At 70.9% G+C, this 230,686-nt stretch carries 193 protein-coding genes, 3 tRNA genes and 1 other RNA gene (2 of these 197 running past the window's edge); 110 read left to right on the top strand and 87 right to left on the bottom strand.

The window, feature by feature from the left end; all coding sequences use genetic code 11:
* The 3 genes from ACVMYR_RS09685 to ACVMYR_RS09675 form a co-directional block, all read left to right on the top strand.
* A protein-coding gene (locus ACVMYR_RS09685; RefSeq protein ID WP_229403791.1) for a DUF4331 domain-containing protein crosses the window boundary here: on the top strand, positions 1 to 986 show its 3' portion. Its footprint begins 409 nt before the window's first position; 986 of the gene's 1,395 nt are visible here — the last part of the coding sequence; its start codon lies beyond the left edge, outside the window; the stop codon is at positions 984 to 986.
* Positions 987 to 1,004: 18 nt separating this feature from the next.
* Positions 1,005 to 1,355, top strand: coding sequence for a phospholipase (locus tag ACVMYR_RS09680; protein WP_457121624.1), 351 nt, complete (start codon positions 1,005 to 1,007; stop codon positions 1,353 to 1,355).
* A gap of 474 nt (positions 1,356 to 1,829) precedes the next feature.
* On the top strand, positions 1,830 to 2,087 hold the full coding sequence (locus ACVMYR_RS09675) for a WhiB family transcriptional regulator (protein ID WP_007074725.1): 258 nt from the start codon (positions 1,830 to 1,832) through the stop codon (positions 2,085 to 2,087).
* 127 nt (positions 2,088 to 2,214) lie between these two features.
* On the opposite strand, the gene ACVMYR_RS09670 is transcribed toward ACVMYR_RS09675, so the two are convergent.
* Entirely contained in the window at positions 2,215 to 2,664 is a 450-nt protein-coding gene (locus tag ACVMYR_RS09670; RefSeq protein ID WP_007455785.1) for a metallopeptidase family protein, read from the bottom strand.
* Between the two features lie 175 nt (positions 2,665 to 2,839).
* Between ACVMYR_RS09670 and ACVMYR_RS09665 the strand changes: the two genes are divergently transcribed.
* The gene (locus ACVMYR_RS09665) at positions 2,840 to 3,220 is read left to right on the top strand and encodes a DUF3499 domain-containing protein (RefSeq protein WP_074476608.1); all 381 of its coding nucleotides are present in this window, start codon (positions 2,840 to 2,842) and stop codon (positions 3,218 to 3,220) included.
* A gap of 55 nt (positions 3,221 to 3,275) precedes the next feature.
* On the opposite strand, the gene ACVMYR_RS09660 is transcribed toward ACVMYR_RS09665, so the two are convergent.
* Positions 3,276 to 4,652: an NAD(P)/FAD-dependent oxidoreductase gene (locus tag ACVMYR_RS09660; RefSeq protein WP_457121623.1), complete on the bottom strand. Its 1,377-nt coding sequence runs from the start codon at positions 4,650 to 4,652 to the stop codon at positions 3,276 to 3,278.
* 31 nt (positions 4,653 to 4,683) lie between these two features.
* Positions 4,684 to 6,030: an aspartate aminotransferase family protein gene (locus ACVMYR_RS09655; RefSeq protein ID WP_077936245.1), complete on the bottom strand. Its 1,347-nt coding sequence runs from the start codon at positions 6,028 to 6,030 to the stop codon at positions 4,684 to 4,686.
* Positions 6,031 to 7,010: 980 nt separating this feature from the next.
* Here ACVMYR_RS09655 and ACVMYR_RS09650 point away from each other — a divergent pair.
* From ACVMYR_RS09650 to ACVMYR_RS09640, 3 genes are read left to right on the top strand one after another with little or no spacing between them, the layout of a single operon-like run.
* Entirely contained in the window at positions 7,011 to 7,451 is a 441-nt protein-coding gene (locus tag ACVMYR_RS09650) for a Scr1 family TA system antitoxin-like transcriptional regulator (RefSeq protein ID WP_457121622.1), read from the top strand.
* The gene (locus tag ACVMYR_RS09645) at positions 7,448 to 7,699 is read left to right on the top strand and encodes a Scr1 family TA system antitoxin-like transcriptional regulator (protein ID WP_457121621.1); all 252 of its coding nucleotides are present in this window, start codon (positions 7,448 to 7,450) and stop codon (positions 7,697 to 7,699) included. The genes ACVMYR_RS09650 and ACVMYR_RS09645 overlap by 4 nt, the downstream gene beginning before the upstream one ends.
* Entirely contained in the window at positions 7,690 to 7,899 is a 210-nt protein-coding gene (locus tag ACVMYR_RS09640) for a DUF397 domain-containing protein (RefSeq protein ID WP_457121620.1), read from the top strand. The genes ACVMYR_RS09645 and ACVMYR_RS09640 overlap by 10 nt, the downstream gene beginning before the upstream one ends.
* On the opposite strand, the gene ACVMYR_RS09635 is transcribed toward ACVMYR_RS09640, so the two are convergent.
* Complete coding sequence (locus tag ACVMYR_RS09635; protein WP_077936247.1) at positions 7,878 to 8,390, bottom strand: Lrp/AsnC family transcriptional regulator; 513 nt, start codon at positions 8,388 to 8,390, stop codon at positions 7,878 to 7,880. The two genes, ACVMYR_RS09640 and ACVMYR_RS09635, sit on opposite strands and share 22 nt — an antisense overlap.
* Before the next feature lie 209 nt (positions 8,391 to 8,599).
* On the opposite strand from ACVMYR_RS09635, the gene ACVMYR_RS09630 reads away from it, so the two are divergent.
* The 9 genes from ACVMYR_RS09630 to ACVMYR_RS09590 all read left to right on the top strand — a co-directional run bounded on the left by ACVMYR_RS09630 (position 8,600) and on the right by ACVMYR_RS09590 (position 18,281).
* A complete protein-coding gene (locus ACVMYR_RS09630) occupies positions 8,600 to 9,784 on the top strand; it encodes an extracellular solute-binding protein (RefSeq protein WP_457121619.1) in 1,185 nt (394 codons plus the stop codon).
* A gap of 5 nt (positions 9,785 to 9,789) precedes the next feature.
* Entirely contained in the window at positions 9,790 to 10,956 is a 1,167-nt protein-coding gene (locus tag ACVMYR_RS09625; RefSeq protein ID WP_077936253.1) for an ABC transporter ATP-binding protein, read from the top strand.
* On the top strand, positions 10,953 to 11,867 hold the full coding sequence (locus ACVMYR_RS09620) for an ABC transporter permease (RefSeq protein WP_052503643.1): 915 nt from the start codon (positions 10,953 to 10,955) through the stop codon (positions 11,865 to 11,867). Before ACVMYR_RS09625 ends, ACVMYR_RS09620 begins: the two co-directional genes overlap by 4 nt.
* Positions 11,864 to 12,706 (top strand): ABC transporter permease, encoded by an 843-nt coding sequence (locus ACVMYR_RS09615; RefSeq protein WP_241773941.1) that lies wholly within the window; start codon positions 11,864 to 11,866, stop codon positions 12,704 to 12,706. Before ACVMYR_RS09620 ends, ACVMYR_RS09615 begins: the two co-directional genes overlap by 4 nt.
* On the top strand, positions 12,703 to 14,124 hold the full coding sequence (locus ACVMYR_RS09610; protein WP_091285631.1) for an NAD(P)/FAD-dependent oxidoreductase: 1,422 nt from the start codon (positions 12,703 to 12,705) through the stop codon (positions 14,122 to 14,124). The genes ACVMYR_RS09615 and ACVMYR_RS09610 overlap by 4 nt, the downstream gene beginning before the upstream one ends.
* On the top strand, positions 14,124 to 15,329 hold the full coding sequence (locus ACVMYR_RS09605; protein ID WP_457121618.1) for a saccharopine dehydrogenase family protein: 1,206 nt from the start codon (positions 14,124 to 14,126) through the stop codon (positions 15,327 to 15,329). The genes ACVMYR_RS09610 and ACVMYR_RS09605 overlap by 1 nt, the downstream gene beginning before the upstream one ends.
* A 257-nt stretch (positions 15,330 to 15,586) precedes the next feature.
* Positions 15,587 to 16,327 (top strand): G5 domain-containing protein, encoded by a 741-nt coding sequence (locus ACVMYR_RS09600; protein ID WP_457121617.1) that lies wholly within the window; start codon positions 15,587 to 15,589, stop codon positions 16,325 to 16,327.
* Positions 16,328 to 16,622: 295 nt separating this feature from the next.
* Positions 16,623 to 17,396 (top strand): DUF559 domain-containing protein, encoded by a 774-nt coding sequence (locus tag ACVMYR_RS09595; protein WP_256092184.1) that lies wholly within the window; start codon positions 16,623 to 16,625, stop codon positions 17,394 to 17,396.
* 195 nt (positions 17,397 to 17,591) lie between these two features.
* Positions 17,592 to 18,281 carry a hypothetical protein gene (locus ACVMYR_RS09590; protein ID WP_457121616.1) on the top strand — a complete coding sequence of 230 codons (690 nt, stop codon included), beginning with the start codon at positions 17,592 to 17,594 and terminating at the stop codon, positions 18,279 to 18,281.
* Between the two features lie 113 nt (positions 18,282 to 18,394).
* On the opposite strand, the gene gabT is transcribed toward ACVMYR_RS09590, so the two are convergent.
* Positions 18,395 to 19,666 (bottom strand): 4-aminobutyrate--2-oxoglutarate transaminase, encoded by a 1,272-nt coding sequence (gene gabT, locus ACVMYR_RS09585; protein WP_457121615.1) that lies wholly within the window; start codon positions 19,664 to 19,666, stop codon positions 18,395 to 18,397.
* Positions 19,667 to 19,669: 3 nt separating this feature from the next.
* A complete protein-coding gene (locus ACVMYR_RS09580; protein ID WP_043962000.1) occupies positions 19,670 to 21,106 on the bottom strand; it encodes a gamma-aminobutyraldehyde dehydrogenase in 1,437 nt (478 codons plus the stop codon).
* A 162-nt stretch (positions 21,107 to 21,268) separates the two neighbouring features.
* On the opposite strand from ACVMYR_RS09580, the gene ACVMYR_RS09575 reads away from it, so the two are divergent.
* Positions 21,269 to 22,708 (top strand): aldehyde dehydrogenase family protein, encoded by a 1,440-nt coding sequence (locus ACVMYR_RS09575; RefSeq protein WP_457121614.1) that lies wholly within the window; start codon positions 21,269 to 21,271, stop codon positions 22,706 to 22,708.
* 37 nt (positions 22,709 to 22,745) lie between these two features.
* On the opposite strand, the gene ACVMYR_RS09570 is transcribed toward ACVMYR_RS09575, so the two are convergent.
* A complete protein-coding gene (locus ACVMYR_RS09570; RefSeq protein WP_457121613.1) occupies positions 22,746 to 23,975 on the bottom strand; it encodes an SUKH-3 domain-containing protein in 1,230 nt (409 codons plus the stop codon).
* 80 nt (positions 23,976 to 24,055) lie between these two features.
* On the opposite strand from ACVMYR_RS09570, the gene ACVMYR_RS09565 reads away from it, so the two are divergent.
* The 5 genes from ACVMYR_RS09565 to ACVMYR_RS09545 all read left to right on the top strand — a co-directional run bounded on the left by ACVMYR_RS09565 (position 24,056) and on the right by ACVMYR_RS09545 (position 29,888).
* Entirely contained in the window at positions 24,056 to 24,478 is a 423-nt protein-coding gene (locus tag ACVMYR_RS09565) for a YbaB/EbfC family nucleoid-associated protein (RefSeq protein ID WP_353899339.1), read from the top strand.
* Positions 24,475 to 24,819 carry a hypothetical protein gene (locus ACVMYR_RS09560; protein ID WP_043962003.1) on the top strand — a complete coding sequence of 115 codons (345 nt, stop codon included), beginning with the start codon at positions 24,475 to 24,477 and terminating at the stop codon, positions 24,817 to 24,819. Before ACVMYR_RS09565 ends, ACVMYR_RS09560 begins: the two co-directional genes overlap by 4 nt.
* 16 nt (positions 24,820 to 24,835) lie before the next feature.
* Complete coding sequence (locus ACVMYR_RS09555) at positions 24,836 to 29,182, top strand: toxin glutamine deamidase domain-containing protein (RefSeq protein WP_457121612.1); 4,347 nt, start codon at positions 24,836 to 24,838, stop codon at positions 29,180 to 29,182.
* A 69-nt stretch (positions 29,183 to 29,251) separates the two neighbouring features.
* Entirely contained in the window at positions 29,252 to 29,632 is a 381-nt protein-coding gene (locus tag ACVMYR_RS09550) for a hypothetical protein (RefSeq protein ID WP_457121611.1), read from the top strand.
* Positions 29,633 to 29,815: 183 nt separating this feature from the next.
* Positions 29,816 to 29,888, top strand: a tRNA-His gene (locus tag ACVMYR_RS09545).
* Positions 29,889 to 29,972: 84 nt separating this feature from the next.
* Here the strand turns inward: ACVMYR_RS09545 and ACVMYR_RS09540 are convergent.
* A complete protein-coding gene (locus ACVMYR_RS09540; RefSeq protein WP_431895787.1) occupies positions 29,973 to 31,268 on the bottom strand; it encodes a L,D-transpeptidase in 1,296 nt (431 codons plus the stop codon).
* Positions 31,269 to 31,468: 200 nt separating this feature from the next.
* Complete coding sequence (locus ACVMYR_RS09535) at positions 31,469 to 32,740, bottom strand: L,D-transpeptidase (protein ID WP_077936263.1); 1,272 nt, start codon at positions 32,738 to 32,740, stop codon at positions 31,469 to 31,471.
* 186 nt (positions 32,741 to 32,926) lie between these two features.
* Here ACVMYR_RS09535 and ACVMYR_RS09530 point away from each other — a divergent pair.
* Positions 32,927 to 33,002: transfer RNA gene (locus tag ACVMYR_RS09530), tRNA-Lys, on the top strand.
* Positions 33,003 to 33,157: 155 nt separating this feature from the next.
* On the opposite strand, the gene ACVMYR_RS09525 is transcribed toward ACVMYR_RS09530, so the two are convergent.
* The 4 genes from ACVMYR_RS09525 to ACVMYR_RS09510 are packed head-to-tail and all read right to left on the bottom strand — an operon-like array spanning position 33,158 to position 36,559.
* Positions 33,158 to 34,375 carry a tyrosine-type recombinase/integrase gene (locus ACVMYR_RS09525; protein ID WP_457121610.1) on the bottom strand — a complete coding sequence of 406 codons (1,218 nt, stop codon included), beginning with the start codon at positions 34,373 to 34,375 and terminating at the stop codon, positions 33,158 to 33,160.
* Between the two features lie 3 nt (positions 34,376 to 34,378).
* The gene (locus ACVMYR_RS09520; RefSeq protein WP_457121609.1) at positions 34,379 to 34,585 is read right to left on the bottom strand and encodes a helix-turn-helix transcriptional regulator; all 207 of its coding nucleotides are present in this window, start codon (positions 34,583 to 34,585) and stop codon (positions 34,379 to 34,381) included.
* Entirely contained in the window at positions 34,582 to 35,838 is a 1,257-nt protein-coding gene (locus ACVMYR_RS09515; protein WP_457121608.1) for a DNA methyltransferase, read from the bottom strand. The genes ACVMYR_RS09520 and ACVMYR_RS09515 overlap by 4 nt, the downstream gene beginning before the upstream one ends.
* Positions 35,831 to 36,559, bottom strand: coding sequence for a hypothetical protein (locus ACVMYR_RS09510; RefSeq protein WP_457121741.1), 729 nt, complete (start codon positions 36,557 to 36,559; stop codon positions 35,831 to 35,833). Before ACVMYR_RS09510 ends, ACVMYR_RS09515 begins: the two co-directional genes overlap by 8 nt.
* A gap of 93 nt (positions 36,560 to 36,652) precedes the next feature.
* Here ACVMYR_RS09510 and ACVMYR_RS09505 point away from each other — a divergent pair, with 93 nt between their 5' ends.
* From ACVMYR_RS09505 to ACVMYR_RS09415, 19 genes are all read left to right on the top strand, one after another.
* Positions 36,653 to 36,835, top strand: coding sequence for a hypothetical protein (locus ACVMYR_RS09505; RefSeq protein WP_457121607.1), 183 nt, complete (start codon positions 36,653 to 36,655; stop codon positions 36,833 to 36,835).
* Between the two features lie 362 nt (positions 36,836 to 37,197).
* Positions 37,198 to 38,022 carry a hypothetical protein gene (locus ACVMYR_RS09500; protein ID WP_457121606.1) on the top strand — a complete coding sequence of 275 codons (825 nt, stop codon included), beginning with the start codon at positions 37,198 to 37,200 and terminating at the stop codon, positions 38,020 to 38,022.
* 273 nt (positions 38,023 to 38,295) lie between these two features.
* Positions 38,296 to 38,742, top strand: coding sequence for a pilin (locus ACVMYR_RS09495; RefSeq protein WP_457121605.1), 447 nt, complete (start codon positions 38,296 to 38,298; stop codon positions 38,740 to 38,742).
* Positions 38,743 to 39,074: 332 nt separating this feature from the next.
* Positions 39,075 to 40,817 (top strand): hypothetical protein, encoded by a 1,743-nt coding sequence (locus ACVMYR_RS09490; protein ID WP_457121740.1) that lies wholly within the window; start codon positions 39,075 to 39,077, stop codon positions 40,815 to 40,817.
* Entirely contained in the window at positions 40,814 to 41,740 is a 927-nt protein-coding gene (locus ACVMYR_RS09485) for a PrgI family protein (protein ID WP_457121604.1), read from the top strand. The genes ACVMYR_RS09490 and ACVMYR_RS09485 overlap by 4 nt, the downstream gene beginning before the upstream one ends.
* Complete coding sequence (locus tag ACVMYR_RS09480) at positions 41,737 to 43,530, top strand: VirB4 family type IV secretion system protein (RefSeq protein ID WP_457121603.1); 1,794 nt, start codon at positions 41,737 to 41,739, stop codon at positions 43,528 to 43,530. Before ACVMYR_RS09485 ends, ACVMYR_RS09480 begins: the two co-directional genes overlap by 4 nt.
* A gap of 112 nt (positions 43,531 to 43,642) precedes the next feature.
* A complete protein-coding gene (locus ACVMYR_RS09475) occupies positions 43,643 to 44,914 on the top strand; it encodes a hypothetical protein (protein ID WP_457121602.1) in 1,272 nt (423 codons plus the stop codon).
* Positions 44,911 to 46,509, top strand: coding sequence for a type IV secretory system conjugative DNA transfer family protein (locus ACVMYR_RS09470; RefSeq protein WP_457121601.1), 1,599 nt, complete (start codon positions 44,911 to 44,913; stop codon positions 46,507 to 46,509). The genes ACVMYR_RS09475 and ACVMYR_RS09470 overlap by 4 nt, the downstream gene beginning before the upstream one ends.
* Positions 46,510 to 46,571: 62 nt before the next feature.
* Complete coding sequence (locus ACVMYR_RS09465) at positions 46,572 to 47,390, top strand: replication-relaxation family protein (protein ID WP_457121600.1); 819 nt, start codon at positions 46,572 to 46,574, stop codon at positions 47,388 to 47,390.
* Positions 47,378 to 48,430 carry a M23 family metallopeptidase gene (locus tag ACVMYR_RS09460; RefSeq protein WP_457121599.1) on the top strand — a complete coding sequence of 351 codons (1,053 nt, stop codon included), beginning with the start codon at positions 47,378 to 47,380 and terminating at the stop codon, positions 48,428 to 48,430. Before ACVMYR_RS09465 ends, ACVMYR_RS09460 begins: the two co-directional genes overlap by 13 nt.
* Before the next feature lie 431 nt (positions 48,431 to 48,861).
* The gene (locus ACVMYR_RS09455) at positions 48,862 to 50,031 is read left to right on the top strand and encodes a hypothetical protein (protein ID WP_457121598.1); all 1,170 of its coding nucleotides are present in this window, start codon (positions 48,862 to 48,864) and stop codon (positions 50,029 to 50,031) included.
* Positions 50,032 to 50,114: 83 nt separating this feature from the next.
* On the top strand, positions 50,115 to 50,765 hold the full coding sequence (locus ACVMYR_RS09450) for a hypothetical protein (RefSeq protein WP_457121597.1): 651 nt from the start codon (positions 50,115 to 50,117) through the stop codon (positions 50,763 to 50,765).
* On the top strand, positions 50,762 to 51,334 hold the full coding sequence (locus tag ACVMYR_RS09445) for a hypothetical protein (RefSeq protein ID WP_457121596.1): 573 nt from the start codon (positions 50,762 to 50,764) through the stop codon (positions 51,332 to 51,334). The genes ACVMYR_RS09450 and ACVMYR_RS09445 overlap by 4 nt, the downstream gene beginning before the upstream one ends.
* A 167-nt stretch (positions 51,335 to 51,501) precedes the next feature.
* The gene (locus ACVMYR_RS09440; RefSeq protein WP_457121595.1) at positions 51,502 to 52,488 is read left to right on the top strand and encodes a DUF932 domain-containing protein; all 987 of its coding nucleotides are present in this window, start codon (positions 51,502 to 51,504) and stop codon (positions 52,486 to 52,488) included.
* 142 nt (positions 52,489 to 52,630) lie between these two features.
* The gene (locus ACVMYR_RS09435; RefSeq protein WP_457121594.1) at positions 52,631 to 53,110 is read left to right on the top strand and encodes a hypothetical protein; all 480 of its coding nucleotides are present in this window, start codon (positions 52,631 to 52,633) and stop codon (positions 53,108 to 53,110) included.
* A 90-nt stretch (positions 53,111 to 53,200) separates the two neighbouring features.
* Complete coding sequence (locus tag ACVMYR_RS09430; protein WP_457121593.1) at positions 53,201 to 53,620, top strand: hypothetical protein; 420 nt, start codon at positions 53,201 to 53,203, stop codon at positions 53,618 to 53,620.
* A gap of 68 nt (positions 53,621 to 53,688) precedes the next feature.
* Positions 53,689 to 54,285, top strand: coding sequence for a hypothetical protein (locus ACVMYR_RS09425; RefSeq protein ID WP_457121592.1), 597 nt, complete (start codon positions 53,689 to 53,691; stop codon positions 54,283 to 54,285).
* Complete coding sequence (locus tag ACVMYR_RS09420) at positions 54,282 to 54,677, top strand: hypothetical protein (protein WP_457121591.1); 396 nt, start codon at positions 54,282 to 54,284, stop codon at positions 54,675 to 54,677. The genes ACVMYR_RS09425 and ACVMYR_RS09420 overlap by 4 nt, the downstream gene beginning before the upstream one ends.
* 210 nt (positions 54,678 to 54,887) lie before the next feature.
* Entirely contained in the window at positions 54,888 to 55,532 is a 645-nt protein-coding gene (locus ACVMYR_RS09415; protein WP_457121739.1) for a hypothetical protein, read from the top strand.
* Positions 55,533 to 55,594: 62 nt separating this feature from the next.
* Here the strand turns inward: ACVMYR_RS09415 and ACVMYR_RS09410 are convergent, their stop codons facing one another.
* Positions 55,595 to 55,759 (bottom strand): hypothetical protein, encoded by a 165-nt coding sequence (locus ACVMYR_RS09410; protein WP_396789468.1) that lies wholly within the window; start codon positions 55,757 to 55,759, stop codon positions 55,595 to 55,597.
* A 413-nt stretch (positions 55,760 to 56,172) separates the two neighbouring features.
* Here ACVMYR_RS09410 and ACVMYR_RS09405 point away from each other — a divergent pair, with 413 nt between their 5' ends.
* Both ACVMYR_RS09405 and ACVMYR_RS09400 read left to right on the top strand, forming a co-directional pair.
* Complete coding sequence (locus tag ACVMYR_RS09405) at positions 56,173 to 56,667, top strand: hypothetical protein (RefSeq protein ID WP_457121590.1); 495 nt, start codon at positions 56,173 to 56,175, stop codon at positions 56,665 to 56,667.
* Between the two features lie 142 nt (positions 56,668 to 56,809).
* Positions 56,810 to 58,945, top strand: a complete 2,136-nt coding sequence (locus tag ACVMYR_RS09400) for a M48 family metalloprotease (RefSeq protein ID WP_457121589.1) — start codon at positions 56,810 to 56,812, stop codon at positions 58,943 to 58,945.
* A 224-nt stretch (positions 58,946 to 59,169) separates the two neighbouring features.
* Here the strand turns inward: ACVMYR_RS09400 and ACVMYR_RS09395 are convergent, their stop codons facing one another.
* The 13 genes from ACVMYR_RS09395 to ACVMYR_RS09335 all read right to left on the bottom strand — a co-directional run bounded on the left by ACVMYR_RS09395 (position 59,170) and on the right by ACVMYR_RS09335 (position 70,601).
* Positions 59,170 to 60,075 carry a DUF2637 domain-containing protein gene (locus tag ACVMYR_RS09395; protein WP_457121588.1) on the bottom strand — a complete coding sequence of 302 codons (906 nt, stop codon included), beginning with the start codon at positions 60,073 to 60,075 and terminating at the stop codon, positions 59,170 to 59,172.
* On the bottom strand, positions 60,072 to 62,897 hold the full coding sequence (locus ACVMYR_RS09390; protein ID WP_457121587.1) for a BTAD domain-containing putative transcriptional regulator: 2,826 nt from the start codon (positions 62,895 to 62,897) through the stop codon (positions 60,072 to 60,074). Before ACVMYR_RS09390 ends, ACVMYR_RS09395 begins: the two co-directional genes overlap by 4 nt.
* Positions 62,898 to 62,925: 28 nt before the next feature.
* Positions 62,926 to 63,387: a pilus assembly protein TadG-related protein gene (locus ACVMYR_RS09385; protein WP_457121586.1), complete on the bottom strand. Its 462-nt coding sequence runs from the start codon at positions 63,385 to 63,387 to the stop codon at positions 62,926 to 62,928.
* Positions 63,384 to 63,845, bottom strand: coding sequence for a TadE/TadG family type IV pilus assembly protein (locus ACVMYR_RS09380; RefSeq protein ID WP_457121585.1), 462 nt, complete (start codon positions 63,843 to 63,845; stop codon positions 63,384 to 63,386). Before ACVMYR_RS09380 ends, ACVMYR_RS09385 begins: the two co-directional genes overlap by 4 nt.
* Positions 63,842 to 64,231: a TadE family protein gene (locus ACVMYR_RS09375; RefSeq protein WP_457121584.1), complete on the bottom strand. Its 390-nt coding sequence runs from the start codon at positions 64,229 to 64,231 to the stop codon at positions 63,842 to 63,844. Before ACVMYR_RS09375 ends, ACVMYR_RS09380 begins: the two co-directional genes overlap by 4 nt.
* A 93-nt stretch (positions 64,232 to 64,324) precedes the next feature.
* The gene (locus tag ACVMYR_RS09370; RefSeq protein ID WP_077940439.1) at positions 64,325 to 64,516 is read right to left on the bottom strand and encodes a hypothetical protein; all 192 of its coding nucleotides are present in this window, start codon (positions 64,514 to 64,516) and stop codon (positions 64,325 to 64,327) included.
* A 67-nt stretch (positions 64,517 to 64,583) separates the two neighbouring features.
* Positions 64,584 to 65,480, bottom strand: a complete 897-nt coding sequence (locus tag ACVMYR_RS09365; protein WP_457121583.1) for a type II secretion system F family protein — start codon at positions 65,478 to 65,480, stop codon at positions 64,584 to 64,586.
* Entirely contained in the window at positions 65,477 to 66,379 is a 903-nt protein-coding gene (locus tag ACVMYR_RS09360) for a type II secretion system F family protein (RefSeq protein WP_457121582.1), read from the bottom strand. Before ACVMYR_RS09360 ends, ACVMYR_RS09365 begins: the two co-directional genes overlap by 4 nt.
* Complete coding sequence (locus ACVMYR_RS09355; protein WP_457121581.1) at positions 66,370 to 67,758, bottom strand: CpaF family protein; 1,389 nt, start codon at positions 67,756 to 67,758, stop codon at positions 66,370 to 66,372. Before ACVMYR_RS09355 ends, ACVMYR_RS09360 begins: the two co-directional genes overlap by 10 nt.
* Positions 67,755 to 68,564: a hypothetical protein gene (locus tag ACVMYR_RS09350; protein ID WP_457121580.1), complete on the bottom strand. Its 810-nt coding sequence runs from the start codon at positions 68,562 to 68,564 to the stop codon at positions 67,755 to 67,757. Before ACVMYR_RS09350 ends, ACVMYR_RS09355 begins: the two co-directional genes overlap by 4 nt.
* Before the next feature lies 1 nt (position 68,565).
* On the bottom strand, positions 68,566 to 69,171 hold the full coding sequence (locus tag ACVMYR_RS09345) for an SAF domain-containing protein (RefSeq protein WP_457121738.1): 606 nt from the start codon (positions 69,169 to 69,171) through the stop codon (positions 68,566 to 68,568).
* A 156-nt stretch (positions 69,172 to 69,327) separates the two neighbouring features.
* The gene (locus ACVMYR_RS09340; RefSeq protein ID WP_457121579.1) at positions 69,328 to 70,239 is read right to left on the bottom strand and encodes a hypothetical protein; all 912 of its coding nucleotides are present in this window, start codon (positions 70,237 to 70,239) and stop codon (positions 69,328 to 69,330) included.
* On the bottom strand, positions 70,233 to 70,601 hold the full coding sequence (locus ACVMYR_RS09335; protein WP_457121578.1) for a hypothetical protein: 369 nt from the start codon (positions 70,599 to 70,601) through the stop codon (positions 70,233 to 70,235). The genes ACVMYR_RS09340 and ACVMYR_RS09335 overlap by 7 nt, the downstream gene beginning before the upstream one ends.
* A 1,005-nt stretch (positions 70,602 to 71,606) precedes the next feature.
* Here ACVMYR_RS09335 and ACVMYR_RS09330 point away from each other — a divergent pair.
* The gene (locus ACVMYR_RS09330; protein WP_457121737.1) at positions 71,607 to 71,924 is read left to right on the top strand and encodes a winged helix-turn-helix transcriptional regulator; all 318 of its coding nucleotides are present in this window, start codon (positions 71,607 to 71,609) and stop codon (positions 71,922 to 71,924) included.
* 5 nt (positions 71,925 to 71,929) lie between these two features.
* Positions 71,930 to 72,604: a prepilin peptidase gene (locus ACVMYR_RS09325; RefSeq protein ID WP_457121577.1), complete on the top strand. Its 675-nt coding sequence runs from the start codon at positions 71,930 to 71,932 to the stop codon at positions 72,602 to 72,604.
* Positions 72,605 to 72,967: 363 nt separating this feature from the next.
* Here the strand turns inward: ACVMYR_RS09325 and ACVMYR_RS09320 are convergent, their stop codons facing one another.
* The 8 genes from ACVMYR_RS09320 to ACVMYR_RS09285 all read right to left on the bottom strand — a co-directional run bounded on the left by ACVMYR_RS09320 (position 72,968) and on the right by ACVMYR_RS09285 (position 82,766).
* On the bottom strand, positions 72,968 to 73,687 hold the full coding sequence (locus tag ACVMYR_RS09320) for a helix-turn-helix domain-containing protein (protein ID WP_457121576.1): 720 nt from the start codon (positions 73,685 to 73,687) through the stop codon (positions 72,968 to 72,970).
* A 5-nt stretch (positions 73,688 to 73,692) separates the two neighbouring features.
* Positions 73,693 to 74,112, bottom strand: coding sequence for a helix-turn-helix domain-containing protein (locus tag ACVMYR_RS09315; protein WP_457121575.1), 420 nt, complete (start codon positions 74,110 to 74,112; stop codon positions 73,693 to 73,695).
* Positions 74,112 to 74,447, bottom strand: a complete 336-nt coding sequence (locus tag ACVMYR_RS09310; protein ID WP_457121574.1) for a hypothetical protein — start codon at positions 74,445 to 74,447, stop codon at positions 74,112 to 74,114. Before ACVMYR_RS09310 ends, ACVMYR_RS09315 begins: the two co-directional genes overlap by 1 nt.
* Before the next feature lie 410 nt (positions 74,448 to 74,857).
* Entirely contained in the window at positions 74,858 to 75,997 is a 1,140-nt protein-coding gene (locus tag ACVMYR_RS09305) for a hypothetical protein (RefSeq protein WP_457121573.1), read from the bottom strand.
* 135 nt (positions 75,998 to 76,132) lie between these two features.
* Complete coding sequence (gene fxlM, locus ACVMYR_RS09300) at positions 76,133 to 78,217, bottom strand: methyltransferase, FxLD system (RefSeq protein ID WP_457121572.1); 2,085 nt, start codon at positions 78,215 to 78,217, stop codon at positions 76,133 to 76,135.
* A gap of 14 nt (positions 78,218 to 78,231) precedes the next feature.
* A complete protein-coding gene (locus ACVMYR_RS09295; protein ID WP_457121571.1) occupies positions 78,232 to 79,494 on the bottom strand; it encodes a lanthionine synthetase C family protein in 1,263 nt (420 codons plus the stop codon).
* Entirely contained in the window at positions 79,491 to 82,520 is a 3,030-nt protein-coding gene (locus tag ACVMYR_RS09290) for a lantibiotic dehydratase (protein ID WP_457121570.1), read from the bottom strand. Before ACVMYR_RS09290 ends, ACVMYR_RS09295 begins: the two co-directional genes overlap by 4 nt.
* Before the next feature lie 111 nt (positions 82,521 to 82,631).
* On the bottom strand, positions 82,632 to 82,766 hold the full coding sequence (locus tag ACVMYR_RS09285) for an FxLD family lanthipeptide (protein ID WP_016815038.1): 135 nt from the start codon (positions 82,764 to 82,766) through the stop codon (positions 82,632 to 82,634).
* Positions 82,767 to 83,052: 286 nt separating this feature from the next.
* Here ACVMYR_RS09285 and ACVMYR_RS09280 point away from each other — a divergent pair, with 286 nt between their 5' ends.
* The 3 genes from ACVMYR_RS09280 (at position 83,053) to ACVMYR_RS09270 (ending at position 86,118) form a co-directional block, all read left to right on the top strand.
* Positions 83,053 to 84,408: a transcriptional regulator gene (locus tag ACVMYR_RS09280; RefSeq protein WP_457121569.1), complete on the top strand. Its 1,356-nt coding sequence runs from the start codon at positions 83,053 to 83,055 to the stop codon at positions 84,406 to 84,408.
* 3 nt (positions 84,409 to 84,411) lie between these two features.
* Complete coding sequence (locus ACVMYR_RS09275; protein WP_457121568.1) at positions 84,412 to 85,119, top strand: SDR family oxidoreductase; 708 nt, start codon at positions 84,412 to 84,414, stop codon at positions 85,117 to 85,119.
* 447 nt (positions 85,120 to 85,566) lie between these two features.
* Positions 85,567 to 86,118, top strand: a complete 552-nt coding sequence (locus ACVMYR_RS09270) for a helix-turn-helix domain-containing protein (protein ID WP_457121567.1) — start codon at positions 85,567 to 85,569, stop codon at positions 86,116 to 86,118.
* 640 nt (positions 86,119 to 86,758) lie between these two features.
* On the opposite strand, the gene ACVMYR_RS09265 is transcribed toward ACVMYR_RS09270, so the two are convergent.
* From ACVMYR_RS09265 to ACVMYR_RS09225, 9 genes are all read right to left on the bottom strand, one after another.
* Positions 86,759 to 87,475 carry a M48 family metallopeptidase gene (locus ACVMYR_RS09265; protein ID WP_457121566.1) on the bottom strand — a complete coding sequence of 239 codons (717 nt, stop codon included), beginning with the start codon at positions 87,473 to 87,475 and terminating at the stop codon, positions 86,759 to 86,761.
* Complete coding sequence (locus ACVMYR_RS09260) at positions 87,472 to 90,729, bottom strand: type I restriction endonuclease subunit R (RefSeq protein WP_457121565.1); 3,258 nt, start codon at positions 90,727 to 90,729, stop codon at positions 87,472 to 87,474. The genes ACVMYR_RS09265 and ACVMYR_RS09260 overlap by 4 nt, the downstream gene beginning before the upstream one ends.
* A complete protein-coding gene (locus tag ACVMYR_RS09255) occupies positions 90,729 to 91,973 on the bottom strand; it encodes a restriction endonuclease subunit S (RefSeq protein WP_457121564.1) in 1,245 nt (414 codons plus the stop codon). The genes ACVMYR_RS09260 and ACVMYR_RS09255 overlap by 1 nt, the downstream gene beginning before the upstream one ends.
* On the bottom strand, positions 91,966 to 94,365 hold the full coding sequence (locus tag ACVMYR_RS09250) for an N-6 DNA methylase (protein WP_457121563.1): 2,400 nt from the start codon (positions 94,363 to 94,365) through the stop codon (positions 91,966 to 91,968). The genes ACVMYR_RS09255 and ACVMYR_RS09250 overlap by 8 nt, the downstream gene beginning before the upstream one ends.
* A gap of 478 nt (positions 94,366 to 94,843) precedes the next feature.
* Positions 94,844 to 96,247, bottom strand: a complete 1,404-nt coding sequence (locus ACVMYR_RS09245) for a hypothetical protein (protein WP_457121562.1) — start codon at positions 96,245 to 96,247, stop codon at positions 94,844 to 94,846.
* The gene (locus ACVMYR_RS09240) at positions 96,244 to 97,311 is read right to left on the bottom strand and encodes a hypothetical protein (RefSeq protein WP_457121561.1); all 1,068 of its coding nucleotides are present in this window, start codon (positions 97,309 to 97,311) and stop codon (positions 96,244 to 96,246) included. Before ACVMYR_RS09240 ends, ACVMYR_RS09245 begins: the two co-directional genes overlap by 4 nt.
* Before the next feature lie 571 nt (positions 97,312 to 97,882).
* Entirely contained in the window at positions 97,883 to 99,997 is a 2,115-nt protein-coding gene (locus ACVMYR_RS09235) for a family 16 glycosylhydrolase (protein WP_457121560.1), read from the bottom strand.
* Positions 99,998 to 100,008: 11 nt separating this feature from the next.
* Positions 100,009 to 100,644: a glycosyltransferase gene (locus ACVMYR_RS09230; protein WP_457121559.1), complete on the bottom strand. Its 636-nt coding sequence runs from the start codon at positions 100,642 to 100,644 to the stop codon at positions 100,009 to 100,011.
* Positions 100,645 to 100,913: 269 nt separating this feature from the next.
* Positions 100,914 to 102,524 carry a carbamoyltransferase C-terminal domain-containing protein gene (locus tag ACVMYR_RS09225; protein ID WP_457121558.1) on the bottom strand — a complete coding sequence of 537 codons (1,611 nt, stop codon included), beginning with the start codon at positions 102,522 to 102,524 and terminating at the stop codon, positions 100,914 to 100,916.
* Between the two features lie 1,257 nt (positions 102,525 to 103,781).
* On the opposite strand from ACVMYR_RS09225, the gene ACVMYR_RS09220 reads away from it, so the two are divergent.
* Together ACVMYR_RS09220 and ACVMYR_RS09215 are read left to right on the top strand one after the other, a co-directional pair.
* A complete protein-coding gene (locus ACVMYR_RS09220) occupies positions 103,782 to 104,567 on the top strand; it encodes a hypothetical protein (protein WP_457121557.1) in 786 nt (261 codons plus the stop codon).
* 2 nt (positions 104,568 to 104,569) lie between these two features.
* Positions 104,570 to 106,630, top strand: coding sequence for an NACHT domain-containing protein (locus tag ACVMYR_RS09215; RefSeq protein ID WP_457121556.1), 2,061 nt, complete (start codon positions 104,570 to 104,572; stop codon positions 106,628 to 106,630).
* Between the two features lie 187 nt (positions 106,631 to 106,817).
* On the opposite strand, the gene ACVMYR_RS09210 is transcribed toward ACVMYR_RS09215, so the two are convergent.
* The 4 genes from ACVMYR_RS09210 to ACVMYR_RS09195 form a co-directional block, all read right to left on the bottom strand.
* Positions 106,818 to 107,066, bottom strand: coding sequence for a hypothetical protein (locus tag ACVMYR_RS09210; protein WP_457121555.1), 249 nt, complete (start codon positions 107,064 to 107,066; stop codon positions 106,818 to 106,820).
* Between the two features lie 26 nt (positions 107,067 to 107,092).
* Positions 107,093 to 107,338, bottom strand: coding sequence for a hypothetical protein (locus ACVMYR_RS09205; protein ID WP_457121554.1), 246 nt, complete (start codon positions 107,336 to 107,338; stop codon positions 107,093 to 107,095).
* 114 nt (positions 107,339 to 107,452) lie between these two features.
* Complete coding sequence (locus ACVMYR_RS09200; RefSeq protein WP_457121553.1) at positions 107,453 to 109,129, bottom strand: cellulose binding domain-containing protein; 1,677 nt, start codon at positions 109,127 to 109,129, stop codon at positions 107,453 to 107,455.
* Between the two features lie 17 nt (positions 109,130 to 109,146).
* Positions 109,147 to 109,974 carry a fibronectin type III domain-containing protein gene (locus ACVMYR_RS09195; RefSeq protein WP_396789431.1) on the bottom strand — a complete coding sequence of 276 codons (828 nt, stop codon included), beginning with the start codon at positions 109,972 to 109,974 and terminating at the stop codon, positions 109,147 to 109,149.
* A 272-nt stretch (positions 109,975 to 110,246) separates the two neighbouring features.
* Here ACVMYR_RS09195 and ACVMYR_RS09190 point away from each other — a divergent pair, with 272 nt between their 5' ends.
* Both ACVMYR_RS09190 and ACVMYR_RS09185 read left to right on the top strand, forming a co-directional pair.
* Positions 110,247 to 111,848 (top strand): glycoside hydrolase family 44 protein, encoded by a 1,602-nt coding sequence (locus ACVMYR_RS09190; RefSeq protein ID WP_457121552.1) that lies wholly within the window; start codon positions 110,247 to 110,249, stop codon positions 111,846 to 111,848.
* A 111-nt stretch (positions 111,849 to 111,959) separates the two neighbouring features.
* Complete coding sequence (locus ACVMYR_RS09185; protein WP_457121551.1) at positions 111,960 to 113,057, top strand: hypothetical protein; 1,098 nt, start codon at positions 111,960 to 111,962, stop codon at positions 113,055 to 113,057.
* Positions 113,058 to 113,065: 8 nt separating this feature from the next.
* On the opposite strand, the gene ACVMYR_RS09180 is transcribed toward ACVMYR_RS09185, so the two are convergent.
* The gene (locus ACVMYR_RS09180; protein WP_457121550.1) at positions 113,066 to 114,247 is read right to left on the bottom strand and encodes a sensor histidine kinase; all 1,182 of its coding nucleotides are present in this window, start codon (positions 114,245 to 114,247) and stop codon (positions 113,066 to 113,068) included.
* Positions 114,248 to 114,264: 17 nt separating this feature from the next.
* Positions 114,265 to 114,924 (bottom strand): response regulator transcription factor, encoded by a 660-nt coding sequence (locus tag ACVMYR_RS09175; protein WP_077936340.1) that lies wholly within the window; start codon positions 114,922 to 114,924, stop codon positions 114,265 to 114,267.
* 176 nt (positions 114,925 to 115,100) lie between these two features.
* Here ACVMYR_RS09175 and ACVMYR_RS09170 point away from each other — a divergent pair, with 176 nt between their 5' ends.
* From ACVMYR_RS09170 to ACVMYR_RS09155, 4 genes are read left to right on the top strand one after another with little or no spacing between them, the layout of a single operon-like run.
* Positions 115,101 to 115,646, top strand: a complete 546-nt coding sequence (locus ACVMYR_RS09170) for a hypothetical protein (RefSeq protein WP_457121549.1) — start codon at positions 115,101 to 115,103, stop codon at positions 115,644 to 115,646.
* The gene (locus tag ACVMYR_RS09165) at positions 115,643 to 116,728 is read left to right on the top strand and encodes a peptidoglycan-binding domain-containing protein (RefSeq protein ID WP_457121548.1); all 1,086 of its coding nucleotides are present in this window, start codon (positions 115,643 to 115,645) and stop codon (positions 116,726 to 116,728) included. The genes ACVMYR_RS09170 and ACVMYR_RS09165 overlap by 4 nt, the downstream gene beginning before the upstream one ends.
* The gene (locus tag ACVMYR_RS09160; protein WP_091284095.1) at positions 116,725 to 117,417 is read left to right on the top strand and encodes an ABC transporter ATP-binding protein; all 693 of its coding nucleotides are present in this window, start codon (positions 116,725 to 116,727) and stop codon (positions 117,415 to 117,417) included. The genes ACVMYR_RS09165 and ACVMYR_RS09160 overlap by 4 nt, the downstream gene beginning before the upstream one ends.
* Complete coding sequence (locus ACVMYR_RS09155; protein ID WP_457121547.1) at positions 117,414 to 118,625, top strand: ABC transporter permease; 1,212 nt, start codon at positions 117,414 to 117,416, stop codon at positions 118,623 to 118,625. The genes ACVMYR_RS09160 and ACVMYR_RS09155 overlap by 4 nt, the downstream gene beginning before the upstream one ends.
* Positions 118,626 to 118,707: 82 nt before the next feature.
* On the opposite strand, the gene ACVMYR_RS09150 is transcribed toward ACVMYR_RS09155, so the two are convergent.
* Positions 118,708 to 119,154 carry a hypothetical protein gene (locus ACVMYR_RS09150; protein WP_043962037.1) on the bottom strand — a complete coding sequence of 149 codons (447 nt, stop codon included), beginning with the start codon at positions 119,152 to 119,154 and terminating at the stop codon, positions 118,708 to 118,710.
* Between the two features lie 953 nt (positions 119,155 to 120,107).
* On the opposite strand from ACVMYR_RS09150, the gene ACVMYR_RS09145 reads away from it, so the two are divergent.
* Positions 120,108 to 120,692 carry a MerR family transcriptional regulator gene (locus ACVMYR_RS09145; protein ID WP_091284091.1) on the top strand — a complete coding sequence of 195 codons (585 nt, stop codon included), beginning with the start codon at positions 120,108 to 120,110 and terminating at the stop codon, positions 120,690 to 120,692.
* A gap of 84 nt (positions 120,693 to 120,776) precedes the next feature.
* Here the strand turns inward: ACVMYR_RS09145 and ACVMYR_RS09140 are convergent, their stop codons facing one another.
* The 3 genes from ACVMYR_RS09140 to ACVMYR_RS09130 all read right to left on the bottom strand — a co-directional run bounded on the left by ACVMYR_RS09140 (position 120,777) and on the right by ACVMYR_RS09130 (position 123,943).
* A complete protein-coding gene (locus ACVMYR_RS09140; protein WP_396789426.1) occupies positions 120,777 to 121,808 on the bottom strand; it encodes a glycoside hydrolase family 11 protein in 1,032 nt (343 codons plus the stop codon).
* 436 nt (positions 121,809 to 122,244) lie between these two features.
* Positions 122,245 to 122,706 carry an S-adenosylmethionine decarboxylase family protein gene (locus ACVMYR_RS09135; RefSeq protein WP_043962040.1) on the bottom strand — a complete coding sequence of 154 codons (462 nt, stop codon included), beginning with the start codon at positions 122,704 to 122,706 and terminating at the stop codon, positions 122,245 to 122,247.
* Between the two features lie 37 nt (positions 122,707 to 122,743).
* Positions 122,744 to 123,943 (bottom strand): glycosyltransferase, encoded by a 1,200-nt coding sequence (locus tag ACVMYR_RS09130; protein WP_457121546.1) that lies wholly within the window; start codon positions 123,941 to 123,943, stop codon positions 122,744 to 122,746.
* Between the two features lie 229 nt (positions 123,944 to 124,172).
* On the opposite strand from ACVMYR_RS09130, the gene ACVMYR_RS09125 reads away from it, so the two are divergent.
* Positions 124,173 to 125,126, top strand: coding sequence for an aldo/keto reductase (locus ACVMYR_RS09125; RefSeq protein ID WP_077936349.1), 954 nt, complete (start codon positions 124,173 to 124,175; stop codon positions 125,124 to 125,126).
* 126 nt (positions 125,127 to 125,252) lie between these two features.
* Here ACVMYR_RS09125 and ACVMYR_RS09120 read toward each other — a convergent pair whose 3' ends face one another.
* The 9 genes from ACVMYR_RS09120 to ACVMYR_RS09080 form a co-directional block, all read right to left on the bottom strand.
* A complete protein-coding gene (locus ACVMYR_RS09120; protein WP_457121545.1) occupies positions 125,253 to 126,434 on the bottom strand; it encodes an endonuclease/exonuclease/phosphatase family protein in 1,182 nt (393 codons plus the stop codon).
* Positions 126,431 to 127,489, bottom strand: coding sequence for a glycosyltransferase family 2 protein (locus ACVMYR_RS09115; RefSeq protein ID WP_457121544.1), 1,059 nt, complete (start codon positions 127,487 to 127,489; stop codon positions 126,431 to 126,433). The genes ACVMYR_RS09120 and ACVMYR_RS09115 overlap by 4 nt, the downstream gene beginning before the upstream one ends.
* A 45-nt stretch (positions 127,490 to 127,534) precedes the next feature.
* On the bottom strand, positions 127,535 to 128,521 hold the full coding sequence (locus tag ACVMYR_RS09110) for a UbiA prenyltransferase family protein (RefSeq protein ID WP_198956459.1): 987 nt from the start codon (positions 128,519 to 128,521) through the stop codon (positions 127,535 to 127,537).
* Positions 128,522 to 128,539: 18 nt separating this feature from the next.
* Entirely contained in the window at positions 128,540 to 129,589 is a 1,050-nt protein-coding gene (locus ACVMYR_RS09105) for an NAD-dependent epimerase/dehydratase family protein (protein WP_077936356.1), read from the bottom strand.
* Positions 129,586 to 130,914 (bottom strand): aspartate aminotransferase family protein, encoded by a 1,329-nt coding sequence (locus ACVMYR_RS09100; RefSeq protein WP_198956460.1) that lies wholly within the window; start codon positions 130,912 to 130,914, stop codon positions 129,586 to 129,588. Before ACVMYR_RS09100 ends, ACVMYR_RS09105 begins: the two co-directional genes overlap by 4 nt.
* Before the next feature lie 219 nt (positions 130,915 to 131,133).
* Positions 131,134 to 132,117: a lysylphosphatidylglycerol synthase domain-containing protein gene (locus tag ACVMYR_RS09095; protein WP_457121736.1), complete on the bottom strand. Its 984-nt coding sequence runs from the start codon at positions 132,115 to 132,117 to the stop codon at positions 131,134 to 131,136.
* Complete coding sequence (locus ACVMYR_RS09090; RefSeq protein WP_043962045.1) at positions 132,117 to 133,124, bottom strand: glycosyltransferase family 2 protein; 1,008 nt, start codon at positions 133,122 to 133,124, stop codon at positions 132,117 to 132,119. The genes ACVMYR_RS09095 and ACVMYR_RS09090 overlap by 1 nt, the downstream gene beginning before the upstream one ends.
* 256 nt (positions 133,125 to 133,380) lie before the next feature.
* Entirely contained in the window at positions 133,381 to 133,608 is a 228-nt protein-coding gene (locus ACVMYR_RS09085; RefSeq protein WP_043962046.1) for a hypothetical protein, read from the bottom strand.
* A gap of 40 nt (positions 133,609 to 133,648) precedes the next feature.
* The gene (locus ACVMYR_RS09080; RefSeq protein WP_396789422.1) at positions 133,649 to 134,359 is read right to left on the bottom strand and encodes an AfsR/SARP family transcriptional regulator; all 711 of its coding nucleotides are present in this window, start codon (positions 134,357 to 134,359) and stop codon (positions 133,649 to 133,651) included.
* Between the two features lie 201 nt (positions 134,360 to 134,560).
* Here ACVMYR_RS09080 and ACVMYR_RS09075 point away from each other — a divergent pair, with 201 nt between their 5' ends.
* The 7 genes from ACVMYR_RS09075 to ACVMYR_RS09045 all read left to right on the top strand — a co-directional run bounded on the left by ACVMYR_RS09075 (position 134,561) and on the right by ACVMYR_RS09045 (position 144,138).
* Positions 134,561 to 135,511, top strand: a complete 951-nt coding sequence (locus ACVMYR_RS09075; protein ID WP_396789421.1) for a UbiA family prenyltransferase — start codon at positions 134,561 to 134,563, stop codon at positions 135,509 to 135,511.
* Positions 135,512 to 135,639: 128 nt separating this feature from the next.
* On the top strand, positions 135,640 to 136,722 hold the full coding sequence (locus tag ACVMYR_RS09070) for a sensor histidine kinase (protein ID WP_144082556.1): 1,083 nt from the start codon (positions 135,640 to 135,642) through the stop codon (positions 136,720 to 136,722).
* A complete protein-coding gene (locus ACVMYR_RS09065; RefSeq protein WP_077936360.1) occupies positions 136,719 to 137,402 on the top strand; it encodes a response regulator in 684 nt (227 codons plus the stop codon). Before ACVMYR_RS09070 ends, ACVMYR_RS09065 begins: the two co-directional genes overlap by 4 nt.
* 156 nt (positions 137,403 to 137,558) lie before the next feature.
* On the top strand, positions 137,559 to 138,812 hold the full coding sequence (locus ACVMYR_RS09060; RefSeq protein WP_457121543.1) for an AMP-binding protein: 1,254 nt from the start codon (positions 137,559 to 137,561) through the stop codon (positions 138,810 to 138,812).
* Between the two features lie 341 nt (positions 138,813 to 139,153).
* The gene (locus tag ACVMYR_RS09055; protein WP_457121542.1) at positions 139,154 to 140,512 is read left to right on the top strand and encodes a lectin; all 1,359 of its coding nucleotides are present in this window, start codon (positions 139,154 to 139,156) and stop codon (positions 140,510 to 140,512) included.
* Positions 140,513 to 140,684: 172 nt separating this feature from the next.
* The gene (locus ACVMYR_RS09050; protein WP_457121541.1) at positions 140,685 to 141,914 is read left to right on the top strand and encodes an RCC1 domain-containing protein; all 1,230 of its coding nucleotides are present in this window, start codon (positions 140,685 to 140,687) and stop codon (positions 141,912 to 141,914) included.
* Positions 141,915 to 142,320: 406 nt separating this feature from the next.
* Entirely contained in the window at positions 142,321 to 144,138 is a 1,818-nt protein-coding gene (locus tag ACVMYR_RS09045) for a hypothetical protein (RefSeq protein WP_431896253.1), read from the top strand.
* A 48-nt stretch (positions 144,139 to 144,186) separates the two neighbouring features.
* Here ACVMYR_RS09045 and ACVMYR_RS09040 read toward each other — a convergent pair whose 3' ends face one another.
* Positions 144,187 to 145,014 (bottom strand): DUF72 domain-containing protein, encoded by an 828-nt coding sequence (locus ACVMYR_RS09040; protein ID WP_457121735.1) that lies wholly within the window; start codon positions 145,012 to 145,014, stop codon positions 144,187 to 144,189.
* Between the two features lie 140 nt (positions 145,015 to 145,154).
* Here ACVMYR_RS09040 and ACVMYR_RS09035 point away from each other — a divergent pair, with 140 nt between their 5' ends.
* Genes ACVMYR_RS09035 through ACVMYR_RS09025 form a run of 3 tightly spaced genes read left to right on the top strand, consistent with a single transcriptional unit; the run spans position 145,155 to position 150,747 of the window.
* Positions 145,155 to 145,619, top strand: coding sequence for a hypothetical protein (locus ACVMYR_RS09035; RefSeq protein WP_457121540.1), 465 nt, complete (start codon positions 145,155 to 145,157; stop codon positions 145,617 to 145,619).
* Between the two features lie 2 nt (positions 145,620 to 145,621).
* Positions 145,622 to 149,965, top strand: coding sequence for a type VII secretion protein EccCb (gene eccCb, locus ACVMYR_RS09030; protein ID WP_457121539.1), 4,344 nt, complete (start codon positions 145,622 to 145,624; stop codon positions 149,963 to 149,965).
* Between the two features lie 50 nt (positions 149,966 to 150,015).
* Positions 150,016 to 150,747 (top strand): Clp protease N-terminal domain-containing protein, encoded by a 732-nt coding sequence (locus ACVMYR_RS09025; RefSeq protein WP_077936367.1) that lies wholly within the window; start codon positions 150,016 to 150,018, stop codon positions 150,745 to 150,747.
* Between the two features lie 50 nt (positions 150,748 to 150,797).
* Here ACVMYR_RS09025 and ACVMYR_RS09020 read toward each other — a convergent pair whose 3' ends face one another.
* Positions 150,798 to 151,316, bottom strand: coding sequence for a hypothetical protein (locus ACVMYR_RS09020; protein WP_091284052.1), 519 nt, complete (start codon positions 151,314 to 151,316; stop codon positions 150,798 to 150,800).
* Positions 151,317 to 151,473: 157 nt separating this feature from the next.
* Between ACVMYR_RS09020 and nfi the strand changes: the two genes are divergently transcribed.
* The 16 genes from nfi (at position 151,474) to hpf (ending at position 169,856) form a co-directional block, all read left to right on the top strand.
* Positions 151,474 to 152,160, top strand: coding sequence for a deoxyribonuclease V (nfi, locus tag ACVMYR_RS09015; protein WP_457121538.1), 687 nt, complete (start codon positions 151,474 to 151,476; stop codon positions 152,158 to 152,160).
* A gap of 120 nt (positions 152,161 to 152,280) precedes the next feature.
* Entirely contained in the window at positions 152,281 to 153,369 is a 1,089-nt protein-coding gene (locus ACVMYR_RS09010; RefSeq protein ID WP_457121734.1) for a hypothetical protein, read from the top strand.
* Positions 153,370 to 153,437: 68 nt separating this feature from the next.
* Positions 153,438 to 154,823 carry a phosphomannomutase/phosphoglucomutase gene (locus tag ACVMYR_RS09005; RefSeq protein WP_077936369.1) on the top strand — a complete coding sequence of 462 codons (1,386 nt, stop codon included), beginning with the start codon at positions 153,438 to 153,440 and terminating at the stop codon, positions 154,821 to 154,823.
* A gap of 62 nt (positions 154,824 to 154,885) precedes the next feature.
* Positions 154,886 to 155,071, top strand: a complete 186-nt coding sequence (locus tag ACVMYR_RS09000) for a Trm112 family protein (RefSeq protein WP_043962058.1) — start codon at positions 154,886 to 154,888, stop codon at positions 155,069 to 155,071.
* The gene (locus ACVMYR_RS08995) at positions 155,068 to 156,264 is read left to right on the top strand and encodes an SIS domain-containing protein (protein WP_043962059.1); all 1,197 of its coding nucleotides are present in this window, start codon (positions 155,068 to 155,070) and stop codon (positions 156,262 to 156,264) included. Before ACVMYR_RS09000 ends, ACVMYR_RS08995 begins: the two co-directional genes overlap by 4 nt.
* Before the next feature lie 28 nt (positions 156,265 to 156,292).
* Positions 156,293 to 157,318, top strand: coding sequence for a cation diffusion facilitator family transporter (locus ACVMYR_RS08990; protein ID WP_457121537.1), 1,026 nt, complete (start codon positions 156,293 to 156,295; stop codon positions 157,316 to 157,318).
* Positions 157,319 to 157,320: 2 nt separating this feature from the next.
* Positions 157,321 to 158,499 carry a mannose-6-phosphate isomerase, class I gene (manA, locus tag ACVMYR_RS08985; RefSeq protein WP_457121536.1) on the top strand — a complete coding sequence of 393 codons (1,179 nt, stop codon included), beginning with the start codon at positions 157,321 to 157,323 and terminating at the stop codon, positions 158,497 to 158,499.
* A 352-nt stretch (positions 158,500 to 158,851) separates the two neighbouring features.
* Positions 158,852 to 160,351, top strand: coding sequence for an adenosylhomocysteinase (gene ahcY, locus ACVMYR_RS08980; RefSeq protein WP_457121535.1), 1,500 nt, complete (start codon positions 158,852 to 158,854; stop codon positions 160,349 to 160,351).
* Between the two features lie 200 nt (positions 160,352 to 160,551).
* On the top strand, positions 160,552 to 161,445 hold the full coding sequence (efeU, locus tag ACVMYR_RS08975) for an iron uptake transporter permease EfeU (RefSeq protein ID WP_077936374.1): 894 nt from the start codon (positions 160,552 to 160,554) through the stop codon (positions 161,443 to 161,445).
* 21 nt (positions 161,446 to 161,466) lie between these two features.
* Positions 161,467 to 162,600 carry an iron uptake system protein EfeO gene (efeO, locus tag ACVMYR_RS08970; RefSeq protein WP_457121534.1) on the top strand — a complete coding sequence of 378 codons (1,134 nt, stop codon included), beginning with the start codon at positions 161,467 to 161,469 and terminating at the stop codon, positions 162,598 to 162,600.
* Positions 162,601 to 162,646: 46 nt separating this feature from the next.
* On the top strand, positions 162,647 to 163,927 hold the full coding sequence (gene efeB / locus ACVMYR_RS08965; RefSeq protein WP_077936376.1) for an iron uptake transporter deferrochelatase/peroxidase subunit: 1,281 nt from the start codon (positions 162,647 to 162,649) through the stop codon (positions 163,925 to 163,927).
* A 74-nt stretch (positions 163,928 to 164,001) separates the two neighbouring features.
* Positions 164,002 to 164,691, top strand: coding sequence for an MtrAB system response regulator MtrA (gene mtrA, locus ACVMYR_RS08960; RefSeq protein ID WP_043962066.1), 690 nt, complete (start codon positions 164,002 to 164,004; stop codon positions 164,689 to 164,691).
* A 13-nt stretch (positions 164,692 to 164,704) separates the two neighbouring features.
* Positions 164,705 to 166,459 carry an MtrAB system histidine kinase MtrB gene (gene mtrB / locus ACVMYR_RS08955; protein WP_077936377.1) on the top strand — a complete coding sequence of 585 codons (1,755 nt, stop codon included), beginning with the start codon at positions 164,705 to 164,707 and terminating at the stop codon, positions 166,457 to 166,459.
* On the top strand, positions 166,456 to 168,270 hold the full coding sequence (locus tag ACVMYR_RS08950) for an LpqB family beta-propeller domain-containing protein (protein WP_091284035.1): 1,815 nt from the start codon (positions 166,456 to 166,458) through the stop codon (positions 168,268 to 168,270). Before mtrB ends, ACVMYR_RS08950 begins: the two co-directional genes overlap by 4 nt.
* On the top strand, positions 168,270 to 168,974 hold the full coding sequence (locus ACVMYR_RS08945; protein WP_431896267.1) for a ComF family protein: 705 nt from the start codon (positions 168,270 to 168,272) through the stop codon (positions 168,972 to 168,974). The genes ACVMYR_RS08950 and ACVMYR_RS08945 overlap by 1 nt, the downstream gene beginning before the upstream one ends.
* A gap of 252 nt (positions 168,975 to 169,226) precedes the next feature.
* Entirely contained in the window at positions 169,227 to 169,856 is a 630-nt protein-coding gene (hpf, locus tag ACVMYR_RS08940; RefSeq protein WP_043962069.1) for a ribosome hibernation-promoting factor, HPF/YfiA family, read from the top strand.
* Positions 169,857 to 169,914: 58 nt separating this feature from the next.
* Here the strand turns inward: hpf and ACVMYR_RS08935 are convergent, their stop codons facing one another.
* Both ACVMYR_RS08935 and ACVMYR_RS08930 read right to left on the bottom strand, forming a co-directional pair.
* Positions 169,915 to 171,033, bottom strand: a complete 1,119-nt coding sequence (locus ACVMYR_RS08935) for a GNAT family N-acetyltransferase (RefSeq protein WP_457121733.1) — start codon at positions 171,031 to 171,033, stop codon at positions 169,915 to 169,917.
* A gap of 29 nt (positions 171,034 to 171,062) precedes the next feature.
* Entirely contained in the window at positions 171,063 to 172,265 is a 1,203-nt protein-coding gene (locus tag ACVMYR_RS08930; RefSeq protein ID WP_457121533.1) for a GNAT family N-acetyltransferase, read from the bottom strand.
* A 162-nt stretch (positions 172,266 to 172,427) separates the two neighbouring features.
* Here ACVMYR_RS08930 and secA point away from each other — a divergent pair, with 162 nt between their 5' ends.
* Positions 172,428 to 175,346, top strand: a complete 2,919-nt coding sequence (gene secA, locus ACVMYR_RS08925; protein WP_077936384.1) for a preprotein translocase subunit SecA — start codon at positions 172,428 to 172,430, stop codon at positions 175,344 to 175,346.
* A 185-nt stretch (positions 175,347 to 175,531) separates the two neighbouring features.
* Here secA and ACVMYR_RS08920 read toward each other — a convergent pair whose 3' ends face one another.
* Positions 175,532 to 176,134 carry an Rv3235 family protein gene (locus tag ACVMYR_RS08920; RefSeq protein WP_431896273.1) on the bottom strand — a complete coding sequence of 201 codons (603 nt, stop codon included), beginning with the start codon at positions 176,132 to 176,134 and terminating at the stop codon, positions 175,532 to 175,534.
* Between the two features lie 99 nt (positions 176,135 to 176,233).
* Complete coding sequence (locus ACVMYR_RS08915) at positions 176,234 to 176,461, bottom strand: helix-turn-helix domain-containing protein (protein ID WP_431896275.1); 228 nt, start codon at positions 176,459 to 176,461, stop codon at positions 176,234 to 176,236.
* 203 nt (positions 176,462 to 176,664) lie between these two features.
* Between ACVMYR_RS08915 and ACVMYR_RS08910 the strand changes: the two genes are divergently transcribed.
* On the top strand, positions 176,665 to 177,174 hold the full coding sequence (locus tag ACVMYR_RS08910) for a DUF6912 family protein (RefSeq protein ID WP_077936385.1): 510 nt from the start codon (positions 176,665 to 176,667) through the stop codon (positions 177,172 to 177,174).
* 51 nt (positions 177,175 to 177,225) lie between these two features.
* Here the strand turns inward: ACVMYR_RS08910 and ACVMYR_RS08905 are convergent, their stop codons facing one another.
* Positions 177,226 to 178,284 carry a hypothetical protein gene (locus tag ACVMYR_RS08905; protein WP_457121532.1) on the bottom strand — a complete coding sequence of 353 codons (1,059 nt, stop codon included), beginning with the start codon at positions 178,282 to 178,284 and terminating at the stop codon, positions 177,226 to 177,228.
* Between the two features lie 392 nt (positions 178,285 to 178,676).
* Here ACVMYR_RS08905 and pruA point away from each other — a divergent pair, with 392 nt between their 5' ends.
* The 8 genes from pruA to ACVMYR_RS08865 all read left to right on the top strand — a co-directional run bounded on the left by pruA (position 178,677) and on the right by ACVMYR_RS08865 (position 186,261).
* A complete protein-coding gene (pruA, locus tag ACVMYR_RS08900) occupies positions 178,677 to 180,305 on the top strand; it encodes an L-glutamate gamma-semialdehyde dehydrogenase (protein WP_077936387.1) in 1,629 nt (542 codons plus the stop codon).
* 220 nt (positions 180,306 to 180,525) lie between these two features.
* Complete coding sequence (locus ACVMYR_RS08895; protein ID WP_043964044.1) at positions 180,526 to 181,041, top strand: PadR family transcriptional regulator; 516 nt, start codon at positions 180,526 to 180,528, stop codon at positions 181,039 to 181,041.
* Positions 181,042 to 181,187: 146 nt separating this feature from the next.
* Positions 181,188 to 182,309, top strand: a complete 1,122-nt coding sequence (gene prfB / locus ACVMYR_RS08890) for a peptide chain release factor 2 (protein WP_077936388.1) — start codon at positions 181,188 to 181,190, stop codon at positions 182,307 to 182,309.
* Between the two features lie 118 nt (positions 182,310 to 182,427).
* Positions 182,428 to 183,108 carry a cell division ATP-binding protein FtsE gene (gene ftsE / locus ACVMYR_RS08885; protein WP_043962078.1) on the top strand — a complete coding sequence of 227 codons (681 nt, stop codon included), beginning with the start codon at positions 182,428 to 182,430 and terminating at the stop codon, positions 183,106 to 183,108.
* Between the two features lie 67 nt (positions 183,109 to 183,175).
* Positions 183,176 to 184,051, top strand: a complete 876-nt coding sequence (gene ftsX / locus ACVMYR_RS08880) for a permease-like cell division protein FtsX (protein WP_077936389.1) — start codon at positions 183,176 to 183,178, stop codon at positions 184,049 to 184,051.
* A gap of 148 nt (positions 184,052 to 184,199) precedes the next feature.
* Positions 184,200 to 184,679, top strand: coding sequence for an SsrA-binding protein SmpB (smpB, locus tag ACVMYR_RS08875; protein WP_074478481.1), 480 nt, complete (start codon positions 184,200 to 184,202; stop codon positions 184,677 to 184,679).
* A 105-nt stretch (positions 184,680 to 184,784) separates the two neighbouring features.
* Positions 184,785 to 185,160: a transfer-messenger RNA gene (gene ssrA / locus ACVMYR_RS08870) on the top strand.
* Positions 185,161 to 185,247: 87 nt separating this feature from the next.
* Complete coding sequence (locus ACVMYR_RS08865; protein WP_396789408.1) at positions 185,248 to 186,261, top strand: hypothetical protein; 1,014 nt, start codon at positions 185,248 to 185,250, stop codon at positions 186,259 to 186,261.
* A gap of 57 nt (positions 186,262 to 186,318) precedes the next feature.
* Here ACVMYR_RS08865 and mdlC read toward each other — a convergent pair whose 3' ends face one another.
* Complete coding sequence (mdlC, locus tag ACVMYR_RS08860) at positions 186,319 to 187,914, bottom strand: benzoylformate decarboxylase (protein ID WP_077936391.1); 1,596 nt, start codon at positions 187,912 to 187,914, stop codon at positions 186,319 to 186,321.
* A 66-nt stretch (positions 187,915 to 187,980) separates the two neighbouring features.
* Entirely contained in the window at positions 187,981 to 188,784 is an 804-nt protein-coding gene (locus ACVMYR_RS08855) for an S-methyl-5'-thioadenosine phosphorylase (protein ID WP_457121531.1), read from the bottom strand.
* A gap of 239 nt (positions 188,785 to 189,023) precedes the next feature.
* On the opposite strand from ACVMYR_RS08855, the gene ACVMYR_RS08850 reads away from it, so the two are divergent.
* From ACVMYR_RS08850 to ACVMYR_RS08835, 4 genes are all read left to right on the top strand, one after another.
* Positions 189,024 to 189,614, top strand: coding sequence for a YqgE/AlgH family protein (locus ACVMYR_RS08850; protein WP_043964045.1), 591 nt, complete (start codon positions 189,024 to 189,026; stop codon positions 189,612 to 189,614).
* A gap of 91 nt (positions 189,615 to 189,705) precedes the next feature.
* Positions 189,706 to 189,778, top strand: a tRNA-Ala gene (locus ACVMYR_RS08845).
* Positions 189,779 to 189,873: 95 nt separating this feature from the next.
* Positions 189,874 to 190,128, top strand: coding sequence for a FitA-like ribbon-helix-helix domain-containing protein (locus tag ACVMYR_RS08840; protein ID WP_077936393.1), 255 nt, complete (start codon positions 189,874 to 189,876; stop codon positions 190,126 to 190,128).
* Positions 190,110 to 190,526 carry a type II toxin-antitoxin system VapC family toxin gene (locus ACVMYR_RS08835; protein WP_457121530.1) on the top strand — a complete coding sequence of 139 codons (417 nt, stop codon included), beginning with the start codon at positions 190,110 to 190,112 and terminating at the stop codon, positions 190,524 to 190,526. Before ACVMYR_RS08840 ends, ACVMYR_RS08835 begins: the two co-directional genes overlap by 19 nt.
* Before the next feature lie 78 nt (positions 190,527 to 190,604).
* Here ACVMYR_RS08835 and ACVMYR_RS08830 read toward each other — a convergent pair whose 3' ends face one another.
* The 5 genes from ACVMYR_RS08830 to ACVMYR_RS08810 form a co-directional block, all read right to left on the bottom strand.
* Positions 190,605 to 191,972: an aminotransferase class III-fold pyridoxal phosphate-dependent enzyme gene (locus tag ACVMYR_RS08830; RefSeq protein ID WP_457121529.1), complete on the bottom strand. Its 1,368-nt coding sequence runs from the start codon at positions 191,970 to 191,972 to the stop codon at positions 190,605 to 190,607.
* 82 nt (positions 191,973 to 192,054) lie between these two features.
* Complete coding sequence (locus ACVMYR_RS08825; RefSeq protein WP_396789405.1) at positions 192,055 to 193,431, bottom strand: methylaspartate mutase; 1,377 nt, start codon at positions 193,429 to 193,431, stop codon at positions 192,055 to 192,057.
* Entirely contained in the window at positions 193,424 to 193,993 is a 570-nt protein-coding gene (locus ACVMYR_RS08820) for a cobalamin-dependent protein (protein ID WP_431896289.1), read from the bottom strand. The genes ACVMYR_RS08825 and ACVMYR_RS08820 overlap by 8 nt, the downstream gene beginning before the upstream one ends.
* 80 nt (positions 193,994 to 194,073) lie before the next feature.
* On the bottom strand, positions 194,074 to 195,498 hold the full coding sequence (locus ACVMYR_RS08815; RefSeq protein WP_457121528.1) for a stearoyl-CoA 9-desaturase: 1,425 nt from the start codon (positions 195,496 to 195,498) through the stop codon (positions 194,074 to 194,076).
* Positions 195,499 to 195,545: 47 nt separating this feature from the next.
* Positions 195,546 to 197,099 carry a pyridoxal phosphate-dependent decarboxylase family protein gene (locus ACVMYR_RS08810; RefSeq protein WP_431892619.1) on the bottom strand — a complete coding sequence of 518 codons (1,554 nt, stop codon included), beginning with the start codon at positions 197,097 to 197,099 and terminating at the stop codon, positions 195,546 to 195,548.
* A gap of 225 nt (positions 197,100 to 197,324) precedes the next feature.
* Here ACVMYR_RS08810 and ACVMYR_RS08805 point away from each other — a divergent pair, with 225 nt between their 5' ends.
* Positions 197,325 to 197,510: a hypothetical protein gene (locus ACVMYR_RS08805; RefSeq protein ID WP_077936398.1), complete on the top strand. Its 186-nt coding sequence runs from the start codon at positions 197,325 to 197,327 to the stop codon at positions 197,508 to 197,510.
* 97 nt (positions 197,511 to 197,607) lie between these two features.
* On the opposite strand, the gene ACVMYR_RS08800 is transcribed toward ACVMYR_RS08805, so the two are convergent.
* Both ACVMYR_RS08800 and ACVMYR_RS08795 read right to left on the bottom strand, forming a co-directional pair.
* The gene (locus tag ACVMYR_RS08800; protein ID WP_077936399.1) at positions 197,608 to 200,571 is read right to left on the bottom strand and encodes an AfsR/SARP family transcriptional regulator; all 2,964 of its coding nucleotides are present in this window, start codon (positions 200,569 to 200,571) and stop codon (positions 197,608 to 197,610) included.
* Positions 200,572 to 200,653: 82 nt separating this feature from the next.
* Positions 200,654 to 201,643: an EamA family transporter gene (locus ACVMYR_RS08795; RefSeq protein ID WP_457121527.1), complete on the bottom strand. Its 990-nt coding sequence runs from the start codon at positions 201,641 to 201,643 to the stop codon at positions 200,654 to 200,656.
* Between the two features lie 136 nt (positions 201,644 to 201,779).
* Here ACVMYR_RS08795 and ACVMYR_RS08790 point away from each other — a divergent pair, with 136 nt between their 5' ends.
* The 4 genes from ACVMYR_RS08790 (at position 201,780) to ACVMYR_RS08775 (ending at position 204,631) form a co-directional block, all read left to right on the top strand.
* Positions 201,780 to 202,445, top strand: a complete 666-nt coding sequence (locus ACVMYR_RS08790; protein WP_457121526.1) for a CGNR zinc finger domain-containing protein — start codon at positions 201,780 to 201,782, stop codon at positions 202,443 to 202,445.
* Between the two features lie 424 nt (positions 202,446 to 202,869).
* Complete coding sequence (locus ACVMYR_RS08785) at positions 202,870 to 204,138, top strand: hypothetical protein (protein WP_457121525.1); 1,269 nt, start codon at positions 202,870 to 202,872, stop codon at positions 204,136 to 204,138.
* Positions 204,139 to 204,158: 20 nt separating this feature from the next.
* Entirely contained in the window at positions 204,159 to 204,305 is a 147-nt protein-coding gene (locus ACVMYR_RS08780) for a hypothetical protein (protein ID WP_431892434.1), read from the top strand.
* On the top strand, positions 204,302 to 204,631 hold the full coding sequence (locus ACVMYR_RS08775) for a helix-turn-helix domain-containing protein (protein ID WP_077936403.1): 330 nt from the start codon (positions 204,302 to 204,304) through the stop codon (positions 204,629 to 204,631). Before ACVMYR_RS08780 ends, ACVMYR_RS08775 begins: the two co-directional genes overlap by 4 nt.
* 104 nt (positions 204,632 to 204,735) lie before the next feature.
* Here ACVMYR_RS08775 and ACVMYR_RS08770 read toward each other — a convergent pair whose 3' ends face one another.
* Both ACVMYR_RS08770 and ACVMYR_RS08765 read right to left on the bottom strand, forming a co-directional pair.
* Positions 204,736 to 205,959: a helix-turn-helix domain-containing protein gene (locus tag ACVMYR_RS08770; RefSeq protein WP_457121524.1), complete on the bottom strand. Its 1,224-nt coding sequence runs from the start codon at positions 205,957 to 205,959 to the stop codon at positions 204,736 to 204,738.
* Positions 205,956 to 206,099 carry a hypothetical protein gene (locus ACVMYR_RS08765; protein WP_199485977.1) on the bottom strand — a complete coding sequence of 48 codons (144 nt, stop codon included), beginning with the start codon at positions 206,097 to 206,099 and terminating at the stop codon, positions 205,956 to 205,958. Before ACVMYR_RS08765 ends, ACVMYR_RS08770 begins: the two co-directional genes overlap by 4 nt.
* Positions 206,100 to 206,328: 229 nt before the next feature.
* Here ACVMYR_RS08765 and ACVMYR_RS08760 point away from each other — a divergent pair, with 229 nt between their 5' ends.
* Together ACVMYR_RS08760 and ACVMYR_RS08755 are read left to right on the top strand one after the other, a co-directional pair.
* Positions 206,329 to 207,177: a DUF5753 domain-containing protein gene (locus tag ACVMYR_RS08760; protein WP_457121523.1), complete on the top strand. Its 849-nt coding sequence runs from the start codon at positions 206,329 to 206,331 to the stop codon at positions 207,175 to 207,177.
* Positions 207,167 to 207,355 carry a DUF397 domain-containing protein gene (locus ACVMYR_RS08755; protein WP_457121522.1) on the top strand — a complete coding sequence of 63 codons (189 nt, stop codon included), beginning with the start codon at positions 207,167 to 207,169 and terminating at the stop codon, positions 207,353 to 207,355. Before ACVMYR_RS08760 ends, ACVMYR_RS08755 begins: the two co-directional genes overlap by 11 nt.
* Positions 207,356 to 207,467: 112 nt before the next feature.
* On the opposite strand, the gene ACVMYR_RS08750 is transcribed toward ACVMYR_RS08755, so the two are convergent.
* Genes ACVMYR_RS08750 through ACVMYR_RS08730 form a run of 5 tightly spaced genes read right to left on the bottom strand, consistent with a single transcriptional unit; the run spans position 207,468 to position 218,752 of the window.
* The gene (locus ACVMYR_RS08750; protein WP_457121521.1) at positions 207,468 to 209,264 is read right to left on the bottom strand and encodes a hypothetical protein; all 1,797 of its coding nucleotides are present in this window, start codon (positions 209,262 to 209,264) and stop codon (positions 207,468 to 207,470) included.
* A complete protein-coding gene (locus ACVMYR_RS08745) occupies positions 209,227 to 210,852 on the bottom strand; it encodes a Swt1 family HEPN domain-containing protein (protein WP_457121520.1) in 1,626 nt (541 codons plus the stop codon). Before ACVMYR_RS08745 ends, ACVMYR_RS08750 begins: the two co-directional genes overlap by 38 nt.
* A gap of 1 nt (position 210,853) precedes the next feature.
* Positions 210,854 to 212,536 carry a DUF262 domain-containing protein gene (locus ACVMYR_RS08740; protein WP_457121519.1) on the bottom strand — a complete coding sequence of 561 codons (1,683 nt, stop codon included), beginning with the start codon at positions 212,534 to 212,536 and terminating at the stop codon, positions 210,854 to 210,856.
* Entirely contained in the window at positions 212,536 to 215,343 is a 2,808-nt protein-coding gene (locus ACVMYR_RS08735; RefSeq protein ID WP_457121518.1) for a DUF1156 domain-containing protein, read from the bottom strand. The genes ACVMYR_RS08740 and ACVMYR_RS08735 overlap by 1 nt, the downstream gene beginning before the upstream one ends.
* 22 nt (positions 215,344 to 215,365) lie before the next feature.
* Positions 215,366 to 218,752: a helicase-related protein gene (locus ACVMYR_RS08730; protein WP_457121517.1), complete on the bottom strand. Its 3,387-nt coding sequence runs from the start codon at positions 218,750 to 218,752 to the stop codon at positions 215,366 to 215,368.
* Between the two features lie 237 nt (positions 218,753 to 218,989).
* Here ACVMYR_RS08730 and ACVMYR_RS08725 point away from each other — a divergent pair, with 237 nt between their 5' ends.
* On the top strand, positions 218,990 to 221,665 hold the full coding sequence (locus ACVMYR_RS08725) for a DEAD/DEAH box helicase (protein ID WP_457121732.1): 2,676 nt from the start codon (positions 218,990 to 218,992) through the stop codon (positions 221,663 to 221,665).
* A 194-nt stretch (positions 221,666 to 221,859) separates the two neighbouring features.
* On the opposite strand, the gene ACVMYR_RS08720 is transcribed toward ACVMYR_RS08725, so the two are convergent.
* Positions 221,860 to 225,945, bottom strand: coding sequence for an alpha/beta hydrolase (locus ACVMYR_RS08720; protein WP_457121516.1), 4,086 nt, complete (start codon positions 225,943 to 225,945; stop codon positions 221,860 to 221,862).
* Between the two features lie 790 nt (positions 225,946 to 226,735).
* On the opposite strand from ACVMYR_RS08720, the gene ACVMYR_RS08715 reads away from it, so the two are divergent.
* The 3 genes from ACVMYR_RS08715 to ACVMYR_RS08705 all read left to right on the top strand — a co-directional run.
* On the top strand, positions 226,736 to 227,548 hold the full coding sequence (locus tag ACVMYR_RS08715; protein ID WP_158229382.1) for a helix-turn-helix domain-containing protein: 813 nt from the start codon (positions 226,736 to 226,738) through the stop codon (positions 227,546 to 227,548).
* Between the two features lie 251 nt (positions 227,549 to 227,799).
* Positions 227,800 to 228,030 (top strand): MbtH family protein, encoded by a 231-nt coding sequence (locus ACVMYR_RS08710; protein ID WP_176734036.1) that lies wholly within the window; start codon positions 227,800 to 227,802, stop codon positions 228,028 to 228,030.
* Positions 228,023 to 230,686: the 5' portion of an amino acid adenylation domain-containing protein gene (locus ACVMYR_RS08705; RefSeq protein WP_457121515.1), read on the top strand. It continues 5,400 nt past the right edge of the window; only the first 2,664 of its 8,064 coding nucleotides appear in the window; the start codon lies at positions 228,023 to 228,025; its stop codon lies off the right edge, out of view. The genes ACVMYR_RS08710 and ACVMYR_RS08705 overlap by 8 nt, the downstream gene beginning before the upstream one ends.

The following is a 230,686-nucleotide window of genomic DNA, read 5'->3' as shown; positions in this document are numbered from 1 at the left end:
CGCTGTCCACCCCGAACTACGCCGCCCTGGCCCGGCAGGCGACGTTCAGCCTGTCGACGGGGGAGAAGGTCTTCGCCGGGCAGCGCGCCGACGGGTTCTTCGTCGACCTGGGGGCGATCTTCGACCTGGGCACCCTGCGGCCGTTCCAGCAGTTGCACGTGGCCGGCAAGAAGCTGTTCAAGGCCGAGGGGGAGCCGGTCAACGCCACCGACCGGATGAACGTGCACACCCTCGCCGTGCAGGTGCCGCTGAACCGGGTGCGCCGCCGGGCCAACCGGTACGGCACGCACGACCGCGCCTCGGTCATCGGCGTGTGGACGTCGGCGTCGCGGCAGCAGGCGCGGATCCTCGGCAACGGCTCGGCGAAGGACACCGCGACCGGCCCGTTCGTGCAGGTGTCACGGCTCGGCAACCCGTTGTTCAACGAGGTCATCGTGCCGATGTCCAAGAAGGACGAGTGGAACACGCTGCCGCCCACGGAGGACAAGCGGTTCGCGAAGTTCGTCGAGCAGCCGGAGCTGGCCGCCCTGCTCCCGGTGCTCTACCCGGGCGTGTTCCCCAAGCTGGACGCGCTGAACAAGACGAAGAAGCCGCGCGCGGACCTGCTGGCGATCCTGCTCACCGGCATCCCGGCCGGGCTGATCCAGGGCTTCTCCAACAACACCGGCGACGTCCAGGCCGACATGCTGCGGCTGAACACGGCGATCAGGCCGAGCGCCAAGCCGGACCGGTTCGGGGTGCTCGGCGGCGACCTGGCGGGCTTCCCGAACGGGCGGCGGGTCGCCGACGACGTGGTCAGCATCGCGCTGCGGGCCATCGCCGGGGTCACCGTGCCGCTGGTCGACAAGGGATTCACCCCGGACGCGGCGGCCGGTGCGGTCACCCCGGGCCTGAGCGCCGCCGACGTGACGGCCCCGTTCCTGCGCAACTTCCCCTTCCTCGGCACGCCGTACGACGGGTTCAACAACCCGCCGGCGTCGTCCTGACCCGGACGGAGCGAACCGATGCACTCCCACCATCATCACCACGCGTACGGGCCGACGGAGACCGGCACCGTCGTCCTCGATCTGGGTGGCGACACGGGTGCCCTGATCATCTACACGGGCCGGGCACTGCACGGCCGGGAGATCGAGATCAGTCGGGTCGACGGGGTGGACGCGCCGCGCACCCACGTCGCGGTGCGTGAGCGCATCGTGCAGGACGGCACCTTCCACAGTGCCGTCTACCCGGATCTTGCCGCAGGGCTCTATACCGTCTGGTGGGATGAGGACACACCCGCCGGGACGGTCACCGTGACCGGGGGAGCGATCGCGGAGTTCACCTGGCCCACCAGCGCACCTTCGGTGGCGATCTGACCCACCGCTCAGTTCCGACCGCTGCGCCCCGTCCACCATGTGGACGGGGCGCTGTCGGCGTTGCGGGCGCGATGGGCAGTCGCGGCCAAGTCGCGTTAACCTGTGCCCCACCAAGATCAGCATCGCGTCGTAGCCCCGCCCCCCGGGGCCGCGCCGGCGGCTTCGCCGAGTCGGCCGGCGGGCCGCCGCGGCAAGAAAACTCGGGCAACTCGCCGGGGAGGGCGTTACTCGTCCGGGGTCTGAATCGATAGGGCAGGTTGCGAGGCCGGACGGCCGCAAGGGCCGTCCACGGCGTGTCGGGAGGGCGACTCCATTATCAAGTTCGGCTTGACGGCGCACGCATTACACGCGTGTAATTTGAATGGGGTTGTTCGCACGGAACGCAACAAATGGGGACCGGACGGACACGCACGCCTTTCGCGTGGGGGGTTGCAGCGGCGACGACGCCGGTGCGCGACAAGGAGGCATCTTTAGATGGACGGCCAGCTTGAGGTGGCCGACCTGCTCGGGAACGCGCCGGAGTGGCAGGAGCAGGCACTCTGCTCCCAGACCGACCCGGAGGCGTTCTTCCCCGAGAAGGGCGGCTCGACCCGCGAGGCGAAGCGGATCTGCTCGCGGTGCGAGGTCAAGACCGAATGCCTGGAATACGCTCTCGGCCACGACGAGCGGTTCGGGATCTGGGGTGGGCTCTCGGAACGGGAGCGGCGCAAGCTCAAGCGGCGGGCCGCCTGAGCGTTGCCGGGCCGGGGCGGTGGGGGCCGCCCGGCCCGGGCGTCCGGAGCGCGCGTCGGGGGGCGCGCGCCGGGGCGCAGCGGGGCTGCGGGGCGCGGCTGGGCGGGCGGGCCCGGGAGGCGGTCGGCTACGCCAGCTCGTCCGGGTCGACGCCCAGCAGGTTCGCCACCTGCTCGATGATCACATCGTGCACCAGGTCGGCCAGGTCCTCGCGGTCCATGGCCCGGAACTCCAGCGGCCGGCGGTAGAGCACGATCCGGGGCGGGACCTCCTGCCGGCCGGGACGCCCCGGCAACAGCCGGGCCAGCGGCACCTCGCCGTCCTCCAGCACGTCGGAGTCGTAGACGTTCAGGTCCGGCGGCACGTCCTCCACCGCGAACTCCACGCCGGCCAGTTCCTTGGCGAACCGCCGCTCCAGGGTCTCGACCGTGTCGAGCACCAGGTCGTCGAAGACCTCGGCCTTGGTCCGGGCCAGCGGCACGGTCGCCGGGACCAGCCGCCCGCGCAGGCCCCGCCCGTGGCGGTCACGGTGGGCGCGCCGGCCGGGGCCGGGGCGGCGGTGTTCCGGACTGGTCATGACGCACAGGGTAGCCCGCCGAGTCGCCCCGCCCGCGGCTGTGCGGCTGTCGCGGCGCGCCGACCCCGCCCGTCACCGCCCGACGCGTCGGATGTTGCGAATTGTGATCTCGATGACGGGCGTGTCGCAACGCGAACCGGTGCGCCGGACCCGGTAATGGAGATACCCTCCCGCCGTGAGGTCACCACGGCGCTGCTCAAGAAACGGCTGCCCCCGGCAAGCGGTCGCCACATTGACCTATGTCTACAACGAGTCGACGGCCGTGGTCGGGCCCCTCGCGGCCTTCGCCGAGCCGCACACGTACGACCTCTGTGAGCCCCACGCGCGCAGCCTGACGGCCCCCCGGGGCTGGAACGTGGTCCGCCATGAGGGCGAGTTCGAGCCCCCACCGCCCAGCGCCGACGACCTGGTCGCCCTCGCCGAGGCCGTCCGCGAGGCCGCCCGGCCCGCGCCGCCCCGCCCGCCGAGCGACGACCAGGGCGGCGGCCCGCAGCACCACCACAACCCGCAGACGGGCCGCCGTGGCCACCTGCGGGTGATCCCGCCGAACCACTGACCGCCGGTCCACCGTGCCCGCCGTCGGCGCGGCGCGGAGGCGCGCGCCGGGCCGCTCAGTGGCCGAGGAAACGCTGGAACACGGCGGCTCGCTTGGCCGGCCGTCCCGTGCGCAGCTCCGCCCGGTCGGCGGAGAGCATCACCCGCAGGCCCGCGTTGACGGCCAGCCAGCGCAGCGGCTCCGGCTCCCAGCGCGGCGAGCGGTGTCCCACCCACGGCAGGTCGGTCAGGTCGCTGTCCGCGCCGAGGATCAGATCGGCGAGGGTACGCCCGGCGAGGTTCGTCGTCGCGACCCCGTCGCCGACGTACCCGCCGGCCCAGGCGAGCCCGGTCGCCCGGTCCAGCCCCACCGACGCCGACCAGTCGCGGGCCACGCCGAGCGGGCCGCCCCAGGTGTGCGTCACGGGCACCTGCGGCCCGAGCGCCGGGAACAGCTCGCCCAGCGTCCGGCGCAGCGCGGCGAAGACTTGGGGCTCCCGGTCGAACTCGGGCCGCACCCGGGACCCGAAGTGGTACGGCGCGCCCCGCCCGCCGAAGGCCAGCCGGCCGTCGGCCGTGCGCTGCCCGTAGATGATCACGTGGCGGTGGTCGGAGAACGTCTCCCGCTCGGCCAGCCCGATCCGCGCCCACGTCTCCTCGGGCAGCGGCGCGGTGGCCACCATCAGCGAGTAGACCGGCGCGACGACCCGCCGCTGCCCGGGCAGCCCCGGCGTGTACCCCTCGGTCGCCCGCACCACCACCGGCGCGCGGACCGCCGCGGCCGGGGTCACGGCCGCCCCGGCCCGGATCGCGGTCACCGGCGTCCGCTCGTGGACGGTCACCCCCCGACGCTCGACCGCCCGGGCCAGCCCGCGCGCCAGCCGGGCCGGGTGCACCACGGCGCAGTGCGGGGTGTACGTCCCGCCGCGTACCCCGTCAGCAGCGCAGCGGGCGGCGGCCTCGGCCGCGTCGAGCAGCACCAGGTCGTCGGCGGTCAGGCCGTGCGCGTGGGCCTGCGCCACCTCCGCGCGGGCGCGGCCGAGCTGGGCCGCGCTGCGGGCCAGCGTCACCGTCCCGCCGAGGTGCCAGTCGCAGTCGATGCCCTCGGCGTCGGCCACCCGCCCCACCTCGCGGACGGTGGCTTGCATGGCCCGCTGCATCCGCAGCGCCGCGTCGCGGCCGTGCCGGCGGGCCAGCGCCGGCAGCGAGGTGGGGAACAGCGCCGAGCACCAGCCCCCGTTGCGCCCCGACGCGCCGTACCCGGCGATCTCGGCCTCCAGCACCGTGATCCGCAACGTGGGGTCGGCGAGCGCGAGGTAGTACGCCGTCCACAGCCCGGTGTAGCCGGCCCCGACGATCACGACGTCCGCGTCGGCGTCCCCGCCCAGCGGCGGGCGGGGCGTCAACGGTTCGTCCACGGTGGACAGCCAGTACGACAGCTCCTGGTAGCGCATGCGACGGCCCGGCTTCGCGTCGGCTCGGCGGTTACAGCCGGGCCCACGCCTCGGTGAGCACCGCCCGCAGGATCTGCTCCATCTCGTCGAACTGCTGCTGCTCGGCGATCAGCGGCGGCGCGAGCTGCACGACGGGGTCGCCCCGGTCGTCGGCCCGGCAGTAGAGCCCGGCGGAGAACAGCGCGGTGGAGAGGAACCCGCGCAGCAGCCGCTCCGACTCGGCCTCGTCGAACGTCGCCCGGGTCGCCTTGTCCTTCACCAGCTCGATGCCGTAGAAGTAGCCGTCGCCCCGCACGTCGCCGACGATCGGCAGGTCGTGCAGCTTCTCCAGGGTGGCGCGGAACGCGTCCTCGTTGGCCCGGACGTGCCCGATCAGGTCCTCCCTGGCGAACACCTCCAGGTTGGCCAGGGCCACCGCGCAGGAGACCGGGTGGCCGCCGAAGGTCACCCCGTGGGCGAACATGCCGGTCTCGGTGAGGAACGGCTCCATCAGCCGGTCGCTGGCGATCATCGCGCCGAGCGGGGCGTACCCGGAGGTGATGCCCTTCGCGGTGGTGATGATGTCCGGCCGGTAGCCGTAGCGGACCGCGCCGAAGTATTCGCCGAGCCGCCCCCACGAGCAGATCACCTCGTCGGAGACGAGCAGTACGTCGTACGCGTCGCAGATCTCGCGGACCCGCTCGAAGTAGCCGGGCGGCGGCGGGAAGCAGCCGCCGGAGTTCTGCACCGGCTCCAGGAAGACCGCCGCGACCGTGTCCGGCCCCTCCCGCTCGATGGCCCGCCGGATCTCCTCGGCGGCCCACCGGCCGAACGCCTCGGGCGAGTCGCCGTGCTCGGGGGCCCGGTAGAAGTTCGTGTTCGGCACCTTCACCGCGCCCGGCACCAGCGGCTCGAAGTCGGTCTTGATGCCGGGGAGCCCCGTGATCGACAGCGCGCCCATCGACGTGCCGTGGTACGCGATGTAGCGGCTGACGACCTTGTACTTGTTGGGCTTACCGGTCCGCTTGAAGTAGGCCCGGGCCAGCTTCCACGCCGCCTCGACGGCCTCGGAACCGCCGGTGGTGAAGAAGACCCGGTTCAGGTCGGCCGGGGTCAGCGAGGCGATCTTCTCGGCCAGCTCCACGGCCTTCGGGTGCGCGTACGACCACAGCGGGAAGTAGGCCAGCTCGCCGGCCTGCTTCGCGGCGGCCTCGGCCAGCTCGGTGCGCCCGTGGCCGGCGTTGACGACGAAGAGACCGGCCAGCCCGTCCAGGTAACGGCGGCCCTGCGAGTCCCACACGTACGCGCCCTCGCCGCGCACGATCGTCGGCACCTCGCCTGCGGAGTAGCTGGCCATCCGGGTGAAGTGCATCCAGAGGTGGTCGGTGGCGTTGGCCATGTCAGCCCCATCGGGTCTCGGGCCGGTCAGGGGTGACACCGGCCGCTCTGCCCACGGTTATCCCACAGCCGCACGCCGAAAGGCAAGTGTTATCGGTGGCACTTGACCCGCTGGGCAACGGATTCGGCGCGCTCAGGCGCTGTGGGCAACGGAATCCGCATCGTGATTGATCTCTCGCATCTCCCGGCTTCCCTGCCGCTCTTCCGGCTCCCTGCCCCTCTCCCGGCTCTCCCGGCTCTCGCGGCCCGCGCGGGTCCTGCGGCTCTCCCGTGCCATACGGGTCTCGCGGGGCTCACTGGGCGCGCGGTCTCCCGGGCGGTGCCGTTGCGCGGACGGCCGGGTGCGGGCATGCGGTGGGCCCTAGGGAGCTGAGTCACCAACGACATCACCCGCCCCCGACCACCTCTCCCGCGGCGGCGGCTGGTGGACGCGGGCGCGGTGGAACTGGTCGGGGTCCCCGCATCCCCGCCACTCCCGCCACATCCCCACGCCACCAGCCCTCGGCCGCCACCCCAGCCCCCCGCCGCATCGGCCGCATCGCCCGCCCCAGCCGCATCCCACGCCACCCCGGCCGCCCCCCCACGCAGCCCTCCACGTCACCTCCCAGGCACCTCGCCCGCCGCGATCCGGCCGTCCCGAATGCAGATCTTGGAGCGAAATGGCCCCTCCAGGGGCCGAAATCTTCCAAGATTCACCCGTCTCCGTCTCCGTCTCCGTCTCCGTCTCCGCTCACGCCCCGCCCTGTCCCGTCCCCGCCCTGTTCCGTCCACGCCCACGCCCACGCCCCCGCGCACGTCTCCAGACTGTGGGGGGCTGGGGCCGGGTGAGTCATCTACGACATCAGCTCCCTAGTGGCGGGCATCCGGCGGGCGTTCGACACCCATCTCGAATGCGCGCGAGACGTGCGGAACAGGTCCCGCTGCCACCTGCCGTTTCGGGCCCACCGTCGGCACCCTGCGTCGCTATCGTGCCCACTGCACGTGACCGCGACGGGAGGCTCGATGGGCAACGAGACGCTGCGGGTGGCGATGGCCGCCGTGGGGGAGACCGCCGATTCGCTGGCGGGCAAGGTCCGGGTCGATCCGAAGACGGCCGGCCGGTGGGTGTCGCAGGGACGCATCCCGCACGCGCGCACCCGGTACGCGGTGGCCAAGGTGCTCGGCCGGGAGGTCGCCGAGCTGTGGCCGCACCCGGGCCGCCGCCGGAACCTGCCCTGGTTCCACAAGTGGGCCGAGCTGGAGCGGATCGTCGCCGGCCGGCTCGAACGGCAGGCGATCCTCGACGCCGAGGCCCCGCCGCAGCTCGTCGTGGTGATCGACGAGGTGGTGCTGCGCCGGGTGGTCGGCGACCGGGCGGTGATGGCCGGGCAGGTCGCCCACCTCGCGGCGGCGGCTGAGCGGGAGCACGTGCAGGTGCGGTGATCCCGGCCGAGAGCCCGTGGCACACCGGGCTGGCCAGGCCGTTCGTCCTCGCCGGGCCGTTCGTCCTTGCCGGTCTGCCCGACGGGGCAGAGTTGGCATATATCGACAACCAGCTTCGCGGTCAGGTCGTCAACGACCCGGTCGACGTTGCTAGCCTGAGGCGCAGGTGGGAGAGCGTCACCGGCGAGGCGCTGCCCGGCCGCGGGTCGACCGCGCTGATCAGAGAGGTGGCGACGACGTGGAGCTGACCGACGCGCTTGCCGGTGCCAGGTGGCGCACCGCGACCCGCAGCAGCAACAACGGCGGAAACTGCGTCGAGGTGGCCGACAACCTGCCCGACCGGGTGCTGGTGCGCGACAGCAAGGACCGCGACGGCGGCACCCTGAGCTTCGCCCCGGCCGCCTGGCGGGCCTTCGTCGGGCAGGCTCAGGCGGTGCCCCAGCTGTAGGTCTGCTTGCGCAGCTTGAGATAGACGAACGCCTCGGTGGCGAGCACCCCGTCGACGGCGCGCAGCCGCTGCAGGATCTCCAGCAGGTGTGCGTCGTTGCGGCACACCACCTCGGCGAGCAGGTCGAACGACCCGGCGGTGATCACCACGTAGTCGACCTCCTCGAACTCGGCGAGCCGGTCGGCCACCGTCTCCAGGTCCCCGTCGGTGCGTAGGCCGATCATGGCCTGCCGGGGGAAGCCGAGCTGGAGCGGGTCGGTGACCGCGACGATCTGCATCACCCCGGCGTCGAGCAGCCGCTGCACCCGCTGGCGCACCGCCGCCTCGGACAGGCCGACCGCCTTGCCGATCGTCGCGTACGGCCGGCGGCCGTCCTCCTGGAGCTGCTCGATGATCTGCTTGGCGACGTCGTCCAGCAGAGCGTGACTGGCACCTTCACGCACGGTGACGCGCCGACCCCCGCCGCCGCTCTCCTGCTGTCGGATGACCATCGTCAGCTCCCCATGTCCGCTTCTCCTCCGGGATCGTAATGCCCCGGCGCAGTCTGGCGTAATTCGTGGCGCATTGCTATGCCCGCAACGGAATCCCTTGTGAGGCAGGTCGGCTCATGTCAGGATCAGTCGTCCATCGCCTGAAGACCCTCCCGCCGTCGGGCCTCCCCCGTCCCGCCCGCCGACGATGACCCCCTAGGAGTCGTCACATGCGAACTCCCCTCCGGCCCCTCACCCGGCGTGGTCTGCTCACCGGCACCCTCGGCTCGGCCGCGATGCTCGCCACGGCGGGCGCGCTCGCCGGCTGCGGCACCAAGGGTGCCGTGCAGACCGAGGCCGGCTGCGTCAGCGAAGACCTCTCCGGCACGGAGAAGAAGCTGGCGTTCTCGAACTGGCCGCAGTACATGGACGTCGACGAGAAGGACGAATCGAAGCGTCCGAGCCTGGACGCGTTCGTCGCGAAGACCGGCATCCAGGTCACCTACACCGAGGACATCAACGACAACAACGAGTTCTTCGGCAAGGTGCAGAACCAGCTCGCGGCCTGTCAGGGCACCGGGCGGGACCTCATCGTGCTCACCGACTGGATGGCCGCCCGGATGATCCGGCTCGGCTGGATCCAGAAGCTCGACCCGGCGAAGATCCCCAACGTGGCGGCGAACCTGTTGCCGTCGCTGCTCAACCGTTCCTTCGATCCGGACAGCCGCATCGCCGTCCCGTGGCAGTCCGGCCTGGCCGGCCTCGCGTACAACGGGTCGGTCACCAAGGAGATCCGCACCGTCGACGAGCTGCTGACCCGGCCCGACCTCAAGGGCAAGGTCACCGCGCTGTCGGAGATGCGCGACACGATGGGCCTGCTGATGCAGTCCAACGGACACGACCCGGCGAACTTCACCACCGCCCAGTTCGACGACGCGCTCAACAAGCTCAAGAAGGCCGTCGACTCCGGGCAGATCCGCAAGTTCACCGGCAACGACTACGCCCCCGACCTCGCCAAGGGTGACATCGCGGCGTGCGTCGGCTGGTCCGGCGACATCATCCAGCTCTCCGGGGAGAACGACAAGATCAAGTTCGTCGCGCCCGACTCCGGCGTGATGCTCTTCAGCGACAACATGATGGTGCCCAACAAGGCCACCCACAAGGCGAACGCCGAAGAGCTGATCAACTACTACTACGAGCCGGCCGTCGCCGCGAAGCTCGCCGCGTACGTCAACTACATCTGCCCCGTGCAGGGCGCGAAGGCCGAGATGGAGAAGATCGACCCGGAGTTGGCCGCCAACCCGCTGATCTTCCCCGACGAGGCGCTGCTGTCGAAGTCCAAGGTGTTCATGGCCCTGGACGAGAAGCAGGAGAAGGAGTTCGAGGGCAAGTTCCAGCAGGTCATCGGGGCGTGACGGGGATGAGCGCGAAGACGACGGGACACGACGCGCCGGCCGGCGACCTGCGGCTGGTCAACCTGACCAAGAGGTTCGGCATCTTCACCGCGGTCGACGACCTCGGCCTGACCATCCCGCAGGGCTCGTTCTTCGCCCTGCTCGGGGCGTCCGGGTGCGGCAAGACCACCACCCTGCGCATGATCGCCGGCCTGGAGCAGCCGACGAGCGGGCAGGTGCTCCTCGGCGACCGGGACATCGCCCGGCTGCGCCCGTACAAGCGGCCGGTCAACACCGTGTTCCAGAGCTACGCGCTCTTCCCGCACCTCGACATCTTCGACAACGTGGCGTTCGGGCTGCGCCGGCGCGGCATCCGCTCGGTCGACGCCGAGGTCAACCGGATGCTCGCCCTGGTGCAGCTCGCCGACTTCGGCCACCGCCGCCCCGCCCAGCTCTCCGGCGGGCAGCAGCAGCGCGTCGCGCTCGCCCGGGCGCTGATCAACCGGCCGCAGGTGCTGCTGCTCGACGAGCCGCTCGGCGCGCTCGACCTGAAGCTGCGCCGGCAGATGCAGATCGAGCTCAAGCGCATCCAGACCGAGGTCGGCATCACCTTCGTGCACGTCACCCACGACCAGGAGGAGGCCATGACCATGGCCGACACCGTCGCGGTGATGAACGCCGGGAGGATCGAGCAGCTCGGCGCGCCCGCCGACATCTACGAATACCCGGCCACCGCGTTCGTGGCGAACTTCCTCGGCCAGTCCAACCTCCTCGCCGCCGAGGCCGCCGGGCCCGCCGGGTCCGACGTGCCGGTCACCGCCCACGGCGCGCGCTACTCCGTGCCCGCCGGCCGCGCCCGGGTCGCCTCGGGCCCGGTCTACCTGGGGGTACGCCCCGAGAAGCTGCACCTCGTCGACGCCGCCGACCGGGTCCCCGCCGGCCACCAGTACGTGACCGGGGTGGTCACCGACGCCTCGTACGTGGGGGTCAGCACCCAGTATCTGGTGCGCACCGGCTGGGGCAGCGAACTGACCGCGTTCGCGGCCAACAGCGGCCTCGGCGGCCGGGTGCCCGTCGGCGCGTCCGTGGTGGCGCACTGGGACCCCCGGCACGCGTTCCTGCTGCCCCGCCCGCCCGGCGCGGACGACGCCACCGCCGGCCTGCTCGACGAGCCGGTGGGTGCGTCCTCGTGACCGCGCTCGCCCACGTTCCCACGTCGACGGGGCAACCCGCGACGCCCCCGCCGCCGCCCCGGGGCGGACGGCACCGGCTGCTGCCGTACCTGCTGCTCCTGCCCGGCGCGGCCTGGCTGCTGCTGTTCTTCGCCGTGCCGCTGTTCCAGCTCGCCGCCGCCAGCCTCTACGACCCCAGCGGTTCCCTCTCCACCGGGTACGCGCTGACCTGGGCATTCGGCAACTACCCCGACGCGGTGCAGGCGTACTGGCCGCAGCTCGGCCGGTCGTTCCTCTACGCCGGCATCGCGCTCGTGCTGGGCCTGCTGATGGGCTACCCGCTGGCGTACGCGATCGCCCAGAAAGCCGGCCGGTGGAAGAACCTGCTGCTGGTCTGCGTCGTCGCCCCCATGTTCACCAGCTTCCTGGTGCGCACCCTGGCGTGGAAGACGATCCTGTCCGACAACGGCGCTCTGGTCGGGCTGCTGCGCGACGTGCACCTGCTCGGCCCCGACGGCCGGCTGCTCGCCACCCCCGTCGCGGTGGTGCTCGGGCTGACGTACAACTTCCTGCCGTTCCTGGTGCTGCCGCTGTACGCGAGCCTGGAGCGGCTCGACTACCGGCTGCTGGAGGCGGCCGGCGACCTGTACGCGAGCCCGGTGCAAACGTTCCGCCGGGTCACCCTGCCGCTGTCGATGCCCGGCCTGATCGCCGGCACGCTGCTGTTCTTCATCCCGGCCACCGGCGACTACATCAACGCCGAGCTGCTGGGCACCCCCAACGAATACATGATCGGCAACGTCATCGACTCGGCGTTCCTGGTCCGGCTGGACTACCCGCAGGGCGCGGCCCTGTCGTTCCTGCTGATGGCGGCGATCCTCGCGGTGGTCTTCGTCTACCTGCGCCGCGCCGGCACGGAGGAGGTGCTGTGAGAGTCTCCCGCTGGCTCGCCGACCACTGGGTGATGGGCGTCGCCCTGCTCGTCCTCGGCTACCTGTCGCTGCCCATCGCCGTGGTCGCCGCCCTGTCGTTCAACCGCCCGTCGAGCCGCCTGTCGTACGACTTCAACGAGTTCACCCTCGACAACTGGCGGCAGCCCTGCGCCACCTCCGACATGTGCGACGCCGTGGTGCGCAGCGTGCAGATCGGCTTCATCGCCACCGTCGTCGCCACCGTGCTCGGCACCCTGATGGCGTTCGCGCTGGTGCGGCACCGGTTCACCGGCCGCTCCGGCATCAACGTGCTGATCTTCCTGCCGATGGCCACCCCCGAGCTGGTCATGGGCACCTCGCTGCTGGCCCTGTTCGTCTCCGCCGGGGTGCCGCAGGGCTTCTGGACCGTCGTCATCGCCCACGTCATGTTCTGCGTGTCGTTCGTGGTGGTCACCGTCAAGGCCCGGCTCGCCGGCATGGACCGCCGGCTGGAGGAGGCCGCCGCCGACCTGTACGCCAGCCCGTGGCAGACGTTCCGCCTGGTCACCCTGCCGCTGGTGCTCCCCGGCATCGTGGCCGCCGCGCTGCTGGCGTTCTCGCTCAGCTTCGACGACTTCATCATCACCAACTTCAACGCCGGCACCACCGTCACGTTCCCCATGTACGTCTGGGGTGCCGCCCAGCGGGGCATCCCGCCGCAGGTCAACGTCATCGGCACGGCCATGTTCGCCATCGCGCTGCTGCTCGTCGGGCTCAGCTCGCTGCGCGGGCGGCGGGCCCGCCGGCACACCCTCCCGGTCGCACCGGCGACCGGCCGGCGGGCGAAGAGCCCGTCATGATCCTCCCGCATACCGGCCGGGCGCTCGCCGACGCGGCGCCCGTACCGTACTGGCTCGACCGGCCCGAACGCCCCGACCCGCTGCCCCCGCTGACCGGCGCGCACACCGCCGACCTGCTGGTGATCGGCGGCGGGTACGGGGGGCTCTGGGCCGCCCTGCTCGCCAAGCAGGCCGACCCCGACACCGACGTGCTGCTCGTCGACGCGGGCACCTGCGGCTGGGCCGCGTCGGGGCGCAACGGCGGGTTCTGCTCCGCCTCGCTCACCCACGGCCTGGCCAACGGCGTCGCCCGGTTCCCCGGCGAGGTCGCCGAGCTGGAACGCCTCGGCCGGGAGAACCTCGCCGCGATCGCCGCCACCGTCGACGCGTACGGCATCGACTGCGACTTCGAGCGCACCGGCGAGCTGGCCGTGGCCGTGCGGCCGTACCAGCTCGACGGGCTCGCCGAGGACGCGGAGCTGGCCCGCAGCCACGGCCACGACGTGCGGCTGCTCGGCCGCGACGAGGTGCGCGCCGAGGTAGACTCGCCGACGTACCTCGGCGGGATGTGGGACCGTGACCGGGTGGCCATGCTCGACCCGGCGAAGCTCGCCTGGGGCCTGCGCCGCGCCTGCCTCGACCTGGGCGTCCGGATCCACGAGCACACCCGGGTCACCGGGCTGCGCGGCGACGCCGCCGCCGTGGCTGCCAGCACGGCCGGCGGCGTCGAGCAGGCCCCCGGCGTCGTCCGCGCCCGCCGGGTCGTGCTCACCACCAACGCGTTCCCGCCGCTGCTGCGCCGGCTGCGGGCCTGGGTCGTGCCCGTCTACGACTACGCGCTGATGACCGAGCCGCTGACCGACGCCCAGCGCGACGCCATCGGCTGGCGCAACCGGCAGGGCCTCGCCGACACCGGCAACCAGTTCCACTACTACCGGATCACCCGCGACGGGCGGATCCTGTTCGGCGGCTACGACGCCGTCTACCACCACGGCAACCGGGTCGCCCCCGCGCTGGAGCAGCGCCCCGCCACCTTCACCGCCCTCGCCGAGCACTTCTTCACCACGTTCCCGCAACTCGCCGACGTCCGGTTCAGCCACCGCTGGGGCGGCGTCATCGACACCTGCACCCGGTTCTGCCCGTTCTTCGGCACCGCCTACGACGGCCGGCTCGCCTACGCCGCCGGCTACACCGGCCTCGGCGTCGGGGCCACCCGATTCGGCGCGCGCGTCATGCTCGACCTGCTCGCCGGCGCGGACACCCCGCTCACCCGGCTCGCCCTCGTCCGGGGCAAGCCGCTGCCGTTCCCGCCGGAGCCCGTCCGGGCCGCCGGCATCCACCTCACCCGCTGGTCGCTGGCCCGCGCCGACGCGCGCGACGGCCGGCGCAACCCGTGGCTCCGTACGCTCGATCGTCTTGGTTTGGGGTTCGATTCCTGATGCGTATCCTGCTCGTCGGCGCCGGCGGGGTCGGCTCCGCCGCCGCCGCCATCGCCGCCCGCCGAACATTCTTCGACACCATGGTCGTCGCCGACGCCGACGCCGCCCGCGCCGCGCGGGCCGTCGCCGGCCACGGCGACCGGTTCGTCGCCGCGACCGTCGACGCCTCCTCCGCCGACGCCGTCGCCGCGCTGTGCCGCGAACACCGGATCACCCACGTGCTCAACGCCGTCGACCCGCGCTTCGTCATGCCGATCTTCGACGGCGCGTACGCGGCCGGCGCCGACTACCTCGACATGGCCATGTCCCTGTCGCACCCGCACCCGAAGCGCCCCTACGCCGAGACCGGGGTGAAGCTCGGCGACGAGCAGTTCGCCGTCGCCGACCGCTGGGCGTCCGCCGGCCGGCTCGCCCTGTGCGGCATCGGCGTCGAACCGGGCCTGTCCGACGTCTTCGCCCGCTACGCCGCCGACGAACTCTTCGCCGAGATCGACGAGATCGGGGTACGCGACGGCGCGAGCCTCACCGTCGAAGGCTACGACTTCGCCCCGTCGTTCTCCATCTGGACCACGATCGAGGAGTGCCTCAACCCGCCGGTGATCTGGGAACGCGAGCGGGGCTGGTTCACCACCGAACCGTTCAGCGAGCCCGAGGTGTTCCACTTCCCCGAGGGCATCGGCCCCGTCGAGTGCGTCAACGTCGAGCACGAGGAGGTGCTGCTCATCCCGCGCTGGGTCGACGCCCGGCGGGTCACCTTCAAGTACGGCCTCGGCGAGGAGTTCATCGAGGTCCTGCGCACCCTGCACAAGCTCGGCCTCGACTCCACCGAGCCGGTCACCGTGCGCGGCGTGCGGATGTCCCCGCGCGACGTGGTCGCCGCCGCCCTGCCCGACCCGGCCACCCTCGGCGACCGGATGCGCGGCAAGACCTGCGCCGGCACCTGGGTCACCGGCGTGGGCAAGGACGGCGAGCCCCGCGAGGTCTACCTCTACCACGTCGTCGACAACGAGTGGTCCATGGCCGAGTACGGCCACCAGGCCGTCGTCTGGCAGACCGCCGTCAACCCGGTCGTCGCCCTGGAGTTGCTCGCCACGGGGGAGTGGACCGGCACCGGTGTGATCGGCCCCGAGGCGCTGCCCCCACGCCCGTTCCTCGACCTGCTAACGGGCTACGGCTCCCCCTGGGGCCTGGAGGACCGGCTGTAAAGGAAGGGCACCTTGTTAACGCTTTCGGTATAGGAAGGGCCCCCTATTAACGGCCCGTACGGCCGGAAGGCCGGGCCGTGGCGACCCCGTACGGCGGCTCCCCGCCACCCGTACGACCCTCCCCGCCCGGATGGGGCACGATGCCGCCTGCCCGGTTTCCGCCCCGGACTGTACGTATCGGCCGGTTTGCCGATCGACGTCGTTGAGGATCGGTACGGCGGTTACCGAGCCGCCCCTCCCTGGTGACACTCGGTGTCGTGACCCATCAGCCGCCGTACCACCGAAACCCCGCCGCCCCCGTCGTGCCATCCGTGGCCCGGGCGGGATGGTTCCGTCGCCTCCAGCCCGGGCAGCGGGTCGGCGTCGTCCTGGGCGGCGTGCTGTTGTCGACCGTGCTGCTCTGCTGCGCGGGAGCCGCCATCGTCGGGACCCTCGCCGACGACCCGGGGCAGGGGCGTACCGCCGTGGCAGCCAAGGCCAGCCCGCCCGCCGCCGCCCCCGAGCCGGTCGTGTCCGATGCGGCCGCGCCGGCTACCGCGCCGCCGCCCACCGTCTCCGCGGCTCCGTCGTCGCCGACGGCCACGCCCCCGACCGTGGAGACGCGCACCGAGAAGGAGACGCAGACGATCCGGTACGCGGAGCGGACCGTGAAGGACCCGTCCCTGGCCAAAGGCAAGCGGGTCGTCCGCACCCGGGGAGTCAACGGGGTCCGCACGCTGACGTACCAGGTCACCCTGACCGACGGGGTGCCCACCGGCCGGAAGCTGCTCCGGTCGGTCGTCACGAAGCAGCCGGTCATCCAGGTCGTCGCGGTGGGCACGAAGCAGGAGCGCCAGTGCGACCCCAACTACAGCGGCTGCGTGCCGATCGCCAGCGACGTCGACTGTGCCGGTGGTGGCGGCAACGGCCCCGCGTACGTCACGGGTCCGGTGAAGGTCATCGGCATCGACATCTACGACCTGGACCGCGACAACGACGGCTACGGCTGCGACGACTAACCCCCCGCCGCCCCACCCCAAGTCGCCGGCGATCTTGCACTTTGGGCCCCGTCAAATACCGTGAATCGCCCATTCCTGGGGCCGCAAGTGCAAGATCGCTGAGGTGAGGTGGGGCGTTAGCACGGCGGGGCGGGTTTGGGGGGTTGTCCACAGAGGTGCTGGTTGTCCACAGGTTCGGTCGTCGGTCAAGCGCCGGGGGCAGGTCTTGGGGCAGCCTGCGAGCATGGGAACCCAACTTTGGCGTACGGCATCGTTGCTCAGGTCGACCACCCGGAAGCGGCTCCGGACGCGCCTGGTGAACGGACAGGTCGTACGTGCGCGGCGGGGCGTCTACGCGAACTGTCCCGTCGATGATCTCGACGCACTGCAAGCGTTGCTGTTGTGCCTGCCATCCGAGGCAATGCTGTCCCGGCACACCGCGGCCCGCCTGCACGGCTTCGGCGTCCTTTCCGAGGGCGCTGTGCATGTGCAGTTGCCTCCCGAGATCCCCAAACCCCGACTTCCAGGTCTGGTGGTCCATCACGCGGCATTGCCCGTGGAGCCGGTCCTGGTGAGTGGGCTGCCCTGCGTGCCGGCCGCGCGTTGCGCCGTGGACCTCGCGCGCACGGCGCGGCGACTGGACGCATTACCGGTGCTCGATGCCGCAGTGCGGGCAGGTGCCGTGTGCCGAGACGACCTGATCGAGGAGGTGTTGGCTCACCGAGCACTGCCAGGTGTGCGCCAGGCCCGCTCTCTCGTGCCACTGGTCGACGGGCGCGCCGAGTGTCGGCAGGAGAGTCAGTTGCGTCTGGTGCTGATCGACGGCGGCCTTCCGGTGCCGGAGTCGCAGGTCTGGGTGCTCGACGGCGAGGGAATCAGGCGTTTCCGGCTGGATCTGGGGTATCGCGAACGGCAGATCGGCATCGAGTACGACGGTCTGTCTCACCTGAATCGCGATCGGCTTCGGTACGACCGGGACCGCGCCAACTGGTTGGCCGCCGAGGGCTGGACGATGCGCTACTTCACGGACCGTGACCTCTACCGCCGCCCCGCCCACATAGTCGCGACGATCCGAGCACTCCTCCCCTGACCACCCACCCGTCGGCGATCTTGCACATTGGGCCCGCGCAAAAGTAGCCATTCGGTCATCCTGGGGGCCGCAAGTGCAAGATCGCGGAGGTGGGCCCCCGGGATTGGAAACCTTCCTGACGGATGGCTGAACCCGGCAGCGCTCCCAGGCCGTACCGCTCGGCGTAGGCCGATCATCGGACGACGGGAGAGGCACGTGAGGGTACGGCGGACGCATGTCCTGGCAGCGGGGATGGCCGTGGTCGCCTCGGCGGTGGTGGCGGTCGGGACGGGTCTCGGCTTCGCCGAGACGGCACCGGCGCGGCAGAGCGTGTGCCAGGGTTCGGTGACGTTCTCGGCGGAGGGGGGTGGGCCGGCGGCGACGAGTGACCGTTTTCCGGTGGGTACGCGGTTGCGGGTGACCAATCTGGACAACGGTCGGGCGGTGACGGTGGTGGTTACCGGCCCGTCGGGCAGCTGTGTGCTGCTCAACGTCGCCGCGATGGACCTGGTGCGGGAGCCGGGGAAGAACGTCGTGCGGCGCAACGTGGTGGAACGCCTCGATGGCGGCGGCACACCCGCGCAGCCCGGCGGGGCGCCGGCCCAGCCCGGTGCACAACCCGGTGCCCAGCCCGGGGGTGCGACAGCGGCCCCACCCGCACGGCCGAGCGCCTGCCAGGGTTCGGTGACGTTCTCGGCGGAGGGGGGTGCGCCGGCGGCGACGAGTGACCGTTTTCCGGTGGGTACGCGGTTGCGGGTGACGAACCTGGACAACGGTCGTGCGGTGACGGTGGCGGTGACCGGCCCGTCGGGCAGCTGTGTGCTGCTGAACGTCGCCGCGATGGACCTGGTGCGGGAGCCGGGCAAGAACGTCGTGCGGCGCAACGTGGTCGAGGTGCTGGGCTGAGAGAGGTGCTGCGCTGAGAGAGGTGCTGGGCTGAATGAGGTGCTGCCCTGAGGTCGGGTGGCGGGGCGACCGGCGACCGATGACAGGTCGCCGGCCGCCCCGCAGAACCCGGCTCAGCCGAAGGCGGCGTCGAGGATGTCCAGGCCCCGGGCCAGCTCCGCGTCGGAGATGACCAGCGGGGGCAGGAAGCGCAGCACGTTGCCGTACGTGCCGCAGGTCAGGGTGAGCAGGCCGGCGGCGTGGCAGGCCGCCGACACCGCCGCCGCGGCGGCCGGATCCGGGACCAGGGTGCCCGGCTGCACCAGCTCCACGGCGAGCATCGCGCCCCGGCCGCGTACCTCGGCGACCCGCGCGTCGCGGGCGGCGATGGCGCGCAGCCGGTCGGCCAGCGTCGCGCCGATCCGGCGGGCGGCGGCGGCCAGGTCCAGCTCGTGCATGGTCTCGATCGACGCGAGCGCCGCCGCGCAGGCGATCGGGTTGCCGCCGTACGTGCCGCCGAGGCCGCCCACGTGCACCGCGTCCATCAGCTCGGCCCGGCCCGTCACGGCCGCCAGCGGCAGCCCGCCCGCGATGCCCTTCGCCAGGGTGACCAGGTCCGGCACGACGCCCTCGTGGTCGCAGGCGAACCAGTCGCCGGTGCGGCAGAACCCCGTCTGGATCTCGTCGGCGACGAAGACCACCCCGGCCGCCGTCGCCCACTCGCGCAGCGCCGGCAGGAACCCCTGCGCGGGTACGACGAAACCGCCCTCGCCCTGGATCGGCTCGATCAGCAGCGCGGCCACGTTCTCCGCGCCCACCTGCTTCTCGATCATTTCGATCGACCGGGCGGCGGCGGTCGCCCCGTCGAGGCCCCCGTCGCGCAGCGGGTACGACATCGGCACCCGGTAGACCTCCCCGGCGAACGGCCCGAACCGGTGCTTGTACGGCATGTTCTTCGCCGTCAGCGCCATCGTCAGGTTGGTCCGCCCGTGGTACGCGTGGTCGAACACCACCACCGCCGGCCGCCCCGTGGCGTGCCGGGCGATCTTCACGGCGTTCTCCACCGCCTCCGCGCCCGAGTTGAACAGCGCGGAGCGCTTCTCGAAGCCGCCCGGGGTGAGCGCGTTGAGCTGCTCGCACACCGCCACGTACGACTCGTACGGCGCGACCATGAAGCAGGTGTGGGTGAACCGCTCGACCTGCTCGCGGACCGCCGCCACGACGCGCGGCGCGGAGTTGCCGACGTTGGTGACCGCGATGCCGGCGGCGAAGTCGATCCACTCCCGCCCGTCGACGTCGGTGATCGTGCCGCCGCCGGCCCGGTCCACGTACGCGCCGACGACGCTGCCGACGCCCCGCGCCACGGCCGCGCCCCGCCGCTTGTGCAGCTCCTCCGAGGATGGCAAGGCTCAGCCCTCGATGTTGTGCATGACGTGCTTGATCCGGGTGTAGTCCTCCAGGCTGTAGACCGACAGGTCTTTGCCGTGCCCGGAGTGCTTGAACCCGCCGTGCGGCATCTCCGAGACGAAGGGGATGTGCGTGTTGACCCAGACGCAGCCGAAGTCCAGCCGGCGGGTCATCCGCATCGCCCGGCCGTGGTCGCGCGTCCACACCGACGCCGACAGGCCGTAGTCGACGCCGTTGGCCCAGCGCACCGCCTCGTCCTCGTCGGAGAAGCGCTGCACGGTGATGACCGGCCCGAACACCTCCTGCTGGATGATCTCGTCGGCCTGCCGCACCCCGGAGACGACGGTGGGGGAGTAGAAGAAGCCGCGCTCGCCGACCCGCGACCCGCCGGTCTGCACGCTCGCGTGGTCGGGCAGCCGGTCGACGAAGCCGCTGACCCGGGCGAGCTGGTTGGCGTTGTTCAGCGGGCCGTACAGCACGTCGGCGTCGTCCGGCGCGCCGGTGCGCGTGTTGCGGGCCTGCTCGGCGAGCGCCGCCACGAAGTCGTCGTGGATGCCCGGACCGGCCAGCACCCGCGTCGCCGCCGTGCAGTCCTGGCCCGCGTTGAAGTAGCCGCCCACGGCGATGGCCTCGGCCGCGGCCGCCACGTCCGCGTCGTCGAAGATCACCACCGGGGCCTTGCCGCCCAGCTCCAGGTGGGTCCGCTTCAGGTCCGGCGCGGCGGCGGAGGCGACCTCCATGCCCGCCCGGGTCGAGCCCGTGATCGACACCAGCTGCGGGGTCGGGTGCGACACGAGGGTACGACCGGTGTCCCGGTCGCCGCAGACCACGTTGAACACCCCCGGCGGGAGGAACTCGGCGGCGATCTCGGCCAGCAGCAGCGTCGACACCGGCGTGGTGTCCGACGGCTTCAGCACCACCGTGTTGCCGGCGGCGAGGGCCGGGGCGATCTTCCACACCGCCATCATCAGCGGGTAGTTCCACGGGGTGACCTGCGCGCACACGCCGATCGGCTCCCGCCGCACGTACGAGGTGTGGCCCGCCATATACTCCCCGGCGGACCGGCCCTCCAGCAGCCGGGCCGCCCCGGCGAAGAACCGGAACTGGTCCACCGCCGGCGGCAGCTCCTCCTCGGCGGTGAGCTGGCGGGGCTTGCCCGTGTTGCGCACCTCGGCGTCGACCAGCTCGGCCGCCCGCGCCTCCACGGCGTCGGCGAGCTTCAGCAGCGCCTTCTGCCGCTCGCCGGGGGTGCTGTCCCGCCACGTCTCGAACGCGGCGGAGGCCGCCCGCATGGCCGCGTCCACGTCCGCCGCGCCGGAGACCGGCGCCTGGGCGAAGACCTCGCCGGTGCACGGGTCGACCAGGTCGGCGTACCCGCCGTCGGAAGGATCGACGTACTCGCCGTTGACGAAGTTGCGCAGCTGCTGCTGGTCGCTCATCAGGTGTCTCCGAGGGATGCCGGGGATGCGGACAGCGGAGGTTATCGGAATCTGACTGCCATCTTCGCTACTGAATTCGCGGCAGACAAGGGCATGAGCGACTGTTTCCGTGTGGGAATTGCTGGTTACCGTGCGGCAGCGGCTCGGCTACGCTGCCGAGGTGTGGAGCCGAGAGCCTTCTTCGTCGCCGGCCGCCCCGCACACGGCGAGGGCGAGCTGACCGTCACCCACCCGTACGACGGTCGCCCGGTGGGGCGTACCACGCTCGCCACGCCCGACCAGGTCGAGGCCGCCGTCGCCGCGGCGGCCGCAGTGGCGGCGCGGGCCGCGGCCCTGCCCGCGCACGCCCGCGCGGCGGCCCTGGACCACGTCTCCCGGCGGCTCGCCGAACGGGCCGACGAGATCGCCGACCTGATCACCGCCGAGAACGGCAAGCCGGTCAAGTGGGCGAGGGCCGAGGTGGGGCGGGCGGTGTCGACGTTCCGCTGGGCGGCCGAGGAGGCCCGCCGCTTCTCCGGCGAGCTGCAACGCCTCGACACCGACCCCGCCGCCACCGGGCGAATCGCGCTGGTCCGACGCGCGCCGAAGGGGCCGGTGCTGGGGATCGCGCCGTTCAACTTCCCGCTCAACCTGGTCGCGCACAAGGTCGCCCCGGCCATCGCCGTCGGCGCGCCGATCATCGTGAAGCCGGCCCCCGCCACCCCGCTGTCGGCGCTGCTGCTCGGCGAGCTGCTCGCCGAGACCGAGCTGCCCGCGGGCATGTTCTCGGTGCTGCCGCTGCCCAACGAGCGGGCCGCCGAGCTGGTCGCCGACCCGCGGCTGCCGGTGGTGTCGTTCACCGGCTCCGGGCCGGTCGGCGCGGCCATCCGCCGGGCCGCGCCCGACAAGCACGTCACCCTGGAGCTGGGCGGCAACGCGGCGGCGGTGATCTGCGAGGACTGGAACACCGACGAGGACCTCACCTTCGCCGCGCAGCGGATCGCCACCTTCTCCAACTACCAGGCCGGGCAGTCGTGCATCGCCGTGCAGCGGGTGTACGTGCACGAGTGGCTCTACGACGCCTTCCTGCCGAGGCTGGTCGCCGCCGTGGAGGCACTGCGCACCGGCGACCCGGCCGACCCGCTGACCGACGTCGGCCCCCTGGTGTCGGTCCAGGCCGCGCAGCGGGTCGAGGCGTGGGTCGACGAGGCTGTGGTGGCCGGGGCGACCATCGAGGTGGGCGGGCGGCGCGAGGGAGCCACCTACCCGCCGACCGTGCTGTCCGGCGTGCCGGCCGACGCCAAGGTGTGCGCCGAGGAGGTCTTCGGGCCGGTGCTCGTGGTCGCCCGGGTCGAGAACGACACCGCCGCGTTCGCCGCCGTCAACGACTCCGCGTACGGGTTGCAGGCCGGCGTGTTCACCCACCGGCTCGACGTCGCCTTCGCCGCCCACCGGGTCCTCGACGTCGGCGGGGTGATCGTCGGCGACGTGCCGTCGTACCGGGCCGACCAGATGCCGTACGGGGGCGTGAAGGGCAGCGGCGTCGGGCGGGAGGGCCTGCGCAGCGCCATGGACGACTACACCGACGCGAGGGTGCTCGTCCTCACCGGGGTGCAGCTGTAGCGCCTCCGGCCAGCGGCGTCGCGCTCGTCGGCTGGTGTCACCAGGTGCCGTCGTCGTGGACGCGGGCGGGGGCCCGGCCGAGCAGCAGGGTGGTCAGGGCGGCGTCGATGTCGTCACCGAGGAACCACTCGCCGGCCTGGTCCAACGCGAAGACCCGGCCCCGCTCGTCGACGGCGATGATGCTTTCCTGGTTTTCCGTGCCGAGGGGGAACAGCCGTACGCCGAGCACGGCGCCGAAGTCCGCGAGCGTGTCGGCGTTGTGGGCGACCAGGTGCGGCATGATGTCGAACCGCGAGATCCACACCTGCTGGCCGGGGCCGCACCGGGCTCCGATCAGGCCGGGGAACCGGGTGATGGCCTCCACCGCCGCGGGGAACGCGACGTGGGTGTGGTTGGCCCCGGCGACGGCCGTGACGTCCCGCACGGCGGCGGCGGCCATGATCTCGTCCCCGATGTGCGGGGCCCAGCCGGCGGCGACGAGGGCGTGGGCCACCTCGTCGGGGAAGCGGCCCGGCTCGGGTGCCGGAGCCGGTTCGGGCAACCACGGCTGCCGGAATCCCAGGTCGGACCAGGGGAGCACGTTCATGTGCACCAGGAACCGCAGGCACGAGTCGCAGGGGCGGTCGCCCGGCCCGCCCGCCGGGTCGCCCGGCTCGCGCACCCAGTACAGCTCGAACTGGCTGCCCGCGAAGAGGACCCGCGCCTCGTCGAGGGTCGCCGGGGCCCGACCCTCGGCAACGCGCTGGTGGTCGTGTTCGTGCAGGACGTCCGACACGACGATCAGCTCGGCGTGCCGGTCCACCCCCCGGACCAGGTGGCCGGGCGGCTGCGCGTCCAGGTATTCCCGGACGAGCCGGTGGTGCCGCAGCACCGCCTCGCCCTTGGCGCCCCACGCGCGGTGCATCCGGCCGCCCACGGTCAGGTGCGCGGCCGTGCCGGGGGTCGGCAGGCGACGGATCTCGCGGAGCAACTGACTCGCCGGGTCGACGGTGCGCGGCGCGGGCTGCGCCGGGCGGCTGCGCCGGTACATCTCCCGCACGGCGGGGAACGGCAGGCGCGGCCACGTCGAGACCTCGCCGGTCTCCTTGTCCACCACCGTGGTCGGCAGGTCGCCCGGGGGGACCGCGGCCGACGGGGTCACCGTCGACGTGATCAGGTAACCGAGGTCGAACTCCTCGACCAGCGGGGCGCACTCGTGCCCGAGGCGCTGGGAGTCCCGGTGGGCCCAGACGGTGGCGAGCTGTTCGGCCTGCTGACGGTCGATCACCCACCCGAAGTTACCGGACCCCACGGAATCCGTGGCGCCCGGTATGGTCTGCCGTACCGAGGGTGACGGGGAGGTCGGCGTTGGCCGAGAGCGTGGACCGGGAGGCCAACCGGGCGCTGCGGGCCCGGTTCGACGAGGTGCACGGGCAATACCGCCAGCTCCGTTCCGGTTTGGACGAGCTGCGGTCCAGGCTCGCGGAGCTGCGGGTCACCGCGCGCTCCGACGATGGCCAGGTGACCGTGGTGGCCGGTGCCCGGGGCGACGTCGTCTCGGTGGAGCTCACCCCCGCCGCTCTCCAGGCCCGCGACGCCAGGGCCCTGAGCGGCAAGATCACCTCGACGGTGCACCGCGCCACCGCCGCCGCGGTCGCCGCCACCCAGGACCTGGTGGCCGGCTACCTGCCGGCCGGGTCGGGGGCGATGGAGTTCCTCCGCACCGGTGACTTCGACACCCTGCTGGGCCGGGCCGACGCCGTCATGCGGGGCGGGGAGCGACCGACGTGACCGACGGGCAGCTCTGGCTGGATCCGGGCCGCGCGCGGCGCGGCGGGGCCGACCTGACCTCCGCCGGCGAGGCCGTCACCGACCGGCGGGCCCAGGTGGGGGGCCAGCTCGCGGCGGCCAGCGCCGCCCGCCCCTGGGGGCGCGACGACATCGGCGCGGCGTTCGAGAAGCAGTACCGGGGGTTCGAGGAGACGCTGCTGCGGGCCTGGGCGGGCCTCGGTCGGGCGCTGGAGCACCTGGGCGAGGACGTCGTGCGCTCGGTGGACAACTCCGTGCGCACCGACGCGCACAACGCCGGCCGACTCGACCGGATCTCCGACCAGCGGCCCGCCGGGCGCTGACCACTCGGAGGCCCCCGTGACCCTGCTGCCGAGCCCTATCCCGCACCCGCTGGACTACGCGCCCTGGGAGCTGCCCGGCTGGGTCTACGAGGCGCTCGACTGGGTGATCGGGGTCGAGTGGCCGGAGGGTAACGAGAAGGCGGTCTGGGACCTCGCCGACCAGTGGTACGCCGTGGCCGACGCCCTCGCCGGTCCGCGCGCCGACGCGGTCGCCGCCGCCGGTGAGGTCCGCAGCGGGTACGGCGGGATCGGTGCGGTCGCGGAGGCGTTCGACGCGGCCTGGAAGCGGGTGGCCGAGGGCGACGAGGCCCCGCTGCCGGTGCTGCTGGCGGTCAGCGGTGACCTCGGCCGGCTCGTCGAGGAGTGCGGCTGCGACATCGAGGGCGCCAAGCTCGAAGTCTGGATCGAGCTGGGCATCCTCGTCGTCGAGCTGCTCTCCCTCGCGGTGGCGGCGGTGCTCACCGCCGGTGCCGCCTCGCCCGCCGCCGGTGCCGCGATCGCCGCCAGCCGCTTCGTCGTGCAGCAGATCTTCAAGAAGCTGCTGGCCCAGCTCGCCCGCAAGACCCTCAAGCAGGGCCTGAAGGAGGCCGGCGAGCGCGCCGCCAAGCGGGTGGCCGAGGGGGGCATGCGCGGCCTCGCCCGGAAGGCGGCGCGGGGCGGGCTGGAGGAGGCAGCCGAGGAGTCGGGGATCACGCTCGCCACGCAGGCGTACCAGAACTCGACCGGCCGCCGGCACGGCCTCGATCTGACCGACGCGGGGATGTCCGCGCTCGGCGGCCTGGCGGGCGGGGCGGCGGCACCGCTGGCCGGCCTCGGGCGGCACGCGACCGGCCGGGCGGCCCGGGTCGGCGAGCACTTCGGCCGGGAGATGACCGGCGAGATGATCGCCGACCAGGCGGCCAACCTCGCCACCGGGCAGGGCCTGGTGTCGCTGGAGGACGCGGCGCGGGCCGCCGCGTCCGGGGCCACCGGGTCGACCACCGCGCAGACCGACGCGGCGCTGCAGCATCGCCTCGACGGCCGGATGGCCGCTCTCGCGGGGGCGTCCTTCGCCCCACCCGACCTCGGCGCGCTCGCCCCGGCCCCGACCGATGCGACGCCCGCCCCGGCCCCGACCGACGGCACCCTCGGCGCGGGCCCGGAGCGTCCCCCCGTCCCGCTGCCGCGCGACGGGGGAGGGCCCGCCGTCGTCCCGGTCCTCGGGGCGGCCGGGCCGGATCCCGGCCCCGTCGCCCCGGCCACGGTCGAGGCGGCCGGCGACGCGCTGCGGACGCACCACCCGTCGTCCCTACCCGAGTCGTCGCTCGTGGCCGCCCACGCCGCCGGCCCGGTCGACGGCGGCCACCTCGGCCACGTGTCGGCCGCATCGGCGCAGGCGCCGACGGAGCCTGCGGCGCAGTCGTCGGCGCAGTCGCCGGCCACGCCCGGCGCGACCGACGGGTCGGGGATCTCCCGCGCGACGGTCAGCCCGACGCTGTCCTCGGTCGCCCCGGTCGAGCCACCGCAGCTCGACACGCGGGGAGCCGGCGCCCTGCCCGCGCCCGTCGCCGCTGCCACCGTCGCCGACGGCGTCGCGCCGCACACCGGCGGCGCGCCGGGGACTCCGACAGCGCCCCACCTGCCGGCCTCGACGAGCGGCACCGTCGCGCCGCCCCCGGTGACCCCGCCGCCGGTCGGCACGGGCCCGGCGGGCACGGCCAGGCCGGCGGCCCCCGGACACGACGGCCCGCTCCCGCCGCCGCCCCGTTTTCCGCTGCTCCGCTCGCTGGATCCGCGGTCGCAGTCTGCGGGTCATCCCGTCCCGCCGCCGCGCAGGTCACCCGAGTGGCAGGCCAGGCAGCGGGCCGAACGCGAGGCATACGACCGGCATCGCTACCAGGCCCGCTTCCACCAGCAGCGCGCCCTGCACGAGGACAACCGGCGCTTCCTGGGAGCCCGAAAGCTGCATTCCCGGTACGAGTTCTTCCAGCGGCGCGCCAGCGAGTACGCCGCCTACGCGCTCAACCTGAAGCACCGCGGGCAGGACTACCTCGCGACGTCGTGGCACCGGATGGCGGTGGCGGACGAGCGGGCCGCCCACGAGTCGCGGGAGTTGGCCGATGCGGTGCTCGCCGGCACGGTCACGCCGCAGTTCGTCGAGGTCAGCGATCCCCTCGACTTCTACTCGATCAACACGGACGATCCGTCGCTCGTCGTCGGGGAGGTGGACACCGACGGCCCCTCGGCGCTGACCGGAGACGACCACCCGCCGCCGATCGACCGGTCCCGCCGGTACGGGCAGTGGGGCGGGCTCCGGCCCCCGCTGGCGCTGCACCAGTCCGACCTCGAACGCGCGATGCCCCGCGACGCCGGCGGGCGGGTCCTACGCACCGCCGACCCCCGACGGGGCGGATGGTTCCGGCTCGCCAACGACGGCGGGCCGGCCGCCGACCCGACCCGGGGCATCAACTGCCTGGACTGCACCCTGTCCCTGTACGAGACGTGGATGCACGGTCGCCCCCGGGTCTCCGCGCCCCGCACCTTCGACGCGTACGCCGCAGGGGACATCAGCCGGCCGCTCGGCGGCGAGCTCGGCGGCCCGGGGCGCGTCGAGGACGCCACCGGCGGGCGCTTCCAGAAGCTTGTCGACCCCGACGACGGCACTCCCGCCGACGACAGGTGGAGTGTGGTCAACCGGGGGTTCGGCAGCGTCGAGAGGCAGCTCCGCGCCGGAGGGCACGGCAGCTACGCGTTCCTCATCACCACGTACGAGGGCGGCGGGTCGCATGCCTGGGTGGCGCTGAACCAGAACGGCGGCGTGCTCTACCTGGATCCGCAGAGCGGAATCGTGTCGGACATGCCGATCTACATGCACAGCGGGCTGCCGGCCCCGCACAACGTGACCGGCATCGACGCCCTGGTCCTCGGGCCGGACGGGCGTCCGATGCCGTTCGCCGGGGTCGGGCCGGGGCAGTTCAGCCAGCGTGCAGAGGTGACGGAGCAGCGGCAACGGTCGCAGCCGGAGGACCGGTCGCGGGAGTGGCGGCCCGGCCCCGACGACCCCACGGACGACGAGCTGTACGTCAACCGGATGCACCTGCTCGAAGGCCCCGGCTCGCTCAGCCCGGTGCCGCGAGGAACCGATGGCACCACGGAGAGCGGGAGCTTGCCTTCACCCGGGGCAAGAGACGAGGAAACCGCCGAGGCCAGGGAGCGACGTGTTCGCAGGGAGGCTCGCGCCCAGCGTCTCTCGGACGGCATCTCGGTCGAGGAAGTCGTTTCGGCCAGCTCTGATCTTGACCAGATTCTCTCTGCGGGCGTCACACCAGCCGAGCTGGCCGGCCGGCTGGACGACGCGAACCTGCGTCGACTCGTTCCACGCCTTGATGATGGGGCGGCGAGGGATTTGGCGAGGCTGCTCAGAGACCCCGACATTCGGCAGATGCTCGCCGACACCTGGGAGTCGCCGCCGCCCCGGGAACCGCTGCTTGCGCCGACATTGTTGAAGCAGCTTGCGCTGACTCCCGATGTGGTGCAGCTCATTCTGGCGGCCCCGGAACTCGCCAACTCCATGGCGGCACGGCCTGTGACGCTGAACCACCTGGCAATGCACCAGCAGGCGATCGATGTTGTCGCCTCGGCTCTTGCAGAGGTCACGTGGGAAGCCCTCGGGCAGTCGGCAATCGAAGAAAACCCCAAGCCTGGGGCCACGCCACTGAAGCCCGCCCACCTCCGAATCAGTGCTAGCGTCAGGATTCCAGCCAGCGTTATCGGCCAACCTGGCTTCGACCGTAGTCGACGGGGAGATGCTTCCTACCGGGCCGAATACCTCGATGGTCTCTATGCCGCAGCCAAGGGCGTGCAGCCTGAGTTGTCAAATCTCGCGCAGCGGCTGGCAGAGTCTGGCGGGCGGAGAGTCGGCAAAGCCGGCTGGCGGCGGGGGCCAAAGGAGCGCGGAAGGGCCAGAGATAAGATCGACGAGTACGAGGGGGACGCTTCGCGCCTCGTTGATCTGGCCGGGGCTAAAGTCGAGTTCGAATCCCTCGACGACTTGTATGAGGCTCTTGAGCGTTTGACCGGGTTTCCCGAGGTGCAGATCGTAAGGTTCAAAGACCGATTCAAGGTCCCGCAAAGCAGTGGCTACCGCGATATCCTGCTCGTGCTGAGGATGCGAAATGGGCACTTGGCGGAGCTTCGCCTCCACTTGGCCAGTCTGGATCGGATAGCGCTCTGGGAGCATGCTCTGTACGAGGTTCGGCGGGACATAGAGTCGTTGGCGCGCCAGGAGGATAGAATGATGTCGGCACGTGAGCGGGCTATATGTAACGCTATCTTGAAGCGCGAGCAGCAGTTGTTCCAGCGAGCACTCGAAGAGAATCTGTAAGGGGCGGGTCAGGTGGAAGTTGCTCCAGGGCTTGTTCTTCCTTCCTACTATCTCTACTACGCATGTCCGGTGAAGATCGTAGAGACGCCGGAGGGCGGCGCTCGGGTCTGGCGCGTGTCGGTCGACACGGGTGGCTGGAAAGAACGTAACGACCTGTTCTCGGAAATTGTATTTGCGGTCGGTGGAGAGGTTTTCGCACGTTCTGCCGACGAGTTTGTGCAGGACGTCGAGCAGTATCGCGGCCACTACCTTTCCGGTAAAGGGCCGATCTTCGCGCTGTACGAAACCGTGAAGGCAATAGTCGACGTTGAGGCGCGGGAAGGTCGTTACCTAACGGACCGGGAGGCAGCCCTGGTCCAGGGCATCAGACGGCGGACGTTCGTCATGTTCGAGGAGCAGTTGCAGCGGGAGGGTGACCCCGGCGCGGATCCGACCATCGCCGCCTCGTAGCAGCTGGCGGGCATACCCGTAGATCTTGGTGCGAAACGGACCCGCCTGGGGTGACTTCGCACCCAGCCCTCCCCTCGGCACGTCTGGGGGCGGGATGGGGCAGGAACCCGGTGGACGTGGGTGGCGGGGGTGAGGCTATTATTAGTCCCGCACGCCGCCCGGCCCGCCGGAGCGGAGCGCGTGGTGGCTGTAGCTCAGTTGGCAGAGCACCGGGTTGTGGTCCCGGTTGTCGTGGGTTCAATTCCCATCAGTCACCCTCAGCACGAAGGCCCCCTCCGCTCGGAGGGGGCCTTCGTCGTTGCCGCGTTGCCGCCCGGGGCCGGAGCCCCGGGGGCCGGGGTCAGGCGGTCGGTTCGGCGCTCGGTGACTCGGTCGCGTCGCCGGGGGTGTCCTCGGCGTTCGGCGAGGCGGCGGCGTCCGGGTCGTACGGGAGGGCGCTGCCCTTGACGTACTCGTCCCAGCTCATGTTCCAGTCGGTCCAGCCGTTGCCGTTGGCGAGTTTGCGTTCGGTGCCCTTGACGGTGATCGGGTCGCCGATGCGGGTGTTGTCGAACAGCCAGGCGCCGTTCTTCATCGAGACGTTGACGCAGCCGTGCGAGACGTTGACGCTGCCCTGCTGGCCCTCGGACCAGGGCGCGGCGTGGATGAACTCGCCGCCCCAGGTGAGGCGCTGCGCGTAGTCGATCTTCGTGCGGTAGCCCTCTTCGGGGCCGAGCTCCTCGAAGGTGTCGAAGACGGTCTTGCGCAGCTTCTCGATGACCACCATGGTGCCGCTGGACGACGGCGTGCTCTTCTTGCCGAGGCTCACGGGAATGGTCTTGATCACCTTGCCGTCCTTGGTGACGGTCATCCGCTTCGTCTTGTTGTCGACCGTCATGATCACCGCCGGGCCGGTCTTGATGTCGACGGTCAGGTCCGCGCGGCCGTACCAGCCGTCGCCGAGGGGGAGGCCGCCGGCCTGCACCCGGTACGAGATGGTGCTGCCGGCCTTCCAGAACTCCTTCGGCCGGTAGCGGACCTCCGTGGGGCTCACCCAGTGCCAGATGCCCTCCTGAGCCGGCGTGGAGGTCACCGTCATCCGCCGCTGGACGTCGTCGCGGTAGTCCTCGGGGATGGCGCGGCTGAACTTCACGATCAGCGGCATGCCGACGCCGACGACCTGGTTGTCGCCGAGGAAGCTGCTGACGCGTACCTGCTTGCCGGGCTTGGCCATGGTGGTGAAGGTGCTGGTCGCCTGGGCCGGCTTGCCGTCGTCGCCGGTCGCCGTGACGGTGGCCGTGTAGGTCTCGCCGTACTTCAGGGCACCTTCGGGCAGCCAGCTCTTGCCGTCGGCGGCGAGCGCGCCCTCGACGGGCGCGCCGGCCGAGTCCTTCAGCTCGACCGCCGTGTCCTTCGCCTCCTTCGTGGTGAAGGCGATGGCGGTGGACGCCGGCACGTCCTTCGCGTCGGCCGCGGGCTCGGTGATGGTCGCCGCGGCCTTGGGTGCGCTCTCGCCGCCTCCCTGCCAGGCCGACGGCTTGCCCCCCTCGCCGTCGGTGCAGGCGCTGGTGAGCGCCAACACGGCGGCGAGCAGCCCCGCCGCGAAGACGCGGCGTCGACCACCGCGCCGGGTCAACTGGTCCTGGGTTGCGCGCATGATTCCCTCACTGTCGTGGTGCCCCGGTTGCCCATCGTCTCTCACTGACGCACGGAAACGGATACTCGTTGCCGGGGGTGAAGAGAAACACTCGAACCATGATGTCTGAATCTGGCGAAAAGCCGCACTTGGCGAATGATGCTCGCAAATGACAGGGGGCGGGCACCGGAATACCGGTGCCCGCCCCCTGCAGGGTCCTGTCAGGCCAGCGCCGGCCCGGCGCCGCCCTCCGGCACCGGCAGCGCGCTGCCCTTGACGAACTCGGACCAGCTCAGGCTCCAGGCCGTCCAGCCGTTGCCCTGAACGAGCTTGCGCTCGGTCCCCTTGATCGTGATCGGATCCCCGACCCGGGTCTGGGAGAAGAGCCACTTCGCCTGCGCCATCGAGACGTTGACGCAGCCGTGCGAGACGTTCTGCCGCCCCTGCACGTGCTCGGACCAGGGCGCGGCGTGGATGTACTCGCCGCCCCAGGTGAGCCGCTGGGCGAAGTCGATCTCGGTGACGTACCGGTTGGCCGGGTCCGGATCGTCGCGGGTGTCGAAGACCGTGGACTCCTTCTTCTCCATCACCACCATCGTGCCGCTGGAGGAGGGGGTGCTCTTCTTGCCCAGGCTCACCGGGATCTTCCGGAGGAGCTGGCCGTCCTGGAAGACGCTCATCTGCTTGGTGGCGTTGTCGACCTTCATCTCGAACGCCCGACCGATCTTGGCAGTGGCGCTCCGGTCGACGTTGCCGTACTTGCCGTTGCTGAGCGGGATGCCGGCCAGCGCGATCCGTACGCTGATCGTGGTGCCGGGCTTCCAGTATTCCGGCGCCCGGTAGTAGGCCTGGGTGCCGTTGGAGACCCAGTGCCACGCGCCGGGCTGCGGCGGGTCGGTGCGCACGAACATCCGCTTCTGCACCGCGGCCCGGTCCTTCTCCGGGATGCCGGGGTGGAACTCGGTGACGACCGGCATGCCGACGCCGTACGTCCTGTCGTCGAACAGGTAGAGCCCGGAGGCGATCATCGACTTCGGCTTGGCCATCGTCGTGAACGTGCTGGTGCCCTGCCTGGTCTCGCCGCCCGCGCCGGCGGCGTTGACGGTGGCCGTGTAGCGGGTGCCGAACTTCAGCGGCTTGTTCGGCACCCAGGAGGAGCCGTCGGCGCGCCAGCGGCCCTCGACCTTGTCGCCGTTGGCGGCGGTGAGGGTGAGGTCGGTCACCTTGCCGCCCTCGGGGATCTTCGCGGAGATCTCGGTGCTGACCGGCCTGTTCTTCGCCCCGTCCGCCGGGCTGACCTTGAGCGTCGGGTCGGCGCTCGTGGCCGGATCGGCCGGTGCCGTTCCTGTCTCGGCGGCGACGCTGCTGCCGACGGCGGGCGCACCGTCGACGAACTCCGCCTTCTTCTGGTCGTCGCCGCACCCGGTCAGTGCCAGCGACGCCATCAGGCTCAGGGCGCCTACCGTCGCCCCGGCCCGCGCGAACATGCCCATTCCCACCTCTGTTCTCGCGTACCTGGCGGACATCGTGCCGCATGACGGCCATCGGCCACCGCCCGCGCTGCCAATCGTGAGAGATTTGGGGGCTTTTGGCCGTTAAGCGTGCCCGAAGGGTGGAGCCGGGTATCGGATTGGAACCCCGCTCAGGAGGCGTGCTAGGGTTCTCTCCGTTGCCAACGAGCGCCGCTAGCTCAACTGGCAGAGCAGCGGACTCTTAATCCGCGGGTTCGGGGTTCGAGTCCCTGGCGGCGCACCAACACAAGGCCCTGACCAGCAAGAAGCTGGTCAGGGCCTTCGTGGTTATCTATGTGGTTTTGAACCGTCCCCCGAAAACCCCCCAGTAACGCCCCCGGGCGACCAAATTCGACAAGACTGGGTAGCGGCACTGGCCGCCACCCAGGCCCTCCGTGCCTATGCGGTCCGGCTCTGGCCGGGGTGGCGGTGCTCGGGATCGCCTGGCTCCGGCCTCCCGCCGAGTTGTTCGAGGATGTTCGAACTGTCCGGGGCGATGGCGGGCTTGACGATGTAGTGCTTCTTGGTGGTCTCCTTTGTTTTGTGTCCGAGTTGGGCGGCGGCGCTGTCGGTGTTGGCCTCCTTGTCGATGAGGGTGGCGACGGTCTTGCGGAAGGTGTGGGGGGTGACCCATTCGAGGCCGGTGTCGGCGCGGGCTGCCCGCCACTGGCGGCGCACGTTCGGCGGGGACAGCCAGGTGCCGCGCCGGGAGGGGAAGATCGCGTCGTTGGGGTTGTCGGCGGCGTTGAGCTTGCGGGTCATCAGCATCGCGACCGCGAACTTGGGCAGAACGACTGACCGGTAACCGGCGTCGGTCTTCGTCCACTCCTGTCGAAAGAAGCCCTTGCCCTTGATGTAGATGATGGTGCCGCTGATCGTGAGGACGGGATGTTCGACGGCGAGGTCGAGGTCTTCCCAGCGCAGTGCCAGAATCTCGCCGATGCGGGCGCCTGTGGCGAGCAGGAGATCGATGATGTCGGCCAGGTCGCTGGTGGGTCGAGGTCCCGACTTGCCGGGAGTGGGCTGCTGCCACTGCCGGATCGCCGAGCGAACGTCGTCCAGTTGCTCCATCTCTAGGGCGACTACCTTCTTGCGCGGCTTTCGTAGTTGGCCGGTGTCGCGGATGGGGTTGGTCGTGAGCGCACCCCGGCGTACGGCTAGGGCGAACATCTGGCCGAGGACGACCTTCGCGCTCTTAGCGGCTGACGGACGGTCCTCGGCGACCTTCCGCAGGAACTTGTCGAGGCGACCCGCGTTGGCCTCTCGGATGCGTAGGTTGCCGAGGGCGGGCACGATCGAGACGCGCACGCTGATCTCGTACCTACTGATGCTCTGTGGCGAGATGCGTTCCTCCGCAGCGACCTCCTCCAGCCACAGCGCGGCGAGCGTGCTGATGTGGGTCTCCCTGGTGATCTCGTCGTCGTTGGGGGCCACGCGGTCACGCAGCTTGATCTTCAGCGCTCGGATGGCGGCCGGGCCTGTGGTATCGGTGGCCTCGACGTCGCGGGTCTTACCGTCGTGATCCCGGTATCGGGCTCGGGCGCAGTACCGGTTGGGGCCGAGCTTCTCGGTGCGGATGGCACCCCAGGTGCCGATCGGGAGAGGGGGGCGTGCCATGGCTCATCGCTCCGGGTCGGTGTGGGCGTCGAGCCAGCGTTCGACTTCGCTGCGTCGGTAGCGCAGGGTGTTGCCGACGCGGATGGCGCGTGGTCCCTTGCCTCGGCTGTGCCAGGCGTAGAGGGTGTTCTTCGGCTTGCCCAGCCAGGCTGCAACGTCATCGATGGTCAGGAGCGGGTCGGGCCGCCACTCGGCGGTCGAGGCGCTCATCGCTGGCCTGCCGCAGCGGGGGAACCGGGCTGCGGGTGTGGCCGGTCGGGATCGCTGGACCACTCGTGGGCGGTGGTGTCGGGCCGTACGGCCCCCGGTGTGGGGTGTGAGTAGGGCGGGCACGGATCGGGTGTCCTTTCAACGTCCCGGCCCGGCTGGGACCGGGTGTCGGTGGCGCTACCGTCGGGACACGCGTCCGTCCGGTGCGCTGGGTGCGCCCGTCGATCCACGCGGGATGGGGTGAAGGCATCAAGCCGATCCCCGTGCGCCCCGGCGGGATCTGCCGTACTCCGCGCGGAGTCCTGCCTGGCGGCTGGCGGCTGGCCGAGTGGCGCTTGGAGGACAATCACGTCTTCGTGTTGGACGAGCCATTGCGGGTCGCCGGTGGCGATGGCGTCGCGGATGTTCTTCTGCTGGAAGAACGAGGCGCGGGGGATGATCACGCCATCGCGGACACCGCAGATGAGGGCGATGCACTCTTCGACGAGTTCGAGGCCGGCGTTGATGCCGGCGGCGGCGACCATGCCGGGGATGTCGATGAGTTCGCCGTGGCGGCGGTACGGCCGGGCGGTGACGATGACGTGCCCGCCGGGCCGCAGGAGTTGGACGCAGCCGGCGAGGATCGCGGTGAACCCGTCAGCGAGTTGGCCGTGGCTGCGGTAGGCGAGGTTGTCCGTGCTGCCGTACTTGTGGTGGAGCTTGCGTACCTTGCCGCGTCTCGGGCCGGGGGTGCGGACGTGGCCGTGGGTGGACGACCCGTACGGCGGCGAGGTGATCACCAAGGAGACCCGCCCGTGCAAGCTGGCCGGCAGCAGGGACGGCAGCGCGGTCGAGTCCCCGTGGTAGATCTCGCCCCGGCCCGATGCCCCGGCCCGGACGGTGTGGCGGATGTTGTCCGCCGCCTGGGCGACCCATTCGGCTTCGTACTCGACGCCGACACCATGACGGCCGAGGCGCATGGCTTCAACGACGGTGGTGCCGATGCCGGCCATGGGGTCGAGGACCACGTCGCCGAGGTCGGTGTAGGTGCGGATGGCGTACCGGGGGATGGTCGGCAGCATCTTGCCGGGGTGCGTCAACGACTGCGGGGTGTATCGGCCGCGCCGCAGGTCGCGAGACGGGTGTTGACCGGTGAGCCAGACCGAGCCGAGGTAGCCCTCGGCAAGCACGGCTGCCAGATCGGACGCGTCGGGCTGCGGCGGTTCGGAGCCGTGGGGGCCGGCGCTGTGGGACGGCGGACGGGACTCAGGCACGGGCGTTCTCCTCACCGGGGGCGGTGGCGGTGGCGGCGAACACGACAAGGTCCCGGAACGTCGGCAGGTGACGGCCAGCGAGCAGCCGCCGGCCGTCGTCGGCCTCGTCGGGGTGTTCCGGTGCGGTGCGTGGCTCGTGTTCGGGCAGCGGGACGAGGACGGCGGGGATGTGCTGGTGGTAGAAGAACCCGGCGGCGCGGGCGGAGGCGATGACCGTGGCGCGGTGGCTGACCTCGCCCGGCTGTGGCTGCGAGGCGGTGAGTCCGACGAGCAGGAAACCGCCGGGGCGGAGCAGAGGCCGCCAGGTGCTCATTGCTGTGGCGATGCCGTCTCGGGCGGGGCCCTGTGCGCCTTGCGCCAGGGTCGCCAGGATCAGGTCGACACGTGGGCCGGGACGTCGCATGGAGTGGCGCGTCCGGCGTTCGGGGGTCGACGTGAGGAGCCGCACGTGCAGGCCGTGGCGACCGGTGAACAGCCGGGCCGGTACCCGGTCCAGGTAGGCGGTCGCCGCGAGGGCGGCGGGGTGCGCTCCGATGTCGAGCACAACGTCGCCGACGTGGGTGTATCGGCGGATGAGATAGGCGAGGTGGTTCGGGGATAGTCCGTGCCAGTCCGGCACTGCCGGACGGGGCGTGCGCGGGACGCGGGTGCGGGGAAGGAGTAGCCCGACCGGTGCCGGCTGAGGCCGGTCGCCGGGGGCGGTGGAGTTGAACTTCGGCATGGGCGTGTGGGCCACGTCCGCCGACAAGCGCTGACACTAGGGGATTACAAATCCGGGCCTTGGATTGGAAGCGCGCTCGCTGCCGAGCCGGGTGTGTCGCTCGACGCCGCCCGGTTGAACAAGATCCTCGACGGGTTGAACACGCAGGTCACAGGCGTCGAGACACCGGCTGTCGCCATCACGCGAGCCCCGCAGATCGCCGAGGTGATCGGTGGCCGGTTGAACAAGATCGTCATCTGCTTGAACACGGGGTGGTCGACCGCCTCGGGATCTTGAACACGATCGCGATCGGGCGTGAGTGCGCCCCGGGGAGAGCCGCTCGTGGCCGTCCCGCCTCACTCCGTGGCTGCGTCGTAGGCGACGCGTGTTCAAGGGTGCCGTCTCGACGTGGCTGCGCCCGGCGTGAAGGGCCTTGAACCGCCTGGCCACGGGTTGCACACGCCGGCTCGGGCTGCCTACCGGTTGGCGTCGAGACGCATTGACGGGGAGTGGCGACTCCTGGGTTGAACACGGGTCGAGAGACTTTGAACAAGATCAAGAGTGTTCATGATTTGTTCAAAGGCCCTGGTGGCGTGGTGGCACAGCGCCGACCGGCATTCCCGCCGGACGGCACACGGTCATCACGAGGGAGCACCACCATGGACCGTCGTACCCCCCTCTCCCGCTCGGCTGTCGGACCGCGTGGCGAGACCTTGCTCAACGACATCGAGTGCCGGTTTCGGCTGATGGGCCAGGGGCCGATCCCGCTGTCAGTGGACGGCCGCAGCCTCGGTCACGGCCTGCCCCGCCGGGCCATCGCCCTGCCCGAGCTGTCGGCGATCCTCATGCACCCGTCCTGCGGCTACGCCGCCCGGGACGCGGCGTGGCGTCTGCTCGTGGAGCGCGCCCGGACCGCCGACCCGGCGTGGAGGGCCGGTGCGGTCGGCGTCGCGTTGCCGGGCCTGCGGTTCAAGGCTTACCTGCTGGCGAAGCTGTCCACCGGCGACGTGCAGGCCGCCATCGTCGAGCACTTTCTTCACGCTCTCGGCACGGTCGACGTGGCCAAGCCGGGCGTGGTCGGCAACCTGCTATCGGCCGCGTTCTCCAAGGCCCGCGCCGAGCTGCGCCACCTGGAGCCCGCCTCGTCCGGGGCTCCGAACCACGCTCCCGGGGCGGTGGTGCCGCCGGCCCCGCACGGCCACCCGGATCTCGTGCTCGCCCGCGCGGTCACCGCCGGGGCCATCACCGTCCAGGAGGCGGAGCTGATCGGCGCGACGTACCTGGAAGAGGTCAGCCTCACCGAGTACGCCGAGCGGACCGGTCAGCCCCGCTGGAACCTCTACAAGCGGCGCACGGCCGCCGTCGCCCGGCTCAAGGCCGCGATCGAGTCCGGTGAGCTGTCCGACCCGTACGCCGATGCGGTCAACGAGGCCACCTCAACCCTGGTCCTCGACGCCCCGACCGCCCGGAAGCAGGCCATCTGAATTGCGGGTTTCCAATCCGAGGCCCGGATTTGTAATCCCCTAGTGCGGGACTCTTCCGCGCAGGTGACCTTCTCCGACCGGACCCGTTGACGGCGCTGACACCCGTACGGTCCCGGCTCACCCGCCTTCCCAGTGAGGAGGACGGCCGCGCCGGTCGGCACCACAGGTCACCTCACCAAGCGCATCGTCCGGTCCCGCCTTCGCCAAGCCCACTCGCGCACCCACGCCCCGCTGCGGGCTGCTCAGGCGCGCGCACCGGAGGTGCCCAACCCCATGAACCACGTCCCCTTCCCGTGCCCCGAGGCGGCGGCCCGCCGCCGTCTCGGGGCCGGCAGGCGCGGACGGCCATTCGTCCGCCGCCTGCGTCGACACCATCCTCGAACTGTCCTCCCTGCGCTGGTCCTCCTCGACACCGCCGCGGTGACCGCAGTCCTCGTCGCCGTGCCCCACGTGGCGTACGCGGCCGAGCCCGCCCCGGTAGTGCTGGCCGTCGATTCGATCGAACAGGTCGCCAACAACATCCGTACCTGGCTGATCGGCATCCTCGTCGCCGTCGCCACCCTCTTCTTGACCGTCGGCGGGCTGCGCTACATGGCCGCCAATGGCGACCCCGGCGAGGTCGAGAAGGCCAAACTCGCGCTGCGGTCCGCCGCGATCGGCTACGCCCTCGCGCTGCTCGCGCCGCTGTTCGTGACCATCGTCGGCGCGTGGGTGGCCTGATGACTACCCTCGCGATCCGACCCCGCCGCATGGTCCGACCCGTGGCGTTGCTGCTGCTCGGCCTGGTGATCCTCGCCGGACTTACCCTGACCCTCGCCTGGGCCGGGACGGCGCACGCCGAGCCCAGCCCGGCCCCCGGCCCGCCCTCCACCGCGCCCGGCACGCCGCCGACGCCCGGCGTGCCTGACCCCGGCGTCCGCCCCCCGGGCGTGGAGCCGTCCCCTCCGGCAACACCGGCGCCCACGCCCGGCCCGGCCCCGAGTCCCGGTCAGCCCTCTGTCAGCGATGATCCGGCCTGGTACGACATCGGAGGCCAGATCCGCAAGGCCGTCGTGGACCTGGTCGTGTGGGCCGCCGAGCAGGCCCTCCAGCCTGTGATGGAAGCCCTCGGCGCGTCGTGGCTGTCGACCCCCGACCTCACCAGCAACGAGCACGTGAAGGCGATCTGGACGACCAGCCTGGTCGTCGCCAACGGCTTCATCGTGCTGTTCATCGTCGCCGGAGGCTTCCTGGTCAGCGCCCGCGAGACCCTGCAAACCCAGTACGGCCTCAAGCAGGTACTACCCCGCATCGCCGTGGGCGTGGTGCTGGCCAATTGCAGCCTGATCATCGGGCAGAAGGCCATCGAGCTGACCAACGCGCTGACCGTGGCCATCGCCGGGAACACGATCGACGGCCCGACCGCCGCGACCGCGATCGGGCAGGTCGTGGACGACGCCCTGCAAGGCGGCGGGTTCCTGATGGCGTTGCTGGCCATCGCCGTGATCGTGATGTGCCTCGTCCTGGAGTTCACGTTCGTGGTGCGTCTGGCGGCGCTGGTCATCCTGGTCGGTGTCGGCCCGGCGGCGTTGATCTGCCACGCCAGCCCGCTCACCGAGAGCGTGGCCCACCTGTGGTGGCGCTGCGTCCTGGCCTGCCTCGGCCTGCAACTCGGCCAGGCCATCGTCATCATGGCCGCCTTCAAGGTGTTCCTCACCCCCGCCGGACCGACCGTGATGGGTATACCCGCGACCGGGCAAGGGCTCCTCGGCATCGTGGTGTGCCTGACGATGCTGTGGCTGCTGATCAAGCTCCCGGGTTGGATGCGACAGTTCGTCCTCGGCCCACTCGGCCAGAACGGCCGAGGACTGCTCGGGCAACTCGTCCATGCCTTCATCATGATCAAAACCTTGGGTGCGGCGGCCGGCATCCTCGGCGCGAGCCCGTCCCGGACCGGCGGACGGACGGCCCCTCGTCCATCCGGCCCCCGTCCGTCACCGGGCGGCCCCCGTCCGCCCCGTCCACCGCGCCCGCCCCGTCCGGGGCCGATGCCCGTCCCACCGCCCCCACCGGGACCAGTGGTCTTTAGCCACGCCCCTGTCACCCATACGCCGCTGCCCGCGCCGTCCGGGACGAACGCGGCCCCCACGTTCAGCCACCCGGCGGCCCCGTCCACACCATCCGCACCGCCGTCCGGCGGCGTCCCGGCCGCGACGTTCTCCCACCCGTCCCCACCTCAGCCGAGTCCGCCTGCCCCAGCCACACCACCGGCACGGGTCGCCTTCAGCGACGCCAACACCACGGCACCGAACCCCCCGCGCGGCGGCCCGGCACCAGCGGTGACGTTCTCGGCCGCACCAGCGCCGCAGACCGCCCCGCGCCGGCCACCAGCCCCGGTCACACCGGTGTTCTCCGCAGCTCCGGCCGCACCGGCAGCCGGGAGGCCGCGACGCGCCTCAACCCCGGCAACGCGGCCCACAGCGGCAAGGCGTGCCACCCCCAGCGGGCAAGCGGCCACGAACGCGGGCACCCCGGCGGTTGTGAACACCGCCGCCGCCCGGCGGGCACCGGCCACCAGCACGGCCCGGCCCCGTCCACCGGCCCCGTCCGTACCGCCGTCCCCGGACGGCCGCCGGTCGGTGGTTCCGTCCCCGCCGCCGCGCCCGTCCCGGTCCCCGGCGGCGAGGCCGTCCCCGGCAACCGGTGCGACCTCGATGGGTCCGACCGCCGTCCGTACCGGCCCGTCCCCGTCGCCGGCTCGGTCGTCCGCTCCGGTACGGCGCCCGTCACCGAAACCGAGGAGTGATCAGCGATGAACCGCCGCAGCGACGAGGCTCCGATGCGGGCTCGGGTTCCCGCAGACATCGAGCGGCCGGACAGGATCGCGTTCGGCATGTCGGGACGGCAGTTGGTGATCCTGGCCGTCACGGGACTGCTGCTCTACGCGGCGTGGACGGCGGTGGCGACGCTCGTGCACCCGCTGGTGTTCCTCGTGGCGGCGACGCCGATCGCCGCCGGGGCGTTCCTGCTCGCGGTCGGCCGCCGGGACGGCATCCCGCTCGACGCCTGGGTCCTCGCGGCGCTGCGGCACCGCCGCAGCCCTCGCCGGCTCGTGCCGGCCGAGGGACCGGTCATCCCGGCTCCGGCGTGGGTTGCCACCACCGCCGGGCCGGGTGACCGGCTACCGCTGCCCGCACCGCTGCGGCTACCCGCGCGAGGTATCACCGGCGACGGGCTGATCGATCTCGGGCCGGACGGCACCACAGGCCTGGTCGCCGCCTCGACGGTCGCCTTCGGGCTGCGGACACCCGGAGAGCAGAACGGCTTGGTGGCCGGGTTCGCGCGGTGGCTGCACAGCCTCGACGGGCCGGCGCAGATCGTGGTGCGGGCACAGCGGGTCGACCTGACCTACCTCGCCGACAGGTTCCTCGCCGCCGCCCCAGGGCTGCCGCACCCGGCGTTGGAGGACGCCGCCCGCGCGCACGTCCAGTTTCTCGATGACCTGGCCGGGCAGCGCGAGCTGCTGCACCGGCAGGTCACCGTCGCCGTTCGGAGTCGGCGCGGCGCGCACCACGCCGCGCACCACGCGGCCGAGGTGGTTCGCGCCCTCGGCGGCTGCGAGGTTCCCGCCCGGGTCCTCGATGGGTCGGACGCCGGGGTGCGGTTGGCGGCCAGCCTCGACCCCACCGCTCCGACCGTCACGCCCTACGCCACATCTGTCAAAGGTGACGAGCTGTGAGCCCGTTCTCCACGCTGCTGCCGAAGCGGCGGCGTTCCCTGCCCGAGTCGACCACGGTCCTGCCCGGGGCGCCGGATGCCGTCGAGGTCGACGGCCGGCACGTCCGAGTCGGGGACGGCTACAGCGCGACCCTGGCGGTGGTCGGCTACCCGGCCGAGGTCGGCCCCGGGTGGGCCGAGCCGATCCTGTCCTACCCGGGCCTGGTCGACGCCGCCTTCCACATCGAGCCGGTCCCGCCGGCGGTGGCCTCCGAGCGGCTGCGCAAGCAGCGCGGCCGGTTCGAGTCCTCCCGCCGGCATGGCGCGGCGAAGGGCCGCCTGGACGACCCGGAACTCGACGCCGCCGCGGTTGACGCCGCCGAGTTGGCCGGCCGTCTCGCGCGCGGTGAGGCGAGGTTGTTCCGGCTCGGCCTGTACCTGACCGTGCACGGCACCAGCGCCGCCGACCTCGCCGACCGGGTGGCCGAGGTGCGGTCCCTCGCCGCCTCCCTGCTGCTCAACACCGCGCCGGTGACCTGGCGTCAGTTGCAGGGCTGGATCAGCGGCCTACCCCTCGCGTTCGACGCCCTCGGGATGAAGCGGGTCTTCGACACCGACGCCCTCGCCGCAGCCTTTCCGTTCACCAGCCCCGACCTGCCCGACACCGCCGGAGACAACGGCATGGGCGTGCTGTTCGGGCTCAACCTGCACTCGGCCGGGGTCGTCGTCTGGGACCGGTGGGCGCAGTCCAACTACAACGCCGTCATCCTCGCCCGCTCCGGGGAAGGCAAGTCCTACCTGGCCAAGCTCGACCTGCTGCGCAACCTGTGCCTCGGGGTGGAGGCGTTCGTCATCGACCCCGAAGACGAATACCTCCGGCTGGCCGACGCGGTCGGCGGTACCATCATCCGCCTCGGCGCAGCCGGCGTGAAGATCAACCCTCTCGACCTGCCGGCCGATGACGACGACGCCCTCAACGACCGGGCACGGTTCCTGCACACGCTCGTGACCGTGATGGGCAGCGGTGACACCGCCGTCAGCGCACCCCTGCCCGGCGACGAGGCCCGCTCGCTGGACGTCGCCGTGCTGGCCGCGTACCAGGGCAAGGGCATCACCACCGACCCGCGCACCTGGAGGCGACCGCCGCCGCTCCTCGCTGATGTGATGGCCGCGCTGGAGGACACCGACGACGCCGGCCGCCGCGTCGCTGCCCGCCTGCACCCCTACGTCGCCGGCAGCATGAAGGGCTTGTTCGACGGCCCCACCACCACCGCCGCCCGAGGGCACCTCGTGGTCTTCGCCATCAAGGACCTCCCCGAGCAACTTCACCCGGTCGGCACGCTGCTCACCCTGGACACGATCTGGCGCACCGTACGCGGCGCGACCGCCTCCGGCGCTCGACCGGACGTGCTGCGGATGGTGCTGGTGGACGAGGCGTGGAAACTGCTCTCCGGCGGTCGCGGCGGCGTGTTCCTGGAGACCCTGGCCAAGTCCGCCCGCAAGTACGGCGTGGGCCTGACCGTCGTGACTCAGGACGCCGCTGACGTGCTCGCCACCAAGACCGGCCGCGCCGTGGTCAGCAACGCGGCCACGCAGGTGCTGCTGCGGCAGGCACCCCAGGCGATCGACGCCGTCGCCGAGGCGTTCGGGCTCACCGACGGCGAACGGGCGTTCCTGCTGTCCTGCCAGCGCGGAGACGCTCTGCTCACGGCCGGGTCGGCGCGGGTGGCCTTCCACAGCCATGCCTCGGCCACCGAGCACGAGCTGATCGTTACCGGCCCGGTCACCGGCCTGCCGGTCCGCCGCCGCTGAGCCTCTTTCCTCCTGCCGATCGGAGTCTCCGATGGTCCCCGTCCCTGTCCTGTCCCTATCCCCGCCGTCGCCGCCTCCGGAGCCTGCCGGGTGTGTGTCTGGTCAGGGTGGCGTGGCCGGCTCCTTCGTGGGTGAGCTGCTGTGCGGCTCGTGGGGCGACGACGCCACCGGCGCTGTGTGGCATCTCGTTCGCGACCGGTGGCCGATGCTCCTCGCCGCCCTGGCCGCGCTCATCACCATCCGAGTCCTGTGGACGGTGTGGCGGCGGCGCGTCTGGCGGCGGCACGCCGCCGGAGCACGGTGGCTGCAGATCACCCCACCGGTAACCGCGACCCCGGCCGCGACGATCGGCCTGTGGCGGTTGCTCGCCACCGTGTTGCCCGCGCCGCGCCGCTGGGCGCTGCGCCCGACCCGGCTCGTCTGGGAGATCGTCGCCGACCCGGACGGGATGCGGTGTGGGCTGTGGCTGCCACCGGGCGTCAACCCGACCGCCGTCGTGCGGCTGCTGCAACGCGGCTGGCCCGGCGTCCGCGTCGAACAGACCAGCCCACCGGCCGTCCCGACGACCGGGGCCGTGGCCGCCCTCGCGGTCTGGCCCACCCAGCCGGAATGGCTGCCCCTGATCGAGGACACCACACCGACCCCGCGCCGAGGCATGGACGCGGGCGCCCCGGAGGAGGACCGGCTACGGGCGGTCTATGGCGGGCTCGCCTCGGCCGGGCGCACCGGCGGCGCGCTCCTGCAAGTCCACCTCGGCCGGGCACCAGCTCACCGCTTGCGGCTGCTGCGCCGCGCGATGACCAACCCCCAACGCGCCCGCCGCCCCCGAGGGACCGCCCGCGCCGTTGGGCTGCTCGCCGACGGGCTACGAGCGCTGATCCTCGGCGTCCTGAACATCGTCACCCCCGGCCCATCCAGCCCGAGGCGGCACACCCGTGCGACCGACCCGTACACCGCCGAACTGGCCCGGCAGGCACGGGCGAAGTACGCCGACGCACCACACTTGCTCGTCGCCGTACACGCGGTGGCCGCTGGCCCGACCAAGGCCGCCGCTGTCGCGGCGGCGGCCGATGTCAGCTCGGGGTTCGGGCTGCTGTCAGCGCACTTCACCCGCCGCCGGCTCCGTTCCGGCGCGGGCGCGGCGGCCGACCGATGGGTGCCCGAGGCCCGCATGAGCCTCGTCTCCGTCGCAGAGGCCGCCGCCTTCGCCGGGCTGCCTGCCGAACCGGCCGCCTACGGCCTGCCCGGCGCGGCGTCGCGGCGTCGGGCCGCCACCCGCGAGGTCTTCCGCGCTACCCCGGCCCCGCGCCGCCGGCCGCTCGCCGATCCACCAGCCGAGTCGGAACAGCGCGACGATCCGCCGACCGTTTGGAGCACACCTTGAACAAGATCAAGAGCAAGGCGGCCGGGTCGAACACCCGCGCCGAGGGTCGCAGGCTCAACCTGGTACCGCTCGATCAGCGTCGTGGCCTGGGCGGCAAGGTCATTGGCATAGCCAACGCCGGTTCGCCGATGCGGGTCGGGATCTCGCTGGCCGATTGCCGGTACCACGTCCATGCGCTCGGGCCGACCGGCACGGGCAAGACGACGCTGCTGATGCGGATGATCCTGGACGATGTCGAGGCCGGGCGTGGTGTGGCGGCGTTCGACCCAGCCAAGGGTGACCTCATTCGTGATCTGTTGGCCCGGCTGCCGAAGTCGTGCGGTGACCGGCTGGTCCTCATTGACCCGGACGAGCGGGCCGCGCCACCGGCGATCAACCTGCTCGACCCGAGCGTGCACGGCGGCAGCGCGCACGACGTGGCCGCGAACCTCACGGCGGTGATGGCGAAGGTGTGGTCGCGGTGGTGGGGGCACCGGACCGCCGACATCTGCTACCACGGTCTACTCACCCTCGCCCACCTTGAAGGTGCCACCCTCGCCCAGCTACCGCGGCTGCTGTCCGACTCGACGTGGAGGACCGCACGGGTCAACGCCGTCACCGGCAGGTTGAACGCGTGGGAAGGCAACACCCTCGGGGAGTTCTGGGAAGGGTTCAACGAGCTGCCCGCCGCGCAGCGCTCCGGCCTCGTGGCCCCGCTGCTGTCCCGGCTGCGTCTCGTGCTGGCGCACCCCATGGCTAACAGCCTGTTCGGGGTGCCTGCCACCACGTTCTCCTTCGCTGACATCCTCGACGGCGGCATCATGCTCGCGCGCCTGCCCAAGGGCGTCATCGGCGAAGACGGCACCCGCCTGGTCGGCTCCCTGCTGCTCGCGGGCTTGTGGCAGGCCACCACCGCCCGCGCCCGCATCCCCGAGGACGACCGTCCCGACGCGATGATCGTCCTGGACGAATGCCACAACTTCCTGCACCTGCCCATCGGGATCGATGACGCGCTTGCCGAGGCCCGTGGTCTGCACACCTCGTTCGTCCTCGCCCACCAGTACCTCGGCCAACTGTCCGGGGACATGGTGGAGGCGATCGACGCCAACGCCCGGAACAAGGTGTACTTCGCCCTCGCGCCCCGCGATGCCATCGACCAGGCCCGGCACCTACGGCCGTACCTCGATGACGGGGACCTGATCCGCCTCGGCGGCTACGAAGTCGTCCTGCGGCCGGTCGCCCGTGGCCGAGTGGTGCCACCGGTCACCGCCGACACCGAGCCCCCGTCACCTCCTCTGCTGGGCCGAGCCGGCGAGCTGCGCCGCGCCGCCCGTGACCACACCGGCCTCACCGCCGAGGAACGTCGCCGGCTGCTCGGCGAGACCGCGACCGCTGCCGCACCGGCCGAGCGGTCGACACCCGTCGAGGGTGCGGTGGTGGAACTGGTAGGCCGCAACACCTTCGCTTCTCACCCCGAGTGGTCTAACGAGACCTCTAACGAGCGATCCAACGAGCAACCCAACGACCACGAACAGCCGGGTGAACACACCCCCTTGAACACGCCATACGCGCACGCGGACGGGGGTGAGGAGGACCGGTGGACCGGAACCGACTGATAAGAGAGATCCCTCCTACCCGCACATCTGCCACCGGCAGCTCCCGCCTCACGGCGTCCGTCGTGGCCGCCGAACTCGGCCGACTCACCCCCCGAGACCGGCACCTCCTGGACCTGCTCGACCAGCACCGGACCTTCAGCACCGACCAGCTCGTCGACCTCGCCTTCGGTTCCGTCGGCCGTGCCCGCAACCGCCTCAACACCCTTCACGATCGAGACATCCTCGACCGGTTCCGCCACTACCAGCGGCCCGGCTCGCAAGCGTGGAGGTGGACCCTCGGCCCGGTCGGCGCGGCCCTCATCGCGGCCGGACGAGGCGAGACGCTGCCCCGTCCCGCCGTCGTACGCGACGCCACCGCCCGACTCGCCATGTCCCCGACACTGGCGCACCTGCTCACGGTGAACGGGTTCTTCGTCGCGCTCACGGCTCACGCCCGCACGCACCCCGGGGCGCGGTTGGTGCGGTGGTGGAACGAGGCCCGCTGCCGCGAGGCGTGCGGCAACCTGGTCCGCCCGGACGGACACGGCGTGTGGGCCGACAACGGCCCGGCGGTGCCGTTCTGGATCGAGGCCGACCTCGGCACCGAAACCCTGTCCCGGGTAGTGGGCAAGCTGACCGGCTACGCCGCCCTACCACCCCGCCGGGCATACCCGGTGCTGTTCTGGCTACCCACCACCGCCCGTGAGACCAACCTCCATGCCCACCTCCGGCGGGCCGGGGTGCCGGACGGGGTGACCGTTGCCACCGCCGCCGCCGCCGATCACGCCGCCGCGTCCGGCGGTCCGGCGGGGCCGGTGTGGCGGATGGTGGGGCATCCCGACCGGGTGAAGCTGGCCGGGCTGCCCGCACCGGGCGGGGACGGTGGGTCGTGGGACGGCTAGCCGTGTGGGTCGCGGTCGGGGTCGCCGGGTTGCTGCTGTTGCTCACGGCGGCTACTGCCGGGGTCGTCTCCTCGGTGTTCGGCGGGGGCGGGGGCGGCGGTAGTTGCGTCGGGGCGGTCACCGTGCCGGGTGCCACCCCGGCGGGGTTGACGGCGGAACAGGCCCGTAACGCCGGGGTGATCGTGGCCGTGGGTGAGCGGATGCGGGTACCGGTGCGCGGGTGGGTGATCGCCGTTGCCACCTCGTTGCAAGAGTCATCGTTGATCAATCACGGTGACCTCGGCCCGAACAACGATCATGACTCGTTGGGGTTGTTCCAACAGCGACCGTCGCAAGGATGGGGCACCCCGGAACAGATCATGAACCCCGAGTACGCCGCTGCGACGTTCTTTGAGGCGTTGCTACGGGTGCCGGGGTGGGAACGACTACCGCTCACCGAGGCCGCACAAGAGGTGCAACGGTCGGCGTACCCGGACGCGTACGCCAAACACGAGACGCGGGCAACCGAGATCGTTGCGGCGTACACCGGCGGAACGCTGCCCGTCTGCGACGGTGCGCCGGTCAGTGCCGCCGGGTGGACGCGCCCGGTGGTGGGCACGGCGGGTTCCAGGTTCCGCACCGGTGAGCGGCCCGGCCATGACGGCGTTGACATCATGGCCGGGAAGGGCACCGTCATCCGGGCCGCGTCCGGCGGCGTCGTGGTGCGCGTGCGGTGCAACGTCGGGGGCGACTCATGGGAACCCGCCGGGGACCCGATGCCGTGCGACCGTGACGGCTACCCCGGGCTCGGCGGGTGCGGCTGGTATATGGAGATCCGGCACGCGGGGGACATCGTTTCGCGGTACTGCCACATGGTGCGACAGCCCATGGTGCGGATAGGGCAGACGGTGATAGCGGGTCAGCCTATCGGCCACGTCGGGAGTTCCGGAAACTCTTCCGGTCCGCATTTGCACTACGAGATCCACGAAGGCTATCCCGCAGCCGAGGACAATGCCGCTGACCCGGTTCCTTTCATGCGCGGAAGAGGCGTGGCACTGTAAACTCATGAAGTGATTTTCCGCACATTCAAAGAAGGCCCCCGTGGGTTGCCGTGAGCGCCGCGCGTCCGGTCCACCGGGCGCGCGGCGTAGTCGCTCCGACCCGGAAACCGCGACCCCGTAAGACGGTGTGAGCGGTCCCCGCACCGCCCGCCCTGTGCGGCACTAGGGAGCCGCGCCGAACGTGCCACAGCGTTGGACACGGGGCCGTCAAATGGTGTTTCGGGTGGCGGTAGCGGTTCCTGAATCGAGAACGGAAGCGGCCCGGGGTGGTCCCCGTAAAGAGTCTTGCGCAACGGGGTTGACAATCGTCGCGTGCAGAGGGTCCATGGACATGGGCAACAAAAACCGCCCCGGCGAAACCGCAAACAATGCGCACCACGCGCACGCGGCATCGCTATTGCCGACCCCTATTGCACGGAGGTTTATTCGCCATGTCCACCAACGCCAACACCGCCCCGACCACCACCGCCGCCACCGTTGCCCGGACCCTCGCCAACCACCCCGACGGCATCACCGTCCGTGGCCTCGCGGCCGAGGCCGGGGTGGGTCAGTCCACCGCCGCCAAGGCCCTCGCCGCGATGGAGGCCGACGGTACCGCCACCCGCACCCCCGGCCCGACCAACGGCAACCGCAAGAGCGCCGACATCTGGCACCCCGTCACCACCGACGCGACCGACGAGCCGACTCCGGCCGACAACGCCACCGAGGCGACCCAGGGCGACGACGCGACCCCGGACGCGACCGACGAGGCGACCTCCGCGACCGACGAGGCGACCCAGGGCGACGACGCCACCGACGCGACCCCGGATGCCACCGACGGGGCGGCCCCCGCCGACGACGCGAACGGGGGCGGCGGGGCGGACGAGTCCGCGCTACCGGAGGCCCCCGTGTCCGGTGCGCCGGTGTCGGGGGTGCCGGTCGCCCCGCGTCAGCCTGACCTCAAGGTGCTGATCATGGCTGGTGTGCTGGGTGGGCACCCCGACGGCATCACCGCCGACGAGGCGATCAACGAGAGCGGTCTGTCGGTCGCGATGGGCGACACGATTCTCGCCGCGATGGAGGTTGCCGGGGCCGCCCGTCGCCTGCCCGTTGACGACGACGGTAACGAGTTGTGGGTCATCGGGGACGGCGACCTCGCCACCGTGGACCCGGCCAACGCCCCGACGCACACGACGTGCCCGACGTGCGGTCACACCCGCAAGATCCGCCGCCCCTCGGCCCGCCGTGCCAACGGCACGGGCCGCACCACGGGTGAGATCAACAGCGACGGGTCGGTGAAGCTGGGCAAGAACGAGTTGCGCAACCGGGTCGAGGCGTTCATGCGTGACCTCGGCACCGGCCACGACGTGACCCCGGGCACCGTCGCCCGTGAGATCGGCGGGCGTAGCCCCGGCGCGGTCCGCAACGCCATGTCCAAGCTCGCCGGGGCCGGTGTGCTGATCCTGACCCGTGAGGCCCCGGAAACCTACGCCCTCGCGGACAACCCGCCCGCCCCGCCCGCCGAGGTCCGCGCGTTCATGGCCCCGCCGCAGACCGACGACACCGCCGACGACGACGAGGCCGGCACCGACGAGGCCGCCGCCGCGCCGGTAGCGGCCTGACCTACCGCCCCGCCGGGGCCGGGCATCACGCCCGGCCCCGGCACCCGCACGCCCATCTACACGCGCCACGAAAGGAACAGACCATGACCACCCCCCACGGCTACCCCGACCACGACCACGCCGCCCACGGCCCGACGTCCGCGCCGGGGTCGCTGCGCTGCCCCGAATGCGGGGAACCGGCCCGGACAATGCCGGGGCGTGACTGGCCCCTCGACGGGTTCGCCTCACGTCCGGCCACGTCCCACCACGACGGCACCCCGCTATGCCCGGTGCCCGGCCCGAACGGCTCACAACCGGCGGACCCGGTCGGCGCTCCGGCGCGCCTGACCATGCGGCAGGCCGTACGGCAATCGTGGCTCATTCACCCTGACTGGACTGTCGCCGATCACCTCGCGTGGCTCGATGGCGAGGGCTACGACACCGGCACCCTGGCCGGCGACCCGGACGAGGTGGTCGGCCGATGGCTGACCGAACACCGCCGCTCCACCCCAGTGCCCCGGCCCGCCGATGACCCCCGCGTCTACATGGTTGCCGGGGGCGACATGGTGGCCGTGTTCGACTCGGCGCAAGAGGCCGACATCATGGCCCTGACGATGACCGCCGTGAACCTCGAACCGGTCACCCTGTCCCTGACCGAGGCGCAATGGGAACAGGCGCACGCCGTATTGCGGTCACAGCAACCGCACATCACCGTGACCGACGCCCGGCCCGGCCGTGCGGCCGGTGCGTCGTGACCGGCCCATCGGACACCGGCCCGGCCACCGACTGGCCCGATATCCCCGCGTCGCTTGCCGCGCGCCCTCACGACGCGCGGCGCGGACTGCCCATCCCGCCGGTCAACATCCACCCTGACCCGACCGGCGACGGCTCGCACGTGGACTTCACCACGATCAACACCACCGTCTCCACCCGCCTCGCGGTCGAACGGAGGTGCTCGCTGTGCGGTGAGCCGATGGGTTATTGGGTGGCGTTCCTCGGCGGCCCTCGCGCGGCCGAGTTGATGCGCTACGCGGACCCGCCGGGGCACCCCGAGTGCATGACCGCCGCCCTGTCGCTGTGCCCGCACATCGCGCTCGGTCGGCACCGCCGCGCCCGTGCCGACCGGCCCGGGGCGGGCATCATCCCGCCGGGGTCGCACGGCGACAAACCCGACCGGTACCTGTTGGGCGTCACCCGCGCCTACCGGACCCGGTTCATCCCCGAACACGGGTTCACCGTGTACCTACCGGCCCCGTTCAGAACCGTCCGTGCGTATTTGTATGGGCCGGACGGGCGGCTACGCCCGGCCCCCGACACCCGGTAGGCCACGCCGCGCGGCGGGCGTCAGATTCGCCGCAGAAACCTTCATCGACTCGAACCGATCATCTTGATCCGCCAATAGAGGTAGGAAACATTGTTAGTGACGGCAAGGTCGGGGTGGCAACCCCCGGCCCGCCGCCCACCAAAACACAACCTGGAAGGGGTGCCGCCGTGGCACACGAACTGGAAACCCTCGCCAACGGCCAGACGGCCTTCGCCTCCGCACGGCTGACCGCCTGGCACCAACTCGGCACCGTCACCGACGCCTGCATGACCGCGCAGGAGGTCATGAGCAAGGCGTGGCTCGGCGGCTGGGAGGTCCGCAAGATCGCCCTTCAGGGCATCGAGGTCACCGAGCGCGGGGTGACGAAGGTCGACTGCCCCGACAAGTACATGACCGTGCGCACCAACCCGGCCACCGGTGAGACCGAGTACCTCGGGGTGGTCGGCGAGGACTACTCGGTGGTGCAGAACGAGCAGGTCGCCGAGACGCTCGACCTCCTGGTCGACGCCTCCGGCGCGCACTTCGAGACCGCCGGCTCTATGCGTAAGGGCCGGTCGGTGTTCGTGACCATGAAGCTGCCGACGGCGATGCGCATTGCCGGGGTGGACGACATGGACCTGTACCTCGCGGCCACCACCTCCCACGACGGCACCGCCGCGCTTCGCCTGGACGCGACCCCGGTGCGGATCGTGTGCGCGAACACCCAAGCCCTCGCCTACCAGCGGTCGCGCAGCTCGTACACGTTCCGGCACACCTCGAACGTGACCAGCAAGATTTCCGAGGCGCGGCAGGCCCTCGGCCTGATGTGGAAGGCGTTCGACGCGTTCGAGACCGAGGCCGAGAAGATGATCAACGAGTCGTTGACCATGGGCGAGTTCGAGAAGATCGTCGCGCAGGTGTGGCCCCTCGCGGACGACGCCTCCGACACGTCGCGCAACAACGCGAAGCAGCGCACGAACACGTTGCGGTACTTGATCCGTGACGCGGACACACAGAAGGCGATCAAGGGCACCCGGTGGGCCGGCTACCAGGCCATCACCGAGTACATCGACCACTTCGCCCCCGCCAAGACCAACCTCGTCCGGGCGAGCCGGGCGCTGACCGGTGCCGGTGCCGACCTCAAGGCCCGGGCGTTCGAGCTGCTGGCGGTCTGACATGCGCTGGCCATGGTTCCGCCGTAAGAAGAAGTCCCAGACCTGCCCCGCCATCGGGGTGCACAGCGCTACCGGCACGGCGAAAGTCCGCACAGAGCCGGTCGTCGCGCCACCGCCCGCCTCGGTGCCCACCGACACGGCCGTGATCGCGCTGGCAAACGAAGTGTGCGCCCAGTTCGCGCAGGCTGAGGTCGCCCGCGCGCTGGCCGAACATTCCACCAGCCACGCCGAACACGCCGCTCTGACCGAACGCGCCGCCCGATTCGACGCACTCGTCGACGAGCGTTGGCGGGAACTGGTCAAGGTGATCCGCGCGGGACTGCCCCGCGCGGTGCACGTCGAGCGGTTCATGCCGGTCCGGCCACTGACCAACGGTCACGTCGAGCTGCACGTGCACGACACCTCGGACCGCCGCCTCGTCGTGCTGCTCACCGGCGCGCAGGCCCTCGCCGTGGGCGCGCACCTGACCGCCAACGGGGCGGTCAGCCTCGACCGAATCGGGCAAAAGCTCGATCCCGGCCTGCCGTACGTGAAGGCCGCCCCGCCGTTCGCCCCGCCCGGAGCCGCCGCTCGACCGGCCACCCCGGACGGTTCCGCCGGTCAACCGCTCGCCCGGTCCTGACCGTTGCCGGTGTGCCGCGCGGCCAGGGTCCGACCCCTGGGCCGCACGGCACACCATCCGACATCCCCTCTGACTCACCACGGAGTACCGATGTACCGATCCATGGAGTACGGCGACACCGCCCGGGTGATCAAGCCGACCGACCCGGTCGAATACCGCCTCGGCACCATCACCGAGGTCCGCTATTCCACCCCGCACACCACCCACGCCCGCAGCTACACCCTCCGCTTCCCCAACGGCGACGAGCGCACCTACCCAGCCGCGAACGTCAGGCGAGCCACGCGGGCCGACGACCGCGCCGCCTTGGAGTCCGCGCTTACCGCCGCGTGCGTGGCGCTGCGCTTCGCCTGCCGCATTGCCCATGACTACGACGCCGACCTCAGCTCCGGAAGCGCGAGCCTGCTGCGGCGGCTGGTCGACCTCGCGAGCCTGCGCCTCGGGCTGACCCTCGACCCCGCCAACCCCGCATGGCCGCAGCGCACCCGCAACCAGAACGGAGGCGACCAGTAATGCCACCGCGCCCTCCGCACCCGGAGGAAGCCGGCTGTCGCCCCGAGCCGGCAGCGCCGGACGCGGGCATGGCGCCGGTCCCGGAGTCGCTCTACTGCCGCCGCTGCCGCCGCGCGCTCAACATCCGCTTCAACAACCTCGGCATGATCGTCGAGTACCTGCACGCGGCCGAACAGCGCGGCCAGCGCAGCGACCACCGGCCCGAGCCCGTACCCATCACCGAGATCCCCGACCCGATCATCGAGTGCGACTTCTGCTCCGCACCCGACGCCGCCTGGATCTACCGGTGCGCCAACCAGATCACCGACGCCCGCCGAGTCACCGCACAGGGCATCGCCGTAGGCGACTACCAGTCTCAGCACCACGCGGCACGAGTACGCCGCACCGACACCGAACACGCCTTCAGCCAGGCGTGGGGCGAAGGCTGGTCGGCGTGCGACGGATGCGCCGACTTCATCGAGGCCCGGGACCTGTATGGGCTGATCGGCCGGGTGGTCGAATCCCTGCCCGCGAAGCTCACCCGAGGCAAACACCTCATGCGTACCCGAGGACAGCTCCACGAGCGGTACTCCGACGTGTTCGGCACCCTCGCCCCCGGCCGAGGCCGCATCGCGCCGGGGCACCACCTCGGCATCTGGACCCACCCGACGGGGGAGGCACCATGACCGACACCACAGGGCGGAACGGATGGCCTGCCTTCACGCACGCGAAGGGCCGCCGCCGGACGGGGCCGGTGTGTGGCGCAGTCGACGTGCCGTTGAGCCGCGTGACCGAGGACCCGCACCTCGTCACCTGCCCGGACTGCGAGTCTCTGGCCGAGATCGATGCGCTTCCCGACGACGCGACCGCTGGCGACCCCCGCGTGATCAAGCTGTTGCGGGAGGCGAAGGACGGCAACTTCCGCAAGATCGACGGGGTGGTGGTGGACGCGACCACCGCCGCTGCGATCCTGACCGTCTATGACGCGATCAAACCCGCCACCCAGGCGAAACTCGCCGCGCTGCGCATCGACCGCATGGCGCAGGTCGCCTGGAAGGTGCTGCGCCCACCGAAGTAGCCGGGGTGAGTCGGTGGCCGGCGGGCACACCCGAGGGTGCGCGCAACCCCGACCGGCCACCTCGCCCACTCCGGGCCACCTACGGACACAACGCCGCTTCTACCCGAGCCGGGGCGTGCCGCCGATCCTACGGCGAGCCGTACCCGCCTCGACGGCACGGCACCGGCAGCGAGCCACCACCGGAGGGAGGATGGGGGCGTGGCACGACGCATGATCGACGGACGGCCCGCCCTCGACCGAGCCGGAGTCGCCGCGCACACCGGCGCGGCGTACTCCACGGTCAACCACTGGCACCGCCACCGCGCCCGGTTCGGCTTCCCTGAAGGCTTCCAGCACGACGGACGGGAGTGGTTCTGGCTCGACGACATCGAGGCATTCCACGCCGCGCACCAGGCCGCGAAACGCGCCGAGCTGACGAGGGTCGACCGCCGCGGCGACTCCGACGACCTCATCGGCTCGGGCGCAGCGGCGAGGGTCCTCGGCTACGGCTCGTACCGCAACCTGCCCGACACCCTGTACGACCACCCCGACCGAGTCGAGACGCTGCCGGACGGGCGAGTGCGTCGCTTGTGGTTCCGGCGCACCGTGTGGGCCGTGGCCGACGCCCGTACGGGTCGGCAGTCCACCGGCCGCACCCCCGGCACCACCGGTGCCCGCAAACCGCACCCGTACGCCGACGACCCTCGACTCTCCGCCGCCACCGCGCTCCTGGCCGAGGCGGACCGCACCGGGCACGACCGGCGTGGCCTCGGTGTCGCGCTGGCTCAGCAGCTCGGCATCACTGAGCGCACGGCGCAGCGACTGCTTGCCGCCGCGTGCGTGGCAAGTAGCACCTCTTCCGGCCAGACGGCCTGAGTACGACAGGTGCCGCCGAGTCGGGTCAGCCTGGCCCCGGCGGCACCTGTCGTACGAGTGGTTCAGTCCTCGTCGTCGTTTGCGGCAGGCCGAGGCGTCGGAACCTCGATCAGGTAGCGCAGCGCGCCGTTGATGTCGGTGTTTCGGCTGTCGGCGGTGCGCTTCAGCACGTCGTACACATCGTCAGCGACCTCGATCGTACGGAGGCCGGGCGTTGCGTCGGTCATCTGTGATCCCTTCTGGCAGCGTTCGGCGTGGTGCCCGTCTATGGCAGCCGCGCCTATCCATGCTGACCTCGACGGCGCGATCAAGACCGTTGCTTGTGAGCGGATGGCTGGTGCGGCATGACCGGACCCACTTCGTCTGTTCACACGAGCCGGCGATCGAAGGGGAGAGGTAGGGAACGAAACCCATGCCTAGGTCCAGGGCGACTTCGCCTGCCCCAACAGCGTCAGATCATGGACAGCCGACAGGAGAGCTATGTTCTCTCCGCCGAACAGCCGCTAGCCTGCCAGGCGCGTGGTAGCGGTCCGGCTTGTCAAGGCGGCAAGACGGCAACGCTGAGATTCGGTGGCCGCTCCCCGTAAAGCGACGACCCTTGCACTGAGACGAGATTCAATTGGAACAGCCTCGGCCCACCTTGATCGACGTCGAATTCCTCACCAGATCGATGGTTCGGCGGACCGCGCCTGATGAACTGGCCGCTATTGAAATTTATCTGAAGGCTTACCGTGCGAATCCAGCGATGGTTCGTCGGATAGGTCAAGGGGGCGCCGATGACGCGACGGGGTTTGGGGGGCTTGATTCCTCGATAACGCCATATGCGCTAGCAATCGCTTCGTCGGTGATCACCTTCGTGGCAACGGAAGCCGGAGAGGCCATTCGGGCGGAATCCAGCGATCGAATCAGGCTGTGGGTCAAGAGGATATTCAACCGATCTTCTCCGGAAGGCGCAGCGGCCGTCGAAATGTCGATAGCGGCAAGCTTGACGCCCGAGCAGTTGCAGCTTGTTCGTGACGCCGCATATCGAAAGGCGCGTTCAATGCGCCTTTCCGAGGCTACGGCAAGCAATCTTGCTGACGCGTTGGTCGGAAGTCTGGCACTATCGACGAGTGATCAAATAGATGAACCCTGATCAGTTTGCGTCTGACGTGCGAGTGCGTCTCATCTTCGCGATCCTAATGATCTGTAGCACCTCATTCTTCTTTACGGATCTCATGCAGGGGGACGGGAACGCCCACCAGGAATGTGTTGCCGCAGCGACTAGCGCTGTTCCCATGACCGATTTAGAGGTCGATCGATCAGCTTGGCTCGAATCCTACCTGTTATGCAAGGCGCCATCAGATCGTCGCTCTGCCGTAGCCATGATCGGCGGCCTCAGCTTACTGACTATTGCATACGGAATTTACCATGCGCAGTCGGCCTGGCGAATGCATCGTCGGGGTATCAATCCCTTGCCGCTCGAAGATAACCTCGAACTCAATGCCGTGGTCGCCCACCAAAGTGCAGCCTCGGGGCTACGGATCACGCCACGCCTGTACTACGATACACGTGCAGGAGCCACGCCGGCAGCGTTCGGTCGCGCGAGCGATCCGAAGATGACTCTTAGTCACGGAATGTTCATCGCTTACACTCGGGACCGAGTGCAATTCGATGCAGTCTTACAGCACGAGCTGTTTCATTTTCGCGATCACGATGTCAGTTTCTACTACCGATCCCTCGCGGTCTTTCGATCGGTCGTTGCGGCAGGTACGCTGTATGCAGTGCTTATCTTCGGCATAGTCGCTTTCGCGATCGACATCATGTTGGCCGCCGTCATGGCCATCCAGTTCCTTGCCTCGGTTTTGGTGGCAACGGGTATGCTGCGCGACTACCTGCGTCGCCGCGAGTTCAGGGCCGACATGTACGCCGGTGACATGGTTGGTGTCGCCGCTGTCAAGGCAACGTTGCAGGCTAAGGGGACAATCAAGCCTCGCTACCTTCGCTTCTTCGATGGACACCCTGAACCTCGCGATCGCTTGGCCGCTCTAGATGACCGCAGAAGGGCACTAGAGTTCACGCCGCTAGCTGCTGCATTTACCGGAATTGCTACCAGCGTACTTGTAGCAAATTTCGCGCTTCTCATCTCGAAGGCCGGCGTTCCATGGCTGAATATCAATAGGTATGGAGTTAGCGGTGCGATCGTAGGAGCAGCATTCGGTGGAATTTTGTGCGTCGGCATCTGGCGCAACATCCACCTCGATCTAATCGCGCGTCGCCGGCCTCGAACTGGCCTGGTGTCGGGCCTGGCTGCAGCTGCTGGTGTCGTAGCCGGCGGATTCTTGCCAGCCCAGACCTCCTTTGATGAGGGTGGGCCGCTTATTCCGTTAGCGTGGTACTCGCTAATGGCAATGGGCGGCATTGTCTTGCTCGCACTTTACCTCGCTCTAGCGGGCTGGCTCAGGTTGCGTATGGCACCAGTCTCGTCCGACTGCAAGGCTTATAGGGCTGGGGTTATCGTAGCGTCAGTGCTCGGTGCCGGAATTGGGGCCGGGATCTACCTATTTTCGACATTGCTGCGGGCGCGACAATCGTTGCAGTACGCCACCGAAAGTGCCCCCCTATTCCCAAACGCTTTGCCTCCGCCTGTAAATCACGAACTCGCTATTGCCGTAGGCCTAGTCCAACGGTGGGATACGTATGCCTTGGTTGGCATTGCCGTGTTCTATCTGCTGATAGTTTGGCTTCAGGGACTTCGGTCGCGCCATATGATCGCTAGTGAGGACAATCAAACTCGTCTTCAGGTTGCACCTGAGGGTGCGTCTATCCGGCCGGATCGCGCCGCGTCTCCTTTTCTTGTAACGATGCCGCAAGCCCCGAGTGTCCTAGATTCGGCAGCCACGGCTATGGCACCAGCAAGGGCCGCCGCGCTATTGGTGTTTGCCCTAGCCTCGATCGGCCTCGTTGCGCTGGTCGGGGCGTCAACTCCGTACCTACCCTTCTTGCTGATCACCGTCACGTCCGCACTCGGATTAGCCTGGGCGGATCTAATGGGCTGGCAGATGCGGAGATCTATCGTGCTGACGGCATACGTCATCACCGCGTTGGCGGCGATAACAGCAATGGGGTATGAGGAAGACTATGTGCGCCTCGCTGTCGCTTTATCCCTCTTATGTATTATCCCAATCATCGGATCGCTTGGTATATTGATCGACAGGGGCAGTAGGCACGTTCTGGCAATTCTAGCTCCGGCGCTGCTCCTTGCGCACGAGATATGGATTCTCGCGATAGGTCTAGTGGTCGGCGGAACTCTCGTCGGGCTCGCGGTGGTTAAAGTTGCTGACGCCCAGGAAGGAGCCCGAAAGCCGTCAGAGCGATACGGAATGGCCATCGCTCTCGTGATGACCATAGCTGTGGAGTTCTTGCTGCGATGACAACCCGGGTGGGGCCGAGTCGGTTGAAGGGTGTTTAATCTGGGAGTTTGTGGGCGGAGAACCCAGTGAGGCCTCTGCCTGTGGGTGTGGTGTGGACGCTTGGACAGGGGACAGCAGTGCCGGGAATGCTGCTGTGGGTACAGGGAGGATGGGCAAGAACTGTTCGGTCGGCTATGGGGGGCCTGCTCGCGTGTCTGATCCCGCGGTGAGCTGATGTCGGCACGTTAGACCGATGCCGTGGGTCGGGTGCCGTTGACCGGCTGCGTCTCCTGGCGCAGCGTGGCGAGTAATTGTGAGACGGCGCTGTTGCGGATGGAATGGCCGTTCTGGCGTAGCCGTCGGGCGAGGGCGTCCCGGCTGACGGTGTGGCCTTCGCGGGTCAGTTCGTCACGGGCCGTGCGTGCGGCGGGCAGGAGCGGCACCAGGTCCGGGGCGAGGTCGATGTCGTCGGTTTCGTCGGATGGGTCGTCATCGTCAGGTTCTGCATCAAGGTCAGCATCAGTCTCGCTGCCGTCCGTTTCCTGGGCGTCGTCCCGGGAGCCGGCAGCGTCAGGAGTCCCACCGTGGGCCGATTCGTCGGCGTCGACATCCTGGAGAGGTGGTTCGGACAGTGGACTCTGGCGGGGTGGGCTAGTGTCGCTGGTGGCAGGTGTGGGCTCGGCGGGCGTCGATGCGATGGGTTGGCCTGGATGTGGTGCCGCTGATGCCTCGGCCGGCACGGTGTGTGGTTGAGGTTCGGCTTCGCGGCGGCGGGCGGCCAGTTCCACCAGGGAGACAGAGGCGACGATGATCAGCCCGTCCACCGAGAGTGGTAGGAGGTACGGCACGGTGCCGGTCTCGCCGTATCGGGCGACGACTCCGACCATGTGGTGATAGCTGATCCACGCGGCGATAGCGGCGATAGCCGAGGCGGCGACGACTCGGATGACGCCGAGTGAACGCCGGTGCACGGGTACCCGGGTGACCAACTCGACGGTGATCAGTAGTGCCATCGGTGGCCATGCCGCGATGGCTTGGGAGATCGGGTTCGGTTGGGCGTGCAGGATGTTCGCGGTGACCGAGGCGGCTACGCCGAGGGCCAGCGTTGCCCGCACGGCCCATTGCATTCGCTGGAGCCGCGTGGCGGTCATGGCCGTTCTCCGGGAACGGTGCCGGCGGGTCGGAGTTGGCGTTCGGCGACGCGGCGGGTGGCTTGGGACGGTTCGGCGTCGCCGAGGCCGGCGAGGCGTTCCTCCAGGCGGCGCAGGGTGCATCGGACGGCATCGGGGCGCTGTTGTCGGCCGTGGATGCGCATGATCCGCTGGTACAGCTCTTCGTTGACGGGGTCGAGATCGGTGGCGTGTTCGAGGGCGGCAATGGCTTGGTCGGGGTGGTCGGGTTCGAGGATTTCGGCGATGCGGGCGTAGGCGGTGAGGATCTGGTGGCGGTAGCTGGTGGCGTAGTCGGTGGCCCATGGGTGGTCGTGGCCTTCGGCGAAGTCACCTGCGTACAGCTCGGTGGCTCGGCGTAGCGCGGTGAGCATCGCCGTGTCGTCGTCGGTGGTGGTGGCTTGGTCGATGGCGGTGAGCATCTGCCAGAGGTCCACGGTGACGGTCTGCGGGTCGAGCTGGTATCGGCCGGTGGCGGGGTCGTAGACGATGAACATGGGTTCGTCGTGGCCGGTGGCGGCGCGGAGCACTCGCCGGGCGGAGGTGATGTCGGTGCGAACGCGTTTGATGGCGGCGGTCGGGTCGGCGTTGGGGTGTAGGTCGGCGGCGAGTTGGTCGAGGGTGCGGCCGGCGGGGTGGGCGGCGAGGACGGCGAGCGCGGTGTAGGAGCCGGTGCGCATTCCGGTGGCGATCGGACCGGCGTCGGTGGCGACGGTGACCGGGCCGAGCACTCGGAGGCGGACCAGGGCCGCCGCGTCGTCGGCCTGGGCCGGTACGGCCTCGTGCGGCTCGACGGTCACCGCGGCCGGCGAGGTCTCGGTGGGCGGGTCGTCGACGTCAGCGCCGGCTTCGGGGCGGGCTATCGCGTCGGTGAGCATGGAGAGGATGGCGGCGAGTTCATCCGCGCCGAGGGTGGACAGCCGTCCCACCCTGCAGGGTTCGTCGTCGCTGCTGGTGATGCCCTCGGCGTTGATCTCGATGGTGGGGATGCCGTCGTGCGGGCCGAGGATGACGGGGTGCAGGTTCAGGGTGGCGCGGTGGGTGGCGACGGCTTGGAGACGGGCGGCGTGCCGGGGGCTGGAGTCGATGAGCAGCACGTACGGCGGTTGCGTCTCGGCGTGGTCGGTGCGGGCGTTGAGGTCGGTGATCGTCTCGGCGTCGAAGGTGTCCAGCAGCCGGCGGCGGCTGATCATCTCTTCCTCGGCGTGGGTGATCGCGGCAGCGGTGTCGGCGAGCACGATGAGGCGTTCTCCGTCGTAGGCGGTGCCGTCGGGGTCCAGCCCGACCGTCGGGGCGTCCTCGGGCAGGAGCTGGGCGAGTAGGTTGGCGGTGGTGACCACGACCGGGCGGGTGCTGGCGGTCTCGACCGCGCCGCTGGTCAGGACGGACGCGAGGATGGCGCGGGCTGCTGGTGCGGCTCCGTTGCCGTGTAGGGCGACGCCGGGGCCGGGCAGGTGGAACAGGCTCATCTCGGTGCCGTCGGAGTTGACGCCGATTGGTGCCGCAATGGCGGGGCTGGCGGGGCGGTGGTCGCTGCTGGGGCCGAGGTGGCGGCTGCCGATGATGTCGACGGGGGCCAGAAACGGTGGCATAGGGGAGCGTTGCGGCGCGGTGCGCACCGGTGCGGGGAAGGTGAGCCGGGCGCGGCGGCGTCGTTGCAGGCGCAGCAGAGCGGCTAGGGCGGCGATGGCGGCGGCCAGGCCGAGGCTGATCCAGCCCTGCGCTGGCAGCGTGATTCCGGCTGCGTCGGTCGGCTGGTTGTCGGATGTGTCGGTGTCCGGCGCGGGGGTGGCGGCATCGGCCGAGTCGGTGGGTGCGCTTGGTTCGGCGGTAGGCGGTGAAGGGCTCGGCTCCGGGGTGGTGGCGCTGGCCGGCGGCGCAGGTGGTGGGACGGCCGGGGCTGTTTCGTTGGCCTCGGGCGCGGTGGTGTCGGGGCTGTCGGGCGGTGGGTCCTGGGTGTGGGGTGGGGTGGTTGCTGGTGCGGCCTTGTGGGCGGGGAGTGCGAGGATCCAGCCGACGTGGATCTCGTCGGGGTCGGTGAGGGCGTAGCCGTTGGCCTGTTCGTGTCCTCGGTTGAGTTTGTAGATCTCTCGCCAGCGGTGCGGGTCGCCGAGGTGCTTTGCAGCGAGGTCCCATAGGTTGTCTCCGGCGACGACGCGGTGTGTGCCGCCCGGGGCGTCTCGTGCCCAGGACGGAACGGCGGCAGGGCTGTCTCGGTGGGTGGTGAGCGGGCCGGTGGTGCTGGTGGCGGACACGCCGATGGTGAGCGCCTGGCGTGGGCCGTGTTCCACGGTTGGCAGGGCGGCGGGGTGTGCCGGGGCGACGGCGGGGCGGCGTGCGGCGGCGTCGGCGGCAGCCGCACCAGCGGTGGGGGTGGTGGTGACGGCGCGGGCGGCGTCGAACAGCACGGCTCCGACGATCGCGCCGACGAGGACAGCGGCGACCCAGCGGATCGGGCCGCGTCCACTCGCCGGGGGTCGGGGCTGACCGTGCCGGCTGGCTCTCGCGGCGGCGGACGTCTCGATGATCTCGATGGTGGTGTCGCGCAGGAACTGCGCCCACAGCATCCAGCCGATCGTGGCCAGCAGCGCGAAGACCATGGTGTCCGACCATGGGCTCGTGATCGCGGCACGTAGGTCGGTCAGCGTGGGCACCGCGTCGGGCTGCGGCCAGCCGATCCAGTCGAGGGGCCAGCCGGCCGCGACGGTCAGCAGCCATGGCACCCCGGCGGTGAAGCCGGCCAGCACGGCGAGTGCGAGCAGGGCGCGCACGGTCCGGGCGATGGCGGCGATGGTGCGGGACATGCGCGGTCGTCCTCTCCCAAGGTGCGGCTCAGGTGTTGAGGCCGGTAACGCCCTGCACGGCGGTGGCGCTCGCGGAGGCGGACACGTGGAGCTGCCGCACGCCGACGATCTGCAGGAGCTGGGTGCGGCTGGTCCGCCGAACGGTCACGGTGACCGTGGTCGTGGTCGCGGTGGCCTCGCCCGTGGCGCCCGCCGAGGCCAGCCACGCCCGTGCGGTCGACGCGGCTCGGGCCGGGTCGAGTACCGCGACGTTGCGGGTGCGGTACTGGTACAGGTCGAGTTCCTGCGCTCCGGCCCTGGCCGCCGCTTGGGCGATGTCGAGGGCACGGACCTTCTGCGTGAGGGCCAGGCCGGCGTCGAGGACCAGCCCGGCCACGGCGAGCAGGGCGACCATCATCAGGACCGCGAACGCGGTCACCTGGCCGGAGTCGTCGCCGGCACGCTCGCGTAGCCGTTGCCAGTAGCGGGAGCGGGCATCGGGTGGGGTCATGAAGGGCCTCCGCGCCACACATCGATGGGAGAGGTCGCCGTGGCCATCACGACGCGGGTACCAGGGACGGAGAGCAAGGCGAGGTCGGACAGCGGGACGGTGCATTCCACGGTCACGGTGACCGCGCCGCCTGGTCGGAGCCCTCCGGTGGCGACCGTGACGGTGACCTGTCGGCAGGTGACGGAGCGGGCGGCGAGGGTCTCCCGGGCGGTGCGGTCTGCCTCGGCGCGTGCGGCGGCGTCGGTGCGGGCGAGGGAGGCGGACCGGGCCGCGGTGCTAGCGGCGGCGTCGAGGTCCATCTGTGCCGAGACCAAACCTCCGCACAGCACCACGAACAGCATGACGGCCACGAGCAGCGGGGTAACGAGGGCCGCTTCGGTGGTGCTCGCTCCCCGGTCACCGAGAGCGGTGACCTGCCGCAGTCGGAGGAGTCCGGTTGACGCAGCGGCCCAGGTCATGGCGTGGCCCCATCTGGCACGAAGCGTTCGACGGGTCGTACGACGGTGGCGCGGACGGTCCACCGCACGCCCGGGACCACCGTCGCGGCGGTGCCGGTGATCTCGGTGCGGACCTCGGTGGAGGTGCGGGCTACCGACACCGACGGGTCCTTGAGGACCCCGTCGCCGATCGCGGCGAGGGTCTGCTCGCCCGCATCTCGGCCGGCGGCAGCGCTGGATTGGTAGCCGGCGGCGGCGTTGGCCGAACGGGTCGCGGCGCTCTGGGCAACGTGGGTGGCGTGCATGAACACCCCGGCCTGGATGACGAACATGACGATGAGCAGCAGCAGAGGCATAGCGATGGCCAGCTCGGCGGTCGCGGCGCCCGCGTCGGAGTGGGCGGTCACGCGCCTCCACCGGGCGCGCAGCCGTCGGGCCGCGCCGAGCGCCGGGGAGGGCTGGCGCTCGGCGCGGGGTTCCCGGATGGTCGGCGGCATCGGTCAGCCGAGGTCGATGCTGTTGGCCTTGCTGGTGACCTTGACCGCGATGATGCCGAGGACCACGATCGCCAGCGTCACGAGCACGGCGGTGACGAGGACGGCTTCGGTGGAGTAGCCGCCGTCTTTGGTGTCGCGCACCGCCTGCCAGCGGTGCCGCAGCTCGGCGGCGAGGTAGGTGACGAGAGCGGACATGGCGTGCTCCTCCAGAATCGGGTACGGAATCTGTGGCTGTTCGGGATTGGTGAACTGGGGGTGCCTCCTACAGCCCGCCGAGTACGGCAGCCATCGCCGGATAGCCGAGGAAGATCAGGAACCCGGCGAACAGGGCGACGATGGGCAGCGCCATCCGCTCGGTCGCGGCGTTCGCCTCGCCCTCGGCGTCGGTGAGTTGCCGGGCGCGCAGAGCGATGGCACGCGAGCGCAGGGACGCGCGGACCTTCGCTCCTTCGGTGCCGGCCAGCCCGACGGTGGCGGCGAGCTGCTGTAGCTCGGCGACGGCGACCCGGCGGCCGAGGGCGGCGAGGATGTCCCACGGCGGCACCCGAGCCAACCGCGCCTCGGTCAACGCGTACCGCAGTTCGGTGTAGGCGGGGCCGGAGCCGACCTTCGCCGCGTCGTCGAGCGCCTGGTCCACCCCGGCCCCGGACGCGAGGCTGATGACGACCAGGTCCAGGAAGGACGACAGGGCGTCACGGAACGCGGCCCGGTGCTTGGCGGCCTCCGAGCGCACCGACAGTTCCGGGGCGAGGAAACCAGCGATGCCGAGCGCCAGCGACGCGGCGACGGGCACCGTCACGCCGGTACCCACCCCGGCGAGGACGAGCAGCGTCGCGGCGACGGGAGGCAGGAGCAGCCCGAGCACCATTGCGGTCGCCTGCTCGGCGAGGTGCACGTCGACCGGCTTGTCGACGGTGGCAAGGTCGCGGCGGGTACTGGCCAGGGGAAGACCCGCGCGATGCAACCACCGCACCGCCGGGCGACCCCACCGCCCCGACCACCCCAGAGAGTGAGTCCCGGCGGCGTCACCAACGCGGCCGATCCCGTACGGGGCGTCAAGGGCCTTGTCCAGCCGAGGCGGGCGGGGGAACCAGCCCACCACCATCAACCACAACCCGAGACCAGTGCCGAGTCCGGTCAGCAACACCAGCCCGGTCATGTCGGCACCACCTCGCCGTCGACTGGCGCGGCGACACCGGCCAGGACACGGGCGTTGTCGCGGTCGCGCATGAGCCGGCCGAGCCAGACGAACGCGGCGGCGAAGCAGCCACCGGCGGCCAGGAGTACGAGCTGACCGGTCGCCGTGTCGAACGGGGCGAGGTAGCCCCGGTTGAGTAGTGCCAACAGTCCGGCCATGGTCAGGGTGGCACCGACGATGACCCGGGCGGAGGTGCGGTTGCGTTTGCGGGCGGCGGCGATGCGGTGCCGGGAGGCGACCTTCGCCCGCGCCGACGCCGCCAGCTCGCCCAGCACGTCACCGAGTTGCCCGGCGCTGCCCCGCGCGGCCATTACCAGCCCGGCGACCACCAGATCGGCGGTCGGGTCGGCCAGCTCGGCGGCGAACCCGCGCAACGCGTCACGTAGCCGCCAACTGCGCTGTAGGCGTACCGCGAGGCGGGTCACCTCCTCGCGGATCGGCTCCGGGGCTTCGATCGCGCTGGCGGTGATCGCCTGTTCCAGCCCGGCCGCGCCGGACAGGTTGTCCCGCAACGCCTCGGTCCAGGTGGCGATGGCCTCGATCCGGGCCACCCGGCGGGCGTGGTCGCGGTCCGGGCCGATGACCTGCGGCAGCATCCACGCCCCGGCCGCTGCCAGACCGGCTGCAACCGGCCAGCGGGTCACCACACCGACGACCACGCCCACCGTCAGGCACAGGGCTACCCGACGCCGGTCGACCGGCCCACGCGTCGAGGCGAGCCTCGACATCCACGACTCCGTGTTCGAGTCGCCGGGCCCGTTGTCCCGGGGCGACAGGCCGACCACGACCAGCAGCAGCCCGAACGCTGTTCCGGCCCCCAGCAGGGCAGCCAGCGGCACCGTCAACACCATCACGCCCACCCCCCACCCGGGACGGTGCGGGCCTCATCGAGCAACCCCGGGTCGAAGCCGCACCGGACCAGCGCCGACAGCAGCCCGGTCGATGGCGGCGCACCCGGGACCGCTCGCCCATCCGGGTCAGGGCGAAAGATCTCGTTGCTGGACACGGCCAGCCCGTCAGCGCCGACCACCTCCCGCACCGACGTCACCGCCCGCACCCCGCCGCGCCCGGTGAACCCCAGGTGCACGACCAGGTGAACCGCCTCGGACACCAGAAGATTGGTGGTGGCCGGATCCAGGCGTTCCGGCGCCTGCGCGGCGTAGAGCATGAGCTTGTGAAACGCCCCCTTCGACGACGAGGCGTGAATAGTGCCCAACGAGCCGTCGTTACCCTGCGACATCGCGTTGAGCATCGGGATGACCTCGTGCCCGCGGATCTCCCCGACGATGACTCGGTCCGGCGACATCCGCAGCCCTGAACGGAACAACATGCTCATGTCGAGCGCGCCCTCACCCTCGACGTTGGCCTCCCGCGACTGCAACGCCACCACATCCGGATGCACGGCCTTGTCCGCGTCGAGCGCCAGCTCATAGGTGTCCTCGATCGTGACAATCCGCTCGCCCGGTGGGATCGCCGAGGCGAGAGCACGCAGGAGGGTGGTCTTACCCGCACCGGTACGCCCCGCGATCAGCACGTTCAACCGCGCCCGCACCGCAGCGGCCAACAGCTCCCGCAACACCGGGTTGACGGTGCCGAGCTGCTCCAGATCGGCCAGGGTGACCTTCACGTAGCCGTGCCGACGGATCGACAACGCCGGACGCCGAGTCACCGACATGATCGCGTGCAACCGCGAGCCGTCCGCGAGTTGCAGATTCAACACCGGGGCGGCCCGGTCCCAGCGGCGCTCCTCGGCACCCTCGCCGCCGGTCTCCGCGCGCCCGGCGTCAGCCGCCAGGCGACGGATCAGCTCCACCATCTCCGCATCCGAGTCGGCGATCGGCCCGACCTGAGCGCGCCTGCCGTCGCTGTAGCGGACGAACACCTGGTCACAGCCGTTGGCGTTGACCTCCTCGATCCGCTCGTCGTTAAGCAACGGTTGTAGGCCTCCCGCGCCGAGCAGCATGTCCGCCACCGCCCGACCCACCCGCGACTCCACCTCCGGGCGCAGCGGCGCCCGCCCGGCGTTCATCTCCTCCGTCGCGTACCCGTCCAGAACCTCACTGATCAACCGGTGGGTCGTCGCCGCGCGCTCGTCGGCGGGCATCGGCGAACCGGTGGCGGTCTCGTGCGTCCGTGCGGCCTGGGTCAGCCGCTCGGCGACGTCCCGACGGACCCGCCGTACCACCGTGACCTCGCCGGACTCCCCGGCACCCGGGGTCGACAGGAAGGGGCCGGTCACGAGGTCGCCTCCGTGGGCATGTCGCTCGCCTGCGGGGCCGCGACCGGCAGGAACGGGCCGAGGTCCGTCCACAGCCGCGCGTAGGCGGCCATCAGAGGCAGGCGACGCCAGCGCCGCCCGGCCACGAGGTCCCCGCCGAGCACCCCTGCTGCCCGCCGGTCGTCCGGCAACGGACCGAGCACGCTCACCGCCTCCGGATCGCGGGCCAACTCCTGCCCCACGTGCGTCGACATGACATCCGCCACGTCCGCCGCCGAATACACGCCGCCCGCGCCGAGCAGCACCACCAGGCGGCCAGCGCCCGCATCAACGAGGTCGCCCAGGTGCTCCCGCAGATGGGCCATCTCGTCGGCGTTCGCCCGAGCCAGCACCACCACCACATCCGCGAGCCGCAACAACGGCCACACCGGCAAACCCGGCCCCAACCGGCCGCAGTCCGCCACCACCACCCGATCCGGCGCAGCCAGCACCGCCCGACCGCTACCGGTCAACTCCGGCAACGCCGCGCGGGTCTGCGCCCCACCCGCCGGGGCGACCACCACCGGCACCACCACCTCGGCCACCGACACCGGCTGCGACGCGGCGGCGAACACGTCTGCGGAACTCGCCGCGCCTCGGGCGGCGGCGGCCAGGTCCACCACGCTCGGCACCGCCGCCAACCGGTGCCGGCGCATCAGGTCCCCACCCGCCGGATCGCACTCCACCACCACCGGCCGCGCCCACTCCGGCGCGACCGCGGCCAACCCGAGTGTCGTCGTCGTCGCTCCCGGACGACCCTTCACATAGGTCACCGCCACCAGAGGCATGTCAGCTCCCCACCGGCGAGGTCTGCATCAGCACCACACCGCCAGCCGGAGCCGCCGCCAACGGCGGCGCATCCGAGGCAGCCAGCAGAAGCGTGATGACCGTCGAGCCCTGGCCGTCCCCGGCGAGGTCAACCCCCAGCACCACGGCCGACAACCGCGCCGGGGTCGAACCGCTCGCCGTCGAGCTGGCAGCCGGAGCCGGCTGACCACCGTCCCGCGCGGCCGACACGTAGACGGACACCTTCGCACCGGCCGCGAGCCCCTGCGGATACTGACCCGGCTTCACCGCCACCGAGGCGGTCACCTGACCGCCCGGCGGAAACGCGGCATCCCCGAGCAACTCCGGCGTCAGCAACATGCCGGCCACCAACGGCACCACCGCCGTACGACCAACCAACTCCACCGCTTGCGCGGCCTCAACCAACCGAACCCCCGGGTCACGGACGGCGGAGACCTGCTTGAGGTCCGCAGCGGTGACCGGCTGCCCGGCCGCCACCGGCCGCGCCACCGCGAGCACCTGCACACGATCACCGAGCTGCGCCGCCCCGTACGCGAAGGCCAGCACACACACGATCACCAGCAGCCCGCCCAGTGCGACGAACGGCAACCGGCGACGCCGACGGGCGGCCCGCCACGGCCCACGTCCCACACTGCTGGCAGCAGCCGCCGTACGATTGCCCAGACCTGTTTTTGGGCGCACGGAATCCAGCGCCATGACTTGCCTCCTCGGGGAACGGCGCTCGAACGAACTGACTTTGTTGGCCTAACGCACGACGGCCTGCGACTCCTGGACCCGCGTCTGCACCTGCCCGGTCGTGGTCAACCCCGGCACCGTGCCGGACCGCCCAGCCCCAGCCCAGCTCACCTCCCACGTGACCGTCACCGTCACGACGTAGCGCCCACCCGGTGAGCCAGCAGAGGACCGCCGGTAGACATGCCCACAGTCAGGCGACGCCTTCGCCGGATCAGTACCCGAGACCCACGGCGTCCCCGGCCCACCGCACGTCACCGTCACCCCGTCACCCATCGACCAGGCCGCCTTCACCGGCCGCGCCGTCGCCGTGACGCTGACACCCGGAACGGAGGCAGTCGCCGACCGCGACCCCCACGACCCCCGGTCGAGCGCCAGCCAGGCCGGCAAGTTGACGAGCTGATCACCAGGCGGATTCATCCGAATGACGACCCTCGGCAAGTCAAGACGCGCCCGCGCCTGCCGCGCCAACACCGCCGGAGACACCACCGGCGGATCACCCGCCATCCACACCACACCACCGAGCGCACCGTTGTCGCCGTAGCAGGTCCGCATGTACCAACCACCCTCACCCGCAGGCTGACCCCCGAGAGCCGCGATCGTCGACGACGACGGGTCGGTGGGCGCGTAGTAACAACCATCCGACCCCGCCCACGCACCGTCCCGCTCACACGGAATCTCCTTGCCGGCAGGGTTGCGGCACTTGCCATCCCCACCCTGGCCTCCGCCACCATTGCCGCCGCCTCCAGGGTTGCTCGGCTGGCCGGGGGTGCCGGCGTTGACGTCACAGACCGGTCGGGGGTCGTCCTTGCTGCACTCCACGCCACCGGTACCGCCACCGGCGTAGGCGACTGCTGGCCCCACCAAGAGGACAGCCGCCGCGACGGTGGCCAGAGCAGCGAATCGTCGCGTTCCCGTCAGCATGTGCCTGCCTCCTCTAGGAGGAACGAGCTGACCCGCCAGCCCTCGGCCGTCCGGTCGACGGTCGCCGTCGTGCGGTGCCGACCGCCAGCCTCGTCGTTGGCCAGACCGCCGGACGCCTTGTGCTCCAGCCACTTCTCGTCGTTCACGCAGTCCAAGATCGTGGCCTTCGCGGGGTCCATGGCGGGCGTCAGAGCAGTGACCTTCGGGTCAATCACCAGTTGGCCGAGGATGACTTCCTTCTGCTCCCGATTGGTGTAGAGGGCATTGACGATCAACCTGAGCGCTTGGCCCGAGGCGTACTTGCGCAAGTCGGGGGCGTCAGGGTCCGAGACTTTGCCCGCCTCCACGAAGGCATCCCACATGCCCCGGTACGCGGCGATAGCGTCACTCCCAGCGGTGGCGCTCGGCTCAACGGTTGTAGGGCTTGGCGATGTCGCTGGAGCAGTCGGTTCTGGCCGGTCAGAGTCGTCGGAGTTGCAAGCAGCGGTGAACAGCACCGACGCACCGACGAGACAAGCCACGAGCGGACGGGTCAGCACCGGCCAATACCTCCCAAATCTCGTGAACGGACCGGCTGCAAGCCGGCCTGCGACCGCGATCGCCGCCCGTCGGTGGCCGACTCGCTCAAGGTCACGAGTCGTGTCTACACCCTGACCCCGCAGTGATGTCTACGTGCGTACCTGCGGCTACGCGCTTCAAGTAGGGCTGGACTCGCGCACCCGGAGATACGCGCTATGGGTAAACTGGTCTTCAAATAGTCACAAAGCGACCAAAATGGCTGTCGCCTACCCGACAGATAAGTCGACGTCAATTGTGACCACGATTGGCTGAAAATAACTGTGCCGGGAGGGTGGGGAGGGTCAATGGGCGATCACAGTGGAACAGAGCAAACGCTGTCCCTGCTGGCCCGGCATGGTGCCTTAGAGTTGCTGCTAGCGATGCACCGTCGCGGCGGCGTCGCCAACTTTGCCCAGATCGCGGCTGAGTCCCCCCAGCCTGCAGCCCTGTTGAGGGCAATGGTGGCAGACGGCTTCGTGGTCGGCCCTCACGCCGGCTCGTTGGACAGCGAACCGCTCGCCGACACTTACTTCTGTCTGACCAGCAGGGGGGCGGCCATCCTCGGCCACCTCCTTCGGCTACGTCATTGGCTGGCATCGCGCACAGCCTCGGACCCGAGGCCGGCCGGCACCTGACCCGCCACTCGAGATGCATTGATTGCGAAGATCATCCCGAAAGATCCGCATCCTCCCGAATGAATTCCATAATGGACTAAACTTTCCTCACGTTTAACCCTCGCCGAACAGTTATGCGGCCTCATAGACTGTCGTCTTGAGCTGGCGCGCTCGATTCGGGGGAGGTGAGTTGCGCTGACGAACGATCTCGAACACCTACTCAACCTGGCTAAACGGAAGCTGTCGGTTGCGGTACTGACCGCCCTCCACGAAGGCCCACTGCGCTACTCGAAGCTTCATCACGCGGTGTCTCAGGCCAGTCCCGATGTCGTGCACGCCCGCACGCTGACCGACACCCTGGCCTACCTCCGCGCCCACGACCTTGTCGAGCACCACCAGGGCGACGACGGTGCCGACTACAGGCTGACTCATGGTGGCATCGAGCTGCTCGACCTCCTCGGCGAGATCGATCGGTGGAGTCGGGAGCACCGCGCGAGCGGCGAGCGGACCTGACACCCATGACCAACGGCGCAACCGCGATCGGCCTCGGCCTCGCGGGCGCGATGGCCGGCGTGCCGATCGCTGCCGTCGCGTACGGAACGGGCGAGTCCGGGCCGGTACGTCTACCCGCAGGCTGGTGGACCGGCAGTCCCGCTCGCCCCACAGAGGTGATCGTTACCGCCCTTCTCGCCGCCATTGCCGCCGCCGTCACCGGGGAGGTCGTACCTCTCGGTGTCACGCTGCCGGCTTACTGGCTCTTTGCGGTGGTGGGCGTAGGTCTGGCAATCATCGACGTGCGGTGCCGGCGGCTACCCCATCGCCTCACCGGCGCGCTGTGGGTGTCATCTGGCCTGCTCTTCACCATTGCCTCCCTTGCCGGAAGCGATGTCGGGCCGCTTCTTCGAGCTGCATGCGCGGGTATCGCCGCAGCGGCGATCATGCTTACCATCGCCTTGGCGTTGCCTGGCCAGCTCGGCCTCGGTGATGTCGTGTTCGTCGGCGTCATCGCGTTCAACCTCGGCTGGCTGGGCTGGCATACAGCGATGCTCGGTTTCCTTGCTGGGCTGCTCCTGCACGGCACCATCGCTTCCATCGCCAGAATCCGACGATCGAACGACGTTAAGAACCCGTCGATTCCTATGGGGCCAGCCCTCGCGGCCGGTTGGGCTCTGGCCGTGGCACTTGCCGCATAGCGTTACCGATCAGTTGGCGCGGGCGGGGTAGGATGCTGCCATGACGCGTGACGACGGGATCAGTCGCCATCACGCTTGTACATGAGGGCATCATTATCGATGGGACGGCCGCGACCGCCGACTCGGAAGCCGGTGTGTCCCGGCTGTGGAACGTCCTCGAATCGCTGCGGATCAACGCCTGCGGTGGCTATGACGAGTTCGGTGTGAAGCCGAACCGGACACGGCGCCGCTCGCCCACACGCCTTGCAGACCCTGGGCTGGCTCCCGATGGTGTGCCGTCGGTAGAGGGCCACCGCCACGTCGAACATGACCGACTGGCGCAGTCCCGGGATGACTGTCAACGGCCCGCTCATTGTTTTCCCTTCACCGCGCGGCCTGTAGTCCCTCGCTTCGTTGAAGTGCGGTCACCGTCGCAGGACGACCGGTTCGAGGCTCCCCGGCATGGTCGGTGGACCTCATCGGCAGCACTTGAAGAATCCGTGCGAAGCGGGTCCGGGCGTCCTGGTCGGCGAGTTTGAGGAGGTCGTCGAGGGCTGCCTGCATCGCCAGACTCGGCGGTTCATGCTGTCTGCGGTCCTCCCAGTCGACGATGATCGAGAGGGCGACGCGGAGCCGTTCGGCGAACGCCCCAAGGCTGAGCCGCAGTGCCTCCCGCAACGCAAGGACTTCCCGCTCTCTCCAACGAGTAACCGTGACCTTGCATCCGCAGCCGGGAGTCGTGATCAGTAGGCTGGGTGGTGGCTTCGGCGGTACGGCTGCCTGATGGCGTAGTAGTCGTTCTTGTTCGGCTACCCAGGCTTTATGGGCCCGCAGCATGGTGATCAGTTCCTGGAGCGTGTCGAACGCGTCCACCAGCGAACCTTGCGCCCGGAGTTCGCGGTCGGCGCGCTCCCAGAAGCCACGGGTGGTGGTGTTTCGCCCGATCTCCACGTTCGCTACCGAACTGCGGGAGTAGGCCGTCCGTTTGGCGAGGGCGGTCTGGGTCATGCCGGCCGCCTTGCGCCAGTGGGCCAACTGCCGCCCCAGCGCCTTCTGCAGGTCGCGAATCTGTTCAGGAGTGACGGGTTCCGGGACGGTATCCATAATGATCATCCGTGCCGTCCGCCGCGAAGTGCGTACAAGCGCGACCGGCCGCCACTGTTCACGAGAGGAGCGGCGTCGGAGTCGACTGGCCCGAGAGGCAGGATCTCCATGGTCACCATGAACCGTGTCGGCATCGTCGCCGATGCATCCGTTCGTGGCTGCGTCACCGATTGGTGGTCCATGAATCGCCGCAAGCGGGCCAGCGCTCCGCCCGTCTCCAGCGCCTGGTCACAGCGGCTCATGACATCCAGGCTGGCCGCGCGCTCGGCTTTCTCAATCTTGCCGAGCAGGTCCGGGCTCACGTACACCAGCGCCGCGAGCCGTGCCAGCGATAGCCCGCGCTGCTGACGCCAACATCGCAGCTCCGCGCCGAGAAAGTGGCGGGCGGATGCGTGGGGCCTCAACTCGGCCGGCTGCTGCCCCATCAGGCTCTCCTGCGTCTTTCGGCGAGTGAGTACACCCGTGCGCCACCGCTGGCAGGCAGCGGTGGCACCGAGAGGTCGGAAAAGCCCTCGGGTATCGCGGTCAGTGCGACGCGGACCAGCCCACCATGTCCGCTGTCGACCGTGACCACGACCGCCGTGCCCGCCGCGACGCCGAGATGAACAGTGGGCGTTACATCCGCAAGGTCGTTTGGCGACGTGAGCGGTTTGGGTTCCGGCTCCTTCTCCCATGCCGGAGCTGGCACTGTCTTCGCGGCCTCGGCCGGCCGTCCGGAGCCGTAGATGACATGTAGCCCGATCGCGGCGTCGTTGTCCACGCCGAAGACCCCTCGTAGCCCCGCCCGGATGGGCGATCTCGGCCAGCGGGACTCGCCGCGCTCAAGCTTGCCGACGTACCTGCTGTCGAGGCACGTACGTCGTCTCTGGTGCTCCCAGATCCACGCGTTGACCGCCTCGGCAACCTCCTGGCGCGACATCGCACGACCTGACCCCGTCGGCGACCGCATGGCCAGGCGTGCGCGCCGCAGCAAGTCGTTCGGACTGCGTGGAGCCCTCGTTCGAGCACCCGGTACGCCGTTCACTATCAATGCCCTTTCAAGATTCAGACCACCGCGAAGGATGAGATCTGCTGGCGGGTGCCAGCTTCCGTAAGCGCGAAGTGTCTTCACCCTTGCTTTAACGGCGCCTTCTGTGCTTACTGCAGCTTCCGCGAATTAGGTAGGCCCGGCTATCGCAAGATCGACCGGTTTTGCCGTGGCGTGAATCGGTGCTGCTGGCAGGGATGGACGCCAAGATCTATTGCCGTTCCCGCCATATCAAGCGCTGAGGAAAGTCGATCAACCGCTGCTGCTGGCAGGCGGCCCTGGCCTAAACCGCTTGCCTTGATCAAAGACCGCAGCATCTCTTGGCTTTCGGAGGTGACGGCCGGATGATTGATGAGGTCGCGCGCCGCGTTGGCGTCCTCGTCGTGGATCGCATCTGCAATTAAGTGTTTGGTCAGACTGTCTGCGACACCGGTTGGCACGCTCATCGCGAGGTCCAGGGCCGTCAGGCCGAGGCGAACGCGGAATACGGTGAGACCGGTGGTTGGTGGTGTGGCCGACACTCGATCGATGAGGTCAGCGTGGTCGACGGGGGTGCGACCCGCAGCCAGTTCCAGCCAGGTCGTGAGGAGTCCATGCACCGCGTGCTCCCACGGCGTTTCGACCTTGGTGGTCGTGAGGAGGGCTGCTGCTGCCGGCCCTTCGTCCTGCAGTAGGTGGGTAGCGATCGTGACCTGTCGTCCGTCAAGGAGGGTAGGTCCGATCCCGTCGTGTCGGCGCACATGGGCCACGGCGTCGTCCCACCGTCCGGCGAGGGTGAGTGCGCGGGTTCCGTCGGAGAGCAGTGTGCCGCGCAGCCAACTGATGATCTGGCGGAGTTCTTCGGGGTCAGCGGGAAGTTGCCGGGGGTGTATCTCCAGGTCGTCCAAGAGGGCGGGAGTGCCGCCGACGATTGCCGCGTACAGCTCGGTGAGTAGGCGGTACGCGCCGTCGCCGTCGCCTTCACGAATGCGGAGGCGAGCGAGGTTGACGACTGGTTCGAGAGCGAAGCGGGCCGTGTAGCCGTTCAGCGGGGCTTGGTTGAGGTAGAGGCTTGCGTGACGGCGGCACCAGGCGCGGGCAAGGTTGGGGTCTCCGCAGTCGGAGGCGAGGAGGGCGGCCCCGTTGAACACCATGGACGCCTTGTCCGGGTCACATTCGCGGTGTGCGGTTTCGGCGAGCCTGACGAGCCGGTCTACCCGAGCATCCAGTGGTTTGGCGGGCGGTCGTTTGCGGGCGACGAGAGGGAATCGGGCGGCGATGGTGGCGGCAAGTGACGGAGTCATGGTGTCCTCATCTGCTGCGGAAGGGCCGCGTGGTGGCAACGAGGTGGGTCCAGGTCGTGCGTGACGTCTCAGCTGCGCTCGTCCCTGGGGTGCCGGGGCGGGACAGGACAGGGCACCGCCCCGGCGTGGATGCGGTCAGAAAAAGATCGTGAGGATGGTGTCGGATCGGCTGATGTCGCCGCGTCCGGCGGGCTGGCTTCCTGCGCGGTGGGCGGTGACGGTGGGCTGGTTGGGGCGGCCTGCGGCGTCCCATTGGTCGAGGAGGTTGGTCAGGTCGGTGGCGAGCGCGTTGGCGTCCGGTCCGTGGGCGATCGCGCCGAGTTCGTGGTGGCCGTCGCCGCCTTCTTGGAAGGCGAGGTAGGCGATGGTGCCGCCGTGGTAGATGGCGGCCCCGGCCCATCGGTAGGCGGGGGTGACCAGTCCGCTGGTGCGGGCGGTGTCGCCGACGCCGAGGCGGCCGAACGGCTTGTTGGTGTGGACGAGGAGCCACAGGTCGAGGTGGCCGATGGGGTCGGCGTCGTTGACTTGGATGCCGGTCCAGCGTTCGAGCCGGGGGTGACTGAGGGCGCTGGCGAGGGCGGCGCGATCGGGCTGGTCGATGGCGTCGAGTTTGAGGACCACGTCGGCGTCGAGGCGTACGTGGTGGTCGGTGTGTTCGGTGCTGCCGCGCATGGGGACGAATCCGCAGACCAGCGGCGTCGTGGTGCTGACGAGCTGGTGGGGGCCGGTGCGGTCGAAGGCGAAGCATCGGGTCAGGCCGCTCTCGTGCACGCGCAGGGGCACGACGATGCGGCCGTGGTCGGCGAGTTGTTCCCACCAGGCGGCGGAGATGTCCCAGGCTCCGGCGGTGATGATGATCCTGTCGTAGGGCGCGTGATCGGGGTCGCCGAGGGCTCCGTCGCCGCAGATCACCCTCACGGTGTCGTAGCCGGCGCGGTCGAGGCCGGCGCGGGCGCCGTCGGCGAGGTCCTGGTCGAGTTCGATGGTGACGACCTTGCCGCCGGGGCTGGTCAGCTCGGCGAGCAGTGCGGCGTTGATGCCGGTGGCTGCGCCAATCTCCAGGACGCGGTGGCCGGGTTGTGGGGCGAGTTGTTCGAGCATGTCCGCGACGAGGCTGGGGCTCGACGCTGATGACAACGCCGCACCGCTGGGGTCTCGTTTCGTGACGATTTGACGGCGCGTATAGACAGTCTCCAGGTCGATGCCGGGGAGGAACTGCTCGCGGGGGACCGTACGGAATGCGTGCGCGACGGCGGCGGAGCGGATGTGTTCGCGCTGTTCGAGCGTGCTGACGAGCTGTTCACGCAGCGTCGCGGCACTCGACGGTCCCGGTGCGGTGGGGGATGTGTTCACTGAGTTGACCCTACTGTCGATCTTGGCGGTGGGCTGATAGCCGGATTGGGTGTCGAACGGGTGGCGGAAGGTGACGGTCACGGCCGCCGTCGCGAGCAGCCAGGTGTCGGCGGCGGAGATGCCGAGCTGGTTGAACAGGAACAGAAGGTGGTGGGTCAGCACCTCGCGTAGGTCGCGGGTCAGAGCGCCGTGCCGGTCGAGGAAGCCGAGGTCCGCGCCCGCCTGCTTGTGGGCTTGTGGCCATCGTGGGGTGACGGCCAGCGGGCTTTCGGCTGTGTCGTCGGCTGCGGTGATCAGGCGCTGCACCGCCGCGATGAGCCGTGGACTCGGTGCGGGGGCGCTCGGCTGGTGCCGGCGCGAGGCGAGAAGCCGCCAGACGTCGCCCTGCTCGGAGAACTCCAGTCCGGCGGTGCGCATGAGGCGTGTGGCGAGCAGGACGGCGAGTTCACGCCGGTGGGTGCCGCCGGCGGTGGCGAGGTGGCCGAGGATGTGGCGGCTGTCCGCGTGGAAGAGGGTGTGGGCAACCGTCATTGCCTGGTCCCCGCCGAAGGCGTACGCCTCGGGCCGGTAGACGGGCTCGGTGACACTGCGGATGCGGTCGTCGTCGGTGATGGCGGCGAGGAGGGCGTAGACCTGGGCGAGCCCGTCGCCGGGCAGGAGCCGCAGCCGCCACGTCTCGCTCTTGCGGATGAACCAGAAGGCGGTGATCGCCCGGTGGTCTTCTGCAGCGGTGAGCTCAGCGGCGAGCCGTGTTGCGGCGAAATCCTCAGCGGTCTGCCAGTCCGAGAACGTCAGGTTTAACTGGCGCCATCGGCTCACCGGTGCCACGCCTGGTGGCTCGGTGTCGGGTTCAGCATCGAGATCCACGACGCTCTCCTTGTCTAGTTGATCAGCAGGCTGGTGGCCCAGCGGACGTCGGTGCCGGTCGCGACGGTGTGCAAGGTGAGGGCGATTCCGGCGGGGCCTGCGATCAAGCCGGATCGTGCCGGGGTGGTGTCCGTGGCGTGCTGAATCAGAAGCCGCACGATCTGGGGCAGCTGGTTCTGGAGGCTGGCGGTCCGGGCGTCGGCGGCGGCGTACCAGGCCGTAGCGGCAAGTCCTGCCCAGCCGTGACACAGCGACGGATCGACGATCCGGCTGAGCTGGAGGGGGTCGGCCAAGCAGCGGGTCAGCGTCTCTTCTGCCGCCTCTTGCCGGGCGGCGTCGCCGAGAGCGATTCCCGCTAGCTGCTGGGCGCGGGCGACTCCAGGAGTGCCGTAGCACCAGGACGGCCGCGCCGGTCCGCTCATGGAGGGCTTTCCTGCGTGCAACTCCGCGACGGTGATCTTCTCTGGCCACCACGGGCCCCTAGGGCTCGCCTGCTGCCAGCGGTCGAGCCATGTGCAGATCCGGCGGATCGCCTCCGCGTGCCCCGGCACCCGAATGTCGTGCCGCATCGCCAAGGCCAGGAGGGCCAAGGGGCCGGCGATGCCGTGCGCCATGCCAACGTTGGCATGCCCGCCCTGCTCCGAACCTTCGCGATCGGCGGGGTCTGCGCTCCACCACCCCGGCGCGAGCCGGCCCGCCTCGTCGTCGCTCTGCACCGGCTCGGTGAGTCGGACCAGGTACGCCAGCACCCGCCGAAGCAGAGGTCCATGCGGGGCGCGGCGCAGCAGGTGGGCTCCCAGGCCGGTCAGCCCCCGTACGAGGTCGAACTCCGCCAGCGCGGGCCGGGCCCGCGCTGCGAGCCGTGCCGTGGCAGTGGCCAGGCGGCGTTCCACCAGGTCATCAAGGGCATGATCAAGCGCGTCCAGCGCTGCTGGGCGGGAGTGCGGCATGGCCATGGTCAGCGCGTGGGTGACAGCGGGTGCGCCGAACCAGAGCCCGGCTCCGCTGCCGCTGTTCAGCGTGTCAGCGGTAGCGCGTCGCAGCCAGGCATGGACCGGTTCCCACCCACCGTGTCCCGTTTGCGCTCGTACCCCGTGCAGGAATGCCACCCCGGCAGCACCCCGGGACAGCGACTGGGCGTACCAGCGGGTACTGCGTGGCCCATAGTCGTCCGCTGCGAAATCCGGAGGCGGCGGCTCGGTCAGGGTGTCGGTGATGCATGCGGCCATCGCCTCTGTCGCCCGTAGCAACGGTGTCCTCAGCGATGTTTCGGTCATCGGGATGCTCCTACGGCGCGAACCCGGCGACGCACCGCCGCCAGCGCGACATGGCGTGCCAACCGATACGTGAGCTGTTCGGCGTCTTCGTCGGGGCCGAGAGCGCGAACGACGTGCAGGTGTATCAGCGACGCGAGCACCGAGGCTGGAGTGAGCGGGCCGGCGACGGCGGACAGTTCGGCGGCGTACCGGGCTGCGGCCCTAGAGCGTTCCTGCCATGCCTGCTGGATGGGCTCCGGAAGTTCGCCCGGGTCGAGGGCGACCGCTTGACGCAGCACGTCCCGCTGGACCGGTGCCTGCCCGGTCTGCTCGGGGCGCGCCACCAGCCACTCGCATCCGTCGGTGCGGCTGCCGAGCATCGAGGCGGCCAGGTCGACCATGCTCAGGGCGGTCAGTGCCCGCCGATCGATCCCAGACTCGGGCTGCGCTACCAGCTGTGCCAGGGCTGCGGTGGAGTCGGCGGCGAACAACCTCTCGGCCGCTGCCAGCGCGGTGCCGCAGCCGTAGCGACCGGACTCGGGATGGTAGGTGTCCAGGCTCCAATCGCCGGCAAGGCGCTTCTGTCGGAGCCCGGCGACCCACCGTCCGACCCGTACCGCCGCGTCGCCATAGTCATCGGTGTGCAGTCGTAGTCGAAGATGCGGAGTGGGGCGTTGCATGCGCACGAACCACCACAGCGGCGGCTCGGGCCAGTCGGCGAACAGCGCTGGCAGCCCTCGCATCACCACCAACTCCATCGTTGAGGGCTCGACGGCCACAGAAGCGGACAGCAGGCCGCCGGCACCCGGTATGACCGGCTCGGGGGGAGCGGGTGGCGGCCATGCGCCTCGCGCGGTAACCGCAGCCGGCGCGGCAGCGGGCGCAACCGTCGAGGCGACTGGCACGACGATCTCGTGGGCGCGGCCGGAGAGCCAACCGAAGTCCTTGGGGCTCGCCGCGTCCATCACGGTTACCGGTCCGGCGCTGGCGTCCAGGTGGGCACGAAGCAGGACACGATCCATGGACTGATCGAGGTTGAGCCGGAGCCTCTGGTCACCGTTGCCGACCTGCACCCATGCCGGCAGCCGCAGCCTCGTCCGCAGGGCCTCCCAGGCGATCAACCATTCGTCATCGCCTGCGTTCGCACCGGGCAGGGACGTCGGATCGACACGCCACCGGGCCGCCGCTAGGAGGACACGGCCGTACCTCAGCGCGGGTCGAAACGGCAAGCAGGAAGCCGCACCCCAGTCGAACGGTTTCAGCCGGGCATCCGTGGCTCGCGGCAGCTCCAGGAGAAACCGGCCGAGCAGCGGCATCGTGTGGACGGCGGCGGCATGCGCCACTGTCGGCTCCACCACCCGCCGTCGCGACATCGACACCAGCACCAGCCGATCGCGACCGGCGGTCACACCGAGGTCGTCGAGGCTAATCACGTGCTCGGCCACGGGCCGGTGCTCGGCCAGGCTGACCAGCCACGGAAGTACCTGCCGGGAGTTGAGCACGTTCTGGGTGTGCAGCTTGCGCGGCGGGAAGCTCAGCTGCGCCGACATGGCCCCGGCCACCGCGACAGGAAGACGGGCGAACTCCCGGCACATCAACTCCCGATCGGCGTAGGGCAGCCCGTCGAGGAAGCGCCCGCTCGTTGCCATTGCCGAACGGCCCATGCCGGTCAGCGAGACAGTGAACCGTCCCTGTGTCAGCGCCTCCAGCGACGGCGCGCGGACCTCCGCTGCGACATCGACGTGAGGGCTGACAGGCCCGGTGACTTCGCCAGTGCCGGCGAGCCATTCGACGGCCGTGTCATCGAGAACCACCTCACGACAACCGTCGATCACCGCCTGCTGAGCCATCGCGAGCAGGCGCTCGTCACGGCCGGACAGCAGAGCCGCAGGCGTGTCGGCCACAGTGCCGAAGTGTTCGGGGAAGCCCAACCCGACGAGCGGATCTACCAGCCGAGCGAGCGGCACCACTGCAGTCATGCCGTAGCGGTCGACGAACCGGGCACGGTACGCACGCCACCCTGGCCGCCCCGACGGATCTGGCGTCAGCCGTCGCAGCACCTCCACCGATGCCGCGATCTCGGCGGCCACCTGCTCCGGCAGGACGACCTGATCCACGAGCTGAAGGTCCACCGCGAGCGGCTGGGTGGCCGTCGCCACGCTGCGCATGCGGTCGGCGAGCCCACGAAGGTACGTCGCGCTCCCCGCGCTGGTACCACCTAGACGACCATGCAGCGAGCGCAGCTCGACCCGAAGGGCTCGCTGTCCCTCAGGAGCACCGTCGAACACCGCATCGAGGGTGTCCAGGACATGCCTGATCGGGTCTGTGCACGTCGATGGTGGTCGGAGAGCTGAGATCAACACGCCGTGGTCCACGAGGCCGGCAACCATTGCGTCAGCGGACGCGCGTGGGAAGCCTGGAAAGGCAGCAGCGACCGTGTCGACCAGCTCATCCCACGGCAAGGGGGCACGGGCGAGTGACACCGCCAGCCGCACCGCTGCGGTGTTCCTCACCGAGGTCGACTCCGCACGTGCAGAGGCGTGCGGCCGGCGCACCACGGCGATCCGAGGCCCGTTCACCAGCGCCAGATTGTTCGCCTGCACAGGCAGACGGCGGCGCACGTCGGGCTCAGCTTCAAGGCGCGCAATCAGGGACGCGAGCCAACTCGCGTCCGGACGTACCCGGATCGCCGGCGGCCCTGCCGGCACCACCGCAGGCACCGTGTCGAACCGCAGGGTCGCCACCCCTGAGAACAACCCGAAGGGCGTCGCACGCCGCTGCGCACGGATCAGGTACCGCGCCAACGCCAACGCCATCCGCCACCCGCGGTCCGGAGTAGTGCCTCCTGCGGGGAGGACCGCTTCTACGCGAGCAGCGAACTCAGGGCTGGCGGACCAGACAGCCTCGGCCAGGCCGACCTTCCGCCACGTTGCTTGCAACCAGTCCGCGATACCGGAGGCGTCGCTCGGGTCCGGCCAAGGCGTCGGGCTGTCGGGCCATGAGTGAGCGGCAATGCGGATCGTCGCGGCATCGACCGACCGAAACATGAGTCGTCCTCCTACCGTCACGAGGCGCTTCTTCGGGGACATGGCTGGATGTGGGGTACCGGTTCCGGCAGGCATCGGGGATCGCCTGCCGGAACCAGCGGGGGGTATTGGTCAGCAGTCGCTGCCCTTCACGGTGTCGCAGCCGTCGTCCGTGTCGGCCAGCAGGGCGGCGGCGACCGGACCCTCCGTGACGATCTGCACGTCGAGCTCGAACGGGTCGTTGCTGACGGCGAGCAGGCTGTTCATGGCAACCTCCAATGGGATTGGGATGATGGGTGGGCAGGTAGCCCCCGCAGCTACCAGCACTGCGTCTTGTCCTGCCCGCCGTCACGCCCTCCCCGGCAGTGACGACGAGCAGGCGTCTCAGGAGCGCCAGACGAACGCGATCCGGCAACCACAGCCAACCGCGCTGTGACGCGGTTGAACAGGTCCGGGGCGTAGTCTCGCCGTTGTCTCTCAACGGACCTTGGCCGTTGATCCTCAGCGGATAAGCGGGCGCGCATTACAGTGCTTACGCATTGAGGAGGCATCGATGGCGTCGCAGCTACCGGCATTAGATCGGGATCGGCTCATTCACCCGCTCAGCGTCGTGCGTGCCGCACGAGGGTGGACGTACCAGGACGTGGTCACTGCGATCGCGAAGCGCAGCCGGAACATGGCCGCCCGACGAGAGAAGGCGTGGCGGTGGGAGCACTGGGGAGTGATCCCCGATCTCGAGAGCCAGCTCGCTCTCGCCGCGGAACTCGGCATTCCGCAGGATCACGTGCGGGAGACACCATGGCCGCAGTGGCTCCCCGCCGGTGACCCGATCCCGACCTCCTTCGCGTGGACCCAGTCGGGTGGACTACAGGCACTCGTCAACGCATTGGAGTACGCACACGTGGACCGCCGTGCCTTCATGAAGATCACAGGCGTGCCTTTGGCCGGCATCGCTGAAGCGTGGTTGACCATCGAACCCCGAGAGCTCGTCGCTGTCCTACGAGGCGGCCAGGTCACCGCCGACCTGGTCGAACGGATGGAAGAGGGCCTTCCGCGACTACGCTTCCTGGAGGCGACCCGAGGCGGTGACCAAGCCCGGACCCTCATCCACGCAGAACTCGGCATGGTGGTGGATGTCCTTGACCGATCCGCCTACACGGCTGTGGTAGGTCAGCGACTGTACGCCTTGGCGGCAGAACTCGGCCGGATGGCCGGCTGGGCATCGTTCGATGCTGGCCTGCACGCAGCGGCGCAGCGCTACTGGCTCGCCGCGCTACACGCCGCACACGCCGCCGCCGACCAACTGCTGGGAGCCAACATCCTCAAATCGATGAGCCTTCAGTGCTACGACTTCGGCCGCCCCCGAGAGGCGCTGGAGCTGGCGCGAAGCGCCCACGAAGGCGCTAAAGGGGTGCCCCCACGCGCCGCCGCGATGCTGGCGCTACGGGAGGCCAGGGCTCACGCAGCGATCGGCGATACGGCGGCCTGCGAACGCCTACTCAAACAGGCTGACACCGAGTTTGATCGCGTCGCGTCGACCGATGCGGAACCGGCCTTCCTCGGGTACTTCGACGAATCCGAGTTCAACGCCCAGGTCGGGACCTGCTACCTGGATCTCGGACGGCCGCGTGAAGCCGACGCGTACCTCAGTCGTACGCTGCGGCTAGTCCCCGCTACCAAGGTGCGGGATCGGGCCACGTACGTGATCCGTCGCGCGTCGGCGCAGGCGCAGCTCGGGGACGCTGACCACGCCGCGTCGCTTGTTGCGGAGGCGATACCGCTGATCCGTGAGGCGCCTTCGGAACGGAACATGCGCCGTGTCGTTCGGGCACGGCAACGGCTTCCGTTTGCCAAGACTGACCCGCGCGCTCGCGCCCTTGACGACCAGCTCGCCACCCTGGGGGCCTGATTCATGGTTGATCACACCAAGGTCGCCGTGGTGACTGGCGCCAACCGTGGGCTTGGAGCCGCCATCGCTCGTGGGCTGGCTGAGCAAGGCTTGCATGTGGTGCTGGCCGGGCGGAACGAGTGCTCCGTTGACCGCGTGGTGTCCGAGCTGACGAAGGATGGACTCGCCGCTAGCGGCCACCAGCTCGACGTCAACGACCCGGCCAGCGTGGCGCGCGCCTTCGCCGACACCGCCCAGCGATATGGCCGGCTGGATGTCCTGATCAACAACGCCGGTATCGCGATCGACCGTGGCCAGCTAGCGGCGAGCGCCGACTTCGAGCGGGTCCGCAGCGCCCTGGACACCAACCTGCTGGGCGCCTGGCGCTGCTGCGCCGCCGCCGTACCGGAGATGAAGAAGAACGGCTACGGCCGCATCGTCAACATCAGCAGCCACCTCGCCTCACTCGCCACCATGGGCGACACGAACGTCTCCTACCGCGTGTCCAAGGCGGCGCTAAACGCGTTGACCCGGGTCCTCGCGGCCGAGCTGGCGGGAACTGGCATCCTGGTCAACGCATGCTCACCAGGACGCATGAATACCCGAATGGCGTACGGTGAGACCGACCGAACGCCGGAGGAAGGCGCCGACACGCCGGTATGGCTGGCGACCCTGCCACCGGACGGACCGACCGGCGGTCTGTTCGCCGATCGTATGCCGATCAGCTGGTGAAAGGGACGTCGTTGGTGAGCCATCCCGCATGGGCAATAGAATGCCCCCGCGTATGTTCACCCAGCAGGGGACACGTCCGGCGCGTACATGTCGGGTGCGCCCCAGATTACCTGACCAGCAGACACACGGTGGCTTTTGAGTCGCCACCGTTTGATGAGCAAGGACACCCCGACTGATGGCAGTGATGCAGCAGACCCATTGAGACCGACGACGGCTACGCCGCCCGGGACGCCCTCGGCTTCCGCGAGCCCTTGGCCGGCATCACCCGAGACCAGTACGCCCACTTACGCCGCATCGCATACGACGCGGGCCTCGGGGTCGGGGAGCTGCCCGCGACGGTGACCCGCAAGATCACAACTACGTCCGCAACGGCCGTCGAAGCACTGGACGCGGCGCTTTACACCTCTGTCTAGGGCAAATCGGAATAACCGCTTTTATGTATGTGCGATGGTGGGCCGGGAACGGAACGTGCTGAATAACCCGCAAATGGTAGAGCATATCCGCGAAGAGTGTCGCGTTCTCGGGCGGCAACTGGCAGCACGACGCCTGCTGGCAGAGCTTCACCAGGCCGAGTTGGGTATCCCGATTGGCTATTCAAGGAGCACGGTCGCCAGTGTGGAGACGGGCCGCACGCGAGCCCATCGTGAATTCTGGGAACGGTGCGATTACGAGCTGGCTGCCGGCGGCGAACTCATGGCCGGCTTCAGGCGGCTCGATGCGCTCGTTCGCGAATATCATCAACAGCTTGAGCAGGAGCGTTTACGAGAGCGCAACGAACGGCTCGGGCAGCGGAGACGCGAGATCGCGCGGCCCATAACCTTATCCAGACCACTACCTGAAACTTGGGATGCTCTGCCGGTCGCGCCTGTGGCGGTTTCGACTCCGAACGTCTGCGGTTGTCCGCTGACGGTTGTCGGGTGGACTGGACGTGAAACTCGGGCTCTGCGCGAAGCGTTGCGGCCTACGTTGCCCGCCCTCGCTGCTCGGCTCGGCCTTTAGTGCGTCGTCGGTCGCGAGCTGGGAACGGAAGGAGAAGCCGGCCAGGATACGGCCGATCAATCAGCAAGTGTTGGATGATCTTCTGAAGGCGACGGACGCGGACGCACGCGTACGACTGCGGGCAATCCTCAGCGAGCAACGAGAGCCGGAATCGGGGCCGGGGCGGCTTGTGCACTATCACCAGTGCGCCAACCGAGCCTCCGATGAGGTCGGCGGGTCGACACCCGCTGGTGGGGTCCTACGGCGCAGAGGACCCGCCCTGGTTCATGACGCTCGCCGTCGCGGCGTCCCGGTTCCTCGCTGACCCAGCGCATCCGAGCTGCGAAGGCAACCCCTACCTCGCTCTTGCCGGCTGCCGGTGCCCCTGCGGCACGCCGGGTGCCCTGGCCAGCAATCGCCGGCCAGGGCACCCTCGCGTGTTCATGCAAGTGCGAAAGTCGCCTGAACGATGAGATGTCGATCGACTACGCTGCGCTGTTGCAGTTCTGTGACCTGCCCCCGGCAAGGCGCACTAACCTGCGCCAATGCCAATACCCGTCTCTCCGCCCGATCGAGTAGGGGTCCGGTCGACGGAGCTGTGAAGATCAGCAGGCCGTTGAAATCGTCGACACCCCCCGCCTATCGGCGAGCGGGCTCACAGTCAGCCCATCCACAGGCGGGCGCCGGCGTGGAGGAGGTCGGACTTGCGGCGCTCGTAGTCGGGCATGGCCCGTTCTACGGTCGCCCAGAACGCGGGCGTGTGCTGCAGGTGCGCCACGTGGGCGAGTTCGTGCACCAGTACGTAGTCGATCAACGATGGCGGTAGTTGCAGTGTCGCCCAGTGGATGTTGAGCCGGCCGTTGGCGCTCAGGGACCCCCACCGGTAGCCAAGGTCCCGCACGTCCAGCCCGACTGGGACCAGCCCCATCCGGTCGGCCCACGGGCGGATCCGGCCGGGCAGCCAGTGCCGGCCCCGGGCACGGTACCAGCGGACTAGCCAGGTGCCCGGGTTTTGGGCGGTCGCCGCCCTGCGGGGTAGCAGCAACCGACCGCGTTCCATCCGTACGTCGTCGGTGTCTGTGACGAGCAGGCGGTGGCTGCGGCCCAGGTAGGCGAACCCTTCCCCGCTGACGAACTCCTTCGCTGGCCGGGCGGATAGCAGCAGGTCCTTCTCTGCCAGCTTGCGGTACACCCACATCCGCTTGGAGTACGCCCATGCGGCTACCGCGTCCGGTGGGCACCCGGTGGGGGCCTGCAGGTACAGCGACCCGTCCCGATCAACAGTGATGCCGACGGTGGCGCGTCGCGGCGACTCACGAACCGCGAAGTGCAGGTCCCCTATGAGCATCGTGTCGGGCAGCGCCTCGGCCACGCTCATGCCGACGACACCAGCCGTTGATGGTTGTGCTTCGCCAGCTCCAGTAGCCGGTCGGCGAGCGGTCGCAGCATGGCGTACTTGAACAGATCGCTGCCGTCCTCCAGCCGGCTGTCGTCCAGGCGCGCGATGACCGCCCGGCGCAGCTGTTCGCGCTTGTGCGGGTTGTCCCAGAATCCGACCAGGCGTATGTCCTCGCGGATGAGGTGTACGACGTCGACGGTGGCCTGCCGCAGCGGTCCGGCGGTCTCGGGAGTGACTTGGCGGCCATGTTCGGCCAGCGCTTCGGCGATGAGGTCGTGGAACGGCGCCTCGCTAAGCGGATCCAGTCCCTCGATGTGCTCGGTTCGCCCGGCGGTTACCACGGGCAGGAAGCCAGCCAGCGCCAGCGCGAGCTGCTCCCACTGGTCCCGCAGCTCGGTGAGGATTTGCTCCAGGTGCGCGGACAGCCGCTGGTAGTGGGACGGGTCGCTGTCCATCTGCTCGCTGATGTGGTGCCGGATGGCGTGCTCCATCTCTGACGCCTTGGCGCGCGGGCTGGTCAGCCCACTGACCTTCTCGGCGTAGTCGGCGGCCGTGATGGAGATCGGCGGGATCTTCTGCTCGATGCCCAAGGCATGGACGTGCGCGTCGATCAGCGCGCGCACCTTCTCCCCGTACACCCGCACGTCGAACAGCGTGTGGTCGCGGTAGCGGCGGCGGGCCAGGTGCGCGATGGCACCGAACGCCTTGCCGTCGGCCACGTACGGCAACGCCTTCTCCGAAGGCAGCACGACCTCCAGGCTGCGGGTGAACGTCTTGAGCGCGGCCTCGAACCGCGCCCGCAGGCGCTCGTCAGCCAACGTCTCCACGCACGCGTCCTGCGCGGCGACGGTGCTGAAGTCCCGAATGCCAGCGAAGAGCTGCCGGACGGCGGCGTGCGCGGCGGCCAACCGCGGCACCTCGTCGTCGAGGCTCGTCAGCGTGCCCTCGATGTCATCCGGGGCGTACGCCTCCAGCGCCTGCGCCAAGTGCTGGGCGACTCCGTAGTAGTCCACCACGTACCCGACGCTCTTGCCGGGAGCGGTGCGGTTGACCCGGGCGATGGCCTGGAGCAGGTCAGCCTCGCGAACCGCCTTGTCCAGGTAGAGCACCTGCTCGCGGGGCGCGTCAAACCCGGTCAGCAGCATCGCGCTGACGATCAGCATGGCGACTGGGCTGGCCTGCTCGGCCGGCACGCCAGGCATCGGCAGTCTTCTGGCCTTGAAGTCCTCAACGACCTGTTCGTAGCCGCTGGTCCAGGCGGCCAACTCGGCCGGGTCGTTCTGCCCGCCGGAGATCACCGGGACGAAGTCCAGCGCCGCGATGACGTCCCGGTACCGGCAGGCCCGCACCAGCGTGGCCCGCTTCGCCGGCAGCCGATCGACCCGAGCCAGCGCCTCGGGCTCCCGCCACACCGGGTCTAGGGCGTCCAGCTCAGCCACCAGCTCGTCGCGGGCAGCCAGTAGCGCGGCGCGGTAGCGCACGGTGGCCCGCCGGCTGCTGGCCACCACCTGGGCCTTGAACCCGTTGGGCAGCACCACATCCACGTAGTGGCGCAGCATGTTCCGTGCCTTGGCGGCGATGAGCTGCTCGGCCTCGTTGACGTGCACCTTGGTGGCGTACCGCTGCTTAAGTTGCTCGGTCTGCTCCGGGCTGAGCCCGTAGAGGTCGATGAACTCATCGATGTCGTCGGCGTCGGCCACACCACCGCGAGTGGTGCGGCCCTCGTACACGATCGGAACCGTCGCGCCATCGGCCTCCGACTGGCGGATGTCGTAACGGTCCAGGTAGTCACCGAAGATCGCGTGCGTCTTCTTCTTCGCGCCCATGATGATCGGCGTGCCGGTGAAGCCGACGCGAGCCGCGTTGGGCAGGGCCGTGCGCAGCGCGGCGTGCAGCGCGCTGCCGTGCGACCGATGCGCCTCGTCCACTAGCACCAGCACCTCCGGCGACGGGTCCAGCTCGCCGATAGTCTTCAGCGCCGCGTCGTCGTTCTTGCGCGCCTCCGGGTTCCGGTACTTCTGGACCATCACGAAGACCAACGCCTTACCAGGGGTGGCAAGGAACTCCTTGGCCTTCGCGACACTCTTGGCCGTGAGTACCGTCTCGCCGGTCAACTGTGCCGTGTCCGCGAGCTGCTTCTGCAGGTCACGCCGATCGGTGACCACGACTACCTTGAAGCCGACCAGCGCCGGATGCGAGCGCATCGCCCGGACCAGGAACACCATGGTCAGGCTCTTGCCGGAGCCCTGGGTGTGCCAGATGATCCCACCGCGCCGATCATGCCCGCCGTCTTGGGCCCGGGTTGGCCCGCTGACCAGCCGGTCGATGGTCGCCCGCACCGCCCGGTACTGCTGGTACCGAGCCACCACCTTGATCTTCCGGTCCTCCGGCTGCATAAACAGCGTGAAGTGCCGCACCAGGTCCAGCAGCCGGGCCGGGTGCAGCATCCCCGCGACCAAGCGTTGCTGCGGGGACAGCTGCGCCACGCCGAGATGCGCCTGGACGTTCTCTTCCGGTACCGGGGCCGTCGTTTTCCACTCCGCGTAGTGCTCGGCCAGCGAAGTGAATGTACCCACCCGGGCCTCATCGAAAGAGGTGGCGACGACGAACTGGTTAGTGTGGAACAGACGCTCGCTGCCCTCCGGCTCCACCGAGCCGCGCTGGTTGGCGTACCGGCGCAGCTGCTCAATCGCTGCATTGATCGGAGCCGGCACGGTAGGGGACTTGGCCTCCACAACCAACAGCGGGATGCCGTTGACAAACAGCACCGCGTCCGGATAGATCGGAGTACGCCCGCCTGGCGGGTCAACCCGGAACTGGTTCACCACTAGAAACTCGTTGTGGGCCAGCGGATCGGGGCTGGTCCAGTCGATGAAATGGACGGTACGGTCTCGGCTGCCGTCCCAGCCCGGTACGCCCTCGACGGTGACGCCGCGCAGCAGCTTCTCGGTCAGCTCCTCGTTGATCTCTAGCAGGGAGGTGGCCTGCGGTCGGGTGAGCTGGGAGACGGCCTGGTTGATCCGCCCATCATCGAGCCACTCCCGGCCCTCGTCGTCAAGGTTGATCCGCCGTAGCGCTGCCCGAAGCCGGTCGAACAGCAGCACATCCCGAAAACTCTCTCGCCCCGTGGCGCTGGATGGGTCCGCCTTGCTGCCCTCGGCGTGCCGCCAGCCCATCCAAGTGAGCTGCTCAAGCAACGGCCGCTCGACCCGTTCGAACTCCGACCCCGACATCACCCTGCTACGGCCCCCTCCGCTGAAACGCGCACCCGACCCGTTAACAGATCCTCCATCAGTCCTTGTTTGACACGCTGTAGCTTCCCGAGCTCCCTAACTAGAATCTGGAGCCTCTCGTCATACAATGCGAGAGCGCCCACTACCCTCTCCTGCTCGATGAGTGGCGGCACAGGCAGCGGGAACGCGCGCACCTGACTTAGGTTGATCGTCGCCAGGTTGGTGGTTTGCTTGGATGCGCCGACAAAGTAGCGCCGCGCTTTGGGCGATCCGGCATACGCGGCCAGGAAATCTGGTAGGAGCAGCGACTTGTCGGCCCGCACTCTGAAGATGTGGTTCTGGTGAAGGCAGGGAGTTATTGATCCATCCCAGACAGCGCCCCGACCGAGCTTGTCGAAGTCGCCACCTTCCGTCATCAGGAAGTCACCAGGCTGGAGCTCGTAGCGGCGAACTTCACTTCGCAGAACCCGCACCCGCTTGACGTCGGATTTGTCGATGTACCCGTCCTGCACATTCGCCACGCGAAGGTATGGCAGCTCAATGGTCCCGTGCGGCGGCAGGGACCTACCAAGGGCCACGCCACCCGCGATCTCCGCCAGGAAGCCAAGCGGGAAGGTGTGCCACGAGGGTGGACCCGCATCTGGCTGTCCGCATCCGATGGTTCCGTCACCCAGCAAGTCCGACAACAGTCCATTGCGGGCGAGTCGTAGCTTTTCCACCAAGCGCTCGGTGGAGCGGATCGACTTGTCCACGGTTTCCAGGATCTCCGCGATCCGTCGTTGCTCCTGTGGCGGAGGCAGGGCAACGCTAAACTCAGCAAGCTCTTTTCTGTTGATCTTGGGGATGCCACTGCGCCCAGATAGGGATTCGGCAAATTGGCCAAAACGGGATCCGAGGAGAACGGCAAACAGGAACTTTGGATCGATTTCAGCACGCGTCCGAAGCGGATAAATATCAGCAGAGCAAAGGCCATGCACCGAGCTGTATGCGACCTTCCGCAAGGCAGGCCGGATCTTGCTGAGCAACACGTCGCCTGGCTCGATCTGGTACTTGCCGCTGATTGCACCCTGAGAGGCCGCTGTTTCGAGCGAAAGAATTCGACCGGTTTTCGACTCGATGTGATCTGGTGCGATCAGCACTTGGGATCTGAACGGCTCTGCAGTGGGAAGCACCTGTCCTCGTGGAAGATTAACCACGTCCAGCAGTGGCTTCTCCTGCCATTCGGCCGGCCGCCTCTCACGCATATCCCAGCTCCTTGAGGTAGGCCGCGAGTTGGGCGTTGGCTGTGTCGCGTTGGGCCGTGATGTCGGTGACCGAGACGGCATACTTGTCCCACCAGTTTTCCAGAGCTGCGATCACCTCGCGCCGGTGGATGGCCGCGTAGCTGTCCAGGTGGGCCGCGAGGTCCTCCTGCCAGGTGCCCACCACTAGGTCCTGCTCCTGTGGGCCGGTTAGCGCCGCCCGCGCCCGATCCAGCGTGGCGACGGACTGAGTCTTCAGGTCCTGCCGCCGTTTACGCATCCTCGTCAGCTCGGCCTTGAGGCGCTTCAACTCCTCCCGACTGACCACCTCCTCCGCATCCTCGTCCGAGGGCTGATCGTCCTCGCCAGCCGGGGCGGTGGTCAGCTTGATTCGGGCGTCCAGTTCCGCGCGCTGGGCTTCGACGGCGGCCAGTTCCTCCAGGTACCGGGGCATCAGTTTCGGCACGGCGGGGTGCTCCAGCGGGTCGGTCTTTGACCCATCGTCCTCCAGAGCGGTGCCGATCGTGGTGACCCAGCCGTCCACCACGCCGCCGAAGCCGTGGGTGGCCAGGGTCTGCAGGTCGTATTGGTTGGCGTCCCACCAGCGCACGATCACTCCGGCGATCTGGAACCGGTCGAGCAGCCCTACCGGTAGCAGCGCGGTAATGAACGACTCGATCAGCTCACTACGGGCGGCCATCAGGCGCTTTGTGGCCGGTAGCTCGATGACCAGCTTGCGGTGCTCGTTCCACCACTCGCGCTGGGCGGCGGCCAGCGCCGCCTCGCGGTCGCGTACTCCGGCATGGTCGATGACCAGTGCTGCGAGCGCGGCGCGGTCGACGCCCGGGGCGAAGTCGAAGTAGGCGCCGTCCCGGTCGACGAACACTGCGTCGGTGGTAAAGCCGTGCGCGGCAAACAGGTTCGCCTTGTCGGCGACCTCGGCCTTCGGTACGCCGCCGTGTAGGTGGGCGCGCACATCATGCGGCTCCGGCGGCGGTGCGTTGTCGGCGTACCGGCGGATGTTGAGGTTGTCGTCGTTCTCCCGCAGCTCATCGCGGGTCACCACTCGGGCGTAGCCGGGGATATCCATGAACGCCTCGTACGCATACACGATCTTCTCGATGTGTTCGGGCAGAAGGTAGTTCTGGGCGCGGCCGGCGGCGTACTCGTGGTCGGCGTTGATGAACAGCACCTTGCCTGCACGCTCGGGCGGCTTGGACCCGGGTGCGCGCAGCACCAGTACGCAGGCGGGGATTCCGGTGCCGTAGAACAAATTCGGAGCCAGGCCGATGACGGCCTCGATGACGTCGTCGTTCAGCAGGTTGGTCCGGATGTCGCGCTCGGCACCGCCGCGGAACAGCACGCCGTGCGGCATGACGGTGGCCGCGACGCCGTTGGCTTTGAGCACGGCGACCATGTGCTGGACGAACATGAGGTCCGCCTTCTTGCTGCGCTCCGGTGCCCAGCCCCAGCGGAAGCGGTTGCTGTAGCGCATGCCGTCGCTGGAGTAGTTCAGCGAGAACGGTGGGTTGGACAGCACCCGGTCAAACAGGTCGAGCTGGCCGCCGTGGGCGTGGCGCGGGTTGGCCAGGGTGTCGTCGTTCTCGATCTTCGCGTCGGGGATGCCGTGCAGCAGCAGGTTCATCTTCGAAATCGACCAGACACTGCCTGCGTTCTCCTGCCCGGCCAGCAACAGGTTGCGCGGGTTACCGCCGTGCTCCTCTACGTATTCCTTCGCGTGGATCAGCATGCCGCCGGAGCCCGAACACGGGTCGTACACACTCATGCCTTCCACAGGATTGACCAGCCGGACCATCATCCGGACCACGGCCCGCGGGGTGTAGAACTCGCCGCCCTTCTTGCCGGCCGAGTCCGCGAACTCCTTGATCAGATACTCGTACGCAGCGCCCAGCAGGTCCGGGAACTCGAAGTCCTCGGTGCGCAGCCGGTGTTGGCTGAAGTGCGCGATCAGGTCCCGCAGCTTCTTGTCCGGGATGCGGGAGTTGCCGACCTGCCGGTTGAAGTCGATGTGCTGGACGACTCCCTCCAGCGAGTCCGGGTTGGCGTCCTCCAAGGCGGCCAGCGCCTTGTTGACGCCGTCGCCCACGTTGTCATGCAGCCGGCGAAGCTGGTCCCAGCGGGCGTTCTTCGGGACGAAGAACGCCTCCCGGTACGACTCCGGCTGCTCGGCGCGGTGCTCGGCCTCCTGCTGGCCGCGGTCGGCGTAGCGGGCGAGGACCCGTTCCCGCTCGGCGTCGAACATGTCTGACGCGCGCTTCAGGAACAGCATCCCGAAGATGTACTCCTTGAACTCCGAGGCATCCATCTTGCCCCGCAGGATGTCCGCCGCCGCGAACAGATGCCGCTCCAACTGCGGCAACGTCAACTTCCGCACCCGTTCCACCCTCTGATCGCCGCATGTGCCGTGCAGCCGCTCAGCCTAGGCCCAGCGCAAGCGGGACATCATGCAAGGACCACCGGTGTGTTGAAAGAACGCCGGAAGGTGCTCCGGCCGGCACCAACCGCAACTGGAGAAACCGTATCGTGTGCCTGGGTGGCAGGAAAGGGACGAACAGGCATGGCAGCACGTCCGTCCCGCCCGCTCGGCAACCGATTCGCAGGAGACCGCCGAAGCCCTGCGCGTGCACTACTCGCCGTCACCCGTACTCGGGTGTCGCTACGCCAACATGACGTCCATGTCAGCCACGAGCGGAGATGGGAATCTGGTTCGTGGTGGGCCTGCCAGGCGGCCTCCCCCGGCCACGTCACTGGGGGTAGGAGATCAAGATCCTCCGACCCTACGCGCTGTTACAGGAGCACTTCAGCCGGACCCCACGCCGATGTCCGCGCGGGGGACGCTCCGGACTGACGTCTCACATGTAGAAGGCATATCGCGATTCCGGCTGGAAGGTGTCGGGGAGGTCTCGCAGGATCGCGCCGACCTCCTTTGCGAACCGGAGGGTGACTGGGATCCTTTCGGCGAACCTGGCAGAGTTCCAGTTCATCTTGGTCAACAGCAGGACTTCACGGAGGAGTTCCACGGTGGCGGAGTCGCCGATGTGGTCGGTGATCTGGACCGGGGCCGGGACGTGGCCATGAGGGTAGCGCCCGAGTGACGGGATGTACCCCGTGGTGTAGAGGTATCGGCGGTCGCCGAGGCTGAGGCAGGCGCCGCGCGGGGGCGGGTAAGCGCCGTGGCGCATGAGGCGGACGCCGGTCGACGGGGCTAGGGCGACTAGGTCATACTCGTACCCGCTGAGGGCGTCCTGGAACCCGGCTAGTTCCTCAGGGAAGAATCGTGACTGCTTGTGTACGACAAGCCGGCGGGGCGGGCGCTGCATGGTCTGCGTGTACCGCTCGATAACGTCAGCGACCAGGCGGGCGGCCTCGTCGGTGGGGAGGTGGGGCCACTTCCCGTCCCAGGTGAACGGGTTGCCCCGTAGCACGAACGCGTCGCCGTTCTCGGCGAACGCCTGCGCGACGCTGGTTCGCATTGCGGACTTTTCGCCGTGGGGGCGGTAGAAAGTCACACCGAGATGACAGGTGCCTTCCGGGATGCCGACCGGTGCCCACGGGAACCCGCCGGCCTTGAAGTAGACGGCCGTGAACAGATTCCAGGCAAGGTCGGCGGGATGGTCGAGGTCGGAGGTGTGGGCGTCAAGATCCGACTCGATCGTCTCTTGCTGGAGGAGCTGGGTCCGCAGGCCCCGCTGCATCGCGCGGGCCTTGATCCCCGCACGGAGGTTCCAGACCGTCTCGACGCCCCGGTTCATCTGGTGGACGGCCCAGTAACGGCGGGTGATGTCAGCGGGAAGCGCGATGAACACCACGTTAGGCGGGGCGTCCAGGCTGGCGAGCTTTGCCAGCCGGTCGTCGATCCGATCCAGCAGGAGCTTGAGCCCGTCGAGTCGCCTGAGTTTGTCGGCCGTCAGCTCGCGGATCTCGTTCGCCGTAATCTTCGCCTCCGGACCGTTGGTCCGGAGCTGGGACGCGAACGGCCCGGTGAGCTGGAAGCCGCAGAACGGATGGTGGTCATCGTCGCCGTCGACCCCCTGAGCTGCCCGCGACAGCCAGCCACGGGCCTTGGAGATGCAGTCGGCGGTGCCGATGAACCCGGCGGTGACCGAGGCGGGATGGTTGGAATGGTCCCGCGACCACGGTCCGGCGGCAGGGATGCCGACCTTCGGGTCGATGTGCGTCAGCCCGTCAGCGAACGCCAGGACGGGCTCGTCCAGCCACTCGACGACCGGACGCAGCGGTTTCATGGTAAGGCTCATCGGTCGTCCTCACTGTGCTCGGCGCCCCAGTCCCATTCCTCACCAACGTCCAGCGCCTCTGCCAAGGCGTCGATCACGTCGTCCTCGTCCTCGCTGTCGAGCATGGAGATCGGGTCGAACCGCTTGTCGGAAATTTGCGGCCAAGTGCCGTTGGCGGTCGGGAAGTCCCCGTCCACGGTGATCGTCTGGCGGCCCACGGGGAGGATCAGCCTCGGCTTGCCGTCGAGGAGGAAGTACCGCAGGAAGTGCACCGCGTCGAAGTACCCCTCGTTGTACATCCGCGACTTCCGCTTGGTCACCTTGCGCCCGACCCGCCGCGGGTCCAGCGGCTCCCGGCCGTCCTTGGTCAGGTGGAACTCTGGCCTGATCGTTAGCCCCCACGCGCTTGACGCGAACTGCTCGAACCGAAGCTGGGCGGCCAGGTGCCACCACACATCCCGCAGGTTGTCCGTCCGCTCGCCTTCCTGCCGCACGACCTTCTTCGCGGACTGGTTCCGTCCCGTCTTGGTCTTCGCCTCGACCCGACGGGTGATCGTCTCGTGGTCTGGGAGAAAGTAGTACCGGTCGTGATCACGTTCGTGGCGCACGCCGCGCCGCAACAGCGCGATCCGCAACGCCGAGTTCAGCAACCAGACGTAGAGGTTGCGGTCGTCGGACTTCAGTAGTGTGGCCGAGTCGATCTTCTCCGCTGACACCGGATCGACCGCCTGCTTGAACGGCCCCTTCGAGTCGGTCAGGTCATGGAATGCCCACACCTCGCCCTTGACTAGTACGAACGGAAGCACCTGATCTCGGGTGGGTCGCGGCAGCCGCTCGCTGACCTCGGCCGTGGTACGGAATCGCGAGGGGGCCTTCCATACGGTGCCCGGCAGGTCCGAGATTGGCAGGAGCGACAGGTCTACGGCTTCCACCTCCAGGGGCGGCGGTGGCGGGCGAAGCTTCTTCGGAGCCAGCCGTGCCTCATGATCGGCCTTGAATTTGGCAAGCACCTCCACCGAGTAGATGCGCGGATTGTGGTCCACGATCCGATGGCACTCACCGCAGAACAGCGTCAGGTTCTCCACCGCGTCAAGGTCAACCGGACCGGGGGCCGCGCGCGATCGTGGACCCTGCCGACCCACACCCACGATATGCGCCCGCTGCGCCAGGGTCACGGGCTGCTCGCCCGTAGCTACCTGATGCGTCACCGTATTCGTGCAACCCGGAAACGCGCACTGGTTCCCGGACAGCGCGAACAACCGGTTCGTCACCGGATCCGGGATGTCCTTACGCCTACTCGATGCCACGAGCCGCACGCTACACACGACCCCTGACAAAGCCGACCGGCGGCGCGCGCCGACAACTGGACGATGAACGATGAAGACCCCGAGCACGAGGCCCAGGGTCGTCGTTGCTGTGGTCGATGGGCGCGGACCGCATCGTGCGGTCGGCGTCTAGGGCGGCGGGTTGGGCTACCGCGCAGTCACCCTCGTGTGGTGCCGGCGTCTCGGACTGTGGTGTAGAGATCGTGAAGCGGTCTGGTAAGCCGGGTTCGCGCGAACGGGTTGAGGTGGTCTGCTGCTGGAGCGCATGTATTCGAACGTGCTGTATTCGTCGGGGAGCCTGGCCTGGGTCATAGCGTTCTCGGGCAGTAGCTCACTCGGTCACCAGCACGTTCCTGAAGGCGGCGGCTGCGGGCAGCTTGCGCTCGTCAATGCGTCCGGCGAGTTCTTCGGAGCGGGGCGCCCATAGGTTGGCATGAAGGCGCATGTTCAGGTGAGGGATCGGTGTCGGGTCCCAGCCGACACGCTCATGGACGACTCTGCCGTCTACCAGCCAAGTCAGCCGGTCTGGCCGCCAGTCGATAGCGTATCGATGAAACTCGGCGGTGGCGTCGAAGCCGAGATCGACCCGACAGGGCGAGCCGCGGTAGCCGAAGCCCATGGCGATAGCGTCGTCGCCAGGATTGAAATACACGTTGACGAGCATTCGCCGGGGATCGGCGCCCGCGAACTCGATGTCGATCTCCTGCCTTGGTGTGTCGCGATGCAGAAAGAACCCAGTAACAAGGCCCGAGCCTGCCGCCGCCCGTATCTCTGCCTCGAAGCGTCCATGCGGGAATGAGCGTACTGAGGCGAAGGCCCCCGAACCGTATGGGCGCCGTCCGCCTTCGACAGCGTCGAGTACTAGTCGCACGCCCTCGTCGCTGTGCTCAAGACCTTCCCGCGCGAACGACGCGAGGTTACCCGGAAAAGTCTCCATAAGACCAGGGAACGATGGCGACGCATCTTTCATGGAAGCTTCGGCGATGGTCAGGCCCGCCTTGCGCACGGAAGGGCGCGCGTTCTGCGTCGGCCGCCAACCGCTCGACGCAGGAAGGACCCAGGGCGAGTCGTCCATCGCGAGGTTCTCGCGCAGTCGCCGCGCAGTCGGCCCGAGTCGTGCAGTCGGACGTTGGTCTCGGAATAGGCGGAAAGCTCGCGGAGCTCCAGCCGGGAAGGGCTCAACGGGCTCGACAAGGCCCAACACGCCACAGAGAACTCCCCAGGACCCACCAAAGGAATCACGGGGTGCCAAAACGGCCGACCGCGACGGCGGCAGCCGGGCCACCTCCAAACCTGCAGGTGTCGGCGCATCCGCCTCCAGGAGGATAACCGAGCGCTCGTTCGCCATAGCGGCGGCTAGCGCAGCGGGCACGAGCGGAGCGTCAACGAGGGCGTCGAAGATCTTCAGTACCTCTTTCAGTTCTGGCTCCTGCATCGGTTCCTCATCCCCGTCAAACGCGCGGACACGTAGCCCGAGCATCGACAGCGCCATGGCGAGGCCTTCCCGCTCCCCGCCCCCGGTCCACGCCAGCACTGGACCAGTGCGCGATTGGCCAGGAGGCTTGGCTCCGTGCTCCGAATCGACGATCCCAGCGCGAGCAAGGTAGGGCAGGATCGAGTAGGAATTATCCGACGCTCCGTCATACCTCTGCGCGATTGCAGGCGAAGTGAGTGCCAGCGCGCCGAGTTCTGCAAACCGGTAGTTCATCCATAGGTCGACGGGTCCGACCACAGGCATCGCGCGAAGGAGCGCGGCGGCTCCCTTGCGCGAGAGTACGTAACCCGAGAGGAACCACAGTCCGCGTGAGGGCCGAAAGAGAATGTCACAAGCATCGTTGCGCGCCGCAGTTCCGCCAGCGTCAGAGTACGAAAGGTAGAGCAGCTTCGGCCCACCTTCGGATGTGCACCGGTCGAGGGCGGCGCGCCAGCCGCGATCGATGTCGGCTGGCGCGCCAGGTTTGAACCAGACGTCGTCTTCCAGCACGAGAACATAGTCCTCACTCCCGTTCGCGACGGCCTTCCAAACCTCCACGTGCGACCGTGCCACCGCCACCTCTTGCCGCGACATCCGCACCGGTTCATTCTCAGCGAAGCACTCTGCCAGTCGGGCGTCGGGTTGCACGTGCAACTGATCGCCGATTCGATACATCGTGTCCACGTCAGCGGTCGCCGCTACGGCGCGTCCGTCCCGCGCATCGACTGCAGCGAGTCGGCGCGTGATCGACGTCAGCGGAATACCTTCGGATGTTCGGAACCGGCCTAGCTCTTTCGTCACGCGTCGCCATCGCCTCGGTTGCCTGTCCAGATTGACGACCATGATCGCTCCAATCTGGTCTGTGCCTTGACCGAAGGCCCGAACTCGACCACCCGGGATGAACACGGTCAAGGATCGCCAGGTTCGGAACGCGAGCGCCCGCATTGGACTGATCAAGTTGTTGATGTTCACTGAATGCCTCGTCAGTTGTCTATGTTGCGCCAGTTGCGAGCGTCGCTGCGGTATGCGAGGTCCCAGCACGGCTCCGCGATTTCCTCCCAGTCGAGAAGCAACTCGAAGTCCGGCATGGTGCCGCTGATCTGCGACTCGCGGGCGTGCGCTGCCAGGACAGCGGTGAGGTTCCCGGGGCCGGTGGTCGCCTGGATCTCCGGCGCTGGCTCGTCCCCAAGCAGGGCGTCGGTCGCACGCGCGAGCGCCCGCCGCAGGACTGGATGACCGGGTGGGGCGGCGATCGGGTTGTTGTTGACGTAGAAGATGCGACCGTCCGTCGGCAAGTCGATTCTCCGCAGTTCAGACCCTGGCACCATGCCGCCGGCAGTCACGTCATAACACAGCGGGTGGACCTTTAGCGTGCCGTCGCGGAAGAGGTCGTTCCAGCGGTCGCCAAGCAGCACATCGTCTGCGTCGACATACAGGCCGCCCTCCGCTAGCACGAAGCACATGCGTAGATAGTCACTGCGCATTGCGGGATGCCTACATCGCGCAAACGCGGCAAGCTCCCGCGGGCCATAGCGCTCCTCGATGTAGGTCGCTCCCGAGGCATCGCCGAACATCCGGAACGAGAAACCTTCGTCGCGCAGAGCATCCCAACTCTCCATGCACTTACGGACGTCCGGTGGCACGTCGGATGGGTCGTGCCAAAACCGCACCAGGGTTTTGGGTATAGATCCCACACGATCTGCGTATCTGGATCTTGAAAATGCTTGCGGGCTTCGTAGTTGCCGTAACGTTAACTCTCGAATGAAGTCAGAACGCAGACGATCGTCCTCTTCGAAGCCCGGCGGATAGATATCCGCTGACGAGGTTCCTTGCCGAGAATCATCATCCGGTGCTAGCGTGGTCATCGGCTCCTCTGCCTCGCGTCTCGTCAGCCCCACCGATCCGCATCTTTCCGATATGCTATGTAGCGCTCAGATTTCCGGAGGAGATACGCGCGCCCCTCGACGACGAAGCCATCCAGCTTGTGGTCCGTAGTATAGGTATCGAGGTCCGTCAGGTTGTTGATGAATCCCTTTCCATTAAAGTTGAGCGATGTGTTGCATAGGACTCCGTACCCGGTGCGTGCCTTGAAGGCAAGGAGAAGCTCGTTGAGCTGGGCGTTCGTGTTCGGGCTTACGGTCTGGAGGCGTGCTGTGCCGTTTACGTGCGTTACTGCGGCTAGCGCGCCCGTTTTGGCTCGGTAGGTGTAAAGCATGAACGGGCTTTCGTGATCACAGCCGAACCACCGCGCCGCATCATCTTCTAGGCAGACAGGCGCGATTGGTCGGAACTGCTCCCGCTGCTTGATCTCGTTCAGGCGCACCCTCGTGCTGTCATCGAAAGGCGCGGCGAGGATGGACCTATTGCCTAAGGCGCGCGGGCCGATCTCATACCGGCCGTTGACCCAGCCAAGGATTAGGCCGCTACTTAGCATGTGGGCGATGTCCTCGTAACTTGCGTCTCGGACGTCGTAGCGGCCGGCGGCGAGGGGCGAATCCATCCTGAACGGCAGTCCGGAATAAACGTCCCATTTGATTTTCGCGTCGCCGGTGAAGTGAAGTTGGGCGTCAATCGCCGTCCCGATTGCCGATCCGGAGTCGTTGGCAACAGGTGGTACGAAGACCTCGGAAAAGATGCCGGCCTCCCTCCACTTCGAGTTCCAGTCACAGTTTAGGCCGCAACCTCCGGCGATGACCAAAGGTATGTTCTTGCGTAGATTCGCCTTAGCGAAGCGGTAGAAGGTATCGAATATTCTGTCGCTAAAGATGCCCGCGAAGTTGCGGAACTCTGTGTCATCCGTGCCTACGTTGTAGTACGCGGAAGACTCCAGTCGGTCGTAGAGGTCAAGCCGAACGTGTTCCGAAGACAGAAGGAAGGCCATCAGATCTTCCTCCTCGGGGGTTGGCGTGCCTCTTTTTGAGAAGGAGGCGAGCGCCATCAGCTTGCCTGCATCCGAGAAGCGGGAGAAAGGCGCATTCTTAGGAAAGGTCGGATCTGCCAACCCATAGATCGAGGCATACCTATCACCTGGTTCGCTCATTACGTCGGCGACCAACGTTATGTTCATGTCTGGATCGATCTCATAGAACGCGCCGATCGTCCCCTCCCACACCAGTGCATAGCAAGGTGAGCCCTGCGGAAAGGGCGACATGCCAAATCCGCAGAGCAGGTGCGATCTCTCGTGAGACGAGGAGAAGAACGGAATCGACTTGCCGAGTAGGTGGCGATGCTCCACAGTTATTTCGTCTTTAGCGATGCCGCGATACCCAACGTGGGACGGTGACCCGGTCGGGCGCGCCTCGCGCGGCCACCAACCCCCAGTGCCTACCACGTCGGGCACTTGCTCCAGCCGTCCGAAGGCGTCGAGCATGTCGCGACTGGACATCGGAGTGTAGCGGTAGTTGGAGTCCTTCTCCGCTTCGACAGAGGAGACGAGGTAACCGTCACGAAGGTGGACGAAGGCTCCGTCGTGACCCGGGTTGTACGACACAATCTCCACGCTCGCGGGACCCCTTCTCGTTCGGTGAGTCGAGCGAGGACTGCGGAGACCCGCCGCTTGCCCGCTGGCGCCCCCAGCTCCGTGCGCGGCGGTGGCCAAGCGATCCGTCGGTGACTCCTTTTGTAGCAGCCTCATGCTCGTGATCGAATGCAACTTACCCGGTTCTCCGCCTCGCAGTGCATCCGCCTTCCAGTGGGTGAAGGCGGCGGGCCGGCCGACGGTGCCACCATTTCGAATGGCCGGTGGCTGTCTGCTGCGGGAGCCGCATCGGACAGGGCAACCCAAGATCGCATCTGCCCGCCGGTGCCCCCGGGGCGGCCATGTGCGGAGCTCCGTGGGGACTCCGCAACGCAACGTCGATCCGGTCCAGGAGCCCGCGAGCTGGTCGGAATCCCTACGAGCGCTTCCAGCGCGACCAGAGTGTGCGGCTACGCCAACAGGACATCCACGTCCGCCACGGGCGGATATGGGAATTTGGTTCGTGTTGGGCCGCCGACACATACCCCTGCCGACGGCGGGCGGGTCGCGGTGGGAGCAGGCGCTCGTCGTACTCGTGCCGATAGTGCCCGGACCTCGGGCGAGGGTCGGTGGAACCTGGCAACGCGCTGTCGGCATCCCCTCTTTTACCCCCCGAAAACCCACGTTTGTGAGTGATAAGCGTTGACGAGAAGCGATCACAGCACGGGCATGTCTGTGCAGCTCAGCGCCAACTTTCGACAGGCAGCGACAAGGTTCGGATCGCTACTTTCGGTAACCGCGGGTTCGGGGTTCGAGTCCCTGGCGGCGCACCAGCAGCAAGGCTCTGAACTGGGGTTTCGCTCCGGGTCAGGGCCTTTCTCGTTCCTGTGCCGATGGTCCGGTGCTCGGTGGGTGCTCGGGAGCCGTTGTACCCGGTCGCCGTTTGGCGGGACGCGGCGCGGTGCTTGTGGACGTCGGTGGGTGTCATGACGTTCGTCGCGGTGCACCTGATGAGGGCTGCCGGTGGGGTGCCACGGGCGGCAGCGGGCGTTGGTGAGGACCGGCCCCGGCTGTCGGTGTCGCCCGCCTGGTATCGATATCAAGCCCTCCGGTGAACCGGGGGAACCTCAGAGCTGCTGTTTCACCGGGAACCTCGTCCTATGTCGACACCAGCTCTCCTCCGCGCCCATCATGACCAGGCCATCACGGTGAAGAAGCCTCACTGTGCGGGGATTCGCTTCGCTCCGGGGTGGTAGAAACGAAGCGACTGACCGGTGTGCCCAGCGGAGGGTGAAATGGGTGTCTGACATCGCGGACCCGAGCCGGCACGTCGTCCTCACCGTGGACGTGGAGCGGTACAGCGGGCGGGACAACGTGCTCCAGTGGCGTGTCCAGCAGGCCCTGCCGAGGATCATGCAGCAGGCCCAGGAGGAGCTGGGCCTGTGCCCCGACGGCTGGCTGGTCCAGCCGAGCGGCGATGGGCAGCTCGCGATCCTGCCACAGGGCACCAGCGAGCGGACGGTCGTGACCCGGCTGGCACCGACCGTCGACCGGTTGCTCCGCGAGCACAACCATGGTCTGGCCCCGGAGGCACGCATCCGGCTGCGGATCGGCGTCCACGAGGGTCTGGTCCACCTGGACGGCGGGAACGGCTTTCCCGGCGAGGCCGTCGTCACGGTCTGCCGGCTGGTCGACTCGCCGCAGCTCAAGGCCGCCCTGCGGCGGTTTCCCGACGCGCAGGTGGCACTGATCGTGTCGGACCGGCTCTACCAGGATGTCGTCCGGCACTATGGTGACCTGCGGCCAGAGCACTTCCTGCGGGTTACCGCCAGCCTGCCGGAGAAGAGCTTCGACGCCGTCGCCTGGATCCACCTGCCGGGCGAGAACGCCGCCACAGCCACCGCAGAACAGCCCATCCCAGCCGCCACCCCGGATCAGCCCGCACCAGCCACCGCCCCGCACCAGTCCTCCGCTGGTGGTCAGACCTTCCAGCACATCACGGCGCATGGGCCGGCGGCGTTCGGCAACGGCAACGTGGTCACCACGTACGGTTCCGCCGACGGCGCGACCCCGCACCGGCCCTGACGATGGCGCAGGATCGTCCCCGTACCGACCGGGTGGCACCGTCACCCGAGCCGGGCACCAGCGTCCACCAGGCCAGCTACTCCGGGATCACCACGCACGGGCCGGCTGCCTTCGGTAACCACAACATCGTCAACCAGGTCAGCTACCGGAGCGCCCCGCCCACGCACGCCAACGACGTGCTGGTGTCGAAGGCGCTGGAGGCCCTGGCGAGACAGGTGGAGACCGAGCGACGGCGGGACGAGGAGCGCAGCCAGGTGTTGCGCCGCCCGCTGCCGGTCCGCTGGGCGGTGACCGCCGCCGCCGGTTCGGCGATGGCCGACGTCGACTGGTCGTCGGTCGGGGTCACCGAGGACCGGCTCCCGGCCGGCGGGTTGGACGACCTCGCCGGTCTTCTGGCCCGGCGGCTGCCGCACCGACGATTGGTGATCCTGGGTACGGCCGGTGCGGGCAAGACCGTGCTGGCCACCCGGCTCGTGCGCGATCTGCTGCGGGAGCGCCTGGCCGGCCAGCCGGTCCCGGTGCTGCTGCCCGCCGACACCTGGCACCCGGGCGAGCAGCACCTGCGGGAGTGGATGGCGCAGCGGCTGGCCCAGGATCATCCCCACCTGGGGGGACCGGCCCCGGCCCCGGGCCGCTCGCGCGACCGTCGGACGATGGCCACCCACCTGATCGAGAGTCGGCTGGTACTGCCGGTCCTCGACGGGTTGGACATGATCGGCGACGGGCTGCTCGACACAGCGCTCACCGAGCTGAACGGCCTCGGCGCCGAAGAGCCGCTGGTGGTGACCAGCCGCGTCGAGCCGTACCAGGACGCGGTCCGGATCGCCGGCTGCGGGTTGTCCCGGGCCGCGGTGGTGGAGGTGCTGCCACTCACGCTGGCCGAGGCCCGGAACTACCTCGCCCCCGCAGGCGGAACCGGGCGGTGGCATCGGGCCTTCGCCGAGTTGGCGAACGATCCGGACGCCCCGCTCGCCCAGGCCCTGCGGACGCCGCTGCTGGCCTGGCTGGCCCACACCATCTACGCGACAGCGACACCCACGGCCGCCACCGCCGACCCGGCCGCCACCGTCGCCGATCCGCGGGAACTGGGCGACCGGGCCCGTTTTCCGGACCGGGACGCCATCGCCGACCATCTCATCGACGGTCTGCTGCCGGCGGTCTATCCGGCCGAGCCGACCCCGACGAGCCGCCGGGACTCCGACGAACGGTGGCACCGTCAGGATGTGGAACGGGCGCTGTCCTTCCTGGCCCGGCATCTGCGCCGGACCGACACGCACGAGATCGCCTGGTGGCGACTCGACCGGGCGGTCCGGCACCAGCGGACCCTCTGGACCCCGCTGCTCATCGCGCTCTACGGACTGTTCGTCGGGCTCGGGCACAGCCTCACCGCCGGCCTGGCGATGGGGACGGCCCTGGGCCTGATCGGGGCGAGCCGGCGGGCCCGCACGCGGCTGGGCTGGGTCGCCAGCGAGACCCCGTATCGCACGAAGATGAGCTTCCGCCGGCTCCGGGCCACCCTCTGGTACATCCTCGTTTCCGTTACGACGGTGGCCGTGCCGATGCTGGCGGGACTGGTCCTGCTGACCGTGCCGGGGGCCGGCCCGCTGGTCATCACGGCGGGCGTGCTCCTGCTGCTGACGGCAGCCGCCCTATTCGTCCGGCTGAACTGGCGGCGCAGAAAGAGCGACCGGACCTGGGATCTCGTGGTGCCTACCGATCCGTCCCGGGCCGTCAGTCCGACCTCGACGTTGCGCGGCGACCTCGCGGCGGGACTGATGATCCTACCGCTGGCGATCCTGTTCGGCGCACCGCTGGCGATCCTGTTCGGCACCGTCCGCCCGATAATGGTCGCGACCGCGTTCATCCTCGGCTGGATCGGCGCTGGCGCCTGGACCAGGTACACGGTCGCCCGGGTCGTCCTCGCGGCCCGGGGGCACCTGCCGTGGCGGACCATGGCCTTCCTCGACGACGCCGTCGACCGGGGCGTGCTGCGGCGGGTCGGTGCCGCGTACCAGTTCCGGCACCCCCGGCTCCGCGACCGGCTGGCCGAGCATCCCCGGTGACCGCTCAGCCTGGTGCGCCCGGCGCTCGTCGGGGTAGCCGGTGGTGCGTCAACATGGCCGAGGCGAAGCAGGTGATCGACCCTGTGTCCCAGGTGATGGCGTGCGGGGCGGCACCGTAGCCGACGCCACGCCAGCCCACCGGCGGTTGGTGTCCGCCGCCGCGCGGTTGTCCAGGCGGGCGATCAGGTCAACACGCAGTTCGGCGGGGATCTCGCGTGGGCCGGGTGGGTGCGGTGCCCCGGTCGGCGGCTGCCGCCCAGAGCGCCGCCACCAGGGCGAGCGACGCCGAGGCCAGCAGCAGGGCCAGCAGCGTCCGGGGCGAGCCGGACGTGCCCAGTGCGACACCCGCGACGGAGGAGATCAGCGCGCCGCCTCCGATGACCGTCGCGGCGGACAGGCCCGTCGCGGTTCCGGCGCGGCTCGGGTGGTCGGACATGACCCCCAGGTTCACGACGGGGGTGGTCAGGCCGTTTCCGATTCCCACGAAGACGCAGACGGCGAAGAACGCGACGGGGTGGAGGTCGCGCAGCGGTTGACCAGGGCGAAGCTGGCCCCGAACGTGTGAGCGATGTCGGGCAGCGCCGGCAGATGGATGTTCACCGGAAGCACCGACATCGCCGTCAGCAGGACGAAGAAGGCCAGGCCCGGTGCCGCGCGGCCACTCGCGCGCGGCGAGGTCAGCGATGTCCTTTCGGTGGTGGAGTCCACGGAACCGGATCCCGTCCACGTTCTCGAAGGCGCGATCCCGCGCCTCGCCCGGGCACCCGCCGCGGGCGAGGCGCGGGATCGCCGGTCCCCGTCGACCGACGATATCCGGCGTCGTCAGGACCGGCAGGGTGTGCCGTTGAGGGAGAATCCCGTGGGGACCGCGTTGCTGCCGCTCCACGAACCCTGGAAGCCGAACGAGACGCTCGCGCCGGCCGCGAGCGTGCCGTTCCAACTGGCGTTGCGGATCGTGACGGCGGAGCCGGCCTGGGTGTAGGTGGCGCTCCAGAGCGTGGTGATCCGCTGGTCGCCTGGGAACGTGAAGGCCAGGGTCCAGCCGTCGACGGCGGTCGTGGTGGTGTTCTTGATCGTGACGTCGGCGACGAATCCACCGGGCCATTCCGACTGCTTCTGGTAGGTCACCGCGCAGGTGGGGTCGGGTGGTGGAGTGGTCGGGTTGACCCGTACCTCGTTGGTCGCGATCGACACGTTGCCCGCCGCGTCCCGGGCCCGTACGTAGTAGCGGTTCGGCACGGACGGCGCGAGCGACAGCTGGTAGCTGGTGCCCGGCACGGTCGCCACCAGCGTCGAGTAGAAGACCCCGTCCCAGCGGTAGACGTTGTAGCCGGTCACCCCGACGTTGTCCGTCGAGGGCGTCCAGTTCAGCTTGGCGGACGTGGTGGTCACGTCGGTGACGGTCAGCGTCCCGGGGGCGCTCGGCGGCACGGTGTCGGGGCCGGTGTCGGTTGCCGGGGTGACGATGGTGAGCGAGTTCGACGACGGCGAACTGTGCCCGCCCGAGTCGCTGGCGCTCACGACGACGAGATACTGCGTGGCCGGCTTGAGGGTGATCGTGGCCGTGGTGACGTTGCCGACCCGGACGGTTTCCCCCAGGTCGTAGAACGCCTGGAAGTATCCGATCGTGTACCCGGTGACGTCGCAGCAGCCGGGCTCGGCCGCAGTCCAGGTCAGGGTGGCCGACGTCGACGTGACCCGGCTGACCGCCAGGTCCCTCGGCGCGGTCGGCGGGAGGTCGGCCGGGGGCGTCGAGCTGGTGGCGTCGACCGTGTTGGACGCGGCCGACAGGTTGCCCGCGGCGTCCCTGGCGCGTACGTAGAACTGGATGCGCGGGCCGGGTCCCGTCGTGGCCGACGGCGGCAGCTGGTACGTCGTCGACGTGGCGGTGCCGAGCAGCGTGGAGGTGTACCAGCCGTCGAACTTGTAGACGTGGTAACCGGTGACGCCGACGTTGTCCGGCGCGGCCGTCCAGTTCAGCGTGCCGTTCCGGTTGGTCAGGTTCGTCGGCGAGCCCGGTGGCACGGTGTCCGGGCCGCTGTCGGTGGCCGGAGCCACCACGATGATCTGGTTCGACCAGGGGGAGGTGTGTCCCGCCGAGTCCCTGGCCGCGACCCTGATGTTGTACTGGTGGGTCGGCGAGATGTTGATCGTGGCCGTGGTGACGTTTCCGACCGTCGTGGTCGGGATGACGTCGCTGAACGGCTCGGGGTACATGATGGTGTAGTTGGTGATGGCGCAGCAGCCGGTGACGGAGGCGGTCCAGCTCAGGGTGACTGACGTCGAGGTCACCTGGGTGGCCGTGAGCAGCGTGGGCGGCGCCGGTGGCGCCGGTGTGCTGGGCGGGGTCGGTGGCGGGACGCTGCTGGCCAGCGTCGACACGGTGCCGGCGCCGGCCGCGGGTGTGGTGGCCAGGCCCACACCCAGCACCGCGACCGGCAGGGCGGCGGCGGCCACGAAGGCGGGCCACAGGCGGCGGAACAGAGAGCCCCCGTACACGGGCTGCTCCTCTCTCGTCAGTCGGTGGCGCAGGATGCGCCGTTGAGCGTGAAGCTGGCGCAGCCGGGGCCCGGCGTCGGCGACGGCGTCGGCCCGTACGGGTCGACCGTGTTGGTCGCGATCGACAGGTTGCCCGCCGCGTCCCTGGCGCGTACGTAGAAGAGGTTGCGCAGCCCCGACGTGGACGGCGGCGGCAGCGGGTACGTCGTCGACGTGGCGATGCCGACCAGCGTGGAGGTGTACCAGCCGTCGAACCGGTAGACGTGGTAGCCGGTCACCCCGACGTCGTCGGTGGACGCGGTCCAGGACAGCGTCCCGTCCTGGACGATCAGGTTCGCCGGAGCGGTCGGTGGCAGGGTGTCCGGGCCGGTGTCCGTGGCCGGGGTCATCACGACGATCCGGTTCGACCAGGGGGAGGTGTGTCCCGTCGTGTCCCTGGCGGACACCCTGATGCGGTACTCGTTGGTCGGCGAGAGCCTGATCGTGGCCGTGGTGACGTTCCCGACCATCGTCAGCGGGATCGCGTCGGTGAACGGTGGGGCGTACTCGATGACGTAGGCCTCGATGGCGCAGCACCCGGGGGTGGAGGCCGTCCAGGTCAGGGTGACCGAGGTGGCGGTGACCCTGGTCGCCGTGAGGTCGGTCGGCGCGGTCGGTGGCGCCGGGGTGATCGGCGGGGTCGACGGTGGGACGGTGCTGGCCGGCGTCGACGCGGTGTCGGCGCGGGCCGCGGGGGCGGCGGCCAGGCCCACGCCCAGGCCGACCCCCAGGACCGCGACCGGCAGCGCGGCCGCGACGGCCGGCCGCAGGCGACGGAAGAATGACGTGGTACGAGCGGCCACCATGCGTGGACGATGTCGCTATTCATAGACGTACGTCAAGGTATTGCTCGACAGCTGGGATGCGCGCACGTGCGGTGTGGGATGTGCGCAGGGAATTCAGATCTTGTTCCCGGCGTCGCCGATCACGATCAATTCAATCGGCGGGAATCAATTGACATGATATAGACGGTCAGTAATGTGTGTGGGGGTTCGGTCCGTCTCGGGCCGACCGGCGACGGGAGTCTCTGATGGGTGCACGACGACGGCGCAGGCCGCGTCCCGCCACGGCGATCGGTGTGGCCGGATCTCTCGTGGCGGGGCTGCTGACCACCCAGGCCGTCGCCGGCCCGGCGGCGGCTGCCGAGGGGCTCACCCTGGCCGTGGACGTGTCCGCTGCCCGGCACGCGATCAGCCCCGACATCTACGGCATGAACGGGGGCGACCCCGCGCTCGTCGCCGAACTCGGCACGCCGGTGGCCCGCTGGGGCGGCAACGCGAGCAGCCGCTACAACTTCAGGAACCATACCTACAACACGGGCAGCGACTGGTACTTCGAGAACATCGTGGCCGGGCCCGACAACACGGTCGAGGCGTTCGTCCAGCGGAACCGGGACCAGGGGACCAGGCAGGTGGTCGCCGTGCCGTTGATCGGATGGGTGGCGAAGGACTCGCCCTCGTCGCACCCGTTCGCCTGCGGCTTCCCGGCCACCCGCTTTCCGGAGCAGGACTCGTTCGACCAGTGGGACCCCAACTGCGGCAACGGCCGGCACGCCGACACGAACCTGACCGGGGCGGTCCCCACGGACACGTCGGTCCCGGCCGACGCGTCGTTCGCGGGCGAGATGGTGTCCCATCTCGTCGACCAGTTCGGCCCGGCGGCGCGCGGCGGCGTGTCGATCTACGAACTCGACAACGAGCCGGTGTTGTGGAGCTCCACCCACCGCGACGTCCACCCCGAGCCGGTGAGCTACGACGAGCTGGGCGGCAAGGGCACGGCGACCGCCGCGGCCATCAAGGCCGCCGACCCGCGTGCGGCGGTGCTCGGCCCGTCCGGCTGGGGCTACTGCGAATGGGTGGCGTCCGGCGTGGACGGCTGCGCGCCGGGCGCGGACGCGGCGGCGCACGGCGGGCTGAACCTGTCCCAGTGGTACCTGAAGAACATGAAGGACTTCAGCGACGCCCACGGCGGGAAGCGCTTCCTCGACTACTTCGACCAGCACTACTACCCGCAGATCAGCGGCGGCAGGGACCCGGACGCCAACGCGCTGCGGCTGCGGTCCACCCGGTCGCTGTGGGATCCGACGTACGTGGACGAGTCGTGGATCGGTCCCGGCGGGGTGAACGCCCCGCCGTTGCAGTTCATCCGCCAGATGAAGGCGTGGGTCGCGCAGTACTACCCCGGCACGAAGGTGGCCATCACCGAATACAACTGGGGTGCGCTGGACGACATCAACGGTGCGCTCGCGCAGGCCGACGTGCTCGGCATCTTCGGGCGCGAGGGTCTGGACCTGGCCACCATCTGGGGCGAACCGAAGCCGACCGACCCCGGTGCGTACGCCTTCCGGATGTACCGGAACTACGACGGGGCCGGCAGCCGGTTCGGCGACGTGAGCGTGTCGGCGGTCAGCAGCGACCAGGGGCAGCTCGCGGTCTACGCCGCGCAACGCTCGTGCGACAGGGCGCTCACCGTCATGGTGGTCAACAAGACCGGCGGCGACCTGACGTCCCGGTTGGCGCTCGCCGGATTCCGCGGCGGGGACAGGGCGCAGCGGTTCACCTACGGCCCGGCCGACCTCACCTCGATCGTCCGGGGTGAGGACCTCCGGGTGACCCGTGGCGGCGTCAGCGCGACCTACCCGGCGAACTCCGTGACGCTGCTCGTCCTGCCGCAGCGCTGATCCCCGGCGCGGGCTTCCGCGACGACACCTGTTCGCCACCTTCGTATGCCACCCTGGGCGCCCACGAACCGGGCCGTCACCGGCCCCCTCGGTCCGCCCACGGGAGGCAGCATGGCCAGACGCGTCTTCCTGCACGTCGGCGCCCCGAAGACGGGCAGCACCTTCGTGCAGCACGTGCTCTGGAGCAACAGGCGGGCCCTGAAGCGGGCCGGCATCCTGCTGCCGGCCAGCGCCCGGGCCCAGGACGCGGCCATGACCGATCTGCGCCAGGTGCCCTGGCGCGACGCCGACCTGCGCTGGACCTGGGACCGGCTGGCCGCGAAGGCCCGCGACTGGCCCGGCGACGTGATCATCAGCAACGAGGGGCTGGGCGGGGCGAGCAGCGCGCAGGCGGCCCGGGCCGTGGAGAGCCTGCGGCCCGCCGAGGTGCACGTCGTGGTGGCGGGACGTGACCTGTGGCGTACCCTCCCGTCGACCTGGCAGCAGAGCATCCGGGCCCGCAGCGGCTGGCGCTTCGGCGCCTTCCTCGGCGCGGTGGAACGCGGCGAGTTCGAGACGTTCTGGGAGAACTACACCGCGAACCGGATGCTCCGTCGCTGGGGCGACCTGGTGCCCGCCGACCGCCGCCACCTGGTGACCGTCCCGCCTCCCGGGGCCCCGTACGACACCCTGTGGCACCGGTTCGCGGGGATCATGGGCATCCCCGACGACCTGTGCGAACTGGAGGCACCCACCTCGAACCCCTCGTTGGGTGCGGCCGAGGCCGAGGTGCTGCGCCGGGTCAATCTCGCGCTGGGCGACCGCTACCCGCTCCGCAGGCCGTACCAGGAGGTCGTGCAGCGTCACCTGGTCGACTCCGTGCTGCGCCAGCGCGAGGACGGGCTCAAGTTCGGTGTCGGCCTGGACCGGGCCGGATGGGTGGCCGACCTGGCGGAACAGCAGATCAAGGAGCTGCGGGACTATCCGTGCCAGGTCGTGGGCGACCTGGCGGAGCTCCGGCCGACCAGCATGAAGCAGAGCCGCAGCCCCGACGAACTCGACGACGGGCAGGTCCTGAGCACGGCGATCGAGACGATCGTCGCCATGCTGGAGCAGGCCGAGGCGCTCAGCACGCGTGCGGACCGCCGGTACGAGGAGATCCTGGCGCGGGTCAGGACCCGGGTCGACGGCGGCGTTCGCCGCCGGCTGCGGCGCGCCACCCGCCGGTAGCGGATCCCCTACCTCCGCGCCGTCCTGCCCGAGTAGGCCCGGTCCGAGGCGATCGACGCGCCGATGTACCGCCCGGCCCGTGGCTGGGTCGGTGCGGATCCCGGCACGTCGAACAGGACGACGAGGCCACCCGTCGGCCGCGGCTGGGCCCGCACGGATCCGCGGTGGGCCCGGGCGATCGAGGCGACGATCGACAACCCCAGACCCACCCCGTGATCCGCGCTGTCCCGGCCCCGGCGCAACTGCCGGAACGGCTCGAACAGCGCGCCGGCCTGGTCGACCGGCACGACCGGCCCGGTGTTGTCGACCCTGAGCACGGGGCCCGGGGAGCCGACCCGTACCCAGACCTGCCCTCCGGGGTGGTTGTACTTGATCGCGTTGTCCACCAGGTTGATCACCAGGCGTTCCAGCAGCACCCGGTCGCCGTTGACGACCTGCGGTGTCAGGTCGGCGTGGATGCTCAGGCCGTGCTGGCTGGCCCGGGCGCGGTGCGCGGCGATCACCCCGGCGGCCACCTCGTCGAGCCGCACCGGTGTGCGGTGGTCCAGCCCGCGATCGCTGCGGGCCAGCACCAGCAACCCCTCGATGAGGGACTCGATCCGGACGTTCATCGCGAGCAGGCGTGAGCACAGCCCCCGTACGTCCGGGTCGGTGCTCCTGCGGGCCAACGCCACCTCGACCAGGGTTCGCTGCGCGGCCAGCGGGGTGCGGAGTTCGTGCGAGGCGTTGGCGACGAACCGCCGTTGGCTGTCGAACGAGTCCGACAGCCGGTCGAGCATCTCGTCGAAGGTGTCGGCCAGGTCGGTCAGCTCGTCGCGGTGCCCCCGCATCCGGATGCGCTGGTCCAGGTTCTCGGCGCTGAACTGGCGCGCCGCCTCGGCCATCACCCGTACCGGCCGCAGCATGCGGCTGGCGACGATCCAGCCCACCAGCAGGGCGAGCAGCAGGGTGATGGCGAGCGTCACGCCGGACTGCACCAGCAGCGTGTCGAGGACGTCGACGCGGTATTCGGCGGCCGTTTCCGCGTTCAGCGGTCGCACCATCGACGTCGGGGTCGGGCCGGCGGTGTCGATTCGTCCGCTGGCGACCGCAGGGAGCGCCGCCCGGAACAGGATGTAGTTGATCGTCAGCAGGACGACGGCGCTGAGCAGAAAGATCCCCCCGCACATGAGGACCAGATGCCCCTTCACCGACAGGCGACGCAGGACTACCCGCTCAATCGGTAGCCCACTCCGGAGAGCGTTTCGATCACCGCCGGGCTGCCCAGCTTCTTCCGCAAGGTCATCATTGTCACCCGAACGGCGTTCGTGAACGGGTCGATGTGCTCGTCCCATGCCTTCTCCAACAGTTCCTCGGCGCTGACCGCGGTGCCTTCGGCCCGCATCAGAACTTCCAGTACGGCAAATTCCTTCCGGGACAGCGCGATGAATCGGCCGTCCCGGAGCACCTGGTGCCGGGGAACGTCGAGTTCGATGCCGGCGCGGCGCAGCACCGGCGGTAGCGCCGGCCTGGCGCGCCGACCGAGCGCCTGCACCCGGGCGACGAGCTCGGCGAGGGCGAACGGCTTGGTCAGGTAGTCGTCCGCGCCGATGTTGAGCCCGTGCACCCGTTCGTCCAGGCCGGTCGAGGCGGTCAGCATGATCACTCTGGCCTCACCGCCGGTCGAGACGATCGCCCGGCAGACGTCGTCGCCGTGCACCACGGGCAGGTCGCGATCGAGGACGACGACGTCGTAGCGGTTGATGCTGATCAGCTCCAGCGCGGCCGCGCCGTCTGCGCACAGGTCCACCGCCATGGCCCGCTGGCGCAGCCCTTCGGCCGTCGCCTCAGCCAGCACCGCCTCGTCTTCCACGATCAGTACGCGCATTGAGATCCCTTCTCGTGGCACCGGCTCCAGTGTGCACCAATCGTTCGTAAGTTCGAGATAAGAAGTGCCGCTTACGCCACCAATATCCACTCGCTGGTACACCTGTTGGCAACAATGACATCTTCCTGAGTCGGAGATGATCCTGATCGGAAGAGGACCCTGAAATGAGGAACGCCATGAGTCGTGAGTGGCTGACGCCCATCCTGCTGGGCGCGCTACTGCTGGCCACCGGCTGTGCCGCCAAGGTCGGCAGTAACGAGGTCGCGTCGGTTTCCGGTGTCTCCAGCGCGCCTTTGGGCGCGGACCAGAACGAGTTCCGGCGGTGCATGAAGGAGCGTGGAGTCGACCTCGACGCGAATAGTGACAGCAATGAGTTGGGTGGCGGTTCGGGACACGACTCGGGCAAGGTCGACTCCACCAAGGCACCCGGCCAGCAGCAGCGGGAGCTTGCCGCGTTGGACCAGTGCCGCCAGCACCTGCCCAACGGCGGCAACCCGCAGCCGCTCAGCGAAGAGGAACTGGAGCAGGCCCGGGCGCTGGCCAGGTGCATGCGTGCCGGTGGGTTCGACTATCCCGACCCCGACCCGCACTCCGGTGGCGGCTCCGGATCCATGGCCATCCCGCCGGGGATCGACATCGACAACCCGACCGTCCTCGCCAAGCTGCGCGGGTGCCGACAGGAGGCGGGCTACCAGCCAGCCACGCCCGGTGCCGGATCGTGAGCGCGGCGGCCACCAGCCAGGGCGGCGGTCCGGTGCGGACGCGGCGCGAGCGGCGACAGCGCTGGCTGCTCGGGAGCGTCGCGGCCGTGGCCGTGCTGGGCACCGGCGGTGTCACGGCGTACACCCGGCTCCAGGGTGTCTCCGCCGAGCCGACGCAGCAGGCCACGCCACGGCGCACCGTGACGGTCACGAGGACCGACCTGGTCGAGCGGATCCTGGTCGACGGCACCGTCGGGTACGGGCCGAGCAGCCCGGTGACCGGCCGTCGGGCCGGCACCATCACCTGGCTGCCCAGCCCCGGCGCGCTGGTCAGGCGGGGGGAGCGGCTCTACGCGGTGGACGCCGAGCCGGTCCCGCTGCTGGTCGGGAACACCCCGATGTACCGGGACCTCGGCGCCGGGGTGTCCTCCGGGCCCGACGTGCTGGTCCTGGAACGCAACCTGGACGCGCTCGGCTATGACGTCGGCACGGTGGACGGCAGGTTCCGGTCGGGCACCCGGCAGGCGCTCAAGGAGTGGCAGCGGGAACTCGGCCTGCCGGAGACCGGGCGACTCGCCCCCGGCGACGTCGTGGTGCTCCCCGGCGAGGTGCGGGTCGACAAGGTGACCGGGCAGCTCGGTGGCCCGGCCCAGGGCGAGGTGCTCGACGTGACCGGTGTCGGGCGGCTGGTCACGGCGGGGCTGGCGGAGGCGCAGCGCCACTTCGCGCGTCCCGACGCGAAGGTCCGCCTCGACCTGGCCGACGGACGGTCCACCACCGGCACGGTCAGGTCGGTCGCCGTCGGTGCCGGCGAGGACGATCGGTCCACGCTCACGGTGACGATCGACTTCACCGACTCCGCGCTGGCCACCAGGGTGGACACCGGACCGGTCACCGTCCGGTTCGACGGGGCCAGCCGGGCGGGTGCGCTCGCCCTGCCGATCGAGGCCCTCGTGGCGCTGCGCGAGGGGGGCTACGGGATCGAGGCGGCCGAGGGCGAGCAGCGGTACCACGCGGTCGACCTGGGCCTGTTCGCCGACGGCATGGTCGAGGTCTCCGGCGACGGGGTCGCCGAGGGACTGCCGGTGGTGGTCGCGGGATGACCGCCGTGCTGGAGCTGGAGAACGCCTCCAGGGTCTATCCGGGCGGCGTCCACGCGCTGCGGGCGGCGAACCTCCGCGTGCACGCGGGCGAGATGGTCGCCGTCGTCGGGCCGTCGGGTTCCGGAAAGTCGACCATGTTGCACCTGATGGGCACCCTCGACCGGCCCTCGACCGGGACGGTGTGGGTCAACGGGCACCGGGTCGACCGGCTGACCGACCGTCGGCTCTCCGCCCTGCGGGCCTCGTGGATCGGGTTCGTCTTCCAGTCGTTCCACCTGACCGACGGGTTGAGCGCACGGGAGAACCTGGTCACGGCGCAGCTCTACCGGGGTGTCCCCGCCCGGTCGCGGCGAGCCCGCGCGGACGAGGCGCTCGAACGGGTCGGGCTCGCGCACCGGGCCGACCACCTGCCGACCGAACTGTCCGGCGGGGAGCGGCAGCGGGTCGCGATCGCCCGGGCCGTGGTGAACCGTCCCAGCATCGTGCTGGCCGACGAGCCCACCGGCAACCTCGACTCCCGGGTGGGCGGCGAGGTGCTCGCCCTGCTCCGGGAGCTCAACGCCGAGGGCACCACGATCGTGGTGATCACGCACGATCTCGGCATCGCCGGTCGGTTCCCCCGGCGGGTGGAGATGCTCGACGGGCAGATCCGCGCCGACGTGACCCAGCAGGGTGCGGTGGCCGGATGACCGTACGACTGCCACCGCCCGCCCGGCTGTCGTTGCCCGACCTGCTCGGGCTCGCCACGGTCGGCGTCCGGGCCCGTCCGGCGCGTACGGTGCTGGCGGCCCTCGGGATCACCATCGGGATCGCCGCCCTGATCGCGGTGATCGGGATCCCGGCGTCCAATCAGGCCGCGGTGCGGGCGGGGCTGGCCGCGCTGGGGCCGAACCTGCTCACCGTCACTCCAGGCCAGAACCTGGTCACCGGTGAACGGGCGCAGCTCCCTGCGGAGTCGGTGCCGATGATCCAACGCATCGCACCGGTGCAGTCGGCCTCCGCCATCGGCTACACCTCAGCCAAGGTGCGACGGACCAACCTGGTGCCGGAGGGCCAGACCAACGGCCTCGCGGTCGCCGCCGCCCGACTCGACCTGCCGGCCGTGCTCAGGTCGACGATGCGCGTCGGGGCGTTCCTCGACCGGGTCACCGAGCAGTACCCGGCCGTGGTGCTGGGCGCGCGGGCCAGCGAGCTGCTGGGCGTCGAGCCGCGCCCGGGTGAACCGGCCCCGCCGGTCTGGATCAACGACCGTTGGTACGTGGCCATCGGGGTGCTCGACCGGCTTCCACTCACTCCGGAGATCGACAACTCGGTCCTGGTCGGCTGGCCGGCGGCGCAGCGCTACCTCGGCTTCGACGGCCGCCCGCAGGCGATCTTCGTCCGGGTGGACGACGAGGCCGTCGACGACGTACGGGCGGTCCTCGGGCGTACGGCGAACCCGCAGCGGCCCGAGGAGGTGCTCGTCTCCCGGCCGTCCGACGCGCTCGCCGCGCAACGTCTGGTCGAGCAGGCGTACTCCTCGTTGTTCCTGGGACTCGGCGCGGTCGCGCTGCTGGTCGGCGGGATCGGGGTGGCCAACACGATGATCATCTCGGTGCTCGAACGGCGCCGGGAGATCGGGCTGCGCCGGGCGCTCGGTGCCAGCCGCGGACATGTCGCCAGTCAGTTCCTGGCCGAGTCCGTGCTGCTCACCGGCATCGGTGGCGCGCTGGGAATACTGCTCGGCTCGGCGGTCACGGCCGGCTACGCCGTAGCCGAGCGATGGCCGGCGGTCCTGCCGCCGGCGGCCCTGCTCGGTGGGCTCGCGGTGGCGGTCGGCACCGGTGTGCTGGCGGGTGTCTATCCTGCGGCCCGCGCGGCCCGGCTCGCGCCGACCGAGGCGTTGAGCACGAACTGACCGGCCGGTGCTGGCCGCCCGCCGGTCGGCCCCGGGCACGGGTGCGGCCCCCCGGAGAACCGGGGGGCCGCACCGGGCGGGATCAGCCGATGGTCTGGAACCGGAACGCGGTCGCCGGCCCGTACGCGCCGCAGTCGACGCGGCTCACCCAGGAGCCGACCCCGACGTAGGGGCCGTCGACCCAGCCCCAGGCCGAGCAGTACACGCCGAAGCTGACCGCTCCCGAGTACACGGTGTAGTAGGCCTCGACGTAGTTGGGCGGGTAGTAGTACACGTTGTAGCTGTAGGAAGCCGCCGGCCCGAACACCGAGTCCTTGCCGAGCACCTTGGCCCCGGACGGCACGGCGGTCGGCGCGGCGGCCGAACCGACCGCGGCCTCGGTGCTGGTGGTGGGTGCCGTCTTGGGACCGGCCTGGGCGGGCGCGGCCACCGCGGTGGCCGCGAAGATCATCGCTACCGCCAGCGTCAGCTGGAGCAGGAGAGTGCGGATGCTCTGGCCGTCGCGCCGGAGCTTGGTCGGAACGTTCATCCTGGGACCTCCATGGAGCCCTCGTGGGGGACGGACACCGACAAGCATCGGCAGCGACCGGCGGGGCGCAAATAAATGGAAGCGATTCCTTCCGCGACATGGTGTCGGGTGAATGTTTATGCGGTTCTTGACTCATCCGATCATCCTCCCGATGGTGGTCCGAAGGGCCTGCAGTTCCCCCCTCGCGACCCATCGACAACCGACTGTCTCATGAGCTTCATATGATGCGAGTGCTTCGCCCGACGGGGTCAGCGAGAGCGAATGCCCGGCCGTCGGGGTGGTGTTGATGGCTTCGGCTGGGACGGTCAGATCCTCCGGGTTGGGCGCAGGTGGCTAAGCGGCGCCCAAATTGCCCAACGTGGATAGCCGCCCGGCCGGGTTCGACGCCTCTCGGTGCGCCGTTCCGTGTGGGAATTCCGCGGCGTGACCCTGCCGCCTGGTGCTCGGGTGAGATGGCTCGTGGGCGCGAACGCCGTCGGCGTCGGATGGCGGGAGTGCGCTCGTCGATCCGGGTGGACCGACGTTCGCCGGGTGCCACTAAAGAAGTGGCATTGTGCCGCAGAAACTCTGTAGGCCGCGAAGCGTCACCATGCATACATCACGAACATCCCGGTCAGTGTGACGCGGTGTCCGGTTGCACTCGGCTCACTTGTCATGCGGATGTGGCGGACGTGGCCGGTTGGTGACGCGCCTCTATACGCGGGTCGGCACACACGCGACGAGCGTCTGTCGGAGGCCCTTTATGTTTTGCTTATAGCGCCGCTGCCACAATCACGGTCCGGGGGATGTGGAATGTCGCTCGACGATCTGCGGCGTATACCACTCGGGGCTGGCCCGATGGGTGACGACACTGCGGTTCGGCAGAAAGTGGACAGCCCGAGGCTCACTGGGCCCGGCGGTCGCCACTGGCTCCGGGCTGCTGCGGCAACAAGCGGAGGCAGGGGATACTCTTGATGACTATCGATCAGCTCGCGGCCGAGGTATGGCTCACCCCGCGGACCATCCGCTCCTACCACACCCGCGGGCTGCTTCAGCCGCCGAACCGGGTCGGCCGGACGCCCTACTACGACCGTCCCCACCTCAACCGAATGCGGACCGTCGCGCTTCTGCAGGGACAGGGCCTTTCGCTGGAGACGATCTGTGCGCTGCTCGACCCGGACGGGGTGATCGGCAAGTTCATCCTGCCGAACCGGACGATCGACCAGGTGCTGCGTGCCGACCCGAGCCTGACCCGCCCGCTGATCGACAGTGGAGTCCTCCTGCCGCGCCCGGACGGCGCGTTCAGCGTCCGGGGCGCTCGTGCGGTGCTGGCCGCGAGGGTCGCGAGCCGGCCGGACGCTCCGCTGACCGAGGTGCTGCACGTTCTTGCCGGCTCGGTGACCGCGATCGCGCCGCTCGCCGACGAACTGCTCAGCCGGGTGGGCGCCGAGCTGCTCTGTCTGGTGCCCGGCGGTGTCTCCCATCGGGACGAACTGCTCGACCTCGTCGTCGAGGCGTTGCGGGTCGGGCTGCAGACCAGGGCCGCGCCGGCCGCCTGACGCCGTCGGCGTCGTGGACCTGCGGCGACGGGTGGCGCGCCGGCTCGGCCGGCACGCCACCCGCATGGTTCGCCCGGGCCGGCGTCAGCCGGTCCGGCAGGTGACCGTCGGCCAGTTCCAGTTTCCGTTGGCCATGATCGTGATGCCGAAGTTGTTGCCGTTGCCGTTCGGCCTGGCGGTGACGGTGCCGGTGGTGCCGCTGACCGAGGCGTTCCAGCTGTTCTGGATGCTCTGGCCCCCGCCGAGGCCGAGGGTGACCACCCAGTTGTTGGTGCCGCTGACCGCCACGTTCAGGTTGAACCGGTCACCCCACTGCTCGGCGGGCGACAGCACCGCGGTGCAGTTGCCGCCCGCGGGCGGGGTGGTCGGGCCGCTGGTCGGACCGGTGGTGGGGTTGCTCCCACCGCCCTCCCAGACGGTGACGTCGGAGCTGCCGCTGCTCTGGTAGCCCTCGGTGGCCATGATCTGGTAGCTGTGGTTGGTGCCGAGGTTGAGGCCGGCGCGGGCCCAGGCGTCGAAGTGGTTGGCGACCGTGATGGTGCCGCTGCTGCGCTTCTGCTGGCGGACGCTCCAGTACTGGTAGAACGTCTGGATGCCGTCGATCGACGGGGCGTTGGTCCGTAGGCTGCGCAGGATGTCGTAGGTGCCGCCGTCGGTGGTCACCGTGCCCAGCCTGGTGGCCCCGGTGCTCGGGTTGTAGCTGCCGAAGTTCTCCACCACGTAGTACTCGATGAGCGGGTTGCGCGTCCAGCCGTACAGGGCGAGGTAGGTGTTGTTGTTGCCCGGGTTGTAGTTGGCCGAATAGCTGACCGTCCGTCGGGTGCCGGTGGCCCAGCCCTTGCCGCCGACCCAGTTGTTGGTGCTCCGGTCCCAGCTGCTGCTGTAACGGCCGTCGGCGCGCAGCGTCATGCTGGCGTTGCCGTTGTCCTTCCAGAACGAGAAGTAGTAGCCGTTGTGCGTGCCGGTGAGGTTGGAGGTGAGCGTCCGGTCGGCCTCGGCGTACGCGTTGGGCGAGGCGATGAACGTGCCGGTGACGGCCAGCGCTGCGGCGCACGCGGCGCCGAGGAGCAGCCGCAGTCGGCTGCCCCTTCGCGGTCTGGTCGAGGTGTGGTTCATTAGCGTGTTCCTCCTCGTGACAGCTGGTGGTGGCCAGCGCCGCGGTGCGACCCGGCGGGCTGTCGGCGGCCAGGCGCGGCAGCCGGTCGTTCGGCGTCTCACCACACGGTGGGCGGGCGGTCCTCGGGTACGACCGGGACGGGGTCGCGGGGGGTGACATCGACAGCATTGAGAACCGTCGATGACGAACGTAAGACGCCGAATTTGGGTCTGTCAACGATTTTCCGAAATATTCCCGAAACTTGTTTCTCTCGGGGTGCGGGCCGAGGGTGGCCGCCGGTGGGCCGGCCGCAGCGCCTGCGGATCGCGTTCCGCATGGTCATGCGCCCTCGCGGGGCGGGCACGGGTGATCCGGAGCCGGATCTTCGAAACTTCCGGAACCACCGTCACGCTGCCGGCCGCGCTGACCGGCCGGCCCCGCGCCGCGTGCCGCCCGTCAGGCACCCACCGCCGCGAGCCGCTGGCTGCGCCACAGCCGGGCCGCCGGCCCGAGCGCACGGGGCCAGTTCTCACCCCGGCGGGTCAGGGACCGCTCGCTGATCTCGAACCCGCCGACCAGCCCGGCCAGCTCGTCGAGCACGTCGGCCTCGCGGAACGGCTTGCAGGAGAAGATGTTCACGAACACCTCCCGCAGCCCCGGATAGGTGTGGATGGCGGCGTGCGACTCGGCGAGGATCACCACGGCCGACTTGCCGGCCTGGTGCGGCGGGCCGTCCTCGCTGGCGACCAGCGGCCCGGCGATCACGGTCATGCCGATGCGGGCGACGAGGTCGCGCATGAAGGTGTGCAGGGCCTCGCCGTCGTCCAGGGCGCGGGTGTCGGTGACCGCCGACAGCCGCAGGGTCAGCTCGTCGCCGTAGTGGTCGTCGATCGGATGGTCACCAGGGTGCCCGGTCATCGGTCGTTCTCCTTGTCGGTGGGATGTCGGTGCGGAGTCAGCCGGCGTGGGACAGCAGCCGGACCGGGTCGGCGGTCAGTTCCTGCATGATCGAGACGACGCGGGCCGGACCGGTCGGCGGCGCGGCGGCCCGGGCGGGGCGGGACGGCCGGACGCTGCCGGCGCGGTCGACGAGCTCCCGGAGCCGCTCCGGACGCCAGTCGTCGTCCCCGCAGTTGGCGGCCAGCCCCTGGCGGGCCAGCATGTCGGCGAAGTACTCGCGTTCCGGGTCCCCGCCGGGGAAGACCAGCAGCGGCACGCCGGCGTGCACCGCGCTGGCGAGCGTGCCCCGGCCGCCGTGGCAGAGCAGCGCCCTGGCCCGCCCGAGCAGGTTGCGCATCGGCAGCAGCGGCCACGCCTGCACGTTGCCCTGCGGCGACACCCGGGGCGGGGCCGTGTCGGTGCTGCCCGAGGCGATCAGCACGTCGACGTCCGAGCCCTCGAACGCCGCGAGGCAGTGCCGGTAGTACCAGTCGGCGTCCATCGGCGGCCCGCTGGTGTAGGCCAGCAGCCCGCGCTGCCCCGGCCGGGGCCAGTCCACCGGCCCGGTGACGAGGTGCCGGTCCAGGGACGCCGCGGTGAGCTGGCCGACGTACTCGCCGGTGCTGTGCCGCGCGACCAGCGGGTCCATCTCGGGGGCCAGCGGGTAGACCAGGCGGGTGCTCCAGGTGAAGAGCACCTCCGACAGGGACTGGGGCTCCGGTGCCCGGCTGCGGCTCAGCGCCGGCCGGAACGCGGCCAGCGCCCGGGTGTCCACCGGCGCCCAGCTGTCACTGCCCCGCCCGAAGAGACGGTGGTCCGGCCAGGTGACCGGGCTGACCACGGGGATGCCGGCGAGCGACCCGGCGACCACCGAGGTCAGGTCGTAGTCGTGGAAGAGCACCTGCACCCGGCGGGCGCGGAACTCCCGCAACTGCGCGGCCAGGACGGTCTCCACCAGGTCGGGGTCGGCGTACGCGGACCGGGACAGCAGGTCGTCCAGGCGCAGGGCGGTCGTCGCGTCGGGGTACGGCGCGGTCTCCGGCCCGGGGATCGGCACCGCCGGCACGCCCAGCCGGTCCAGCAGGGGCCGGAAGTGTGGGCTGGCGAACAGCACCGGCGTGTGCCCCGCGAGGCGAACCGCCTCGTACACGCTGAGCACGGTGGAGACCGAGCCGAGGCCGTACGACCACACGCCGGGAACCAGGCCGACCCGCATGGTGTCATCCTCCTTCCGGGCACCGCACCGCTGTGGCCGGTGCCCTGCGGCGACTGTAGGAAGCCGGCAACCGCGGCAACAAGGTGGCGACGTCCGCCGTCGGCACAGATGCGCCCTGGGTGCCATCTACCCTGCGCCGAAGGTCGTAGATATCGATCAGGAGCGGGCCTGCGGAGGGTTGCCGTCCCTATCCTGGGCGCGACGGACCGTCACACTCTGGGAGGGACTCATGAGGCAACGCGAGTTGTCCGGCGGCGCGGGGATCCAGGTCAGCCAGCTCTGCCTCGGCGCGATGGCGTTCGGCACCGAAGTGGACGAGGAGACCTCGTTCGCGATCCTGGACCGCTTCGTCGAGGCGGGCGGCACCACCATCGACACCGCCAACTGCTACTCGTTCTGGGTCCCCAACGGGGTCGGCGGCGAGAGCGAGACGGTGCTCGGCCGGTGGCTGTCCCGCCGGGGCGGCCGGGACGGCCTGGTGCTGGCGTCGAAGGTGGGCTCCGGGCCCGGCGCGCACGGCGGGGCCGAGGGGCTCGCCCCGGAGGTGATCCGCACCCAGCTGGCCGGCTCGCTCCAGCGGCTCGGCGTGGACCACCTGGACCTGTACTACTCGCACCGGGAGGACCGCGACACCCCCGACGAGCAGACCCTGGCGACGTTCCACGAGGCGGTGACCGAGGGGAAGGTGCGGACGCTGGGGGCCAGCAACCACGCCGCCTGGCGGCTGGCCGAGACCCGGGCGCTGGCCGAGGCGCGGGGCTGGACGCCGTACACGGCGGTGCAGCAGCGCTACTCCTACCTGCTGCCCCGCCCGGCGACGGCGCTGCCCGAGGGCGGGCACGTGCACGCCAGCGACGAGCTGCTGGACCTCGTCCGCAGCCGGGGGCTGACCATGTTCGCGTACAGCACCCTGCTGTGGGGCTCGTACACCCGGCCGGACAAGCCGCTGCCGGAGCACTACCAGCACCCGGGCACCGAGCGGCGGCTCCAGGCGCTGCGCGAGGTGGCGGACGAGCTGGGCGTCACCGTCAACCAGGTGGTGCTGAGCTGGCTGATCGGCGGGGAGCCGGCGATCGTACCCATCGTCGGGGTCAGCTCGGTGGCCCAGCTCGACGAGGCCCTCGCCGCGGTCGACCTGGACCTCCCGACCGAGCTGCGCAAGCGCCTCGACGAGGCCTGCTGAACCACCCGCGTCGGCGACCGGGCAGGGGAATCCCCTGCCCGGTCGCCGTGTGTCCACGCAGAAACCCCGTCCCGCTCCCCGGGCGGGGGGAGCGGGACGGGGCCGGCCGCTGGCCGCGCGTGCCGGTCAGCCGGTGCCGGTGAGGGAGACGGTGAACCGCTGTCCGAGGTGGTCGGAGAGGCCCTGCGGACCGACCATCCGGTAGTCGTGGGACTGCATCGGGCCGGACACGAACGCCCAGTCCAGCCGCCACCACGGCTTGCTGTCCGGCCAGGACGCCGGGTAGAGAAGGCCGCTGGCCTCGGCCACGTCGGTCATCCCACCGGCGAGGTCGTGCAGTTCGCCCATCGCCGAGGTGGCGTTGAAGTCACCGGCGACGAGCTGCCCGTTCCGGTTGCCCGCCAGGTCGGCCCGCAGCGCCCGGTAGTGGGCCTGCCGGCGGTCCTCCTGGGCCCGCATGAACTCGGTGAACTCGGGGTCGGTGGGGTCCATCGAGATGTCGAGCTGCACCGGCACGTGCACGTTGTAGACGGAGAGCACCCGGCCGTCGACGAGCAGATCGGTGCGGAGCACCTTATGCCGGTAGTAGTCGCCGAAGTCCGAGTCCGCCGGCACCCCGTGCCGCACCGGGTCGCCCAGGTACGGCAGCCCGTCCAGGGCCCGCGAGGCCACGATCGGGTAGCGGGACATGGTGAGCAGCTCCCCGACGGCCACCACCTGGTAGTCGGGGAAGAGCCGGCGCAGCTCGGCGACGTGGTCCACCCGGACCGGCCGGTGCCGGTCCAGGTCCCAGCCGACGTACTCCTGGAGGAGGTAGACGTCGGCCTGCTGGGCGGCCAGGTAGTCGTGGAAGCGCTGCGGGTCGGAGCCGTCGTACCAGTACTCGGTGTTCCAGGAGAACACCCGGACCGCGCCGGGCGGGGCCGGGGTGGGCCCGCCGGACAGCGCGGCCGGGTTCAGGCCCGACACGTCGAACCCGACGGCCAGGCAGCACACCGCGGCGACGGCGAGCCGAGCGCGCGCCGGCCGGGCCAGCGGGGCGAGGGCCAGCAGCAGCAGCGGTACGGCGACGAAGACCAGCGGCGGCATCAGCTCGACGGGCCGCCACCACCAGTGCCCACCGGTGAGGAGCAGGAACGTCGTGAGGAACACCGCCCAGCAGGCGGTGAGCGCGGCGAGCCAGCGGGCCCGGCGCGGCCACCCCGGCTTGACCGCGGCGTGGCGTTGTGGTGCGGCGGGGGTGGTGACCCCGGGGGTCCCCGGCGCGGCGGTGGCCGCGCCGGGGACGGGGTCGAGCAGGAGGCTCATGCCGTGGTCCCGACCATCGTCGGGGACGACGGGGTGCGGGCGGCCGACCAGTCGGCGTCGTACAGCCGGCGGAAGTCGCGGGACACCAGCCACTGCAGGGCGCCGACCGCGATGCCGGCGGCGATCGCCACGTTGGTGCCGAAGGCGACGGCGGTGAACACGGCCAGGAACGGCAGGCCCTTGCGGCGGCGCACGTGCCGGTACATCTCCGCGTCCGCCGACAGCGAGATGCCGAACAGGGTGGCGGTGAGCAGCAGCCAGGCGGGGTGCAGCACGGCCAGCGGCAGGCTGGCGAGCACGCCGAGGGCGGCCACGGTGCCGAAGGAGCGGGCCGGGCTCTCGAAGCCCTTGGCGAAGCGCCGCCGCCGGGCGAACAGCGGCACCCGCAGCCGGGCCCGGCGGTAGAGCTTGTGCAGCAGCGGCCACAGCTCGTCGTCGTCGTCGTGCCAGCCGCGGACCTTGTCGGTGACCATGATCTGGTAACGGGCCGACATCCGCTCGCCGTAGTCGACCTCCTCGGTTTGTCGCAGCCGGGGATTGAACGGGCCGACCTCCTCGAAGACCCGGCGGGGGATCGCGGTCAGCGACGAGAACAGGAAGCTGACCTCGCCGAGGGACGCCATCCGCCAGGAGTACGCCTGGAGCACCCGGCACTCCTCGACGATGCTGTCGCGGATCAGCGGGTCCTCCTCGTAGATGCCGCAGACCGCGCCGTAATCGGGGTGGGCGGCCAGCTCGGCGACCGCCAGCTGCACCGCGTCCGGGCGCAGCGCCACGTCGGAGTCGACGAAGAAGAGGATCTCGCCGCGGGCCGCCGCGGCGCCGGTGTTGCGGGCGACGGCCACCCCGCTGTTACGCGGGGTCTGGAGCACCGTCACCGGCCGCTGACGGGCCTTGGCGAGCGAGTCGTCGGTGCTGTGGTCGTCGACCACGATCACCTCGATCGGCTGGTAGGTCTGCCCCAGCGCGGCGTCGATGCACCTGCCGATGGAGTTGCCGTAGTTGTAGTTCGGGATGATCACCGAGACCAGCGGGTTCGCGGTCGGGGTCGTCATGGGGCTGTCTCCTCAGGAGGGGGTGGGTGAGGTGGGTCGGGATCGTCAGTGGGCGAGGGCGAGCAGGGCCGGGTGTTGGGTGACGAGCAGGACGCCGCCGATCAGCACGCCCCACAGCAGGGCGTTGACCAGCATCGCCCGGTCCTTCAGCAGCACCCGGGTGGGTTCGCCGCCGTCGCCGTCGACGACCACCACCTGGAGGTAGCGGGCCACCGCGAAGAGCGCGAACGGGGTCGAGCCGACCAGGGCCAGCGCCTGGTACGGGGTGGGGATGGTGGCCTGCACGTGGCCGAGGAACCCGCTGATCGCGACCGCGGCGCAGAGCACGATCAGCAGGTCCAGGTACTGGACCGAGTAGCCGGCGAGCGAGGGCCGGTGGGCGCTGCCACCGACGGCCATCTCGTGCCGCCGCTTGCCGAGGATGAGCAGCAGGCAGAGGGAGAAGACGGCGATCAGCAGCCAGCTCGACACGGCGACCCCGGCGGCCAGGTAGCCCTGCACCACCCGGAGCAGGAAGCCACCGGCCACCACGAGCACGTCCAGCAGCGGCAGGTGCTTGAGCCCCCTGCTGTAGGCGACGTTCAGCGTCAGGTAGGCCGCCAGCGGCCACCACGGGAACGCCGGTCCGAACGCCACCGCCGCGACCAGCGCGGTGGCGAGCAGGGCACCGAAGGCGTACGCGGTGGGCACGCTCACCCGCCCGGAGGCGATCGGTCGGTTGCGTTTGGTGGGATGCGCCCGGTCGCGGTGCCGGTCGTAGACGTCGTTCCAGACGTAGACCAGCGCGGAGACCAGGGTGAACAGCAGCACCGCCCAGCTCACCCGGCCGAGGACACCCAGGCCGAGCCGGGGGGTGTCGATCAGCACCAGCGGCACCACCAGCAGGTTCTTCGCCCACTGGTGCGGCCGGATCAGGGTGGTCAGGTCACGCACCAGGTTGCGGTCGGTGGCGCGGGAGCCGGTGGACAGGGCGGCCGTGGGGGCGACCGGGGCGGGCCGGTCGAGGGTCGGCGGGTCGACGAGGACAGTCACGGTTACCTCCGGTGCCGATCAGAAGATGGCCTTGGCCAGGCCGAGGGCGCCCTGCTTCCAGGGGTCCCGGCTGGTCCGGCCGGACGAGGTCGGTGCGGCGGTGCGGTTGTTGGCCCGCCACCAGTCGTAGGTGCGCAGGATGGCGTCGCGGTTGGACAGTCGGGGCGTCCAGCCGAGCACGTCGCGGGCCTTGTCGACGCTGACGTAGGAGTCGGCCCGCAGCTTGTGGATGAGGCGTCCGTAGACCGGGGAGAGCTTCAGCCGCTGCAGCAGCTCCAGCGCGGCGACGGCGGGGCGCACCGGCACCGAGACGACGCGCTTGCCGTGGCCGGCGGCGTCCAGCACCGCCTGGAAGTCCTCCCGCAGGGTGGCGAACTGGTCGGCGGCGATGTTGAACGTGTCGTTGGCGACGTCGTCCGGTGCGTGCAGCACGGTGCGTACCGCGTCGACCAGGTCGTCGATCGCCAGCATCTGGATCCGCACGTCGCCCTTGCCGAGCACCGGGAAGTTGCGGCCCTCCTCGGCCCACTCGAAGAGCATCGAGAACAGCCCCATCCGGCCCGGCCCGAGGAACGTCTTGGGCCGCAGCATCGGCAGCACCATGCCGGCCGCGCGGTACCGCTCGGCGACCTCCTCCGCGCCGGCCTTGGCCCGGCTGTACGGGTCGACCGGCTCGCGCGGGTACTCCTCGGTGGTGGGCACCACGTTCGGCAGGCCGTACACGGCGGTCGAGGAGACGTGCACCACCCGGGCCGTGCCGGCGCGGGCGGCGGCGTCGAGCACCGTCTCCGTTCCGCCCACGATGATCGAGCGGATCTCGTCCTCGGGGTAGCTGGGCAGGGCGGCGGCGGTGTGCACCAGGGCGTCCGCGCCGGCCAGGGCGGCACCGACCTTGGCCCGGTCCCGCACGTCGGCGACCGTGTACTCGACGCCCCGCACCGGCTCGATCGGGTCGCGCACGTCCAGGCCGCGCACCCGCCAGCCGTCGGCGGCCAGCGCCCGCACCAGGTGCCCGCCCAGCATTCCGCTGCCGCCGGTCACCACCACCGTCTTTGCGTTCTGATTCACCACAGCGACGACACCTTCTCCTTGACGAAACGGGTGACCAGCCGGGGCAGGCCCTGGGCGAGGGTCTGGTCCAGGCGGTCGAGGAAGTGCTCCACCTCGGCCGTGCCGGTCACCAGCGACGGGCCGACCACCAGTGGGTTCTTGCCGTTGAGCGTGTAGTACGTGTAGATGTCGTGGTCCCGGTAGAGGGCGCTGATGACCGCGCAGGTGACGAGCTTCGTGCCGAACTGCGGGTCCTTGGCCAGGCCGCTGGGCGCCAGCTTGGTGACCAGGTCCAGCACGCGCGGCGCGTCGAGGAACACCCCCCACAGGGCGCCAGCGCCGCGGACCTCGGCGACCGCGTCCGGGTGCTCCTTGGCGATCCGGGCCAACCCGGGGCCCAGGATCCGCTCGATGTCGCGGGCCCGGGCGGGGAAGTCCTCCTCCACCGCCACGTTGATCGCCTCGATCGCGGTGGCCGTCTCCTCGCCGAAGCCGTAGTAGGTGGTGCTGGTGCTCTGCAGCAGCGCGTCGTTGAAGCTCTCGTACGCCTTGTGGAAGATGGGCCGCCGGGCCACGTACGCGGAGATCGAGGACTTGCCGCCGCCGAAGGACTTCGACGTGGTCACCACGTCCGGGATCAGCCCCGGGTAGCGCATGAAGTAGAACATCGTGCCGGTCTTGCCCCAGCCGGTGTAGATCTCGTCGAAGATGAGCACGATGTCCTCGCGGGTGCACAGCTCACGCAGCCCGCGCAGGAACTCCTCCGAGCACCAGCGCATGGTCGAGGCGCTGAAGGGTTCGATGAGGATCGCGTACACGTCGCACTTGCCCCGGCGGTCCCGCGTCGCGTCGACGGCCGCCTGGACCGCGGCCAGGTCGTCGTACGGGAAGCTCACCACCCCCGGGATGCCGGGGAAGGTGAAGTGGTTCTGCGAGCTGCCGGTGAGGCTGCCCGAACCGAGCAGCTTGCCGTGGAAGCTGATGTCGCTGCGCATGATCGTGTTGCGCTTGCCGCCGTGGTACTTGTAGGCGAGCTTGACCGCGCCCTCCACCGCCTCGGCACCGGAGTTGGGCAGGAAGGACATGTCGAGGTCGCCGGGGAACACGGCGGCCAGGTTGTGCGACAGGGCGGCCAGGTACGGCGAGAAGTAGGTCTTGTGCACCTCCATCCGCCGCTGCTGCTGGAAGCGCTGGCGGGCGGCCAGGATCCGGGGGTGGTTGTGCCCGTGGTTGAGCACCCCGACGCCGCCGGTGAAGTCGAGGATCCGCCGGCCGTCCCGGGTGTGGATCCAGGGGCCCTCGGCGTGGTCGACCAGCTCCCGGCCGAAGCCGAACGAGGTCATCAGGCTGACCTGGCTCTTGTTGACGTGCTTGCGGTAGAGGTCCTGCACCTCGGCGACGGAGAGCTGCTCCGCGTCGTCGATGGTCAGTAGCTCGGTCATGAGGGGTCCTTTCCTCAGCGGGTTTCACGGAGGTGGTGGTGGAGCGGAGGTGGTGGTGGAGCGGAGGTGGTGGTGGAGCGGAGGTGGTGGTGGAGTCGGGGTGGTTGCGCCCGGCGGGGGTCAGCCGGGGGTCGGGGTGAGCCGGGCGTCCGCCCCGGCGGGTGGGGTGGTGGCGCGACCCCTGGCGGCGAGCCGGTCCGAGACCGCGACCGTGAGCAGCGCCAGGCCCGCCGTGAGCACCTCGGCGAGGGTGCTGAGCACCCGGCTGGCCACCGCTGCGGTGACCGCCGCCGGCAGGGGCAGGACGGTGGACAGGGCCGCGACCACCAGCACCTCCCGCACGCCGGCGCCGTCCGGCACGAAGATGGCGAACGTGCCGGCGGTGGTGGCCAGGGCGAACGCGCCGACCGCCGCCGCCAGGGCGGCGCGAGCGTCCGCGCCGAGCAGCACCGCGACGACCCACAGGTGCACCCCCGAGAGCACCCAGGACAGGGTCTGCCACCCGATCGAGCGTCGGACCTCGGCGGGCCGGTGCAGCGGTGCCGGCTGGGGCCGGCGGGCGACCCGGGCGGCCAGCCGGACCAGGGTGTCGAGCAGCCCGGGCCGGACGGCCAGCACCACCAGCAGGGCCACCGGCAGGAGCAGCCAGGCCAGCCCGGCGCCGGTGCCGAGCACGGCCGGGGCCACCAGGAGCCCCACCGCGCCGCCGGTCAGCAGCACCACGACCAGGTTCACCAGGTAGGTGCCGGCCATCCGGCCCCGGCTGACCCCGGCGGCGTCGCCGAGCCGGAGCTGGGCCAGCAGGCCCCACAGCCGGCCCGGGACGAACTTGCCGAGGAACCCGACGAAGAACATCCGTACGCCGGTGCGGGACGGCACCTCCGCACCCACCGAGGCCAGCGTCAGCGTCCAGGCCCGCATGCCGCAGAGCAGGCCGGCCCCGGTGACCAGCAGCGCAGCCAGCAGCCATCCGGCGGTGTCCGGCCGCAGCAGCCGGCCAAGCGTCGACCAGTCCTGCCCGCGCAGGGCCACTGCGACGCCGCCGAGCACCGCGACCACGAAGACCGCCGTGAGCGCCGTGCGCCACAACCGCCGCCGGCCCATCACCGACCCGCCGCGAGGGGCAGGGGGCGGGGGCTGCCGGTGCCGCGCAGCCGGGCGACCAGGCCGGCCGCCGCGCCGACCACGATGGCGAGCTGGGCCACCAGGTGTACGCCGACGAACCAGGCCAGGAAGGCCGTGCCGCGCTCGCGCCGGACGAACGGCAGCAGCCCCGGGTCGGCGAGCAGGAAGAGCCCGAAGCAGGCCAGCGGCACGGCGAGCAGCGCCGGGTGCAGCAACCCCAGCGGCAGGGTGGCCAGCACCAGCGGGGCGGCCAGCACGCCGAGGGCGGGATTGACCGCGACGCTGCCGGCACGCATGCGGTGCGCCCCGGCGAACGCCGCCAGCGGCAGCGACCGGCGGTACTGCTCGCGCAGCATGTCCCCGAACCGGGCGCAGTCGTCGTGCCGGCCGACCACCGTGTCGGTGAGCCTGATGCCGGTGACCCGGGCGAGCCGTTCGCTGTACTCGACGTCCTCGGCGTCGCGCAGCTCCTCGTGGAACGGGCCGGCGGCGAGGAACGCGGACCGCCGCACCGCGGCCAGCGCGAAGATCGCCGTGTTGACCCGGCCCACGCTGCGCCGTCGCCACCAGTGCGCGTGCAGCACCTTGTAGTGCTCGATCGGCCCGTCGTCGTAGAGCGGCTGGGTGTCGTAGGTGCCGTGCACGCAGCCGCAGGTGGGGTCGGCGGCGAGCACCGCCAGGGCGTTGGCGATCGCGTCGGCGCGCAGCGCCACGTCGGAGTCGACGAAGAAGAGGATGTCGCCGGTGGCCGCCCGTGCGCCGATGTTGCGGGCCGCCGACACGCCCCGGTTGCCTCCGCCGTCGACCACCCGGCACGGGTACCGGGCCGCGATGTCGCGGGACCGGTCGGTGGAACCGTCGTCGACGACGATGACCTCGTACGGCCGGTGGGTCTGCGCGAACACGGCGTCCAGGCACGCACCGAGCGTCTTCTCGTAGTTGTAGTTCGGTATGACGACCGAAACTCTCTGCCCATCAGCGGCCATTCGGCCTCTCCCCCTCACTCCCGACGCCGTGGTCGACGTCGATGAATACCGGTGCCAACGACGTTAGGGACGTCGATTCCTCCGGCCAAGGTGGCGCATCCTCATTCGGGCGGGATTTCCTCAAAGGTGGAAGGTGCATCTACGACCATCAGCGCATGGGCTTTCTCGGCAGTGGGAAATCGGCAGAGAAAAAGGGCGCCCCGCACGTCTGGCACGACGTGCGGAACGCCCTCGGACAGGGACGGTGCGGCTGGTCTCAGTTGCGGTGCGCGGTGTACAGCAGGATCGGGGGGCAGTCGTCGGCCACCGCCAGCAGGTTTCGCCGGACGCGGTGCAGGGCCTGCCGGAACCGGCTGCCCAGCGAGCTGCGGGCGGGCGGCGCCGGGTCCGTCACCGGCGGGCCGGCCGAGAGCCGGTCACCGGCGGCCCGGGGCGGTGCGGACGGGATCGGGGCCGGGTGCTCCAGCGGGATCGTGATGGTCATGCTGCTCCCTCCATGGGTGTGCGGTCGGTCCTTGCAGGGGTCACACCTGCGCCAGCCGGCTCTGGGCGAGCTCGTCCCAGCGCAGCGCCGCCGCCGTGATGCCGAGCTGGCGGTGGCAGTCGGCCAGGACGGTGAAGGCCGCCGGGTCGTACGGGTCCACCTCCAACGCCCGGCGGTTCCAGCGGATCGCGGCCCACCAGTCCCCGGACTCCAGGGCCAGGTCGCTGAGGAGCCGCAGGGCGTGCAGGGCGCGGACGCGGCACCACTCCCGCTCGGCCACCGCCCACTCCGCGTCCTGCGTGGGCAGCAGGTCGCCCCGGTAGACCTCCACCGCGCGCCGCAGGTGCCCGGCGGCCAGCACCCGGTCGCCGGCGGCGACCGCGGCGGTGGCGGCGGCGATCCGGCGTTCGAAGGTGGCCACGTCGATCCGGAGCTGGTCGGCCTCGAGCAGGTAGCCGCCGTCCACCGAGGCGATCCGCACCGCGGCGTGCCGCTCGCCCGTCGCGCAGAGGGCGCGCCGGGCCCCGTGCACCGCGGCCTTCACCGAGGTGGCGCCGGCCGACGGGGGCAGGTGCGGCCACAGCGCCGAGCGGAGGGTGTCCCGGCTGACCGGTCGGCCCCGGTGCAGCAGCAGGTATTGCACGAGCGCCTGGGACTTGCCGGCCCGCCAGTTGGTGACGGTGCGACCGTCGATGGTGATCCGGAATCCGCCGAGCAGTTCGGCGCTCGACGTGACTGCGATGTCTGACATAGTGTTCCACCACGCTCTGTCGTTCACGGGCTGTGGGTGCCCTGCCGACCGTAAATTGCCTGCGCGGTGGTGGCCAAGGTGGCGTAATCAATGTGGCGACGGAAGTAGCATTAGGTGGTAGGTGCCCTGCTACCTACGTCGTAGGCGTAAGTTAGTGACTCGGGTGAACCGGGTAACGCGTTTCCCGCCCACCATATTCACATGACCTACCACTCGGTTATTCGGTTCGACCGGTACTCCCGGTCCGTCGGTGTCGTACGGCCGTCGTCGGTGGCGGTCGCGGAAGGCTGCCGGCACGTGGCGGCGAGCTGGCGGGAGGCCCGCCCCGTCGTCCAGGTCGTCTTCCAGTTGCGCTTCCTCGCGGGCGCGGCCGTGGCCGCCCCGCAGGCGGTGCTGACCCGGCCCGGGTCGCTGCTGGTCGGCGCGTTCGCCTGGCTCTGCGCGACCTGGTTCGTCTACCTGCTGAACGGGCTCTCCGACCAGGTCGAGGACCGGCGCAACGGCTCGCCGCGCCCGCTCGCCACCGGGGCGCTCCCCGTCGGCGTCGCCCGGCGGATCGTGGTGGCCCTGGCCGGGCTCGCCCTGGTGTCGGCAGCGGCGGTCTCGGCGCGCCTGGCCGGGCTGGTGGCGCTGATGCTGGCCCTCGGCTGGCTCTACTCTGCCGGTCCCCGGCCGCAGAAGGGCAACATGTTCGGCTTCGTGCTGGTGGTCGCCTCGGGTGGGATCGTCACCTACCTGGCCGGGGCCGCCGCGTCCGGCGGCCCGGTGGGTCCCGAGCTGGTGGTGCTGTCGGTGGCGATGTCGCTGTGGATGGCGCTGGGCGGCACCACCAAGGACCTCTCCGATGTGGCCGGTGACCGGGCGGCCGGCCGGCGTACCCTGCCGGTGCTGCTCGGCGACCGGCCCGCCCGCCGGTTGATGGCCGTCCTGGTGGTGGTGGCCGGCGGTGTGCTGCTGACGGGTGCCCTGGTGCTGACTCCGGTGCTGCTCCTGCCGGCGGTGGTGCTGGCCATCGGCGCGACGGGGGTGGTCGGTTGCCTGCTCACCGGGGCCGGCGCCACCGGACGGTGGCTTCAGCGCCGCCCGTACCGGCTCTTCATGGTCAGCCAGTACGCCGTGCACCTGAGCGTGCTGGGGCTGTTCCCCGGCTGACGACGGGCCGGGCGACGGGCCGCCAGTGTCGTCAGTGGACGGTTATCTTCGTCACTGTCAGCCGAGGGTCTACGCTCCGCTACAGGCGCGCTACCGTGGTAGCCTCTGGCGAGACAGCGGGGGGGTCCGTGGCGAATCCGTACGCGATGCAGCCCGTGGCCGAGGCCGAACTGTCCTCGATGGCGCGCGAGATCGTCGAAGCGTTTCAACGCTCACTGCGTCAGCAGGAGAGTGACCTGGCCAATGGTCCCGACGTCCTGGCGCAGCTCGCGGCCCAGGTGCAGGCGGTGCTCAGCGATGTCGCGGCCCGGGTGTCCATGACGGATGCGCCACCGATGGACCTGGTCGGCGAGGCTCGGCTGTTCGCCGTCGACATCGGCGCCGACCGGGCCCGGCGCGGGATCCACCCGGTCCAGTCGCTCCGCGCCGCGACCACCCTCTTCGAGGTGATGCTGCCGATCATCACGCGCGGTCTGCCGGCCACGGACAGCGCCGGGGCGCTGCGACTCAGCCGCGCGCTGCACGAGGCGATCATGGCCCGGGTCGCGCTGGCCTCGCTGTCGTACGTGGGCTTCCTCATGGAGAAGCTGCAGGCGTCCCGGCAGGAGGAGCGCACCCGGATCGCCCGCGAGCTGCACGACCGGGTCCTGCACGAGATGGGCCTCACCCTGCACCGGCTCGACCTGCACCGGCACTACGCCGACCGTGACCCGGAACAGGCCCGCGCGAAGATCGACTCGGCCATCGAGTCGCTCGACGAGGCTGTCCGCACGGTGCGCGGCCTCTCCGCCGAGCTCCGTCGCTCGGTGGGCGAATACGGCCTGGAACGCACCCTGCGCGGCTATCTGGAGGCCAACGTGCCGCCTCCGATGCAGTTCTCGCTGGTGACCAACGGCGATCTCAAGGTGCTCCCGCCGGACGTGCTGGAGGAGCTCTACCTGATCCTGCGGGAGGCCGCCCGCAACGCGTTGCGGCACGCCGCGCCGAGCCGGGTGGACATCGCGGTGGACGTGGGAGACAACGCGGTGGCCGCCACGGTCGTCGACGACGGGTGCGGCTTCGACACGACAGATCCGGACCGTGCCCGGGGCGGCCTGCCGTCGATGTTCGAGCGGGCCCAGTTGCTGCACGGGCAGGTCGAGCTGATCAGCGCGCCGGGTCAGGGCACCCGGGTCGAGGTGCGGATCCCGTTCGCCGAGGCGGGCCTGTGACCGACACGGACCGGTCCCAGATCCGGGTGTGCCTGGCCGACGACCACACCCTGCTGCGCGACGGCATCAAGGAGATGCTCTCCACCGAGCCGGAGTTCGCGGTGGTCGGTGAGGCGTCCTCCGGCCCGGAGGCGCTGGCCCTCGTGATGCGGCTGCGCCCGGACGTGCTGCTGCTCGACGTGGAGATGCCGGGACCGGGCGCGGCGGCGGTGATCCGACAGGCCCGACGGGTGGCACCGGAGACCCGGGTGATCGTGTTGACCATGCACGACGACCCGGACATGGTGCACGATCTGCTGGAGGCCGGCGCCGTGGCATACCTGCTCAAGACGATCCTGCGGGACGACCTGGTCGCCGCGGTGCGCTCGGTGGTCCGCCGGCCCACGCAGAGCGTCCTGCTGGCGGTCTCCCGCGAGACGGTGGAGCGGCTGGACCGGCAGAAGCCGCGGACGAACGGCACGCCGTTGACCTCGCGGGAGCTGGAGGTCCTCCGGCTCACCGCGGAGGCGATGAGCAACGCGCAGATCGCCAGCCGGCTCTTCATCACCGAGGCCACGGTCAAGCGGCACCTCACCAACATCTACGCCAAGCTGCAGGCGGTGTCCCGGGTGGACGCGATCCGCAAGGCGACCGCCGCCCGGCTGATCAAGCCGATGGACGACCGGCCCAGCGCCCGCTGACGACCCACGCGGCGCGCACCGTGAGGCATGACCGGGCCGTGACCGGCGTCGCCTAGGTTGGTTCGGTCGGATGTCGTCGAGGTTTCGCCCGGTGTTCTCCCGGCCTCGCGCCGGCGGGATGTATGCCGGGCCAGTCTCCGGAACTGGGAGCGCCGCATGTCTGGGTGGAGGGAGTCCCGCTACTTTCAACTGGTGGTCAGCCAGGCCCGGGATTTCGCGGTCTGGCCCATCGGTCGACGGCCGCCCGCGGGGTGGCGGGCCATGCCGTTCGCCGGCACCATCCAGGCCTGTGGCCGGCAGGTGGCGGAGCTGACCGGCGTAACGCGGGCCAACGACCCGACCCGCTCCCTCGCGACCGACATCAGCCTCGTCGGTCTGCTCCGCAAGGCTGCGGGGGAGCAGCCCGACGCGCCGGCGCTGTGCGTCGGCGACCTGCGGCTGTCCTACCGACGACTGTGGGAGTCGATCGACGACGTCGCCGACCGGCTGGTCGCGGCCGGGGCGGGCCCCGGCCGGCGGGTCGCCGTCGTCGGCGAACGCGCCGAGGACCTGGTCGCGGCGGCCCTCGCGGTGCTGGCCACCGGAGCCAGTTGTGTCCTGTGTGTCGGCAGTCGCCCGGACGCGGCGGTGCGGGAGGCGCAGCCGGAGCTGGTGCTGACCCCGGCGGGGGCGGCGACGCCCGGCGGGTGGCCGGTGGTCCGGCAGCGCTGGCGGAGCGTGACCGGGGCGTTCTGGCAGGCCAACGGCCGCACCGAGGAGTCGCTGGCCGTGCCGGCGGGGGACGAGCCCGGGCCGTCCCTGGTGGTGCCGCTGGCCGACGGCGCGGTGGGTGTGGTGTGGCGTGGTTCGCAGCTGAGCTGGCTGGCCGGCGCCTGTGGTCTGCCGCCGTCGGGCCACGGGGACCGGGTGAGCGTGCCGGCGTCGGCGGGCCCGCTGGTGGGCGTGGTGGCGGCGACGCGCGCGCTGCTCACCGGCGCGGAACTGCTCCTGCCGGCGGCGCAGGCGCCGGGCGCGGGTGCCCGGGACGACGAGACGGCGGGGCCGGCACGGTGGTCGCTGCGGATCGACCGGAACGCCGGCCGGGCCGACGAGATGGAACTGTTCGGCTTCGCCGAGACCTCGATGATGGCGGCGGTGGTGCCGGGGGGCGAGGTGCTGACGCCGTTGCCGCAGCACCGGTGGCACCTTCTCGACGCCGGCTTCGGGCCCGTGCCGGCGGGGGAGGTCGGGGAGCTGTTCCTGGCCGGCCCGATGCTGGCCGTCGGGTACCTCGACCGGCCGGAGCTGACCCTGGCCCGTTTCCTGCCCGATCCGCTGGGCGCGCCCGAAGGCAGCCGGATGTTCCGGACCGGGTGCCGGGCGCGGTGTCTGCCGGGGCACGGGTTCGCGCTCGTCGAGGGGGAGGACTGAGCGTACGGGGTTGTCGGGGCCGCAACCTGCCGGACATGGCATTGACATATCTCACTCGATGGTTCTAGGGTCTTGCCGAATCGGTTCGACGCCAGCGGACGGTCCGGGCTGCGTCCGGCTCCGTGCGGTACGGATGCCGTCGACGATTCGAAGACCATCCGGTCCTGCATGGGCAGCGAGACCGGAGATGGAGCCTGCGGAGGCGGAGCCGGGCACCGCGGGCACGTCGTGCGCCTCTCCCGGTGTCTCCCCAGCGGTGTGCGCCATCAGGAGCGGCCGGCAGGGGAGCGCCGTGGACCCCCGCACCTGAATCAGTCCGTGCCGAGTGGCAGGAGCCCATCATGGCGAAGCGCAGACCAATTCTCGGAACCATCGCGGCGGCGGCGATCCTCGTCGCCGGCGTGAGCGCGACGGCACTGGCCGGCGGCCTGGGCGGAGCCGCGTCGGCCGCGGGCCTCGGGGCCGCCGCGGCGACCGCGGGGTGCGGCAAGGCGCCCACGTTGACCAGCGGCCAGCGGACCATCCAGAGCAGTGGCCAGAACCGCAGCTTCATCCTGCGGATCCCCGACAACTACGACCGGAACCACCCCTACCGGTTGATCTTCGGCTTCCACTGGAACGGCGGCACCGCCAACGACGTCGACTCCGGCGGGACGGACGGGGCGGCCTGGTCCTACTACGGGCTGCGCCAGCAGGCGAACAACAGCACGATCTTCGTCGCGCCCCAGGGCAACGGCAACGGCTGGGCCAACCCCGGCGGCCAGGACGTCACCTTCGTCGACGACATGATCAGGCAGATCGAGGTGGACCTGTGCGTCGACACGACGCAGCTGTTCGCGCTCGGCTTCAGCTACGGCGGGGGCATGAGCTACTCCCTGGCCTGCTCCCGGGCGAACGTCTTCCGCGCCGTCGCGGTCTACTCCGGCGGGCAGCTCAGCGGCTGCAGCGGCGGCACCCAGCCGATCGCGTACATGGGGATCCACGGCATCGGGGACCCGGTGCTCAACGTCTCCGCCGGCCGGTCCCTGCGCGACACGTTCGTGCGCAACAACGGGTGCACGGCGCAGAACCCGCCCGAGCCGAGGGCGGGCAGCCTGACCCACGTCACCACCACCTACTCCGGCTGCCGGTCCGGCTATCCGGTGGTGTGGGCCGCGTTCGACGGCGGCCACACCCCCGGCCCGGTGGATGGCGGCGGCGACAGCGGTGTCCGGACCTGGACCAAGGGCGAGGTGTGGCGGTTCTTCACCCAGTTCGACAGCACGGGTCCGACGCCGTCGCCCACCGTCAGCCCGACCACCCCGCCGCCGGGCGGCACCTCGGCCGTGCGCAACACCACCGCAGGCCGGTGCCTGGACGTCAACGGCGGCTCGCAGGCCAACGGCGCTGCGGCGATCATCTGGGACTGCCACGGCCAGAGCAACCAGGCCTGGACCTCGACCGCGGCGCAGGAGCTGCGGGTCTTCGGCGGCAAGTGCCTCGACGTCAACGGCGGTGCCACCGCCAACGGCAGTTCGGTGATCATCTGGGACTGCAACGGCCAGTCCAACCAGCGGTGGCGGTTCAACGCCGACGGCACGATCACCGCCGTCGGTTCGGGCCGGTGCCTGGACCTGGTCAGCGGCGGTACGGCCAACGGGACGCGCACCCAGATCTGGGACTGCACCGGGGCGGCCAGCCAGAAGTGGAGCCGTAGCTGACCCGCTGAACGTCGCGGACGAAACGGTGGATCCGGCGGTGCCCCGACAGGCTATAGATTGACGCTGGCCGATGCATAAGGTCAACTTATCGACGTGGCGGGCCGCTGGCGGCCTGCCGGGGCAACGCCGCCTCCGCCGTGCAGGAAACGACGTTTTGTGGGGAGAACAGCACATGAACGAACATCAGGACGGCAGCCGGTGGGTGCGCTGGGGGCGGGCGGCGAGAACAGCCGTCGCCGCGGCGACGACAGCCATCGGGATCGCGGCGCTCGCCGTCGGAGTCACGGCGGGCCCGGCCACCGCGGGCACGGGCTCCGCCGCGCGCGGGTCGCTGAACGCCTCGCTCGCCGCCGCGCCGGTCGCCCGGGTGGCCGCGGGTAACGCGCACACCTGTGCGATTCCCGCCGACGGAACGCTGTGGTGCTGGGGCGACAACCTCAGCGGCCAGCTCGGCGACGGGACCACCACCAACCGCACCACCCCGGTCCAGGCCGGTGCGGCCACCACCTGGGCGCGCATCGACGCCGGCACCAGCAGCACGTGCGGGGTGCGCACGGATGGGACGCTGTGGTGCTGGGGCGGCAACTCCAACGGGCAGCTCGGTGACGGGACCTCCACGAGGCGCACCGCCCCGGTGCAGGTCGGTGACGCCACCAACTGGGCCAGCGTCAGCGTCGCCGCCAACCACACCTGCGGCGTCCGGACCAACGGCACCCTGTGGTGCTGGGGCCTGAACCGCAACACGCAACTGGGCACCGGTTCGTCTCCCTACTGGACGACCACCCCGCTGCAGGTCGGCACGGCGACCACCTGGGCGAGCGTCTCGACCGGATACGCGCACACCTGCGCCGTCCGCACCGACCGGACCCTGTGGTGCTGGGGCGACAGCACGGACGGCCAGCTCGGCCTCGGCATCCTGAGCTACCGGTCGACGCCGACGCAGGTGGGGACCGCGACCAGTTGGGCCGGCGTGACGACCGGCTACGCGCACACCTGCGCGGTTCGCACCGACGGGACCCTGTGGTGCTGGGGCGAGAACGGGTACGGCCAGCTCGGTGGCGGCACCGGTTTCCAGACCACGCCGGTCCAGGTCGGCACCGCCACCACGTGGGCCCGGGTCGACGCCGGCGTCGACTCGTCGTGCGCGGTCCGCACCGACGGCAGCCTGTGGTGCTGGGGCAACAACAACTCCGGGCAGTTGGGCGACGGCACCACCACCCACCGGAACACCCCGACCCGGATCGGCACCGCCACCACCTGGACCGACGGCTTCGCCGTGACCTACCACGGCTGCGCGATCCGCACCGACGGTGGCCTGTGGTGCTGGGGCAACAACATCTCCGGGCAGCTTGGCGACGGCACCACCACCAACCGGTCGACCCCCGCACAGGTGGTCGTGTAGGCCTGACCGGACGTCCCGTTCTTCTCCGCCTCGCGGACCCCGGTCCGGGCGGCGTACCGACGGTAAGGCCCTGGCCTGGGTGCGAATCACCAGGCCAGGGCCTTCTTCTGTTCTCCCGGAGTGGCCGGGCATTCGCCGGCGCCATTCGCGTCCACCGGGGACCGGCTGACAGGAGCAGTCCTCGGCGGTACGCTGTGGGCGCTCGGAATCCGAGCCGAATATCCATTTTTGTCATTCAGCCGGATTTCTGCCGGACTCCCGGCAGTGATGCCGTAGACGTTTTGCCGCGCCCGAGTTGGCGATCCTCCGTTACGGTGAGTGTCGCTTTCGTCGTGTCCGGTAATCGTCAATGCATCACGACGAAGAGATTGTGTCGAGAGAGAGGGCATTGATGCATCGGCCCAGAATGTCTAGATGGCGGCTGTTCTCCGCCGTCGCACTCGGCGTCCTGCCGGTTCTCGCCGCCGCGCCGTCCACGGCGGCCGTTCCCGGGGAGCCGGGGCTGCTGCCGCGGGCGTCGACGACATTCGAGCACGAGTTGCTCGGAAAGGCGCTTCCCGACGAATGTTTCGCCGGGATCGGGCAGCCCTATCCGGCCGGCCCGCCGTGTGCGCAGGGACAGGCCAAGGTCAACCAGGCGTACGTGTGGTCGCTCGCCCAGGCCAACAATCGCCTGTGGTTCGGCACCGGAGCAAATGTTAACTGCATCGTAACGGGTTCGACTCTTTCCCTGCCGAACCCGCGGCTGAACGACGACTATGTCTGCGAGTTCGCGAGCAGTCAGATTGTCGTACAGAACCCGACCATGCCGACAAACGTGGGCGACCACCGGCAGCCCCGGGTGTACGTCTACGACCTGGCCTCCAAAGTGCAGACGGAGAAGACCGGGGTCATCATGAACGCGTCGGCCGACGACGCGTCCAGGCTGAAGAGGACGCTGGGCCTGCGGGCCGGCGGGACGCACCAGGGCGTCGTCCTGCTCGCCGGGCCGGCCCTCGGCCAGACGGTCAACATGTTCGCGTTCGACACGGCGACCGGCGACTACCTCGGCTCGGCCAACTTCACCAAGTACGGCAACATCCGCCACTTCCTCGTGGCCGGCGACGTCCTCTACGCGGGCGTCGGGGTCGGCGCCAACGGCCGGGACGGCGGGTACATGCTGCGCTGGGCCGGCGACCGGACCAACCCGTTCAACTTCGTCGAGGTCGGCAAGCTGCCCGCCCAGATCGCCGACCTGACGGAGCACGACGGTCGGGTCTTCGTCAGCACCTGGTCGGCGGCGACCGGCGGGTCGCTCGCCGCGCGTTCGACGGCCCGCACCGGCTGGGGCCGTCCCGGCGTCACGCCGGCCGACGAGCCCAACCCCGCCGTCGCCGGCGTCTGGATGAGCCCGCCGCTGGCCGACGGCGCGCCCGGCCTGACGGAGGAGGACACCGTCGGCTGGAAGCAGGTCTGGAGCGCGGCGTCCTACGAGCCGGACCCGGTCATCGCTGGCACGTACGGCCTCGGTGCGCTGATGTCCTACCAGGGCTACCTCTACTGGGGGACGATGCACGTCCCGATGAAGTCGACGAGCGTGGTCGCCGACCTGTACCCGCCGGCCGACGAGACCGCGGCGCGGGCGATGCTGGAGAACACCCAGCGCCCGGTGAGCATCTTCCGGGGCAAGCGGTTCGACACCGACCGGGAGAAGGTGGAGCTGCTCTACGGGGAGCGGGTGCTACCGGCGTACGACCCGACGGCGAACGAGGGCGCGGGCGCCTGGAAGTGGACCCCCACCGGCTACAAGCCGAAGTACGGCCACAGCGGGTTCGGCAACGTCTACACCAACTACACCTGGACCATGGCCGTCGCCGGCGGCCGGCTCTTCGTCGGCACGATGGACTGGAGCTACCTCGCGAAGGACCTGCTGCCCGAGGCCGCGCGGCAGATGGGCTTCGCCAACGCGGCGCGCGGGCTGAGCGACGACCTGGACCCGATCGAGATCGACCCCGAGCTCTACGGCGGCGACCTGTACGTGTTCGAGTCCAGCCTGCGGGGGGCCACCGCCGTGGACACGAAGGGGCTGGGCAACTACCTCAACTACGGCTTCCGCACCATGGTCGCCGACGGCTCGACCCTGTACCTCGGAATGGCCAACCCGATGAACCTGCGTACCGACCCGACGGACGACGTGCCGGAGGGCGGCTGGGAGCTGATCAGGCTCACCCCCACCGGACGCTGACCGATCCCGGGGGGCTGCCCGGCGGCACCGGGCGGCCCCCCGGGGCACTCAGAAGAGGGTGAGGGGCCCGACCGGCACCGGCTCGGGCAGCGCCTCGACGCCGGGCACGCGCCCGCGCACCTCGTCGTGGAACCGGCGGGCGAGCGCGGGCGCGTCGGCATTGTCCGGGGTGTGGACGAACACGGTGGGCGAGCGGCCCTCACGCAGCCAGCCGGCGACCACGTCGACCCAGTGCCGCCAGCCGCCGACGGTCCGCTCGGGGTCGTCGCGGCCGAGGTACCGCACGATCGGCCGGTCGGTCAGCGCGCGGGTCCGCAGCGGCAGGCGCGGCTTCCTCGTCCACGCCTCCCGCTCCGCGTCGCTGGTCGGTGGGCTCGCGAAGAACGCGGTGGTGTCGAACGGGATCCACTCGGCGTCGGTGACGGCGAGCGTCTCCTCGAGCAGCCGCGCCGCCTGGGCGTCGGCGAAGAACGCGGGATGGCGCACCTCCACGGCCTGCCGGTGGGACGCGGGGAGCCGGCGCAGGAACCGGGCCAGCGCGGGCACGTCGGCCGGGGCGAACGACCCCGGCAACTGGACCCAGAGCGCGTGGGCCCGGGGCCCGAGCGGCTCGATCGCGTCGAGGAAGGCGCCCAGCTCGGCGTCGGCGTCGGCGAGGCGGCGCTCGTGGGTGACGAGCTTGGGCAGCTTGACCACGAACCGGAAGTCGGGCCCGGTCTGCCGCGCCCACGACGCCACGGCGTCCCGGCTCGGGGTCGCGTAGAACGTCGTGTTCCCCTCGACCGCGTCGCACCAGCCGGCGTAGTGCCGCAGGCGCTCCTGGGCGGGCAGCGGGTGCGCCAGGAAGCGCCCCTGCCACGACCGGTGCGCCCACATCGCGCATCCCACGTGCAGCCGCATGGGCCAGACCCTATCCGGGCGCGCCGGGCCGGTGTCCGCCCCGGGTGGCACGGGCCCACCGGACTGGCGTCGGTGGTGTTGAATGTGGACATCCCGCCCGTCTGACGGAGGTGCGCATGTCGGAGCTTCAGCTGCTCGTGGAGCCTGCCGCGGCGGTCTCCGCCGAACGGGTCGACCAGCTCACCGGCGGGCTCGCCGACGACCTGCGGTCCGTGCGGGGGCTGCGCGTCGCGTACGCCCAGTCGCCCGCGACCACCCACGGCAAGTCGCAGCAGGCCTGGGAGTTGGGGATGCTGGCCGTCGGCGGCCTCTTCTCGGCCGCCACGATGCGCACGATCGCGCTGATCGCGGTGGCCTACGCCGACCGGATCAAGGCCCGGTCGGTCCGGCTGCGCCGGGGTGACCGGGAGCTGGTGATCACCGGGGCGACGAAGGTCGACGACGCGCTCGTCGCCCAGCTCGTCGCGCTGCTGGCCGACCCGCCCCCGGCCGCCGAGCCGGGCGCGCTGCCGCCTCCGCCCGCCGAGCCGGGCGCGCTGCCGCCGGCGGGGACGAGCGGCGGTGCCGCCGCCGGGGGCTGACCGTGGGACAGCGCCGCGCCCTGCTGATCGCCAACGACCGGTATGTCGACGAGGCGCTGAGCGACCTGTACGCGCCCCGGGAGGAGGCGCGGGACCTGCTGAGCCTGCTCGCCGACGCGGACATCGGCGCGTTCGACCAGACCGTGCTGCTGGAGAACGAGTCGAAGAGCTCGATCGAGCGGGCCATGGAGTCGATGCTGCGCGCGGCCGGCCCGGAGGACCTGGTCCTGCTCTACTTCTCCGGTCACGGGGTGCGCAGCAGCAAGCGGGGCCGGCTGCACCTGGCGGTGTCGAACACGGAGGTCGACCGGCTCTCCTCCACGGCGGTGTCGGCGTCGTTCGTCCGCGAGCTGCTCGACGAGTCGGACGCGGCGAGCTTCGTGCTCCTGCTCGACTGCTGCTACAGCGGCGCGTTCGAGGGGCAGGGCCTCAAGACCACCGACGACCTGGCCATCGACGGTGAGCTGAAGACCGGGTACGGCCGGTACGTGATCACCGCCACCAACTCGGTGGAGCGCGCCGACGACGGCCGCCCCGCGTCGGGGGGCGCGCCCCGGCTGCGCTCGGCGTTCACCGAGACGGTCATCCAGGGCCTCAGCACCGGTGCCGCCGACCTCACGGGCCAGGGCCGGATCACCCCGGACGACCTGTGGCGGTATGTGCGGATGGAGCTGCCGAGGCGCACGACGTCGCAGTCGCCGTCGCAGTTCGGGCAGGTCAGCGACGAGATCCACATCGCGCTGTCGCGGGAGGGCCACCACCGCCAGCGGCAGCGGCGCGACCACCGGGACCTGCGCCTCGGCGACCTGCTCGGGCCACTGGAGCCGACCGACGACGTGCGGCTCTGCGCGGTCGACTGGCGGCGGCGCGGGCTGCTCAAGGTGCCGGTCGGCCAGGCCCACCGGCTCGACCAGCCGGCCGGCGAACCGCTCTGGCTCGACCTCGCCTCGTCCGAGGGGCACCTGCTGGTGGTGGGTCGGGCCGGGACGGGCAAGACCACGCTGCTACGCACCATCGTCGGCGGGCTGGCGCTGACCCACTCCGACCAGGAGGTGGCCTTCCACTGCCTGGAGTCCGGCGGGAACTGGTTGGGCCCGATGCGCCGCCTGCCACACGTGCGCGAGGTCGTCGGCGACGACGAGGTCGCCGAGGTCGGCGCGCTGCTGGACCGGCTGGAGCGGGACGTCCTCGCCCGCAAGAAGCTGTTCCGCCGCTACGAGCTGGAGTCGCCGACGGGCCTGCGCGCCCGGCGCGCCACCCTGGACGGCGGGCCGTACCCGGACGTGTTCCTGGTGGTCGACCGCTGGCAGGACTTCGCCGCCCTGCTGCCGGACTTCACCGCCCGGGTGGTCGACCTGGCCAACAAGGGCCTGGGGTACGGCGTGCACGTGGCCGTCGTCGAGCGCAGCTGGCGGGCGATCCCGGAGGAGCTGCTGGAGCTGCCGCAGGCCAGGATCGAGACCCGGCTGTCCCAGCCGCAGGAGTCGCGGGTCAGCCCCGACCTGGCGGGGCGGCTGCCGGCGAACCTGCCGGGCTGGGCGATCCACGGCCGGCGCACCTTCCGCATCGCCCTGCCGGATCTGACGGTCAGCGACGCCGATCCGGAGACCGAAGCCCCCGGCGCGGTGGACGAGGCCGGGCTCATGGTGTCGCTGATCGCGCAGGCGTGGTCGAGCGCGCGGGAGCCCGAGGAGGCCGTCGCCGGCCGGCGGGTGCGGGCGCCGTTCTCCGGGCACACCGACGAGGCGCTGGCCCTGATCGGGGTGGCGGACCACGCGGCGCTGGTCGACTTCGCGGGCGCCGACGAGCCGCTCGGCCCGGACTTCCTGCGGCTGCCGATCGGCGTGGCGGAGGACGGCCGGCCGGTGCTGCTGGACCTGAAGGAGTCCGCCCGGGACGGGATGGGCCCGCACGGGGTGCTGGTCGGCGCGCCCGCGTCGGGCAAGGGCGAGCTCCTGCGGGCGCTCGTGCTCGGGCTGGCGGCCCGGCACTCCGTCGCCCGGTTCAACGTGCTGCTGATGGACTTCAAGGGCGGCGCGGCCTTCGCCGGGCTGGACGGGCTGCCGCACGTCGCCGGGCACGTCGCCAACCTCGCCGAGGACCCGGCCCTGGTCGACCGGCTGCGGGACGCGCTCGGCGGCGAGCTGGCCCGCCGGCAGGAGCTGCTGCGGTCCGCCGGCACGCTGCCGAACTGGTGGGCGTACGAGCAGGCCAGGGCGGCCGGTGCGGAGCTGGTGGAGCTGCCGGTGCTGCTGGTCGTCTGCGACGAGTTCGCCGACCTGCTCACCGTCCAGCCGGACCTGGGCGAGCTGTTCGCCCGGATCGGCCGGGTCGGCCGGGCGCTGGGCGTGCACCTGCTGCTGGCCGGCCAGCGGGTCGAGGAGAGCCGGCTGCGCGGGCTGGACACCTACCTGTCGTACCGGATCGCCCTGCGGACGTTCACGGCGCAGGAGAGCCGGCTGGTGATCGGGGTGCCCGACGCGTACGGGTTGCCGTCGCTCCCCGGGAGCGGCTACCTGCGCACCGGGTCGGGTGATCCGGTCCGGTTCCGGGCGGCGTACGTCTCGGGGCCGGTGGGCCTGCGCACCGGCTACGCGGAGCCGCCGCCGCCCGACCTGGCCGGGCACAGCCTCGCGGACATCGTGGTGGGCCGGCTGCGCGGCGCTGGACGCCGTGCCCGGCAGGTCTGGTTGCCGCCGCTGGACGCCTCGCCCACCCTGGGTGGGCTGCTGCCGCCGGTCGACCCGACCGCCCCCGGGCCGCCGGCCCACCTGCCGGGGTTCCTCGCCGTGCCCGTCGGGGTCGTCGACCGCCCCTACGAGCAGCGCCGCGACCCGCTGACGGTGGAGCTGGCCGGCGCGGGCGGGCACGTCGCCGTGGTGGGCGCGCCGCTGACCGGCAAGAGCACGCTGGTGCTGACGGTGGTGGCCGCGCTGGCGCTGACGCACAGCCCCCGGGAGGTGCAGTTCTTCTGCCTCGACTTCGGCGGCGGGCGGCTGGGCGTCCTCGCCGGGTTGCCGCACGTGTCCGGGGTGGCCGGGCGGCGTGACGTCGAGGCGGTGGGCCGGACCGTCGCCGAGGTGGTGGGGATCCTCGACCGGCGCGAGGACCGGTTCGCGGAGCTGGGGATCGAGTCCATGGCGGCCTACCGCCGCCTGCGCGCCGAGGGCGCGTATCCCGACGACCCGTTCGGCGACGTGTTCCTCGTGGTCGACGGCTGGCCGACGCTGCGGCGGGAGCACGAGGAACTGGAGGAGGCCGTCGCCGACGTCGCCGTCCGTGGGCTGTCCTACGGGGTGCACCTGCTGGTCACCTCCGGCCGCTGGGGCGACTTCCGGCCCGGCCTGCGGGACCGCCTCGAAACCCGGCTGGAGCTGCGCCTCGCCGACCCGTACGAGTCGGAGATGGGCCGGCGGGCGGCGGCGAACGTCCCGGAGCGGTCCCCCGGGCGCGGCCTCGCGGGCGACCGGGCGCACTTCCTGGCCGCCCTGCCGCGCGTCGACGGCCGCGACGGCGTCGCCGACCTGGCGGAGGCGACGGCCGAGCTGGTGGCGGGGGTGGCCGCGGCGTGGCCGGGGGAGGCGGCGCCGCCGGTGCGGCTGCTGCCGCTGCGGCTGACGGTCGCCGAGCTGGACCGCGCGTGCCCCGCCGGGGAGCGGGGCCTGCCGATCGGACTGGACGAGGCGACGCTGGGCCCGGTGGTGCTCGACCCGGCGGCGGACCCGCACCTGGTCGTCTTCGGCGACGCCGAGTGCGGCAAGACGAACCTGCTCCGGCTCGTCGCCCGGCAGGTCGTCGCGCGTCACTCCCCGGCCGAGGCGCGGCTGGTGCTCGCCGACTACCGGCGGGGCCTGCTCGGCGCCGTCGAGGGGGAGCACCTGCTCGACTACGCCCCCTCCGAGCAGTCCTTCGCCCAGACGGTCGCGGAGATCCGTGCCGTCCTGCACGAACGGCTCCCGGGCCCGGACGTCACCCCGCAGCAGCTACGCGAACGGAGCTGGTGGCGGGGCCCGGAGCTGTTCGTCCTGGTGGACGACTACGACCTCATGGCGGCGGGTGGGACCAACCCGCTGCACGCCCTGCGGGAGCTGCTGCCGGTGGCGGGGGACGTCGGCCTGCACGTGGTGCTGGCCCGGCGGAGCGGCGGGGCGGGGCGCGCGATCTACGAGCCGGTGCTGCAGACCCTGCGGGAGTTGGGCTCGGCCGGGCTGCTGATGTCGGGCGACCGGGGGGAGGGGGCGATCCTCGGGAGCCTGCGTCCGCGTCCGCTGCCGCCGGGCCGGGGGGTGCTGGTCCGCCGCCGGGAGGGGCAGCAGTTGATCCAGACCGCGCTCGCGGAGGCGTGATCGTCAACTTCGGGTTGACGGTCTGAGGTGCGTCAACCTATGGTTGACGCATGACGGAAAACGCCCAGCTTCCCAGTTCGGTCCGGCTCGACGACCTCATCGCGGGGATCAAGAAGGCCCGCCCCGACGTGCTCGACCAGCTCACCGACGCGGTCGTGGTCGCCGACCACCTCGGCGACATCGCCGATCACCTCATCGGCCACTTCGTCGACCAGGCCCGCCGCTCCGGCGCGTCCTGGACGGAGATCGGCCGCAGCATGGGGGTCAGCAAGCAGGCCGCCCAGAAGCGTTCCGCCGCCAAGGCGGAGACCGCCGCCACGCTCGACCCGAGCGCCGGGTTCGGCCGGTTCACCCCGCGCGCCCGCAACGTGGTGCTGGCCTCGCAGGAGGAGGCGCGCGCCGCCGGCAACGCCGAGATCACCCCGGGACACGTCGCGCTCGGCCTGCTCGCCGAGCCGGAGGGACTGGCGGCCGCGTTGATCGCGGCCCGGGGCGTACCCCTGGAACGGGTCCGGGAGGCCGTCACCGCGACCCTGCCGGCGCAGGCCGACCCGGTCCCGGAGCTGGTCCCCTTCGACGCGCGGGCCAAGAAGGTGCTGGAACTGACGTTCCGGGAGGCGCTGCGCATGGGGCACAACTACGTCGGCACGGAGCACATCCTGCTCGCCCTGCTGGAGGAGGAGGGCGGCGACGGCGTGCTCGGCGGGCTCGGTCTGGAGAAGGACGCCATGGAGTCCGCCGTGGAGGGCGCGCTGGCCGAGCTCACCCGCAAGCGGGCCTGAGCCGCGTCGGGCACGCGCCACGGGGGTGCGTGCCCGACGCGCGGCGGGGGTCAGTCTTCGGCGGGGAAGCCGTAGCGGGCCGCGTGCTCCGGGTCGGCCGGGTCGACCTGCCGGATGCCGGCGTCGGCGAGCCGCTTGTTCACCTCGTCGAGCTGCTCCCGGACCAACCGGGCCTCCTCCTCGGTGACCCGCCCCCGGTGCGGCTTGCCGGCGTGCTCGATCGTGCCGTAGTCGATCTTCTCGGCACCCTTGCGGGCCTTCGGCGGGCGCACCCGCTCGGCGGTCTTCAGCAACTGGGCCATCGGCACGTCGGTGGCCAGCGCGTCGAACTCGCTGGCCGTCAGCACCACCCGGCGGGGCTCGCCGCCGCCGTGCCGGTCATGGATCTCGACCACCGCGACGTCCAGGGCCGCGTCGTCGATGCTCTCCACCTCCGTCGCCGTGGCGTCCAGCTGCACGGGCCCCGCGACCAGGTCGGGGTGCTCCAGCACCACGACGCGGACCACCTCGTCGTCCGGCTGCAGAACGGTGCCGCTGAAGTCGGAGACGTGGATCGTCTTCTTGCCCATGCGCGGAGCTTCTCCTGTCGGTGACCGGTTGTCGGACCAGAAGAAATTACCCGACAGGTGTGCGAAACAGCGGTCTGGACCGGACGGGTGTGTCGCCGCGGCGGCGCCCCGGCGGCACGACGCGCCGGGGGTGTGGGGCGCCGCCTACGATCACCGGGTGGACACCCCGGTCGCCGCCCCGCCGCCCCGGACCGAGGCCGAGGCGCTCGCCGTGCAGGACCGGCTGCGCCCGCTGGTGGACCTCACCGGGCCGGGACCCGCCGCGCCCGCGACGGTGGCCGGCCTCGACGTCGCGTACGCCGAGAGCGGCGACCGGCTCGCGGCGGCCGTCACCGTGCTGGACGCCCGGACGCTGGCCGTGGTGGACCAGGCGGTGAGTGTGGGCCGGCCCGCCTTCCCGTACGTCCCCGGGCTGTTCGCCTTCCGGGAGCTGCCCGCACTGCTGGCGGCGTTGGAACTGCTGACCGTCCGCCCGGAGCTGCTGGTCTGCGACGGGCACGGGCTGGCCCATCCGCGCCGGTTCGGGCTCGCCTGCCACCTGGGCGTGGTGACCGGCCTGCCGGCGATCGGGGTCGGCAAGACGCCGCTGGTGGGGCGGTGGGAGCCGCCGGCCGGGGCGCGTGGCGCCTCGTCCCCGCTGTGCGACGGCGGGGAGGTGGTGGGCCGGGTGCTGCGCACGCGGGACGGCGTGAAGCCGGTCTTCGTGAGCGTCGGGCACCGGATGGGACTGGAGAACGCGTGCGCCCGGGTGCTCGCGCTGACGCCGAGCTACCGGCTGCCGGAGACCACCCGCACCGCCGACCGGCTCTGCCGCGCCGCGCTCGCGAGCCGCAGCGGGGTGTGAGAAGGGGACCCTTCTCTACCGCAGGCGTTAACAAGGGGCCCCTCCTTTCCGCGCCGAGCCGCGATCGGCGACCGGTAGTAACCTGACCCGCGGACCCGGAAGGGAGAAACGGCGGTGATCATGGCACTACGTCGGCACGCGACGCGGCTCGCGGCGGTCTGCGTGATGCTGGGCGGCCTGGTGGCCGCCGGGGCGTCGCCGGCCCTGGCCGAGGGTGACTCGGTGCGGGTGCGCGCCACCGACAGCTTCCGGCCGGGCGGCTCGCCCGGCGCGGTCAACGTCGAGGTGCGCAAGCGCACCGAGGGCTGCGTGGTGCTGCGCACCGGGCTTGGCCTGAGCCTCGCCGGCCTCGCCGCCAACCAGGTCACCGTGCAGGTGAGCCTCGGGGGCCGCTGGGTCCCGGTGCCGGTCTCCGGCGGTGGCGGAACGGTCGCCACGGGCCGGTCCGCCCCGACGAACCCGACCCTGTGCAAGGGCAAGGGCGTCACCATGCGCTACCGGCTGACCTTCGCGGCGGGGGCACCGGGCGGCCGGCTCACGGTGGTCGGCGAGGCGGTCGACGGGCGGGGCCGGGCCATCGGCCGGGGGGCCGTCGCGTCCCGGGTGGTCGGGCCGCAGGCGGTGAAGCCGTCGCCCACCCCGAGCCGCAGCCCGTCGCGGTCGCCGAGCCCGAGCCCGACGGCGGAGCCCACGACCGACGCGCCGACGGCCGGGGAGCCGACCCTGGCCGCCGTCGCCGCCGGGGCCGCCGGGGCCGGCACCGTGGCCGCGGCCGAGGAGGGCTCCGGCGGGCTGTCCTGGATCATGCTCTTCGGCGTCGGCCTGGTCGTGCTGGGCGTCGGCCTGATCGTGCTGCTGGTGCGCCGGTCGCGGGCCGACCGGGAGCCGGCCGACGACGCCGACGCCGTCCCCGGCGTCCCGCTGCCGCGCAACCCCGGCGGCACCACCTACCGGTCGGCGACGCCCGCGACGCCCGCGCCGGGCCGGACGCCGCCGACCCCCGGGGTGTACGGCCGGCCGGCCGCGCCACCGTCCGGCGGGGTCTACGGCGCCCGCCCCGGTCCGTCGGCCGCTCCGCCGCCCACCGGCGGGGTCTACGGCGGCGGCGCGACGCAGCCCGGCGACGGTGGCGGGTCGGGGCCCGGCGAGCCGCCCGCGCCCGCCGGTGGGGGCGACGCGACGACGATCATGCCGCGCCTGCCCGGCTGAGGCCGGCGGCCCCCCGGTGCTCCGATACGCTCAGGCCGTTGGCGACCTGCGGCGAAGGAGCGAAGCGCGTGTCTGATCTGTCCCGGATCGTGAAGGCGTACGACGTCCGTGGGACGGTGCCGGACCAATGGGACGAACGGGTCGCCGAGGCCCTGGGGGCCGCCTTCGGGCAGGTGCTCGCCGCCGCCGGTGAGCCCGGCGACGCGGTCGTGATCGCGCACGACATGCGGGCCAGCGGGCCGGGCCTGGCGGAGGCGTTCGCCGCGGGCGTCCGGGCCGAGGGCCGCTCGGTGATCGAGTTGGGGCTCGCCTCCACCGACATGCTCTACTACGCCTCCGGCACCCTCGGCCTGCCCGGGGCGATGTTCACCGCCAGTCACAACCCGGCGCAGTACAACGGCATCAAGATGTGCCGGGCCGGCGCCCGCCCGATCGGCCAGGACAGCGGGCTGACCGAGATCCGGGACCGGGCGCAGGCCCTGCTCGACTCCGGGGCCGTCCGTCCGGCCGGCGCGCCGACGCGGCCGACGCAGCGGCGCGACCTGCGCCCGGAGTACGCGGCCCACCTGCGCAAGCTGGTCGACCTGTCCGGCATCCGGCCGCTGAAGGTCGTGGTCGACGCGGGCAACGGGATGGGCGGCTGGACGGTGCCGAGCGTGCTCGGCGACGCCGTGCTGCCCGCGCTGCCGCTGGAGATCGTGCCGCTCTACTTCGAGCTGGACGGCACCTTTCCCAACCACGAGGCCAACCCGCTGGACCCGGCCAACCTGGTCGACCTCCAGCGGGCCGTCCGCGAGCACGGCGCCGACTTGGGGCTGGCGTTCGACGGTGACGCCGACCGCTGCTTCGTGGTCGACGAGCGCGGCGAGCCGGTCTCCCCGTCGGCGATCACCGCCCTGGTGGCGGTCCGCGAGCTGGCCAAGCACCCCGGCTCCACGGTGATCCACAACCCGATCACCTCGCGCGCGGTGCCGGAGATCATCCGCGAGCACGGCGGCGAGCCGGTGGTGACCCGGGTCGGCCACTCCTTCATCAAGGCCGAGATGGCCCGCACCAACGCCGTCTTCGGCGGCGAGCACTCCGCCCACTACTACTTCCGCGAGTTCTGGTTCGCCGACACCGGCATGCTGGCCGCCATGCACGCGCTCGCGGCGCTCGGTGGGCAGGCCCTGCCCCTGTCCGAGCTGGCCCGCGAGTACGAGCGCTACGTCGCCTCCGGCGAGATCAACTCCACGGTGGCCGACCAGGCGGCGAGCATCGCGCAGGTGCGGGCCGCGTACCCGCAGGCGGCGGTCGACGAGCTGGACGGGCTGACCCTGAGCTTCCCCGACGGCGCCTGGTTCAACCTGCGCGCCAGCAACACCGAGCCGCTGCTGCGGCTGAACGTCGAGGCACCGACCGAGGAACGGATGATCTCCCTCCGCGACGAGGTGCTCGACCGGGTTCGCCGATAAGATCCCCTGCGCCGGCCGGCACCGCCGACCGCCGCCTACGCACCCGTGGAAGGAGCCGCACCATGGCCCTGGACCCGCAGTTGCTCGAGATCCTCGCCTGTCCGGACACACACCACGCCCCCCTCGACTACGACGCGGGGGCACAGACGCTGACCTGCACCGAGTGCGGGCGGATCTTCGAGGTGCGCGACGACGTGCCGGTGCTGCTGCTCGACGAGGCGCGCGGCGGACCCGCGCAGCAGTCGTGATGGAGGGGACGGCCGGTGTCAGCGGGCACCGGCACGCCGACGAGGCCCTGCTGGACAACCCGGACGCCCTCGCCGAGCACGACCCGGGCGGCATGCTGCGGTTCATGGCCTCGGCCGGGGCGCAGGTGCGGGAGTCCGCCGCTCTGGCGGCCGAGGCCAACCTCACCGTGCTCGCCGACGAGGGCCGCCCCCGGGCGGTCGTCATCGCCGGCATCGGCACCGCCGGGCGTACCGGGGACGTGCTGGCCACGGTCGCCGGGCCGCGCTGCCCGGTGCCGGTCATCCCGCACCGCAGCGCCGGTGTGCCCGGCTGGGTGGGCGCGGCCGACGTGGTGATCGCGGTCAGCGCCTCCGGCCGCAGCCCCGAGGCACTCGGCGCGGCCGAGGCCGCCCACCGTCGGGGGGCCCGCCTGGTCGCCGTCGGCGCGCCCGACTCGCAGTTGCAGTCGGTGGCCGAGCGGGCCCGGGCGCCGTTCATCCCGGTGCCCCGCCGCGCCCCGGCCCGGGCCAGCCTGTGGGCGCTCACCGTGCCGGTTCTGCTCGCCGCCCGTACGCTCGGGCTCGTGAAGGTCAACGAGGCGGATCTCGCGGAGACGGCGGCGCGGCTCGACGCCGACGCCGACCGCTGCCGTCCCACGGCCGAGTCGTTCGTCAACCCGGCGAAGTCGCTGGCCCTGGGGCTGGCCGGCTCGGTGCCGATCGTCTGGGGCTCGTCGCCGCTGGCGACCGTCGCGGCCCGCCGGTTCGGCGACACCCTGTCGGCCAACGCCCGCTACCCGGTGGTCAGCGGGGCGCTCGGCGAGGCCGGCCGGGGCCGCGTCGGCCTGCTCGATGGCGTGTTCGGCGGGCTGGCTGAGGGGGAGCGGGACATCTTCGCCGACCCGGGCGAGTCCGACGGCGACGGCACCCGGCTGCGGCTGGTGCTGCTGCGCGACGGCGGGCTCAACGCCGAGGACGACGCCGACGAGCCGCTGGCGGTCGAGGAGCGCCGGGCCGACGCCGTGCAGACGCTCGCCGAGCGGCGCGGGGTCCGCTGCGACGTGGTGACGGCCGAGGGCGGCTCCGCGCTGGAGCGGCTCGCCTCGCTGGTGGCGGTGCCCGACTTCGCCTCCGTCTACCTCGCCCTGGCACACGGGCTGGACCCGATGGCGGTTCCGGCCATCACCGAGATGAAGGAGCTGGCAAACCAGTGAGCACGTGCGGCATCGAACGGGGACAGCGGTGAGCGCCAACGGCGGCACGAAGGCGATCGTCGCGGCCCTGCTGGCCAACGTCGGCATCGCGGTCACGAAGTTCATCGCGTTCCTGTTGACGGGCTCCTCGTCGATGCTCGCCGAGTCGATCCACTCGGTGGCCGACTCGGGCAACCAGGGCCTGCTGCTGCTCGGCGGCAAGCGGGCCCGGCGCGAGGCCACCCCGCAGCACCCCTTCGGGTACGGCCGGGAGCGCTACGTCTACGCGTTCATCGTGGCCATCGTGCTGTTCAGCCTCGGCGGCCTGTTCGCGCTCTACGAGGCTTGGCACAAGGCGGCCGACCCGCACCCGATCGAGAGCTGGCAGTGGGTGCCGGTCGTCGTGCTGGTGGCGGCGATCGTGATGGAGAGCTTCTCCTTCCGCACGGCGATCGTGGAGTCGAACCTCATCCGGGGCAACCAGTCCTGGGTGCGGTTCATCCGCCGGTCCAAGGCCCCCGAGCTGCCGGTGGTGCTGCTGGAGGACTTCGGCGCGCTGGTCGGTCTGGTCTTCGCCCTGTTCGGCGTCGGGATGACCCTGATCACCGGCAACGGCATGTGGGACGCGGCCGGCACGGCGATGATCGGTGTGCTGCTGGTGGTCATCGCGGTCACCCTGGCGATCGAGACCAAGAGCCTGCTGCTCGGCGAGGGCGCCGAGGCGACCGACGTGGCGACCATCGAGCGGGCCGTCACCGACGGCCCGGAGGTGGAGCGGATCATCCACATGAAGACGCTCTACCTGGGCCCGGAGGAGCTGCTGGTGGCCGCGAAGATCGCGGTGCCGGCGTGCGAGAGCGCCGAGGAACTGGCCCGGGGGATCAACGCCGTCGAGGCGCGGATCCGGGCGGCTGTCCCGGTCGCCCGGGTGATCTATCTGGAGCCGGACATCTGGTCCGCCACGGCGCAGCGGGCCGGCACCGGTGCCGCCGCGCACACCGCCGTCGCCACGCCGGAGGCCGTCGCGCCGCAGGCGGCGGTGGCCGGCGCGGACGAGTCGCACGCCGGGGGCTGACCATGGAACCGCTGCACGGCCCGATCCGGGACTACGCCTGGGGTTCGCGCTCGGCGATCGCCGGGTTGCAGGGGCGGTCGGTGCCGAGCCCCGGGCCGGAGGCGGAGCTGTGGCTGGGCGCGCACCCGGGTGCCCCGGCCAGCGTGCAGCGCGACGGCGAGCCGGTGAGCCTGCTCGACGTGCTGGCGGCCGAGCCGGGGCGCTGGCTCGGCGAGCAGTCGGTGCGCCGATTCGGCCCCCGGCTGCCGTTCCTGCTCAAGGTGCTCGCCGCCGAGACCCCGCTGAGCCTGCAGGCGCACCCCGACGCGGAGCAGGCCCGCGCCGGGTACGCGGCCGACGCGGCGCGTCCGGTGGGGGAGCGCAACTACGTCGACCCCCACCACAAGCCGGAGCTGCTGGTCGCGCTCACGCCGTTCTCGGCGCTGTGCGGCTTCCGCGACCCGGCGGTGTCGGCCGCGGCGCTGGCCGCCTTCGGCGTACGGGCGCTGGAGCCGGTGGTGGCGGCGCTGCACGAGGGCCCGGCGGGGCTGCGGGAGGCCGTCCGGCTGCTGCTGAGCTGGCCGGAGGCCGAGCGGGCGGGGCTGGTGGAGGCCGTGCTCGCCGCGGGGGCCGCCGGGCCGGACGCGGCGCTGGCGCACGCGCTGGCCGCCCACTACCCCGGCGACCCCGGGGTGCTGGTGGCGCTGCTGCTGCACCACGTGCGGCTCGCGCCGGGGGAGGCGATCTGGATGCCGGCCGGCAACCTGCACGCCTACCTGCGCGGCACCGGCGTGGAGATCATGGCGGCCAGCGACAACGTGCTGCGCGGCGGCCTGACCCCGAAGCGGGTCGACGTCGACGAGCTGCTGCGGGTGCTGCGCTTCGAGGTGCTCGGCGACCCGCTGGTGACCCCGGAGCAGGTGGCGCCGGGCGTGGTGCGCTGGCCGGTGCCGGTCGACGACTTCGCGCTGTGCCGGGCGGTCGTGGCCGGTGCGCCGGTGCGGCTCGCGGTGCCGGGGCCCCGCGTGGTGCTCTGCCGCGCCGGGAAGGTCTCGGCCGACGACGGGACGGGCGCGGTGATCCTCGCTCCGGGGCAGGCCGCGATCGGCCCCGCCGACGCGGGGCCGCTCGTCCTCGACGGCGAGGGCGAGGCGTACGTGGCGACCAGCGGGTTGGACCGAGGCGCCCTAGGGCCCGGCTAAAGCCGGGCTTGGGTCCGGCTTGGCCTGGCGTGTCTGAGGCTCGTCCGGCCTGCCTGCGGCGGGGCACCCGACAGCGGCGGGTGCGCCGGGATCGGCCTGGCGGATCCCGGCGACACAAATCGGATATTCCCGAAATGACTTGACGACGCGCTGCCTCCGGGTAACTTCTTAGGTGCGCAGCGTCACCGCGACGAAGGTCCGGCGGCGCGCGGGGAACCAAACCGGGGGGATGCACGGGGCGGCCGGACCGTGGGCGGACAGTCCGCTCGCGACCGACCGCCCCGTGCGCTGTCCGTCTCCGCGCGTAAGGTGGAGGGTCGCGCAGCACTTCGTTCGTTCGACAGGAGCTTCCATGACCAGCACCCTCCCGGCGGCCCACCACGGCACGCCGTCCGAGGCCCGGCCGAGCACCCTCGCCGAGGGCGACTACAAGGTGGCGGATCTGTCGCTCGCCGAGTTCGGGCGCAAGGAGATCCAGCTCGCCGAGCACGAGATGCCGGGCCTGATGGCGATCCGCCGCGAGTTCGCGCAGGCGCAGCCCCTCGCCGGGGCGCGCATCACCGGCTCCCTGCACATGACGATCCAGACCGCCGTGCTGATCGAGACCCTGGTCGCGCTCGGCGCGCAGGTCCGCTGGGCGTCGTGCAACATCTTCTCCACTCAGGACCACGCCGCCGCCGCGATCGTCGTCGGCCCGGACGGCACCCCCGACGCGCCGGCCGGCGTCCCGGTCTACGCCTGGAAGGGCGAGAGCCTCCAGGAATACTGGTGGTGCACCGAGCGGGTGCTCGACTGGCCCGACGGTCAGGGCCCCAACATGATCCTCGACGACGGCGGCGACGCGACCCTGCTCGTCCACAAGGGCGTCGAGTTCGAGAAGTCCGGTGTCGTGCCGCCGGTGGAGTCGGCCGACTCCGAGGAGTACGCGGTCATCCTGGAGGTGCTGCACCGCTCCCTCGCCTCCAACGGGCAGCGGTGGACCCGGATCGCCGCCGGCATCAAGGGCGTGACCGAGGAGACCACCACCGGCGTGCACCGGCTCTACGAGATGCACCGCGCCGGCACGCTGCTCTTCCCGGCCATCAACGTCAACGACTCGGTCACCAAGAGCAAGTTCGACAACAAGTACGGCTGCCGCCACTCGCTGATCGACGGCATCAACCGGGCCACCGACGTGCTGATCGGCGGCAAGATGGCCGTCGTGCTCGGCTACGGCGACGTGGGCAAGGGCTGCGCCGAGTCGCTGCGCGGCCAGGGCGCCCGGGTCGTGGTGACCGAGGTCGACCCGATCTGCGCCCTTCAGGCGGCGATGGACGGCTACCAGGTCGCCACCCTGGACGACGTCGTCGAGCAGGCCGACATCTTCATCACCGCCACCGGCTGCTTCGACGTCATCACCAACGAGCACATGGCCCGGATGAAGCACCAGGCCATCGTCGGCAACATCGGGCACTTCGACAACGAGATCGACATGGCCGGCCTGGCCAAGCGCTCCGACGTCGAGCGGATCAACATCAAGCCGCAGGTTGACCTGTGGCGGTTCGCCGACGGGCACGCGATCATCGTGCTCTCCGAGGGTCGCCTGCTGAACCTGGGCAACGCCACCGGCCACCCGAGCTTCGTGATGTCGAACTCGTTCGCCAACCAGACGATCGCCCAGATCGAGCTGTTCACCAAGACCGAGGAATACCCGATCGGCGTCTACGTGCTGCCGAAGCACCTCGACGAGAAGGTCGCCCGGCTGCACCTCGGTGCGCTCGGCGCGAAGCTGAGCACGCTGACCAAGGAGCAGGCCGCCTACCTGGGCGTCTCCCCGGAGGGCCCGTTCAAGCCGGAGCACTACCGGTACTGAGCCAGCACGACAGGGACCGGGTCGGCCGCACGGCGGCGGGCCCGGTCCCTTCGCGTGCGGGGGTCGCGGCGGCGGCCCCGCGGTGCGCCGTGGCCGGGCGGGTGACGTGGCGAAGAACAACTTGACGGAGCCGGGTCGACGGGAGGAAGGTATGGCTGCCCTAAGTTAACCGAGGCAACCTGATCGATCACGGAGCACCGATGTTCGCCACCTACCTGATCGGCCTGCGCGAGGGCCTGGAAGCGACCCTCGTGGTCAGCATCCTGGTCGCCTTCCTCGTGAAGTCGCAGCGCCGGGACCGGCTGCCGCAGGTGTGGGGCGGCGTCGGGCTCGCGGTGGCGCTGTCGGTGCTCTTCGGCTGGCTGATCGAATACACCTCGACCTCGCTGCTGGCCCGCTCGGAGGACCGGGAGCTGTTCGAGGCGGTCACCTCGGTGGCGGCCGTCGTCTTCGTCACCTGGATGATCTTCTGGATGCGCCGGGCGGCCCGCACGATGGCCGGCGAGCTGCGCGGCCGGCTCAGCGAGGCGCTCGCGGTCGGCTCCCTCGCGGTCGCCGGGATGGCCTTCCTCGCCGTGATCCGCGAGGGGCTGGAGACCGCGCTCATCTTCTACTCCGCCGCCCAGGGCGCGGCCGGCGACAGCGGCCCGCTGCTGGCCCTGCTCGCCGGCATCGCCAGCGCCGTGGCGATCGGCGTGGGTCTCTACTTCAGCGCCCTGCGGATCAACCTGTCGACGTTCTTCACCTGGACCGGCGCGCTGCTGATCCTGGTCGCCGCCGGCATCCTCAAGTACGGCGTGCACGACTTCCAGGAGGCCGGGGTCCTGCCGGGCCTCAACGACCTGGCCTTCGACATCAGCGCGACCCTCGACCCGAGCACCTGGTACGCCGCCCTGCTCGCCGGGATGTTCAACGTGACCCCCGCCCCGAGCGTGCTGGAGACGGTCGCCTGGGTCGCGTACGCGGTGCCGGTGCTGGTGCTCTTCCTGCGCCGCCCCGCCCCTCCCGCCGGCGCGAGCGCGCCCGCCCCGTCGGCGGGTGCCGCCGGCGTCACCGAGCCCACCGGAACGGCGCCCGCGTCGCCGCGCGCCTGACCATCCCGAGGAGAAACCCCGATGCGTACCACCCGCTTCCTGGTGCTCGCCGCCGCCGGCGCGCTCGCCACCACCGGCCTCGCCGCCTGCGGCGGGCAGGAGAAGGACGCCGGCACGGCCGACGGCGGCCCGATCGCCGTCAAGGCGAGCGACACCGCCTGCGAGGTCGGCCGGACCGAGCTGGCCGCCGGCCAGACCGTCTTCGAGGTGACGAACTCCGGCGCGAAGGTGACCGAGTTCTACGTCTACGCCGCCGGGGACCGGGTGATGGGCGAGGTCGAGAACATCGCCCCCGGGCTCAAGCGCGAGCTGCGCGTGGAGCTGCCCGCCGGGACGTACGAGACGGCCTGCAAGCCCGGGATGAGCGGCAAGGGGATCCGGGGGGCGCTGAAGGTCAGCGGCACCGCCGCGACCGTCGCCCCCGACGCCGCGCTGGCCGAGGCCACCGCGAGCTACCAGCGGTACGTGGCCAGCCAGACCGCCGCGCTGCTGACGAAGACCGAGGAGTTCGTCGCCGCCGTCAAGGCCGGCGACGTGGCCAAGGCCAAGGCGCTGTACCCGGTGGCCCGCACCTACTGGGAGCGGATCGAGCCGGTCGCGGAGAGCTTCGGCGACCTCGACCCGAAGATCGACGGCCGCGAGGAGGTCGTCGAGGAGGGCATGGAGTTCACCGGCTTCCACCGGATCGAGAAGGACCTCTGGACCACCGGCGACATCAGCGCCGACGGCCCGATCGCCGACCAGCTGCTCACCGACGTCAAGGCGATCGTCGCCAAGGCCAACGCCGAGAAGCTCACCCCGCTCCAGCTCGCCAACGGCGCGAAGGCGCTGCTCGACGAGGTCGCCAGCGGCAAGATCACCGGCGAGGAGGAGCGGTACTCGCACACCGACCTGTGGGACTTCAACGCCAACCTGGAGGGCTCGAAGGCCGCCATCGCCGCGCTGCGCCCGGCCCTGGAGCAGCGCGCCCCCGAGCTGGTCACCCAGCTCGACGCCGAGTTCGCCAACGTGGAGACGGCGCTGGGCAGGCACCGCGACGGCGACGGCTGGAAGCTGCACACCGCGCTGAGCAAGGCCGAGCTGAAGGAGCTGTCCGACAGCATCAACGCGCTGGCCGAGCCGATCAGCAAGGTCGCCGCGGTCGTCGCCCGGTGACGTACGTCCCCGGCGCACGCGCCGACGAGCAGGAAGGGGTGCAGCGATGAGCGCGAGCAGACTGTCCCGGCGGCGGGCGATCACGCTCGCCGGCGCGGGGGTCGCCGGGGTGGCGGGCGTCGCCGCCGGGGCCGGCGCGCTGGTCCGCGGCGGGGCGGAGCGCGCCTCGGCCGACCAGGGCGCGGCGGCCGGCGCGGTGCCCTTCCACGGCGAGCACCAGGCTGGCATCACCACCCCGGCCCAGGACCGGCTGCACTTCGTCGCCTTCGACGTGGTCACCAAGGACCGGGCCCGCCTGGTCGAGCTGCTCGGCGAGTGGACGGCCGCCGCCGCCCGGATGACCGCCGGGAAGGACGCCGGGGTGATCGGCGCGGTCGGCGGCGTGCCGGAGGCCCCGCCGGACGACACCGGCGAGGCGCTCGGGCTGCCCCCGTCCCAGCTCACCCTCACCATCGGCTTCGGGCCGACGCTGTTCCGCGACGCCCAGGGGCGGGACCGGTTCGGCCTCGCCGACCGCCGGCCCGCCGCGCTGGTCGACCTGCCGCACTTCGCCGGGGACGCGCTGCGGCCGGAGATCTCCGGCGGCGACCTCTGCGTGCAGGCCTGCGCCAATGACCCCCAGGTGGCGGTGCACGCCATCCGCAACCTGGCCCGCATCGGCATGGGCGTGGTCAGCGTCCGCTGGTCGCAGCTCGGGTTCGGGCGCACCTCGTCGACCTCGACGGGGCAGGCGACCCCGCGCAACCTGTTCGGCTTCAAGGACGGCACGGCCAACCTCAAGGCCGAGGACGGCGGGCTGCTGCGCGAGCACCTGTGGGTGCAGCCCGGCGACGGCCCGGACTGGATGACGGGCGGGTCGTACCTGGTCACCCGGAAGATCCGGATGCTCGTCGAGACCTGGGACCGCAGCTCGCTGGTCGAGCAGGAGCAGATCGTCGGCCGGACCAAGGGCAGCGGCGCGCCGCTGGGCAAGGGGGACGAGTTCGACGAGCCCGACTTCGCCGCGAAGGGCGACGACGGCCAGCCGGTGATCGCCGCGACGTCGCACGTGCGGCTGGCCCACCCCGACGCCAACGACGGGGCGCGGCTGCTGCGGCGGGGCTACAACTTCGTGGACGGCTCCGACGGGCTGGGCCGGCTCGACGCCGGGCTGTTCTTCATCGCCTACCAGCGGGACCCGCGCAAGCAGTTCGTGCCCATCCAGACCCGGCTGGCCCGCAACGACGCGATGAACGAATATCTGCGGCACGTCTCCAGCGGCATCTTCGCCTGCCCGCCGGGCGTACGCGACGGCGGCGACCACTGGGGGCGGGCCCTGTTCGGCTGACGAGGTGGCCCGCCGGCGACTCCCGGGACGGTGCCGGTCCCACCGACCGGAACGGGGATGGAAGTATAGATCCCATGAGAGCCCGGGTACTGGTGGTCGATGACGACCCCGCGCTCGCCGAGATGCTCGGCATCGTCCTGCGCAGCGAGGGTTTCCTGCCCTCGTTCGTCGCCGACGGGGAACGGGCGCTGGCCGCGTTCCGGGAGAACCGGCCCGACATCGTCCTGCTCGACCTGATGCTGCCCGGGATGAGCGGCATCGACGTGGCCCGGGCGATCCGGGGTGAGTCGGGCGTGCCGATCGTGATGCTGACGGCCAAGAGCGACACGGTGGACGTGGTGCTCGGCTTGGAATCCGGCGCGGACGACTACGTGGTCAAGCCGTTCAAGCCCAAGGAGCTGGTGGCCCGGATGCGGGCCCGGCTGCGCCGGGGCGAGGACGTGGCCCCCGAGCTGCTGACCATCGGTCCGCCCGGCAACCAGATCAGCATCGACGTGCCGGCGCACACGGTGAGCCGCAACGGCGAGGAGGTGAAGCTGACGCCGCTGGAGTTCGACCTGCTGGTCGCGCTCGCCCGCAAGCCGCGCCAGGTCTTCACCCGCGAGGTGCTGCTGGAGCAGGTCTGGGGCTATCGGCACGCCGCCGACACCCGGCTGGTCAACGTGCACGTGCAGCGGCTGCGGGCCAAGATCGAGCCGGATCCGGAGCGGCCGGAAATCATCCTGACGGTGCGGGGCGTGGGCTACAAGGCGGGCACGGGATAGCCTTGGTCGCACTGTGACCACCTCCCCGCCTCCCGGTCCCGCACCCACCGTCACCCGCCGGCCACCCGCCGCGCGGGAGCTGTGGCGCGCGCTGTCCGGGCGGGTGGCGCGGCTGCTGGCGGGCGCGCACCAGACGTGGCGTCGCTCGCTCCAGCTCCGGGTGGTGACCATCACACTGGTCACGTCCAGCCTGCTCGTGGGCGGTTTCGCCTACCTCATCGCCGACAAGATCACCAACATCCTGCTGGAGAACGCCGAGACCGACGTCCGGCTGCGGCTCAGCAGCGGCAGCGACTACGCGGCCAAGCAGTTCAGCCTGTTCAGCCAGGCGCAGGAGGCCCAGCTCCAGGACACCATCGACGGCACGGTCAACTACCTGGCCGGCGGCGACCCGCAGCAGACCAGCGGGGTGGTGGTGGCGATCACCGCCGACAACTACACCGGGATCATCGAGCCGCGCTTCTCGCCCGACGTCGACGTCCGCCCGCTGATCAGCCGGGAGCTGCGGGCCACCGTCGCCGACGGCAACATCGCCAGCCAGATCCGCACCGGCCGGCTCACCGGCGACACCACGAAATACCTGGTGTACGGCTCCCCGGTGCCGACCCGGTTCGGCCAGGTGGAGCTCTACTACCTCGTCCCGCTGACCCGGCAGGACGCCACGGCGACCGACGCCCGGGCCACCGTGGTGGCCACCGGGGCGGCCCTGGTGCTGCTGCTCGGCCTGCTCGCCGCCCTGGTGACCCGGCTGGTGGTGACGCCCGTGCGGGTGGCCGCCCGCACCGCCCAGCGGCTCTCCGCCGGCCTGCTCGACCAGCGGATGGTGGTCAACGGCGAGGACGACCTGGCGCTGCTGGCCGCCTCGTTCAACCAGATGGCGACCAACCTGCAACGGCAGATCCTCCGGCTGGAGGAGATGTCCCGGTTGCAGCGCCGGTTCACCTCCGACGTCTCGCACGAGCTGCGCACCCCGCTGACCACCGTCCGGATGGCCGCCGACCTGATCTTCGCCGAGCGGGAGGAGTTCGAGCCGGCCGTGGCCCGCAGCGCCGAGCTGCTCCAGGCCGAGCTGGACCGCTTCGAGGAGCTGCTCACCGACCTGCTGGAGATCAGCCGGTTCGACGCCGGGTTCGCCATGCTGGACGCCGAGCCGACCGACCTGGTCCCGGTCGTGCACCGGGTCGCCGACCGGCTGGCCGGGCTGGCCGAGCGGGTCGGCGTCACCATCGACCTCGACCTGCCGGACGCCCCGGTGATCGCCGAGGTGGACCCGCGCCGCGTCGAGCGGGTGCTGCGCAACCTGGTCGGCAACGCCGTCGAGCACGGCGAGGGCAAGCCCGTCCGGATCACCCTCGGCCAGGACCGGGCGGCCGTCGCGGTCACCGTCCGCGACCACGGGGTCGGCCTCAAGCCGGGCGAGGAGAAGCTGGTCTTCAACCGGTTCTGGCGGGCCGACCCGTCCCGGGCGCGGCAGACCGGCGGCACGGGCCTCGGCCTGTCCATCAGCCTGGAGGACGCCCGGCTGCACGGCGGCTGGCTGGAGGCGTGGGGCTCGCCCGGCCAGGGCGCCCAGTTCCGGCTCACCCTGCCGGCCCGGGCCGGCGACCGGCTGACCACGTCACCGCTGCGGCTCGTGCCCGCCGACGCGACCCTGCCCTTCGGCGGCCCCCGGGCCGGCGGGCTGCTCGCCATCGGCCCGGGCCCCGGCGGCGCCCTGGCCATCGGGCCGGCGGCGGGGGCCGAGGACCGGGCCGAGGTGGGTTCGTGACCCGCCGCCGGCTCGCCGGGCTGCTCGCCGGGGTGCTCCTGCTCACCGGGGCGGCCGGCTGCGGCATCCCCGAGCGGTCCGAGGTCCGGGTCGACGGGCAGGTCACCGCCGCGAAGTCCGGCTCGTCGAGCTTCCGCCGGGACGAGCCGCCGAACCGCCTCGCCAGCGGCACCGACCGCGCGGCCTTCGTCACCAACTTCCTCTCCGCCGCGGCCGGGGAGGCCGACCGCGCCTACTACCGGGTCAAGCAGTTCGTCGCCCCCGAGGGGCGCAGCCGGATCCAGGAGAAGCAGCCCAGCGAGGTGGCCCTCACCGTGGTGCGGCTGCGCGAGACACCGGTGATCACCGACAGCACCGACGGCACCCGGGTCACGCTGCGGGTGCAGCAGATCGGCCTGCTGCGCGCCGACGGCACCCTCATGCCGCCGGTGGCCACCGAGACGGAATACCGCTTCGAGCTGCGCGCGGCCTCGCAGGAGGACAAGCCGGACACCGGCTGGTACGTCGCCGACCCGCCGCCGAACGTGCTGCTGCTCAGCGACCAGGCGCTGCGCCAGTACTACCAGACCCACATCGTCTACTTCTGGAACACCGGCCGCACCCAACTGGTGCCCGACCAGCGCTACCTGCCGCTGGCCGTGCCCGACGAGCGGCGGGTCACCGAGGTGGTCAAGTGGCTGACCGCCGGGCCGTCGGAGTGGCTGGGGCCGGGCACGAGCCGGCTGCCCGACGGCACCCGGCTGATCAACAACGCGACCGGGGCCGACGGGCGGTGGGAGGTCAACCTCGACATGCCCGTGGACGCGGACGACCGGCGGGTGGAGGAGTTCGTCGACCAGCTCGCCTGGTCGCTGCCGGAGCTGGACGGCCAGCTCGAACTGCGGATCCACAACCAGACCCGGGTGACCGTGCCCGACCTCGGCCAGCGCCGGCGGGACCGGCCGGCGTACCCGCTCGACGGCAACCCGCAGCGGTTCTGCGTCTACGACGGCGCGGTGCACCCGCTCGACTTCGGCGGCGGTGAGCTGCTCGGCGTCGCACCGGTCACCGAGGCCGTCAACAAGGGCGTCGTCGCCGCCGGGTTCAGCCGCTCCCACGACGAGATCCGCGCCGCGCTGGTGACCGCCGGGGCGGACAAGCGGCAGCGGCTGGTGGTCGGCGTCGGCGCGGCGCCGGTGTCGATCGTCCAGCGTGGCACCCGCACGTTCACCGCGATGGGCCAGCCGGTGTGGCTGCGCTCGCCCGCCCCCGACCGGCCGCAGGGCCTGGTGGTGGCCGACGGCGCGCTCTACCGTTTCGACTCCGGAGCCCAGTTGCGGGCCGTACCGCTGACCGCCGAGGGCCGGGTGACGGCGGTGGCGACGTCGCTGGACGGGCACCGGATCGCCGTCATCGTCGGCGGCGCGCTGTATGTCGCGGCGGTCAACCTCAACGGCGGCGTGGTCTCCGTGGGCCCGGCCCGCCGGCTGGCCACCTCGCTGACCGACCTCTCCGCCGTCGACTGGGCGGGGGAGAACACCCTGCACCTGGCGGGCTCGGCCGGCCGGCCGGCGATCTACGACATCAGCGTGGACGGGGCCCTGGAGACGCCGCTGCGCCGCGACGTCGGCGCCCGGGTCACCCACCTGTCGTCGTACCCGTTGAACGCGGTGGCGCCGTTCCCCAACGGCAACCTGATGTACGAGGCGAACGGGGTGGCCTACCGCAACAGCCCGTTCGACACGATCAAGCGGGACGAGGTGCGGGACGTGACCCCGCCGCCGGCCGGGGCGCAGGCCGGCAACCCGACGGCCCCGTTCTTCCTCTACTGATGCGCCTCTGGGCGGACCTGACCGACCTGGTGCTGCCCGTGGAGTGCGCCGGTTGCCGCGAGCACCGGGCGGCCCGGCAGGGGTTCTGCCCCGGCTGCGTGGCCACCCTGGCGGCGCTGCGCCCCCGGCCGGTACGCCCCACCCCCGCCCCGCCGGGGCTGCCCCCGTGCGTGGCACTCGGCCCGTACGGCGGGGCGCTGCGGGAGGCGCTGCTGGCGTACAAGGAACGGGGCCGGCACGGGCTGGCCCGGCCGCTGGGTGGGCTGCTCGCCGAGGTGGTGGCCGGCTCGGTCGGCGCGGCGCGGCCGGTGCTGCTGGTCCCGGTGCCGGACACCGCGGCGGCGGCCCGCGCCCGCTACGGCGACCACCTCGGCCGGCTGGCCCGGCACGCGGCGGCCCGGCTCACCGGGGCCGGCTGGCCCGCCCGGGTGGTCCGGCCGCTGCGGGCGCTGCCCCGGCCGGACTCGGCGACCCTGGACAGCGCGGGCCGGGCCCGGGCGGCGGAGTCGGCGTTCCGGGCCCGGCCGGGAGCGGCCGCGCCCACGGTCCGCGCCGGCTCGCCGCCGCCGGTGGTCGTACTGCTCGACGACATCGTCACCACCGGCGTCACGCTGGCCGCCGCCGCGCGGGTGCTCACCGCGACCGGCCTGTCACCATCGGTCGCCGCCGTTCTCGCGGCCACGGAGAAACGCCGGCTTCCGTGACTCAACGTGTTTCTGATTCACCCGACCGTGTGTCAGCTGTGAAAATTCTGAGGCTTTGCGCGTTGGGGGGTGACTGCCGGGCGAACAGGGGTTAGCGTTTTCGTGTCGGGGGTAGGAAGGCATTCCCACCCGCTCCCGGCGGTGAGAGGAGGCGTAGCCGCACTGACCCGGTCGACGCCGAGCGTGGGGTCTCCCAGAAGGCGAGCCGGCCGGGATTTCCGGATCGAAGACCGTCCGAACAAGGGAGGTCACGTGGACATCGTGGTCAAGGGCCGCAACGTCGAGGTCCCGGATCATTACCGGGTGCACGTAGCCGAGAAGCTCGCAAAGATCGAACGTTACGATCACAAGCTTATTCGCGTCGATGTCGAGTTGTTCCACGAGCGCAATCCGCGCCAGTCCGACCATTGCCAGCGGGTCGAGATAACGTGCGTTTCCCGTGGTCCGGTGATTCGGGCCGAGGCCTGCACCGACGATTTCTACAGCGCGCTCGACGCCGCGATCGCCAAGCTGGACAACCGGCTGCGCCGCGCGGCGGACCGCCGCCGGGTCCACCGGGGGCGGCACGCGCCGATCTCCGTGGCGGCGGCCACGGCCGACCTGCCGGTCGCCGGCCTCGGGGCACCCGTCGCGGCCCTCGACGGCGCCGGCACGGCCACGGCCGTCGCCGAGCGGTTCGAGGAGGAACCCGACGACCAGCCGTGGCACATCGCCCGGGCGAAGGTCCACCCCGCCGAGCCGATGACGGTCGACGACGCGTTGTTCCAGATGGAACTGGTCGGGCACGACTTCTACCTGTTCCACGACAAGGAGTCCGGCCGCCCCAGCGTCGTCTACCGGCGACACGCCTACGACTACGGCATCATCTCCCTCGACACCTGACCACCTGATCCGACGGCCGCCCCGCTGACCCGTCCACGGGCCAGCGGGGCGGATCCGTTCAGCGGGGCTCGTCAGTGGCGAGCCGGGCGTACTGGACCGAGTCGACGCGGGTGCCGTCGGGGCCGGGCAGCCGGCCGCGCAGGAGGCCCTCCCGGGTGAAGCCGGCCCGCTCCAGGACCCGCTGCGAGGCCGCGTTCTCCGGCCGGGTGCCCGCCCAGACCCGGGCCAGCCCCACCCCGTCGAACGCCCACCCCGTGACCAGGCGCACCGCCCGGGTGGCCAGCCCCCGCCCCCGCCCGGCGGGCAGCAGGCTGAAGCCGACCATCGCCTGCCCGGTCGCCTGCTCGTCGTGGTAGAGCATGCACCCGCCGGCCAGCTCGCCGGTGTGCGCGTCCACGATGGCCAGGTCGGCCGCCTCCCCGGCCAGCCAGCGGGTGCCGGCCAGCCGGCAGCGCCGCTCGACGTCGGCGGGCGTCGGGGCGCGCGGGGGCACCCGGTTCGCGACGACCTCGGGCAGGCTGTGCAGCGCGAACAGCGCCTCCGCGTCGTCCGGCCCGACCGGGCGCACGGTCACCACCCCGTCGGTGAGCCGGCCGCCGGGCAGGTCCGGCAGGAGGCGGGGCACCGGGCCGGGAGGGTCGTCGACCAGGCGTACCCAGCAGACCAGGTCCTGCCGGCCGCCGCCGCGCGCCAGGTTCGCCGCCCGGCGTACCCCCTCGTGCCGGAACCCGGCGGCGAGCGCGACCCGCTGGCTGGCCGTGTTCTCCGGGTGGGTGAGCAGCTCCAGGCGGGCCGTGCCGTGCGCGAAGGCCGCCGCCGCGAGCGCCCGGGTCGCGGCCGTGGCCACGCCGCGACCCCGCGCCCACGGCGCGACCCAGTAGCCCAGCTCCGCCTGACCCCGCACCGGCACCAGGTTGCCCAGGCCCGCGCCGCCGAGCAGCCGGTCGGTGGCCGGGTCCGCGATCGCGTACGAGGCGCCGCCGGCGGCCCAGGCCGCCGGGGCGCCCTCGGTCACCCACCACCGGGCGTCGGCCTCCGTGTACGGGCTGGGCATGCCGGAGATGAACCGCTGGGTGAGCGGGTCGGCGCAGGCCGCCGCGACGTCCGGCACGTCCCCGACGCGGTACGGCCGCAGTCGCACCCCGTCGCCCTCCACGGTGCCGGGCACACTCGTCATGCTCACCGGGCTATCTCCGTTCGCGGCGCTCACCAGCCCCTCCCGGGCGGCGCGGGCGTGGGCGCGGCCAGGTCCCCGGGCAGCAGCGACGCGACCCAGGCGTCGGCCCGGGTGCCGGCGCGGGTGGGCAGGAAGCCCCGGGCGGTGCCCTCCATGGTGAACCCCGCCTTCTCGGCGACCCGGCGGGAGGCGGTGTTGCCGACGAGCGCGCGCCACTCGACGCGGGCCAGGCCGAGGGTGGTGAAGCCCCAGGCGGCCAGGGCGGCGGTGGCGGCCGGCATGTACCCCCGGCCCCGGGCGTGCGGCGCGGTCATGAAGCCGACCATGCCCTGCACCGGGTCGGCGGCGGCGAGCCGCAGGTCGACCGAGGCGACGTACCGGTCTTCGTCGTCGGCGACGGTGAAGTACGCGCCGGTGCCGCGCGCCCAGGCCGCGTCGGCGACGTCGCGTCTGAACCCCTCGGCGTCCGCCCGCTCGTACGGGGCCGGCACCGTGGTCCACTCGACCGTGTGCGGGTCCCGGCAGGTCTCGGTGATCGCGTCGAGGTCGCCCTCCTCGATCGGCCGCAGCCGCAGCTCCCGCCCGGCGACGGTGGCGAACAGGGTGGGCTGCCCCCGGCCGAAGACGCCGGCCCGGCGGGCGTCGAGGGTGTCCGGCCCGGCCGGCCCGGGCGCGCCCGGCGCGGGCAGCTCTTCGGGGAACAGGGAGCCGATCCAGCCCTCCGGCCGCCCGCCCGGCGACGGGTCGGCCAGCCGCAGTTCGCCCTCGATCCGGAAGCCGGCGCGCAGCGCGGCCAGCCGGGAGGCGTGGTTGCCGATCTCGGCCTGCCAGATCAGCCGGCGCAGCCCGAGCGCGTCGAACGCCCAGCGGGCGAGGGCCCGGGTGGCCCGGGTGGCGACGCCCCGGCCCCGGGCCCACGGCGCGACCCAGTAGCCGACCTCGCCGGTGTCCGTCGTCCAGTCCACCGAGACCAGCCCGCACGAGGCGAGCAGCTCGCCGGTGGCGGCGTCGCAGACAGCGAACGGCGCGCGGGTCCCGGCCCGCCAGTCCCCGGCGCTGATCTCGCCGACGAAGGCGCGGGCGTGGTCCGGCAGGTACGGGCGCGGTACGGTGGTCCAGCGCTGGATGTCCGGATCCTGGCAGGCCCGGTGCACGGCGTCCGCATCGGCCGCCCGCCAGGGTCGCAGCAGCAGGCCGTCCTCGGTGAGCTCCACGGGTTCCACCCGAGCCATCGTGCCGGATCTTTCGCGCTGGGCGTAACCGGATATCCCGCCGCCCGGCCGGCGGTCGGAGTGTTATGTCGGTTTCTCGCCGATCAGACCGCCGCCACCAGTGACCATCGGGCCGACGAAGCGCCTACGATGGGTCGAGACTGTCTAGGGGAGCGTTGATCCGTGTCGATTCTGGAAAAGGTCCTACGCGCGGGCGAGGGCCGCATGGTGCGCCGGCTGAAGGCCATCGCCGCCGCCGTCAACTCGATCGAGGACGACTACGTCAACCTCACCGACGACGAGCTGCGGGGTCTCACGGACCAGTACCGGGAGCGGCTCGCCGACGGTGAGACCCTCGACGACCTGCTGCCGGAGGCGTTCGCCACGGTGCGCGAGGCGGCCGCCCGGGTGCTCGGCCAGCGGCCGTACGACGTGCAGGTGATGGGCGGCGCGGCGCTGCACTTCGGCAACATCGCCGAGATGAAGACCGGCGAGGGCAAGACCCTGACCTCGGTCATGGCGGTCTACCTCAACGCGCTGTCCGGCAAGGGCGTGCACGTGGTCACGGTCAACGACTACCTGGCCCAGCGCGACGCCGCCTGGATGGGCCGGGTGCACGAGTTCCTGGGCCTGACCGTCGGCGTGGTGCTGCCCAACCGGCCGGCGAGCGAGCACCGCGCGGCGTACGAGTGCGACATCACCTACGGCACCAACAACGAGTTCGGCTTCGACTACCTGCGCGACAACATGGCCTGGTCGAAGGACGAGCTGGTGCAGCGCGGCCACAACTTCGCCGTGGTCGACGAGGTCGACTCGATCCTGATCGACGAGGCCCGCACGCCGCTGATCATCTCCGGCCCGGCCGAGCACTCCGCCCGCTGGTACGGCGAGTTCGCCGGCGTGGTGGCCCGCCTCCAGCCCGGCAAGGACGGCGAGGGCGACTACGAGGTCGACTACGCCAAGCGCACCATCGCGGTGACCGAGCGCGGCGTCGCCAAGGTGGAGGACCGGCTCGGCATCGACAACCTCTACGAGTCGGTGAACACCCCCCTCGTGGGCTACCTCAACAACGCGATCAAGGCCAAGGAGCTCTACAAGCGCGACAAGGACTACATCGTCAGCGACGGCGAGGTCCTGATCGTCGACGAGTTCACCGGCCGCATCCTGCACGGCCGCCGCTACAACGAGGGCATGCACCAGGCGATCGAGGCCAAGGAGGGGGTGGAGATCAAGCAGGAGAACCAGACCCTGGCCACGATCACCCTCCAGAACTACTTCCGCCTCTACGAGAAGCTCTCCGGCATGACCGGCACGGCCCAGACCGAGGCGGGCGAGTTCAACAAGGTCTACAAGGTCGGCGTGGTGAGCATCCCGACCCACCGGCCGATGGTCCGGGAGGACCGGGCCGACGTCATCTACAAGACCGAGAAGGCCAAGTTCAACGCCGTCGTCGAGGACATCGCCGAGCGGCACCAGGCCGGCCAGCCGGTGCTGGTGGGCACCGTCTCGGTGGAAAACTCGGAGATCATCTCGCAGCTGCTGCGCCGCCGGGGCATCCCGCACGCCGTGCTGAACGCCAAGTTCCACGCCCGCGAGGCCGAGATCGTCGCCCAGGCCGGGCGCAAGGGCGCGGTCACGGTGGCCACCAACATGGCCGGCCGGGGCACCGACATCCTGCTCGGCGGCAACGCCGAGTTCCTCGCCGCCAACGAGCTGCGCCAGCGCGGCCTCGACCCGGCGGAGAACGAGGAGGAGTACGCCAAGGCGATGGAGGAGGTCCTGCCCAAGTGGAAGCAGGCCTGCGACGCCGAGGCGGAGGAGGTCGCCGCCGCCGGCGGGCTCTACGTGCTGGGCACGGAGCGGCACGAGTCCCGGCGCATCGACAACCAGCTGCGTGGCCGGGCCGGCCGGCAGGGTGACCCGGGCGAGTCCCGCTTCTACCTGTCCCTGCAGGACGAGCTGATGAAGCGGTTCCGGGCCGGCGCGGTCGAGGCGGTGATGGACCGCTTCAACATCCCGGAGGACGTGCCCATCGAGTCGAAGATGGTCACCCGCCAGATCAAGAGCGCCCAGGCCCAGATCGAGGGCCAGAACGCCGAGATCCGCAAGAACGTCCTCAAGTACGACGAGGTGCTCAACAAGCAGCGCCAGGTCATCTACGCCGAGCGCCTGCGGGTGCTCAACGGCGAGGACCTCTCCGACCAGGTGCGCAACATGATCGACGACGTCGTCGGCGCGTACGTCGTCGGGGCCACCAGCGACGGGTACGCCGAGGACTGGGACCTGGAGCAGCTCTGGGCGAGCCTCAAGCAGCTCTACCCGGTGGGCGTGACCCTGGACGAGCTGGAGGAGGAGCTCGGCTCCCGGGCCGGCATGGACCAGGACTTCCTGCTCGCCCGCCTCAAGGACGACGCGCACGCCGCGTACGACCGGCGCGAGGAGCAGCTCGGCACCGACGGCACCCGTGAGCTGGAGCGGATGGTGCTGCTCCAGGTCATCGACCGCAAGTGGCGCGAGCACCTCTACGAGATGGACTACCTCCAGGAGGGCATCAGCCTGCGGGCGTACGCCCAGCGCGACCCGGTGGTGGAATACCAGCGCGAGGGCTTCGACATGTTCGCCACCATGATGGACGGCATCAAGGAGGAGACGGTCGGCTTCCTCTACAACCTGGAGGTGCAGGTCCAGGAGGCCGAGCCCGAGGCCGAGGAGGTGCAGCTGCTGGAGAAGCCGGTGGAGATCAAGGCCAAGGGCCTGGGCCGCGCTCCCCAGCAGCAGGGTCTGCAATACTCCGCGCCGACCATCGACGGCGAGGCGGGTGCCGGCGCGGTCGCCGTGGAGCGGCCGGAGGAGCAGGCCCCGCCGGTGCGTAAGCCCCGCGCGGAGCGCCCGGCCCGGCCGGTCCCGCCGCCGGCCCCGGAGCCCCAGCGCGCCCCGGCCGCGTTCGGCGGCAGCGGGCAGGCGACGGCGGCCAGCTCGACCCGCCGCACGACCCCGGGGCAGGCGGACTCGTCCGGCAACACGTCCCGCAACGCGCCCTGCCCGTGCGGCTCCGGCCGTAAGTACAAGCGCTGCCACGGCGCGGCCAACGGCGGCAACTGACCCACCGCGACACCGACGGGCCCCGGCGAGAACGCCGGGGCCCGTCCGCGTCCGCGTCGGCGGGCTCCGCCGCCCAGTGTGATCGCCTGCTGGTTTGTGAGACGACACGCCGGACGGGTTCGCCAGGAACCGCAGACGATCATGGGGCTTCACCCCGGCGGGGAGCGGGAGCACCGACGCTGACTTCAGAGGACCTGGAGGGCGGTGCACAGCCAGCGCCCCCGGCGGTGCTCCAGGCGCAGCGCCATCGCCCAGGTGCGGCCGGTGGCAGCGGTCAGGACGGCGGCGGCCTCCACGGCGGCCGGGCGGGGTTCGCAGACCCGCAGCCGGCGCAGCCGCACGGTGGGGCGGGTCGAGCGGCGGCGCGCCGGGCCGGTGTGTGCAGCTGCCGTGGCCAGCTCCTGCGCCACGTCGGCCGCCCGGCCAGGCTCGGTCAGCGGGCGGATCTGCCCGGGTGGCCGGTAGCCGTTGACGATCTCCAGGCAGGTGGCGACGAATCGCTGGGCGGCCCGGGTGGCCTCCGGGGTGGCGGTCACCAGCGCGGACGGCGGCGGGGCGGCCGGGGTGGCCCGGCCGGGGCCGCCGGGGGTGGGGCGCGGGTCGTGCGGCCGGCCGGTGGGCCGGCGCGGGGCGAGCCGGTGCGCCTCGAACAGGTCGAGGGCCAGCTGGGCGGCGACCGGGCGGGGGAAGCCCTCGGCCGGCTCCTCCAGGAAGGGCGGGTCGAGCGGCGGCGCGGGGCGCACCCGCACCGGGGGACGGACGGGACCGGGCCGGCGGGACTCGATCATCGCAACCCCCGATGTTTTCGTTTGCCTTCGTTTGCCTTCGACAGCCTCGATTCTCGGCCACGCAGCGGCCCCGGTCAATGGCGTGGGGTGCGGGGGAGGCTACTCCGGGTCGCGGTCGGTCAGCGGGTTGCCCCGGACCCACTCGGCGGTCTCGGCGTACTTGCGCTGGATGTACTCCTCCAGCCGGGCCCGCTCGACGCGCCACTGCCCCCGGCCGCCGATCTTGATCGCGGGCAGCTCGCCGCTGCGCACCATGTGGTAGACCTGCGAGTCCGACACGTTGAGCTCGACGGCCACGTCGGAGAGCAGCAGGAACCTCGGCTCCACGGAATCTCCCGGGGTTGGGATCGTTTGCTTCAGTTTGCCATCCACTGCCGACAACGCCGCCCCGTGCCGGCCGACGCGCCACCGGGACGGCCCGCGCGGCAGCTTCCCGCCGGCCGGGTGCGCGGTGTATGACGGTCACGGCGTACGGCATGATCGGCGCCCGGGCCCACGCACGTCGGCCCGGAGGCGGAGGGAGACCACCGGTGAACGACGAGCTTGTCCGGGTGTACGTGCCGGCGATCGTGCCCATGCTCGCCCGCCTGCCCGAGCAGGGGCTGCCCGAGACGGACGCCCACGCCGTCACCCCCGCCCTGCGCGAGTGGTACGCCGAGGGCGACGAGGAGGAGCTGGAGTACGTCGCCTTCACCCGCGCCGCCCAGGACGCCCTGCTCCTGCTGCGCGACGACCCGGCCGCGCCCCGCCGCCGGGTGGTGATCTCGGTCGACGTGCCGGCGGCCGCGCTGCGCCGCACCGACGACGTGCTCGGCTCCAGCGCCGTCCGGCTGGTGCGCCCGGTGCCGGTGTCGGCCGTCGCCGCCCTGCACGTGGACGGCGACGACGCGGTCGCCGACGTGTCGGCCGCCGCCGCCGTGGCCGCCGAGGCCCTGGCCGGCGACCCGGACGCCCAGTTCACCGTCGACGGCGCGGAGGACCACGAGCTGGAGTGGTACGACGTCACCGAGCTGGAGCAGCTCCTCCGCGCCGCCTCCTGACCCGCGTCGCGCCCGGCCGCCCCGCCGGTCCGCTGCCGCCCGGCGCACCCCTCAGCGGTCGGCGCTCGCCTCCACGGCCTCCGCCTCGTCGTCCTCCCCGGCGGCCTCGTCGTCGGGCGTCGGGCCGAGGGTGCGGCCGAAGGCGATCAGCGCGGTGAGCGCGCCGACGAAGAGCACCCAGATGCCGTTGTCGATCCGGGAGGTGCCCAGCGAGGTCTGCGCGACGGAGTCCGCCTCGCTCAGCGCGCCGGCCAGGTCGAGCAGGGACCGCCCGCCGATCCGGATGACGACCTCGGCGAGCAGCAGGAGCAGGCCGGGACCGGCCCCGGCCAGCAGGTAGCCGGGCCAGCGGACGTCGCCCGCCGCCGGGTCGCTCCGCCGGGCGCGGCGCCGGGCCCAGGTCAGGTACGCGAAGGCGAGCAGCCCCGCCAGCAGGCCGGCGAGCAGCGACTCCGTCCGCGACACCCACTTCGCGGCGGTGACCAGGGACTCCTGGGTGTCGCCCGCCCCGAACAGGTCGAACAGGGGATCCCGGGCCCGGCTGAACGCCACCACGAACACCAGCGCCCCGAGCGCGGCGGCGACCACCGCCCCGGCCACCCGGGCGTTGCCGGCACCGGCCACCGCGCCGCCGATGGTCGCCGCCGCCGCGGCGGTGCCCGCGATGACGTTGGTGGTCGCGTTGTCGAAGTAGGTCAGGTTGATCACCACGGCGGCGGCGAGCCCGACGAGCAGGCCGGCGCCCGTGGCGACGACGAACCGCAGGGTGGCCCGGTCCACGCCGCGCCGGGCCAGCAGGTTCGTCACCGCCAGGGCGACCGCCGCGCCGGCCACCAGCGCGGCCGAGATCACCCCGGGCAGCGCGAACGCGGAGAGGCTGATCGCGGTGACGCCCGCCTGGGCGGAGGTGATCGCCGCCCGGGTCGACCAGAGCATCGCCGCCAGCCAGCCGACCGCCAGCAGCGCGAGCACGGCCGCCCCCGGGGCGCGGGCGATCGTGCCCCCGGTGGCCTGGAGAGACTCGGCCGCCGGCTCCCGCTCGGCGGCCGGGTCGGTCTCCACCGGCTGGTCCGGCTCCTCGGCCGTGGAGCTGCCGGGCTGGTTGCTCATCGTCTCCCCTTCGACGGGCGCCCGGGCCCGCGCCGGCGCTGCCGGGACGCGGCGGGCTGGTCACCGGCCATCCAGGGTACGCGCCGGGCCCGCCGCCGGGCCTGCGGCCGGGCGGGCCTGCGGCCGGGCGGGCTCGCCAGGTCGGCGACATGGGGGTGTCCTGCGGCGGGGATGCCCCCATGTCGCCGGCATGGAGTCGATCATGCGGCGCAGAGGCCGGACGGCGCAGGCCGGCCCGGCCGCCGGAGCGGGACAGGAGCCGGCCCGTGGAAGAATCGGCGCAGGTCCCGCCGCCGCGACCGGTACACCGCGCGGTGCCCGGCGTCCGGTCACCCGGCCGGCCGCCCGCGGGTCCGGTTTCGCCACCGCTGTCGAGATCGCCAGGAGCGCTGATGGACGCCGTGTTCTCCGTACCCGAGCCGCACAACGAGCCGGTCCGCACCTACGAGCCGGGCGGCGTCGACCGGGAACGGCTCCAGCGGAGGCTGGCCGAGCTGGCCGCCGAGCGGATCGACCTGCCGATGACCATCGCCGGCGAGCAGCGGATGGCCGGCGGCGACCCGATCGACGTCGTCCAGCCGCACCGGCACGCGCACGTGCTCGGCGTCACCGGCCACGCCACCCACGACGACGCCCGCGCCGCCGTCGCCGCCGCGAAGGCCGCCGCCCCGATGTGGCGGGCGCTGCCGTTCGCCGAGCGCGCGGCGATCTTCCTGCGGGCCGCCGAGCTGCTCGCCGGCCCCTGGCGGGACACCCTCAACGCCGCCACGATGCTCGGCCAGTCGAAGACCGCCGTCCAGGCCGAGATCGACTCGGCGTGCGAGCTGATCGACTTCCTCCGGTTCAACGTGTTCTTCGCCCGGGGCCTGCTGGAGGAGCAGCCGATGTCCTCGCCGGGGGTGTGGAACCGGTTCGACCACCGCCCCCTGGAGGGCTTCGTCTACGCGGTCACCCCGTTCAACTTCACCGCCATCGCCGGCAACCTGCCCTCCGCGCCGGCCCTGCTCGGCAACACGGTGGTCTGGAAGCCGGGCCCGACCCAGCAGTTCGCCGCGCACTTCACCATGCGGCTGTTCGAGGCGGCCGGCCTGCCGCCCGGCGTGATCAACATGGTCACCGGGCGGGGCGAGGAGGTCTCCGACGTGGTGCTCGCCGACCCGGACCTGGCCGGCATCCACTTCACCGGCTCCACGAAGGTCTTCCAGCACCTGTGGCGCACCGTCGGCGAGAACATCCACCGCTACCGGGGCTACCCCCGCCTGGTCGGCGAGACCGGCGGCAAGGACTTCGTGGTCGCGCACGCCAGCGCCGACGTCGACGCGCTGCACACCGCGCTGATCCGGGGCGCGTACGAATACCAGGGCCAGAAGTGCTCGGCCGCGTCGCGGGCGTACGTGCCCCGGTCGCTGTGGGACGGCGGGCTGCGGGACCGGCTGGCCGCCACCGCCGACTCGCTGACCTACGGCGACGTCACCGACTTCACCAACTTCGGCGGGGCGGTGATCGACGCGAGGGCGTTCGACCGGCACACCGCCGCACTGGAGCTGATCTCCGGCGACCCCTCCTGCACCGTGCTGGCCGGCGGCACCGCCGACGACTCGGTCGGGTGGTTCGTCCGGCCGACCCTGTTCGAGTGCTCCGACGCCGCGCACGAGACGTTCACCACCGAATACTTCGGGCCGATCCTCGGCGTGCACGTCTTCGACGACGCCCGCTTCGACGACGTGGTGGCGCAGGCCGAGTCGATCGCCCCGTACGCGCTGACCGGGTCGATCTTCGCCACCGACCGCCGGGTGGTCGACGCGGTGGCCGAGAAGATGCGGTACGCGGCCGGCAACTTCTACATCAACGACAAGCCGACCGGCGCGGTGGTCGGGCAGCAGCCCTTCGGCGGCGCCCGCGCCAGCGGCACCAACGACAAGGCCGGCTCCTGGCACAACCTGGTGCGCTGGATGTCCCCCCGGACGATCAAGGAAACCTTCGTCCCCCCGACGGACCACACCTACCCCCACATGGGCTGAGCGCAAGGAGGGGCCCCCTGTTAACGCCTTCTGTTGTACAGGGGGCCCCTCCTAACGCCCCGGCGCGCGCCAGCGGGGTGCCCGCGGCGGGGCGGGCGCGTGCCCGGGTCACCGTCCCTTAACGGACTGTCGCCGGCCGACAGTGCACATTGGAAGCCGTCCGGGTGGCGAAAGTGGCAAATCCTGGACGCCGGGTCGGCAAAGTGGCAGCGTAATGGGCATGGCGGATTCCGGAGTGAACCCCACGGCGGCGGCCCTCCTCGGGCTGCTCCACGAGGGTCCCATGACAGGCGGTCAGCTGATGGCCGCCGCCGAGCGCAAGCTCGCCCCGTACTGGTCGATGACCCGCAGCCAGGTCTACCGGGAGCTACCGGTGCTGGCCGAGCGTGGTCTGGTGCGGCTGGGTAAGCCCGGCCCCCGCTCCAGCCAGCCGTACGCGATCACCGCGGCCGGGAAGCGGATGTTCTCCCGGTGGCTGGCCGAGGACCCGGGGCGGGACACCATCCGCAACCCGATCGCCCTGCGGATCGCCTTCGGCAGCCTGCACTCGGCCAACCAGCTGCGCAACCTGCAGGCCTCTGCCAACGAATATCACACCGAGGCCCTCGCCCGGGTGCGGGAACAGGTGAAGAACGCCAAGAAGGAGGGCGACAACTTCGACGCCAGCGCGCTGGAGTTCGCCGTCGCCTACCACAAGGCCGCCCTGTCCTGGCTGAAGACCGCCCCGGTCGGCTGACGGCGTCGACCGCGCGGCCCGCCACCCCGCCACCGGGCCGCGCGGTCGGTCTCCAGGCTGCTCCCCGCCCGCACCGGGGACAGTTTTGGCTCGTGACCGCGGGGCTGGCAAGCCCACCCGGGGCCACCGCAGTACGCTTGTCAGTCGTGACCGCTGCCGATTACGCCGAACAGCTCAAGGAACTCGACGCCACCCTGCGCAACATCGAGGCCGTGCTCAACATCGACCGGCTGCACGAGGACAAGGCCAGGCTCGAGGAGCAGGCCTCCGCGCCGGACCTGTGGGACGACCAGGCCAAGGCACAGCAGGTGACCTCCCAGCTGTCCTACGTCAACGGCGAGATCAACAAGCTGGGCAGCCTGCGCTCCCGGCTCGACGACGCCCGGGTGCTGCTGGAGCTGGCCGAGGCCGAGGACGACCCCGGCGTGCTCGCCGAGGTGGAGACCGAGATCGGGGCGCTCACCAAGAGCATCCAGGACATGGAGGTCCGCACCCTGCTCTCCGGCGAGTACGACTCGCGGGAGGCGCTGGTGGCGATCCGGGCCGGCGCGGGCGGCGTGGACGCGGCCGACTTCGCGGAGATGCTGCTGCGGATGTACCTGCGCTGGGCGGAGCGGCACGGCTACCCGACCGAGGTCTACGAGACCTCGTACGCCGAGGAGGCGGGCCTGAAGTCCGCGACGTTCGCGGTCAAGGTCCCGTACGCCTACGGCACCCTCAGCGTGGAGTCGGGCACCCACCGCCTCGTGCGGATCAGCCCGTTCGACAACCAGGGCCGCCGGCAGACCAGCTTCGCCGGCGTGGAGGTCCTGCCGGTCACCGAGCAGACCGACCACATCGACATCCCCGAGAACGAGGTGCGGGTCGACGTCTACCGCTCCTCCGGCCCGGGCGGGCAGAGCGTCAACACCACCGACTCGGCCGTGCGGCTCACCCACATCCCGACCGGCATCGTGGTCACCTGCCAGAACGAGAAGTCCCAGCTGCAGAACAAGGCGTCCGCGCTGCGGGTGCTCCAGGCCCGGCTGCTGGAGCGCAAGCGGCAGGAGGAGCAGGCCAAGCTGGACGGCCTGAAGACCGACGCCGCCGGCTCGTGGGGCGACCAGATGCGGTCGTACGTGCTGCACCCGTATCAGATGGTGAAGGATCTCAGAACCGAGCAGGAGACGGGCAATCCGAGCGCGGTCTTCGACGGTGAGCTGGACAGCTTCATCGAGGCCGGCATCCGCTGGCGCAAGCAGCGTCAGCTCGCCGGCGACGCTGCGTGATCACCCGTGGGCGGAGCGCGTCGTCGATCTCCTGCTAACCGGGCGTTTTGACGACGCGCCCCGCATCACGGGGGCGCGGGGCTTGGCTCATCGATTACACCGCGTAGACTCACCACCCGTGATTCAGCTTGAGCAAGTGACGAAGACGTACCCGAAGGCGTCCCGGCCTTCGCTCGACAACGTGTCCGTCTCGATCGAGAAGGGCGAGTTCGTCTTCTTCATCGGCCCATCCGGCTCCGGCAAGTCCACCATCATCAAGCTGCTGCTGCACGAGGTGACCCCGAACAAGGGGCGCGTCATCGTGAACAGCAAGGACGTGACCTCGATGCGGTCGTGGAAGCGCCCCCACTTCCGGCGTTCCATCGGCTGTGTCTTCCAGGACTTCCGGCTGCTGCCGAACCGCACCGCGTACGAGAACGTGGCGTTCGCCCTTGAGGTGATCGGCAAGACCAAGGCGGTCGCCCGCCGGGTCGTGCCCGAGGTGCTGGAGCTGGTCGGGCTCGGTGGCAAGGAGCACCGCTACCCGCACGAGCTCTCCGGTGGTGAGCAGCAGCGGGTGGCCGTGGCGCGGGCGTTCGTGAACCGCCCGCTGATCCTGCTCGCGGACGAGCCGACCGGAAACCTCGACCCGGACACGTCCATCGAGATCATGCGCCTGCTGGACCGGATCAACCGCACCGGTACGACGGTCGTGATGGTCACGCACGACTCGAACATCGTGAACCAGATGCGCCGCCGGGTCGTCGAGATCGAGAGCGGCCGCATCGTGCGTGACCAGGCCCGCGGCGTCTACGGGTGAGCCGGCGCTCCACCCCTGTGCAGCCTGACGACGAACACCTCACGCCGGAGACCCGGAGGAATTCCCGATGCGCGTGAAATACGTCCTGTCCGAGGTACTGGTCGGACTGTGGCGCAACGTCACCATGACCATCGCGATGATCATCACGTTGGCCGTGTCGTTGACCATGCTCGGTGTCAGTGGCCTGGTGTACAGCAAGGTCGACGACATGAAGGATCTGTACTACAAGAACATCCAGGTCTCGATCTTCCTGAAGAGCGACGTCACCGACCAGCAGCGCACCGACCTGGAGACGAAGCTCAAGAGTGACTCCCTGGTGAAGGAGGTCCTCTACGTCAACAAGGACGAGGCGTACAAGCGCTTCCAGGAGATGTACCAGGACGCGCCGGACCTGGTCACCGCCGTGAAGCCGGACCAGCTGCCCGAGTCGTTCCGGCTCACGCTGGTCAACCCCGAGCAGTACAAGAGCATCTACGACCAGTACAAGGACACCGAGGGCGTCGACGAGATCGTCGACCAGAGCCGGCTGCTGGACAAGATCTTCGACCTCTTCACCGCCGGCCAGAACATCGCCCTGGCCGGGGCGATCGCGATGGCCATCGCCGCCCTGCTGCTGGTCGCCAACACCATCCAGGTCGCCGCGTACAGCAAGCGGCGCGAGGTGGCGGTCATGAAGCTGGTCGGCGCGTCCAACTGGTTCATCCAGGCGCCGTTCGTCCTGGAGGCCGTGGTCGCCGGTCTGATCGGCTCGTTCCTCGGCCTGGGTGCGCTGATCGCCTTGAAGTTCTTCCTGTTCGACGGCTCCCTGAGCGCGCTGCAGGGCCTCTTCTCCCCGGTGACCTGGAGCGACATCTTCCTGATGTTCCCGATCATGGCGGGCGTCGGCGCGCTGGTCAGCGCCGTCACCGGCTGGACTACCCTCCGGTTCTACCTGCGCGTCTAGTCGCCTACCGGGTCTGCCGGCGACAGCCGAGGGCCCCCCGGCGCGGAATAATCCGCGCCGGGGGGCCCTTGTCGTTCGGGTAGCATGATCTCCGCTTCCGGCCCGCCGTCCGGGCCGGGGCGGGTATCGAACGAGGGGAGGGGCACCGATGCCACGGGAGAAGGGGCGCAAGGTCGTCGCCTCCAACAAGAAGGCGCGGCACGACTACGCCATCCTCGACACGTACGAGGCGGGCATGTCGCTGACCGGCACCGAGGTGAAGTCGCTGCGGGCGGGGCGGGCGTCGCTGGTCGACGCGTTCGCCCAGGAGCGCGACGGCGAGCTGTTCCTGCACGGCATGCACATCCCGGAGTACACGCAGGGCACCTGGACCAACCACGAGCCCCGGCGCACCCGGAAGCTGCTGCTCAAGCGGCTGGAGATCGACCGCCTGATCGGCAAGACCCGCGAGGGCGGCCTCACCATGGTCCCGTTGCAGGTCTACTTCTCCGACGGTTGGGCCAAGGTGGAGATCGCCCTGGCGAAGGGCAAGAAGACGTACGACAAGCGCCAGGACCTGGCCAAGCGGGACGCGGAACGCGAGATCGCCCGGGCCGCGGGCCGGCGCGGCAAGGGCATGGACGACTGATACGTCCCGTTTGTCCGTCTCGGCGCGCCGGGGCGGGGCTCGGGGATGAATCCCGTTGCGGCAGGCGTTAGTCTTGGTGGTGCCGCCACACCGGCGGCCCGTCGAGGGGGTGACTGGTTTCGACTTCGTACGTTGCGGCAGGGGAAGCGAGCCGAGGAAGCCGACGTCGTCTCGAGAATCGGTCGTCGGAAACCAATAAGCGCCAAGAACAATCGCGCTGACTTCGCTCTCGCCGCCTGAGGCGAGTAGCTAAGTCTGTCGGCCTGGGAACGCCTTCGTCCCAGTAGCCGGCATCAGCTAGAAGGCTGGCCAACCGGACCCGGTCGCGGGGTCCGTGCGGCGAGATCAATCAGCGACTGGGCCCGTCACACCAACTTGCTCGCGTGAGCGGTGGGGCCGAGTAGAGGCACAGCGAGCTGCGCTCGGAGAAGCCCTGACAAACCGGCGAAGGACCCGGGTTCGATTCCCGGCACCTCCACCACCTGGCGATGCGCCCCGGCCACCCGGCCGGGGCGCATCGTTGTATCCGGGGCCGGAACCGCAGGCCGCGCGGGCGCGTCGTAGCGGTATGCGTCGAGTTCTCGCCCTGCTGGGGCTGCCCCTGTTGGTCGTCGCGGCCGGCTGCGCGCCGGCCGGTTCCGAGCCGTCCACCGGCGGCGGCCCCGCCGGCAGCGCCGACCAGCGCTTCGCGGGATTCGGGCAGCGGGCCGACGAGGTCGCCGGGGCGTGGCGGCCGGGTGCCGCCTGGACCGGCGGCTACCTGCCGCTGCAGGAGCCCACCGTGCTGCTCGGCGACCCCGGGTTCAGCGCCGACACCGAGCAGGCGTTCCGCAACGGCTGGTACCGCGAGCAGATCGAGGTGCCCACCGCCCGGCCGGCCGACGGTGCGATCCGCTTCCCCGACGGGACGCTCACCGTGAAGCTGCTCAGCGCCGCCGAGGCGTACCGGCAGCTCGACCAGGGGGACCCGCCGCCGTGTGAGGGACGGCCGAGGGGCCCCGGCCGGCCGGCGAAGCCCGGCTCCGGCCCGGTCGTGGAGCCGGGACCCGACGGCCCGACCGTCGGGGAGGGACCGTACGGCCACAGCGTCGGCCCGAACGACCCGGCCAGCAGCGCGCCGTCGTCGGCCTGCGTGCCGCTCACCGTCACCGCCGTGACGCTCGGCACCGCGCCGGTGCGCACGAGCCGGGGCGAGGCGCAGGTGCCGGCGTGGCTGTTCACCGTCGACGAGTTGACCACGAAGGTGGCCCGGCTCGCCGTAGCCGACCCCGCCGCCCCGCCCGATCCGGTCGCGCCGACGGGCCGGGCACCCGACGGGGTGGTCAGCGCGCAGGACCTGCGGTCCGTCGACGGGGCGAAGCTGACCTGGCGGGTCGGCGTGGGCGCCTGCGACACCGGGATCACCCCGCTCGTGCAGGAACGCGACGACGTGGTGGTGGTCGGCGGCGGGGTCGTCCGGGGCACCGGCATGTGCGTCGACCTGCTCAAGCTGGAGCCGGTCACCGCCACCCTCAAGGCGCCGCTGGGCAACCGGCCGGTGCTCGACGTGGTCACCGGCGCGCCGCTGGTCCTGCGCCCCTGAGCGCGGCCCGAAAAACACGTGGCGGCCCCCGAGGGTGCAGCGCGGCCCCGAAGGCGCTCAGAGCAGCTTCGGGACCTCGGTGCTGATCGGCACCGGCAGCACGGTGGGCCGGTCCGCCGCCAGGGCCGCGCCCAACGCGTCGCCCAGCCCGTCCAGCTCCTCGACGACCGTGGCGGCGCAGCCGTACCCCCGGGCCACGGCGACGACGTCGAGGCCGGGCAGGTCCAGGCCGGGCACCCCGGGGGTGTGCTTCAGCTCGGCGAACGCCTTGAGGATCGCGTACTGCTGGTTGACCGGGACCACGACGGCCAGCGGCAGGCGCAGCCGCGCGGCCGTCCACAGCGCCTGCACGGAATAGTGGAACGACCCGTCGCCGATCACCGCGACCACCGGCCGGCCCCGCCCGGTGTCCCGCTCGGCGAGCGCGATCCCGACCGCCGCCGGCAGCCCGAACCCGAGGCCGCCGCTGGCCATCGTGAAGTACGACCCGGGGCGGGTGACCGGCAGCCGGCGGCGCAGCGCGGCCAGGTTGGACGGTGACTCCTGCACGAGCACCCCGTCGGGCGGCCAGTGCCGGGCCAGGGCGGCGAACAGCGCGTCGGGGCTCACCGGCGGGCCCGCGTCGGGCGGCCCCGGGGCCGGCCGGGGCGGCGGGGGCGGTCGGTCGGTCGCCGGGAGCAGCTCGACCAGGGCGGCCAGGGCCAGGCCCGGGTCGGCGAGCAGGCCGTCGCCGACCGGGGCGCGGGCCGTCTCGTCGGGGTCGTCGGTGACGTGCAGCAGGCGGGTGCCGGCGGGCAGGTAGTCGCCCGGCACGTGCGGGTAGTAGCGGAACACGGGCGCGCCGACCACCAGCACCGTGTCGTGGCCGGCCAGCGCCTCGGCCAGGGGCCCGATCGCGTACGGCAGCACGCCCCGGTAGTGCGGGTGGTCCTCGGGGAACGGGGTCCGCTCGGGGGCGGGCGCGGCCCAGACCGGGGCGGCCAGCCGCTCCGCCAGCGCCACCGCCGCCGGCCACGCCCCGGCCCGGTCGACCGCCCCGCCGAGCACCAGCGCGGGGCTGCGGCTGGCGGCCACCTGGGCGGCGAACTCCCGCAGCCGGGCCGGGTCGGGGGCGTACCGGGTGGCCACGGTGCGCACCTCGGGCGGCCCGTCCGCCGGCCGGGCCCAGTCGTCCAGCGGCAGGGAGAGGAAGACCGGGCCGGCGGGCGGCTGCACCGCCGTGGCGTACGCCCGCATGAACGCCGCCGGGATGTCCTGCGCGCGGGCCGGCTCGTGGCTCCACTTGACGTACGGCTGGGTCAGCTCGGCCGCCCGGGGGCTGGCCAGCCGGGGCTCCAGCAGCAGCATCTCCCGGCTCTGCTGACCGGCCGAGACGATCAGCGGGGTCTTGTTGTGCCAGGCGGTGACGAGGTTGCCCATGCCGTTGCCGGTGCCCGGGGCGGTGTGCAGGTTGACGTGGGCGGGGCGGCCGGTGGCCTGGGCGTACCCGTCGGCCATGGCGACGGCGGACGCCTCGTGCAGGGCGTGGACGTACCGGAAGTCGGCGGGGAAGTCCTGGAGGAAGGGCTCCTCCGTCGAGCCGGGGTTGCCGAACACGGTGGTCATGCCCAGCGCCCGCAGCAGCTCGTACGTCGTCTCGCGGACCGTTGCCACCCGCCGAATCTATCGGGAAAAGCCCCACCTACCGGGCGATTCGCCCTGCCATGAGCCCGGCCGGGCTCACGGGAGGGCGAAGGGCAGCTTGATCCCGTCCAGCGCCCGCCCGCACGGGCAGTCCCGCCCGGCCGGCAGGGCGGCGACGGCGTCCAGCAGCACCCCGCGCAGCCGGTCGGTGTTCTCGGCGAAGACCCGGAAGACCTCCTCCTGGGTGACCGACTCGCCCGCCTCCACCCCCGCGTCGAGGTCGGTGACCAGCGCGATCGGGGTGTAGCAGAGGGCCAGCTCGCGGGCGAGCACCGCCTCCGGGTGCCCCGTCATGTTGACCACCGCCCCGCCGATCGCGGTGAACCAGCGCGACTCCGCCCGGGTGGAGAAGCGTGGCCCCTCCACGACCACCATCGTCCCGCCGTCGACGGCCGGCACGCCGCGGCCCGCCGCCGCGCCCAGCAGCGTCCGCCGCCCCACCGGGCAGTACGGGTCGCCGAAGGCCACGTGCACCGCGCCCCGGTCGTAGTAGGTCTGCACCCGCCCGCTGGTGCGGTCGATCAACTGGTCCGGCACCACGAACGTGCCCGGCCCCAGCTCGGGGCGGAGCCCGCCGACCGCGCACGGGGCGAGGACCTGCCGCACCCCGAGCGCCCGCAGCGCCCACAGGTTCGCCCGGTACGGGATCAGGTGCGGCGGGTGCCGGTGGTCGCGCCCGTGCCGGGGCAGGAACGCCACCCGCCGGCCGTCCACCTCGGCGATCGTGACCGGGTCCGATGGCTCGCCGTACGGCGTCTGGACCCGGTGCTCGGTCGCGCCCTCCAGCAGGGCGTAGAGCCCCGAACCGCCGATGACCGCGATGTCCGCCGTCGGACCCATCGTCGCCCCCTTCGATCCCACTCGATCACCCACCGGTCAGACCTTAGCCAGCGCCCCGGGCGCAGGCTATGGTGCCAGGCATGGCGTTGACAGCACGGATGAGCCCGGCGTCCCGTGCCGACCGGGTCGGGCAGGCCACCCCCCATGCCGGCCACGACGTCGGTTCCGCCCGGCCCGGCGGCGTCGCCGTCCCGGGGTGCCTTCTCCGCGTCCCGGCGCGCGGCTGACGGATGTCCGACATGCAGGGAGAGGACCAGGCGATCGGCGGGCGGGCGATGGACTCGATGACCGGACGGCTGCTGGTCGCGACCCCCACGCTCAAGGACCCGAACTTCGACCGCACGGTGGTGCTGCTCGTGGCCCACGAGCCGGGCGGCGCGCTCGGCGTGGTGCTCAACCGGGCCACGGAGGTGCCGGTCGCCGACGTCCTCGGCGACTGGAGCGACCTGGCGCGGGAGCCGGCGGTGCTGTTCGAGGGCGGTCCCGTCCAACCCGACTCGGCCATCTGCCTGGCCCGGATGCGCAACCCCGTCAAGCGGCTGCGGGGCTTCCACCAGGTCTCCGGCGCGGTGGGCACGATCGACCTCTCCGTGGACCCGGAGCGGATGCGGGAGAGCATCGGCGGCATCCGGGTCTTCGCCGGCTACTCGGGCTGGGGCGCGGGCCAGCTGGAGCAGGAGATCGAGGACGGGTCCTGGTTCGTCCTGGACGCGCTGCCCGGCGACGCGTTCGTCGACCGCCCCGACGACCTGTGGCCGATGGTGCTGCGTCGGCAGGGCGGGATGATGGCCGCCGTCGCCCACTTCCCGCCCGACGTGGCGCTCAACTGACGCGCGCGGGGGAGGGGCCCCGCGAGATGACCATGCGGGCGGGCGTGTGTATAGTTCTCTCCGTGCCCGGGACACCGGGGGCGAGCAGCAAGGGGCCGTGGCGCAGCTGGTAGCGCACCACACTGGCAGTGTGGGGGTCAGGGGTTCGAGTCCCCTCGGCTCCACCCTTGAACGGCAGGTCAGCGGCGCAGCCTATTAGGCTGTGCCGCTTTCTTTTCTTCCCGCCAGGGCATGAGCAGTCTGCATGCATAATGAATGCATGGTCGCTCTCCAGATTCGGGACGTGCCGGAAGACGTGCGAGACGCCTTGGCGGCCCAGGCCAGGGCACGCGGGCAGTCACTCCAGGCGTTCCTGCTCGAATTGGTGGAGACGCAGGCCCGGCGTCTGCGTAACACCGCAGTCCTCGATCGCTTCGCTGGTCGGTCGGATGGTGCTCGTTCCCTGCCGGGAGAGAGCGCCGACGAGCTGACCGGCCAACGGGAACAACGCGGACCGTGGGGCAGTGCCGCGTGATCGTCGTGGAAGCGTCGGCCCTGGCCGATGCCCTGGTGGACGACGGGCCGGTAGGCGATGCGGCCCGGGCGGCACTGGCGGCGGATCCGCACTGGGCCGCGCCTGGCCATCTTCTGGTCGAGGTCGTGTCGGTGATCCGGGGCAAGGTCCTCGGCGGGAAGCTCGGCCTGGCCCGCGCCCAGGAGGCCGTCGACGCCTTGCCCACGCTGATCATCGATGAGATCGGCCTTTCGTCGCTGCTCGACCGGATGTGGCAGTTGCGGGTCAATGTCACCGCCTACGACGCCGCGTATGTCGCCGCGGCGGAATTGATGGCCTGTCCGCTGGTGACCGGTGACGGCCGGCTCGCCAAGGCCGGCGGCGTCCGTTGCGAGATCAGGCTGCTCACCGCCACCTGACCCGGCGCCCCGAGCGTCGTCGACCAGCCAGCGGTGCCCGGGGCGGTGCCGTGGACCGCCCCGGGCTGTCCGTGCCGGTCAGCCCTCGACGTAGCGGTCGGCGACCTCCAGCGCCTCGTCGAGGATGTCCAGCCCCCGCTGGGCGTCCTGCTCGGAGATGACGCAGGGTGGCACCACGTGCACCCGGTTGAAGTGGGTGAACGGCCACAGGCCCCGCCGGCGGCAGGCCGCCGCCAGCTCGTTCATCGGCGCGGCCTGGGCCGGGGTGGGGGCGAACGGCACCAGCATCTCCCGGGTCCGCCGGTCCCGGACCAGCTCCACCGCCCAGAACGCGCCGAGCCCTCGCACCTCGCCGATGCTCGGATGCGACTCGGCCATCTTGCGCAGCCGGGGGCCCAGGACGTGCTCGCCGAGCCAGGCGGCGTGCTCGACGATCTCCTCGTCCTCCATGGCCCGGATCGTCGCCACGGCGGCGGCGCAGGCCAGCGGGTGACCGGAGTAGGTCAGGCCGCCGGGGTAGGGGCGGTCGGCGAACTCGGCGGCGACCCGGTCGGAGATGATCACGCCGCCGAGCGGGACGTATCCGGAGTTGACGCCCTTGGCGAAGGTGATCAGGTCGGGCACGACGCCCCAGTTGTCCACCCCGAACCACGCCCCGGTCCGGCCGAAGCCGGTCATCACCTCGTCGGTGATCAGCAGGATGCCGTACCGGTCGCAGATGGCCCGGACGCCGGGCAGGTAGCCGTCCGGGGGCACCAGGATGCCGTTGGTGCCGACGATGGTCTCGATCAGCACGGCGGCGATGGTCGTCGGCCCCTCGAACTGGATGACCTGCTCCAGGTGCTCCAGCGCCCGCGCGCACTCCTGCTCGGCGGTCTCGGCGTGGAACGCCGACCGGTACGGGTACGGCCCGAAGAAGCGGACCACCCCGGCGGTGCCGGTGTCGGTGGGCCACCGGCGCGGGTCGCCGGTCAGGTGCATCGCCGTGTGCGTGGCGCCGTGGTACGACCGGTAGGCGCTGAGCACCTTGGGCCGCCCGGTCACCAGCCGGGCCATCCGCACCGCGTGCTCGTTGGACTCCGTGCCACCGTTGGTGAAGAACACCCGGTTCAGGTCGCCCGGCGCGTGCTCGGCGATCAGCCGGGCCGCCTCGGAGCGCTGGTCGTTGGCGAAGTGCGGGGCGATGGTGCACAACCGGGCGGCCTGCCGCTGGATCGCCTCGACCACCCGGGGGTGGGCGTGGCCGATGTTGAGGTTGACGAACTGCGACGAGAAGTCCAGGTAGCGGTTGCCGTCGTAGTCCCAGAAGTGCACACCCTCCCCGCGGGCCACCGGCAGGGGGTCGATGTGCGCCTGCGCCGACCAGGAGTGGAAGACGTGGGCCCGGTCGGCCGCCCGGACGGCTGCCGCCGCGCCCGGGTCCGGCTGCTGGTTCGGAGAGTGCATCGTGCTGTCCTTTCGGGCTTTCGGGCTTCGGGAGGGCCTTCGGGTGCGGGATTCGGGGGAGGGCGATCGACGGGCGGGGCACTCAGGCCGGCACCGGGAACGCCCGCTCGTGGTGCAGGAAGTAGTCGATGTCGGCGCTGACCGTCTCGATGAACCGGCCGGGGTCGCCCGCCCCGTGGCGCAGCAGGTCGGCGTTGCGCCGCCGCACCTCGGCGGAGAAGGGCAGGTTGCCGGCCTCCCGGTAGCGGATCGCCCCGGTGCGGTCCCGGCCGGGTACGACCTCCGAGCGGGCGTGGACGCTGGCGCTGAACGGCACGTCGAGCCGGCCGGCGTCGAACGCCGCCACGATCGCGCCGGCCAGGTCGTCGCCGTCGAGCACCGGATCGACCAGCTCGGCGACCTCGCGCTGCAGCCAGTGCATCTCCTCGGCGACCCGGTCGGTGTCGAGGCGGACGAAGTCGAGCAGCGCGGAGCCGCCGAGCAGGGTGGTGTGGATACCGGTCGCGTTGGCGGCGGCGTCCGGGATCCCGTACGCCTCCTGGTTGGTCTTGTTGATCACCTTGTCGGCGCCGCCGAGCCGGGCGACCAGGCCGCCGTAGAGGACGAGCGCGTCGGCGGCCCGGCGGTCGCGCGGGAAGACGCCCATGAACTCGTGCAGCACCGGGTAGACCTCGACGTCCGCCGGCAGGTACCGCGCGGCCAGCTCGCGGATCGACCGCAGGGCGGCGACGTCCTGGTGCACCTCCCCGCCCTGCGGGTAGGCAATCGACAGGCAGCGCACCCCCTGCGCCACGGCGGCGCGGGCCTCCAGCAGGGTGACGGCGAGGCTGGTCGACGGCGGCACCAGCACGGCGGTGAGGGTGCCGAACAGCTCCCGGTCGACGAGCACGCCCGCCTCGGCGAGCCGGCCGCAGACCGCGTCGACCTGCCGCCAGCACTCCAGCGACGTGGCCAGCGGGACGTCCTTGCAGTACGGGATGTTGTAGCCGATCCCGCCGCCCTCGAAGGAGGTGAAGCCGGCGGCGAGCGACACGGCGAACAGGTCCCGGGGGTCGGGCGAGCCGTGCCGGATCTCCAGCGGCACGTCGACGGTGGCGACCAGCTCCCGGCCGCGTTGCCAGCCGTGCGCCACCAGGGGATAGCCGTTGAGGTCGGCGGGGTTCTCCCGCAGCACTCGGGCGGCGTGGTCGAACTGCCGCAGCCGGGTGAACGAGTCGATCGTCACGGTCAGCATGCCCGGACCGGCGGGCGCGAGCGAACGCAGCAGCTCGATCATCGCGTCGTGCGACCCGACGCCGCAGCGGGGCTGCACGATCGGCCGGCCGGCGCGCCGGGCCGCCCGCAGCGCCGCCACGGCGGTCGGCGCCCCGCTGTCCCGCAGGTGTGCCACGGTCTCCGCCCAGGACGGCAGGCCGTCGACGGTGGTGTCCGCCAGGTGCAGGTCGGCCCAGTCAGCCACGGCTGCCCACCGCCGTCCGGGGCTCCCGCTGGCCGGCCGTCCGCGTGCCGGTGCCCTGGTGGGCGGCCCGGGTGCCGGCGCCCTGCAGGTGAGCCGCCCGCGTGCCGGTCCTGGACCGGGCGTTGCGCTTCTTCGCGCGCCGGGTCGCGCCGGGCGCGGACGCGCGCAGCAGGTCCAGCACCAGCGGCAGCTCGTAGGGGTTCTCCAGGATGTGGTCGACGCCGAGGGCCCGCAGCCGGTCGTGCACGTCGTCGGCCTTGTGGCTGCCGACCGAGAGGTTCCCGCCGAGGACCACCGGGCGGGCGAGCCGTCCGGCGGCCCGCAGCGCCGGCAGGTCCCGCAGGTCCGCGTACGCGTGCCCGTTGAGGCTGCCGATGATGACCGCCTCCGCCTCGGGGTGCGCGTCGACGGCGTCGGCGAACTCGGTCAGCGGCGTGCAGACGCCGAGGTTGACCACGTCGAAGCCGTGCTCGCGCAGGTGCATCGCGATCAGGTGGTTGGCCACGGCGTGTGCGTCGCTGCCCGCCACGCCGAGGATGACGAGGTGTCGCGTGGTGTCCATGATGCTCCCGTCCGGGCCGTCGGGCCCTCGTGTCGTGGGTGGTGGGCGGCGGGGCCGCGCCGGCCCCGCCGCGCGGCCGGTCAGTCGTCGAAGGCGGCGAACAGCTCGCGGTCGCTGGTCTCCGCGAGGCGCTGCGGGTCGAACTCGTCCGGGTCGGCCTCGGCCAGCGAGTCGAAGACCAGGTTGATCGCGGGGATCAGGCCCCAGATCTCCCGGTATGGGGGCCAGCCCCGGTGCCCGCCGTCGATGTCGGCCTGCCGGGCGAAGATGTAGTTGGCCCAGTCCCGGCTCATCGGGCGGCGGTGGTGGAAGTCGTGGCAGACGGTGTCGCCGGTGAGCACCAGGTAGCGGGAGGGGAAGTGGACCAGCAGCATCCGGGTCCACCAGCGGGCCCAGGCGCGCACCGCGGGCCCGCCCCGCAGGGAGCTCGCCGGGGCGGGCTCGCCGATGAAGATGGCGTTGGTGAGGCTGGCGAAGTACGCCTTGCCGCGGCGCTGGGTCTGCCAGGGGGCCGGGAACGTGTGCTTGACGCAGAGCCGCAGGGTGTTGCTGATCTGGAAGAACACGGTCATCGGCAGCACCCAGCCGACCAGCACCAGGGGCCAGGCGTGGGCGACCGTGGCGAGTGCGGCGACGGTGGCGTACCCGGTGGCGGTGATCACCCGCTCGGTGCGGCTGGCGGCGTGGCTGTAGGAGCGGATCCGGGCCCAGAGGAACCGGGCGTGGAACACCGGCGAGGCGAGCCGGCCCAGCACCCGCCGCCACATCTGCCGGCGGGTCATCCCGGGGCGCAGCCGCAGGCTGACCAGGAACGCCTGCACGGTCGGGTCGCGCAGCGTCATGTGGTGCAGCGCGTGGTGGTCGGCCACGTGCTCGGCGCTGTAGCGCTCGAAGTGCTGCACCATCAGCACCCCGGCGACGATCTTGCCGAGGATCTGGTCCGGCCGCTTGCGGGCCCACATGTTGCGGTGGGCGCACTGGTGGAACACCATCATGCGCAGGTTGCGCGCGCCGTGCAGGGTGCTCGCCCAGCCGGGCACGAGCAGCGCGAGCCACCAGCCCGACAGGGCCAGGGCGACCCCGGTGGCCGCCAGGCCGACGCCGACGGACACGGTCGCGGTGACCAGGTGGACGGTCGGGGTCAGCCGCAGCGGCCGCTGCCCCGTGTGCGGCCGGCCGGTGAGGAAGGTCAGCGGGAGCTGGGCGAAGCCGGGCAGCCGCCGCATCGAGTCGCGGACGCTGTTGTCGGCCGAGTCGCGCGTGTCCCGCTCGGCGACCGTCAGCCGGCCGGGTCGCTGGTCGGCCCCCGCCGGCCCGCCGGCCCGGGTTCCGGGGCGGCGGGGCGCGGTGACGGTCGGCTGGTGCGGTTCGCCGGTGGCGGTGCGGGTGCGGTGCGGCGCGGTGCCGGCGGGCCCGTGCGGTTGCGTGGCGACGGTGCGCTGCGGCGCGGTGACGACGGCACCGTCCGGGTCGGCGGGCCGCGCAGAGGCGTCGATGGTAGTCATTTCTCCCCTGTTTCTCTCTGCTCGGGGCGGCGGGAGGGCCCGCCGCGCTAGCGGCTCGCCCGCGCCGACCGCTCCAGGTCGGCGGCGGTGGCGAGGATGTCGTCGATGACGCGGTCCAACTCGTCGGTGGTCGTGGCCGGGTTGAGCAGCATCAGCTTGAGGAAGACCGGGGACGACCCGTCGGGCCGGCGCACCCGGGTGCGGGCCAGCAGCGTGACGCCCCGGGTCATGAGCTGCCGCCGCAGCTCGCCGTTGAAGGCGTCGGCGTCGCCGTCGTGGCGGTAGCGCAGCAGCACCGTGCTCATGGACGGCCGGGCGGCCAGCTCCAGGGCCGGCTCCGCCTCGACCCGGTCGGCGGCGTGGAGGGCGAGGTCGTGGCAGCCGTCCACCATCGCGGCCATCCCGTCGCGGCCCAGCGCGTTCATCGTGACGGCGATCTTGAAGGCTTCCGCGCGGCGGGTCGCCTGCACCGAGTTGCCGTACAGGCCGATGAAGCCGGCCTCGGCGTCGTCGTCGGCGTTCAGCGTGGTGGTCTGCTGCGCCAGCGGCGTCATGACGCTCGCGTCGCGCACCAGGAAGATGCCGGAGGTGGCCGACGTCCAGCCGAACTTGTGCAGGTCGAGCGTCACCGAGTCGGCCTCGGCGATGCCGTCCAGCCGGGGGCGCAGCCGGGGGGAGAACAGGGCCCCGCCGCCGTACGCGGCGTCGGCGTGCAGCCACACGCCGTGCCGGCGGGTCACCTCCGCCAGCGCCGCCACGTCGTCGACCCAGCCCTGGTCGGTCGCGCCGACACAGGCGATCGCCGCCACCGGGACCACGTCCTCCGGCAGGCCCGCCAGCGTGCGCTCCAGCTCCTCCGGCAGGAGCCGCCCCAGCTCGTCGGACGGCACCCGGACGATCATGTCCTCGCCCAGGCCGACCATGCCCACCGCCCGGCCGATGGAGAAGTGGGTGGCGTCGGTGGCCAGCACCACCGGCCGCTTGTCGAGCCCCGTGAGGCCCTGCGCGAAGGGCCGCCACCCGCACCGCTGCGCCAGCACCCGGTCGCGGGCCGCCAGCACGGCCATCAGGTTGGAGATGCTGCCGCCCGCGGTGATGGTGCCGCCCGCGTCCGGTCCGTAGCCGACCAGCTCGCCCAGCTCGCGGATGACGTAGCGCTCCAGTTCGAGGGCGTACGGGCCGCTCTCCCAGGCGTGCAGGGACTGGTTCAGGATGCCCACCACCAGCTCGGCGGCGGCGGCGACCGGGGTGGGCGGGCACTGCATGCGGGCCACCGCGGCCGGGTGGCTGACGTCGACCGACCAGGTGGCGTAGTCGCGCACGAACCGGCGGAACGTCTCCAGGGGATAGCCCGGCTCCGCCGGCAGCAGCGGCCCGCCGAGGGAACGCCGGGCGGCCTCCCGCACCGCCGCCGGACCACCGGCGGTCACCGGGCCGGGCCGGTCCAGGGTCACCTCCCGCAGGGTCTCCAGCGCCACCGCGGTCAGCGCCTGCACGTGGTCCAGCCCTGCGAGGCTGCCGGCCGGCGGCAGCACGGCGTCCACCACCTGACGGGCGGCCGAACCGTCCGCGACCGTCTCCATCGGGGTGCTCTCTTGCATGATCGTCACTGCGGTCTCCTCGACTCCGGCTCCGTTCGCCACGTCGGCGGTGGCGGCTGACGTCGGAGGAAATCCCCGGCTGCCCTTCGGCCGGCTATGGTCCGGCTATCCGGCGGGCGGGGCGGCGCGGCCCGCAGATCGGTTAGCCCGGGAATAGGACTTCGATAGCCGGCCGGGGACACAGGTGACAGACGCGATCCGCACCCATCCCCGTGGAGGTAACCGATGATCCGCCTGCTGCTGGCGACGACTACCGCCGTCCTCGCCGTCGCGGTGCCCGCCGGTCACGGCACCGCCGCGACACCCGACCTGGTGCCGGAGACCGGCTGGGGCGCCCCGGCCGGGGACACCGTCGCACCGATGGACGAGACCGGCTGGGGAGCGCCGCCCGCCCACCAACCACGGCGGTGAGACCGCACGGGCCCGCCCGGTGAGACGGGCGGGCCCGTGCGGTGGGGCCGGGGCGGGGCCGCCGGTGGGACGGGGGCGGCCCCGCCCCGTGCCGGGTCTACCCGGACACGTCCGCCAGGGCGCGCAGCGCGCGGGCGTGCCACACCCGCGCCTGCAACTCTCCGAAGATGTCCGCCGCCCGGCGAAGCTGGTCCGCCGCCTCCGCCCGGTCCCGGTCGGGCAACTGGGACAGCTCGTACAGCGCCTGCGCCTCCACCACCCGCTCGACGACCTGACCGGCGATCTGCCGGGCCCGGGTCAGCATCGCCCGCGCCTTCGCGAGCCGCCCGTCGCGGCCGTACACGACACCGAGACCGTGCAGGGCGTACGCCTCGCCCGTGCGGTCGGAGGCGGCCCGCACGATGTCGAGCGTGCCCTGGAACGACTCCTCGGCGCGGCGCAGCTCGCCGGAGCGCAGATACAGCTCCCCGAGCCGGTGCAGCACCTGCGCCTCGACCCGCCGGGCCCCCGCGTCCCGGCAGATGGTGAGCGCCTCGCCCAACAGGGCCTGTGCGGCGGCCGGATCGCCCTGCTCCAGCCGGATCCCCGCGATGCTCACCAGCACGTGTGCCCGGCCCACCAGGTCACCGACCGAGCCCAGCCCGGCCAGCGCCGCCTCGTACCCGCGCAGGGCCGCCCGGTCGTCGCCGCGCAGCCGGTTGAGGTAGGCGAGGTTGCGTTCCACCAGCGCCACCCCGTGCCGCTCGCCGAGGGGACGCAGGATCCGCAGCGCGGCGGTGAACATCCGCTCGGCCTGCCCCGGGTCCCGCAGGAACATGTGCATCGCGCCGAGGGAGTGCAGCGTTATCCCCTCACCGCGCCGGTTGCCGCTGCGCCGGGTCGCCGACAGGGCGAGGTCGGCGGTCTCCGCCCACTCGTCGAAGTAGCTGCGGGCCTCGAAGAGCGTCACGAGGGTGAACGCCAGATCCCAGCACAGCTCGTCGAGGCCGAGGGCGTCGGCCTGCCGCACGGCGGAGACCAGGTTGCGCCGCTCCAGCTCCAGCCAGTCCATCGGCCGGCCGAGCAGCCCGTCGGTGACCGTACGCGGCACCGGCCAGCGGGCGGCGGTGCCGTGCACGATGGTGAAGTCGCCCCCGTACTCCCGGCGGTGTGCCTCCTCGGCCACGGCGAGCCAGGCGCCGAGCACGTGCCGCACCAGCGACCCGCGCTCCTGCGCCGGCTCCTCGGCCAGGAGGCGCTCGCGGGCGAAGACCCGGACGAGGTCGTGCAGCCGGTAGCGGGTCGAGCCGCTCTGCGGGTGGCCGTGCGCCTCCAGCAGCCGCACGTCGACCAGCTGCTCCAGCAGGTCCTCCAGCACCGACGGCGGCTCGTCGAGCAGCGGCGCGGTCACCCACAGCGGAAAGTCCTCGCAGTCGAGCAGCGCCAGCCGCCGCAGCAGCCGCCGGGACCGCTCCGGCAGGCTGTGGTAGCTCAACCCGATGGTGGTGCGGATGCACAGGTCGCGGTGCACCAGCTCGTCGAGGAGCTGGGACTGGTCCCGCAGCCGGTCCACCAGGCGGCTCACCCGCCAGTGCGGCCGGGAGGCCAGGCGGGCACCGGCGATGCGCAGCGCCAGCGGCAGCCACCCGCACAGCCGGGCCAGCTCGTCGGCCTGCAGGGGCTCGGCAGCGATCCGGTCGCCCACGATCTGGTGCAGCAGGGCCACGCTCTGCTCCGGCGTCAGGGCGTCCACGTCGACCTCGTGCGAGCCGGCGAGGGTGCCGAGCCGGGCCCGGCTGGTCACGATGACCGCGCAGCCGGCCGTGTTCGGCAGCAGCGGCGCGACCTGCGTCTCGTCGGCGGCATTGTCCAGCAGGATCAGCACCCGCCGCCCGGCGAGCCGGCTGCGGTATAACCCGATCCGCTCGGTCAGGTTGTCGGGGATCGCCGGGCCGGCCACGCCCAGCGCCCGCAGGAAGCGGTCCAACACCTCCGCCGGGCGCTCCGGGCTGGGCGACGGCCCGCCGAGGTTGGCGTAGAGCTGGCCGTCGGGGAACCGGTCCACCAGCGAATGCGCCACGTGCACGGCCAGGCTGGTCTTGCCCGCCCCGCCCGGGCCCGTGATCACCGCGAGCGGGGCGAACCCCCGGTGCCCCGGGTCGGCCTCGGCGGTCAGCAGGTCGCGGATCTCGCCGACGAGCTTCTGCCGGCCCGTGAAGTCCGCCAGGTCCCCCGGCAGCTGGTGCGGAACGTCCGGACCATGCCCACCCGGCGACGCGGGCCCCGTGGCGGCGACGGACGGCGTGACCGGAGACGCGGCGGGCGCCGCCGGAAGGTCGAGCTGAGGCGCGCGGGACAGGATGGCCCGCTCCAGCCGGCCCAGCTCCGCGCTCGGCTCCATGCCGAGCTCCTCCACGAACAGCGCCCGCGCCCGCCGGTACGCCTTCAGCGCGTCGGCCTGCCGGTCGGCCCGGTAGAGCGCGAGCATGAGGTGGGCGTGCAGCCGTTCCCGCAGCGGATGCCGGGCGATCAGCGCCTCCAGCTCGCCGACCAGCTCGTCGTGGCGGCCGAGCGTCAGCTCCAGCCGGATCCGCTCCTCGACGGCCGCGCCGCGCCGCTCGTCGAGCCCTCGCCGCCACGCCTCGACCGGATCGCCGGGCACGCCGGCCAGGGTCGCGCCGTACCAGAGCGCGTCGGCGGCCCGCAGCCGGGCGACCGCCTCGGCCACCTGGCCCTCGCCGCTGAGGTGTCGGCTCTCGGCGACGAGCAGCTCGAACCGCCCCGCGTCCAGCTCCGTGGGGGCCAATCGCAGCAGGTAGCCGCCGAAGCGGGTCTCCAGGGCGTCCTTGCGGCCGACCTCGGCCAGCAGACGGCGGAGCTGCGACACGCAGATCTGGATCTGGGAGCGGGCGGTGGACGGGGGGCGGCCGTCCCACACCGTGTCGATCAGATCCTCCACCTGCACCGCCCGGCCCCGGTTGGCGGCGAGGATGGCGAGGACCGTGCGGGCGCGGAGCCCGGGAATGTCGAGCCGGCGGTCTTCGTGGGTGATCTCGATTGGCCCAAGGACCCGTAGCTGCACGACCTTCCCCTGACCGTCGCCGAGTGTCCACTCAGGCTAACAGTGGGTACTTGCCGCCGCAGTGGGTGCGTAACCGGCCTCCTCAGCCGACCCGGAGCCGTTGCAGATGGACCACCGCGCCGATGACCAGCAGGCCACCCGCGATCTGCACGGCGTTGAGCGACTGGCCGAGCCAGGTCCAGGCGAGGACCGCGCTGAACACCGGCTCCAGGCAGATGTTCACCGCACCGGCGTGCGGGCCGACCCGGGCCGTGCCCCAGGAGAAGAGCACGAAGGGGGCGAGGGTGCCCAGGATCGCGACGAAGAGCATCCCGGGAAGCAGGTCGTGCCGCCCGACGATCTCCGGCACACCCTGCGGGGCGAAGTAGAGCAGCCAGGCCACACTGGACACGGCGAACGCGTACGTGTTGGCGCGCAGCGCCCCGTACCTGCGGGTGGCCCGGCTGCCCAGCACCGAGAAGGCGGCCACGCCGACAGCGGTGGCGATGCCGAAGCCGACCCCGAGGAGGTTCACCTCGCCCAGCGGCGTGGTGGGCAGCTCCACCACCAGGGCCACCCCGGCGAGGGCGACGACCAGCCCCAGGGCGATCGCGACGCCGAGCCGGCACCGGCCGAGCACCACCAGCCACCCCACCACGAACGCCGGGGCGAGATTCTGCAACACCATGGCGACCGCGACCGGCAGGTGGCTGATGGCCAGGAACAGGCACGCGTTGGCCACGGCGATCGCCAGGCCGAACGCGACGACCAGCGGCCAGTCGATCGGCTCCGTGCGCCTCGGCGTGCCGGAGCGGCGGCGGGCCAGGGCGAGCAGCAGGCCGAGCCCGGCGAGGCTGATCAGGGTGCGGGCGGCGACCAGCTCGGCGGGGCGCAGCCCGGAGTCGAACAGGTCGCTGGCGACGGTGCCGCCGAAGCCCCACAGCGCGGTGGCGACGCACACGGCGAGCAGCCCGAGCCGCCGCGCGCCGGGGTCGGGTGCCTCCTCGTCGTGGTCAGGGCGGGCGCCCCGCTCGTCGGGGTGGGCGTCCCGCTCGTCGGCGGACGAGGGGGTCAGGTCGGCGGATGCCGTCATGGAGTCACCTCGGCGTGTTCGTCGTGCGTGTCGGACCGGTTGCGGACGGTGGTACCCGGTGCGATGCCGACTGTAACCTCTAAACTGTTTGAATGGTTACCGACACGTGGGATGGGACGATGTGGGAGGTGGGACGGTGAAGCGCCAGGAGGCACCTGGCCGGCTGGAGGTCGTCCGGTCCTTCGTCAACACGCTCGACCTTGAGCGCGGCGTCGACGAAATCGACACTGTCCAGGGACTGGCCGGCTGGATCGCCGCGCGGTTCTCGGCCGAGTTCCCGGGCGTGCCGCCCCGGCCGGACGCCTTACCCTCGCCGGACGGTTCGCCCCGACCTGGTGAGCTGCCCCGGCCTGGTGAGCCGCCCGCGCTGACCGAGGCGGACCGGCGGGCGGCGGTGGAGCTACGCGAGGCGCTGCGCGACACCATCGCCGGTGCCGCATTCGGGCCCGTAGCCCCCGGGGTTGCTGCCCCCGCCCCGGCGGCTCTGGAGCGGCTCAACCGCGTCGCCGCGCGGCTGCCCGTACACCTGCGGTTCGCCGACGCGGCGACGCCGCAGTTCGTCCCCGAGCGTGCCGGCATCGACGCGGTGCTGGCCGGGCTGCTCGGCGTGGTGGCCGTCGCCGCGCTCGACGGCACCTGGGGTCGGCTGAAGATGTGCCCGGCCGAGGACTGCCGGTGGGTCTTCTACGACCACGCCCGCAACCGGACGGGGGTGTGGTGCCAGATGGCCGAGTGCGGCAACCGACGCAAGGTACGCGAACACCGTTCCCGGCAGCGCGCCGCCCCGACCGCACGCACCTGACCGGGCTAAAGGCGAAGATTCCGTAGATCTTGGAAAGTTTCGGCCCCTGGAGGGGCCATTTCGCTCCAAGATCTCCCTTTCTCGCCCACGATCTTCCAGGTGTGGCCCCCTGGTAGGGCGCGTTGTGCCTTTTGTCGGGGCCGCAAGTGCAAGATCGCGGGGTAGGGGCGGGGCGGCCCAGCCTGTGGCAGCGGTCGGCTGCGGGGTCCGCGTAGGGCCTCCTGCCTGCTCTTTCGCCCGCACGTCACCGCCGGCGCCTGTTGGGCGTTGACAGGGCGACATGCTGAAGTCGGTGACTCCGATTTCTATCAATCGTGACAAATGCATTCCGCTCTCCTCAAACGGACGTCATGCCCCAGAGGTTCTTTCGTCGCGTAGCTACAATGCGGCTGCCGCTGTCAGGGCGCACCGGGGAGAGTCGCGGATGCTGGGAATTGCGAGGAAAGTCTTGACGACGATGAGCATCTGGCGTAGAAGTCTGTGGCGCTATCGGGTCACCACTGCGGGAATTGCGCTGACCTCCTTCGGCGCCGCCACCGCTATCCACAACCCTCCTGTTGCAGTCAGCGTGCTGGCGGCAACTGCCGGCTGTTTCGTTTCCGTGCTGGAAATCCGTGCCAATCGTCGCCGGGCCCGGTTGGTGCGGTTTCAGTCGCGGGACGGCGACGACTACAGCGACCTGTCAAGTCAACTCAGCAGTCTGGGGACCATCGTCAAAAGCGCACACGACGTCGGCGTGGTCATGGCGAAAGAGTGCGCGCGGCTCCGTGACCAGCCCGTCAGGGCCGAGCTTGAAACCTCACCATATCGCCTCCCTCGCGAGCTCAGGATCTGGTCGTTCGACTTTCTTGCGCGTCGTGCCCGCGTCGCTGCCATGTACAACGGTGACATCATCGGCCTGGCCTCCGATGTGCCATCCGGTGACCAGGAAGTGGCTGTCAAGCTGAGGCCCGGCCGCTATTTCGACTTCTTTTGCAGCAATTTGCTGGCTCCGTTCGACGTATGGGGGACGGGTAGGAAACTGCCGCTTCTGCGGGGAAGGGAGTTGATCCTCGACCAGGGTGGGAAACTGCTGACCTTTCGGCGTAGCCGACTCGCCAACACTGTCGGCGTGTCCTCGCTGGCCTTCACGGCGGACGGCCAACTGATCCTCGTGGCCCAAGCCAAGGACAACGTGGGCAGCCCTGGCCGGATCGCCCCGTCCGGCTCTGGCGCTCTTGAACCCCGCGACGTGCCACAGGATGGCACCGGGCTGACGCTCGGAGACATCGTCCGCCGCGGTGCGGAGCGGGAGTTGCGGGAGGAATGCCACATCAGCGAGCAGGACATCGAGGTCAGCGCGATCGTGGGACACGGTCGGTGGGTCAGCCGGGGTGCCATGCCGGAATTCTGCGTGGTCACCCTGCTCCAACTCACCAGCGACGAGGTGCTCGATCGGGCTGTCCGGCTCGTCGAGCGCCCCTACGTCACCGAGGTGCTGGCGGTCGACCTGGCACCGATCACGAGATGGAACCCGAAGAAGCCGTTGGCCATGCTGCCGCAAGAGATCAGAGGATCAGCGTCATGGCCCCTGGCCCTCGGCCTGGCCTGCATGGCTCAGTCCATCCTCGACCAGTCGTGGCCGCTGGGGCAGGAGTTGACGCAGCGGCTGCCTGCCCAGAGGGAGCGACGGGCTCTGCGTGAAGGTGCGTGATCGGGGCTGGCCCACGCCAGGTGTTCGACATCGAACGGGAGGCTGTGATCCTGGTCGCCGGCGACAAGGCGGGCCGGTGGAGTCAGTGGTACCGGGAGAACATCCCGGTCGCGGAGGAGCGGTACGAGGAATACCTGACCGAGCGCAAGGGTGGGGAGGCGTCATGACTGCCCGTCGGTGGAGCGATGTGAGGGCTGAGGCGACGGCCCAGGAGCCGTGGCTTGCCAGTGCCGAGGCACAGACGCAGCGTGCCGCGATTCGCGCCGAGAACCTCGGCCGGACCCGTGGCCATGAGTTGGCCGAGATGCGAAAGTCCGCTGGGCTCACCCAGGCTGAGGTGGCCGTGGCCCTCGGGGTGAGCCAGGCAAGAATCTCCCAGATTGAGCACGGCCAGGTCGACAGCCTGGACACCCTGCGTGCGTACGCCGAAACGCTGGGCGCGGAGGTTTCCATCGTCGTGTCCAGAGGGCCGCTCACTCTGCGGGTCGCCTGATCGGCCCGAGGGCGCCCAGAGCGTTCGGAGAGATTCGACTGCAGCGCGCTGCCAGGTGAATCGGATCGTTAGCCGCGATCCGGCGAGACTGTCGGCAGCGACGGTCACCGACGGGTCAGGCCGATGGTGGCGGCGAGGCGGGCCACGTCGGCGGCGGTGGGCCCGGCGCGGAGCACGGCGGTCAGCGCGGCGTGGGCGGCGGGGCGGAGGCGGGTCTCGGCCGGGGCGATGCCGTCGGCGGTGACCAGGGCGCGGCCAGCGGCATCATGGTCGCCGAGGTCGAGGTGGGCGCGGGTGATGTCGACGAGGTGGGCGGCCCGGTGCTCGGCGGGGAGCTGACGCCAGGCGTCGTCGCCGGTGGCCCGCCGGTGGGCGGCGACGGCCCGATGGTGGTCGCCGAGGCGCATGGCGGTCAGGGCGCGGGTGAGTTCGACGGTGGTGGGGCCGAACCCGATGCCGTCGTGGTCGTCGTGCTGCCACTCGCCGTGGGTGGCGGCGAGGTGGGCCGCCCGCTCGGTGAACTCGGCAGCGGCGGCGACGGCCCCGCACGAGGCGGCGGCGAGAGCGGCCTCGGTCAGCAGGGTTCCCGTCAGCGCAGGCTCCTCCGGCAGGAAGACCCGGGACCGCACGAGGTCGAGGCGGTGCACGGCGGCTGCGGCAGCACCCATCGCCAGCTTGCCCTGGCGTAGCGCCCGGAGCGCCTGGGCGACGGAGACCGCCGCCAGGCCGGCCAGCCGTGGATCGTCGTCGGCGGCACCCATCGCCCGGTCGGCCGCCAGCCAGGCCAGGTCGGCCTTGCCGAGCTTCACCAGCACCTGGGCGGCGAGCCGGTAGACCCGCACCGGCAGGTCGGTGGCGGATGCGTCGCCAGCCGCGCGGGCGTCGGCGAGCAGGTCGGGCAGCATCCGCAACACCTGGGCGTGGTGGCCGTTGCGGTACGCCGTCCAGGCGTACCCGATCTGGTCGGCACGCTGGCGCGGCGACGACGCCGGCTGGCCGTCGCCGCCGATGCGGGGTACGTCGTAGCGCGCCAACGCCTCGCGCACCCGCTCCACGGCGCTGCCGGTGTCGGTGCAGGCGGTCGAACCCCGCTGGGCCCTGCCGCCGAGCAGGACGGCCGGGGCGACCCCGAGAGTTGCGGCCACCGTCTCGATCACCGAGAACCGATCGAGGGTACGGACGCCGCGCTCGACCTTGTCCACCCAGCTCTTCGACCGGCCGATCCGGTCGGCGAAGACCTGCTGGCTCATGCCCCGGCTGACGCGCAGCTCCGCCACCCGTCGCCCGATCGGCGGTTCGTTGCCGTCGCGCCGCGTTGGCCGGGTCACCGTTCCCGCTCCGTCGGGGGCATGGCCAACGTGGACTCCCCGCAGCGCGGACACCACCGCGACTTGACCCGGAAGGCCAGCAACCCGAGCAGGAATCCCGGCACCAACCCACCGAACACGATCGACACGACTTCGGACATCACGATCACTCTCACCTCTGACGGAGCCGGGGAACGAGCGTTGCGACGCCCGCGCCCGGCCGTGCAGCTTGACCTGTCCGCGAACTTCACGCTGCGAAGCGATCCGCGAACGGTGTGTGTCTAGAGTTGCGCATCAAGTGATGCGTGGCAAGTCCTTGTTTGTCCTCAACCGTCGAGGCGCACCGGACTCGGGGCACACGAGTGAGCGGGTCTGAGGCAGAATCACGCCATGCCTCGATTCACGCCAGCGACACCGCGCTCCCGCCGGCTCGGCCGGGAGCTGCGCAAACTCCGGGATGCCAAGGGCCTGACCGGCGAGGACGCGGCGAAGCTAGTCCGCTGCTCGTCGTCACGGATCAGCCGGATCGAGTCCGGCGAGATCAAGCCCCGTGCGGGCGACGTCATGGAGCTGCTGGTCGCGTACGGCATCAGGATCGACGAGGAGCCCGCCACGTCGCTGCTCGAACAGGCCCGCGAACTGCGTGAGGAAGGGTGGTGGCAGCGCCTCGGCGGCCGGTACGCGACGTACATCGCCTATGAGGAAGAGGCCGCCGAGCTGAAGAACTTCGAGCCGATGCTGGTGCCGGGGCTGCTACAAACTGAGCGCTATGCCCGCGAGGTCAACATGATCGGACGGGAGTCCGACAAGGACACCGTCAACCAACGCGTCGCCGCCCGGATGACCCGCCAGAAGGTGTTGCACCGCGAGCCCGCGCCGCTTCGGCTGCACGCCATCCTCTCCGAGGCGGCGGTGCGCACGGAGGTCGGCGGCCCGGAGGTCCTGCGCGAGCAACTTGACTACTTGGTCACGTTGAGCCGTCTGCCCAACGTGACCATCCAGGTCCTACGCTTCGAAGCCGGTGCCCATCTCGCGGACAGCAGCGGCTTCGCCCTGCTCACCTTCGAACAGGACGAGCCGCCGTTGGGCTACATCGAGACCCTGGCCGGCGAGCTGTTCCTTGAGTCGAACCGCGACCTGGCGCGACTGTCGGCGGCGTACGACAATCTGAGGACGTTGGCACGTTCGCCGGCCGAGTCGGTCAAGTTCATCAGGGAGTTGAGCGAGCATGGCGCGTAACGCCTGGCGCAAGTCGAGCCGTTCCGGCAGCAATGGCCAGTGCGTCGAGGTGCGCGACCGGGGCCTTCAGGTCGACGTGCGCGACTCAAAGGCCCCCGCAGCCGGCATGCTGAGCTTCGATGCTGCCGCCTGGGAGGCGTTCGTCGGTGACATCAAGACGGACGGCCGCAACCCCTGACCTGAAGCAATGGGTGTCAGGCGGCCGAGCGCGGCAACGGTTGCAGGAACGCGAGCACCTGGTCCCGGCGGCTTGCCGCGCCAGCCCTCTGACGGCGCGGCAAGCCGCGATTTTAGTGATCTTCTTCGAAACCTGCCTGATCGAACTTCAGGGCATTGCTGTTCTCCGAGATCGTGCGTACCTGGAACTCCGAGAACCCATGGGCGGCTTCGGCCTCGATTTCCACGCGGACCTTCAGGTTGACGCCGGGCGAGGCCGTCAGGTGTTGGATCACCTCGTCCATGAGCTTCTTGAAGTCCAGGCCGTAGTGGGCTGCATCGAGGGTCTTGCTGCCGAAGAAGTAGTCGACCTTGGGCTTTGGAGTCGGGCCCGGGCCATGACCGGGATCGGTCCTGCCCCCGGGATTCGGCGTCGCACCCTGCTCAGGCCCGGCCCCTTGATCATGCCCGGGCTCGGGCTCCGGCTCGGACTCGGGCGGTGTCTCTCGCTGCCGCTGCGCGAGCGCCACATCCGGCTTAACCAGGAGCGTCGCATCGGTCACCTGACTGAAATCGCCTTCTGAAGGTAGCTTGAGTCCTTCGTAACGCTCACCGTCGAAGGACAGCGCGACAGCGAATCCTTCCTGCTGCCACAGCAGTGGCTGATCGGCGATGCCACGAGCCAGCACGGACCTGTCCCGCAACCGTGGCATGTACGGGTACGTCGTGTACTGACGCCACAGGTCACCGACCCTGACGTGCCCGTTCTCCCACAGCTTCGGAAGGCGGTGCAGCCAGAGTGAGATGGCGGCAGCCGCCTGCTGGGTCGCCAGCGCTCCATCGGCACCGAGCCGCTTTGATACCCGCTCAGCCAGTGATGTCGACTGTCCCTCCGCCTTCGTCGCGGAGATGACGAACGGTGAACCGGGGTCGGGCGCCTCCGGCACGAGTGCCCAGTGGTAGGCGCCCAGCAGCCGCGAGTTGACGGTGTCCTGTGCCTGCCGCTTCTTGTCCGTCGCCTGGTTCTTCTGGTTCTGGGTCAGGTCGAGCTCGTCGGCGTTGTTCAGCACGTGTGACCACCCCAGGTAGTCCCGTACGGCCGATTCCAGCTCCTCCATGCGGTTCACGTCGGCCGCGAGGAAGACCAGCATGTTGCGGTGCACCCGGTGGGCGGTCCCACGGTGATCGGTCGCGGACCGGGCGAACGTCATGGCACTGGACTCCTGGCTACCCTTCTTGTGGGTGACCTTGGGGTGCAGGATGACGAGCCGTGCCTCGTCGGTGTCGGGGATGTCGCCGTTGTCTTCGGGGCAGATGTGCACACCGGCGAAGTCGCCGCGGCGCTGCGCCTGGTCGGCGAGCCGGTGACGCACCTCGGCCCAGACCTCTTCGACGTGCAGCCGTTCGGCCTGGTCCTTCGCTCGACGCGTGATGTTGGCCTGGAGGTCGTACCAGTACTTGCCCGACCCGGAGTAGAAGTAGGTTGCCCGGTCCCCGAGCGCCGCGAGTGCGGAGTGGAAGTTGCCCGGGATGTCACCGGGAATTGCAGTGCCGAGGAAGACGCGCTGACGTTCCAGGCCCTTGTGTGCCGAGCCGATGGTCGGCGCGGCGCCGAAAAAGATAGCCCGGGCCAACCGCTTGGTGACCCGACGGGTCTGGAGCAGCGGCTTCTCGTTGTCGATCTTAGTCGGCTCGGAGTTCGGACCGTCGACATCGGCGTCGATGATCGCCTTCCACGAGTCCTGCAGGTACTGCGTCAGCTCGGAGTTGACTGCAGAGGTCGCGAGGGGGATCGAGCCGGGCATGATCAGAGGACCGTTGTCTTCCCCCACCCACAGGGCGTGGATGACGGTGTTCATCAGGCGCAGCACGCCACGCGTGCGCTGGAAGCGCTCAAGGCTCGACCAGTCCTCGTAGAGCCGGTCGAACAACTCCGGGTGGATCGGGTAGGTGCGCTTGATTCGGTCCTCGTATGCGCCGTCTCGGGCCTCGCGAGGGAACTCGTCGATGTGCTTGCGATAGAACTCGACGAAGGCGCGGGCCGTGGCACCGATCGAGGCCAGCGTTCGCGTCGGGGACGACGAAGAGCCGCTGCCGGACGATGTGGTATGCCTCGTCGGAGGAGGCGGGACGCCACTGGTCGGCGACGCGGCGCACCACGTTCTGCAACCGCTGCAGCGCCTCAAGCCCACGGCGGCCACCGACTTCCTCCGCGTTGCCGGCGACGACCTCGTTGGGGTCCTTCCCCGTCTCTGAGGCGGGAATCGAGATCGCCAGCAGTACTCCGCTGGTCGCCTTGGCCGCCTCGGTCAGCGACTGGGCGAAGGTGAACTGGGTGTCGAAGGTGCCGCCTTTGATGCCCGCCGCCGTCGCCTCTTCGGGGTGGTCGGGCAACTGCCGGGCATAGGCCACCCACTCGTCGATGAGGATCACCGCCGGCGAGTACGCCGCGAGCAGGTCGTGCAGGGCCCGGCCGGGGTTCGTGCCGGCCCTGTCGGAGTCGGCGACCATCGCGTACGCCTCGGCACCGCCGAGCTGCCAGGCGAGCTCGCCCCACACGGTTCTCACCTCGGTGCCGTCCGGCTTAGTCTCACCGGTGGGAGCGAAGTGATTGCCGACGATGGCCACCCGATGGGCGGCTTCGACCGTGTCGTAGCCCAGCGGCCCGAGCAGGTCCTGCGTGTCCTGCGGGAAGGACCCGAGCGGCGTACCGCCGGCCAGGTGCCAGAGCGCCAGCATCGAGTGGGTCTTGCCGCCGCCGAAGTTGGTCTGCAGGTTGATCACCGGGGAAGCGTTATCGTCCCCGGTCATCCTCCGGACCGCACGGTCGACCAGGTCGCGCAGACCCTCCGTGAGGTAGGTGCGCGAGAAGAACTGCACCGGGTCCGCGTAGTCGTTGCCGGCATGCCCCTGGGCGACCTTGAACAGGTCTGCGGCGAACTCCGAGGCCTGGAAGTTGCCGGTCGCCACGTCGTCGTGCGGTCGCAGCACCTCGCGCCACGGCCGCAGGCCCGTGGAGTCGGCTGTCTCGGCGGCTGCCTTCAGCGTGCGGCGGTCGTCCTTCTTCGCCGTGACCCGGCGCAGGTTCAGCCTGATTTTGGCGACCTCTGCGGCGGCCTCGGAGGCACCAATTCCTGACAGCAGCCGCTCGGTGGTGTCCAGTGCACGATAGGCGTCGTCGTTGCTGAACGAGGCCCCGTGCGCCCAGCCGTTGCGCACGTCGCGCAACTCGCTGGCGTAGGACTGTTGAAGCTTCGACAGTTGCCCGTCGAACGGGAACCAGCCGGGCTTTACCTGGTGCGGGATGTTCTCAGTCAGAAAGCGCAGCTGAAGCTGCGGATCGGCGGCCGAGTAGGCCTTTCCCGACACCCCGTTCTTGGCGTCCTTGAGCGCGACCAACTGTGTCCAGTCGGAGCCCTCTGGCAGGTGGGGGGAGACGACCCGGGTGATGAACTCGTTCAGCGCCGGAGACAACGCGTCGAACATCTGGCCGATGCGGTCGCGGTTCGATATCGCCATGTCAGTTGAGCTCCCACTCCTTGACCAGGATTCCCGTGAGCTCCGCCTGCCGTTGCTCCAGCACTCCCGGCGTCCATTGTGGTTCTATGATCACGCGGGTGGTCAAGGCGAATCCGGCGACGCCGGCTGCGGGACCGAAGTACTTCGTCTTCTTCGTGTCGAAGTCGTAGTTCTGCGCCTGGCTGTTCTTGTTCCGATTGAGCAGCAACAGGTTGCCGAGGCGATGGGTCCAGTAGGCCCGCTCGCCGTCGGTGAAGTCCGTAAGCCACTGGCTGCCGCTACGCGGTCGCTGCGGGAGCACGTGCTCCACGCTGATGATCTTGTGTTGATAGGAGACGCCGGGTGCGCCCGCCAGCAGCTCGTCGAGTCGTAGCAGCACGTACTTCCGGACTGGCTGTACCTTGTAGAGCTCCCCGTCGAGGCGCTCGCGCGTCTCCTGCCGCTCCTCGGGGCTCAGGTCGAACGCCGTCGCATCGACACCGGCACCGCCGTCGAGCTGCTTGAGCAGCTCGATGTAGCGGATCACCCGAGGGGTGGTGTAGACGCGCCGCAGCAGCATGCTGGCGGCGAGCCGCTCCAGCCGCCGCAGGAAGGCGTCGAGGAACACGGGGTCGTCGTCGTGGTTGCGCAGGGCCCACAGCGCCGCCGGACGCCAGTCGCTGTTGTCGAGCTGAACCAGGCGCTGCAACCAGTTGTTGACCTTGGCCCAGCCGTCGTCGTGCTGGTCGTAGTCCTGATTGAGCAGGTGCGCGTAGGCGGTGGCATAGGGGATGAGCATGTCGTCGACGAAGCTCGTGGCCTTGCCGGTCTTGGTGTAGGCGTTGAGCACCTGTTGCGGAAACTCGATCAACAGTTCGCGTTGCCCCCGGGCCTTCGCCACGATCATCCTGAGGTGCAGGAACAGGTCAGCGAACGTGGTGCGCCCCAGGTTCTGCTCCGCGGTCTCCCACGCCTTCGCATACTCCTGCTGGTGGGCGGCGTCGATGGAGCCGATCACCTCGGATTTGAAGATGTCGGACGGCTCGAGGTCGAGACCTCGGGCGTTCATCACGCTGAAGATCCGGTGAGCGCTGGCCAGGTCGGGTGTGCTGACCACGACGAGAAAGGTCCGGTTACGCGCGAGGGCCGCGAGGGCACTGCGCTTCTCGTCGGTCCAGGACGACAACCTCTTCCGCAACGCCCCGGTGTTGTCCCGGATGGCGCGCTGGCTGTCGTTTGCCAACGCGTGGTCGCTGAGCTTCAGAAGGTCGTCCAACCGGCCTGGGCTCTGCACGTACGTCGTGAAGAACCCGGCGTCCTGGGTGCGCAACAGTAGGCGCGGCTTGGCCTTGATGTTGTCGAGGGCCACCCCCGGCTCCAGGACCATGTCGCGCAGGACGACGGCCACCTCGTTGCTCTCGGCCAGATCCCGCAGGACGGAGAGCAGGATGCTGAGCGTCGTCAGGCGTTGCTGGCCATCGATGACATCAGCCTGTGGCGCGTTCTCGTCTGGCTTGACCAGGACGAGGGAGCCGAGGAAGTACGGCTCGGCCGTGTCTCGATCGAGCGCGTCCTCAAGGTCGTCGAGGAGCTGCAGGGCCTGCTCGGTGCCCCAGGCGTAGGGCCGCTGGTAGTGGGGGATCGCAAAGTCGAAGTCGGCAGAGAAGATCTTTTTCAGCGGATGCTCGTGGGCCTTCAGCGGCATCAGTCATCCTCCTCTGGGAATTCGAATTCGCCCTGCTGGTGGCTCGTCGGCGCGGCCCTGGAAGCGTCAACGACGTCCCCCCACGACTGGGCGATGGCGTTGAAGCTGATGGCGTCCTTCGTCCAGCCGTTCTTTTCCGCGATGGAGAACAGAAGGAACGCCAGCTCCTTGACCAGGTCCGGATCGACCGCGCCGTCCGGACGATTCTGCGCGGTCGCGAGGAACTCGCCGGCCGCCGGGACTCCCTCGGTTTCGAGAATCCGGATCGCGTGGTGCAAGACCTCCCACGTCGACGTGTGCTCGTCGGCCAGCACGTCATAGTCTGCGGGGGTGTCGGCAGGCTTGATGAGTGTGACCCTGCCTGCGCGGCTGGTCAGGATCTCGTCGCGGTCCATCCGCTCCACCGAGGTGTTGCGGGCGAGGGCGAGGTTGTCGGCGTCACCGAAGGTGCCGGTGCTGTAGCCGTGTTGGCGATACCACGCGATCGCGAAGCGGGTCGTGTAGTCGAAGTCGCCTTCCTGCTCGCTGAGCACCTGGTCCAGGATCTCATTGATGCGCGCCAACGCCGACCGCACCGTCATCTGCGAACCGTCCGGTTCTAGCACCTTTGCGTAGCGACTGAACACCGCCATACCTGGTCCGATCGCCGCCTGCGGAAGGTCGACTGGCGCGATCGCGCCTTGCTGCAACCTGCGAAGAGCTTCTGGCAGTTCGGACTGTAGCGCTGAGATGAGGCCCCGACGGTCGGTCGTGGGCGCGTTCTCGGGGCGAGGTCGCAAAGCCAAGACGATCGCGGAGGCGAGCGCATTAGTACCGACTGCGATCATCCTGCCACCGCGCTCGCTGCGGCTGGGCCACGTCGCGGTGATGGACCAACCTCCGCTCACCATGCCATCCAACAGTGTCTCCCACCCAGAGGAAGACGTGCCCTCGTCTGAGGTGTCGGACTGCTTGAACGCGTACCAGACAGTGATAGGAAAGTCGAACCTAGCACTGGCCCGCGCATTTGCGAAGACGTTCTTAAATCCTTCCTCGAAGAACTGCTTGGCGCCATCGCGCCCATGATGGCGATACGGGTTCGCTACGAGTTCCTCTGACTTGGGGACCAGCATGGTGCTGAGTAACTGTGGGTGAATCGAGCGCAGTGACTGCCGTAGCCATACGTAGAAAAAGTCTGACAGATCTGAATAGCCGATGTTGTCGTAATAAGGAGGGTCTGTCGAGACAAGGGGTTCGAAGGCTTGGCTGGCGGCGTCACGTTGGTTAACCCATGCTAGCCCCGATGCGGGGAGCCGCTCAATTACTGCCGCCATTCCGGGCAGCGTGGTCGCCAAGTCTCCGGCAGACTCAGCGAATGGGTTCAGTTCAGTAAAGTCCCATGTCATGGGCAGTGCCTGTCTGGCAAAGGTGCTGCGCGATGCTCCAGTGCCGTGCGAGGAACGCCACGTTACGATGGAGGACAAGTCGTCAGCGATTACCGATGCTGCCATGCCTAGATAGGTGGCCACGGCATCGGCATAGGCGGAGGCGCCGGTACCGCCAGCCTCTAGTCGCTCGCCTTCGGGGAGGCCTGCATCGAGAGCGTCGCGAAGGACTAGCGCGCGGGCTTCAGAAACCGAGTCACTGAACGTGGTCAGAGCTGTCAACTGGCGATTGGTAAAGAGGTCAGAGAACTCAGTCAACCCATATGCTGGCGGAGAAAACCAGCGGGGATTGCTTGCGATTGCCCCATGGATATTATGCGCTGGCTTCTGGATTGCTGCAGCTGCAATGTGCGTATCGTTAGGGGTGCAGTAGATCCTCTGCCTTCTACCTTCCGCTACTACCGCCATCAAGGCGGTACTACCTCGGCCCGCATTAAACTCGTTCCGAATGTGCGCTACGGGAGAAAGGGCATCACATGCAACGCAAGTAGCGCCGGTGCGTCCGGAGACCGTGCCGTCGTTTTCGAAATCGGGCACGCGGCCCTCTGTGGACTGGAGGTCGAATTTCACCCGCAGGCCGGATGGGTGTGAGGCGTCTTTGACAACCGAGTAGACTACCCGCACTTCTTTGCCTTTTTTCTTACTGAGCCACCATGACTTTACGAGAGGCATCTCGATCCCGCACCCCGGGTTAGGGCATGTCACGGTCCGCGCCCAAATCCACGCGATTACGTTCGCGGTCGACCCGTCGGCCAGTGTGGCCTGTGGGTACAGATGACCGAGGTGCTTCTCGGCTTCGTCGCGCATCCATTTGCCATAGGCCCGTACATCTGCAGCCAGGCCCTCGGCCCTAGTCCACGCCCGAATCTCAGACTGGGCCAATCCCGGGAATACTGGTGGCCGATCACGGAACTTCGGCGGGATTTCGATGAGCGCCTTGTTGATTAACACCGCAACAGGATTGAGGTCGGAGGCGTGTGCCTCCAGGCCAAGCCGCTGCGCTTCCAGTGGGATGGTGCCGCCACCGGCGAAGGGGTCCAGGATTGGCGGAGGGTTGCCGTCACAGGACTTCACGATCTCCGCGTGGGCCTCGGCGAGCAAGCGCTCGTCGCGGATGTTCTCCCAGACGACGAGGCGTTCGATGATCTTGTGTAGCCGCTCGCGCTCGGCGCGCTGCGCCTCCTCGGTGGGGAACTGGTCCGGATGCGACGACGGGTCATCGACAAGCTGGGCGAACAGGACCGCCCGAGCCGCAGCCAGCGGCCGTCGAGCCCACCACAGGTGCAGAGTAGAGGGGTGGCCGTGGCGGATCGACTTCTCCCGCGCCGACTCGCGATTGATCGCTTCGAGCGGAAGTGCGACCTCGATCAGCTTTCGCTTCATCTATTTCCTCTAGCTCTGCAACTCAGAAGGGCGCGGTGCCCGTGGCCCAGGTCTTGGTCCAGTTCGCCCGGATGCCGGTCGCGGCGAGGTCGCCGAAGCTGACGCCCGCGAAGGGGTCGGCGACGTACCGTACCTGGTCGTGCTCGGGGCCGGCCTTGCTGACGGTGACCAGGGCCAGCCGGTAGTGGGGGACGGCGTTCTTGCCGGTGACGACTTCGTTGTGGGTCACGTAGAAGTCCTCAGCACCCTCGATGCGGGCCTTGACCTCGATGCGAATCGAGGCGCTGCTGTCGGAGGGAATGGACAGGACGTCGTACCCCGGGTTGTTGAATGCCTGTTCGTGCGGCACCCGGCCGAGCGCGCGCTCGGTGGCGAGCACCAGCTCGACGCCGCGCCGCTCGACGGCCTTGGTTTCCTTGGCATGGATCGGCGCGTCGGCGGGGATCTCGGCGTCGACCATCGACAGCGGCAGCACGAGCGCGGCGGTCATGATGCGCGGCGGCTTGGTCACCAACTGGGCCTGCTGATCGAGCAATGCCAGCCGGGCCTGCCGGCGGACCTGGAGCTCCTGTGCCTTGCGTATCAGGCTGTCGGAGCTCTCCTTCGGCTTCGTGCCGGCTCGTTCCTTCTCTTGGGCGGCGATCGCCTCCCCGGTCAGTCGGTTCGACTCGTGCGCCAACCGCTGGTCGACCCGTGCCCGGGTGCGCTCGATCTCGGCGAGGCGTCGGGGCGAAACCTCGGCGAGATAGTCCTTGAGCTGGTGCCCGATGATCCAGGTGCGGGCCCGGGCCTCGGCCTCACCAAGCCACGGCAGCCTCAGTGCAGCGGCGACAGCCGGGGTGCGCGGGGCGGCCACGCAGTCGAGGTACGGCGCAGGGCCGGCTGGCCTGACCTGGCCGGTGGCGTCGACGTAGGCGTAGCCGAAGCGGCGGGAGATCGACTCCCCGGTGCCGTCGACGACCTCCTCCACGACGCCCACCAGGAGAGCCGGCTCCTCGATCTCCGGGGAAACCAGGACGGTGCCCCGATCGAGGACCGGCCGGAGTTGGGTGATGGTGAGTTCGGCTACGGCGTCGTGGAGGGGGTGCCCGGGGGCGAGCAGGTCGGCGCGGGGCTTGTCGACCGCCTCGATGCAGTCGAGTTCGAACGTGACCCGTTCGTAGCGGGTAGCCACCGGCCCGTGCCTGGTGACGGCGCGGACGCCGGCCGGAACATGGGTGATCTCGTAGCGGCCACGCTCGCGCCGGGCGAGTCGACCGCCGAGACGCTGGAAGGCGAGGCGGAAGGCCCACTCGATGTAGTGGGGTTGCAGCCGGCGGGCGCGGGCCTCCTCCATGAGCCGCTGTACCTGGGCCAGGTCGGCGTCCGACATCGCGTCGTGGGTGAGCGCGCGCTCTTCGAGGAGCTCCTTGAGGCCGTGGGCGACCGACGCGTCGATGACCTGCTCCATCTTGGCCCGGGTCTCGGGGAGGTTGCCGTAGCGAATAGCTTCGATCAACAGGTCGCGCAGGGGGGTTTCGTCGAAGGCAGCGCCCAGGACGTCGAAGACCTTGCCGCCATAGGCCTTGCGCTGCTCCTCGACCTTCTGCAACAACCGAGTGAAGACCTCGCCCTCGCGGGTGTTGGCGGCCACGAGATTCCAGAGCCGGCACACCTCCGTCTGCCCGATCCGGTGGATTCGGCCGAAGCGCTGCTCGATCCGGTTGGGGTTCCACGGCAGGTCGTAGTTGACCATCAGGTGGGCGGCCTGAAGGTTGAGCCCCTCACCGGCCGCGTCGGTGGCCAGGAGCACCTGGCAGCCCGGGTTCTTGGTGAACTCCTCGGTAACGGCCCGCCGGTCGGCGCGGCGGACCCCGCCGTGAATGGCCTGCACCGTGTCCGGCCTGCCGAAGAGTGAGCGGATCTTGCGGGCCAGGTAGTCGAGGGTGTCGCGGTGCTCAGTGAAGATGATCAGCTTGCGTGGCTTGTCGGCACCGGGGTTGATGAGATCGTTATCCTCGAGGATCTTGCGAAGCTCGACCCACTTGCGGTCCGTGTCGAGGTTGCGGACGCGGCGGGCGACCCTGATGAGCTCGTCGAGCTCGGCCAGCTCGGTGTTGAGTTCGGCGATCGTGCGGGCTGCCGTCGCGGAGTCGAGCAGCTCCTCTTCGAGCTGCTCGACTTCTTCGGCGCTGTGCTCGTCGTCGTCCCAGTCGCGCGGGTCGATCGGGGCGGGCTCGTCGCCGACGCCCCGGCCGTGGAGCAGGTCGTCGCGGCGGCGCCTGAGTCGTTCGGCACGGCGCACCAGGGACTGGTGGATCGCCTCGGGGCTGGAGGCCAGGCGTCGCTGGAGCACCGTCAGGGCGAAGCCGACCGTGTTGCGGCGCTTGTCGTCCAGCCGTGCGGCCCGGTTCATCCCCTCGCGCACGTATTCGGTTACGCGCTCGTAGAGGCCCTGCTCGTCGGCGGTCAGTTCGTAGGGGATGGTTTGGGCGATGCGCTCGGGGAAGAGGGGTTTGCCCTCGAAAGTGAGCAGGTCCTCCTTGACCATGCGGCGCATCAGCCCGCTCGTGTCCGCGTTGTGGACGCCGGCGTTGAACCTACCCTCGAAGCCGTCGCGTTCGAGCAGGGTGAGGAAGAGCTGGAAGTCCTCCTCCTTGCCCGCGTGCGGCGTGGCTGTCATCAACAGCAGATGACGGGTGCGGTCGCGCAGGCTCTCGCCGAGCTGGAAACGCCGGGTCTTGTTGAGCCTGCCGCCGAAGTAGTGCGCGCCCATCCGGTGCGCCTCGTCGACGACGACGAGGTCGAACTCGGCGTCGTCGAGGTGCGAGGCCAGGCCGTCGTTGCGCGCGAGCTGGTCCATCCGCGCAATGAGCAGCGGATGCTGCTCGAACACGCTCGAACCGAGGGCGGCGTCGACCATGGCCGTGGAGAGGATGTCGAAGCGCAGGCCGAACTTGAAGAACAGCTCGTCCTGCCACTGGTCGACCAACCCGCCGGGCGCCACGATCAGGCAGCGCTTCACGTCGTCGCGGAGCAGGAGCTCCTTGATGTAGAGGCCCGCCATGATCGTCTTGCCGGCGCCGGGGTCGTCGGCCAGCAGGAACCTCAGCGGCATGCGGTCGAGCATCTCGCCGTAGACGGCACGGATCTGGTGAGGCAACGGCCGCACGTCGCTGGTGGCCACCGCCAACATCGGGTCGAACAACCCGGCCAGGGAGATCCGCTGGGCCTCCGCGACCAGCCGAAAGTCCTGAGCATCGGCGTCGAACGGGCGGCTGCCCGCGTCGGAGAGGCTCAGCTTGGCCTCGTCAGCCCGGAAGAGCACCTGCTGGCGCAGACTGCCGTCGAGGGTCTTGTAGGTCAGCTCGACGGCGTCCTGGCCGTGCCACTGCGCCGCGAGCACCGAGACCGTCTCGCCGGGCACCACCCCGCTGACCCGGAGGCCGGGCGAAAGATCCTCGAGCCGCACCAGTCACCTCCAGATCGACAACCCGCAGAGCTTACGGGCGAGCACCGACACTACTGACGACCGGGAAATCGGCACAGTTCGGCAGGTGCCGCAGACGCCGTGCGTCAGCTTCCCGACAGCAGCCCTCGGAGGGCCCGTTCGTGTAAGGGGTGCACTACGATACCGTCCCTAAACCCCTCGATATCTGCGGTGAGCATGAACAAGACGGAGCGCGAAGAGATTCGTCGCCTCACGGCCGACTTCAGGCAGTGGAGTCACCGTGCCGAGGAAGTACAGAACTGGCATCGGGCTGTGCAGGACGCGGCCAGCAACGATGAGCGATCGTTGCAGGCACGCAGCGTCATGGTGGTACGGGCTGGTCAGGCGGCCTGGCGGGTGCTCGCGCTCCGGACGAGTGACGCGGGCGTGGTCGGGCGGCTCTGGGAGCGCGCCACACTCCCCGTGCCGACGAGCGGCGAACAGGCGTTGCTGCGCGTCCTCGCCACGGACATCCCCCGCCTCATCGCCGAGGTCGCCCCCGCGCTCGGCATGCGTCGCTTCTTCACCGGGGCGGAGAAGAAGCAGGCGGCGGAGCAGGCGGGCATGCTTCTGCGCCGTCACCACGAGGCGGTCCTCCGGGGCCATGGACCCCGTCGGCTGGAACGGCTCGGTGCCTTCACCGCATCCGTCGACCCGCGTCGGCTCGGATTCCCGGCACTGCTCGATCCCGCCCTGCGCTTCGGCCTCGTCTCCGGACACCGCGGCCCGGCACCCGAGCTCCTGGATCGGTCGGTCATCAGCGGCCTGCCGGAGGCACTGGATGCCATCACCAAGGTCGTCGCAGGTGAGGCCGGATACCGGTCGGCGGCACAGGACGCAGGCGAGAGGGTCAGACGTGCCGAGGTGCAGCGGGTTCTTCAGGAGATGCCCACTGAGGCGTTGAAGACAGCTACCCGTGATCGTCTCCGACTGGGCGCGCTCACCGAGGCGGGGATCAGCACTGTGCAGGAGGTGCTGAGCCACGGCCGGTCGCTTCAGGCGTTGCCGGGCGTGGGGGAGACGTCTGCGCGGCGGATGCTCGGAGCGGCGCAGGCCCTCTGGCAGACGACGTACGAAGAGATGCCGGTCCGCATCGACATCAACCACCGCCGTCCGGAGACCACCGAGTTGCTGCGCCGCCTTGCCGACTGGGACGCGTGTCGCCAGACCCGGGGAGCCGCTGAGGACCTCGAACGGGCAGCCGAGCTCGCGCCACTGCGGGCAGTGCTCGGCAGCGAAACCAGCCACCTGCTGGTCGTCCCGATCAGGCAGCTCGCTGTCGCGGGGCTGACAGAGAGCATCCAGACCGTCAAACGGCGAGCCGAACTGCTCGGCATGTCATCCGCATCCGGCCGCAGGAGCGTCGGTGCGGACCCGTGGGACGACTTCCTCGCCCGGCCCGCCGACTACTTCGCCATGCTCGCCGAGTTGGGCTTCGTCACCGAGGACGAGAACGCAGTGCACGGTGATCTTCCTGAGGAGATCATCCAGGCGGTGCGCGACCAGGCGCTCAACGGTGAGCATCTGACGGCGTCGCTGCGCGGGTACCAGAGCTTCGCTGCCCGCTTCGCCCTCGTGCAGCGCAAGGTCATCATCGGGGACGAGATGGGCCTCGGTAAGACCGTCGAGGCGATCGCGGTGCTGGCACACCTGAAAAGCAGGGGGAAGACGCACTTCCTGGTGATCTGTCCGGCCGCCGTGGTGACCAACTGGATGCGCGAGGTCTCCCACAAGTCGAAGCTGAAGGTATGCCGGGTCCATGGGCCGGAACGCGACCGCGCGGCTCGCACGTGGATGCGCGACGGCGGTGTCGCCGTCACGACCTACGAGACACTGGCCTGGTGGGAGCCTGCGCTGGGGGAACTCCGCGACCTGCCGTGCGTCGTCGTCGACGAGGCCCACTACATCAAGAACCCGCAGGCACAGCGGACGAGGCGGACGAGGCGACTCGTGACGCGCTCGGACAGGGCGATTCTGCTCACCGGCACGCCGCTGGAGAACAAGGTCGACGAGTTCCGCAACCTGGCCTCCTACGTACGACCGGATCTCACCGTCGACGCCACCGACCTGTCGCCTCGGACGTTTCGCCGGCAGATCGCTCCGGCTTACCTGAGGCGGAACCAGGAGGACGTGCTGACCGAACTCCCGGAGCTCATCGAGGTCGAGGAGTGGCTTCCCCTGTCGGCGGCGGACAGTTCGCGGTATCGCGTTGCGGTCGAGCGCGGCAACTTCATGGAGATGCGCCAGGCGGCGATGCTCCAGGGAGCCCAGTCCACAAAACTGCAGCGCCTTATCGAGATCGTCCGCGAGGCGGAGGAGAACGAGCGTCGGGTCATCGTGTTCTCCCACTTCAGGGATGTGCTCAGTCTGGTCGCCCGGTCGTTGCCCGGCCCGGTCTTCGGGCCACTCACCGGGTCGGTGCCAGCCGCGCAGCGCCAGCAGATGGTCGACCAGTTCTCGGCCGCCAGGCACGGTGCCGTCCTGGTGGCCCAGATCGTTGCCGGCGGTGTCGGGCTCAACATCCAGTCGGCATCCGTCGTCGTCATCTGCGAACCCCAGCTCAAGCCCACCACCGAGGCACAGGCCATCGCCCGTGCGCACCGGATGGGGCAGGTGCAGTCGGTGCAGGTCCACCGGCTGCTCTCTGAGGACAGCGTCGACGAGCGGATCACCGAACTGCTGGCCGGGAAGAAGCGGATCTTCAACGACTTCGCCCGGGTCAGCGACATGGCCGATTCCAGCCCGGAGGCGGTGGACCTGTCAGAGGCCGAACTCGTCCGAGCGGTGGTGGCAGCCGAGCGGCGGCGCCTCTTCGAACGGGGCTCCGCTGCCCAAAGCGACGCGGCCGACTGACTGCGGGTTATACCTGGTCGGGCACCAGGACGGCTGCGTCGGCGTGGACCAAGGGGGCAGCGGCTGCGGCGCTCGGCCATCCGACGCCCTGCACCGGTCACGGCGGGAGCCCGACGGCGGGTAGGCCGCAGCGGACACCGCCGGAGGGGCCCCTGTGCGGGACCCCTCCGGTCAGCTTCCTTGGTGCCGGATCGTCACTTCTTGAGCAGTCGCACCTGCACGGTCTTGCTCGCGCTCTGCCCCGTCGCGGTGCCGAACGCGACCGTGACCGTCACGTCGAGCCGCCCCGCCTTGACCAGCTCCTGCCGGTACGCGGGGTCGACCGCCACGGTCAGCGTGACCGTGCCCGCCTTGCTCACCTGCCTGGTCACCGCGACCACCTTGTCGCCGGTGAGGGTGAGCGTGCCGGCCGTGTTGACGGTGGCGGCGATCGTCGCCGTGCCCGTCTTGGTGTTGGTCGTCACCTTGCCGAGCTTCACCGTCGGCGGCGGCAGCACGGTGCCCACCACCGCCTTGGACAGGGTCGCCCGTCCGGACGAGTCGACGACCAGCGCCTGGAGCTTGACCTGCCGGCCGGCGTCCTTGGCGCTGGGCGTCCAGTCGAACAGGTACGGGGCGACGGTGCTGGTGCCGACCCTGGTGCCGTTGACGAGCAGGGTCGCCGACGCGATGGCGAAGTCGTCGGTGCCCCGGATGAGCGGGTGCACCGTCGTCCCGACCTGGAACACCGCGCCCTGCCCCGGGTCGGCGACCTGCGCCGACGGGGCGCGGTCGGCGACGCGGCCCACCCCGGTCGGCACCGCCTTCGGCGGCTTCGGCAGCCGCTTGGCGAGGGTGACGGTGGCTGCGCCGGTGCTGTCGGGGCCGGAGATGGCCTCGACCCCGGTGCGCGGGTCCGCCGGGCCGCCCGCGAGCGGCGCGCGCTTGCCGAGGTAGCTGCCGGTCACCGTGAACGGGGCTGCCTCGCGTACGCCCGTGTTGTCGGCGTTGGCGTTGTAGACGGCGAACCCGTTGCCGGTGATGATGTCGCCGGAGGCGGTGAGCGCCCCGACGCTGTCGGTGCCGGCGTCGGTCAGCAGGATGCCGTAGGACTTCTCGGGCGCGGGCGGGTGGTAGTTCCCGGTGATCCGGCTGTCGTTGACGAAGCCGGTTGCCCCGCTGGCGTACCGGATGCCGACCTGCGGGAACACGCTGCTCGACGCGCCCGCGACGACCGTGCCGGTCACGTAGCCGTGGTTGCGGATGCCGGTCCGGGCGGTGTTGTCCGGGCTGCCGTCCGTGCCCCGCGCGCCGTCGAACAGGATGCCGCCCGACTGGTAGCCGGTGACGAGGCTGCCGGTGACGGTCACCTCGCTCTCGACGGTGGCGGCGCTCGCCCCCCGGATCACGCCGGTCTTGACGATGCCCCAGCCGTGCGGGTGCTCGGCCAGTTCCTGCGCGGTGGTGGCGGCTCGCAGCGGGCCGACGACGCTGTTCGCGACGCGACCGGCCGCGCCGAAGAAGGCGATGCCTGCCTCGGCCCAGACGTTGCCGGAGGTGACGGTCACGCCGGAGATGTCGACGAACATTTCGTTGGTGTCGGTGGAGCCGAGCGACTGCCGCGACACGGTGATCACGTTGCCGCCGCCGTCGCGCAGGTAGGGCTGGTCGCCTGCGAGGGTGCCGAGCGACTGGTCGGGCTCGATGGTCACCTTGTCCGCGCCCGCGCCCTTGATCTTCAGGGGCTTGGTGATGGTGAGGCCGTTGCGCGCGCCGGCCTGCACGGGGTTGGACGCATGGTTCACCGGCGTCGAGGACTCCTGGTAGACGCCCGCGCAGACCACGATCGTGTCCCACGGCGAGGCGTGGTCGACGGCCGCCTGGATCGACGTGAACTGGGCGGTGGGGCACTGCTTCCCGTCGTCGTCGACGGTCCAGGTGGTGTTCCCGCGCGGGTTCGCGACCGGGTCGACCAGCGCCACCTTGCCGGGGGTGTTGTCGTACGCGGCGAGGTAGGTCGCCGGGTCCGGGCCGCCGAGGGCGGACAGGCCGTGGCCCGCGCCGTTGGCGTGGTTGCCGTCCGACAGCAGCCGCGCCCCGGCCGCGCTCTCCTGGAAGCGTACGTCGGCGAGCTGGATCGAGCCGGACTTGGGCAGGTCACCCGCCCCGAAGCGCAGTTCGAGCTTGGCCAGGGAGCCGACGTCGACGCCCTGCGCGGCGAACTCGCTCAGCGGCACGCGGATCTGGTCGAGGACGATGTGCGTGTTCGGCGTGTTCGTGCCGGTGGACATGTGCAGGGCGTTGCCCCAGCGCGGGTCGCCGGCGTCGACGGTGGCCTCGTGCCCGGCCGTGTCGCTCAGCGCGATGACGAAGCGCTGCGTGGTGGACGTCGGGTCGTACGACGTGGGCAGTTCGTTGGGCCAGACCGGGCTGGTCGGGGTCCCGTTGACGGTGGTGTCGCGGGTGTTGTCGCCCCGGTTGTCGGCGCCCGGGTTGCGGGTGTCGAAGAAGTTGACGGCGGCGCTGAGGGCCAGCGCCCTGAGGCCCCGTACGTCCTTGGACGCGGCCGGGATCGCGGCGGTGAGGGTGGCGGTGGAGGCCGGCTCCCAGGCGAGGGTGAGCTGGCGGCCGTAGGAGTGGTTGATCGGGCTGTTCTCGCGGGTGGCGTTCTGCCCGCCGAGCGCGCCGGCCGCGGGCAGCGGGCAGGGCTTGGCGGCGGTCGGCAGCCCGGTCTTGCCGAGCTGGGCGGGCGCGAAGTCCTGGGGCTCCGGGTTGCACCAGTCGTAGCCGCCGGCCGTCGCCGCCGGCTTCGGCGTGACGCCGGGCGACTGGGCGTACGGGTCGGCGAAGCCGCTGCCGGTCAGCGGGCCGCCGAGGGCGTTGAGGCCGAGGGGGTTCTCCACCTCGGGGCGGATCACGTCCACCCGCTCCTGTGGCGCGGCGAAGTAGCTGGTGTTGACCCGCTCGTTGCATGCGATGGCCGTGCCGGACGGGCTGGTCGGGCAGGCCGTCGCCGGGACCTGCAGGCCGCTGTCGGTGTTGGCCAGCTCGCCGGTCAGCCAGGGCTGGAACGCGCCCTCGCCGCCGACGTAGCGGCGGAAGAAGGCGGCCATCGTGGCCAGGCCCAGCTTCTCCTGGTCGCCCATGCGGGCCGCGTCGCCGGAGAACTTGGTGTTCACGGCCGGGTTCAGCGGATCCGAGTTGTCGATCTTGTAGTTCAGGTCGGGGTCGGTGTAGCTGGCCGCGCCGCTGAGCCGCAGGTTGTTCGGGTGGATGTTGTTCGTCGCGAACGGGGCCGAGTTGCCGCAGGCGGCGTCGTTGTTGCCCTGGCCGTCCGCGCCGCCGTCGGCGTACCAGACGGTGTTGTACCAGTTGTGGATCGCGCCGAGGTGCTCGACCTGGATGCGGGGGAAGGGGTCGCCGGGGTTGACGTACTGGCTGCGCTCGAACAGCCGCGCGCCCTGGAGGTTGGACACGTCGCCGTCGCACATCGGCAGGATCGTCAGGTACGGCATGCCGTACGGTGCCTTGCGCTCGTAGTCGACCGGCGCGAGGGAGATGACGCCGCGCAGGGGGTAGCGCGGGCCGTCGGTGCGGATGCGGTTGTAGTCGATGAAGCTCGACACGGCGTCACCGCCGCGCGAGTGCCCCATCAGGCCGATGCGGGTGAGGTCGAGGTGACCGGAGAGCGTGGTGCCGACGGTCGTGTGTTCGTCGACGGGCAGGCCCTCGGCGCGGTTGGCGGCGCTGAGCGCGTCCAGGGTGGCGGCGATGAGCATGCGCCGGCTGTGCATGCCTTTGCCCTTGCTGCTGTCCTGCCGCATCATCAGCTGGTCCTGCGACACCGAGAACGTCGTGTAACCCCAGGTGGCGAGGTTCTCCGCGAGGTAGGCGTAGCCGTTCTCGTTGTGCTTGAACTGGGCGCAGGTGAGCTGGGCGCTGTTCTGCCCGGAGTCGCACGAGCCGTGGTTGCCGTGCACCAGGACGATCAGCGGCGACGGGGTGGTGCGCTTGGCCCAGTCCGGCGTGTAGAGCTGGCCGCGGATCTCGACCTGCTCCGCCGCCTGGGCCGTCCCCGGCGTCGGGTCGGCCCCGGCGGAGTTGGGTTCCTGGATGCTGGCGAGGCCGAGCTTGGCCTCCTGGACGGCCTGGTAGCCGAACGGTCCGCGCGCCGTCGGGTCGGGCAGGTCCGCCGGTGCGGCGGGGGGCGGTGCGGCTGCGGTGGGGGACGCCGCGCTGGCCGGGGCGGCCAGCGCGGCCGGGGCCGTCAGCGAGACGACCACCGCGAGGAGAATGCGCATGCTCCTCGATGTTCGTACCTTCAAAGTGTCTCCCCGGAAAGGAGTGGAAATGTTCAACGATCGGGGACGCTAGCCAGCTCTCGTTTCTCCCGCGTTTCGTATGGCATGCGTCTCGCGGCGCACGGAAATCGCCTCTACCAGGGGATATGCGCCCCGGACGGGAAGCCGGCCGCAACTGCGGCGATTGGGACTCCGGGGCTCTTCGCGACTCATATCCGCGCCGTAAAACGGCGCGCCGAACGGTGTGCTCGGGGTTGGTGCAATCCGTTGGGAATTGTGGGCCCGCGAATGGAGAGCCGCATCTGAATGTATTGCTGCCCTCGGTCGGCGCGGGGCGCGCGGCGCGGGCCTCGGCGCGCGGCACGATCTACGCAACAGGGCCATCACGGGCAAGTGGTGCGCACTCCCGTGGACGTGGCCAAGGGGGCAGCCCGGCCAAGTCCATGACGATTGGGTGCAGGTGGCAGGGAATCGCCGGAGGGGATGACCGCACAGTGATCCGAGCGATACTCAGCTATTGGTGTCCGGGTCCCCGAGCGGTAGCATCCACATTCGTGACAGTCACTGGACACGATTGTGTCCGTACCGTCGCGAGCGGGCTTTGGCCTATTCGGCCGAAAGTCTCGTACGCGGGATCCTTCGGTCCCGGCGACGGGCAGCCGTCGACCGATCGATCCGCCCTGCTTCCGGCTCTCGGGAGAGCCGTGTGACCGGTGGCCGTTGTTCCATTTCGGTGCAGGTCCAGATGCGCGGGAAATATCATTCACGGCTGCGCCAGGACGAGGGAGAAATGGTTGCCATTCGGCAGGTCTCGGCAGATCAGAACAGCGAGCTGGCCGCCTGCGTCAAAGCCTGGCGGCACCGGCTGGTGCCCGACGACCGGCTCCTCGCCCGACGCCGCCGAGCCCGTCGGTCGAACGTCACCCAGGAGGAGGTCGCGGAGATCGTCGGGGTGAGCGTCGTCTGGTACAGCAACCTCGAACGCGGGGTGCGGGCCAACTACTCGGACGCCTTCCTCGACGCCGTCGCCGAGGCGCTGCGCCTCGACCGGCACGAGCGGGAGCTGCTGTATCTCCTGGCGGTCGGCCGGATGCCGTCGCCGTCGCCGGTCGGCGCGACCGCCGTCGTCCTCGGCCCCGCCCTGCGCCAGTTCGTCGAGGGGCAGCGCTGGGCGACCTACGTCCTCGACCGGTACGCGCGGGTGGTGCTGCACAACGAGGTGTGCGAGGCCTACTATCCCTGGCTGCGCAGCGATCCCAGCTACCCCCGCTGGCTGTTCACCGACGCCGACGCGCGCCGCCGGCTGGTCAACTGGGACACCGACTGGGCGGCGCCGCTGCTCACCCAGATGCGCATCGCCCAGGCGCTGCACCCCCAGGACGCGGGGATCGCCGCGCTGGTCGACGCCTGCCTGGAGACCAACCCCGAGGCCCGCTGCCTGTGGAACGCCCACGCCGCGAACGGGTGCACCCTGCAGTCGCGGCGCGGCATCCGGCTCTCCAGCGACCACCGGACGACGCTGGTCGACGTCGTGACCCTCACCGATCCGAGCGCGAGTGAGCTGCAGATCGTCTCGCTGATTCCGGTGGCCGACCCGGCGTAGCCGCCTTTCATCCCCCCGCTTCCCCTCCAGCGAATTCCGTCGTCGGCGATTCCGGCCTGCCCGCTCGACCTCGGCCTTCCCGTGGGCTGCCGGCCTGCCCGTGTGCTCTCGCCGAAACCGTTTACACCAACTGCCACTTGGTGAAGTGGCAATTTCTGGCCGCCGCCGCTATCGCCCGGCAGGATTCTCCCCGGCCGCTTCCGGGGGCTATGTGGACTCCCTGCGGCATCGATGTGGACCGGAGGCGGATCATGAATCCATTCGACGATGCGGACGGCACTTTCCTGGTGCTGGTGAACGCCGAGTCGCAGCACTCGTTGTGGCCGGAATTCGCCGAGGTGCCGGCGGGCTGGACCGTGGCATGGGGGCCGGGCGGCCGCGACGACGCGCTGCGCTTCGTCGAGGAGAACTGGCAGGACATGCGGCCGAAGAGCCTCGCCCTCGCCATGGACCAGGCCGAGCAGGCCGCGTTCCATGGGTGAGGACGACCGGCACTGGCCGCTGAGCAGCGAGCAGCAGCGGCTGTGGTTCATCGACCGGCTGACGCCGGCCAGCGCCGCCTACCACGTGCCGGTGTCGTGGCGGCTGCGGGACGCCGTGCCGCTGCCGGAGGTCGTCGCCACCGTCGGCCGCCTGCTGGCCCGGCACGACGCGTTGTTCACGGCCTTCGCGGAGGTCGACGGCGAGCCGGTGCAGCGCCTGCTGCCGGCCCGCGAACTGCCCCTGGAGGTGCACGACCTCACCGACTGCCCGGCCGCCGAGCGCGACGCCCGGTGCGCCGAGGTGGTGCGGGAGGTGTCCCGCCGACCGTTCGACCTGAGCGCCGGGCCCCTGGTCCGCGCGGCGGTGTTCGCCGTCGACGACCACGTGCGGCTGCTCCACCTCACGTTCCACCACATCGCCGTCGACGGCCTCTCGCTGGAGATCGTCGAACGCGACCTCGCCGCCGGCCTGGGCGGCGCCCCCGTCCCGCCCCCGCCCCGGGCCGCGTACGTCGAGCACTGTGCCCGGCAGCAGGAATGGCTGGCCGGGCTGCGGGCGCAGCGGGACCTCGACCGGCGCGTCGAGCAGTTGCGGGGCGCGCCGGAACTGCTCGAACTCGGCCGCGACCGGCCCCGGCCCCGCGACTTCACCTACCGGGGCGAGACCCTGCGGTTCACCGTGGAGCCCGGCGTCCGCGACCGGGTGCGGGCCCTGGCGGCGGGCAGCGGCGTCACGCCGTACGTGGTGCTGCTGGCGGCCTTCCACGTATTCCTGCACCGGCAGACCGGGCAGACCGACCTCGTCGTCGGCTCGCCGGTCGCCGGCCGGGGCGACAGCCGGTTCCTCGACGTGGTCGGCCTGTTCGCCGGCACGATGGTGGCCCGCACCGACCTGGGCGGCGAGCCGACGTTCGAGGCCGTCGTGGCGCGCACCAAGGAGTCGGTGCTGGACGCCCTGGAGCACCTCGACGTGCCGTTCGACCGGCTCGTCAACCGCCTCGTGCCGCAGCGGGTGCCCAGCCACGGCCCGCTCGTGCAGGTGCTGTTCGCGTTCCACGAGACCGGGCCGGCGGCCGGGGCCGGCGCCGCGGGCGGAGCCGGGGCGGGGGCCGGCGGGTCGTTCCTCACCCGCGAGTTCGTGCCCACCGACACGGCGAAGCTGGACCTCACGTTCACCGTCTACGACGTCGGCGACCGCTTCGACATCGAGATCGAGTACTGCACGGACCTGTTCGGCCGCGACTCGGTCGAGCACTTCTTCCGGCACTGGTCGCACCTGCTGTCGAGCGCTCTCGACCAACCCCGGCTGGCGATCGGACACCTCGCGGCGATGGACGCCGCCGAGCGGTCGCTGATCCGGTCCTGGTCGGCGACCCAGACGTCGGCGGCGGGTGACGACGCCGACCTGCTGGTGCACGAGTTGGTGGGTCGGTGGGTGGAGGGGTCGCCGGGTGCGGTGGCGGTGGTGTGTGGGGAGGTGGTGTTGACGTATGGGGAGTTGGGTGCGCGGTCGGATGTGGTGGCGGGGTTGTTGCGGGGGTTGGGGGTTGGTGGGGGTTCGTTGGTGGGGGTGTGTGGTGGGCGGTCGGTGGAGTTGGTGGTGTGGTGTTTGGGGGTGTTGAAGGCTGGTGGGGCGTATGTGCCGTTGGATGTTGATTATCCGGCGGAGCGGTTGTCGTGGATGTTGGCGGATTCGGGTGTGTCGGTGGTGTTGGGGGCCTCGGGTGCGGCAAGCCGGTTGCCGTCGGGTCCGTGGCGGGTGGTGGAGGTCGACGGGGAGGTTGTGGGGCCGGTCGACGCGGTCCCGCCGCCGGTGCCGACGACGGCCGACAGTGCGGCGTATGTGATCTACACGTCGGGGTCGACCGGCCGCCCCAAGGGCGTCACCGTGACCCACCGCAACGCGGTCCGGCTGTTCGCCTCGGCCGCCCGCGACTTCAGCTTCGGCCCCGACGACGTCTGGTCCATGTTCCACAGCTCGTCGTTCGACGTCTGCGTCTGGGAGACGTGGGGCGCGCTGGGCACCGGCGGTCGGCTGGTCGTGGTGCCCTACTGGGTCTCCCGCAGCCCCGACGACCTGTACGCGCTCGTGCGGGACGCGGGCGTGACCGTGTTCAGCCAGACCCCGTCCGCGTTCGTCCAGTTCGAGGCCGCCGACGCCCGCCTCGCCGACCCGCACCTGCAGTCGCACCCGGAGCCGCTGGCGCTGCGCTACGTCGTCTTCGCCGGTGAGGCCCTGGACCACGGGTCGGTGCGCCGGTGGGCCGCCCGGCACGGCTGGGACCGTCCGCGACTGGTCAACATGTACGGGATCACCGAGACCACCGTGCACAACACGTTCCGCGAGGTCGGGCCGGACGACCTGACCCGCGCCCTCACCCAGATCGGCCGCCCGCTGGCGGACCTGGCGATCCACGTCCTCGACGGGCACCTGCGGCCCTGCCCGGTCGGCGTCATCGGCGAGATGTACGTCGGCGGGCCCGGGGTCGCCCGGGGCTACCTCGGCCAGCCCGGACTGACCGCCGGACGCTTCGTGGCGGACCCGGTCGGCGACGAGCCGGGCGCCCGCCTCTACCGCAGCGGCGACCTGGCCCGGTGGCGTCCCGACGGGACCCTGGAGTACGCCGGCCGCGCCGACAGCCAGATCAAGATCCGG

This window comes from Micromonospora sp. PTRAS2 (assembly GCF_054052245.1).
Note: the sequence above shows the minus strand (reverse complement) of the source record. Positions and strands in the feature narration are given on the sequence as shown.

Bases quoted from the DNA above. Each gene is read 5' to 3' on its own strand.
- ACVMYR_RS08865 (WP_396789408.1), top strand. From the start codon at position 185,248: ATGCGTCGAGTTCTCGCCCTGCTGGGGCTGCCCCTGTTGGTCGTCGCG.
- ACVMYR_RS08815 (WP_457121528.1), bottom strand. From the start codon at position 195,498: ATGACTACCATCGACGCCTCTGCGCGGCCCGCCGACCCGGACGGTGCC.
- ACVMYR_RS09060 (WP_457121543.1), top strand. From the start codon at position 137,559: ATGTCTGGGTGGAGGGAGTCCCGCTACTTTCAACTGGTGGTCAGCCAG.
- ACVMYR_RS09520 (WP_457121609.1), bottom strand. From the start codon at position 34,585: ATGAGCGCCTCGACCGCCGAGTGGCGGCCCGACCCGCTCCTGACCATC.
- ACVMYR_RS09510 (WP_457121741.1), bottom strand. From the start codon at position 36,559: ATGCCGAAGTTCAACTCCACCGCCCCCGGCGACCGGCCTCAGCCGGCA.
- ACVMYR_RS08785 (WP_457121525.1), top strand. From the start codon at position 202,870: ATGCTGGGAATTGCGAGGAAAGTCTTGACGACGATGAGCATCTGGCGT.
- ACVMYR_RS09500 (WP_457121606.1), top strand. From the start codon at position 37,198: ATGGACCGTCGTACCCCCCTCTCCCGCTCGGCTGTCGGACCGCGTGGC.
- ACVMYR_RS09385 (WP_457121586.1), bottom strand. From the start codon at position 63,387: ATGACCCCACCCGATGCCCGCTCCCGCTACTGGCAACGGCTACGCGAG.
- ACVMYR_RS09380 (WP_457121585.1), bottom strand. From the start codon at position 63,845: ATGACCTGGGCCGCTGCGTCAACCGGACTCCTCCGACTGCGGCAGGTC.
- ACVMYR_RS09540 (WP_431895787.1), bottom strand. From the start codon at position 31,268: ATGCGCGCAACCCAGGACCAGTTGACCCGGCGCGGTGGTCGACGCCGC.
- ACVMYR_RS09525 (WP_457121610.1), bottom strand. From the start codon at position 34,375: ATGGCACGCCCCCCTCTCCCGATCGGCACCTGGGGTGCCATCCGCACC.
- ACVMYR_RS09055 (WP_457121542.1), top strand. From the start codon at position 139,154: ATGGCGAAGCGCAGACCAATTCTCGGAACCATCGCGGCGGCGGCGATC.
- ACVMYR_RS09630 (WP_457121619.1), top strand. From the start codon at position 8,600: ATGCGAACTCCCCTCCGGCCCCTCACCCGGCGTGGTCTGCTCACCGGC.
- ACVMYR_RS09340 (WP_457121579.1), bottom strand. From the start codon at position 70,239: ATGCTGACGGGAACGCGACGATTCGCTGCTCTGGCCACCGTCGCGGCG.
- ACVMYR_RS09130 (WP_457121546.1), bottom strand. From the start codon at position 123,943: ATGCGGGTCGGCCTGGTTCCCGGCGTGTGGTCGTACGGCCTCGGCTCG.
- ACVMYR_RS09400 (WP_457121589.1), top strand. From the start codon at position 56,810: ATGACCGATTTAGAGGTCGATCGATCAGCTTGGCTCGAATCCTACCTG.
- pruA (WP_077936387.1), top strand. From the start codon at position 178,677: ATGGACGCCGTGTTCTCCGTACCCGAGCCGCACAACGAGCCGGTCCGC.
- ACVMYR_RS09115 (WP_457121544.1), bottom strand. From the start codon at position 127,489: ATGACGACCCCGACCGCGAACCCGCTGGTCTCGGTGATCATCCCGAAC.
- ftsX (WP_077936389.1), top strand. From the start codon at position 183,176: ATGCGCGTGAAATACGTCCTGTCCGAGGTACTGGTCGGACTGTGGCGC.
- ACVMYR_RS08725 (WP_457121732.1), top strand. From the start codon at position 218,990: ATGAACAAGACGGAGCGCGAAGAGATTCGTCGCCTCACGGCCGACTTC.
- ACVMYR_RS09680 (WP_457121624.1), top strand. From the start codon at position 1,005: ATGCACTCCCACCATCATCACCACGCGTACGGGCCGACGGAGACCGGC.
- ACVMYR_RS08765 (WP_199485977.1), bottom strand. From the start codon at position 206,099: ATGTCCGAAGTCGTGTCGATCGTGTTCGGTGGGTTGGTGCCGGGATTC.
- ACVMYR_RS08945 (WP_431896267.1), top strand. From the start codon at position 168,270: ATGCGCCTCTGGGCGGACCTGACCGACCTGGTGCTGCCCGTGGAGTGC.
- ACVMYR_RS09625 (WP_077936253.1), top strand. From the start codon at position 9,790: ATGAGCGCGAAGACGACGGGACACGACGCGCCGGCCGGCGACCTGCGG.
- ACVMYR_RS09150 (WP_043962037.1), bottom strand. From the start codon at position 119,154: ATGAACGTTCCGACCAAGCTCCGGCGCGACGGCCAGAGCATCCGCACT.
- ACVMYR_RS09350 (WP_457121580.1), bottom strand. From the start codon at position 68,564: ATGCCTCTGGTGGCGGTGACCTATGTGAAGGGTCGTCCGGGAGCGACG.
- ACVMYR_RS09335 (WP_457121578.1), bottom strand. From the start codon at position 70,601: ATGTGGGATGCCTTCGTGGAGGCGGGCAAAGTCTCGGACCCTGACGCC.
- ACVMYR_RS09315 (WP_457121575.1), bottom strand. From the start codon at position 74,112: ATGGGGCAGCAGCCGGCCGAGTTGAGGCCCCACGCATCCGCCCGCCAC.
- ACVMYR_RS09085 (WP_043962046.1), bottom strand. From the start codon at position 133,608: ATGACCATCACGATCCCGCTGGAGCACCCGGCCCCGATCCCGTCCGCA.
- mtrA (WP_043962066.1), top strand. From the start codon at position 164,002: ATGAGAGCCCGGGTACTGGTGGTCGATGACGACCCCGCGCTCGCCGAG.
- ACVMYR_RS08710 (WP_176734036.1), top strand. From the start codon at position 227,800: ATGAATCCATTCGACGATGCGGACGGCACTTTCCTGGTGCTGGTGAAC.
- ACVMYR_RS09305 (WP_457121573.1), bottom strand. From the start codon at position 75,997: ATGACTCCGTCACTTGCCGCCACCATCGCCGCCCGATTCCCTCTCGTC.
- ACVMYR_RS09160 (WP_091284095.1), top strand. From the start codon at position 116,725: ATGACCGCCGTGCTGGAGCTGGAGAACGCCTCCAGGGTCTATCCGGGC.
- ACVMYR_RS08830 (WP_457121529.1), bottom strand. From the start codon at position 191,972: ATGCACTCTCCGAACCAGCAGCCGGACCCGGGCGCGGCGGCAGCCGTC.
- ACVMYR_RS09415 (WP_457121739.1), top strand. From the start codon at position 54,888: ATGATCGACGGACGGCCCGCCCTCGACCGAGCCGGAGTCGCCGCGCAC.
- ACVMYR_RS09660 (WP_457121623.1), bottom strand. From the start codon at position 4,652: ATGCGCTACCAGGAGCTGTCGTACTGGCTGTCCACCGTGGACGAACCG.
- ACVMYR_RS09670 (WP_007455785.1), bottom strand. From the start codon at position 2,664: ATGACCAGTCCGGAACACCGCCGCCCCGGCCCCGGCCGGCGCGCCCAC.
- manA (WP_457121536.1), top strand. From the start codon at position 157,321: ATGGAACCGCTGCACGGCCCGATCCGGGACTACGCCTGGGGTTCGCGC.
- ACVMYR_RS08755 (WP_457121522.1), top strand. From the start codon at position 207,167: ATGGCGCGTAACGCCTGGCGCAAGTCGAGCCGTTCCGGCAGCAATGGC.
- ACVMYR_RS09430 (WP_457121593.1), top strand. From the start codon at position 53,201: ATGTACCGATCCATGGAGTACGGCGACACCGCCCGGGTGATCAAGCCG.
- ACVMYR_RS09185 (WP_457121551.1), top strand. From the start codon at position 111,960: ATGGCCAGACGCGTCTTCCTGCACGTCGGCGCCCCGAAGACGGGCAGC.
- ACVMYR_RS09245 (WP_457121562.1), bottom strand. From the start codon at position 96,247: ATGAGCCTTACCATGAAACCGCTGCGTCCGGTCGTCGAGTGGCTGGAC.
- ACVMYR_RS09290 (WP_457121570.1), bottom strand. From the start codon at position 82,520: ATGTTTCGGTCGGTCGATGCCGCGACGATCCGCATTGCCGCTCACTCA.
- ACVMYR_RS09395 (WP_457121588.1), bottom strand. From the start codon at position 60,075: ATGACCGCCACGCGGCTCCAGCGAATGCAATGGGCCGTGCGGGCAACG.
- ACVMYR_RS09655 (WP_077936245.1), bottom strand. From the start codon at position 6,030: ATGGCCAACGCCACCGACCACCTCTGGATGCACTTCACCCGGATGGCC.
- ACVMYR_RS08720 (WP_457121516.1), bottom strand. From the start codon at position 225,945: ATGCGCATTCTCCTCGCGGTGGTCGTCTCGCTGACGGCCCCGGCCGCG.
- ACVMYR_RS09120 (WP_457121545.1), bottom strand. From the start codon at position 126,434: ATGAGCCTCCTGCTCGACCCCGTCCCCGGCGCGGCCACCGCCGCGCCG.
- ACVMYR_RS09325 (WP_457121577.1), top strand. From the start codon at position 71,930: ATGACCAACGGCGCAACCGCGATCGGCCTCGGCCTCGCGGGCGCGATG.
- ACVMYR_RS09285 (WP_016815038.1), bottom strand. From the start codon at position 82,766: ATGAACAGCCTGCTCGCCGTCAGCAACGACCCGTTCGAGCTCGACGTG.
- ACVMYR_RS09450 (WP_457121597.1), top strand. From the start codon at position 50,115: ATGACCACCCCCCACGGCTACCCCGACCACGACCACGCCGCCCACGGC.
- ACVMYR_RS09025 (WP_077936367.1), top strand. From the start codon at position 150,016: ATGACGGAAAACGCCCAGCTTCCCAGTTCGGTCCGGCTCGACGACCTC.
- ACVMYR_RS09255 (WP_457121564.1), bottom strand. From the start codon at position 91,973: ATGCGTGAGAGGCGGCCGGCCGAATGGCAGGAGAAGCCACTGCTGGAC.
- ACVMYR_RS08895 (WP_043964044.1), top strand. From the start codon at position 180,526: ATGGCGGATTCCGGAGTGAACCCCACGGCGGCGGCCCTCCTCGGGCTG.
- ACVMYR_RS09145 (WP_091284091.1), top strand. From the start codon at position 120,108: ATGACTATCGATCAGCTCGCGGCCGAGGTATGGCTCACCCCGCGGACC.
- ACVMYR_RS08805 (WP_077936398.1), top strand. From the start codon at position 197,325: ATGATCCGCCTGCTGCTGGCGACGACTACCGCCGTCCTCGCCGTCGCG.
- ACVMYR_RS09390 (WP_457121587.1), bottom strand. From the start codon at position 62,897: ATGTCCCGCACCATCGCCGCCATCGCCCGGACCGTGCGCGCCCTGCTC.
- ACVMYR_RS09075 (WP_396789421.1), top strand. From the start codon at position 134,561: ATGACCTACCACTCGGTTATTCGGTTCGACCGGTACTCCCGGTCCGTC.
- ACVMYR_RS09020 (WP_091284052.1), bottom strand. From the start codon at position 151,316: ATGGGCAAGAAGACGATCCACGTCTCCGACTTCAGCGGCACCGTTCTG.
- ACVMYR_RS09095 (WP_457121736.1), bottom strand. From the start codon at position 132,117: ATGGGCCGGCGGCGGTTGTGGCGCACGGCGCTCACGGCGGTCTTCGTG.
- ACVMYR_RS09175 (WP_077936340.1), bottom strand. From the start codon at position 114,924: ATGCGCGTACTGATCGTGGAAGACGAGGCGGTGCTGGCTGAGGCGACG.
- ACVMYR_RS09410 (WP_396789468.1), bottom strand. From the start codon at position 55,759: ATGACCGACGCAACGCCCGGCCTCCGTACGATCGAGGTCGCTGACGAT.
- efeO (WP_457121534.1), top strand. From the start codon at position 161,467: ATGCGTACCACCCGCTTCCTGGTGCTCGCCGCCGCCGGCGCGCTCGCC.
- ACVMYR_RS09080 (WP_396789422.1), bottom strand. From the start codon at position 134,359: ATGTCAGACATCGCAGTCACGTCGAGCGCCGAACTGCTCGGCGGATTC.
- ACVMYR_RS09280 (WP_457121569.1), top strand. From the start codon at position 83,053: ATGGCGTCGCAGCTACCGGCATTAGATCGGGATCGGCTCATTCACCCG.
- ACVMYR_RS09230 (WP_457121559.1), bottom strand. From the start codon at position 100,644: ATGGAGAGTTGGGATGCTCTGCGCGACGAAGGTTTCTCGTTCCGGATG.
- ACVMYR_RS09265 (WP_457121566.1), bottom strand. From the start codon at position 87,475: ATGAGCGTGGCCGAGGCGCTGCCCGACACGATGCTCATAGGGGACCTG.
- ACVMYR_RS09155 (WP_457121547.1), top strand. From the start codon at position 117,414: ATGACCGTACGACTGCCACCGCCCGCCCGGCTGTCGTTGCCCGACCTG.
- ACVMYR_RS09425 (WP_457121592.1), top strand. From the start codon at position 53,689: ATGGCGCCGGTCCCGGAGTCGCTCTACTGCCGCCGCTGCCGCCGCGCG.
- ACVMYR_RS09365 (WP_457121583.1), bottom strand. From the start codon at position 65,480: ATGACCGGGCTGGTGTTGCTGACCGGACTCGGCACTGGTCTCGGGTTG.
- ACVMYR_RS09270 (WP_457121567.1), top strand. From the start codon at position 85,567: ATGGTGGGCCGGGAACGGAACGTGCTGAATAACCCGCAAATGGTAGAG.
- ACVMYR_RS08735 (WP_457121518.1), bottom strand. From the start codon at position 215,343: ATGAAGCGAAAGCTGATCGAGGTCGCACTTCCGCTCGAAGCGATCAAT.
- ACVMYR_RS09135 (WP_043962040.1), bottom strand. From the start codon at position 122,706: ATGACCGGGCACCCTGGTGACCATCCGATCGACGACCACTACGGCGAC.
- ACVMYR_RS09125 (WP_077936349.1), top strand. From the start codon at position 124,173: ATGAGGCAACGCGAGTTGTCCGGCGGCGCGGGGATCCAGGTCAGCCAG.
- ACVMYR_RS09535 (WP_077936263.1), bottom strand. From the start codon at position 32,740: ATGGGCATGTTCGCGCGGGCCGGGGCGACGGTAGGCGCCCTGAGCCTG.
- ACVMYR_RS09605 (WP_457121618.1), top strand. From the start codon at position 14,124: ATGCGTATCCTGCTCGTCGGCGCCGGCGGGGTCGGCTCCGCCGCCGCC.
- efeU (WP_077936374.1), top strand. From the start codon at position 160,552: ATGTTCGCCACCTACCTGATCGGCCTGCGCGAGGGCCTGGAAGCGACC.
- ACVMYR_RS09455 (WP_457121598.1), top strand. From the start codon at position 48,862: ATGTCCACCAACGCCAACACCGCCCCGACCACCACCGCCGCCACCGTT.
- ACVMYR_RS09090 (WP_043962045.1), bottom strand. From the start codon at position 133,124: ATGGCCGCTGATGGGCAGAGAGTTTCGGTCGTCATACCGAACTACAAC.
- ACVMYR_RS09170 (WP_457121549.1), top strand. From the start codon at position 115,101: ATGAGTCGTGAGTGGCTGACGCCCATCCTGCTGGGCGCGCTACTGCTG.
- ACVMYR_RS09140 (WP_396789426.1), bottom strand. From the start codon at position 121,808: ATGAACCACACCTCGACCAGACCGCGAAGGGGCAGCCGACTGCGGCTG.
- ACVMYR_RS09215 (WP_457121556.1), top strand. From the start codon at position 104,570: ATGGCGCAGGATCGTCCCCGTACCGACCGGGTGGCACCGTCACCCGAG.
- ACVMYR_RS09050 (WP_457121541.1), top strand. From the start codon at position 140,685: ATGAACGAACATCAGGACGGCAGCCGGTGGGTGCGCTGGGGGCGGGCG.
- ACVMYR_RS08920 (WP_431896273.1), bottom strand. From the start codon at position 176,134: ATGATCGAGTCCCGCCGGCCCGGTCCCGTCCGTCCCCCGGTGCGGGTG.
- ACVMYR_RS08795 (WP_457121527.1), bottom strand. From the start codon at position 201,643: ATGACGGCATCCGCCGACCTGACCCCCTCGTCCGCCGACGAGCGGGAC.
- ACVMYR_RS09100 (WP_198956460.1), bottom strand. From the start codon at position 130,914: ATGACCTCGTTCGGCTTCGGCCGGGAGCTGGTCGACCACGCCGAGGGC.
- ACVMYR_RS09495 (WP_457121605.1), top strand. From the start codon at position 38,296: ATGAACCACGTCCCCTTCCCGTGCCCCGAGGCGGCGGCCCGCCGCCGT.
- ACVMYR_RS09675 (WP_007074725.1), top strand. From the start codon at position 1,830: ATGGACGGCCAGCTTGAGGTGGCCGACCTGCTCGGGAACGCGCCGGAG.
- ACVMYR_RS09580 (WP_043962000.1), bottom strand. From the start codon at position 21,106: ATGAGCGACCAGCAGCAGCTGCGCAACTTCGTCAACGGCGAGTACGTC.
- ACVMYR_RS09420 (WP_457121591.1), top strand. From the start codon at position 54,282: ATGACCGACACCACAGGGCGGAACGGATGGCCTGCCTTCACGCACGCG.
- ACVMYR_RS09000 (WP_043962058.1), top strand. From the start codon at position 154,886: ATGGCCCTGGACCCGCAGTTGCTCGAGATCCTCGCCTGTCCGGACACA.
- ACVMYR_RS09210 (WP_457121555.1), bottom strand. From the start codon at position 107,066: ATGTCCGACCACCCGAGCCGCGCCGGAACCGCGACGGGCCTGTCCGCC.
- ACVMYR_RS08745 (WP_457121520.1), bottom strand. From the start codon at position 210,852: ATGGCGATATCGAACCGCGACCGCATCGGCCAGATGTTCGACGCGTTG.
- ACVMYR_RS09275 (WP_457121568.1), top strand. From the start codon at position 84,412: ATGGTTGATCACACCAAGGTCGCCGTGGTGACTGGCGCCAACCGTGGG.
- ACVMYR_RS09040 (WP_457121735.1), bottom strand. From the start codon at position 145,014: ATGTGGGCGCACCGGTCGTGGCAGGGGCGCTTCCTGGCGCACCCGCTG.
- ACVMYR_RS09260 (WP_457121565.1), bottom strand. From the start codon at position 90,729: ATGTCGGGGTCGGAGTTCGAACGGGTCGAGCGGCCGTTGCTTGAGCAG.
- ACVMYR_RS08740 (WP_457121519.1), bottom strand. From the start codon at position 212,536: ATGCCGCTGAAGGCCCACGAGCATCCGCTGAAAAAGATCTTCTCTGCC.
- ACVMYR_RS08715 (WP_158229382.1), top strand. From the start codon at position 226,736: ATGGTTGCCATTCGGCAGGTCTCGGCAGATCAGAACAGCGAGCTGGCC.
- ACVMYR_RS08840 (WP_077936393.1), top strand. From the start codon at position 189,874: ATGGTCGCTCTCCAGATTCGGGACGTGCCGGAAGACGTGCGAGACGCC.
- ACVMYR_RS09010 (WP_457121734.1), top strand. From the start codon at position 152,281: ATGGCACTACGTCGGCACGCGACGCGGCTCGCGGCGGTCTGCGTGATG.
- ACVMYR_RS08930 (WP_457121533.1), bottom strand. From the start codon at position 172,265: ATGGCTCGGGTGGAACCCGTGGAGCTCACCGAGGACGGCCTGCTGCTG.
- ACVMYR_RS09635 (WP_077936247.1), bottom strand. From the start codon at position 8,390: ATGGTCATCCGACAGCAGGAGAGCGGCGGCGGGGGTCGGCGCGTCACC.
- ACVMYR_RS09485 (WP_457121604.1), top strand. From the start codon at position 40,814: ATGAACCGCCGCAGCGACGAGGCTCCGATGCGGGCTCGGGTTCCCGCA.
- ACVMYR_RS09610 (WP_091285631.1), top strand. From the start codon at position 12,703: ATGATCCTCCCGCATACCGGCCGGGCGCTCGCCGACGCGGCGCCCGTA.
- ACVMYR_RS08820 (WP_431896289.1), bottom strand. From the start codon at position 193,993: ATGGACACCACGCGACACCTCGTCATCCTCGGCGTGGCGGGCAGCGAC.
- ACVMYR_RS09295 (WP_457121571.1), bottom strand. From the start codon at position 79,494: ATGACCGAAACATCGCTGAGGACACCGTTGCTACGGGCGACAGAGGCG.
- ACVMYR_RS09320 (WP_457121576.1), bottom strand. From the start codon at position 73,687: ATGGATACCGTCCCGGAACCCGTCACTCCTGAACAGATTCGCGACCTG.
- ACVMYR_RS08810 (WP_431892619.1), bottom strand. From the start codon at position 197,099: ATGCAAGAGAGCACCCCGATGGAGACGGTCGCGGACGGTTCGGCCGCC.
- ACVMYR_RS09045 (WP_431896253.1), top strand. From the start codon at position 142,321: ATGTCTAGATGGCGGCTGTTCTCCGCCGTCGCACTCGGCGTCCTGCCG.
- efeB (WP_077936376.1), top strand. From the start codon at position 162,647: ATGAGCGCGAGCAGACTGTCCCGGCGGCGGGCGATCACGCTCGCCGGC.
- ACVMYR_RS08850 (WP_043964045.1), top strand. From the start codon at position 189,024: ATGCAGGGAGAGGACCAGGCGATCGGCGGGCGGGCGATGGACTCGATG.
- ACVMYR_RS08935 (WP_457121733.1), bottom strand. From the start codon at position 171,033: ATGACGAGTGTGCCCGGCACCGTGGAGGGCGACGGGGTGCGACTGCGG.
- ACVMYR_RS08905 (WP_457121532.1), bottom strand. From the start codon at position 178,284: ATGAGCAACCAGCCCGGCAGCTCCACGGCCGAGGAGCCGGACCAGCCG.
- ACVMYR_RS09035 (WP_457121540.1), top strand. From the start codon at position 145,155: ATGTCGGAGCTTCAGCTGCTCGTGGAGCCTGCCGCGGCGGTCTCCGCC.
- smpB (WP_074478481.1), top strand. From the start codon at position 184,200: ATGCCACGGGAGAAGGGGCGCAAGGTCGTCGCCTCCAACAAGAAGGCG.
- ACVMYR_RS08855 (WP_457121531.1), bottom strand. From the start codon at position 188,784: ATGGGTCCGACGGCGGACATCGCGGTCATCGGCGGTTCGGGGCTCTAC.
- ACVMYR_RS09370 (WP_077940439.1), bottom strand. From the start codon at position 64,516: ATGTCCGCTCTCGTCACCTACCTCGCCGCCGAGCTGCGGCACCGCTGG.
- ahcY (WP_457121535.1), top strand. From the start codon at position 158,852: ATGACCAGCACCCTCCCGGCGGCCCACCACGGCACGCCGTCCGAGGCC.
- ACVMYR_RS08775 (WP_077936403.1), top strand. From the start codon at position 204,302: ATGACTGCCCGTCGGTGGAGCGATGTGAGGGCTGAGGCGACGGCCCAG.
- ACVMYR_RS09195 (WP_396789431.1), bottom strand. From the start codon at position 109,974: ATGGTGGCCGCTCGTACCACGTCATTCTTCCGTCGCCTGCGGCCGGCC.
- ACVMYR_RS08760 (WP_457121523.1), top strand. From the start codon at position 206,329: ATGCCTCGATTCACGCCAGCGACACCGCGCTCCCGCCGGCTCGGCCGG.